Origin of the sequence: Nonomuraea sp. NPDC049400, assembly GCF_044466425.1 — a bacterium.
Classification (GTDB): domain Bacteria; phylum Actinomycetota; class Actinomycetes; order Streptosporangiales; family Streptosporangiaceae; genus Nonomuraea.
The window spans coordinates 109,733-333,535 of sequence record NZ_JBITMP010000009.1 but is presented as its reverse complement, the minus strand read 5'-3'; the positions used below and the strand labels follow the sequence as shown (position 1 = coordinate 333,535).

Annotated in this window: 213 protein-coding genes, 5 tRNA genes and 1 pseudogene (2 of these 219 only partly in view); 117 read left to right on the top strand and 102 right to left on the bottom strand. The window is 70.6% G+C overall.

The window, feature by feature from the left end; genetic code table 11:
- On the bottom strand, window positions 1–374 hold the 5' portion of the coding sequence (locus ACIBVN_RS16965) for a nuclear transport factor 2 family protein (protein ID WP_397137211.1). Its footprint begins 82 nt before the window's first position; only the first 374 of its 456 coding nucleotides appear in the window; the start codon lies at window positions 372–374; its stop codon lies off the left edge, out of view.
- An 82-nt stretch (window positions 375–456) separates the two neighbouring features.
- Between ACIBVN_RS16965 and ACIBVN_RS16960 the strand changes: the two genes are divergently transcribed.
- Both ACIBVN_RS16960 and ACIBVN_RS16955 read left to right on the top strand, forming a co-directional pair.
- Window positions 457–1,335: a LysR family transcriptional regulator gene (locus ACIBVN_RS16960; protein ID WP_397137209.1), complete on the top strand. Its 879-nt coding sequence runs from the start codon at window positions 457–459 to the stop codon at window positions 1,333–1,335.
- 634 nt (window positions 1,336–1,969) lie between these two features.
- Complete coding sequence (locus ACIBVN_RS16955) at window positions 1,970–2,398, top strand: hypothetical protein (protein ID WP_397137207.1); 429 nt, start codon at window positions 1,970–1,972, stop codon at window positions 2,396–2,398.
- Between the two features lie 300 nt (window positions 2,399–2,698).
- On the opposite strand, the gene ACIBVN_RS16950 is transcribed toward ACIBVN_RS16955, so the two are convergent.
- A complete protein-coding gene (locus tag ACIBVN_RS16950) occupies window positions 2,699–3,526 on the bottom strand; it encodes an NAD(P)H-binding protein (RefSeq protein ID WP_397137205.1) in 828 nt (275 codons plus the stop codon).
- Window positions 3,527–3,617: 91 nt separating this feature from the next.
- Entirely contained in the window at window positions 3,618–5,072 is a 1,455-nt protein-coding gene (locus ACIBVN_RS16945; RefSeq protein WP_397137203.1) for an MFS transporter, read from the bottom strand.
- Between the two features lie 110 nt (window positions 5,073–5,182).
- Between ACIBVN_RS16945 and ACIBVN_RS16940 the strand changes: the two genes are divergently transcribed.
- Window positions 5,183–5,638, top strand: a complete 456-nt coding sequence (locus ACIBVN_RS16940; protein WP_397137201.1) for a MarR family winged helix-turn-helix transcriptional regulator — start codon at window positions 5,183–5,185, stop codon at window positions 5,636–5,638.
- Between the two features lie 159 nt (window positions 5,639–5,797).
- Here ACIBVN_RS16940 and ACIBVN_RS16935 read toward each other — a convergent pair whose 3' ends face one another.
- Complete coding sequence (locus tag ACIBVN_RS16935) at window positions 5,798–6,628, bottom strand: hypothetical protein (RefSeq protein ID WP_397137199.1); 831 nt, start codon at window positions 6,626–6,628, stop codon at window positions 5,798–5,800.
- A gap of 4 nt (window positions 6,629–6,632) precedes the next feature.
- Between ACIBVN_RS16935 and ACIBVN_RS16930 the strand changes: the two genes are divergently transcribed.
- Window positions 6,633–7,034, top strand: coding sequence for a hypothetical protein (locus ACIBVN_RS16930; RefSeq protein WP_397137197.1), 402 nt, complete (start codon window positions 6,633–6,635; stop codon window positions 7,032–7,034).
- Window positions 6,970–7,962, top strand: coding sequence for a Tn3 family transposase (locus ACIBVN_RS16925; RefSeq protein WP_397137195.1), 993 nt, complete (start codon window positions 6,970–6,972; stop codon window positions 7,960–7,962). Before ACIBVN_RS16930 ends, ACIBVN_RS16925 begins: the two co-directional genes overlap by 65 nt.
- Here the strand turns inward: ACIBVN_RS16925 and ACIBVN_RS16920 are convergent.
- The 3 genes and pseudogenes from ACIBVN_RS16920 to ACIBVN_RS16910 all read right to left on the bottom strand — a co-directional run.
- Window positions 7,917–8,564: pseudogene (locus ACIBVN_RS16920) on the bottom strand (ATP-binding protein); the annotation flags it as partial. The gene ACIBVN_RS16925 and the pseudogene ACIBVN_RS16920 overlap by 46 nt on opposite strands.
- Window positions 8,564–8,821 (bottom strand): hypothetical protein, encoded by a 258-nt coding sequence (locus ACIBVN_RS16915; RefSeq protein ID WP_397137193.1) that lies wholly within the window; start codon window positions 8,819–8,821, stop codon window positions 8,564–8,566. The gene ACIBVN_RS16915 and the pseudogene ACIBVN_RS16920, both read right to left, overlap by 1 nt.
- 50 nt (window positions 8,822–8,871) lie before the next feature.
- Window positions 8,872–10,368 (bottom strand): IclR family transcriptional regulator C-terminal domain-containing protein, encoded by a 1,497-nt coding sequence (locus tag ACIBVN_RS16910; RefSeq protein ID WP_397137191.1) that lies wholly within the window; start codon window positions 10,366–10,368, stop codon window positions 8,872–8,874.
- A gap of 114 nt (window positions 10,369–10,482) precedes the next feature.
- Between ACIBVN_RS16910 and ACIBVN_RS16905 the strand changes: the two genes are divergently transcribed.
- Genes ACIBVN_RS16905 through pcaC form a run of 7 tightly spaced genes read left to right on the top strand, consistent with a single transcriptional unit; the run spans window position 10,483 to window position 16,561 of the window.
- The gene (locus ACIBVN_RS16905; protein ID WP_397137189.1) at window positions 10,483–11,265 is read left to right on the top strand and encodes a CoA transferase subunit A; all 783 of its coding nucleotides are present in this window, start codon (window positions 10,483–10,485) and stop codon (window positions 11,263–11,265) included.
- Window positions 11,262–11,891, top strand: coding sequence for a CoA transferase subunit B (locus tag ACIBVN_RS16900; RefSeq protein WP_397137187.1), 630 nt, complete (start codon window positions 11,262–11,264; stop codon window positions 11,889–11,891). The genes ACIBVN_RS16905 and ACIBVN_RS16900 overlap by 4 nt, the downstream gene beginning before the upstream one ends.
- Window positions 11,888–13,036: a thiolase family protein gene (locus ACIBVN_RS16895; RefSeq protein ID WP_397137185.1), complete on the top strand. Its 1,149-nt coding sequence runs from the start codon at window positions 11,888–11,890 to the stop codon at window positions 13,034–13,036. The genes ACIBVN_RS16900 and ACIBVN_RS16895 overlap by 4 nt, the downstream gene beginning before the upstream one ends.
- A 4-nt stretch (window positions 13,037–13,040) precedes the next feature.
- Window positions 13,041–13,793: a protocatechuate 3,4-dioxygenase subunit beta gene (gene pcaH, locus ACIBVN_RS16890; RefSeq protein WP_397137183.1), complete on the top strand. Its 753-nt coding sequence runs from the start codon at window positions 13,041–13,043 to the stop codon at window positions 13,791–13,793.
- Entirely contained in the window at window positions 13,790–14,314 is a 525-nt protein-coding gene (gene pcaG, locus ACIBVN_RS16885) for a protocatechuate 3,4-dioxygenase subunit alpha (RefSeq protein WP_397137181.1), read from the top strand. The genes pcaH and pcaG overlap by 4 nt, the downstream gene beginning before the upstream one ends.
- A complete protein-coding gene (pcaB, locus tag ACIBVN_RS16880) occupies window positions 14,301–15,461 on the top strand; it encodes a 3-carboxy-cis,cis-muconate cycloisomerase (protein ID WP_397137179.1) in 1,161 nt (386 codons plus the stop codon). The genes pcaG and pcaB overlap by 14 nt, the downstream gene beginning before the upstream one ends.
- 2 nt (window positions 15,462–15,463) lie before the next feature.
- Entirely contained in the window at window positions 15,464–16,561 is a 1,098-nt protein-coding gene (gene pcaC / locus ACIBVN_RS16875; RefSeq protein ID WP_397137233.1) for a 4-carboxymuconolactone decarboxylase, read from the top strand.
- Between the two features lie 98 nt (window positions 16,562–16,659).
- Here the strand turns inward: pcaC and ACIBVN_RS16870 are convergent, their stop codons facing one another.
- The 10 genes from ACIBVN_RS16870 to ACIBVN_RS16825 all read right to left on the bottom strand — a co-directional run bounded on the left by ACIBVN_RS16870 (window position 16,660) and on the right by ACIBVN_RS16825 (window position 26,510).
- The gene (locus tag ACIBVN_RS16870; RefSeq protein WP_397137177.1) at window positions 16,660–17,427 is read right to left on the bottom strand and encodes an SDR family NAD(P)-dependent oxidoreductase; all 768 of its coding nucleotides are present in this window, start codon (window positions 17,425–17,427) and stop codon (window positions 16,660–16,662) included.
- Between the two features lie 20 nt (window positions 17,428–17,447).
- Window positions 17,448–18,803, bottom strand: coding sequence for an amidase (locus ACIBVN_RS16865; RefSeq protein WP_397137175.1), 1,356 nt, complete (start codon window positions 18,801–18,803; stop codon window positions 17,448–17,450).
- A complete protein-coding gene (locus tag ACIBVN_RS16860) occupies window positions 18,803–20,452 on the bottom strand; it encodes an FAD-dependent oxidoreductase (RefSeq protein ID WP_397137173.1) in 1,650 nt (549 codons plus the stop codon). Before ACIBVN_RS16860 ends, ACIBVN_RS16865 begins: the two co-directional genes overlap by 1 nt.
- 12 nt (window positions 20,453–20,464) lie before the next feature.
- The gene (locus ACIBVN_RS16855) at window positions 20,465–21,319 is read right to left on the bottom strand and encodes an intradiol ring-cleavage dioxygenase (protein ID WP_397137171.1); all 855 of its coding nucleotides are present in this window, start codon (window positions 21,317–21,319) and stop codon (window positions 20,465–20,467) included.
- 16 nt (window positions 21,320–21,335) lie between these two features.
- Window positions 21,336–22,433 carry a maleylacetate reductase gene (locus ACIBVN_RS16850; protein WP_397137169.1) on the bottom strand — a complete coding sequence of 366 codons (1,098 nt, stop codon included), beginning with the start codon at window positions 22,431–22,433 and terminating at the stop codon, window positions 21,336–21,338.
- Complete coding sequence (locus ACIBVN_RS16845) at window positions 22,430–23,017, bottom strand: nuclear transport factor 2 family protein (protein WP_397137167.1); 588 nt, start codon at window positions 23,015–23,017, stop codon at window positions 22,430–22,432. Before ACIBVN_RS16845 ends, ACIBVN_RS16850 begins: the two co-directional genes overlap by 4 nt.
- The gene (locus tag ACIBVN_RS16840; RefSeq protein WP_397137165.1) at window positions 23,014–23,853 is read right to left on the bottom strand and encodes a sugar phosphate isomerase/epimerase family protein; all 840 of its coding nucleotides are present in this window, start codon (window positions 23,851–23,853) and stop codon (window positions 23,014–23,016) included. Before ACIBVN_RS16840 ends, ACIBVN_RS16845 begins: the two co-directional genes overlap by 4 nt.
- 84 nt (window positions 23,854–23,937) lie before the next feature.
- The gene (locus ACIBVN_RS16835; protein ID WP_397137163.1) at window positions 23,938–24,795 is read right to left on the bottom strand and encodes an alpha/beta fold hydrolase; all 858 of its coding nucleotides are present in this window, start codon (window positions 24,793–24,795) and stop codon (window positions 23,938–23,940) included.
- A 44-nt stretch (window positions 24,796–24,839) separates the two neighbouring features.
- A complete protein-coding gene (locus ACIBVN_RS16830) occupies window positions 24,840–25,679 on the bottom strand; it encodes an IclR family transcriptional regulator C-terminal domain-containing protein (RefSeq protein WP_397137161.1) in 840 nt (279 codons plus the stop codon).
- Between the two features lie 108 nt (window positions 25,680–25,787).
- On the bottom strand, window positions 25,788–26,510 hold the full coding sequence (locus ACIBVN_RS16825) for an alpha/beta fold hydrolase (RefSeq protein WP_397137159.1): 723 nt from the start codon (window positions 26,508–26,510) through the stop codon (window positions 25,788–25,790).
- Between the two features lie 322 nt (window positions 26,511–26,832).
- On the opposite strand from ACIBVN_RS16825, the gene ACIBVN_RS16820 reads away from it, so the two are divergent.
- The 6 genes from ACIBVN_RS16820 to ACIBVN_RS16795 are packed head-to-tail and all read left to right on the top strand — an operon-like array spanning window position 26,833 to window position 33,051.
- Complete coding sequence (locus tag ACIBVN_RS16820; RefSeq protein WP_397137157.1) at window positions 26,833–27,777, top strand: ABC transporter permease; 945 nt, start codon at window positions 26,833–26,835, stop codon at window positions 27,775–27,777.
- Between the two features lie 2 nt (window positions 27,778–27,779).
- Entirely contained in the window at window positions 27,780–28,664 is an 885-nt protein-coding gene (locus ACIBVN_RS16815) for an ABC transporter permease (protein WP_397137155.1), read from the top strand.
- Window positions 28,661–29,659, top strand: coding sequence for an ABC transporter ATP-binding protein (locus ACIBVN_RS16810; RefSeq protein WP_397137153.1), 999 nt, complete (start codon window positions 28,661–28,663; stop codon window positions 29,657–29,659). Before ACIBVN_RS16815 ends, ACIBVN_RS16810 begins: the two co-directional genes overlap by 4 nt.
- Complete coding sequence (locus ACIBVN_RS16805) at window positions 29,656–30,414, top strand: ATP-binding cassette domain-containing protein (RefSeq protein ID WP_397137151.1); 759 nt, start codon at window positions 29,656–29,658, stop codon at window positions 30,412–30,414. The genes ACIBVN_RS16810 and ACIBVN_RS16805 overlap by 4 nt, the downstream gene beginning before the upstream one ends.
- Before the next feature lie 19 nt (window positions 30,415–30,433).
- A complete protein-coding gene (locus ACIBVN_RS16800; protein ID WP_397137149.1) occupies window positions 30,434–32,041 on the top strand; it encodes an ABC transporter substrate-binding protein in 1,608 nt (535 codons plus the stop codon).
- A gap of 11 nt (window positions 32,042–32,052) precedes the next feature.
- Entirely contained in the window at window positions 32,053–33,051 is a 999-nt protein-coding gene (locus ACIBVN_RS16795; RefSeq protein ID WP_397137147.1) for an LLM class F420-dependent oxidoreductase, read from the top strand.
- Between the two features lie 169 nt (window positions 33,052–33,220).
- Here the strand turns inward: ACIBVN_RS16795 and ACIBVN_RS16790 are convergent, their stop codons facing one another.
- The 4 genes from ACIBVN_RS16790 to ACIBVN_RS16775 form a co-directional block, all read right to left on the bottom strand.
- Window positions 33,221–33,481, bottom strand: a complete 261-nt coding sequence (locus ACIBVN_RS16790; protein WP_397137145.1) for a hypothetical protein — start codon at window positions 33,479–33,481, stop codon at window positions 33,221–33,223.
- Window positions 33,482–33,562: 81 nt separating this feature from the next.
- Window positions 33,563–33,997: a hypothetical protein gene (locus tag ACIBVN_RS16785; protein ID WP_397137143.1), complete on the bottom strand. Its 435-nt coding sequence runs from the start codon at window positions 33,995–33,997 to the stop codon at window positions 33,563–33,565.
- Between the two features lie 156 nt (window positions 33,998–34,153).
- Window positions 34,154–36,055 (bottom strand): hypothetical protein, encoded by a 1,902-nt coding sequence (locus tag ACIBVN_RS16780; RefSeq protein ID WP_397137141.1) that lies wholly within the window; start codon window positions 36,053–36,055, stop codon window positions 34,154–34,156.
- Window positions 36,040–36,810, bottom strand: a complete 771-nt coding sequence (locus ACIBVN_RS16775) for an ABC transporter ATP-binding protein (RefSeq protein ID WP_397137139.1) — start codon at window positions 36,808–36,810, stop codon at window positions 36,040–36,042. Before ACIBVN_RS16775 ends, ACIBVN_RS16780 begins: the two co-directional genes overlap by 16 nt.
- Before the next feature lie 104 nt (window positions 36,811–36,914).
- Between ACIBVN_RS16775 and ACIBVN_RS16770 the strand changes: the two genes are divergently transcribed.
- From ACIBVN_RS16770 to ACIBVN_RS16755, 4 genes are all read left to right on the top strand, one after another.
- Window positions 36,915–37,496: a TetR/AcrR family transcriptional regulator gene (locus tag ACIBVN_RS16770; RefSeq protein ID WP_397137138.1), complete on the top strand. Its 582-nt coding sequence runs from the start codon at window positions 36,915–36,917 to the stop codon at window positions 37,494–37,496.
- Between the two features lie 284 nt (window positions 37,497–37,780).
- On the top strand, window positions 37,781–38,896 hold the full coding sequence (locus tag ACIBVN_RS16765) for a sensor histidine kinase (RefSeq protein WP_397137136.1): 1,116 nt from the start codon (window positions 37,781–37,783) through the stop codon (window positions 38,894–38,896).
- Window positions 38,887–39,531, top strand: a complete 645-nt coding sequence (locus ACIBVN_RS16760) for a response regulator (RefSeq protein ID WP_397137134.1) — start codon at window positions 38,887–38,889, stop codon at window positions 39,529–39,531. Before ACIBVN_RS16765 ends, ACIBVN_RS16760 begins: the two co-directional genes overlap by 10 nt.
- Before the next feature lie 89 nt (window positions 39,532–39,620).
- Window positions 39,621–41,135 carry a serine hydrolase domain-containing protein gene (locus ACIBVN_RS16755; protein WP_397137133.1) on the top strand — a complete coding sequence of 505 codons (1,515 nt, stop codon included), beginning with the start codon at window positions 39,621–39,623 and terminating at the stop codon, window positions 41,133–41,135.
- Window positions 41,136–41,199: 64 nt separating this feature from the next.
- Here ACIBVN_RS16755 and ACIBVN_RS16750 read toward each other — a convergent pair whose 3' ends face one another.
- Together ACIBVN_RS16750 and ACIBVN_RS16745 are read right to left on the bottom strand one after the other, a co-directional pair.
- Complete coding sequence (locus ACIBVN_RS16750) at window positions 41,200–41,748, bottom strand: GNAT family N-acetyltransferase (protein ID WP_397137131.1); 549 nt, start codon at window positions 41,746–41,748, stop codon at window positions 41,200–41,202.
- A gap of 502 nt (window positions 41,749–42,250) precedes the next feature.
- Window positions 42,251–43,882 carry a heparinase II/III family protein gene (locus tag ACIBVN_RS16745; protein WP_397137130.1) on the bottom strand — a complete coding sequence of 544 codons (1,632 nt, stop codon included), beginning with the start codon at window positions 43,880–43,882 and terminating at the stop codon, window positions 42,251–42,253.
- Window positions 43,883–44,050: 168 nt separating this feature from the next.
- On the opposite strand from ACIBVN_RS16745, the gene ACIBVN_RS16740 reads away from it, so the two are divergent.
- Window positions 44,051–44,647: an HD domain-containing protein gene (locus ACIBVN_RS16740; RefSeq protein ID WP_397137128.1), complete on the top strand. Its 597-nt coding sequence runs from the start codon at window positions 44,051–44,053 to the stop codon at window positions 44,645–44,647.
- Here ACIBVN_RS16740 and ACIBVN_RS16735 read toward each other — a convergent pair.
- The 7 genes from ACIBVN_RS16735 to ACIBVN_RS16705 are packed head-to-tail and all read right to left on the bottom strand — an operon-like array spanning window position 44,644 to window position 47,623.
- The gene (locus ACIBVN_RS16735) at window positions 44,644–45,003 is read right to left on the bottom strand and encodes an antibiotic biosynthesis monooxygenase (RefSeq protein WP_349450869.1); all 360 of its coding nucleotides are present in this window, start codon (window positions 45,001–45,003) and stop codon (window positions 44,644–44,646) included. The two genes, ACIBVN_RS16740 and ACIBVN_RS16735, sit on opposite strands and share 4 nt — an antisense overlap.
- A gap of 18 nt (window positions 45,004–45,021) precedes the next feature.
- Complete coding sequence (locus tag ACIBVN_RS16730) at window positions 45,022–45,600, bottom strand: alkaline shock response membrane anchor protein AmaP (protein ID WP_397137126.1); 579 nt, start codon at window positions 45,598–45,600, stop codon at window positions 45,022–45,024.
- Window positions 45,597–46,217 carry a DUF6286 domain-containing protein gene (locus ACIBVN_RS16725; protein ID WP_397137124.1) on the bottom strand — a complete coding sequence of 207 codons (621 nt, stop codon included), beginning with the start codon at window positions 46,215–46,217 and terminating at the stop codon, window positions 45,597–45,599. Before ACIBVN_RS16725 ends, ACIBVN_RS16730 begins: the two co-directional genes overlap by 4 nt.
- A complete protein-coding gene (locus ACIBVN_RS16720; protein ID WP_397137122.1) occupies window positions 46,214–46,591 on the bottom strand; it encodes an Asp23/Gls24 family envelope stress response protein in 378 nt (125 codons plus the stop codon). Before ACIBVN_RS16720 ends, ACIBVN_RS16725 begins: the two co-directional genes overlap by 4 nt.
- A complete protein-coding gene (locus tag ACIBVN_RS16715) occupies window positions 46,588–46,761 on the bottom strand; it encodes a DUF2273 domain-containing protein (protein ID WP_397137121.1) in 174 nt (57 codons plus the stop codon). Before ACIBVN_RS16715 ends, ACIBVN_RS16720 begins: the two co-directional genes overlap by 4 nt.
- Entirely contained in the window at window positions 46,758–47,090 is a 333-nt protein-coding gene (locus ACIBVN_RS16710) for a hypothetical protein (RefSeq protein ID WP_397137119.1), read from the bottom strand. Before ACIBVN_RS16710 ends, ACIBVN_RS16715 begins: the two co-directional genes overlap by 4 nt.
- Window positions 47,087–47,623, bottom strand: coding sequence for an Asp23/Gls24 family envelope stress response protein (locus ACIBVN_RS16705; RefSeq protein ID WP_397137231.1), 537 nt, complete (start codon window positions 47,621–47,623; stop codon window positions 47,087–47,089). The genes ACIBVN_RS16710 and ACIBVN_RS16705 overlap by 4 nt, the downstream gene beginning before the upstream one ends.
- 194 nt (window positions 47,624–47,817) lie before the next feature.
- On the opposite strand from ACIBVN_RS16705, the gene ACIBVN_RS16700 reads away from it, so the two are divergent.
- Together ACIBVN_RS16700 and gltX are read left to right on the top strand one after the other, a co-directional pair.
- Complete coding sequence (locus tag ACIBVN_RS16700) at window positions 47,818–48,594, top strand: fumarylacetoacetate hydrolase family protein (RefSeq protein ID WP_397137117.1); 777 nt, start codon at window positions 47,818–47,820, stop codon at window positions 48,592–48,594.
- Window positions 48,587–49,960 (top strand): glutamate--tRNA ligase, encoded by a 1,374-nt coding sequence (gene gltX / locus ACIBVN_RS16695; RefSeq protein ID WP_397137116.1) that lies wholly within the window; start codon window positions 48,587–48,589, stop codon window positions 49,958–49,960. The genes ACIBVN_RS16700 and gltX overlap by 8 nt, the downstream gene beginning before the upstream one ends.
- 241 nt (window positions 49,961–50,201) lie before the next feature.
- On the opposite strand, the gene ACIBVN_RS16690 is transcribed toward gltX, so the two are convergent.
- Complete coding sequence (locus tag ACIBVN_RS16690; protein WP_397137114.1) at window positions 50,202–52,169, bottom strand: M3 family metallopeptidase; 1,968 nt, start codon at window positions 52,167–52,169, stop codon at window positions 50,202–50,204.
- A 156-nt stretch (window positions 52,170–52,325) separates the two neighbouring features.
- Between ACIBVN_RS16690 and ACIBVN_RS16685 the strand changes: the two genes are divergently transcribed.
- Window positions 52,326–52,397 (top strand) — tRNA-Gln (locus tag ACIBVN_RS16685).
- 6 nt (window positions 52,398–52,403) lie between these two features.
- On the opposite strand, the gene ACIBVN_RS16680 is transcribed toward ACIBVN_RS16685, so the two are convergent.
- Entirely contained in the window at window positions 52,404–53,333 is a 930-nt protein-coding gene (locus tag ACIBVN_RS16680) for an alpha/beta fold hydrolase (protein ID WP_397137112.1), read from the bottom strand.
- Window positions 53,334–53,442: 109 nt separating this feature from the next.
- Between ACIBVN_RS16680 and ACIBVN_RS16675 the strand changes: the two genes are divergently transcribed.
- The 5 genes from ACIBVN_RS16675 to ACIBVN_RS16655 all read left to right on the top strand — a co-directional run bounded on the left by ACIBVN_RS16675 (window position 53,443) and on the right by ACIBVN_RS16655 (window position 56,731).
- The gene (locus tag ACIBVN_RS16675) at window positions 53,443–55,020 is read left to right on the top strand and encodes a sensor histidine kinase (RefSeq protein ID WP_397137110.1); all 1,578 of its coding nucleotides are present in this window, start codon (window positions 53,443–53,445) and stop codon (window positions 55,018–55,020) included.
- Window positions 55,020–55,634, top strand: a complete 615-nt coding sequence (locus tag ACIBVN_RS16670) for a response regulator (protein ID WP_397137108.1) — start codon at window positions 55,020–55,022, stop codon at window positions 55,632–55,634. Before ACIBVN_RS16675 ends, ACIBVN_RS16670 begins: the two co-directional genes overlap by 1 nt.
- 267 nt (window positions 55,635–55,901) lie before the next feature.
- Window positions 55,902–56,483, top strand: a complete 582-nt coding sequence (locus ACIBVN_RS16665; RefSeq protein ID WP_397137107.1) for a hypothetical protein — start codon at window positions 55,902–55,904, stop codon at window positions 56,481–56,483.
- A 79-nt stretch (window positions 56,484–56,562) separates the two neighbouring features.
- A tRNA-Glu gene (locus ACIBVN_RS16660) sits at window positions 56,563–56,638 on the top strand.
- 20 nt (window positions 56,639–56,658) lie between these two features.
- Window positions 56,659–56,731: transfer RNA gene (locus ACIBVN_RS16655), tRNA-Glu, on the top strand.
- 137 nt (window positions 56,732–56,868) lie between these two features.
- Here ACIBVN_RS16655 and ACIBVN_RS16650 read toward each other — a convergent pair.
- Both ACIBVN_RS16650 and ACIBVN_RS16645 read right to left on the bottom strand, forming a co-directional pair.
- Entirely contained in the window at window positions 56,869–58,581 is a 1,713-nt protein-coding gene (locus ACIBVN_RS16650) for a hypothetical protein (protein WP_397137105.1), read from the bottom strand.
- Between the two features lie 58 nt (window positions 58,582–58,639).
- Complete coding sequence (locus tag ACIBVN_RS16645; RefSeq protein ID WP_139632184.1) at window positions 58,640–59,356, bottom strand: IclR family transcriptional regulator; 717 nt, start codon at window positions 59,354–59,356, stop codon at window positions 58,640–58,642.
- A gap of 122 nt (window positions 59,357–59,478) precedes the next feature.
- On the opposite strand from ACIBVN_RS16645, the gene leuC reads away from it, so the two are divergent.
- From leuC to ACIBVN_RS16625, 4 genes are all read left to right on the top strand, one after another.
- Window positions 59,479–60,864, top strand: a complete 1,386-nt coding sequence (leuC, locus tag ACIBVN_RS16640; protein ID WP_397137103.1) for a 3-isopropylmalate dehydratase large subunit — start codon at window positions 59,479–59,481, stop codon at window positions 60,862–60,864.
- Window positions 60,865–60,877: 13 nt separating this feature from the next.
- Window positions 60,878–61,465, top strand: a complete 588-nt coding sequence (gene leuD / locus ACIBVN_RS16635; RefSeq protein ID WP_397137101.1) for a 3-isopropylmalate dehydratase small subunit — start codon at window positions 60,878–60,880, stop codon at window positions 61,463–61,465.
- On the top strand, window positions 61,444–61,671 hold the full coding sequence (locus ACIBVN_RS16630) for a hypothetical protein (protein WP_349450885.1): 228 nt from the start codon (window positions 61,444–61,446) through the stop codon (window positions 61,669–61,671). Before leuD ends, ACIBVN_RS16630 begins: the two co-directional genes overlap by 22 nt.
- A 99-nt stretch (window positions 61,672–61,770) precedes the next feature.
- Entirely contained in the window at window positions 61,771–62,070 is a 300-nt protein-coding gene (locus ACIBVN_RS16625) for an HU family DNA-binding protein (RefSeq protein ID WP_349450886.1), read from the top strand.
- Window positions 62,071–62,177: 107 nt separating this feature from the next.
- Here ACIBVN_RS16625 and ACIBVN_RS16620 read toward each other — a convergent pair whose 3' ends face one another.
- Window positions 62,178–62,417 carry a hypothetical protein gene (locus tag ACIBVN_RS16620; protein ID WP_397137099.1) on the bottom strand — a complete coding sequence of 80 codons (240 nt, stop codon included), beginning with the start codon at window positions 62,415–62,417 and terminating at the stop codon, window positions 62,178–62,180.
- A gap of 57 nt (window positions 62,418–62,474) precedes the next feature.
- Between ACIBVN_RS16620 and ACIBVN_RS16615 the strand changes: the two genes are divergently transcribed.
- Window positions 62,475–63,686: an MFS transporter gene (locus ACIBVN_RS16615; RefSeq protein WP_397137097.1), complete on the top strand. Its 1,212-nt coding sequence runs from the start codon at window positions 62,475–62,477 to the stop codon at window positions 63,684–63,686.
- 13 nt (window positions 63,687–63,699) lie between these two features.
- Here the strand turns inward: ACIBVN_RS16615 and cofC are convergent, their stop codons facing one another.
- Complete coding sequence (cofC, locus tag ACIBVN_RS16610) at window positions 63,700–64,335, bottom strand: 2-phospho-L-lactate guanylyltransferase (RefSeq protein WP_397137095.1); 636 nt, start codon at window positions 64,333–64,335, stop codon at window positions 63,700–63,702.
- 134 nt (window positions 64,336–64,469) lie between these two features.
- Between cofC and ACIBVN_RS16605 the strand changes: the two genes are divergently transcribed.
- The 3 genes from ACIBVN_RS16605 to ACIBVN_RS16595 all read left to right on the top strand — a co-directional run bounded on the left by ACIBVN_RS16605 (window position 64,470) and on the right by ACIBVN_RS16595 (window position 67,313).
- Complete coding sequence (locus tag ACIBVN_RS16605; RefSeq protein ID WP_397137094.1) at window positions 64,470–65,126, top strand: lysophospholipid acyltransferase family protein; 657 nt, start codon at window positions 64,470–64,472, stop codon at window positions 65,124–65,126.
- A gap of 4 nt (window positions 65,127–65,130) precedes the next feature.
- Window positions 65,131–66,141 carry an NAD(P)H-dependent glycerol-3-phosphate dehydrogenase gene (locus tag ACIBVN_RS16600; protein WP_397137092.1) on the top strand — a complete coding sequence of 337 codons (1,011 nt, stop codon included), beginning with the start codon at window positions 65,131–65,133 and terminating at the stop codon, window positions 66,139–66,141.
- 77 nt (window positions 66,142–66,218) lie between these two features.
- Window positions 66,219–67,313 (top strand): D-alanine--D-alanine ligase family protein, encoded by a 1,095-nt coding sequence (locus ACIBVN_RS16595; protein WP_397137090.1) that lies wholly within the window; start codon window positions 66,219–66,221, stop codon window positions 67,311–67,313.
- A gap of 112 nt (window positions 67,314–67,425) precedes the next feature.
- On the opposite strand, the gene ACIBVN_RS16590 is transcribed toward ACIBVN_RS16595, so the two are convergent.
- Window positions 67,426–67,857, bottom strand: a complete 432-nt coding sequence (locus ACIBVN_RS16590) for a DUF3515 domain-containing protein (protein ID WP_349450893.1) — start codon at window positions 67,855–67,857, stop codon at window positions 67,426–67,428.
- A gap of 13 nt (window positions 67,858–67,870) precedes the next feature.
- Window positions 67,871–68,104, bottom strand: a complete 234-nt coding sequence (locus ACIBVN_RS16585; RefSeq protein ID WP_344991475.1) for an Lrp/AsnC ligand binding domain-containing protein — start codon at window positions 68,102–68,104, stop codon at window positions 67,871–67,873.
- A gap of 47 nt (window positions 68,105–68,151) precedes the next feature.
- On the opposite strand from ACIBVN_RS16585, the gene ACIBVN_RS16580 reads away from it, so the two are divergent.
- The 3 genes from ACIBVN_RS16580 (at window position 68,152) to thiD (ending at window position 71,872) form a co-directional block, all read left to right on the top strand.
- Entirely contained in the window at window positions 68,152–69,117 is a 966-nt protein-coding gene (locus ACIBVN_RS16580) for a thiamine-phosphate kinase (RefSeq protein WP_397137088.1), read from the top strand.
- A 269-nt stretch (window positions 69,118–69,386) separates the two neighbouring features.
- Entirely contained in the window at window positions 69,387–71,060 is a 1,674-nt protein-coding gene (locus tag ACIBVN_RS16575; RefSeq protein ID WP_397137086.1) for a hypothetical protein, read from the top strand.
- A gap of 8 nt (window positions 71,061–71,068) precedes the next feature.
- A complete protein-coding gene (gene thiD / locus ACIBVN_RS16570) occupies window positions 71,069–71,872 on the top strand; it encodes a bifunctional hydroxymethylpyrimidine kinase/phosphomethylpyrimidine kinase (protein ID WP_397137085.1) in 804 nt (267 codons plus the stop codon).
- Window positions 71,873–72,096: 224 nt separating this feature from the next.
- Here the strand turns inward: thiD and rpmB are convergent, their stop codons facing one another.
- Complete coding sequence (gene rpmB, locus ACIBVN_RS16565) at window positions 72,097–72,282, bottom strand: 50S ribosomal protein L28 (RefSeq protein ID WP_043618345.1); 186 nt, start codon at window positions 72,280–72,282, stop codon at window positions 72,097–72,099.
- A gap of 208 nt (window positions 72,283–72,490) precedes the next feature.
- On the opposite strand from rpmB, the gene ACIBVN_RS16560 reads away from it, so the two are divergent.
- The 8 genes from ACIBVN_RS16560 (at window position 72,491) to mutM (ending at window position 80,310) form a co-directional block, all read left to right on the top strand.
- Window positions 72,491–74,038 carry a DAK2 domain-containing protein gene (locus tag ACIBVN_RS16560; protein WP_397137083.1) on the top strand — a complete coding sequence of 516 codons (1,548 nt, stop codon included), beginning with the start codon at window positions 72,491–72,493 and terminating at the stop codon, window positions 74,036–74,038.
- Window positions 74,039–74,095: 57 nt separating this feature from the next.
- On the top strand, window positions 74,096–76,267 hold the full coding sequence (gene recG / locus ACIBVN_RS16555; RefSeq protein WP_397137081.1) for an ATP-dependent DNA helicase RecG: 2,172 nt from the start codon (window positions 74,096–74,098) through the stop codon (window positions 76,265–76,267).
- Window positions 76,268–76,553: 286 nt separating this feature from the next.
- Window positions 76,554–77,120, top strand: coding sequence for a 16S rRNA (guanine(966)-N(2))-methyltransferase RsmD (rsmD, locus tag ACIBVN_RS16550; RefSeq protein ID WP_397137079.1), 567 nt, complete (start codon window positions 76,554–76,556; stop codon window positions 77,118–77,120).
- A 14-nt stretch (window positions 77,121–77,134) separates the two neighbouring features.
- Entirely contained in the window at window positions 77,135–77,611 is a 477-nt protein-coding gene (coaD, locus tag ACIBVN_RS16545) for a pantetheine-phosphate adenylyltransferase (protein ID WP_397137077.1), read from the top strand.
- 71 nt (window positions 77,612–77,682) lie between these two features.
- The gene (locus ACIBVN_RS16540) at window positions 77,683–78,234 is read left to right on the top strand and encodes a YceD family protein (protein ID WP_397137076.1); all 552 of its coding nucleotides are present in this window, start codon (window positions 77,683–77,685) and stop codon (window positions 78,232–78,234) included.
- Between the two features lies 1 nt (window position 78,235).
- A complete protein-coding gene (gene rpmF, locus ACIBVN_RS16535; protein WP_139632166.1) occupies window positions 78,236–78,415 on the top strand; it encodes a 50S ribosomal protein L32 in 180 nt (59 codons plus the stop codon).
- A 216-nt stretch (window positions 78,416–78,631) separates the two neighbouring features.
- Window positions 78,632–79,351: a ribonuclease III gene (rnc, locus tag ACIBVN_RS16530; protein WP_397137229.1), complete on the top strand. Its 720-nt coding sequence runs from the start codon at window positions 78,632–78,634 to the stop codon at window positions 79,349–79,351.
- A gap of 113 nt (window positions 79,352–79,464) precedes the next feature.
- Window positions 79,465–80,310 carry a bifunctional DNA-formamidopyrimidine glycosylase/DNA-(apurinic or apyrimidinic site) lyase gene (gene mutM / locus ACIBVN_RS16525; protein ID WP_397137074.1) on the top strand — a complete coding sequence of 282 codons (846 nt, stop codon included), beginning with the start codon at window positions 79,465–79,467 and terminating at the stop codon, window positions 80,308–80,310.
- Here mutM and ACIBVN_RS16520 read toward each other — a convergent pair.
- Complete coding sequence (locus ACIBVN_RS16520) at window positions 80,258–81,421, bottom strand: MFS transporter (protein ID WP_397137072.1); 1,164 nt, start codon at window positions 81,419–81,421, stop codon at window positions 80,258–80,260. The two genes, mutM and ACIBVN_RS16520, sit on opposite strands and share 53 nt — an antisense overlap.
- 97 nt (window positions 81,422–81,518) lie before the next feature.
- Here ACIBVN_RS16520 and ACIBVN_RS16515 point away from each other — a divergent pair, with 97 nt between their 5' ends.
- From ACIBVN_RS16515 to ACIBVN_RS16490, 6 genes are all read left to right on the top strand, one after another.
- On the top strand, window positions 81,519–82,421 hold the full coding sequence (locus tag ACIBVN_RS16515) for a LysR family transcriptional regulator (RefSeq protein ID WP_397137070.1): 903 nt from the start codon (window positions 81,519–81,521) through the stop codon (window positions 82,419–82,421).
- Window positions 82,422–82,432: 11 nt separating this feature from the next.
- A complete protein-coding gene (locus ACIBVN_RS16510; RefSeq protein ID WP_397137068.1) occupies window positions 82,433–82,720 on the top strand; it encodes an acylphosphatase in 288 nt (95 codons plus the stop codon).
- 190 nt (window positions 82,721–82,910) lie between these two features.
- Entirely contained in the window at window positions 82,911–83,105 is a 195-nt protein-coding gene (locus ACIBVN_RS16505; protein WP_090938435.1) for a hypothetical protein, read from the top strand.
- A 178-nt stretch (window positions 83,106–83,283) separates the two neighbouring features.
- The gene (smc, locus tag ACIBVN_RS16500) at window positions 83,284–87,024 is read left to right on the top strand and encodes a chromosome segregation protein SMC (RefSeq protein WP_397137066.1); all 3,741 of its coding nucleotides are present in this window, start codon (window positions 83,284–83,286) and stop codon (window positions 87,022–87,024) included.
- Window positions 87,025–87,112: 88 nt separating this feature from the next.
- On the top strand, window positions 87,113–88,285 hold the full coding sequence (ftsY, locus tag ACIBVN_RS16495) for a signal recognition particle-docking protein FtsY (RefSeq protein WP_397137064.1): 1,173 nt from the start codon (window positions 87,113–87,115) through the stop codon (window positions 88,283–88,285).
- Window positions 88,286–88,528: 243 nt separating this feature from the next.
- Window positions 88,529–90,205, top strand: a complete 1,677-nt coding sequence (locus tag ACIBVN_RS16490) for a tetratricopeptide repeat protein (RefSeq protein WP_397137062.1) — start codon at window positions 88,529–88,531, stop codon at window positions 90,203–90,205.
- A gap of 38 nt (window positions 90,206–90,243) precedes the next feature.
- On the opposite strand, the gene ACIBVN_RS16485 is transcribed toward ACIBVN_RS16490, so the two are convergent.
- The 3 genes from ACIBVN_RS16485 to ACIBVN_RS16475 are packed head-to-tail and all read right to left on the bottom strand — an operon-like array spanning window position 90,244 to window position 93,121.
- On the bottom strand, window positions 90,244–91,047 hold the full coding sequence (locus tag ACIBVN_RS16485; protein WP_397137060.1) for an ABC transporter ATP-binding protein: 804 nt from the start codon (window positions 91,045–91,047) through the stop codon (window positions 90,244–90,246).
- A complete protein-coding gene (locus tag ACIBVN_RS16480; RefSeq protein ID WP_397137058.1) occupies window positions 91,044–92,087 on the bottom strand; it encodes a FecCD family ABC transporter permease in 1,044 nt (347 codons plus the stop codon). Before ACIBVN_RS16480 ends, ACIBVN_RS16485 begins: the two co-directional genes overlap by 4 nt.
- Complete coding sequence (locus tag ACIBVN_RS16475; protein WP_397137056.1) at window positions 92,087–93,121, bottom strand: FecCD family ABC transporter permease; 1,035 nt, start codon at window positions 93,119–93,121, stop codon at window positions 92,087–92,089. Before ACIBVN_RS16475 ends, ACIBVN_RS16480 begins: the two co-directional genes overlap by 1 nt.
- A 105-nt stretch (window positions 93,122–93,226) precedes the next feature.
- Here ACIBVN_RS16475 and ACIBVN_RS16470 point away from each other — a divergent pair, with 105 nt between their 5' ends.
- Window positions 93,227–94,186, top strand: a complete 960-nt coding sequence (locus ACIBVN_RS16470; RefSeq protein WP_397137054.1) for an ABC transporter substrate-binding protein — start codon at window positions 93,227–93,229, stop codon at window positions 94,184–94,186.
- Between the two features lie 5 nt (window positions 94,187–94,191).
- Here ACIBVN_RS16470 and ACIBVN_RS16465 read toward each other — a convergent pair whose 3' ends face one another.
- The gene (locus ACIBVN_RS16465) at window positions 94,192–95,268 is read right to left on the bottom strand and encodes a PLP-dependent cysteine synthase family protein (protein WP_397137052.1); all 1,077 of its coding nucleotides are present in this window, start codon (window positions 95,266–95,268) and stop codon (window positions 94,192–94,194) included.
- Between the two features lie 246 nt (window positions 95,269–95,514).
- Here ACIBVN_RS16465 and ACIBVN_RS16460 point away from each other — a divergent pair, with 246 nt between their 5' ends.
- The gene (locus ACIBVN_RS16460) at window positions 95,515–96,102 is read left to right on the top strand and encodes a sigma-70 family RNA polymerase sigma factor (RefSeq protein WP_397137050.1); all 588 of its coding nucleotides are present in this window, start codon (window positions 95,515–95,517) and stop codon (window positions 96,100–96,102) included.
- On the opposite strand, the gene ACIBVN_RS16455 is transcribed toward ACIBVN_RS16460, so the two are convergent.
- Together ACIBVN_RS16455 and ACIBVN_RS16450 are read right to left on the bottom strand one after the other, a co-directional pair.
- Entirely contained in the window at window positions 96,099–97,043 is a 945-nt protein-coding gene (locus ACIBVN_RS16455) for an anti-sigma factor RsbA family regulatory protein (protein WP_397137048.1), read from the bottom strand. The genes ACIBVN_RS16460 and ACIBVN_RS16455 overlap by 4 nt on opposite strands.
- Window positions 97,044–97,062: 19 nt before the next feature.
- A complete protein-coding gene (locus ACIBVN_RS16450; RefSeq protein ID WP_397137046.1) occupies window positions 97,063–97,902 on the bottom strand; it encodes an EamA family transporter in 840 nt (279 codons plus the stop codon).
- An 87-nt stretch (window positions 97,903–97,989) separates the two neighbouring features.
- Here ACIBVN_RS16450 and ACIBVN_RS16445 point away from each other — a divergent pair, with 87 nt between their 5' ends.
- From ACIBVN_RS16445 to ACIBVN_RS16430, 4 genes are all read left to right on the top strand, one after another.
- Complete coding sequence (locus tag ACIBVN_RS16445; protein WP_397137044.1) at window positions 97,990–98,565, top strand: helix-turn-helix domain-containing protein; 576 nt, start codon at window positions 97,990–97,992, stop codon at window positions 98,563–98,565.
- A 228-nt stretch (window positions 98,566–98,793) separates the two neighbouring features.
- Window positions 98,794–99,063 (top strand): hypothetical protein, encoded by a 270-nt coding sequence (locus ACIBVN_RS16440; protein WP_397137042.1) that lies wholly within the window; start codon window positions 98,794–98,796, stop codon window positions 99,061–99,063.
- Between the two features lie 30 nt (window positions 99,064–99,093).
- Window positions 99,094–99,885: a polysaccharide deacetylase family protein gene (locus ACIBVN_RS16435; RefSeq protein WP_397137040.1), complete on the top strand. Its 792-nt coding sequence runs from the start codon at window positions 99,094–99,096 to the stop codon at window positions 99,883–99,885.
- A gap of 37 nt (window positions 99,886–99,922) precedes the next feature.
- Window positions 99,923–100,573 (top strand): DUF2461 domain-containing protein, encoded by a 651-nt coding sequence (locus ACIBVN_RS16430; RefSeq protein WP_397137038.1) that lies wholly within the window; start codon window positions 99,923–99,925, stop codon window positions 100,571–100,573.
- Window positions 100,574–100,598: 25 nt separating this feature from the next.
- Here the strand turns inward: ACIBVN_RS16430 and ACIBVN_RS16425 are convergent, their stop codons facing one another.
- Together ACIBVN_RS16425 and typA are read right to left on the bottom strand one after the other, a co-directional pair.
- Window positions 100,599–103,127 carry a hypothetical protein gene (locus tag ACIBVN_RS16425; RefSeq protein ID WP_397137036.1) on the bottom strand — a complete coding sequence of 843 codons (2,529 nt, stop codon included), beginning with the start codon at window positions 103,125–103,127 and terminating at the stop codon, window positions 100,599–100,601.
- A 185-nt stretch (window positions 103,128–103,312) separates the two neighbouring features.
- Entirely contained in the window at window positions 103,313–105,163 is a 1,851-nt protein-coding gene (gene typA / locus ACIBVN_RS16420) for a translational GTPase TypA (RefSeq protein WP_397137034.1), read from the bottom strand.
- Window positions 105,164–105,383: 220 nt separating this feature from the next.
- Here typA and ACIBVN_RS16415 point away from each other — a divergent pair, with 220 nt between their 5' ends.
- The 5 genes from ACIBVN_RS16415 (at window position 105,384) to ACIBVN_RS16395 (ending at window position 112,527) form a co-directional block, all read left to right on the top strand.
- The gene (locus ACIBVN_RS16415) at window positions 105,384–106,127 is read left to right on the top strand and encodes an AMP-binding protein (protein WP_349450922.1); all 744 of its coding nucleotides are present in this window, start codon (window positions 105,384–105,386) and stop codon (window positions 106,125–106,127) included.
- A 52-nt stretch (window positions 106,128–106,179) separates the two neighbouring features.
- Entirely contained in the window at window positions 106,180–108,594 is a 2,415-nt protein-coding gene (locus ACIBVN_RS16410) for a LuxR C-terminal-related transcriptional regulator (RefSeq protein WP_397137032.1), read from the top strand.
- Between the two features lie 146 nt (window positions 108,595–108,740).
- Window positions 108,741–109,154: an AMP-binding protein gene (locus ACIBVN_RS16405; protein WP_397137030.1), complete on the top strand. Its 414-nt coding sequence runs from the start codon at window positions 108,741–108,743 to the stop codon at window positions 109,152–109,154.
- A gap of 54 nt (window positions 109,155–109,208) precedes the next feature.
- Entirely contained in the window at window positions 109,209–111,650 is a 2,442-nt protein-coding gene (locus ACIBVN_RS16400; protein ID WP_397137028.1) for a LuxR C-terminal-related transcriptional regulator, read from the top strand.
- A gap of 208 nt (window positions 111,651–111,858) precedes the next feature.
- Window positions 111,859–112,527 carry an alpha/beta hydrolase gene (locus ACIBVN_RS16395; protein WP_397137026.1) on the top strand — a complete coding sequence of 223 codons (669 nt, stop codon included), beginning with the start codon at window positions 111,859–111,861 and terminating at the stop codon, window positions 112,525–112,527.
- A gap of 199 nt (window positions 112,528–112,726) precedes the next feature.
- On the opposite strand, the gene ACIBVN_RS16390 is transcribed toward ACIBVN_RS16395, so the two are convergent.
- Both ACIBVN_RS16390 and ACIBVN_RS16385 read right to left on the bottom strand, forming a co-directional pair.
- Window positions 112,727–114,160, bottom strand: a complete 1,434-nt coding sequence (locus ACIBVN_RS16390) for an aldehyde dehydrogenase (protein WP_397137024.1) — start codon at window positions 114,158–114,160, stop codon at window positions 112,727–112,729.
- A 123-nt stretch (window positions 114,161–114,283) separates the two neighbouring features.
- Entirely contained in the window at window positions 114,284–117,313 is a 3,030-nt protein-coding gene (locus ACIBVN_RS16385) for a M14 family zinc carboxypeptidase (RefSeq protein WP_397137022.1), read from the bottom strand.
- A 204-nt stretch (window positions 117,314–117,517) separates the two neighbouring features.
- Between ACIBVN_RS16385 and ACIBVN_RS16380 the strand changes: the two genes are divergently transcribed.
- A complete protein-coding gene (locus ACIBVN_RS16380) occupies window positions 117,518–118,414 on the top strand; it encodes a coiled-coil domain-containing protein (protein ID WP_397137020.1) in 897 nt (298 codons plus the stop codon).
- Here ACIBVN_RS16380 and ACIBVN_RS16375 read toward each other — a convergent pair.
- Complete coding sequence (locus tag ACIBVN_RS16375) at window positions 118,396–119,691, bottom strand: GH1 family beta-glucosidase (protein WP_397137018.1); 1,296 nt, start codon at window positions 119,689–119,691, stop codon at window positions 118,396–118,398. The genes ACIBVN_RS16380 and ACIBVN_RS16375 overlap by 19 nt on opposite strands.
- A 68-nt stretch (window positions 119,692–119,759) precedes the next feature.
- Between ACIBVN_RS16375 and ACIBVN_RS16370 the strand changes: the two genes are divergently transcribed.
- Window positions 119,760–120,398 (top strand): TetR family transcriptional regulator, encoded by a 639-nt coding sequence (locus tag ACIBVN_RS16370; RefSeq protein WP_397137016.1) that lies wholly within the window; start codon window positions 119,760–119,762, stop codon window positions 120,396–120,398.
- Between the two features lie 22 nt (window positions 120,399–120,420).
- Here ACIBVN_RS16370 and ACIBVN_RS16365 read toward each other — a convergent pair whose 3' ends face one another.
- Entirely contained in the window at window positions 120,421–121,344 is a 924-nt protein-coding gene (locus ACIBVN_RS16365; RefSeq protein ID WP_397137014.1) for an aldo/keto reductase, read from the bottom strand.
- 80 nt (window positions 121,345–121,424) lie between these two features.
- Between ACIBVN_RS16365 and ACIBVN_RS16360 the strand changes: the two genes are divergently transcribed.
- From ACIBVN_RS16360 to ACIBVN_RS16345, 4 genes are all read left to right on the top strand, one after another.
- The gene (locus ACIBVN_RS16360) at window positions 121,425–121,784 is read left to right on the top strand and encodes a MerR family transcriptional regulator (RefSeq protein ID WP_397137012.1); all 360 of its coding nucleotides are present in this window, start codon (window positions 121,425–121,427) and stop codon (window positions 121,782–121,784) included.
- Between the two features lie 36 nt (window positions 121,785–121,820).
- Window positions 121,821–123,269 carry a penicillin-binding transpeptidase domain-containing protein gene (locus ACIBVN_RS16355; RefSeq protein WP_397137010.1) on the top strand — a complete coding sequence of 483 codons (1,449 nt, stop codon included), beginning with the start codon at window positions 121,821–121,823 and terminating at the stop codon, window positions 123,267–123,269.
- Window positions 123,270–123,344: 75 nt separating this feature from the next.
- Entirely contained in the window at window positions 123,345–125,699 is a 2,355-nt protein-coding gene (locus tag ACIBVN_RS16350) for an ATP-binding protein (protein ID WP_397137008.1), read from the top strand.
- A gap of 311 nt (window positions 125,700–126,010) precedes the next feature.
- The gene (locus ACIBVN_RS16345; protein ID WP_397137006.1) at window positions 126,011–126,784 is read left to right on the top strand and encodes an AMP-binding protein; all 774 of its coding nucleotides are present in this window, start codon (window positions 126,011–126,013) and stop codon (window positions 126,782–126,784) included.
- A 30-nt stretch (window positions 126,785–126,814) separates the two neighbouring features.
- Here ACIBVN_RS16345 and ACIBVN_RS16340 read toward each other — a convergent pair whose 3' ends face one another.
- The 8 genes from ACIBVN_RS16340 to ACIBVN_RS16305 form a co-directional block, all read right to left on the bottom strand.
- A complete protein-coding gene (locus ACIBVN_RS16340; RefSeq protein ID WP_397137004.1) occupies window positions 126,815–127,819 on the bottom strand; it encodes a 2-hydroxyacid dehydrogenase in 1,005 nt (334 codons plus the stop codon).
- Window positions 127,816–128,433, bottom strand: coding sequence for a histidine phosphatase family protein (locus ACIBVN_RS16335; RefSeq protein ID WP_397137002.1), 618 nt, complete (start codon window positions 128,431–128,433; stop codon window positions 127,816–127,818). The genes ACIBVN_RS16340 and ACIBVN_RS16335 overlap by 4 nt, the downstream gene beginning before the upstream one ends.
- Window positions 128,430–129,854, bottom strand: coding sequence for an FGGY-family carbohydrate kinase (locus tag ACIBVN_RS16330; RefSeq protein WP_397137000.1), 1,425 nt, complete (start codon window positions 129,852–129,854; stop codon window positions 128,430–128,432). The genes ACIBVN_RS16335 and ACIBVN_RS16330 overlap by 4 nt, the downstream gene beginning before the upstream one ends.
- Window positions 129,851–131,329: an FGGY family carbohydrate kinase gene (locus ACIBVN_RS16325; RefSeq protein WP_397136998.1), complete on the bottom strand. Its 1,479-nt coding sequence runs from the start codon at window positions 131,327–131,329 to the stop codon at window positions 129,851–129,853. Before ACIBVN_RS16325 ends, ACIBVN_RS16330 begins: the two co-directional genes overlap by 4 nt.
- Window positions 131,329–132,561 (bottom strand): sugar ABC transporter permease, encoded by a 1,233-nt coding sequence (locus ACIBVN_RS16320; RefSeq protein WP_397136996.1) that lies wholly within the window; start codon window positions 132,559–132,561, stop codon window positions 131,329–131,331. The genes ACIBVN_RS16325 and ACIBVN_RS16320 overlap by 1 nt, the downstream gene beginning before the upstream one ends.
- A complete protein-coding gene (locus ACIBVN_RS16315) occupies window positions 132,558–133,433 on the bottom strand; it encodes an ATP-binding cassette domain-containing protein (RefSeq protein ID WP_397136994.1) in 876 nt (291 codons plus the stop codon). The genes ACIBVN_RS16320 and ACIBVN_RS16315 overlap by 4 nt, the downstream gene beginning before the upstream one ends.
- A 10-nt stretch (window positions 133,434–133,443) precedes the next feature.
- Window positions 133,444–134,532: a sugar ABC transporter substrate-binding protein gene (locus ACIBVN_RS16310; protein WP_397136992.1), complete on the bottom strand. Its 1,089-nt coding sequence runs from the start codon at window positions 134,530–134,532 to the stop codon at window positions 133,444–133,446.
- A gap of 134 nt (window positions 134,533–134,666) precedes the next feature.
- On the bottom strand, window positions 134,667–135,632 hold the full coding sequence (locus ACIBVN_RS16305; protein WP_397136990.1) for a sugar-binding transcriptional regulator: 966 nt from the start codon (window positions 135,630–135,632) through the stop codon (window positions 134,667–134,669).
- A gap of 202 nt (window positions 135,633–135,834) precedes the next feature.
- Between ACIBVN_RS16305 and ACIBVN_RS16300 the strand changes: the two genes are divergently transcribed.
- On the top strand, window positions 135,835–136,146 hold the full coding sequence (locus tag ACIBVN_RS16300; protein WP_397136988.1) for a hypothetical protein: 312 nt from the start codon (window positions 135,835–135,837) through the stop codon (window positions 136,144–136,146).
- Window positions 136,147–136,149: 3 nt separating this feature from the next.
- On the opposite strand, the gene ACIBVN_RS16295 is transcribed toward ACIBVN_RS16300, so the two are convergent.
- The gene (locus tag ACIBVN_RS16295; RefSeq protein ID WP_397136986.1) at window positions 136,150–137,136 is read right to left on the bottom strand and encodes a LacI family DNA-binding transcriptional regulator; all 987 of its coding nucleotides are present in this window, start codon (window positions 137,134–137,136) and stop codon (window positions 136,150–136,152) included.
- Between the two features lie 68 nt (window positions 137,137–137,204).
- Between ACIBVN_RS16295 and ACIBVN_RS16290 the strand changes: the two genes are divergently transcribed.
- Window positions 137,205–138,377 carry a CynX/NimT family MFS transporter gene (locus tag ACIBVN_RS16290; protein ID WP_397136984.1) on the top strand — a complete coding sequence of 391 codons (1,173 nt, stop codon included), beginning with the start codon at window positions 137,205–137,207 and terminating at the stop codon, window positions 138,375–138,377.
- A 12-nt stretch (window positions 138,378–138,389) separates the two neighbouring features.
- Window positions 138,390–139,058 (top strand): hypothetical protein, encoded by a 669-nt coding sequence (locus tag ACIBVN_RS16285; protein WP_397136982.1) that lies wholly within the window; start codon window positions 138,390–138,392, stop codon window positions 139,056–139,058.
- On the opposite strand, the gene ACIBVN_RS16280 is transcribed toward ACIBVN_RS16285, so the two are convergent.
- Together ACIBVN_RS16280 and ACIBVN_RS16275 are read right to left on the bottom strand one after the other, a co-directional pair.
- The gene (locus ACIBVN_RS16280) at window positions 139,027–139,560 is read right to left on the bottom strand and encodes a cysteine dioxygenase (RefSeq protein WP_397136981.1); all 534 of its coding nucleotides are present in this window, start codon (window positions 139,558–139,560) and stop codon (window positions 139,027–139,029) included. The two genes, ACIBVN_RS16285 and ACIBVN_RS16280, sit on opposite strands and share 32 nt — an antisense overlap.
- Complete coding sequence (locus ACIBVN_RS16275) at window positions 139,557–140,477, bottom strand: amidohydrolase (RefSeq protein WP_397136979.1); 921 nt, start codon at window positions 140,475–140,477, stop codon at window positions 139,557–139,559. Before ACIBVN_RS16275 ends, ACIBVN_RS16280 begins: the two co-directional genes overlap by 4 nt.
- 199 nt (window positions 140,478–140,676) lie before the next feature.
- Between ACIBVN_RS16275 and ACIBVN_RS16270 the strand changes: the two genes are divergently transcribed.
- Window positions 140,677–141,666, top strand: a complete 990-nt coding sequence (locus ACIBVN_RS16270) for a LacI family DNA-binding transcriptional regulator (RefSeq protein ID WP_397136977.1) — start codon at window positions 140,677–140,679, stop codon at window positions 141,664–141,666.
- A gap of 246 nt (window positions 141,667–141,912) precedes the next feature.
- Here the strand turns inward: ACIBVN_RS16270 and ACIBVN_RS16265 are convergent, their stop codons facing one another.
- Window positions 141,913–143,247, bottom strand: coding sequence for an aromatic amino acid lyase (locus tag ACIBVN_RS16265; RefSeq protein ID WP_397136975.1), 1,335 nt, complete (start codon window positions 143,245–143,247; stop codon window positions 141,913–141,915).
- A gap of 7 nt (window positions 143,248–143,254) precedes the next feature.
- Complete coding sequence (locus ACIBVN_RS16260) at window positions 143,255–143,635, bottom strand: phage holin family protein (protein ID WP_397136974.1); 381 nt, start codon at window positions 143,633–143,635, stop codon at window positions 143,255–143,257.
- A 133-nt stretch (window positions 143,636–143,768) separates the two neighbouring features.
- Here ACIBVN_RS16260 and ACIBVN_RS16255 point away from each other — a divergent pair, with 133 nt between their 5' ends.
- Entirely contained in the window at window positions 143,769–144,044 is a 276-nt protein-coding gene (locus ACIBVN_RS16255; protein WP_349455159.1) for a hypothetical protein, read from the top strand.
- A 96-nt stretch (window positions 144,045–144,140) separates the two neighbouring features.
- On the opposite strand, the gene ACIBVN_RS16250 is transcribed toward ACIBVN_RS16255, so the two are convergent.
- A complete protein-coding gene (locus ACIBVN_RS16250) occupies window positions 144,141–144,923 on the bottom strand; it encodes an FAD:protein FMN transferase (protein ID WP_397136972.1) in 783 nt (260 codons plus the stop codon).
- A 50-nt stretch (window positions 144,924–144,973) separates the two neighbouring features.
- Window positions 144,974–145,675: a hypothetical protein gene (locus ACIBVN_RS16245; RefSeq protein ID WP_397136970.1), complete on the bottom strand. Its 702-nt coding sequence runs from the start codon at window positions 145,673–145,675 to the stop codon at window positions 144,974–144,976.
- A gap of 52 nt (window positions 145,676–145,727) precedes the next feature.
- Here ACIBVN_RS16245 and ACIBVN_RS16240 point away from each other — a divergent pair, with 52 nt between their 5' ends.
- The 4 genes from ACIBVN_RS16240 to ACIBVN_RS16225 all read left to right on the top strand — a co-directional run bounded on the left by ACIBVN_RS16240 (window position 145,728) and on the right by ACIBVN_RS16225 (window position 148,283).
- Window positions 145,728–146,120, top strand: a complete 393-nt coding sequence (locus ACIBVN_RS16240) for an OsmC family protein (protein ID WP_344991294.1) — start codon at window positions 145,728–145,730, stop codon at window positions 146,118–146,120.
- Between the two features lie 240 nt (window positions 146,121–146,360).
- Window positions 146,361–147,284 carry a nucleoside hydrolase gene (locus tag ACIBVN_RS16235; protein ID WP_397136968.1) on the top strand — a complete coding sequence of 308 codons (924 nt, stop codon included), beginning with the start codon at window positions 146,361–146,363 and terminating at the stop codon, window positions 147,282–147,284.
- A gap of 41 nt (window positions 147,285–147,325) precedes the next feature.
- Window positions 147,326–147,399, top strand: a tRNA-Lys gene (locus ACIBVN_RS16230).
- Between the two features lie 296 nt (window positions 147,400–147,695).
- Window positions 147,696–148,283: an HD domain-containing protein gene (locus tag ACIBVN_RS16225; protein ID WP_397136966.1), complete on the top strand. Its 588-nt coding sequence runs from the start codon at window positions 147,696–147,698 to the stop codon at window positions 148,281–148,283.
- On the opposite strand, the gene ACIBVN_RS16220 is transcribed toward ACIBVN_RS16225, so the two are convergent.
- On the bottom strand, window positions 148,280–148,987 hold the full coding sequence (locus ACIBVN_RS16220; protein WP_397136964.1) for a FadR/GntR family transcriptional regulator: 708 nt from the start codon (window positions 148,985–148,987) through the stop codon (window positions 148,280–148,282). The genes ACIBVN_RS16225 and ACIBVN_RS16220 overlap by 4 nt on opposite strands.
- A gap of 134 nt (window positions 148,988–149,121) precedes the next feature.
- Between ACIBVN_RS16220 and ACIBVN_RS16215 the strand changes: the two genes are divergently transcribed.
- The 5 genes from ACIBVN_RS16215 to ACIBVN_RS16195 are packed head-to-tail and all read left to right on the top strand — an operon-like array spanning window position 149,122 to window position 155,488.
- A complete protein-coding gene (locus ACIBVN_RS16215; RefSeq protein ID WP_397136963.1) occupies window positions 149,122–150,726 on the top strand; it encodes an ABC transporter substrate-binding protein in 1,605 nt (534 codons plus the stop codon).
- Window positions 150,723–151,682: an ABC transporter permease gene (locus tag ACIBVN_RS16210; RefSeq protein ID WP_397136961.1), complete on the top strand. Its 960-nt coding sequence runs from the start codon at window positions 150,723–150,725 to the stop codon at window positions 151,680–151,682. The genes ACIBVN_RS16215 and ACIBVN_RS16210 overlap by 4 nt, the downstream gene beginning before the upstream one ends.
- Entirely contained in the window at window positions 151,679–153,604 is a 1,926-nt protein-coding gene (locus ACIBVN_RS16205; RefSeq protein ID WP_397136959.1) for a dipeptide/oligopeptide/nickel ABC transporter permease/ATP-binding protein, read from the top strand. The genes ACIBVN_RS16210 and ACIBVN_RS16205 overlap by 4 nt, the downstream gene beginning before the upstream one ends.
- Entirely contained in the window at window positions 153,597–154,586 is a 990-nt protein-coding gene (locus ACIBVN_RS16200) for an oligopeptide/dipeptide ABC transporter ATP-binding protein (protein ID WP_397136957.1), read from the top strand. Before ACIBVN_RS16205 ends, ACIBVN_RS16200 begins: the two co-directional genes overlap by 8 nt.
- A complete protein-coding gene (locus tag ACIBVN_RS16195) occupies window positions 154,583–155,488 on the top strand; it encodes a dihydrodipicolinate synthase family protein (RefSeq protein WP_397136956.1) in 906 nt (301 codons plus the stop codon). The genes ACIBVN_RS16200 and ACIBVN_RS16195 overlap by 4 nt, the downstream gene beginning before the upstream one ends.
- Window position 155,489: 1 nt before the next feature.
- On the opposite strand, the gene ACIBVN_RS16190 is transcribed toward ACIBVN_RS16195, so the two are convergent.
- Window positions 155,490–155,747, bottom strand: coding sequence for a DUF1876 domain-containing protein (locus ACIBVN_RS16190; RefSeq protein WP_397136954.1), 258 nt, complete (start codon window positions 155,745–155,747; stop codon window positions 155,490–155,492).
- Between the two features lie 128 nt (window positions 155,748–155,875).
- Between ACIBVN_RS16190 and ACIBVN_RS16185 the strand changes: the two genes are divergently transcribed.
- The 7 genes from ACIBVN_RS16185 to ACIBVN_RS16155 all read left to right on the top strand — a co-directional run bounded on the left by ACIBVN_RS16185 (window position 155,876) and on the right by ACIBVN_RS16155 (window position 161,726).
- Window positions 155,876–156,736, top strand: coding sequence for a DUF4429 domain-containing protein (locus tag ACIBVN_RS16185; RefSeq protein WP_397136952.1), 861 nt, complete (start codon window positions 155,876–155,878; stop codon window positions 156,734–156,736).
- A 95-nt stretch (window positions 156,737–156,831) separates the two neighbouring features.
- Window positions 156,832–157,260: a nucleoside deaminase gene (locus ACIBVN_RS16180; RefSeq protein WP_397136950.1), complete on the top strand. Its 429-nt coding sequence runs from the start codon at window positions 156,832–156,834 to the stop codon at window positions 157,258–157,260.
- A gap of 57 nt (window positions 157,261–157,317) precedes the next feature.
- Window positions 157,318–158,034 carry an ABC transporter ATP-binding protein gene (locus ACIBVN_RS16175; protein ID WP_397136949.1) on the top strand — a complete coding sequence of 239 codons (717 nt, stop codon included), beginning with the start codon at window positions 157,318–157,320 and terminating at the stop codon, window positions 158,032–158,034.
- Window positions 158,031–158,753: an ABC transporter permease gene (locus ACIBVN_RS16170; RefSeq protein WP_397136947.1), complete on the top strand. Its 723-nt coding sequence runs from the start codon at window positions 158,031–158,033 to the stop codon at window positions 158,751–158,753. The genes ACIBVN_RS16175 and ACIBVN_RS16170 overlap by 4 nt, the downstream gene beginning before the upstream one ends.
- Complete coding sequence (locus ACIBVN_RS16165) at window positions 158,750–159,940, top strand: histidine kinase (RefSeq protein ID WP_397136945.1); 1,191 nt, start codon at window positions 158,750–158,752, stop codon at window positions 159,938–159,940. Before ACIBVN_RS16170 ends, ACIBVN_RS16165 begins: the two co-directional genes overlap by 4 nt.
- 3 nt (window positions 159,941–159,943) lie before the next feature.
- On the top strand, window positions 159,944–160,573 hold the full coding sequence (locus tag ACIBVN_RS16160) for a response regulator (RefSeq protein WP_397136943.1): 630 nt from the start codon (window positions 159,944–159,946) through the stop codon (window positions 160,571–160,573).
- 19 nt (window positions 160,574–160,592) lie between these two features.
- Entirely contained in the window at window positions 160,593–161,726 is a 1,134-nt protein-coding gene (locus tag ACIBVN_RS16155; protein WP_397136942.1) for a Fic family protein, read from the top strand.
- A 91-nt stretch (window positions 161,727–161,817) separates the two neighbouring features.
- Here ACIBVN_RS16155 and ACIBVN_RS16150 read toward each other — a convergent pair whose 3' ends face one another.
- Together ACIBVN_RS16150 and ACIBVN_RS16145 are read right to left on the bottom strand one after the other, a co-directional pair.
- On the bottom strand, window positions 161,818–162,762 hold the full coding sequence (locus ACIBVN_RS16150) for a sugar kinase (protein WP_397136940.1): 945 nt from the start codon (window positions 162,760–162,762) through the stop codon (window positions 161,818–161,820).
- 15 nt (window positions 162,763–162,777) lie between these two features.
- Window positions 162,778–163,878: a winged helix DNA-binding domain-containing protein gene (locus ACIBVN_RS16145; protein ID WP_397136938.1), complete on the bottom strand. Its 1,101-nt coding sequence runs from the start codon at window positions 163,876–163,878 to the stop codon at window positions 162,778–162,780.
- A gap of 174 nt (window positions 163,879–164,052) precedes the next feature.
- On the opposite strand from ACIBVN_RS16145, the gene ACIBVN_RS16140 reads away from it, so the two are divergent.
- The 3 genes from ACIBVN_RS16140 to ACIBVN_RS16130 all read left to right on the top strand — a co-directional run bounded on the left by ACIBVN_RS16140 (window position 164,053) and on the right by ACIBVN_RS16130 (window position 167,375).
- The gene (locus ACIBVN_RS16140) at window positions 164,053–164,490 is read left to right on the top strand and encodes a hypothetical protein (RefSeq protein WP_397136937.1); all 438 of its coding nucleotides are present in this window, start codon (window positions 164,053–164,055) and stop codon (window positions 164,488–164,490) included.
- Between the two features lie 136 nt (window positions 164,491–164,626).
- Window positions 164,627–165,628, top strand: coding sequence for a hydroxyacid dehydrogenase (locus tag ACIBVN_RS16135; RefSeq protein ID WP_397136935.1), 1,002 nt, complete (start codon window positions 164,627–164,629; stop codon window positions 165,626–165,628).
- Window positions 165,629–165,734: 106 nt separating this feature from the next.
- On the top strand, window positions 165,735–167,375 hold the full coding sequence (locus tag ACIBVN_RS16130; protein WP_397136933.1) for a protein kinase: 1,641 nt from the start codon (window positions 165,735–165,737) through the stop codon (window positions 167,373–167,375).
- Between the two features lie 16 nt (window positions 167,376–167,391).
- Here ACIBVN_RS16130 and ACIBVN_RS16125 read toward each other — a convergent pair whose 3' ends face one another.
- The 3 genes from ACIBVN_RS16125 to ACIBVN_RS16115 all read right to left on the bottom strand — a co-directional run bounded on the left by ACIBVN_RS16125 (window position 167,392) and on the right by ACIBVN_RS16115 (window position 172,148).
- Complete coding sequence (locus ACIBVN_RS16125; RefSeq protein ID WP_397137228.1) at window positions 167,392–170,946, bottom strand: protein kinase; 3,555 nt, start codon at window positions 170,944–170,946, stop codon at window positions 167,392–167,394.
- 113 nt (window positions 170,947–171,059) lie between these two features.
- Complete coding sequence (locus ACIBVN_RS16120; protein WP_397136932.1) at window positions 171,060–171,626, bottom strand: GNAT family N-acetyltransferase; 567 nt, start codon at window positions 171,624–171,626, stop codon at window positions 171,060–171,062.
- Between the two features lie 12 nt (window positions 171,627–171,638).
- On the bottom strand, window positions 171,639–172,148 hold the full coding sequence (locus ACIBVN_RS16115; RefSeq protein ID WP_397136930.1) for a shikimate kinase: 510 nt from the start codon (window positions 172,146–172,148) through the stop codon (window positions 171,639–171,641).
- 38 nt (window positions 172,149–172,186) lie between these two features.
- Between ACIBVN_RS16115 and ACIBVN_RS16110 the strand changes: the two genes are divergently transcribed.
- Together ACIBVN_RS16110 and ACIBVN_RS16105 are read left to right on the top strand one after the other, a co-directional pair.
- Window positions 172,187–172,468 (top strand): hypothetical protein, encoded by a 282-nt coding sequence (locus ACIBVN_RS16110; protein WP_349455194.1) that lies wholly within the window; start codon window positions 172,187–172,189, stop codon window positions 172,466–172,468.
- Between the two features lie 13 nt (window positions 172,469–172,481).
- Window positions 172,482–172,865 (top strand): ChaB family protein, encoded by a 384-nt coding sequence (locus ACIBVN_RS16105; RefSeq protein WP_397136928.1) that lies wholly within the window; start codon window positions 172,482–172,484, stop codon window positions 172,863–172,865.
- A gap of 81 nt (window positions 172,866–172,946) precedes the next feature.
- Here the strand turns inward: ACIBVN_RS16105 and ACIBVN_RS16100 are convergent, their stop codons facing one another.
- The 3 genes from ACIBVN_RS16100 to ACIBVN_RS16090 all read right to left on the bottom strand — a co-directional run bounded on the left by ACIBVN_RS16100 (window position 172,947) and on the right by ACIBVN_RS16090 (window position 176,122).
- Window positions 172,947–174,776, bottom strand: a complete 1,830-nt coding sequence (locus tag ACIBVN_RS16100) for a transketolase (RefSeq protein ID WP_397136926.1) — start codon at window positions 174,774–174,776, stop codon at window positions 172,947–172,949.
- 73 nt (window positions 174,777–174,849) lie between these two features.
- The gene (locus ACIBVN_RS16095) at window positions 174,850–175,857 is read right to left on the bottom strand and encodes an SDR family oxidoreductase (protein ID WP_397136924.1); all 1,008 of its coding nucleotides are present in this window, start codon (window positions 175,855–175,857) and stop codon (window positions 174,850–174,852) included.
- Between the two features lie 7 nt (window positions 175,858–175,864).
- Window positions 175,865–176,122 (bottom strand): hypothetical protein, encoded by a 258-nt coding sequence (locus ACIBVN_RS16090; protein WP_397136922.1) that lies wholly within the window; start codon window positions 176,120–176,122, stop codon window positions 175,865–175,867.
- A 105-nt stretch (window positions 176,123–176,227) separates the two neighbouring features.
- Here ACIBVN_RS16090 and ACIBVN_RS16085 point away from each other — a divergent pair, with 105 nt between their 5' ends.
- From ACIBVN_RS16085 to ACIBVN_RS16075, 3 genes are read left to right on the top strand one after another with little or no spacing between them, the layout of a single operon-like run.
- The gene (locus ACIBVN_RS16085; protein WP_397136920.1) at window positions 176,228–177,178 is read left to right on the top strand and encodes a DNA topoisomerase IB; all 951 of its coding nucleotides are present in this window, start codon (window positions 176,228–176,230) and stop codon (window positions 177,176–177,178) included.
- 45 nt (window positions 177,179–177,223) lie between these two features.
- Window positions 177,224–177,472: a BON domain-containing protein gene (locus tag ACIBVN_RS16080; RefSeq protein ID WP_349455202.1), complete on the top strand. Its 249-nt coding sequence runs from the start codon at window positions 177,224–177,226 to the stop codon at window positions 177,470–177,472.
- Complete coding sequence (locus ACIBVN_RS16075; RefSeq protein WP_397136918.1) at window positions 177,456–178,196, top strand: metallophosphoesterase; 741 nt, start codon at window positions 177,456–177,458, stop codon at window positions 178,194–178,196. Before ACIBVN_RS16080 ends, ACIBVN_RS16075 begins: the two co-directional genes overlap by 17 nt.
- Here the strand turns inward: ACIBVN_RS16075 and ACIBVN_RS16070 are convergent.
- Window positions 178,193–179,974: a SpoIIE family protein phosphatase gene (locus tag ACIBVN_RS16070; RefSeq protein ID WP_397136916.1), complete on the bottom strand. Its 1,782-nt coding sequence runs from the start codon at window positions 179,972–179,974 to the stop codon at window positions 178,193–178,195. The two genes, ACIBVN_RS16075 and ACIBVN_RS16070, sit on opposite strands and share 4 nt — an antisense overlap.
- 30 nt (window positions 179,975–180,004) lie before the next feature.
- Window positions 180,005–180,154, bottom strand: coding sequence for a GPGG-motif small membrane protein (locus ACIBVN_RS16065; protein ID WP_165959640.1), 150 nt, complete (start codon window positions 180,152–180,154; stop codon window positions 180,005–180,007).
- Window positions 180,155–180,225: 71 nt separating this feature from the next.
- Between ACIBVN_RS16065 and ACIBVN_RS16060 the strand changes: the two genes are divergently transcribed.
- Window positions 180,226–181,179, top strand: a complete 954-nt coding sequence (locus tag ACIBVN_RS16060; protein WP_397136914.1) for a TIGR03557 family F420-dependent LLM class oxidoreductase — start codon at window positions 180,226–180,228, stop codon at window positions 181,177–181,179.
- Between the two features lie 9 nt (window positions 181,180–181,188).
- Here ACIBVN_RS16060 and ACIBVN_RS16055 read toward each other — a convergent pair whose 3' ends face one another.
- Entirely contained in the window at window positions 181,189–181,674 is a 486-nt protein-coding gene (locus ACIBVN_RS16055; RefSeq protein WP_397136912.1) for a DUF1360 domain-containing protein, read from the bottom strand.
- Between the two features lie 70 nt (window positions 181,675–181,744).
- On the opposite strand from ACIBVN_RS16055, the gene ACIBVN_RS16050 reads away from it, so the two are divergent.
- The gene (locus ACIBVN_RS16050; RefSeq protein ID WP_349455209.1) at window positions 181,745–182,341 is read left to right on the top strand and encodes a nucleotidyltransferase; all 597 of its coding nucleotides are present in this window, start codon (window positions 181,745–181,747) and stop codon (window positions 182,339–182,341) included.
- Window positions 182,342–182,398: 57 nt separating this feature from the next.
- Here the strand turns inward: ACIBVN_RS16050 and ACIBVN_RS16045 are convergent, their stop codons facing one another.
- Window positions 182,399–182,743, bottom strand: coding sequence for a PRC-barrel domain-containing protein (locus ACIBVN_RS16045; protein WP_397136910.1), 345 nt, complete (start codon window positions 182,741–182,743; stop codon window positions 182,399–182,401).
- A 153-nt stretch (window positions 182,744–182,896) separates the two neighbouring features.
- Here ACIBVN_RS16045 and ACIBVN_RS16040 point away from each other — a divergent pair, with 153 nt between their 5' ends.
- The 5 genes from ACIBVN_RS16040 to ACIBVN_RS16020 all read left to right on the top strand — a co-directional run bounded on the left by ACIBVN_RS16040 (window position 182,897) and on the right by ACIBVN_RS16020 (window position 188,600).
- Entirely contained in the window at window positions 182,897–183,712 is an 816-nt protein-coding gene (locus ACIBVN_RS16040; protein ID WP_397136908.1) for an SAM-dependent methyltransferase, read from the top strand.
- 177 nt (window positions 183,713–183,889) lie between these two features.
- Window positions 183,890–184,753 (top strand): DMT family transporter, encoded by an 864-nt coding sequence (locus ACIBVN_RS16035; protein ID WP_397136906.1) that lies wholly within the window; start codon window positions 183,890–183,892, stop codon window positions 184,751–184,753.
- 204 nt (window positions 184,754–184,957) lie between these two features.
- Window positions 184,958–187,108, top strand: a complete 2,151-nt coding sequence (secA2, locus tag ACIBVN_RS16030) for an accessory Sec system translocase SecA2 (RefSeq protein WP_397136904.1) — start codon at window positions 184,958–184,960, stop codon at window positions 187,106–187,108.
- Between the two features lie 45 nt (window positions 187,109–187,153).
- Window positions 187,154–187,528, top strand: a complete 375-nt coding sequence (locus ACIBVN_RS16025; protein WP_397136902.1) for a VOC family protein — start codon at window positions 187,154–187,156, stop codon at window positions 187,526–187,528.
- 187 nt (window positions 187,529–187,715) lie between these two features.
- On the top strand, window positions 187,716–188,600 hold the full coding sequence (locus ACIBVN_RS16020) for a DMT family transporter (RefSeq protein WP_397136900.1): 885 nt from the start codon (window positions 187,716–187,718) through the stop codon (window positions 188,598–188,600).
- 266 nt (window positions 188,601–188,866) lie between these two features.
- Here the strand turns inward: ACIBVN_RS16020 and ACIBVN_RS16015 are convergent, their stop codons facing one another.
- Window positions 188,867–189,451, bottom strand: a complete 585-nt coding sequence (locus tag ACIBVN_RS16015; RefSeq protein ID WP_397136898.1) for a GNAT family N-acetyltransferase — start codon at window positions 189,449–189,451, stop codon at window positions 188,867–188,869.
- 107 nt (window positions 189,452–189,558) lie between these two features.
- On the opposite strand from ACIBVN_RS16015, the gene ACIBVN_RS16010 reads away from it, so the two are divergent.
- Genes ACIBVN_RS16010 through ACIBVN_RS16000 form a run of 3 tightly spaced genes read left to right on the top strand, consistent with a single transcriptional unit; the run spans window position 189,559 to window position 192,949 of the window.
- Window positions 189,559–190,761 carry an acyl-CoA dehydrogenase family protein gene (locus ACIBVN_RS16010; RefSeq protein WP_397136896.1) on the top strand — a complete coding sequence of 401 codons (1,203 nt, stop codon included), beginning with the start codon at window positions 189,559–189,561 and terminating at the stop codon, window positions 190,759–190,761.
- Window positions 190,752–191,912 (top strand): acyl-CoA dehydrogenase family protein, encoded by a 1,161-nt coding sequence (locus ACIBVN_RS16005; RefSeq protein WP_397136894.1) that lies wholly within the window; start codon window positions 190,752–190,754, stop codon window positions 191,910–191,912. The genes ACIBVN_RS16010 and ACIBVN_RS16005 overlap by 10 nt, the downstream gene beginning before the upstream one ends.
- Entirely contained in the window at window positions 191,909–192,949 is a 1,041-nt protein-coding gene (locus tag ACIBVN_RS16000) for an acyl-CoA dehydrogenase family protein (protein ID WP_397136892.1), read from the top strand. Before ACIBVN_RS16005 ends, ACIBVN_RS16000 begins: the two co-directional genes overlap by 4 nt.
- Here the strand turns inward: ACIBVN_RS16000 and ACIBVN_RS15995 are convergent.
- Entirely contained in the window at window positions 192,920–193,528 is a 609-nt protein-coding gene (locus ACIBVN_RS15995) for a TetR/AcrR family transcriptional regulator (RefSeq protein ID WP_397136890.1), read from the bottom strand. The genes ACIBVN_RS16000 and ACIBVN_RS15995 overlap by 30 nt on opposite strands.
- A 165-nt stretch (window positions 193,529–193,693) precedes the next feature.
- On the opposite strand from ACIBVN_RS15995, the gene ACIBVN_RS15990 reads away from it, so the two are divergent.
- Window positions 193,694–194,461 (top strand): nuclease-related domain-containing protein, encoded by a 768-nt coding sequence (locus ACIBVN_RS15990; RefSeq protein WP_397136888.1) that lies wholly within the window; start codon window positions 193,694–193,696, stop codon window positions 194,459–194,461.
- Window positions 194,462–194,522: 61 nt separating this feature from the next.
- On the opposite strand, the gene ACIBVN_RS15985 is transcribed toward ACIBVN_RS15990, so the two are convergent.
- Window positions 194,523–195,887, bottom strand: a complete 1,365-nt coding sequence (locus tag ACIBVN_RS15985; RefSeq protein ID WP_397136886.1) for a VWA domain-containing protein — start codon at window positions 195,885–195,887, stop codon at window positions 194,523–194,525.
- Window positions 195,871–196,719, bottom strand: a complete 849-nt coding sequence (locus ACIBVN_RS15980; RefSeq protein WP_397136884.1) for an AAA family ATPase — start codon at window positions 196,717–196,719, stop codon at window positions 195,871–195,873. Before ACIBVN_RS15980 ends, ACIBVN_RS15985 begins: the two co-directional genes overlap by 17 nt.
- 103 nt (window positions 196,720–196,822) lie before the next feature.
- On the opposite strand from ACIBVN_RS15980, the gene ACIBVN_RS15975 reads away from it, so the two are divergent.
- Window positions 196,823–196,896: transfer RNA gene (locus ACIBVN_RS15975), tRNA-Lys, on the top strand.
- 58 nt (window positions 196,897–196,954) lie between these two features.
- Here ACIBVN_RS15975 and ACIBVN_RS15970 read toward each other — a convergent pair.
- The 6 genes from ACIBVN_RS15970 to ACIBVN_RS15945 form a co-directional block, all read right to left on the bottom strand.
- A complete protein-coding gene (locus ACIBVN_RS15970; protein ID WP_397136882.1) occupies window positions 196,955–197,779 on the bottom strand; it encodes a carbohydrate ABC transporter permease in 825 nt (274 codons plus the stop codon).
- A gap of 1 nt (window position 197,780) precedes the next feature.
- On the bottom strand, window positions 197,781–198,737 hold the full coding sequence (locus tag ACIBVN_RS15965; RefSeq protein ID WP_397136880.1) for a carbohydrate ABC transporter permease: 957 nt from the start codon (window positions 198,735–198,737) through the stop codon (window positions 197,781–197,783).
- 76 nt (window positions 198,738–198,813) lie between these two features.
- Window positions 198,814–200,121 carry an extracellular solute-binding protein gene (locus tag ACIBVN_RS15960; protein ID WP_397136878.1) on the bottom strand — a complete coding sequence of 436 codons (1,308 nt, stop codon included), beginning with the start codon at window positions 200,119–200,121 and terminating at the stop codon, window positions 198,814–198,816.
- A 145-nt stretch (window positions 200,122–200,266) separates the two neighbouring features.
- Window positions 200,267–201,997 carry a hypothetical protein gene (locus ACIBVN_RS15955; protein WP_397136876.1) on the bottom strand — a complete coding sequence of 577 codons (1,731 nt, stop codon included), beginning with the start codon at window positions 201,995–201,997 and terminating at the stop codon, window positions 200,267–200,269.
- 4 nt (window positions 201,998–202,001) lie between these two features.
- On the bottom strand, window positions 202,002–202,772 hold the full coding sequence (locus ACIBVN_RS15950) for a GntR family transcriptional regulator (protein ID WP_397136874.1): 771 nt from the start codon (window positions 202,770–202,772) through the stop codon (window positions 202,002–202,004).
- Window positions 202,773–202,806: 34 nt separating this feature from the next.
- Window positions 202,807–207,066 carry an NEW3 domain-containing protein gene (locus tag ACIBVN_RS15945; protein WP_397136872.1) on the bottom strand — a complete coding sequence of 1,420 codons (4,260 nt, stop codon included), beginning with the start codon at window positions 207,064–207,066 and terminating at the stop codon, window positions 202,807–202,809.
- 188 nt (window positions 207,067–207,254) lie between these two features.
- Here ACIBVN_RS15945 and ACIBVN_RS15940 point away from each other — a divergent pair, with 188 nt between their 5' ends.
- Entirely contained in the window at window positions 207,255–208,244 is a 990-nt protein-coding gene (locus ACIBVN_RS15940) for an NUDIX hydrolase (RefSeq protein WP_397136870.1), read from the top strand.
- Between the two features lie 114 nt (window positions 208,245–208,358).
- On the opposite strand, the gene ACIBVN_RS15935 is transcribed toward ACIBVN_RS15940, so the two are convergent.
- The 4 genes from ACIBVN_RS15935 to ACIBVN_RS15920 form a co-directional block, all read right to left on the bottom strand.
- Window positions 208,359–209,060, bottom strand: a complete 702-nt coding sequence (locus ACIBVN_RS15935; protein WP_397136868.1) for a hypothetical protein — start codon at window positions 209,058–209,060, stop codon at window positions 208,359–208,361.
- Between the two features lie 73 nt (window positions 209,061–209,133).
- The gene (locus ACIBVN_RS15930) at window positions 209,134–209,664 is read right to left on the bottom strand and encodes a phospholipase (RefSeq protein WP_397136866.1); all 531 of its coding nucleotides are present in this window, start codon (window positions 209,662–209,664) and stop codon (window positions 209,134–209,136) included.
- A 145-nt stretch (window positions 209,665–209,809) separates the two neighbouring features.
- Window positions 209,810–210,271, bottom strand: coding sequence for a hypothetical protein (locus ACIBVN_RS15925; protein ID WP_397136864.1), 462 nt, complete (start codon window positions 210,269–210,271; stop codon window positions 209,810–209,812).
- Window positions 210,268–212,610, bottom strand: a complete 2,343-nt coding sequence (locus ACIBVN_RS15920; RefSeq protein WP_397136862.1) for a right-handed parallel beta-helix repeat-containing protein — start codon at window positions 212,608–212,610, stop codon at window positions 210,268–210,270. Before ACIBVN_RS15920 ends, ACIBVN_RS15925 begins: the two co-directional genes overlap by 4 nt.
- Window positions 212,611–212,761: 151 nt before the next feature.
- Here ACIBVN_RS15920 and ACIBVN_RS15915 point away from each other — a divergent pair, with 151 nt between their 5' ends.
- Window positions 212,762–213,184 (top strand): YbaB/EbfC family nucleoid-associated protein, encoded by a 423-nt coding sequence (locus ACIBVN_RS15915; protein ID WP_397136860.1) that lies wholly within the window; start codon window positions 212,762–212,764, stop codon window positions 213,182–213,184.
- On the opposite strand, the gene ACIBVN_RS15910 is transcribed toward ACIBVN_RS15915, so the two are convergent.
- Window positions 213,159–214,958 carry a glycoside hydrolase family 15 protein gene (locus tag ACIBVN_RS15910; protein ID WP_397136858.1) on the bottom strand — a complete coding sequence of 600 codons (1,800 nt, stop codon included), beginning with the start codon at window positions 214,956–214,958 and terminating at the stop codon, window positions 213,159–213,161. The genes ACIBVN_RS15915 and ACIBVN_RS15910 overlap by 26 nt on opposite strands.
- Window positions 214,959–215,055: 97 nt before the next feature.
- Between ACIBVN_RS15910 and ACIBVN_RS15905 the strand changes: the two genes are divergently transcribed.
- Entirely contained in the window at window positions 215,056–218,013 is a 2,958-nt protein-coding gene (locus tag ACIBVN_RS15905) for an AfsR/SARP family transcriptional regulator (RefSeq protein WP_397136856.1), read from the top strand.
- Here the strand turns inward: ACIBVN_RS15905 and ACIBVN_RS15900 are convergent.
- From ACIBVN_RS15900 to ACIBVN_RS15875, 6 genes are all read right to left on the bottom strand, one after another.
- The gene (locus ACIBVN_RS15900) at window positions 217,998–218,957 is read right to left on the bottom strand and encodes a hypothetical protein (RefSeq protein WP_397136854.1); all 960 of its coding nucleotides are present in this window, start codon (window positions 218,955–218,957) and stop codon (window positions 217,998–218,000) included. The genes ACIBVN_RS15905 and ACIBVN_RS15900 overlap by 16 nt on opposite strands.
- Window positions 218,954–220,336, bottom strand: coding sequence for a phenylacetate--CoA ligase family protein (locus ACIBVN_RS15895; RefSeq protein WP_397136852.1), 1,383 nt, complete (start codon window positions 220,334–220,336; stop codon window positions 218,954–218,956). The genes ACIBVN_RS15900 and ACIBVN_RS15895 overlap by 4 nt, the downstream gene beginning before the upstream one ends.
- A 227-nt stretch (window positions 220,337–220,563) precedes the next feature.
- On the bottom strand, window positions 220,564–221,346 hold the full coding sequence (locus ACIBVN_RS15890; RefSeq protein ID WP_397136850.1) for a hypothetical protein: 783 nt from the start codon (window positions 221,344–221,346) through the stop codon (window positions 220,564–220,566).
- Between the two features lie 78 nt (window positions 221,347–221,424).
- Window positions 221,425–223,005 (bottom strand): SMI1/KNR4 family protein, encoded by a 1,581-nt coding sequence (locus ACIBVN_RS15885; RefSeq protein ID WP_397136848.1) that lies wholly within the window; start codon window positions 223,003–223,005, stop codon window positions 221,425–221,427.
- Window positions 223,006–223,052: 47 nt separating this feature from the next.
- Window positions 223,053–223,478, bottom strand: coding sequence for a VOC family protein (locus tag ACIBVN_RS15880; protein WP_397136846.1), 426 nt, complete (start codon window positions 223,476–223,478; stop codon window positions 223,053–223,055).
- A 71-nt stretch (window positions 223,479–223,549) separates the two neighbouring features.
- A protein-coding gene (locus ACIBVN_RS15875) for a serine/threonine protein kinase (protein ID WP_397136844.1) crosses the window boundary here: on the bottom strand, window positions 223,550–223,803 show its 3' portion. 1,363 nt of this gene lie beyond the right edge of the window; the window shows 254 of its 1,617 coding nt (coding positions 1,364–1,617); the start codon falls outside the window, past its right edge — the gene reads right to left on this strand; it ends in the stop codon at window positions 223,550–223,552.

Genomic DNA, 223,803 nt, shown 5'->3' with positions numbered 1-223,803 from the left:
CACGCGCCGTCCGAGCGGACCAGGTCGAAGCGGTAGGTGCCGCCCAGCGTCCACAGCGGCGAGCCGAACGGATCGGCGAGGCGGTGCGTGGCCTGGAACGACGCCGTGCAGAGCGCGGTGTCGCCGTCGACGGTCACCAGGTGGTTCGTGATCAGGTGCTGCGTGGCGTCGAACGCGCCAAGCAGGCCCGACCATGCCTCGACGATCTGCGCCGGCGTCAGCACGGCAGGCTCGCCACCGTTCAGGCTGGTGTAGTCCAGGGTCACCGATTCCGCGAACACCTCGCCCAGGCGGTCCCATTCGCGCTGGTCGGCGTGCCATGCCATGCGGGTGCAGGTCTCGATGATCGCCAGGCGATCCTCCGTGGTGCTCATGCCGCAATCGTGGCGTCGACCTTCCCCGCACGTCCAATATCTGCTGTAATAGCCGACGGCTATGGATGCTCATCTGCGTGACATGAGATATTTCGTGACCGTGGCGGAGGAGCTCAGCTTCACCCGCGCGGCCGAGCGCCTGTTCATCTCGCAGCCGACGCTCAGCAAGCAGATACGCCAGCTCGAAGAGCTCATGCGGGTGAGGCTGTTCGACCGCGACCGGCGCACGGTGCGGCTCACCGCGCCGGGCGAGGCGCTGCTGCCGGCCGCCCGCGAGCTGCTCCAGCAGTGGGACGAGGCCCAGCGGGCCGTCGGCGACGCCGCCGCCGCCGAAGCCTCACGACTGACCGTGGGCATGTCGACCAGTGTCGGACGCGGCCTCTTGGGAATGCTGCGGGAACGGTTCACCGAACGCCGACCGGCATGCGAACTGCGGCTGCGCCAGGTCAACTGGACCGACCCCACGGCGGGCCTGGCCGAGGGCGACGTCGACGTGGCGTTCGTCTGGCTGCCGTTTCCCGGTCAGGATGATCTCAACATCCGGGTCGTGGCCCGAGAGCCGCGCTGGGTCGCGTTCCGGCACGACCACTGGCTGGCCGAACGGGACGAGGTCGACTTCGCCGAGCTCCTGGACGAGAAGTTCCTGGCGCTCCCCGAAAGCGCCGGCCCGCTCCGCGACCACTGGCTCGCGACCGACGAGCGCGGCGGGCGGCCACCGGTGGCCTGCACGACCGTGACGAACGCCGAGGAGACCTTCGCGGCGCTTGAGAGCGGCGACAACATCGTCCTGCTCGCCGCCGGCAACGCCGAGATCTACCGGCGGCCGGGCATCATGACCATCCCGGTCACGGGTCTGTCCCCGAGCGTGCTCGCCCTCGCGTGGCGGCGCGGCGATCATCGCAGCATCATCCGCGACCTGGTCGAGGCCCTGCCGCCCGAGCCGCAGCGCCCCCGGACGTGATCCCCGTACGCTCCTGGTGGCCTCCTGGAAAGGCCGGCGGAGGCAATCGTTGTCGTTGTTGGCCTCTTCAGCCCGACGCTCGGGTAGCTCCAAGGACCCAGGGTAGCGCTGAGTAATCACGGTCACGTGGCGTAGTTGACTGGGCCGTGGGTTCAGGCTCGGCGGTTGGTGAAACCTCCGTTGACGGCGCCCCCTGTCAGGCAATCTCCGTCACTTATAGTGCTCTCTATGTGACAATAAGTTTCATGCCGTCCCCCTCGACGTGACACCCTGCGTGACCTCCTGGGCGCAGAGCTGCCCGTCAAGCGCTCCTGGCCTGGCTGGACTACCGGCGCAGCCGCTGGCCGAACACCGCCAACCCCCACCTGCTGCTCACCCAGCACACCGCGATGGAGAACTCCCCGGTCGGCAAGCTCTGGGTCACCAACGCCGTCCGGGGCCTGACCGCCACCCTGGAGCGCCTTAGCATCGACCGCCCAACTCGAAGAGGCTCTGACCCGCGGCCCCGACCCACTGCATCTGGCTGCCGTGTTCGGCATCGACGACAAGACCGCCATCCGCTACGCCAACGCCGCCCGCCACCTCCTGCAGGCCGCTGCGGCAACGTCCGAACCACCGTGACACCATAGGCGTCGTGATCTCCGCTGATGAGCTTGTCAGCCGAAGGCTGCTCCAGGTGACGGTGTCGTGGCACACCCACCCCAGCGACGACCACCTTTCACTGGTGCACATGTGGTTGCACATGAGTGATCTGGGCCCTGTCCGCTTCCACACCGCCCCTGACGCCCCGCTCGAGCTGACGCTCGATCAACCACACGACTCCTATGACATGGACGAGTACGGCCAGGTCACCGTCGGTCCCGCCCCAGACGATTTTCTGATGAGCCGATTCATCGGCCAGTCGATCCGAGCCGTTCACCGCATCATCGACCACCGGATCGAGACGGAGATCGGCCTCCGGCTCGAACTCGATCACGGCGAGGTGCACATCCTCAACCTGGGCGACGAACTGGTCATCACCGACACTGCTCTGCCGGACGCGCTCGAAGCCGCTCTCCGCTGACACTCTTCGCGACATTCAGTGCGCTGAACCCACGAGGCGAACAGGTCTTGAGATGCCGAACCCACGTGAGTTCCCGCTGAAGAACCTTCAGTTCGCGTGAACTCTGGGCTTTCCAAGGGGCCCCGCTCTTATCTTAAGTGACTGTCAGTAGTTAGTCATGTTCGTTAAGTAAGATCCGTGGGTACTTGCCGCACAAGTATTCAGGGGTCTTCAGCCATGTCAGGCATGTCAGGTGCGCTGCCTCAGTACTTCCGGCCTGAGCGGGCGGTTGCCCCGGATACCACTACAGCCGTTCGAGGCTCAGCCACCGAAGTCCGCGACATGATGGGCGACCCATTCGGCGTAGGTGCGGGCGGGATGTCCGGTGACCTGCTCGATGGTCGGCAGGACGGAGTCAGGTTCCGCCTGGGCGGCGGCGAGTTGATCCAGGAGGAAGTCGGCGGCAGGGGGCGGCATGTGGTCGAGCAGCTGTCGGCGGACGTCGTTGCGGGGCATCTCTTCGAAGCGGGCCGAGAGGCCGAGGGTTTCGCCGATGATGCGGACCCGCTCGATCTGGCTGAGCGCTTGCGGCCCGGTGAGTTCGTAAGCCTTTCCGGGGCGAGGGCTGAGTAGGGCGTGTGCGGCGACCGCGGCGATGTCGCGCTCGTCGACCGGGGCCATGGCGGCGCCGCCGTACGCGCCTCGTACGATTCCACCGTGCTTCACTTGGTGGGCCCAGCCGAGGTCGTTGGCCATGAAGACGCTGGGACGTACGAAGGTCCAGGACATCCCGGAGTCGGCGACGGCCTGTTCGCAGGCGAGGTGCTGCTCACCGATCCAGCCGAGCTGAGGGAAGGTGACTGCCGCCGAGGAGAGCAGCACGATGTGTCGCGTACCGGCCTCCTTGGCTGCAGTGAGGAAGCCGTCGAGGGCGCCGAAGACGGGGAACAGGAAGGCGCGGTCCACGTCCTTCAGGGCTGCGGGCAGGGTTTCGGGGCGGGTGAGGTCTCCGGGGACGATCTCCACGCTGTCGGGCAGGGCGGTGGTAGCGGGGTCACGGGTGAGGGCTCGTACCTTCTCTCCTGCGTTGATCAGTTCGCGCACGAGGTTGTGGCCGACGTTTCCGGTGGCACCGGTAACCAGGATCATGAGGGTTGCCTCCTTGTGTGTGTCCGTGCGTACGGAGCTGGTAGTGGGGCCGGACGAGGAGTGGCGGTCCGGCCGTGGTGGCACAGGATCGTCACGCTCGGCGCTTGTCGGTGCCTATGACGAGGTAGACGGCGGCGGCTGCGGCGCACAGGAAGGCCGCGGCGGCGAGACTCGCAACGGCATATCCATGCACGCTCGCCTCCCTGGCCAGGTCTGCCGTCGCGGCATGTGCGCGCTGGAAGGCGTCGGCCACCGTGCCTGCGACGCTGCCCAGCAGTGCGATGCCGACGGACGAGCCGATCTGCATGGAGGTCATGACGGTGGCGCCGGCGACCCCGGCGTCCGGGCCCGCCCCTTGCGTGGCAGTGCTGTTGGCGGGCACGAGCACCCAGGCGTTCCCGAGGCCAAGCAGGACGACGACGGGCAGCAGGTGGGTCGCGTAGCCGCTGTTGGTGTGCAGTTGGCCGAGCAGGGCCAGTCCGGCGGCTGTGAAGAGCAGGCCGGGTGCGAGCAGGAGTCGTACCGGGGCGGTGGCGATGAAGCGGCGGGCGATGCGCACTCCGAGGACGATGGCCGCGGTGTAGGGCAGGAAGGCCAGCCCGGCCTTAACGGGCGGGTAGCCGAGGACGGTCTGGAGGTGGAAGGTCAGGAAGAAGAAGGCGGCGAAGTTGCCGATGGCCATGGAGAAGGTAGCCAGATAGGCGCCGCCGCGTCGGCGGTCGAGGACGACGCGCATGGGCAGCAGGGCATGCGCGGTGTGGCTCTGCCGCCACACAAAGAGGGCCAGCAGAGTCAACCCGGCGGCGAGGCCGCCCAGGGTTGCGGGTGCGGTCCATCCTTCGGTCTCCGCCTGGCTGAAGCCGAAGACCGATGCCATCAGTCCGGCCGTCGCCAGCACCGCGCCAGCCACGTCGACCCGCGTGTCGGGCTGCCGCGGGTCGTGGCTGACCGCGACTATCACGCCGATCGCCGCGAGGGCCGCGAGGGGCACGCTCACGAGCAGGCTCCAGCGCCAGCCCGCGTAGTCCGTGAGAATGCCGCCGAGGATCAGGCCGACGCCCGAACTGCTGCCCATGACGGTGCCGTACACCCCGAACGCCTTGGCCCTGTCGGCGGGAGCGGTGAACTTGGTGCCGAGCAGGGCGAGCACCGACGGGGTGAAGAGCGCGCCGAACACGCCTTGCAGGGCCCGGGAGGTAAGGATCATCGCCGGGTTGACCGCCAGGCCGCCCAGGACCGACGCCACGGCGAACCCGGCCAGGCCGGCCAGCAGGCATGTCTTGCGCCCGAGCAGCTGCGAGAGCCGGCCGCCCAGCAGCAACAGCCCGCCGTAGCAGAGCGCGAACGACGTGATCACCCACTGCCGTTCGGCTGCCGACAGCTGCAGCGCGTGCTGCACCGTGGGCAGGGAGATGTTCATGATCGTGGCATCGGCCGCGATCATCAACTGGCCGGTGGCGACCGCTGCCAGCGCCCACCATCGGCGGGACTGCGGTGCCGTGCTGGGTGGGGCGCCGCTTGCTGCGGCGGTCGTGACGGCGCTCATGGAGATCACACCTCTCCCAAAAGAGGTTATGTTGGCTGAGCCAACGTTGGCCCGGCCGACGATAGCCCAGAATTGTGGGCCGAGCCAACAAATTTGGTTAAGGTGAAGTCATGACCGCCACGGATGTCACCCGCCCTCCGGCCCGCCTGTGCGCCACCCCGAGCTGGCTGATCACCCAGACCGCCACGCACGCGGCACGGCTGGTGAGCGAGGCATTCGGCACGGTGGGCGGTCGGCGCTATCACTACGCACTGCTCGCGGCGCTGGAGGAGTTCGGCCCCGCCAGTCAGGCCGAACTGGGGCGGCGGTGCTCAATCGACCGCAGCTATGTCGTCGAGGCGGTCAACGAACTGACCGACAAGGGCTTCGCCGTACGGGCGCCGGACCCCGCGGACCGCCGCCGCAACATCATCACCATCACACCGGCCGGGGAACGCGAGCTGGAGCGCATCGCCGCGACGCTCGACGTGGCGCAGGACAAGCTGCTGGCCCCGCTCTCCTCCGGCGAGCGCAAGCAACTGACTCAGCTCATGGCCCGCGTACTCGACCACCACACGCATCGCTGACAAGATGAGTCGGTGTCGTGGGTGGTGGTCTTCCCCGTCAAGTCTGCGTGTTGAACTCTTGCAGATGTCTTGGCGACGTCCCGATGCCCGACGGTGTAGCCCGGAGCGTCGCGGCACCGGCCGATTACGGACGCGGAGGCTGTGTGGCAGCGTCAGTGATTACGAGGCTTCACTAGAGGTGTCCGCTGCGGCGAGGTGGTCGCGCAGGGCCGCGTGGCGGAACTGATAGACCGGGCCGACGGCGCGCAGCAGCCCCAGGCGGTGGGCGTCGTCGAGGAAGCCCATGATTCGCAAGGGAAGCTGGTGTCGGAGGGTCAGCCGGGTCACCGCAATGGTGCAGATCAGCCACGCATGGTGATCCCCCGTCGTGAGTCCGGCCACGGCCCCACTTACGAGCCCGAGCGCGGCCGCGAGCCCGAACCCGAGCTCGCCCACGAGCCCCAGACTGGATCCGAGCAAGAGCGCGAAGAGGAGCCCGAACGCGGCCATTCGAAGAAGGGCGAGGGCCCTATCAGCTTGCCAACTTGAGCGGGGTGTGCTGGTTGATGTGATTGTGGGGTGTTCCGCCCAGTCGAGCAGCCCAAATGCCAGCGTGATCGTGAGGCCAAACCCGGGCCCGACCGCCAGCCCGGCCTTGAGCCCGAACATCAGCCCGGCCAGTAGCCCGAACCCGAGACCGGCCCCGAGCCCGATCTTCTGAGCGCCTTTAATGCAGCGGAGGAGTTGGCGTGTTCGTCCGCGCAGTCGGAGGTTGGCGTAGCCGGGGTTGACCTTAGTCCAAGGCATGGCGGACACGCGCTTGGCCGCAAGTCCGGCTGCTGAACAGATGCGAGGCGTGGTGTTGGCGATGTGCCACCAGCCGATGTCGCGGGTGTCGGTCGGTGGGAAGGCACGAGCCAGGTAAGTCAAGTAACGGCGGGTGTCGTCGGGATCGAGCCGGCGGCCGGCTGCGCTGCAGGCCGAGTCGGCGCTGCGGGCGGCGCTGGACACCCCGATGATCCAGCCTGAACAGTCTCCGCAGCCCGACGGCCAGGCTGGGGAGAGCGCCGAGGCGGGGCCGGTGGCGCGGGAGACGACCGCGTCGGAGATGATCGCACGGATCGCGTCGGTGGTGCCGATCGAGCAGTTGGAGGCGGCGCTGGCGGTGATCAAGGAGTTGGTGCCGCCGGCCGGTGAGGATGAGGATCTGGCGTGGCGGGCGGAGCTGACGAACAGGTTCGCCTCGGTGCGCGGGTTCGTCGAGCTGCTGGCCGACACGATCCCGTGGGCCGGCACCGACGCCGGTGCCGGCGTGGTCGCGGCATTGCGGGGTCTGCCGCGCGTGCTCGCCTATGGCAAGCACGCCGGGGTGCAGCACATCGAGGCGCACAAGGATCTGGTGGCGGCTGGTGTATGACAATCCCGAGCTCGGCGACCGGCTGATCGACCGGCACGCCTACACCTTCTGCATCCTGGAGGCGCTGTGGTCGGCTCTGCGCAGCAAGGACGTGTACGCCGTCGGCGCGGACAAGTCCGGCGACCCGCGGGCCAAGCTGATCCCGGACGCCCTGTGGAGCGTGCACGCGCCGAGCATCCTGACCGCGCTCGGCCTTCCCGCCGACCCGACCGAGCATCTGCGGAAACTGTCCGGCGACCTGGGCGGGATCTATCGCGAGCTGGCCGACAGCCTGGACGCCAACCCCGCCATCACGATCAAGGACGGCCGGCTGAACCTGGCCCGACTGGAGGCGGCCCAGCTGCCGGAGGCCTATCAGGCGGTCCATGACGCGGTGATGAACATGCTGCCGCGCATCGACTACCCCGAATTGCTGCTGGAGGTCCACGGCCACACCGGCATGTTCGACGCCTTCACCCACATCTCCGGTTCGACGTCGCGGCGCGCGGACCTGGATATCAGCCTGGCCGCGCTGATGGTGGCGCGCTCCTGCAACCTCGGCTTGGGGCCGGTGGCCAAGCCCGGCGACCCCGTGCTGGGCATTCACCGGCTGATCAGCGCGGAGAAGGGCTACTTCCACCGCGACGGGATGGGCTTGGCGTCGGGGACGCTGATCGAGAGGCAGGCCGGCATCGACATCGCTCGCGAGGATTGGGGCGGCGGGCTGGTCGCTTCGGCCGACGGGCTGCGGTTCGTGGTCCCCGGCTGCCGCGTTCGGCATGAACCCCGCTGGGGTGCTCCCATATCTCGCCGACCACGTGGACGAACCACGACTGCCCGCCCCATCAAACCCGTGATATTTCGGTGCCGGCTCACATACGTTCGCGCGAACATGTGCGCTTTGGACGGGTGCAGGTTGGAACTGACGGCCAGGGCTCGGCGTTCGTAGGCGGCATCGACCAGCCGGTAGAAGCCTTCAGCAGCGTCGGGTGAGACGGGCAGCAGGCCGATGTCATCGACGATGACGAGGTCGGAGCGGATGATGCGGGTCAGTGCGCGGGCGATGGAGTCGTCGGCGCGGTGGCGGCGGACCAGGGCGCCGAGGTCTTCGATGTTGAACCAGGTCACCGTCAGTCCGGCCTCGACCGCGCTTTGGCCGAGCGCCTCGCTGAAGTACGACTTCCCCGTCCCGGAGGGCCCGCAGATGCAGAGGTTCTCGCGGCGGCGGACCCATTCCAGGCTCTTGAGGGCGTCCTGGGTGGGGCGGGGGATGGAGGAGACGGTCTCGTCCCAGTCGCCGAAGGTTTTGCCCGCGGGGAATCCGGCGCGTTTGCGGCGGGTGTGCAGGTTGGCGCGATCACGTCCGGCGGCTTCTTCGGCCAGCAGGACGCGCACGACTTCGGCGGGGTCCCACCGCTGAGCTTTGGCGGTGGGGATCAGGTCGGCCAGTTGCCGGCGCATGTGCGGAAGCTTCAGCCGCTTGGTCAGCTCGATAGCCTCGGCGAGCGGGTCGCCGTTGGAGCCGGGAACGAAGCGGAGCGGGGTGGCCATCAGGCGTTGTCCTCAGAAGTCACGTCGGTGTGGGGGCCGGCAGGGTGGGCGCCGAAGGAGGCCCAGGCGGAGGTGCCGGGCTGCAGGCTGTGGGTTTCGCTGGCTCTGGTCGGTTCGACGGCATCGCGTCCGGCTTGGTAGTCCAGGATCGACAGGAGGTCAGTGTCGGCGAACCGGCCGGTGATCGCGGCGGTTCCCAGGGCCTGGTCGACCTGAGTGGCGGAGTAGAGCTTGGCCAAGGTGACGGCCTCGGTCATCTTGGGCAACGCAAGGTTTCCGCGACAGAGATGCGAACTCCGAACAGGCGCTAGGTCCGCCCCGTATAGGCGAGGTCGGTCTCCATGCGGGCGGCCGTCTCCCTGAGTGCGGGCAGTATGTCGCGCACCAGGCCGTCAGGGGTGGCGCGGCTGGCGTGGGTGGCCACGTTGACCGCCGCGACGACGCGCCCGTCACGGTCGTGCACGGGGACCGCGATCGACCGCACGCCCTCCTCCAGCTCCTGGTCGACCAGGGCGTAACCGTCGGCGGCGGCCTGCCGCACGGCCGCGGCCAGCGCCTCCGATGAGGTGATGGTGTGGCGGGTGAGCGGCTTGGGAACGATGGCGGCCAGCCGCTCGTCAGCCTTTCCGGCCAGGAGCACCCGCCCCATGGAGGTCGCGTACGCGGGGAAACGGATGCCGACCGTGATGTCCACGGTCATGATGCTCACCGTGGGCACTCGCGCCACGTAGACGACGTCGTCGCCGGAGAGCACCGCGACCGAGGCCGACTCGTGCACGCGGGCCACCAGGTCGGCCAGATGCGGTTGGACGACCTCGCCGAACGTGCGCCCGGACAGATGGGCGTACCCCAGCTCCAGCACCTTGGGCAGCAGCACGTGCCGGCGGCCCTCCACGGCCGCGTAGCCCAGGTGCTCCAGCGTCTGCACCGCCCGCCGTACGGTGGCCCGCGGCAGGCCAGTGGCCTTGGCGGACTCGGCGAGCGTGCACCCGCCGCGCGCCGACCCGAGGGAGACCAGCACGGCGAGGCCGCGGGCCAGCGACTGCAGATAGCCCATGCCCAACTCCTCCTTGGCTGCCCGCGACGCGTCCATGCCGGATCGGGCGGGCGTGGGCCGGCCGGTCTGGGCGGTGTGTCGGGTTGTGAGGCGGGGGTTGGTGGGTCGGGTGGCGAGTGTTGTCTCCATGTCGGCGACCGTCTCCCGCAGCCGGGGCAGCGCATGGGCCCGCAGTCCCGACACGGTGTGCCGGCTGGTGTGGCTGACCACGCTGACCGCGCAGACGGCTTTGCTGTCCTGATCCCGTACGGGCAGCGCGACCGCGATCAGGCCCGGCTCGATGAGCTGGTCGTCCTCGGCCCACGGCGCCGAAGGGTCGAGCAGGGCGAGGCCCGCCGCGCACCGGTCGGCGGCCAGCAGGTCGCCCACCCGGAAGGCCACCGACATCGTGCGCCGCCGGGTGAACTGGCCGATGAAGCGCACCCCGTCGCCGTCGGGCACCGCCAGCGAAACCGACTCGTCCAGTTCGTCGGCCAGCCGCTCGGCCGGCGGGGACAGCGCCTCCTGGAGGCCGCCGCAGGCCAGGTAGGCCGCGCCCAACTCCATCAGCGGCGGCGCGAGCAGCACGTCGCGGTCCTCCATGCGCAGGTAGCCCAGGTGTACGAGTGTGGCGAGCACGCGGTCGACGGTCGACCTGGCGAGACCGGTGGCGCGCACGAGGTCGGTGGCGCGCGTATGCCGTCCCGGCTCCACGGCCAGCGCGCGCAGCACGGCCAGGCCGCGCTCCAGGGTCCCGGTCGGCTCCATCGGCCTCTCCTCACGTGTGAGGGCGGCTTTGACAGGAACGCCCCCGGTACAGATACTCGATAGCATAATAGTGAACTAAAGTTCGCATAGCGAACACCGATTGAACGGAGCGTCGTGCGGAGAGACAAGGTGGTCGCGACGACCGCGGAGGCGCTCGACGGCGTGCGTGACGGCGCGTCGTTCGCGGTCGGCGGCTTCGGCCTCAGCGGCATCCCCAACGTTTTGATCCAGGCCCTGCACGACACCGGCGTGAGCGGCATCGGCGTCGTGTCCAACAATTGCGGGGTCGACGGCGGCGGCCTCGGCGTCCTGCTGGCGGCCGGGCGCATCGCCCGCGTGACCGCCTCCTACATCGGTGATAACAAGGAGTTCGCCCGGCAGTACCTGTCCGGCGAGCTGGAGGTGGAGCTGACCCCGCAGGGCAGCCTCGCCGAGCGGCTGCGCGCGGGCGGCGCCGGGATCCCCGCCTTCTACACCCTGGCCGGGGTCGGCACGCCCGTCGCCGAGGGCGGCCTGCCGCTGCGCCACAACCCCGACGGCACGATCGCCATGGCCTCGCCGCCGAAGGAGGTTCGCGCCTTCGACGGCCGCGAGTACGTGCTGGAGCACGGCATCACCACGGACTTCGCGCTGGTCAGGGCAGCCAGGGGAGACCGCCACGGCAATCTGGTCTTCCATCGGGCCGCCCGCAACTTCAACCCGCTCGCCGCCATGGCCGGGCGGGTCACGGTCGCCGAGGTCGAGGAGCTGGCCGAGCACATCGACCCCGACGACGTCCACCTGCCCGGCGTCTTCGTGCAGCGCGTCCTCGTGCTCACCCCGGAGCAGGCCGCCGACAAGTCCATCGAGAGGCGGACGATCACGCCGCCTCCGGCAGGAGGGACGATCACCCGATGAGCTGGACCCGCGACGAGATGGTCACGCGGGCGGCGGCCGAGCTGCGCGACGGCGACTACGTCAACCTCGGCATCGGCCTGCCCACCCGCATCCCGTCCTTCCTGCCCGCGGGCGTGGACGTGGTCCTCCACTCCGAGAACGGCATCCTCGGCGTCGGCCCCTACCCCGGGCCCGACGACGTCGACCCCGACCTGATCAACGCCGGCAAGGAGACGGTCACCGTGCTGCCCGGCGCGTCGTTCTTCGACTCCTCGCTGTCGTTCGGCATGATCCGCGGCAGCCACATCGACGTGGCCGTGCTCGGCGCGATGCAGGTCTCGGCCCGCGGCGACCTGGCCAACTGGATGGTCCCCGGCAAGCTGGTCAAGGGCATGGGCGGGGCGATGGACCTGGTCCACGGCGCGCGCCGGGTCATCGTGATCATGGACCACACCGCCAAGGATGGCTCAGCGAAGATCGTCGAGGAGTGCTCCCTGCCACTGACGGGCAAGGAGTGCGTACACCGGGTCGTCACCGACCTCGGTGTCCTCGACATCACCGAGCACGGTCTCACGCTGGTGGAGTGCGCGCCGGGCGTGAGCGTGGAAGAACTGCGCGAGCGCACCGACGCGGAGGTTCTGACATGAAGGACGTCTACATCGTCGATGCCGTACGCACGCCGTTCGGCCGTCACGGCGGCGCGCTGTCCGGGATCCGTCCCGACGACCTCGCCGCCCACGTGCTCCGGGCGCTGGTGGAGCGCACCGGGCAGGACGGCGTCGACGAGGTGATCCTCGGCAACGCCAACGGCGCGGGCGAGGAGAACCGCAACGTCGCCCGCATGGCCGCGCTGCTGGCCGGCCTGCCCGTGACCACTCCGGGAGCGACGGTCAACCGGCTGTGCGGCTCCGGGATGGAGGCCGTCATCCAGGCGTACCGCGCCATCGCGGTCGGCGACGCCTCGACGATGATCGCCGGGGGCGTGGAGTCCATGACGCGCGCGCCGTGGGTGCTGCCCAAGCCGGACAAGGCATTTCCCGCGGGCGGCCAGGAGCTGGTCTCCACGACGCTCGGCTGGCGGCTGGTCAATCCCAGGATGCCCGCCGAGCACACGGTCGCGCTCGGCGAGGGCGCGGAGCTGATCGCCGACAAGCACGGCATCACCCGCCAGGAACAGGACGCGTTCGCGCTGGCCAGCCACCGGAAGGCGGCCAAGGCCGGCCTCGACCGCGAGGTCATCGCGATTGACGACCTGACCAGGGACGAGGGCATCCGCGACGACACCTCGCTGGAGGCACTGGCCCGGCTCAAGCCCGTCTTCAGGAAGGACGGCGGCACGGTCACCGCGGGCAACTCCTCGCCGCTCAACGACGGCGCGGCGGCGCTGCTGCTGACCGACGAGGAGGGGCTGCGCGGCCGCGAGCCGCTCGCCCGCGTCACCGCGAGTGCCGCGAGCGCGCTGGAGCCCCGCTACTTCGGGCTCGGCCCGGTCGAGGCGGTGCGCAAGGCGCTGGTCAAGGCGGGCAGGCGGTTCGGGGACCTGGCGACGGTCGAGCTGAACGAGGCGTTCGCCGCGCAGGTGCTCGGCTGCCTGGCCGAGCTGCCCGACCTCGACCCCGGGATCGTCAACCCCGAGGGGGGCGCGATCGCGATCGGCCACCCGCTCGGCGCCTCCGGGGCCCGCGTCGTCGGCGCCGTGGCGCACCGGCTGGCCGCGGCCGGCTCGGGCACCGGCCTCGCCTCTCTCTGCATCGGCGTCGGCCAGGGGCTGGCCGTCGTACTCGAAAGGTAGCGTCATGTCCACACCCCTCACCCAGGCCGACATCGACCGCGAGATCGCCGACTTGAACACGGCCCAGGGTGACCGGCGGGCCGATCACCCCGCGCGCGACTACGCCCCGTACCGCAGCACCGTCCTGCGCCACCCCAAGCAGCCGCTGGTGGCGCTGAAGGATCCGGAGGCTGCCGAGCTGTCCGGGCCGGTGTTCGGCGTCACGGACGTGACGGCGCTCGACTCCGACCTGACCCGGCAGCATCTCGGCGAGCCGTTGGGCGAGCGGATCACCGTGCAGGGCCGCGTCCTCGACCGGGAGGGCCGTCCGGTGCGCGGCCAGCTCGTGGAGATCTGGCAGGCCAACGCCGCGGGCCGCTACCCGCACCAGCGCGACGACCACCCCGCGCCGCTCGACCCGAACTTCACCGGCGTCGGCCGCTGCCTCACCGACGACGACGGCGGCTACGCGTTCACCACGGTCAAGCCCGGCGCCTACCCCTGGCGCAACCACGTCAACGCCTGGCGGCCGGCGCACATCCACTTCTCGGTGTTCGGCACCGCCTTCACCCAGCGGCTGGTGACGCAGATGTACTTCCCGGGCGACCCGCTGTTCCCGTACGACCCGATCCTGCAGTCCGTCACCGACGAGCGCGCCAGGCAGCGGCTGGTCTCCGCCTACGATCACGACCTGTCCGAGCCGGAGTGGTCGCTCGGCTACCGGTGGGACATCGTCCTCGACGGCCCCGCCGCGACATGGATGGAGGAAGGCCGATGAAGCCCACCCCTTCGCAGACCGTCGGCCCGTTCTACGGCTACGCGCTGCCCTTCCCTGGCGGCGGCGACATCGCGCTCGGCGGGATCACCGTCCACGGCCGGGTGTACGACGGCGCGGGCGACCCGGTCCCCGACGCGCTGCTGGAGTTCTGGCAGGCCGACCCTGCGGGCGGCCTGTCCGGCGCGCCCGGCACGCTCCGGCGCGACCCCGTGGACGGCTCGATCATCGGCAGGAACGGCGTCGACTTCACCGGTTTCGGCCGCGTCCCCACGGACGCCGACGGCCATTGGACGCTGCGCACGCTCGAACCCGGGAACGGGTACATCAGCGTGTGCGTGTTCGCCCGCGGTCTGCTGCACCACCTCTACACCCGCATCTACCTCAAGCACGACGCCTTCCTCGACTCGCTGCCGCCCGAGCGCGCGCGGACGCTGGTGGCGGCCGAGGAGCGGGAGGGCGTCTACCGCTTCGACATCCACCTGCAGGGCGAGAAGGAGACGGTCTTCCTTGACTTCGGCTGATCCCGCACGGACTCCGGCCGGCCGCGTGGGCTCGGAGGACTTCGGGCTGCTCGCTCCGATGCGGGGTGCGGTCGAGGCCACCGGGGACGTGGCGTTCCTGCAGGCCATGCTGGACGCGGAGGCGGCGCTGATGCGGGTGCGGGCCGCGCTCGGGCTCGCGCCCGAGGAGGCGGCTGAGGCCGTGGCCGCCGTCGCCCGCGCCGGCGCCTACGACCTGCCCGGCCTCGCCGAGCGAGCCCGCTCGGGCGGCAACCCCGTCATCCCGCTGGTGGAGGACCTGCGCGCCGCCGCCGGCCCCCACAGCGACCACGTGCACAAGGGCGCGACCAGCCAGGACATCCTCGACACCGCCCTCATGCTGATCGCCCATCGGGCCCTTGGCCCGGTCCTTGACGACGTCGAGCGCGTCATCGCCGGGCTCGCCACGCTGGCCGCCGCGCACCGCAACACCCCGATGGCCGCGCGGACCCTCACCCAGCAGGCCGTCCCCACGACCTTCGGGCTCAAGGCGGCGGGCTGGCGTGCCCTGGCGATCGACGCCCGCGACCGCCTCAGCGCCGTCCGCCACGCCCTGCCCGCCCAGCTCGGCGGCCCGGCCGGAACGCTGGAACAGTTCGGCGACCGCGACACCGCGTCGGCCGCGCCCGCCCGGTTCGCCGCCGAGCTGGGCCTCGCCGCGCTGCCGCTGCCCTGGCACGTGCTGCGCACCCCGGTCGCCGACCTGGCCGGGGCGCTGGCGTTCGCGTCGGGGGCGCTGGGGAAGCTCGCCGCCGACGTGCTGGTGTTGTCCCGTACCGAGATCGGCGAGGTGTCGGAGGGCGTCGGCGGCGGATCGTCGTCGATGCCGCACAAGCACAACCCCGTGCGGGCCACGATGATCGCGGCGGCGGCCCGGCAGGTGCCCGCGCTGTCCGCCGTTCTGTACGCCTCACTCGCCGCCGAGGACGAACGCCCGCCCGGCGCCTGGCACGCCGAGTGGCAGCCGCTGCGCGAGGCGCTGCGCCTGGTCGCCGGCGCCGCCCGCGACGCCGCGGAACTGGTCGCCGGCCTGCGGGTGCACCCCGCCCGCATGCGCGCCAACCTGGCCGTCGCCGGTACGCCCGGCGCCGCCGCCGTCCTCGTGGACCGGGCGCTGGAGGAGAAGTGACGTTGTTGCAGCACCGGCTGGACGGCCCGGAACACGGCTCGCCGATCATCCTGGGCCCGTCGCTCGGCACCTCGGCCCGCGTGTGGGAGCCGCAGCTCACCGCGCTCGCGCGCCGGTTCCGCGTGGTCCGCTTCGACCTGCCGGGCCATGGCGGCTCGCCCGTCCAGGACGTCAGCAGCGTGGACGACCTCGCCGGGCTCGTGCTGGAGCTCGCCGACGCGCTCGGCCTCGACGCCTTCCACTACGCGGGCATCTCCCTCGGCGGCGCGATCGGCGCCACCCTGGCCGCCCGCCGACCCGGAAGAGTCCTGTCGCTGGCGATGATCTGCTCCTCGGCCCGCTTCGGCGAGCCGGACGGGTGGCGTGAACGGGCGGCGCTGGTCCGCGACCGAGGCACCGGACCGCTGATCGAGGCGTCGGCCGAGCGGTGGTTCGCCGGGCCCGCCGTCCAGTCGCTCCTCGACGACCTGGCCGCCGCCGACCCCGCCGGCTATGCCGCCTGCTGCGACGCCCTGGCGCGCTTCGACCTGCGCTCCGACCTGGCCAGGATCACCGCCCCCACCCTGGTCCTGGCAGGACGGGACGACCCCGCCACCCCGCCCGCGCACGCCAGGCAACTGGCCGACGGCATCCCGGGCGCCGCGCTCGTGGAGGTTTCGAAAGCCGCCCACCTCGCCAACGTCGACCGGCCCGGCCAGGTCACCTCCGCGCTGCTCGCGCACCTACCCGTGACCCCGGGCATGCGGGTACGGCGCGAAGTGCTCGGCGACGCCCACGTGGACCGGGCCGTCTCCCGCACCACCGGCTTCACCCGCGACTTCCAGGACCTCATCACGCGTTACGCGTGGGGGGAGATCTGGACCAGGCCCGGCCTCGACCGGCGCACCAGAAGCTGCGTCACCCTCACCGCGCTGGTCGCGCACGGCCACCTGGACGAGCTCGCCCTGCACGTACGCGCCGCGCTGCGCAACGGTCTCACCCCAGACGAGATCGGCGAGGTGCTGCTGCAGAGCGCGATCTACTGCGGGGTACCCGCCGCCAACGCGGCGTTCGGCGTCGCCCAGCGCGTCCTTTCCGAGATGTCCGCGGAAAACGCATGAGCGAGGGCCGATCCGGCTCAGGGCCGTCAGCGCCGCGCCCAGGGGCGCGGTGCTGACGGCCGCCAAGCGTGAGGTACCGGCGCCCGGGACGCCGGCGGTCAGAGGAAAGTCGGGAGCTGGCTGCCGGCGCAGACGTGGAGGACCTCGCCGGTGATCCGCGCCGCCTGCTCCGAGGCCAGGAACGCGACGGCGTTGGCGACGTCCTCAGGTCGTACCAGCTCACCCATCGGCGTCACGGCCCGCACCCGCTCCGCGTAGGCGTCGAGCATGCGCTCGTCCCCCCGCTGCCTGCTGAAGCCGGTACGGACGAAGCTGGGCGCGACCGCGTTCACCCGGACGCCCAGGGGCGCCAGCTCCATCGCCAGTGACCTCGTCAGGCCGACGAGCCCGGCCTTGGAGGCGGCGTAGCCCGGGTGCCCGCCGCCCAGCCACGTGCGTGACCCGATGTTCACCAGGGCCCCCGACCGCTGCCGCGCCCACCAGGGCAGGACGGCCTGGGCGATCAGGGCGGGGCCGCGCAGGTTGACATGCTGCGTCCGGTCCCAGGCGTCGACGTCGATGCCGGCCAGGTCCTGCGCCGGCTCTATCCCCGCGGCGCAGACGACCGCGTCGATGCGCCCGAGCTCGGCCCCGGCGCCCTCGACGAAGGCGCTGATGTCGCTCGGGTCGGCGACGTCGAGCCGCCGCCCGTGCACCGCCCCGGGGATGCGCTCGGCGGTGGCGAGGGCGGCGGCGAGGTCGAGGTCGCCGACGACCACCGTCCATCCGTCGGCGGCCAGCCGGGCGGCGGCCGCGCCGCCGATGTCGCCTCCGCCTCCGGTGATCAGCGCCACGGGCGTGTCGGTCTGGTGCGGGTGGATGGGCATGTGTCGTCCTTCCAAAAGCCTCAGGAGGCGGAGGGTGGGAGAAGCCGGCAGGCGGAGCGGCCGATGGACAGCAGCCTGCGGTCCGTGCCGGGCGGCCCGGCGAGCATGATGCCCATCGGGAGCCCGTCGTGTGTCCCGGCGGGCAGCGAGAGGGCGGGCGTCCCGGCGAAGCAGAACGGGTAGGTGTTGCGGACGAGAGCCGTCGTGGTCGCCTCGGTCGCGGTGTCGAGCCGCGGCGCCGTGACCGGGGTGGTGGCGGTCAGCAGGACGTCCACGCCGGTGAAGGCGGCGGCCAGCTCGGCCTGCCAGGCCCGGCGGAACTCCCGGGCGCGGGCCAGGTCGTCGGGGCCGTACCGGTGGGCGCGGCGCGCCTCCACGGTCGGCGCGTAGGTTCTGCCCGGCTCCAGCAGCTCCGCGAAGGCGGCGGCGGCCTCGACGGCGTAGACGGTCCGCGCGTGCTGGTGGACGGCGGGCGCGGAGGGCAGCTCGACGGGCTGGACGGATGCGCCGGCCGCTGTCAGTCCCCGCGCCGCGACGGCGACCTGCCGCCGCACGCCCTCGTCGACCTCGGCCGGGTCGTCGAACCAGCCGGTGAGCACGCCGACCCGCAGGCCCGCGAGGCCGTCTTCCGGAAGCGCGCGGGGTGGGCGGGCGCCGTCGGGCACCTCCGGCGGCACCTCCTCCCGGTCGCCCAGGAGGACGTCCAGCAGGAGCGACAGGTCCTCGGGGGTGACGGCGACGAGGCCGACGGTGTCGAGCGTGGGGCTGAGCGGCACCACGCCTTCCGTGCTGACGCGGCCGTGCGTGGGCCGCAGCCCGCAGACGCCCGTGAGCGCGGACGGGATCAGTACCGACCCCCCGGTGTCCGTACCGAGCGCGGCGACCGCCATGCCGGCGGCGACGGCGGACGCCGAGCCGCCGCTCGACCCGCCGGCGGTGCGCGCGGGGTCCCACGGGTTGCGGGCGTCGCCGTAGTGGGCGTTGGCGGTCACGGCCGAGCTGGCCAGTTCGGGCAGGTTCGTCTTGCCGATGACGAACGCGCCCTCTTTCGTCAGCCGGCTCACGGCCACGGCGTCCCGCGCCGCGGGCGGGCGTTCGCGGGCCGGGCGGCCCAAGGTCGTGACCCGGCCGCCGACGTCGATGTTGTCTTTCACCGCGACGGGCAGCCCGGCCAGTGCCCCACGGGCGCCACTCGAGCCCGGAGGCTCGCCGAAGACCTGGGTGAACGCGTGCAGGTTCCCGTCCAGCTCCGCTATCCGGGACAGCGCGGCCCGCGCGAGGTCCTCCGGCCGCAGTTCCCCGGCGCGCACCGCCGCGGCCAGACCGGACAGGCCGCCGTGCCGGGTGAGCAGGCCGAGGAGCGGGGCCGCGCGCATCACGGCGTCCTCTCGGACAGGGCGGGGGTGCTCTCCAGGACGTAACCGAACCTGTGGCGGGGGGTGAGCGCCTCGTAGCGCGGCCATTCGAGTTCGACGCCGATGACCTCCGCCAGCACGGACTGGAACTCGCCCAGCTTGCCGGGGTCGGAGCGCACCTGGGACGGGAGCGCCTTGCGGCGGACGCAGAATCCGGCCAGCGCGCCCGCGGCCTCGCCGACGGTCCACTCCCCGGGGTGTACCCGGCAGGCGCCGCTGGTCAGGTGGGTCGCCCCGATGTTCTTGGCGGCGGGCAGCAGGTTGCGCAGGCGTACCGGCACGAGGCTGCCCAGCGGGATCTGGAACGGCCAGGTGTCGATGTCGATCGTGGGGCGCCCGCTCGTGGAGGGGTGCACGTCGATGCGGTAGGCGCTGATGCCGACGCTGTCGCGGAAGCGTTCGGCGCCTTCGAGCCCGGCCCGGGCCGCCACGCCGATGTGCTGCTCGACCAGTGTGAACTCGCTGCGGATGCGCCTGCTCTCGCGGATGTAGGGCATCTTGGCCAGGCCGTCGGGCGTGCCGGTCAGGTCGCCGCGCGACCTCAGCTCCGGGTATCCCCGCCCGCCGTCGTGCCGCGGCGCCTCCGTCTGCATCCAGTACAGGAACGACAGGGAGAGCTGTCGCGCCTCCAGCAGGGCCAGCTCTCTGGCGGGCGCGTCGACGCCGATGAGAGGCAGCCGGGAATAGTCCATCATGGGCCAGGCGGCGGCCGTGATGTCACCCCACTGGGGTTCGAGGTGCGCGGCGTCGAGGACCCGCCGGGCGTGCCACAGGTCGTAGCGGACGCCGCCGGCCGACTCCTGCTCGGTGAAGAGCGGACGCAGGCGGGGCCGGTGGGTGACGTGGTCGCTGACCTCCCAGCTGAGCAGCGGCCCCGGCCACTCGGGCGGCTGGTAGGCGCGCCACGTCGCGTAGTCGGCGGGCCGGTCGATCGTGTTGTCCGTCCCGGGATTCCAGCTCAGCAGCATCGCCCAGGTGATCGCCTGCTGGTCGTAAGGGTCGGCGGGCCCGGGGAGCGCGTGCGGCTCGCCGGTCTCGGAGCTGCTCTCGGCGCCGAAGACGTGCTCGGCCCCGGCCAGGTCGACGAGGTCGCCGAGGTCGGTCGCGTCGAGGAAGAAGGCGCCGGTCAGCTCCGCCTCCTCGCCCTCGGGCCCGCGTACGAGCACGGAGCGGACCTCGTCGTGCTCGGTGGTGACCTCGGCCGCCCGCTGGTCGCGGAGCACGGTCACCAGGCCCCTGCTGATCCAGGGCGCCAGCATCTCCTCCAGGACGAGCCGCGCCACCTGCGGCTCGTGGCTGAGCGGGCCGATGTTGCCGGAGCCGGGGTTCAGCCGGCCGGCGGTGCGGGCCTCGGCCTTGAGCGGGTAGTTGCGCCGGTAGAACGAGCGGACGCGGTCCCGGAAGTCCCGGTAGGTGCGTGTGCAGCCGACCGACTCGATCCAGGGATGCTCGTCGGGCGGGATGCACTGGCTGCTCACCTGGCCGCCGACCCAGTCGCACTCGCTCACCAGCACGCTGCGCAGGCCGAGGCGGGCGGCGGCCAGGACGGCGGACACGCCGCCGAGGCCGCCGCCGACGACGACCAGGTCGAAGTGCTGTGATCGGGACACGTGGTCACTCCTTCATGTGGTGCTGTCAGGGGTTTCGGGCCGCAGCCGGATGCGCTCCTCGAGAAGGAGTCCTCCGTCCGGGCTTCGCCGGAGGACGCGCCTGCGGCTTCGCTTCACGCCGAAGACGGCGTCGGAGTCGATGTAGGGGTCCTCCGCGTCGAAGATCGTCGTGGTCAGCGGGTGGTGGCCCGGGGCCGAGACGATGACGTGGATGTGGGCGGCCCGCCACGGATGGCGGCCGGTGGCCGTGAGGAGGCGTCCCACCGGGCCGTCGGCCGGGATGGGATAGCTGACGGGGCGCACGGTCCGAAAGCCGTAACGGCCGGCGTCGTCCGTCCGGAACCGGCCGCGCAGGTGGAACTCCGGCTGGCTGTCGTCCTGCACGTCGTACAGCCCGTTGGGGGCCGTCTGCCAGACGTCGACGACGGCTCCCGCGATCGGCCGGCCGGCGGTCGTGGCGACCTCGCCGGTGACGAGCAGCGGCTCGCCGTCGAGGTCGGGGGCCGCGATGGAGGCGCCGTTCTCGCGGAACGGCGCGCCGGGCACGTAGAAGGGGCCGAGGATCGTCGATTCGGTGGCGCCGTCGCCCGCGGGATGGCCGAGGTCGTCGACCAGGCTCGACAGGCCCAGGGTGTCCGACAGCAGGATGAACTCCTGCCGGGTCGGCGTGCAGGTCCGGCCCGTCTCGGTGAGGAACTCGATGCCGGCCAGCCATTCCTCCTCCCGCAGGCCGACCTCGAGGGCGAACGCGTGCAGGTGTCGCACCAGGGAGCTCATCAGCTCGCGCAGCCGGGGGTCGGGAGTGGCCTGCACGCGTTCCAGCACCGCGCGGGTGAGCTCGTGCTGCGTCCGCGGATCCGGGTCCATCACGTTCTTCCCTTCCTCACGGGATCTCGGTGGCGCGCCGCCCGTCGAGGGCGGCGCGCAGGACGGCGCGGACACCGGCGACGTCGGCCGGCCGCGGGTTGACGGGGCGCTCCTCGACGACGAGCGCGGCGGCGTGGTCGAGGTCGGACGCGGTGAATCCGAGTGCTTCCAGGGCGGCCGGGGCGCCGATGGCGCGGCGCAGGTCCCACAGCGCCCCCGCCGCGTCGTCGCCGCCGAGCGCTTCGGCCACCCGGCGAAGGGGCTGGGGGGCCGCTGACCGGTTGTACGCCGCGACGTACGGCAACACGGCCGAGTGCACGGCGGCGTGCGGCAGCCCGTACGCGCCGCCGAGCACGTGGCAGATCTTGTGGTGCAGGCCCATGAGGGCCGAGCCGAGGGCCCAGCCCGCGAGCCAGGCCCCCGTCAGAGCGTCCGCGCGCGCCACGGGATCCCGCGGCGCGGTGGTCACCTTCTGCAGCGCGCCGGCCAGCAGGCGCAGGCCCTGCGCGGAGATCGCGGCGGTCACCGGCGACACCCGTGGGGCGTAGGACGCCTCCACGAGGTGGGCGGCGGCGTTCATGCCGCTCGCGGCGGAGAACCCCGGACTCAGCCCATAGGTGAGCTCCGGGTCGTAGACAACCGTGACGGGCTGGACCACGGGGTCGCGGCCGGTCCGCTTGTGCCCGTCGCGGGTGATCCCCCAGATCGGGGTCATCTCGCTGCCCGCGTACGTGGTCGGCACGGCCAGGATCCGGGTCCGGGTGCGCAACGCGACGGCCTTGGCAAGCCCGGTGGCCGAGCCGCCGCCCACGCAGACGAGCAGGTCCGCCTCCCGCGTGCGGGCCAGCCGGGTGGCGTCCTCGGCCTCCTGGTGCGGGACGTGCGTGGCGGTCTCGACGACGCGGCCGCACACGCGCCCGTCGACCAGGTCCGCGATCGCGTCGGCGACCCCGCGGGAGCGCCGGTCGGAGATCAGCAGGATCCGCTCGGCTCCCAGCCGTGCGGCTTCGGCTCCGACGCGCGTCACCTCGCCGGGGCCGAACACCACGCGCGAGGCTCCCTGCTCGTGGACGAAGGACGGGGCGGGGCCTTCCGCCGCGGAGCGGGCCGTCATCGGCCGTCGCGGAGCCAGGCGCGTCCCCGCTGATAGAGCGCTTCGACGGCCTCACCGGTGAGCTGCGGCATGTCAGTCTTCACCTGGTAGCCGAGTCCGGTCTGCAGGTACGCCAGGTGGCGGTAGCCGTCGGGCAGGCTCTTCAGCAGGTCCTGGTCCAGCCGCAGGCTCGCCGCGGGGTCGACCGGGTCGATGCGGTCACGCTCGTAGACGGGCTGCCGGAGGACCAGCTTCCAGCCGTCGCCACGTTCGAGGAAGTCGTAGAAGCGCCCGGTGCAGACGACGTCGCACTCGACGCCCTCCACGAGGGCTCGCTGGGTGATCGTCATCTTTGTCTGGGCGATCGCCCGATGACCGGCCGTCTCCACAGAGGTGCCGCCCAGGAAGTGCCAGATGCGCACCCCGCGTTCCCACCCCTGGCGGCTGACCTCGATGAAGTCACGGTAGCCGCCCTGGAACCAGGTGGCCTGCATGACGCCGTCGGAATGCCACAGCGTGGCGAACAGATCCCATCGGCCGGCGTCGCGCCAGACGGCCCAGTCCTCGACGAGTTGCCTGATCTCTGCCTGATCGGTGGTGTTCACGCTGACTCCTTGTGGTGGTCGTGCTGGTGGGGGAGAGGCCAGCCGGCCGCGGCCAGGGCGCCGGCGGTGGCGTCGTGGACGAGGCGGGCCGCCTGTGCGGGAGGGAGCAGTTCGAGCTCGTCGGACCACACCTCGGCGGACATGCGGGCGGTCACGCCGAGAGTGCGCAGCTCCCGCGCGAAGGCGGTCGCTCTGGCTCCCGGCGGCAGGCGCAGGTGCCGGGCCTCATAGCGGAGGTCGTCATGGGCGGTGGGCCGCGTGTCGTTGAGCTGCACCGACAGCACCCGCTCCGGCGGGATGTCGGCGAGGTCGCCCGGCGAGCCGCCGGAGCGATGGTGGTGCCAGCTGTCGAGCAAGAGCCCGGCGTTGGGCGCCTGGGTCTCGCGGACCAGCCGCCAGGCGTGCGGCAGTGTGCGGATCTCGCTGAACGGCATGTACTCCAGCGCGATCCGTACGCCCTGGACGGCGGCCCGCTCGCACAGCGCGGCCAGCCGCCCGACGAGCCGCTCGTGCGGGTGCGCGGCGAACTGAACCACGTTGAGCTGGTCGCAGCCGAAGGTCTCCAGGACGTGGAAGAGCAGCCGTCCCTCGTCGTCCCGGTCCGGGCCGTCGGCGGCCCAGTCCCAGGACGTCTCCACCTCGGCGACGCGCAGCCCGTGCGCGGCGAGCAGGCGGCGCAGCGACACGTCGTCCCGGCCCTCACGGGCGGCCTGGTACTGGTCGAGGGTGAGCCCGATCGCGTCGAAGCCGCCTTCGGCGGCGGCCTGGAGTCGTTCGGTGAACGAGGCGCGCCGCAACGTCATGGCGCAGAGCGTGATCGCATATGCCGACGTCATGTCGCTCCATTCTGTGCGCTATGTGCACATTTGTGCGGATAATAAACGCCACAAGGATGCCCGTGCAATGAGCCGGCCATCCCGTCAGGCGGGCAGGAACGCGAGGAGCCGCTCCAGCACCTGCTCAGGCTGCTCCTCGGGCAGGAAGTGCTTGCAGTCCCGGATGGGTATTCCGGCGACCCGGTCGGCGTAGCCGGACCAGATCCGCGTCACGTCACTGCCGCCGAGCCCCCCGTCGGCGCCCCACAGCAGGAGCAGCGGCTGCGTCAGGCGGTTGCCGGCGAGGTGGTCGCGCTCGTCGGCGTCCAGGTCCTGCCGGAACCCGGCCCGGTAGTCCTCGAGGGAGGCGTGGAGGGAGTCCGGATCACTGAAGGCCGCGACGTACTCGGCCACCGCCTCCTCGCCGACCGCGTCCGGCAGCAGAGCCTGCCGTTCCAGGAAGAAGCGCAGGTAGGCCTCGGTGTTACCGGCGATCAGGAGCTCCGGCAGCCCGGGCTGGAGGTGGAAGAACCAGTGCCACATGGCCGCGGCGGAATCCTTGTCGAAGGAGCCCATCACCTCTCGCGTCGGCAGGATGTCCAGGAGCGCCAGGTGGTCGATGTCCCCGGGCCGGTCCAGCGCCCAGCGGTGAGCCACGCGGGCGCCCCGGTCGTGGCCCACGACGTGCGCCTTGTCGAAGCCGAGCGTCCTGATCAGTCGCGACATGTCCGCGGCCGTGGTGCGTTTGTCGTAGCCGGAGCCGGGCTTGCCCGATGCGCCGTAGCCGCGCAGGTCGGGGGCGATCACGGTGAACCGCTCGCCGAGCGGTCGCATGAGGTGCCGCCAGCAGTGGCCGGTCTGGGGCCAGCCGTGCAGCAGGACCACGAGCCGGTCCGCCGTGCCGGACCGGCGGTAGTGGATGTCGACGCCGTCCAGTTCGGCGCGGTGGGAGGTGACGGTCACACGAAGTCCTTTCCGGGCCGCACCTCCTTCGTCCGAGGAGGCCCCTATCCGAGGAGGCCGAACTCCTGGTGGACGGAGTTGTGGCGCAGGTCCGCTTCTATCTGGGCTGCCGCGCGCCTCATGGCGGGCAGGAAGTCACTCATGGCCTCGGCGCTGCCGCGGCCGGCCAGCATCGACACGTTGAGCGCGGCCAGGACCCGGCCCGCCGCGTCGCGGACCGGCACCGCGATCGAGCGCGATCCGTCGTCGATCTCCTGGTCGACGATCGCCCACCCCTGGGCGCCGGCCTCGCGCACGATGGCCCGGAGCCGGTCCGGATCGGTCACCGTGTGCTCGGTGATGGGCTCCAGCTCCACAGCGGCGAGATAGTCGTCGAGCTGCTGCCCGGACTGCCCGGACAACAGCACGCGCCCCATGGACGTCGGGTAGGCGGGGAACCTGCTGCCGACCATGATGGGGACGGTCATCAGGCGTTTGACGGGCACCCGGGCGACGAACACGACGTCGTTGCCGTCCAGCACGCCGAGCGAGCAGGTCTCGTGGATCTCGCCCACGAGCTGCTCCATGTGCGGCAGGGCCACTTCGGGGAGGCTGAGGCTCGACAGGTAGGCGTAGCCGAGCTCGAGGATGCGCGGGCGCAGGGAGTACAGGCGCCCGTCGGTCATCACGTACCCCAGGTCGACGAGCGTCAGCAGGAAGCGCCGCGCGGCCGCCCGGTCCAGGCCGGTGATCTTTGCGACCTCGGTGGAGGTCAGTTGCGGCCGGGTGTGGTCGAACGCCTTGATGACGGCGAGTCCCCGTTCCAGGGACTGGACGAAGTACGGTGGCCGCTCCTGAGCCGGCGAAGGCTGCTCGGCTTGGTCCCCGTCGATTCGCGCCACCACTGCCACGCTCCCTGTTCGCTCATATGGGGGTCCCCGATCCGCCCCGGCGGAGGACCGCGGCGGCGTCCCCAGGATAGAGGCCGCCGGAACGTCGGATGACTGATCATTTCAGGCATGCCGCACCGCTTCGGTCAGCAGGGTCGTGAGCTCCCGAGGGTGCGACAGCATGGGGGAGTGAGCGCTGTCGATCTCGACCTGCCGGGTCGCGCGACCGGCCATCGCCCGCTGCGCCTGCGGTGACAGGGCCACGTCCCGGGCGCAGACGATGTAGGTGGACGGGATGTCGTGCCAGGAGGCCCGCTTCACGGGGGTGGTGACGGTGCCGATGTGCTCCGGCGTGATCCGGCCGGTCGCGGCGGCCACCTGCTCCGGGGAGCAGCCGCCGTAGAACAGGTGGCGGGCGGCCGCCTCCGACACGTGCAGGTAGTCGCCCTCGGCCGTGGGGGCGAGCGCAGGATCGGGCGGCGGCGGTGTCAGGGTGTTGGCGTCGGCGCACGACTCGCCGGCCTCGAGCAGGAACGCCGTCAGATAGATCAATGACGCCACGTTCGGCGCCCCGGCCGCGGCCTCAGTGATCACTGCTCCGCCGTAGGAATGCGCGCACAGCGTCACGGGGCCGTCCAGAGCGGCGAGCTCGGAGCGCAGGAACGCGACATGACCCGCGAGGTCGTGCGGGCCGGGGCCCCGGCCGAGGCCGGGAAGCTGGATGGCTCTGACGGTCAGGCCCGCCTCGGTGAGCAGGGGGACCACGGGGTCCCACGCCCAGCCGCCATGCCAGGCCCCGTGGACCAGCACCAGCGTGGGCAGCGCCTTTTCGGTCGTCGAACTCACATGGATTCCTCTCGCCTCGTCGTGCCGGACGGCGCTACGGACAGGCGAATGGTAACAGTGCGCACAGCTGTGCGCCATACGCACAATTTCGGATGCACCTATTGCATTGAATCCGGAACACTGAGTACTATCCGCACAATCGTGCGTATGGCGCACAAAATCATTCACGGTGAAGCGGCCGGTACACCGCCCCCGAGTGGCGCTCCCCCCACCACCCCGGTCACGCCCACAGGAGGAACGACGTGGAGCTGCATTCCAAGGTCCCTGAAATCGCGGTCCGCCAAGCCGCGCTCTCCGGAGCGACGGCGCCCGAGTGGGAACGATGCTGAGATTCCTGGGCCGTCGCCTGCTCCTGGCCGTGCCGACACTGCTCGGCGTCTCCCTGATCGTCTTCGTCACCGCGAAGCTCGTACCGGGCGATCCGGTGGCCAGCCTCGTCGGCCCCCTCGCGCCGGAGGCGGCGCGCCGAGAACTGATCAGCCGCCTCGGCCTGGACCAGCCGGTGGCCGTCCAGTTCGGCACCTGGCTGTGGAACCTCGCCCAGGGCCGGCTCGGGACGTCCATCCAGCTGCAACTGCCGGTGCTGGACGTCATCGTGCCCGCCTTCGGCAACACGGCCCTGCTCGCGTTCGCCGGCGCGCTGATCGCGTTCACCGGAGCCGTCGCGCTGGGTTCCGCCGGCGCGTTCTCCTCCCGCTCAGGACCCCGCCGGTTGGGCTCCGGCCTGTCCTTCCTGGCCATGTCGGTGCCGCCGTACTCGGTCGCCCTGCTGCTCGTCGTCGTCTTCGCCGTCGGGTTTCCCGTCCTGCCCGCCGGCGGCATGCAGGATCCGATCAACGGCGGCGGCACGGCGGACCTGCTGCGCCACCTGATCCTGCCCGCGATCGCCGTGGCGGTGATCCCGATGGGGGTCATCGCCCGGATGCTCCAGGCCACGCTGGCCGAGGTCCTGTCCGGCGACCCCATCACCGCCATGAGGGCACGCGGCCTGAGCCGGGCCGCGATCGCCGGGCACGCGCTGCACAACGCGCTGCCCTCGCTGCTCACGATCGCCGGGCTCCAGCTCGCCTACCTCGTCGGCGGCGTGGTCTTCGTCGAGACGATCTTCTCCTGGCCGGGGCTCGGCCAGGCCCTCTACAACGCCATCGCCTCCCGGGATCTGCCGCTCGTCCAGGGCGGCGTCCTGGTCATCGCCGTCTCGTTCGTCGTCATCAACATCGTGGTCGACGGCGCCCACGCCCTCATCGACCCCCGTGTACGGAGATAGCCGTGGACGACATCTCACCCGCCCGCGACACCACCACCCCTGACCCTCCACGAGACCGGCCCCGACGACGTCGCCTCCCGGCGGCCCTGGTCGCCGGCGCGCTCATGACCCTGGCCCTCGTCCTGACGGCGGCGCTCGCGCCGCTGCTGCCACTGCCCGACCCCGACACCGGCTCCCTCGCCCAACGGCTGCTGCCGCCCGGCTCCCCCGGTCACCTCCTGGGCACCGACGGGCAGGGCCGCGACCTGCTCAGCCGCCTGGTGTGGGGCACCCAGCCGTCGCTGGTCGTGGGATTCCTGCCCGTCCTGGTCGCCGGTGTCATCGGCACCCTCCTCGGCATCGTCGCCGGGCTCGGCGGGCGCGGCCTGGAGAACGCCGTCATGCGCAGCCTCGACGTCCTCTTCGCCTTCCCCGCCGTGCTCCTGGCCATCGCCATCGCCGCCTCGCTCGGCGCCGGCCTCACCAGCCTGATCATCGCCCTGTCCACCATCCTCGTCCCCGCCGTCGCCCGGGTGGTTGTCACCGAGGTGGCTCGGCTGCGCGAGCTCGACTTCATGCAGGCGGCGCAGGCCAGCGGGGCCACCTGGCCGACGATCGCGCTGCGGCACGTGCTGCCCGGCATCGTGCCGCCGGTGACCGTGTACTGCTCGGCACTGGTGGGGCTGTCCATCGTTCTCGGCGCCGGGTTGTCGTTCCTCGGCCTGGGCGTCGCGCCGCCGCGTGCCGAGTGGGGCGCGATGCTGGACGACGTCCGACAGCACATCTTCGTCGCGCCGCTCCTCACCCTGATCCCGGCCGCGGCGATCTTCCTCGCATCCGTGGCGTTCAACGTGCTCGGTGAGGGACTGCGCCGGCACTTCGACGTGCGATCGAGGTACACGGTATGAGCGCGCTGCTGGAGATCGACGACCTGACCGTGGACTTCGCCGCCGGCCCAAGGGTCGCCCACGCCGTCCGCGGCGTCAGCCTCACCGTCGAGGCCGGCCGCACGACAGTCGTCCTCGGCGAGTCGGGGAGCGGGAAGTCCGTCACCGCACGGACCGTCATGGGGCTGGTGGGGGGCCGGGCGACGATCCGCGGCTCCGTCCGGTTCGACGGCACCGACCTCCTCGCCCTCGACGAGCGCGCCATGCGGGACCTGCGCGGTCGCGACATTGGCCTGGTGCCGCAGGACCCCAACGGTTCGCTCGACCCGCTGCGCAGGGTAGGCGCGCAGATCGGCGAGGTGCTGCGCGCGCACCGCGCCGTGGCGTCGCGAGCGGCCCGCCGCGACCGGGTGGAAGAGCTGCTCACCCACGCCGGGATCACCGACCCCGCCCGTGTGGCCCGCTGCTACCCGCACGAGCTGTCCGGCGGCATGCGGCAGCGGGTCGCCATTGCCGCCGCCGTGGCCTGCGGGCCCCGCCTGCTCATCGCCGACGAGCCCACCACCGCACTCGACATGACGGTCCAGGCCAGGATCCTGGACCTGTTCGGCCGACTCCAGCGTGAGCTGGACATGGCCATCCTGCTGGTCACGCACGACGTGGGCGTCGCCCGGCAGATGGGCTCCTCGGTGGTGGTCATGTACGCCGGCCGGGTTGTTGAGCAGGGGCCGGCCCGGAGGGTGATCGACCGGCCCGCCCACCCGTACACCGCTGCCCTGCTCGGCGCGCAGCCCCGCCCCGGGATCCCCCGCGGGGAGCTGGTGGCGCTGCCTGGCCTGCCGCCGTCGGCCACGACCACGATCGAGGACCGGTGCGCGCTGGTGCCACGCTGCGCCCACAGCGTCGCCGCCTGCTCAGCCGCGCTGCCCCGGCTCGGGCCCGTCGCGGACGGCGGCTCGTCCGCCTGCCCCGTGCCGTGGGCCGACGCCCCCGCCACCGAACGGAGTCCAGGATGACCGAACCGCTGCTGGTCGCCACCGGCCTGACCAAAAGGTTCGCCAACGGTGTCCTCGCCGTCGACGACGTCAGCCTCACCCTGCACGAGGGCGAGACCCTCGGAGTGGTGGGCGAGTCGGGGAGCGGCAAGTCCACCACCGCGAAGCTGATCCTGCGCCTCCTGCGGCCGGACGCCGGGCAGGTGGTCTTCGCGGGGCACGACCTCGCACGCGCGCGGGGCTCCGAGCTGCGGGCGCTGCGGGCCAGGCTGCAGGTGGTCCCGCAGTCGCCGCAGACCTCGCTGAACCCGCGCATGACCGTCGGCGACGCCATCGCTTTCAACCTGCGCGCGCACGGCTGGCGCAGACGGGCGATCGCGGCCCGCGTCGCCCACCTGCTCGACCGGGTCGGGGTGTCGCCGGCGGACGCCGGCCGCTACCCGCACGAGATGTCCGGCGGCCAGGTCCAGCGGATCGCCCTGGCCCGCGCCCTGGCCACCGACCCCGAGCTGATCGTCTGCGACGAGGCGGTCTCCGCGCTCGACAAGAGCATCCAGGCCCAGGTGCTCAACCTGCTCGCCGAGCTCCAGCGGGAGACCGGCGTGGCCCTGCTGTTCATCTCCCACGACCTGTCGGTCGTCGAGCACATCGCCGACCGCGTCGCCGTCATGTACCTGGGGCGGCTGGTCGAGGAGGGCGGTGCCGACCAGATCTGGACGGCACCGCGCCACCCCTACACCCGCACGCTCTTGTCGTCCATCCCCTCGATCACCTGACTCCCCTATGGAGACCCTCATGGACTTCCGGCAACGCTCCACCCTGATCCCGGCCACCCTCTCCTTCGCCCTCGTCGTCGCCCTCGCCGGCTGCGGCTCCGGTGCCTCCACCAACGGGTCGGGCTCCGGCTCCGGCGGCACCCTGGTGATCGGCATGACCGCCTCCGACATCCCCGGCACCGACACCGTCCTGGCGTTCACGCAAGGCTTCGAGGGCGAGCGTTTCGTCAACTTCCAGCTTTACGACGGCCTCACCCGCTACGACCTGAAGCAGGCGGACAAGACGCCGTCGATCGTGCCCGGCCTGGCCACCTCATGGGAGACCAGCAAGGACGGGCGCACCTGGGCCTTCGACCTGCGGGAAGGGGTCACCTTCTCCGACGGCACCCCGTTCGACGCCGACGCCGTCGTGTTCGCCTTCGACCGGCTGCTGAAGAAGGACAGCCCCTTCTACCACCCGACCGCGGCCGGCGCGGCGTCCCTGTGGACCAAGGACATCGTCTCGTACGCGAAGGTGGACGCCCGGACGGTCACCGTCACCACCGAGAAGCCGAGCGGGCACCTGCTCACTGACCTGACATTTCTCACCATTCCCAGCCCCACCGCGGTCAAGAAGTACGGCAACGAGCAGTTCGGTCTGCACCCTTCGGGCACGGGTCCCTTCACCTTCGAGTCGCTCAAGCCGGGGCAGCAGCTCACGATGGTGGCCAACAAGAAGTACTGGGGCGGCGCGCCGAAACTGGACAAGGTGATCCTGCGGCCCATGACGGACGCGAGCGCGCGCGCCGCGGCGCTGCGCTCAGGCGAGGTCAACTGGATCGAGTACCCCAGCCCCGACGACATCGACTCACTGAAGTCGGCCGGCTTCCAGCTGCTGTCCAACAACTACGACCACCTCTGGTACTGCACGTTCGACCAGGCCAAGAAGCCGTGGAACGACGTGCGGGTGCGGCAGGCGGCCAACTACGCCATCGACCGCGAGTCCATCGCCAAGGACCTGCTCAAGGGCACCGGCGATCCGGCCTACCAGCACGCCCCCGCCTCGACGGAACAGTACGTCGCCGCCAACGACACCTACTCCTACGACCCGGACAAGGCCAAGAGCCTGCTGGCCGAGGCGGGCCTGGCCGGCGGGTTCAGCACGACCCTGGCCGTGCCGACCGGAGGCTCGGGCAACCTCATCCCCGTGCCCATCGCGACCGCCCTCCAGGCGCAGCTCGCCAAGGTGGGGATCAACGTGAAACTGGAGAAGGTCGAATGGTCGGCGCTGCTGGCCGACCTCAACGCCGGCAAGCCCGCCCTCGGCGCCGACGTGCAGTGCGCCTCGACCGTCACCTTCCAGGCCGAGTCCCTGATGCGGAAGTTCTGGGCCAAGGACACCCCCGTCTACACCGGCAACTGGTATAACGCGAAGGTCGACGCGCTCACCGAGAAGGCGGAGCGCACGCTCGACCCCGCCAAGCGCAACACCCTGTTCCAGCAGGCCGAGCAGATCATCAGCGCGGAGGCGCCGTACCTGTTCGTGGTGAGCGACCGCAACCCGCGCGCCCTCGCCTCCGGAGTCAAGGATGTGATCCAGCCGAAGTCCTGGTTCATCGACCTGACCACCGTGCGCATCGGCGACTGAGGAGGCCAGCCATGACAGCCAGCGACGAACCCATCCGGTGGGCCGTGAACCTGCCGCTGCCCGGCCTCGCGCTCCGCGACCACCGCAGGGCGGTGGAGGCCCTGCCCGATCTCGGCTACAGCGACGTGTGGACCGGCGAGGGCGGCGGCCTGGACGCCTTCACCCCCCTGGCCGCTGCCGCGGCCTGGAGCCCGGGACTGGGCGTGGGCACCGGAGTGCTGCCCATCTTCACGCGCGGCCCCGCCGTCATCGCGCAGACCGCCGCCGCCCTGGCCGATCTCACCGATGGGCGGCTGACGCTGGGCATCGGGACCTCGGTTCCTGCCCACGTCTCGGCGTTGAACGACGTGCCGTTCACCAAACCGGTCACCCGTCTGCGGGACACGCTGCGCTTCCTGCGCACCGCGCTGCGCGGCGACACCGTCGACCAGGAGTACGAGACCTTCACGGTCCGCGGGTTCCGGCTACCGAGGACCTCCACCGTCCGGCCGAAGGTCGTGGTCGGCGCGTTGCGCCCAAAGATGGTGCAGCTCGGGCTGAGCGAGGGGGACGGGGTGATCACGAATGTGCTCACGGCCGCCGACCTCACGCAGGTCCTCGACGCGGCCGGACCGCGTCCGCCGGGCAAGGAGATCGTGGTGAAGGTCTTCGTCTGTCCCACCGACGACGAGGACCACGCCAGGAGCGCCGGCCGGGCCTTCCTGGGCTGGATCCTCAACCAGGCGCCCTACCGGGCCTTCCACGACTGGCTCGGCCGGGGCGACCGCCTCCAGGAGGCGCGGGGCCGCTTCGACGCCGGCGACCAGCAGGCGGCGGGCAGGGCGCTGCCGGAGGACCTGGTGGACGCCCTGTGGATCCACGGCTCGCCGGCGGAATGCCATCGGCAGATCGCCCGCTTCGCGCAGGAGGGGGTCACCTCGATCCTGCTGTACGTGGCCCCGACCCCCGAGCTGCTCACCGGCCGCGCGGACTTGCTGGACGTGCTGGCCCGCCTGAGGGGCGGCGCCTGAGACCTCGCGGGTAACCGCTTCGGCCTCGATCCGAGGTGGCCCTGATCGGGCCATGGTCGGGTCGTGGCGGCGGCCCGCCACCGCCGGGCGGAACCGGAGGAGGACGAGGACGACGACGAAGAGGCGGGGAAGAGGACGATGACGAACGGCTGTCCGTACGGTCCCCGCCCTACCCCAGGCCGCGTTCCCCGTACCACCCGGCCAGCTTGCTCCGGCGGCTGACCGCCCGCAGCCGCCGCTCCACCTGGTCCCGGCAGGCCGCCGTGGTCACCACCAGGAGCTGGTCGTCGGCCCTGACTCGGGTGCTGTCCGAGAGGACGAACGACTTGCCAGGGGCGCCACCTCCACCTCCAGGTCGTGGGCCTCGCCCGGCGCCCGACGCGTCCTGCCAGGGCTTGCGTGCACACTCCTGCACCTCACCGGTTGACACGGCCCCTCATCGCCAGCGGCGCGAAAAAGGGGGCCGTCACCCCTCGCCCGCAACCGTGCTGCGTATGCAGCGCGACTACGATCAGCAGAGCGCAATCTGACCGGCCGGGCCCGTGAAGGCCCGAGGGACGGCCGCACACGGGAAGTCGTCGTCGGGATGGGCGTCCGCAAACTCCAGCAGTTTGTCCGTTACCGCATCGAACAAGTCGTTGGACTTGACCTTGTAATCGGACAACTGCTTGCGGATTAAAGCTTCTTGAACTCCGCACCAGTGAGCGCCGAGGGCATGTGTCTCCTTTGGCTTGGGGGCAAGCCGCCGCCAGCGCGCGGCTCCGGGGTTGTTCGCACAGAAATGTTCCACATTCACCCAAGCAGCCCAGAAATGATCTGTCCATCCAGCGGTCAGGCCGTGATGGGATGCCCTCCGGCTTACTGACGCCTTCGCGGCGAACTGACATCCGGGTGGCAAACCCGCTGACATCTGACGGCACTTGGCACTCACGACGATCACCGGCACGGCAGCCGGGGCCAACCTACGTGCCTGACGTGCCTGACAGACCTTCGAGCGGCTGACCTGCCAGTTCGCTTGACAACACTAGATAACCATCGGGGTCGGTGTCACTAGCCGCAAGGTAACTCTGTGTGATGAGACTTGCTGCTGTAAGGGGGGCTGTCACGGGCCACCGTCTGGTTCGATGCTGTCTCGCCGTGACGTGGCCAGGTAGTAGAGGCCGATGCCCAGTCCGGTGGTCAGCAGGACGAGCCCGAGGGCGATCATGGCGATGATGGTGGGCCATTGGAGATGCTGCGGCAGGTGCAGGGCCAGAAACCACGATCGGGTGACCTGTCCGGTGGTCAGCATGAGTGCGGGCACGATGCCCTGGGCCACCAGGGGCACCCAGCACAGGGTCAGGCTCGCGATGACGTACGCGCGTCGGCCCATCGGGGCCAGGTCGAGGCCGAGCTTGTCCAGGCGCAGGTCGGGCTTGGGCGGGTGCGGCCGCCCCAGATCCAGGGCCGGGGCCGGTCGCCTCCGCTTGGGTGAGACGCCAGTGCGCAGGTGCAAGAGCAACTCGGGCGCGCTCGATTCGAGTCTGGTTGCGGCGAGGCGCCCCAGCAGCCAAGCCAGCGTGGCGCCGCCGACCAGGCCCATGACCGGTCCCGCCCAGACCGGCCCCAGCCGGACCGCGAAATAGGCGGGGGCGGCGGTCGCCGCGGTGAGGATCAGCACCAGCAGCACCTGGGCGAAGTCGGTGCCGTTCTCCAGCAGGTTGCCGCCTCTGCGGTGCGGATCGGTCATGGGCACCGGCCGCAGCACCGACACCAGCACGGTCACGCCCGCGCCGCCGCCCAGCAGCGCGGGCACGAGCGCCGCCAACCAGGGCCACAGGCCCAACTCGCCGGTGAAGACGACCATGGCGGCGGTCAAGACGAGCGTCGGCGGCGCGGTGACCAGCAGCCAGGCGAGCTGACGGCCGCGCACGTCGTAGCGCGCGGCGCCGGGGACCATCATCTTGCCCCACAGCTCGGTGCCGTCCTCGCCGTAGAGGTTGGCGGAGATGGCCGCGACCCACAGGGCGAAGACCGCTCCGGTCCAGGGCAGGAAGATCGGCGCGTCGATGACCAGCGGCAGCAGGCAGAACGCCAAGGCGTAACACAGGGCGAAGACCAGGTAGTGAAAGCGCAGCAGGTCCCGAGACCAGGTGCGTAGCTCCCGGGCGGCGACTGCCGTCACCGGGCCCGTGGCCCACCCGCCGGAGGCCACCCGGACCGGGCGCCCGCTCGCGCGCCGGGTGGTCAGCCGCCGCTTCAGCAAGGCGGCCCAGCCGTACCAGCACACCACGCCGAGCGCGGCCAGCCCCGCCAGGGCGGCGGCCACCGTCGGCCACTGTCCCTGCCCGGCCGCCCGCACGGCCACCAGACCCCAGCCGGAGGGCAGCGCCACAACCCAGGCGGAGAACGGGTCGGGGAACCCGGTGCGCAGGGCGGTCTGCACCAGGGGAGAGAGCACCCAGCTCGAATGCAGCCCAGCCAAGATGGCGGCGCTGACGAGCGCGGCCAGCGCCGCGCCCGCCTTGGACCGCATGACCTGGCCCAGCACCGCGGTGACCAGCCGGGAGGCGAGCACGCACACCACCAGCTGCAGGACGACGGCGAGCACGCCGACCGCCGTGGCCGCCCCGCCGAGCCCGGCCTTGACGGCTACCACCACGAGCGCGGAGAAGGCCACGAACGTGACCAAGGGTGCGACACCGACGAACGCGGCCCCCGCCAGCCCGGCCGCCAAGCGGCGCGGCGTGAACGACAGCAACGAGAAATGCTCGGGACGCAGCGTCTCATCGCCGCCGCCGAACAGCGCCGGGCCCAGCAGCCAGCCCGCCGTCCACAGCGCGAACCCCACCCCCAGCAGGTCGAACGGCAGCGACGCGAGCGGGTAGTCGCGCCCCGCGAGCACGATCAGACCCCCCGCGAGGGCCAACCCGGTCAGCGCGCCGGTGACCATCTGGGCGGCGCGCCGGCCGGTCATGGAGTGCCGCAGCACGGCCAGCTTCATCTGGATCAGGAGGACAGCCACGCCAGCTCACCCACCTCGGGGATCTGGCCGCCGACCAGACTCACGAACCGCTCTTCCAGGCTCCGGCCCGCCCGCACGGCTCCCAGCGGGCCCGAGGCCACGACCCGGCCGGAGGCGATCACCGCCACGTGGTCGCACAACTGCTCGACCACGGCCATCACATGGCTGGAGAACACCACCGAACCGCCGCCGCGCACGAACCGCTGCAAGATCACTTTGATGGTGGCGGCCGAGACGGGGTCGACGGCCTCCAGCGGCTCGTCCAGCACCAGCAGCCTCGGCGCGTGCAGCAGCGCCGTGGCCAGACCGATCTTCTTGCGCATGCCGGTCGAATACTCCATCACCAAGGTGCGCTCGGCCCTGTCCAGCTCCAAGACCTCCAGCAGTTCGCCCGCCCGCCGCTCGACCTCCTTGAGGTCCATGCCACGCAGCAGACCGGTGAAGCACAAGAGCTCGCGGCCGGTCAGCCGCTCGGGCATGGACAACCCGTCGGGCAGCACGCCAATCAGTTTCTTGGCCCGCGCAGGGTCGGCCCACACGTCGAGGCCGAAGATCTCGGCCCGCCCGCCGTCGGGACGCAGCAGCCCCACTGCCATCGACAACGACGTCGTCTTGCCGGCCCCGTTGGGGCCGACAAGGCCGAAGAAGGACCCGCGCGGCACCTCCAAATCGATGTGGTCGACGACCGCCTTGCGGCCGAAGCTCTTGGTCAGAGCGGCGAGCCGAAGCGCCGTGTCTGTACTTGATGGCCCCACAGCGCCTCCTTGTTTATGAACGGCACGTGCCGTGTCTTTTAGGGAGCATGCTGGAGGGTGACAGTGTTGTCAACACGGCACGTGCCGTCCGATACGGTGGTGAGATGACCGACAAGCGCGGCAGCCGTGCCACCGACCGGACCGAGGCCATCATGCGGACCACGCTGGAGTTGGGAGAGGAGATCGGCTACGCCAAGCTCAGCATCGAAGCGGTCGCGGCCCGCGCCGGCGTCGGCAAGCACACGATCTACCGCCGCTGGTCGTCCAAGGGCGCCCTGTTCCTCGACTCGCTCCTGTCGCTGAACAAGTCCGATCTGGACTACCCCGACACCGGCGACATCATCGCCGACCTGCGCCAGCAGATCCACGCGGCCATCAACCTGCTGGACCAGCCACCCGTGGGCCCTCTGTATCGAGCCCTGATCGGCGAGGCCCTGCTCAGCCCCCAGGTCGCCGCGGCGCTCAACGACCACTTCATCACCCCGCAGGCGGAAAAGACCCTCGCCCGGCTGAAGGCGGCCCGCGACCAAGGGCAACTGTCGCCCGGCTTCGACCTGGATCTGGCGATGGACGTCCTGTCGGGCCCGCTGTACTTCCGGGCCCTGATCACCCAGAAGCCGCTGACGCACGAATACGTCGACCGCGTGATCGAGGCCCTCTTCACCGGGATGGGATCCAGGCCTTGATACGGAGTGCAAGCCCGAAGTTCCAGGGCCGACTCAGGTGACTAAGAACCTTCAGTTCGCGTGAACTCTGGGCTTTCGAAGGGCCCCACTCCGGTCCGCGCGACCAGCCCCAAAGTAGCTGTGTGTGATAACAGTCTCGGTCTCATCTACAGCCGGTACCACGGCCCGGCTTGAGGTGAACCGGTACGGCGGAATAGGTCCCCCGCCCAGGACACTCGCGGTTGGCCGGCTTTGTGGAAACCTTCAATGTGTTGTCGCTGGGCGGCTGTCTAGAGTTCGTGACCATGGTTGTGGCGTGGGCAGCAGTACGTGGCATGGTCGGGCTGGTGCTCGGGGCGGTGATGGCCGTGGTCGAGCTGGCGTGGGTCGTCATCGCGATGCCGCTGCTGGCCATGCCGTCTACCCGGCCTTGGTCGTTCCGTGGCGCCGGGTGGCTGGCCGAGGCCGATCGGGTCCGCGTCAATCGCTGGCTGGGTGGCACCGTCGCCCCATGTCTGGCAGGGGGGCGTGCGCTGGCGTACGTGGCGATGCGCGGCATCGTCGGCGGGCTCGGTGGCGGGGTGCTGGTGCTTGTCGGGATCTGGGTGACGTTGAGCTGGCGGGCGCTCTCCGGTGGTACCGGGCAACGTGCCGAGATGAGCTGGTACGACCCGATCACCTGGACGGCGTTCGGACTCCTCGTCATCTTCCTGGCGGCGCAGGCCCTGATCGGCCTGGCGGCGCTGGAACGACGGCTGGCGGAATGGGGACTCGCGCCCAGCGACAAGGAGGTGCTGCGCAGCCGCGTCGAGCAACTGTCGCGGACGCGGGCAGAGGTGCTGGAGGCGGTCGACGACGAGCGGCGGCGGATCGAGCGGGACCTGCACGACGGCGTGCAGCAGCGACTGGTCGCGCTGGGCATGCTGCTCGGCCGCGCCCATCGCCTCGATGACTCCGGCGCTGCCGCCGCGCTGTTCCGGCAGGCGCGGGAGGAATCCCGCCGCGCACTGGAGGAGTTGCGGGAGGTGGCCTGGCGGATTTACCCGGTGGCCCTGGACGACGGCGGGCTGCCGGCGGTGCTGGAGTCGCTCGTCGAACGCTCCAGCGTACCGATCAACCTGGACTACGACGTTCCGATGCGGCTGGACCCGGCCCAGGAGACGGTCGCCTACTTCGTGATCTGCGAGGCGGTGACGAACGCGCTGAAACACAGCCGGGCTCAACGGGTCGAGGTCGAGGTCCGCCAAGCCGCCGGCATGTTGCGCGTACATGTCAGCGACGACGGCGTCGGCGGCGCCCGCCCCGACGGACGCGGCCTGTCCGGCCTGGCCCGCCGGGTAGCCGCCTACGACGGCCGCTTCGACCTCGACAGCCCCGCCGGAGGGCCGACGACGCTGCGGGTGGAGCTGCCATGCGGATAGTCCTGGCCGAAGACAGCACGCTGCTGCGCGAGGGCCTGACCCGGCTGCTGAGCGAGGACGGCCACCGGGTCGTGGCGGCCGTCGGCGACGGGGAAGGGCTGGTGGCCGCGTGTGACGAGCATCGGCCGGAGGTGGTCGTCGCCGATGTGCGCATGCCGCCGACCTTCACCAGCGAGGGCCTGCGGGCCACGCTCGCCGTTCGGCGCCGCCACCCTGGGATCGGCGTGCTGGTGTTGTCGCAGTACGTCGACACCCGCTACACCGCCCAGCTCGTCGACGGTGGCGTACGCGGGATCGGCTACCTGCTCAAGGACCGGGTGGTCGAGGTCGGCGACTTCCTGGAGGCGCTGCGGCGGGTGGCCGCCGGCGGTACGGCATTCGACCCGGAGGTGGTCCGGCGGCTGCTCAACCGCGCCCGCGACACCACATCCCTGGCCCGGCTGAGCGTGCGCGAGCACGAGGTGCTCGCCCTGATGGCACAGGGACATACCAACGAGTCGATCGCCGGACGGCTGCATGTGTCGCGCAGCGCGGTGGAGAAACACGCCAACTCCATCTTCGACAAGCTCGGCCTCGCCCATGCCGATGGCTACAACCGCCGGGTCCTGGCCATCGTGCGCTTCCTCAACGACTAACCCCCGGATCTGATCACTGGACGGCCGGCAGGGCCGCCCGGTCGCTCAGCCCTGCCCTCTTCCCTCCGACCCTCTGCACAGGAGTACGTGTGAACCTGACGACAAGGCACTTCATGGCCAGCGCGGCCGCCGTGGTGGTGCTCTGCCTCGGTTCGCCGGTCTCACCCGCCGCCGCGGCGGCGCAACCGGACCCGGCCGCGATCGCCGGGGTCGTGGAGGCCAACCTCGGCCCTACTCGCCTGCCCGGCGTCGCGGTGGCACTCGTCAAGAACGGGCGCGTCCTGCACACCGGCGGATACGGGCATGACGCGCGTGGCGAGCCGGTCACGAGCCGGACACCGATGCGGATCGCGTCACTGTCGAAGTCGTTCACCGCCCTGGCCGTGATGCAGTTGTCCGAGGTCGTCGACCTCAGGCTCGATGACCCCGTCGTGCGGCATCTGCCGGAATTCTCCCTGGCCGACCCCAGAGCCGAGCAGATCACCATTCGCCAGCTGCTCGACCACAGCTCCGGCATGTCGGATACCACCTACCCCGAGGCCGGTCTACCTCAGCCGGACTCGCTGCGCCAGGCCGTGGCGGACCTGCGCCGCGCCAAGCTGGCCGCCCCGCCAGGCCGGCGACACGAATACCACAACCCCAACTACTGGGTTGCCGCCCGGCTGGTGGAAGTGGTGAGCGGGCTGCCCTTCGCCGAGTACCTCACCCAGCGGGTGTTCACCCCGTTGCGGATGACCTCGACCGTGACCGTCGACAACTGGCAGGACCCGGTCCCCGGCCTCATCGACGGGCACAACCGCTTTGTCGGGATCACCTGGCCACGCACCGAGCCCGACCGGTTCGTCGCCGGCTCGGCCGGCATCGTCACCACCGCCGACGACCTCGCCAAGTGGCTGGCCCTGCACACCCGTGGCACGGCGAGCACCGTCCTGTCCAAGGAGGGGCTGCGCGAGCTGCACCGGCCCAGCGCACCCGACGGACACTACGCCCTCGGCTGGGACAACCCCGACCCCCACAACGGGCCCCGGCAGATCACGCACCCCGGATCGTCCTTCACCTCCACGGCCACCATGGTGCTCCTGCCCGGCAGCGGGTACGGCATCGCGCTGATGTCCAACAGCCGCATGCCGCTGGAGGCCGACGTCGAGGCCATCATGGAAGACCTCATCGCCTTGACCCAGGGCACGCCCGGCACGGGCGCCCCGCTCCCGCTCGCCTTCATCGCTGACCTGACCGCCCTCACCGCCGCGATCGCGATCGCAGCCGGCGGGGCCGTCAAAGCTCGCCGAGCGCGACGTTGGGCGCAGCGCCGCGCCACCGCTGCTCCCTGGAGGACGACGCTCCGGCTGGTCCCCTATCTGCTGCCGTTGCCGGTGCTTGCCTTCCTGCCGCGCATCCTGGAACTGATCGCCGGCGGCCGCGGCGTCACCTTTGTCCTGCTGTCTCACATCTGGCCGACCTTCCTCGCCACGGCCGGCCTGACCGCGGCAACCGGGATCATGATCATCACCGCCCGCATCCGCGCTCTCCTGCGAGAGCAGCGTCGCCAGTCGGCTTCGGCACCACTGCATTCACAGGCGCACACCTCTACGACCGGGACGTGAGCACCGGGACTGGCGCCGTGGCTTCACGACTTCCGGGGCTGTTTCACAGGCGGTGCCGTGTGGCTCATACCTCTGGAAGGGAGGGATCGGGTTTCCAGGGGTTTGGTGCGGTGATGGACCAGCGTTCATGGTCGCGCCAGGCCCCGTCGATGTAGAGGTAGGCGGGCGACAGCCCTTCGTAACGGAAGCCCAGGCGCTGGGCCAGGGCCAGGGATGCTTTGTTCGCCGGCTGAATGTTGGCCTCCAGCCGGTGGAGCCGCAGGTCGGTGAAGGCGTGCTGCAGGGTGACGGTGAGCCCGTCCGTCATGTAGCCCTGCCCTGCGCACGGGGTGAAGGCCGCATAGCCGAGGGACGCGCCCTGGTAGCGGCCCCGGATGATCGAGTTGATGTTGACCGTGCCGGCGGCTGCGCCGGTCTCCCGGACACGGATCAGAAAGCCCAGGTTGGTGCCGTCATCGAAGCGGCGCATCCAGACCTGGAACTCCTCCGCGGTCGCGGGCAGCTGCATCCATGGCAGGTGCAGCTTGGTGCTGGCCTGCACGAGCGAGCAGAACTCGTCCTGGTCGGAGAGGGCGAGTGGGTGCAGTTCGACCCGTGATGGCATTCCGGACATGGGCCAACGTTAGGGCCTGTTGTGAGCAGTGGATCGCCCGAGTGATCCATCCGGGATGTCTCGGTCGACTCGACCATCTCCCGCGCGCACCAGCATGCCGCCGGTGCGCGAAAAAGGGGGACACATCCAAGAGGCACTGTCCTGTGTATCAGGTGTCGGTCGGCGCCACGAAGATTTGCCTGGACGCCCCCGGCATGTGACTCCAATACATCATTCTTGCCGGATCCACGATGGTGATCGATGACGTGGACCGGGCGCTCTGCTTCCTCGGTTCAGGGCCGGGGAGCGCGAGGGGCCGGCAGGCCCCTCGCCCGGGGTGGGCTCCAGCAGGCCCAGCCGGTAACCGGGTCACGGGCGGGCGTGGCGAGCGAAGCGAGCGGGGGTTTCGGGGGGTCGAAGGGGGGCGTGAGCCCCCCTGGGAGACGCTGCCCGAAGCCCCCTCGCGCGAAGCGCGCCCCGTCGCGGAGGACCATGCTGTCCCTCTAGGGCGACCGGTGACCGCCTAGAACGCGGTGGAGGGGAATGCGGTGCCCTCCACCGTGACCTTCCGGCCCGAGCATGACACCTTGGGCGAGTCCGTGCCCGGCACGATCACCGTCAGCAGCGACTTGGCCGCCGGTGACACCACCACATTGGTCGGGTTCTTCGACAGGTACGTGGGCGAGACCCATCCCAGTTTCCCGCCGCGCTCCACCTTCTGCCCCCCGACCCGCTCGCACGAGGCCCCGAACTGCAGCAGCGTGACCTTGAACTTGCCGTCCCCGAGCACCACCTTGCCCCCGCCGCTGGAGAGCACCTTGAGCGACCGGTCGAAGCGCCACAGGCTCCTGATCTTCTTGCCGCCCGACGCCGTGTCCAGCACCGCCATCAGGTCATCGCCGTGGTTCACCAGCACCGACCTGGTACGGCTCACCCCGTACGCCTTGTCCGTCAGCTTGAACGACTGCCGGTCCTGGCCGTACTTCGTACCGACGAGCTTGGAGGAGGTGCGCGGACGGAAGCGGGCGCCGATCACCGTCGGCACGTTGTGCGCCTCGGGTGAGAGCGTCCAGTAGCGGTAGGAGCTCTTCTCGTACGAGTGGAAGCCGCCGTCCACCAGGATGTCGCGTCCCTGCGCGTAGTACGTGACGCCCAGGTGGTCCTCGTGGCCGTGGAACTTCAGCCCCGGACCGAACCGGATCGAGTAGTACGCCGAGTCCCGCTTGCCCCAGGCCGTGCGGCCGAAGACGTAACCGGCCCGGTACGCCTTGACCTCCTGCTTCGGCGTCCCCGTGTCCATCTTGGGCTCGGTTTCGGCGGTGCCGTCGCCGATGGGCACCATGTACCCGTTCGGCATGGTCGCGTGGGCGACGAAGTCCTTCAGCGCGTCGGCTCGCTTGGCGATCTCGCCGGGCACCTTCCTGCCGCACGCCTTCATGTTGGTCATCGCGACCTGCAGCCGGTCGTACACGTACACGGCGTAGCGGGGCGCCTGCTCCATGAGCGCGCCCTGCGAGTCGACGTCGAGCTTGACCGTGCCGGTCAGGCGGCGGGAGGCCAGGTTCGCCCAGTCCTTGCGGCCGTAGCGGCAGCCGATGCCCATGAGCGCGATGTCCTGGTCGATGCCGTGGTTGTGGCCCTTCTTGTAGAGCCGCGAGTCCGACAGGAGCTTGGCGTGCTCGGCCAGGCTGTCCTTGAGCCAGCTCTCCTTGACGTGCATGCTCAGGCACAGCAGCGGCTGCGTGCGCAGCGAGACCGGGTGGTCCTTCCACACGTACGGCTTCGTGCCGCGCGCGCCGTGCCTGTTGTTCGCGACCCAGTCCTTGGTGATCTCGGTGGCACGATCCAGGTAGCGCCGCTCTCCGCTGTTCTCGTACGCGACGACCAGCGTGCCCATCCAGCGCAGCGACTGGAACACGAACTCCCACGACCGGTTCTTGTACGGGCTCGCGCCCCAGTTGATCTTCTTGCCCAGCTTGTACGCGGGCAGCCCCACCAGCGAGATCTCGCCCTTCATGACGTCGTCGGCGGTCGGCGTGCCGGGCAGCCAGTCGCCCTGGCACTCCGAGGTGCGGGTCACCTTGTCGGCATGCGCGGGGCTCACTAACCCGCCGAGTGCCAGCATGAGAGCAAGAGGTATCGCAAGCTGGCGCACGCCAGTTCCTTTCGGGACAAAAAAGTGAAGGCGGAACATGCTGTCCGAATCGCGATCAACCGGTCAAGTTGCGTGTCGGATTCGTTAGACGCCCGATGCCCGAACGAGGTGGCGACATGCGGGTGTCCTGGATGGCGGAGACCGTACAAGTCGGGACATGCTTGTCCCGTGACATTCGACGACCTCGTGATCCCGGACACGCCCGCCTGCCGTGGCGCTCTTGAAGTGGCCGCCCGCTACCACACGCCCTCGCTGCTCAACCACTCGATCCGCGCCTACCTGTGGGCGGCCGCGTACGCGCGCGACCACGGCATCGCGTTCGACGCGGAGCTGCTGTACGTGTCGGCCATGCTGCACGACATCGGGCTGGTCGCCGAGTTCGACAGCCACAACCTGCCCTTCGAGGAGTCCGGCGGGGACGTGGCGTGGGTCTTCTGCGCCGGTGCAGGGTGGTCGCCCGAGCGGAGGGTACGCGCCCGCGAGGTGATCATCAGGCACATGTGGGACGAGGTGCCGGTCGAGGAGGACCCGGAGGGCCACCTGCTGGAGCTCTCGACCGGCATGGACATCTCGGGCCGCCGTACGGACGAGATCCCCGAGGGGATACGGCGGGAGGTCCTCGAGCGCTACCCGCGGCTGGAGATCGCCAAGGAGTTCAGTGCGTGCGTCTCCGAGCAGGGCGCGCGCAAGCCGTCGAGCCTCGCCGGTCAGTTCGTACGCAATGGCATCGTGGACCGCATCGCCCGCAACCCGCTGGACGCCTAGCCCTCGGCCGGCTTGGGACCGGTGCTCTCGGCGACCTCGAACGTCCACAGCTCGGATCCGGTCGCCGCGGGCCCCTGTCCGTGGCCGTGACCGTGGCCCTGCCCCTGGGCGGCCTGCGCCGCCTGGGCGTGCCCGCGCTGGAACGCCTCACCCTGCTGCCACTTCTGGAAGTCCTCCTCGCTGCGCCAACGCGTGTAGACGAGGTACCGTTCCGTGCCCTCCACCGGCCTGAGCAGCTCGAACCACTCGAACCCGTCGGCCGACTCCACCATCCCCGCGCGGTTGGAGAAGCGGCGCTCGAGCTCCTGGCGCATCTCGGCGGGCACGTTCAGCACGTTGATCTTCACGACGGACAACGGGGAACCCCTCTCTCGTCAGCGCACCACCCGGTGCGGGGCTGGTGACGGCTCCAGGCTAACGCGGGCCACCGCCGGCACATGATCCCGGTCCAGCGCGTCGCGCATGTGCGGCAGCGCCACCGTGGACAGGTGCCGGCTGAGCTCGCTGATGGGGGCGGACTCGTCGGCGACCACGCGTAGCCGCACTTCGGGACGGGTCGGCGAGCCCACCAGGTCGGCGGCGGCGCGGAACACGACCGGGCTGGACTCGACGTCGGCGGCGACCGCGTGCGCCATCCCGGGCGCCGACACCTCGGTGGTGCCGGTCGGCGACCTCTCCAGCCGTACCGCGCCGTGCGTGATCTCCCTGCGCCCCTGCACGAACAGCCACCGCAGCGCCAGCAGCGCCACCGCGACCGACACGAGCGCCACGAGCCACCAGATGCCCGGACTGTTACGCGTGAAGAACCCTCGTACGCCGTCGTCCACGATCGGCGTCCGCGCGGTTCCCCATACGCCCAGCCCGCGGGCCAGCGCGAGTCCGCCCAGGACGGCCAGCGCCAGCCCGACCAGTGCCAGTCCCCACCGGTTGCCCCGGCTGGTCTTCCTGTTCACTTGCGCTCCTTGACGTTCACGGCCACCCGGTACGGCTCCACGGGGTCCAGCCCGGCCAGCCTGGTGAGCACCGCGGTGCGTACCTCCTGGGCGAACCTCTCCTTGTCCCACCCGGATGTCGCCGGCGTGACGGCGACCGTGCGGCCGCGGATCGTGGCGCGGGCCGAGTGCACGCCCGGCACCTCCTCGGCCGCGTGCGCCAGGGCCCTGCTGACGGTCTTGGGGCGCAGGCCGATGATCACATCGGGGTCACCGCTCCGTACGGGCACCATGCTCGGCCGCCCCGGGATCAGGGCGGTGACCAGCAGCGCCAGTCCGAGCAGCGCCACGACCGCCGAGGCCAGCAGGAACAGCGGGTTCGACCACAGCGTGGCGGACGCCCAGCCGAGCATCCGGTCGTACGGCACCCAGCGCAGCGGACGGCCGACCAGCGCGGAGATCGTCTCGGCGGCCACGAGGAAGCTCAGGAGCGTCAGCAGGACGGCCACCACGATGGCCGGAACCCGCCGGTACGGCCGGAACGCCCGCACGACCGCCCGGTCGGCGGCCCTGTCGCGCGTCGTCGCCCTCCGCGTGCCCCTGCCCTCGGGAGGCCCGCTTTCTGCAGGCTCGGTCATGGCGACTCCCCACCGAGGTCGGTCATGGTCACGTCCAGGCGGGTGACGTGCAGGCCGGTTTGGGTGGCGACGCGGCCGATCACGTGCTCCCTGAGCCGCGCCGCCACGGCGCGCAGCGGCGACGGGTAGGCGACGCTCACGTTCAGCCAGACCACGGCCTGCTCGCCCCGTACCTCGGCGCCCGACGTACGCGTCCACGGCAGTCCCCCGAGATGCGCCTCCCGCACCTCCGGGACCTCCACGGCGGCGCAGCAAGCGATCTTGGCGACCACCCGGCCGGTGACCTCGGTGCGCCCGCGCAGCTCCGGCGGTGGTTGGGGCGCCGGGCGCTGCGCGGGCACAGTCACGGTGCCGGCGCCGGTGGCAGTGGTCATCTCCGCCTCGACAGGTCCAGCTGGCCGGTCTCGGCGATCCGGCCGACCAGGAAGCCGACCGCGCCGAGCACGAGCACGAGCAGGAACGCGAAGAGCCCACCGAACGCCGCGACGAGCCCGAGAATGATGCCGACGGCCATGCCGATCACCGGCATCCACTGGTTGTTCATGATCCCTCCACGACGTCGTCGATGCGCACGTTCACCCGGCGCTCTCCGGCCAGGTCCGTCACCGCCCGCCGCACTTCTTCAGCGGTCTCCGGGAGCGGGCGCTCCATCGTGGCGACGATGGCGATCTCGACCGCGCGGTCGTTCACGGAGACGCCCATGAGCCGGTCACCCGGCAGGTACGTGGCCACTGTCCCGAACGGGCCGCCGGAGAGCCCGGCCACGCCCTGGCACGAACGCGCCCGCTCGGCGATCGCCCGCGGCTCGTCCACGCCACCGCTCGTGGTGCCCGTCCCGGCGTCGGCCCCCGGGGCCGGGCCGGTTTCGGTCATTGGACCCGCGGCTCCGTCTCGGTGTCCGTCCTTTGCTGCCCGCCGCGGGTCATGCCGGTCTCCCGCTCGCGCGTCATTCCGGTCTCCCGCTCACGGTCCTGCTCGGGCAGATGGACGTCGTCGATCCTGATGTTGACCTCGGTCACCTCGAGCCCGCACATCCGCTCGATGCCGTTGATGACGTTCTTCCGCACGGCGCCCGCCAGATCGGGGATCGCCGTCCCGTACTCGGCCACCAGGTCGAGGTCGATGGCGGCCTGCCGCTCGCCCACCTCGACCGACACGCCCTGCGAGACGCTCTCCTCGACGCCGACCATGCCGCGCATGCTGCTCAGCGCGCGCGCCGTACCTCCGCCCATGGCGTAGACACCGGACACCTCGCGAGCGGCCAGTCCGGCGATCTTGGCCACGACACCGTCGGCGATGGTGGTGGTGCCCTTCTCGGTCACCAGCGCGCTCGCGGGGCCGCCCTCGTACGTCCTGGCCCTCGGTACGGTCGCGGCCTGACTGGCCTCGGCGCCCCGGTTAGACATTGTGTCCGACACGACCGTCACCCCCCTGTTTGTCCTCTCTAGTAGGGACTGATAACCACCATGGACACGGCTGATACCCAACAAAACGGACTTTGGGGGCATTTATCGACAATTCCTGACTCGTTCGCTTGGACGTGGCGCGAGGGCGGCGTGCGCTGGGCGGAGCCCCGCGGTGGCGGCGATAGCCTTGTCGGGTGCGTATAGCGAGGTTCTCCACAGGCGAAGGCGTGTCGTTCGGCGTGGTCGAGGGCGGTCCGGGCGAGGAGTTCGTCTCCACGGTCGCCGGCCACCCGTTCGGTCAGGTGCAGTTCACCGGCGAGCGGTTTCCGCTGTCCCAGGTGAAGCTGCTGGCCCCCATGCTGCCGAGCAAGGTGATCGCCATCGGCAGAAACTACGCCGAGCACGCGGCCGAGATGGGCAACGAGGTCCCCGAGGAGCCGCTCATCTTCATGAAGCCGTCGACGTCGGTGATCGGCCACGGTGAGAACATCGCGTACCCCACGACGCTGTCCGACCGCGTCGACTACGAGGGCGAGCTGGCCGTGGTGATCGGCAGGCTGTGCCGCGAGGTGCCGGTCGAGCGGGTCAAGGACGTCATCTTCGGCTACACCTGCGCCAACGACGTCACCGCCCGCGACCTGCAGAAGAAGGACGTGCAGTTCACCCGGGCCAAGGGGTTCGACACGTTCTGCCCGCTCGGGCCGTGGATCCAGACCGACCTCGACGCGAGCGACCTGGCCCTGACGACCACGGTCAACGGCGAGATCCGGCAGAGCGGGCGCACGAGCCAGCTCATCAACGACATTCCCGCGCTGGTGGCCTACGTCAGCGCGGTCATGACCCTGATCCCCGGCGACGTCATCCTGACCGGCACCCCGGCGGGTGTCGGCCCCCTCCAGGTCGGCGACGAGGTCAGCGTCGGCATCGAAGGCATCGGCACACTCACGAACAAGGTGGTCTCCCGTGACTGAAGTACGGGTGCGGTTCGCCCCGTCCCCAACCGGCATGTTTCATGTGGGCGGCGCCCGCACGGCGCTGTTCAACTGGGCGCTGGCCGAGCAGTCCGGCGGCCGCTTCGTGCTGCGCATCGAAGACACCGACGCGTCGCGAAACCGTCCGGAGTGGACGGAAGGCATCATCTCCGCGCTCGACTGGATCGGCATCCACGGTGGCAACCCGGCGTTCGAGGGGCCCTACTTCCAGTCGGCGTACGAGGCGCAGCACCGCGAGGCGGTGGCGAAGCTGCTGGCCGACGGCCGGGCCTACTACTGCGACTGCACGCGCGAGTTGCTGGTGGCCCGCACCGGCTCCGAGCACAGGGGCTATGACGGCTACTGCCGCGACCGCGGCCTGACCGAGGGCGCGGTCCGGTTCCGCACGCCCGACGAGGGTGTCACGGTCGTGGAAGACCTCGTCCGCGGCAACGTGGAGTTCCCCAACGAGGCGCAGGAGGACTTCGTCATCGCCCGCACCGACGGCTCGCCGCTCTACGTGCTGGCCAACGCGGTCGACGACATCACCCAGAACATCACCCACGTCGTCCGCGGCGAGGAGCACCTGGGCAACGCGGCCAAGCAGATGCTGCTGTGGCCCGCGCTGGGCGCCACACCGCCGGTCTGGGCGCACCTGCCGGTGATCGTCAACGAGCAGCGGAAGAAGCTGTCCAAGCGCCGCGACAAGGTGGCCCTGGAGGACTACCGCGCGGAGGGCTACCTCGCGGAGGCCATGGTCAACTACCTGATGCTGCTCGGCTGGGGCCCGGGCGAGGACCGCGAGATCATGCCGTGGTCGGAGATGGCGCCGCTGTTCAAGCTGGAGGACGTCAACTCCGCCAGCGCGTTCTTCGACGAGAAGAAGCTGCGCGCGTTCAACGGCGAGTACATCCGGGCGCTGCCGCTGGAGACGTTCGAGGAGCGCTGCGCGCCCTACCTCGACGGCTCCTGGGACCGTGAGCTGTTCAGCAAGGTCGCGGCGCTGGCCCAGACTCGCATCTCCGTGCTGTCGGAGATCCGGCAGAACGTCGACTTCCTCTTCCTCGGCGAGCCGGTCTTCGACCAGGCGTCCTGGGACAAGGCGATGAAGAACTCCCCGGTGGAGATCCTCACCGACTATCTGGCCCGGCTGGCGACGGTGAGCTGGGACCCCGAGTCGCTCAAGGAGGCGCTGGAGGCGGTCGGCACGGCCTACGGGCTCAAGCTCGGCAAGGCCCAGGCGCCGGTACGCGTGGCGATCACCGGCCGGACGGTGGGCCTGCCGCTGTTCGAGTCGATCGAGGTGCTCGGCCGCGAGCGCGCCGAGGAACGCCTGCGCGCCGCCCTGGCCCGCCTGCAGGGCTGACCCCGACGGCGCCCGCCCGACAACCTGGCGGCCCGATGCCCGGCGGCCGAGGGGCTGGCGGCCCGGTGGCCCGACGCCCAAGGGCCCGGCGGCCCGGCGGTGAGTCGCCCTGGCGTGCCCTTCTTCCGGCCGCTTTGGGCACGCTTCCCGCGCCCCTCTGTCCTTCTTCCAAAGGACCTCTACCGAAGTGCGGTGGATGGAGGGGCGCGGGCAAAGCGCGGAAGGCCCGGCTAAGGCGGTCTCAGTCGAGGCCGCGGCGGGCGAGCAGCGGCTGGATGCTGGGCTCGCGCCCGCGGAAGTTGCGGAAGGCGGTCAGCGGGTCGAGGCTGCCACCGCGGGAGAGCAGTTCGCGGCGGAAGTGGTCACCGTTGGCCCTGGTGAGTCCACCGTTCTCCTTGAACCACTCCACGCTCTCGGCGTCGAGCACCTCGCTCCAGATGTAGGAGTAGTAGCCGGCGCTGTAGCCGCCGGAGAAGATGTGCGCGAAGTAGTTGGTCCGGTAGCGCGGCCTGACCTGCGCGACGGCGATCTGGGCGGCTTCCAGGGCCGCCGACTCGAACGCCTCGGGGTCGGCCACCGTCTCGCCGGGCGCCAGCTTGTGCCAGGCCCAGTCGAGCAGCGTGGCGGCCAGGTATTCGACGGTCTTGAAGCCCTGGTTGAACTTCTCCGCCGCCTTCAGCTTCTCCACCAGCTCGGCCGGCATCGGCTCGCCGCTCTCGTGGTGCTTGGCGTAGTTGGCCAGCACCTCGGGCCAGGTCGCCCACATCTCGTTGACCTGCGACGGGTACTCGACGAAGTCGCGCGGCACGCTGGTGCCCGACACCCGCGGGAAGCGTACCTGCGAGAAGAGCCCGTGCAGCGCGTGGCCGAACTCGTGGAAGGCGGTGTTCACCTCGTCGTACGTCAGCAGCGTCGGCCCGGACACGGGCTTGGTGACGTTGAGGTTGTTCATCACCACGGGCGCCAGCCCGAACAGGAACGACTGGTCCACCAGGTTGTTCATCCACGCCCCGCCGCGCTTGGTCGCCCTCGCGTACGGGTCGAGCACGAACAGCCCCAGCCGGCTCCCGTCCTCGTTGAACACCTCGAACACCGTCACGTCGGGGTGGTATCCGCCGAGGTCGGGGCGCTCGGCGAAGGTGACTCCGTACAGCTTCTCGGCCGCGAAGAAGATGCCGTCACGGTAGACCCGGTTGAGCTCGAAGTACGGCCGCATGGCGTCCGCGTCGAAGTCGTAGCGGGCCTGGCGCACCTTCTCGGAGTAGTACGACCAGTCCCATGGCTCGATCTCGAACCCGGCCTGCGCCGTCAGCTCCTCGGCCTCCTTCCGCGCGTTGCGCACGGCGGGGCCGACGAGCTGGCCCAGCATCTCCTCGACCGCCTCGACGGTCTTGGCGGTCTGGTCGGCCACCACGTACGCGGCGTGGCTGGGGAAGCCCAGCAGCGCCGCCCGCTCGGCCCGCAGCGCCGCGATCCTGGCCGCCAGCTCGAAGTTGCCCGGCGCCCGCCCCACGCTCAGCTCATAGAGCCTGCGGCGCACGTCGCGGTCGGTGAGCTGGGCCAGGCCAGGCTGGTCGGTGAAGTTGAGCAGCGGCAGGACGTATTTGCCGTCCTTGAGCAGCGACTCGATCTTGGCCTGGTCGAAGCCGTCGAGCTCCTTGGGGTCCTCCACGACCAGCGCCGACTCCGTCGAAGCCTTCAGCAGGCTCTGCGCGAACTCCGTCGAGAGCTTCGACAACTCCTCGTTGAGGCCCCGCAGCCGGTCCTGCTCCGGCTCCGACAGGTCGGCACCGGCCCTGATGAAGTCGTCCCGGTACTTCTCCAGCAGCCAGGACTCCTCGGCGTCCTCCGTCGTCACCTGCTTGATCCGCGCCCACAGCGCCCGGTTGAGCCGGATGGCGTCCATGTGGCGGGTCAGCTGGGGAGAGATCTCCTTCTCGATCTCCATGATGCCGTCGCTGGTGTTGGAGGCGGCGATGCTGAAGAAGACCGTGGCCGTGCGGTCGAGGATCCGACCCGACCGCTCGAGCGCGGCGATCGTGTTGTCGAAGGTCGGCGGCTCAGAGTCGCCTGCGATCGCGTCGACCTCCGCCAGTTGCTCCGCCATGCCGCGCTCGAACGCGGGCAGGTAGTGCTCCTCGCGGATGTCCGCGAAGGGCGGCAGCTCGTACGGCAGGGTGCTGGGGGCGAAGAACGGGTTACCGGCCAACGGTGGGGCTCCTCCACGTGGTGTTTTGTCCCCTTCAGCTTGGCACGATCAGGCCCGTGCTGTGAGCCGCCGAGTAATCGTTTTGGTCTTAGCCCCAGAGCTGGGCTATTCTTTCGGACGTCGCCAAGAGCGCGCCTCGAGAGGGGCCGCCAGCGGTGGGGTATGGTGTAATTGGCAGCACGACTGATTCTGGTTCAGTTAGTCTAGGTTCGAGTCCTGGTACCCCAGCACTTCTTATTTCGCCAGTCTGTGCAGGATTTCGGTAATCTCCCGGTACGTTTTCGCCGTCGGCGCATGGGATGCCCTCACCGAGAAGACCTTGAACTGGTTGTCCGGCGTAGCCGCGTTCGCTTCCTTGATCATCCGGTCCTGCAGCGCGAGCGGGATCATCCTGTCCCGCGTGTGCCTGATGTAGACACGCGGCACTCGTCCCCACGCCTCCTTGCGCCCCCGAGCGTCGGCGCCTCCCACCAGGAGACTCTCATCCGGCAGCAACGTGTTCAGCATGGCCAGGACCTCGCCCTCGCTCGCCTCCGCCATGAACGCCGCCTTGACCGCGTCCAGAAACTTCCTGTCCTTGGTGCGCCAGTTCATGCGGATGGCCCCGATCACCCGCGGGTCGGCGATGATGCCGTTCTCCGCCATGCTCGCGGCAAGGCTCTGCTTGCCTTCCGGCGTCGCCAGATAGTCGTTGGGCGAGGGCAGCTTCGTGCAGCAGAACGCGGTGTCGTAGACGAGCAGGTCGATCAGGTCGGGCACCGCGTCGGCCGCCTTGGTGATCGTCGCGCCGCCCAGGCTGCCGCCCACCAGGATCACCGGGCCGTGGGCGGAGGCCCGGCGCACGACATCCACCGTGGCCTCCACATAGTCGTCCAGCGTGACCCTGGCCACCGGCGACGGCAGCGTGGCCAACTGCTCAAGGTCCTGCGGCGCCTGGTAGGCGAGGTGAAACTGCTCCTCGGGGCCGTGGCCGGGCAGGTTCACGCCCACGGTGCGGTGGCCGCGCAACGTCAGCTCCGGATCGGCCGCGGCCATGCCGTTCGCGCCGGTCACGAAGACGTACGTGGTCACGTCCTTCCTGGGCTTGGCCGCCGAGGCGCCCACGGCGCCGGCCCCCGCCACGGCGGCGTACTGGAACATGTCTCTACGGGTCGGAAAGCTCATGTCTCGATGTTCGCCCTGCTCAGCCGAGGTGCGCATCGCCTGCCCGGCTCATCGTGCGGTGGACGCCCGGCATCCACCGATCGGCCGATGACGTGTCAGGCTTGAGGCCATGAGCTGGCTCGACGGCCGTGAGCGCTGGGCTTTCCCGGGGCTCGCGTACGCACTGCTCGCGATCTCCGCGACCGCGGCCGCCCTCGCGGACGCGCCCACCACCGCACCCTGGCCGATCCTCCGCTGGCTGGCGGGCCCGCTCGCGACCTGGCTCGCGACGACGACCGAACCAGCCACCGGCGCCCTGTCCGCCGGCGCTCTGACCACGACGTGGCTCCCACCGGAGCCCTTCACCCTGACGTCGTCCGTGCTGATCTGGCCTGTGGTGGGGTGGCCCGTGCCGGCGCTGGTCGCGGCGGTGTGGCTGGCGCCGATCGCGTGGCTCCACCCTCGCCGCGACAAGCACCGCGTGCTGGTCGTGAGCCACTACCTCGTCCTGATCGTCCTCGCCGGGGTGCTGACCGCCGCGAGCCCTGCTTTCATCCTGTTCGCCGCGATCGGCTACCCGCTGGCCATCGCCATGCTCCCGGCCAGGCTGGTCATGGCGGGCGTGACGTCGACCGCCATCGTCAACGTGACCGCCCAGGTGGGCCCGGGCGCCCGGGACACCCTTCTCGCCGTGCTCGCGGGCGTGGCGCTGCCGCTGGTCATCGCCGGTTGGTACGTCTCCGGCGAGCACGACAAGCGCCGCCGCCTGGTCGAGCGGCTGCGTACCGCCATGGCGGAGAACGCCGATCTCCACGCCAGGCTCCTCGACCAGGCCAGGCGGGCAGGCGTGCTCGACGAGCGGCACCGCGTGGCGGGCGAGATCCACGACACGGTGGCGCAGGACCTCGTCGCCCTGATCGGCCAGCTCAACGCCGCCGACCGCGCCTCCGCGGCCCCCGCGCGCCGCCGCCACCTCGACCAGGCCGCCGAGCTGGCCCGCCGGAGCCTGTCCGAGGCTCGCAGATCCGTACGCGCCCTGCGCCCCGAGCCGCTGGAGAGTGCGAGACTCCCGGAGGCGATCACCGGCATGGCCGAGTCGTGGTCGCGGGCGGCCGGCGTGGACCTGATGCTCGAGATCACCGGCACCCCGGTCGCCCTGGCCGCCGACGTGGAGGCCACCCTGTTCCGCGTGGCCCAGGAGGCTCTGGCCAATGTCGCCAAGCACGCCAGAGCCACCAGGACGGGCCTCACGCTGTCCTACACGGACGAAACGGTCCTCCTCGACATTCGCGACGACGGGACCGGCTTCGACCCGCAGAAGCCCGCTGACGGCTTCGGCCTGGACGGGATGCGGCAACGCGTCCGCGGCGTCGGCGGCACGCTCGACATCGAGTCCGAGCCGGGCCATGGCACTGCCGTGGCCGCCGCCATCCCCGCCATCCCCGCCGAAGGCTCCCGTGAGAGTGCCGATGCCGTGCCCGCTGGGGGCTCCCGTGAGAGTGCCGATGCCGTGCCCGCTGGGGGCTCCCGTGAGAGTGCCGACGCCATCCACGGGGGAGCCGGCCGAGCCGCGGCGGCAGGGCAAGCGATCGATCCTCAGGCCATGCTGCGACGGGGTCTTCGGGCCTCCGGGGCGGGCGATCGGCCTGCGGAGAGGGCGCTGGATGAGACCCTGGCGAGGGACGATCGCCTGGGGGAGGGGGACTGATGCCGGTGAGGTTGCTGATAGCGGACGATCACCCCATCGTGCGCGACGGCCTGCGCGCGGCGCTCGGCGGGGAGCCCGACTTCGAGATCGTCGCGGAGGCGGCCGACGGCGAGGAGGCCGTCCGCCTGGCCGCCGAGCTCGAGCCCGACATCGTTCTCATGGACCTGCGAATGCCCGGCATGGACGGCGTCACCGCCATTCGCCGCCTCCGCGGCACGGGCCCGCGGGTGCTGGTGCTCACCACGTTCGACACCGATGTCCTGCCCGCCCTCGAGGCGGGCGCCACCGGCTACCTGCTCAAGGACGCCCCTCCGGAGGAGCTGGTGCGGGCAGTCAGAGCCACACACAGGGGCGAGACCGTCCTCGCCCCCGCCGCGGCGGGCCGCCTCGCCGACCACCTCCGCAAGCCGTCCAGAGGCAGGCTCAGCAAGCGCGAGCTGGAGGTGCTGCGCCTGGTGGCGGGGGGAGCGACGAACAAGGAGGCGGCGGCCGGCCTGTTCATCAGCGAGGCCAGCGTCAAGACGCACCTGCTGCACATCTACGCCAAGCTCGACGTCCGTGACCGCGCCTCCGCCGTCGCCGAGGCCTACCGCCGCGGCCTCCTCACCCACTGACTCACTCCCGCCCTCCATCACCTGGCTCTCTCCGTCCACTGACCTGCGTTGATCTCTCAAGGTGTCCCGTCGATGCGCGCTTCACCCGGTCGGCCGGGTGCGGATGTGCGGGAGTGCGGTGGTGGCGTGGCGCGTCCTGGGCCTGGCTCGCCACGACCGGCCCGTGTGCGGGAATGCGGGTGGTGGTGTGGCATGTCCTGGGTCCGGCCTGCCGCTACTGGCCCGGGTGGTGGCGGGGTGGTGATTTGGGTAGAGTCCGCCCGGCTTATGGATGTCTTTCGTGTTCGCGCGGGCAGCTTCCCGCGCTTCGTCGCCGCGTTTATCGCCCCGCTCGTCCTCTTCTTCGCCGTATGCCTCCTCCTCGGCGCCATCCTGACCGGCAGCACCCCGCTCGGCGTGGTCATCGGCGCCCTGGCCACCGCCGTGCTCCTGGCCGTGCTCGCGGTCAAGCACCGCCGCCTGACCGCCGGAACCGTCGTCCGGTTCGCGGAGGACGGCGTGGAGCTGACCGACTCGTACGGCTTCCGCGTCCACCTCCGCTGGCCCGACATCACCAGGATCGACATCGTGGACACCCAACTGGCCGACCCGAGAGTCATGGGCCGCCTGGGTGGCATGCGGGTGCGGGCGCAGGCGCTGCGCTCCGCGGGGCTCATCGGATGGGGCGAGCGGACGGTGCCGCCCCGCATACCGGGCTGGATGCGGGACCGGCTGGCCCGCGTCCCCGTGGACCCCGTGACCGGTCGCCCGGAGGTGGCGATCCCGCTGGGGGAGATTGATCCGCTGTGGGAACGAGGGCCGATGGGGGATTGGGTCCGGCGCCACAGGCCCGATCTGATGGGCAGATAAGCGGTTTGGAGTGGTCTCCGGGGTGCGGTAGAGTTACCTGCGTTGCCGGGGAGGCCCGGCATCACCAGCTTGTGGACAGGGTCCCGTCGTCTAGTGGCCCAGGACGCCGCCCTCTCAAGGCGGTAGCGCCGGTTCGAATCCGGTCGGGACTACCACTTGTCACAAGCCCCGCGAAGGTCCCGTCGTCTAGTGGCCCAGGACGCCGCCCTCTCAAGGCGGTAGCGCCGGTTCGAATCCGGTCGGGACTACGTCTACCACAACCGCTCTGGAGCGCACAGCTCCGGAGCGTTTTGTTTTTCCGGGCGAATAAGGCTCCGGCCGAAGAGGGCTCCGGGCGAAAAAAGGCCCCCGCCGCGAACGGCGAGGGCCTCAGAGAAGCGGCGGCTCACATGGAACGGGCCTTGAAGAGCGCGCGCCGGGCCGCCTTGGCGATCTGCTTGTCCGGGTGGACCTGGGAGATCAGGTCCAGCAGTTCCTCCACGTGGGCGTGCGGGATCCGCCAGACCACCTCGAGCAGGCTGTTGACCATCTCAGGCCCGATGTCCCGCAGGCTGCTCACGAACTCCGACCGTCCAAGACCGGCAGAGATCGTCCACATGTCCAGAATCAGCCAGTGCGTGTCGTCCTGCGTGGGCTCAGGCGCCCCCTCGACCTCCAGCTGGCTCAGATGCGTGGCGGCGTAGGGCCGCAGCGAGGGTTGCTTGAGCGCCGCCTGCCAGGCCGGGATGGCGGCCTCGCCCAGCGTGCCGACCACGCTGGCCGCCTGCACCCTGATCAGCGCGTCGCTCTCGTCCTCTGCCGCCGCTTCCAGCAGCTCCTCAGCGGCCTTGCCGGGCTCCCGCAGCCGCATCCAGGCCGCGAACTCCGCGTCGGCCTCGTCCTCCGGCAGCTCGGCGCTGAGCGCCAGCAGCTCGTGGGCGCTCATGGACTCGATCGCGGGCCGCGCGTCCACCTCGATGTCGGCGTCGTCCACCAGGTGGACGACGCCCTCGGTGCCGAGCGGCGTGAGGCGGACGGTGTCGCCGTCGCGCTCCACCATGCCGTAGCCGATCAGCCAGTCGATCGCGGGCGTCAGCGGGTCGCCCGCCGCCTCCCATGCGTCCGACCCCAGCTCGTCGAGGTCGGCGGCGGCCTCGGCCAGGTCCTGTGCCAGCTCGTCCAGCTCGCGCGAGCCGCCCGCCAGCAGCAGGCGGACCAGCAGACCGCGGGTCAGGCCCGCCAGCGCCATCGTGAGGTCTTCGTCGTCCAGCTCAGGGTCGCCGTAGTCGACCGAGTGGAGACCCAGCATCCAGGCGTCGAGCACGTCCTCGTCGTCGTCGAACGGCCACTCCGACGTGTCGTCCTGCACCGCGACCGTGTTGCCCTCGCCGGGCTGGAGGAACTCCAGGTCCACGGCCAGGTTCCAGATGTTCCAGAGCTGCGGGACCGCCTCGGCGATCGGGCCGTCGGTCTCGGGTCTGGGCAGCCCGGTGGCCGCCAGCGCCTCGTCCACCTCGGCGTCGGTGAGCAGCGTTTCCTCGCCCACCCGGCGGCCGGAGCCCACCCACAGGGCGAGGTCGCGGGCCTTGGCGACCAGCGGCGCCTGCCGGGCCGCCGCGGCCAGCTCCGAGTCGGGCCGCAACCGGATCGTGTCGAGATCGGCGAGCTCGTCCGCGAACGGCTCGAAATCGCCAAGGTCGCCGACCTCGTCCTCCTCGTCGTCGTCGCCCTCGGTGTCGTCGAGCAGCTCTTCCATGAGGTCGACGAACTCGTCCTCGACGTCGTCCAGCTCCGCCTGCAGATCGGCGAGGGAGTCCGAGCCCTTGGCCAGCCTGCCGGTCTGGGAGAGGAACGTGAGGTACGCGTCCACGGCCGGGAGCATCCCGTCGGCGGCGGCGTCAGGATCCTCCACGACCTTGGGCATGCGATCGAGCAGCAGGTTACGCAGGTCGGCGCGCTTCCAGGTGCCGAGGTCCTGCGAGAAGGCGAGACGGTGCCAGAGTGCTGCAGGCCCCACGAGCTCGGGGTCGCTTCCGGGGGCGTTCGCACGCGCCCACATGATGAACTCTTCGAGCAGGGGTCGCAGCTCAGTGGCGGCTACCTCGATGCGATCTGTCACGCACTCAGGCTAGTGCGCCCACGAGGCACTCGGCTCCCCAAATACCTGCTTTCTCCGATCATGACGTGCGACGCATTGCCTCCGTTATACGTTCGGCGGCTGCCATGACGGGCACCGCGTGGAGCCGTCCTGGGGCCCTCGTGAGCCGTTCGATGGGGCCGGAGACCGACACGGCCGCGATCACCTTGCCGCCGCTGCCCCTGATGGGGGCCGACACGCTGGCCACCCCCTGCTCGCGCTCGCCGACGCTGTGGGCCCAGCCGCGGCGGCGTACGGAGGCGAGGGTGGCGGCGCTGAACTTGGCGCCGCGCAGGCCCCGGTGCAGCCGGTCCGGCTCCTCCCAGGCCAGCAGTATCTGCGCGGCCGAGCCCGCCGTCATGGGCAGCGCGGAGCCGACCGGCACGGTGTCCCGCAGACCGCTGGCGCGTTCGGCGGCCGCCACGCAGACGCGCTCGTCGCCCTGGCGGCGGTAGAGTTGCGCGCTCTCCCCGGTGAGATCCCTCAGCTGCATCAGTACAGGTGCGGCCACCGCCAGCAGCCGGTCCTCGCCGGCTGCGGTGGACAACTCGGAAAGCCGGGGACCAAGTACGAATCTGCCCTGTGTGTCACGACTCACAATGCGGTGATGCTCAAGTGCGACGGCCAGCCGGTGGGCCGTGGGGCGGGCCAGACCGGTGGCCTGGACGAGCTGCGCCAGTGAAGCGGGTCCCGCTTCTAGGGCATTGAGTACAAGAACTGCCTTGTCGAGTACTCCGACTCCGCTAGAGTTGTCCATACACCGATACTGCCGTCTCGACATATGAGAAAGCAAGTCGGAGGCAAACTCCACGCGAGGGGAGATTGGGACCCCAAGCGAGCGGTGCGACGGTGCATCGCTAACAAACGGGAGGAAGAATCATGGGCCGCACACTGGCCGAGAAGGTCTGGGAGCAACACGTAGTCCGGCGCGTCGAGGGCGAACCGGACCTGCTCTACATCGACCTGCACCTCATTCACGAGGTGACCAGCCCGCAGGCGTTCGACGGGCTCCGTCTCGCCGGCCGGAAGGTGCGGCGGCCCGACCTCACGATCGCCACCGAGGACCACAACGTGCCGACCGTGCTCGGCCCGATCTCCGACCCGGTGTCCAAGACGCAGGTCGAGACGCTGCGCAAGAACGCCGCCGAGTTCGGCATCAGGCTCCATCCGATGGGCGACGCCGGTCAGGGCGTGGTGCACATCATCGGCCCGCAGTTCGGGCTGACGCAGCCGGGCATGACGATCGTGTGTGGCGACTCGCACACCTCGACGCACGGCGCGTTCGGCGGCATCGCGTTCGGCATCGGCACCTCCGAGGTCGAGCACGTGCTCGCCACGCAGACGCTGCCCGCGTACCGGCCGAAGACGATGGCCATCGAGGTCTCCGGCGAACTGCCTGCCGGCGTCACGGCCAAGGACCTGATCCTGGCCATCATCGCCAAGATCGGCACCGGTGGCGGCCAGGGCTACATCGTCGAGTACCGCGGCGAGGCCGTACGCAAGCTCTCCATGGAGGGCCGGATGACGGTCTGCAACATGTCGATCGAGGCGGGCGCCCGCGCCGGCATGATCGCGCCGGACGAGACCACGTTCGAGTACCTCAAAGGCCGCCCGCACGCGCCCGAGGGCGAGGCGTGGGACCAGGCCGTCGAATACTGGAAGTCGCTGCGCACCGACGACGACGCCGTGTTCGACAAGGTCGTGGAGATCGACGCCTCGACGCTGACCCCGTATGTCACGTGGGGCACCAACCCGGGGCAGGGCCTGCCGCTGGGCGAGTCCGTCCCGGCGCCGGAGAGCTTCTCCGACCCGGTCGAGCGCTCGGCCGCCGAGCGGGCGCTCGAGTACATGGGCCTGACCGCCGGCACGCCGCTGCGCGAGATCGAGGTCGACACGGTGTTCGTCGGCTCGTGCACCAACGGCCGCATCGAGGACCTGCGCTCGGCCGCCGAGATCCTGCGCGGCCGCCAGGTGAAGACCCGCACGCTGATCGTGCCCGGTTCGATGTTGGTCAAGCTGCAGGCCGAGCAGGAGGGCCTGCACGAGGTGTTCAAGGCCGCCGGCGCCGAGTGGCGCGAGGCCGGCTGCTCGATGTGCCTGGGCATGAACCCCGACACGCTCAAGCCCGGCGAGCGCAGCGCCTCCACCTCCAACCGCAACTTCGAGGGCCGCCAGGGCAAGGGTGGCCGTACCCACCTGGTGTCGCCGCAGGTCGCCGCCGCGACCGCCGTCACCGGCCGTCTCACCGCGCCCGCCGACCTGTAAGGAGAGCTCACCGATGGAAGCATTCACCACCCACACCGGTACGGCGGTGCCGCTGCGCCGCAGCAACGTCGACACCGACCAGATCATCCCGGCCGTCTGGCTCAAGCAGGTCAGCCGCACCGGCTTCGAGAAGGGCCTGTTCGCGGCCTGGCGCGAGGACCCCACGTTCGTGCTGAACGACCCGGCCTACGAGGGCGGCTCGATCCTCGTCTCCGGTCCCGACTTCGGCACCGGCTCCTCGCGCGAGCACGCGGTCTGGGCGCTGCAGCAGTACGGGTTCCGCGTCGTGATCGCCGCCCGCTTCGGCGACATCTTCCGCAACAACTCCACGAAGATGGGCCTGCTGCCGGTCGTCCTGCCCGGCGACAAGGTCGAGGCCCTGCAGGCGGCCGTCGAGGCGGACCCGAAGCTGGAGGTCACCGTGGACCTGGTGGAACGCCAGGTGCGCTGGGCCGGCGAGGTCGTGCCGTTCGAGATCGACGACTACACCCGCTGGCGGCTCATGGAGGGCCTTGACGACATCGGGCTGACCCTGCGTCACGCCGACGATGTGGCGGCGTACGAGAATGGTCGGCAGCCATGGCTGCCGACGACCGTCTAGAAGACGACGAACTGGCGCGGCGGTTGCGCGAGGCGCACCGCCGCGTCCGCATGCTCCCCGCCACCGAGAAGGCCCGCCTGGGTCGCCGGTACCTCGCGATCTGCGACCTGGCGAAGCGGGATCCGGAAAGAGCCGCCGCCCGTTTGGACGCCTTTCTGGCCGCTCTCGACACGCCACGTAGTGGCGAAAATACGCTTGGTGATTGAGTTCCCTCGCGATCCAGCCTACTTTCGAGCGCGTAAGGGGTTTCTACGTCGAACTCGTGAGCTGGAACCCCGAGCCGTAACTGGGGGAGCAGAACTTTCATGAACAAGCGAGAACTCGTCGAGGCCATCACGGATCGGGTGGGCGACAGGAAGACGGCCACCGAGGCCGTAAACGCGGTCATCGACGCCGTCCAGAAAGCCGTGGCCAGCGGCGACAAGGTCTCGATCACGGGCTTCGGCGCGTTCGAGATGGTGCACAAGCCCGCCCGCACGGCCAGGAACCCGTCGACCGGCGCGGAAATCAACGTTCCCGAGAGCTGGGGGCCGAAGTTCCGCCCGGGGTCGGACTTCAAGGAGCTGGTCAACCAGGGCGGCAAGAAAGCCGGGAAGAAGAAGTAATCCCAGCGAACCAGTACGCCCGGGCCGTCGGCCCGGGCGTTCGCATTTGCCTCCCGCAATCCGCCGTAAAGCGCCGCCGGGCCGCCGCCTCGTGCCCGCCCTGACCGCTACTCCGTGTCGTTCGCCGGCCGCGGCTGAGCGAATGCGTCGGGGACCGGGAAAGTCGAGAGCGTGATGTAGGTGATCTCCCCGCCGGACATCGCGAGGTTGACCCGCTGGCCCGTGCGCAGCAGCCGCAGCGGCCCAGCGTCGAAGGCGGGCGTGCCGAACTCCAGCACGGTCCCGTCGTCCAGGAACACCGTGCCCGAGCGCGTGGACTCGTCGAAGCTGCGTACCGTTCCCTGCACGCAGATCAGCGTAATTGGTTTGCCCCTCACCCGGCGAGGCCACCAGAATCGCGGATCATGGCACGTGCGGGTGACTTCTGGCGATTTGTGTGGGCGAACGGCGTCACGCAAATGGGCACTCAGGTCACGGTCGTGGCCCTGCCGCTGACGGCGCTTCTCACGCTGGACGCCGGCGCGTTCCAGCTCGGCCTGCTCTCGGCGGCCCAGATGCTCGCCTTCCTGCTGATCGGCCTGCCCGCGGGCGTGTGGGTGGACCGGGCGCGGCGCCGCCCCATCCTCATCTGGTCCGACGTCGCGCGCGGAGTGGCGCTGCTGTCGGTCCCGGTGGCGGCCTGGCTCGGCGTGCTGACGCTGCCCCAGCTCTACGTCGTCGCGCTGGTGCTGGGAGTGGGCACGGTGTTCTTCGACGTCGCCCACATGAGTTTCCTGCCCGCCATCGTGCCCAAGGAGCGCCTCGAACGCGGCAACGGCCTCCTGGAGGTCACCAGGAACGTCTCGGTGCTCGCCGGACCGGGCCTCGGGGGGTGGATGGCGGCCGCGCTCACCGCGCCGATCGCGCTGCTCGCCGACGCCGTCAGCTATCTCGCCTCCGCGCTCCTGCTGTCGGGCGTGCGGGCTCAGGAGAGTCCGCGGCGCGGCGAGCGCGGATTACTGCGGCACGAGGTGGCGGAAGGCGTCAAGTTCGTCGCGAGAGAGCGAGTGCTGCGCAGGATCGCGGTCGGCGGCGCGCTGGTCATGATCGCCAACAGCATCTGCACGGTCGGCCTGCCGCTCTACCTGGTCAAGCAGCTCGGCGTCGGCTCCGCCCAGTACGGGCTGCTGCTGTCGGCCACCGCCGTCGGCTCCATCGTCGGCGCCGTGCTGGTGCCCCGCGTCACGGCCCGCTTCGGCACCGGCCGCACCCTGTACGGCTCCGCCGTCCTGGCGACCGTGCTCTACCTGCCCGCGCTGGCGACCGGCCCCGGCTGGCGGCTGCTGATCTTCCCGGTGGCCGGGTCACTGTTCGGCGTGGCCACCTCGATCTTCGGGATCGCCCAGCTCAGCTACCGCCAGCGCATCACCCCCGACCATCTGCTCGGCCGGGTCAACGCCAGCATGCGCTTCCTCATGTGGGGCGCCTTCCCGGTGGGCGGCCTGATCGGCGGCGCGCTGGGGGAGTGGTTCGGCGGCTACACGGTCTTCGCCGCGGGCGTGGCCCTGCTGGGCCTGTCACACCTGGCGGTGGTGACCTCGCCCGCCATCATGAAGGCGCCCGCGTCCCTCTCATGAGGCCGTGTCTCTGTCATGAGGAGGGCCACAGCTCGGAGACCACCGCGGCCGTGTGCGGGCCGAGGCCCAGCGCGATGGCCGCGCGCAGGTCGTCGGGCGTGTCCACATCCCGCCGTACGGACTCGATCCCCGGCAGGCACAGCTCCTTGGCCCCGACCGCCAGATGCTTGGCCCGCGACTCCCCGCCGAACCTGGGCGTGAACGGCATTCCGGGCCGTACCCCGTAGAAGGTCGTCCCCACGTCGAGCGCGTCCGGCACGAAGGCCTGGTCCAGCTCGGCCGCCGCCGACAGCGCCACCCCCAGCTCCGAGGATCGCAGGGCAGGCAGGTCCGCCTGGAGCGCCCCCACCGCGTCGCCGGGCGCGACGCGTACGGCGTGGGCGGCCCCTGTCCGTAAGGCGGTGTTCAGCCCGCGGTCCGGATCGGGCACCACCTCGGCCCCCAGCGCGCCCAGCGGCCCCGCGGCGGCGGGATCGGCCGTCACCACGATCACCCGGGCGACCTGCGCGCATGACAGCGCCGCCGCCACGGTGTCGCTGGCCACCGCCACTGCCAGCCGGATGCGATGCGGTCCCGTCGCCGCGGCCAGCCTTGTCTTCGCCGCGACCAGCGTCTTCACCGGGATCACCAGTGACCAGCGGATGCTCATAGTCTTAAGCATCCCGCCTCGACATCCCGCGCGGCCACCCGGGAGACTTGGGGCGCACCCCGTACGTGTTGGAGGAGACCATGAGCCGCCCCACGAGACCGTCGCGTTTCTGGGAAACCCTGGCAGTAGTTATCGTGAAACCGCTGTCCCGGCTCCTGGTCAAGAAGGACTGGCGCCGGGGAGAGCGCATCCCGCGCACCGGCGGCGTGATCATCGCGGCCAACCACCTCTCCTGGACTGATCCCGTCCTGCTGTCCCACTTCCTCTACAACAACGGCCGCTGGCCGGTGATCCTGGCCAAGGCCGCGCTGTTCAAGGTGCCGGTCCTGGGCAGGGCAGTGATAGGGCTGCTCGCGATCCCGGTCTACCGCGGCAGCGCCGAGGCGGCCAAGTCGCTGGAGGTCTCCGCTCAGCGGCTCAAGGACGGCAGCGCGATCCTGTTCTACCCGGAGGGCACGTGCACCCGCGATCCCGGCCTGTGGCCCATGGTGGGCAAGACGGGCGCGGCCCGGCTGGCGCTGGAGAGCGGCGCGCCGGTCATCCCGGTGGCCCACTGGGGCGCGCATGAGCTCCTGCCATATGGGGAGAAGAAGCCCAGACTGTTCCCGCGCAAGACGTTCCACGTGACGGTGGGGCCGCCGGTGGACCTGTCGAAGTACGAGGGCAAGCCGCTGCACGCGAGCGTGTTGCGCGAGGCGACGGCCGACATCATGGCGGCCATCACCGAGCAGCTCGCCGAGCTGCGTGGCGAGAAGGCACCTGAGACCCCCTACGACCCGGCCGGGCGGTGATGGCATGACGAAGGTGGCCGTGTTCGGCACGGGTTCGTGGGGCACCACGTTCGCGATGATCCTCGCGGAGGCGGGCAACGAGGTCACGCTGTGGGGGCGCAGGCGGGAGCTGGCCGAGGCGATCGACCGCGACCACGTCAACCCGGACTACCTGCCGGGCATCGCCCTCCCGGAGAGGCTGCGCGCGACGACCGATCCGGCGCGTGCGCTCGACGGGGCCGAGTTCGTGGTGCTGGCCGTGCCGTCGCAGCAGTTGCGGCCCAACCTGGCCGCCTGGCGCGAGCACATCCCGCCGAACGCGGTCCTGGTGAGCCTGATGAAGGGCATCGAGCTGGGCACGACCAAGCGGATGAGCGAGGTGATCCGCGAGGTCGCCGAGGTGCCCGAGGAGCGGGTCGCGGTCATCTCCGGCCCCAACCTGGCCAGGGAGATCGCCGAACGCCAGCCCGCCGCCACGGTCGCCGCCTGCACCGACGAGTCGGTCGCCGCCCGCCTCCAGGCGATCTGCCACCTGCCGCCGTGGTTCCGCCCCTACACCAACCCCGACGTGGTCGGGGTCGAGCTCGGCGGCGCGGTGAAGAACGTGATCGCGCTGGCCGTGGGCGTCTCCGCGGGCATGGGCATGGGCGACAACGTCAGCGCCATGCTCATCACCAGGGGACTGGCCGAGATCTCCCGCCTCGGCGCGGCGCTGGGGGCCGACCAGCACACGTTCGCGGGGCTCGCCGGGATGGGCGACCTCGTGGCGACCTGTACGTCGCCGCTGTCGCGCAACCGCACCTTCGGCGAGAACCTGGGCAGGGGCATGACCCTCGACGAGGTCGTGGCGGCCACCAAGCAGACCGCGGAGGGCGTGAAGTCCTGCGAGTCCGTGCTGGAGCTGGCCAGGAAGCACGACGTCGAGATGCCGATCACCGAGGTCGTCGTCGGGGTCGTGCACGACGGCATGTCTCCCGCCGAGGCGGGCATGCTGCTCATGTCCCGCTCACCAAAGCCGGAACGCTACGGAATCTGAGCTTACGGTGGGAGAAAGACCTGATTACGGCGTGCTCGGCTCGCTGTGACCAGAACACCCCGGTAGATTCGGACACCATGAGCAAGCCACGCGTCGCCGTCGTTTTCGGAGGCCGCAATTCTGAGCACGCCGTGTCCCTGATGGGCGCGGGCAGCGTTCTGGATGCGATCGACAGGAGCAAGTACGAGGTCATCCCCGTCGGGATCGCCCAGGACGGCAGGTGGGTGCTGGCAGCTTCCGACCAGCGGTACGCCATCGAGTCGGGCGAGCTGCCCGTCGTCGACACCTCGGGCGCGGCGCTGGCGCTGCCGTCCGGCGGGAGCTCGCTGGTGGCGTACGACGCCGGCAGCATCCCCGTGGAGCTCGGCGCTGTGGACGTGGTCTTCCCCGTGATGCACGGGCCGTTCGCCGAGGACGGCACGATCCAGGGGCTGCTGGAGATGGCCGGGGTGCGCTACGTCGGCTCCGGCGTGCTGGCCAGCGCCGTGGGCATGGACAAGGCCTACATGAAGACCGTGATGGCCGCCGCGGGGTTGCCGACCGGCCCTTACGTCGTCGTACGCGACCGTGACTGGCGGCTCGACCGGGGCCGCGTGCTCAAGGAGGCGGAGTCGCTCGGCTGGCCGGTGTTCGTCAAGCCCGCCAGGGCGGGCTCGTCGCAGGGCATCTCCAAGGCCTCCGACATGGCCGAGCTGGAGTCGGCCGTGGAGTTCGCCAGGCAGCACGACCCGAAGGTGCTGATCGAGGCCGCGATCGAGGGCCGCGAGATCGAGTGCGCGGTGCTGGAGTCGCTCGGCGACGAGCCCGCGGCGGCGTCGCTGCCCGGCGAGGTCAAGGTCGAAGGCGGTCAGGAGTTCTTCGACTTCGAGGCGAAGTACTACCCCGACCAGATGTCGCTCACCGTGCCCGCCGACATTCCCGAGGAGACGGTCGCGGAGCTGCGGGCGATGGCCGTGCGCGCGTTCGAGGCGCTCGACTGCGAGGGGCTCGCGCGGGTCGACTTCTTCTACACGCCCGACGGCGAGCTGATCTTCAACGAGATCAACACCATGCCCGGCTTCACGTCGCTGTCGGTGGCGCCGCAGCTCTGGGCCGCCTCGGGCCTGGACTACCCGGCGCTGGTCGACAGGCTCATCCAGCTCGCGCTGTCACGGCCGACGGGACTGCGTTGACGGGTCGGCGGGCTCGCGCGGACACGGCTGCGTTGACGGGTCGGCGGGCTCGCGCGGACACGGCTGCGTTGACAGGTCGGCGGGCTCGCGCGGACACGGCTGCGCTGACGGCTCAGCGGGGTGGCGTCGAGACCTGGGAGATCGGCTTCGACAGGTCCGCGAGCACCTCGGCGGCCACGTGCTCGCCGCCGACCGTGACCTCCACATAGGCCGTGTCCGTCACCGCGGTGAACAGGGTGGGCCTGTCCGGGTCGGCGAACCAGCCCACCCCGCCGATCTCCTGGAGCTGGTCGGTCGGCGCCATCCTGGCGGGCCTGGGCACGCCGCAGCGCAGCGCGATGGCGGCCTCGCCCCAGACGGCCACGTACGGCGACTCCGGCGTGGACGTGCCACGCCGGTCGCCGTCGAGCGTCTGGGGCAGCAGCGTCGCCAGCTTGTCGCAGGCCGCCACCGCGTCGCCCTGCGGCTTGGGCGGATCGACCTGTACGGTGCCGCCGCAACCGGCGAGTGCGAGGAGAACGAGCAGGACGGCGGCGGCACGCATGCGACGACTACCTTCAGATATGGACGATCGGACACGTAAGAGTACGCGTGATGCCCTCCACTGCCTGAATCTGTGCCACCACGAGCTTGCCCAGCTCGTCGACGTTGTTGGCCTCCGCGCGAACGATCACGTCGTAGGGCCCTGTCACGTCTTCAGCCTGGGTGACGCCGGGAATCCCGGAAATCTCCTGAGCCACGGCAGCGGCCTTGCCGACCTCGGTCTGAATAAGGATGTAGGCCTGCACCATCACGTCCTCCCAGGCGATTGGATCACGCCGAAGGGCCACCGTACCCTGTGTGCGTCAGGAGGTGCGTCATCACAGTCGGAGATCTCGGCGAGTTCGGAGTGATAAATCGTATTACCGGACGTCTGCCCCAGGGCGCGGCGGTAATGCTAGGCCCGGGTGACGACGCCGCCGTCATCGGCGCGTCCGACGGCCGTGTCGTGGTCTCAACGGATTTGCTGATCGAGGGTAGACACTTTCGGCGCGATTGGTCCAGCGGCTATGACGTGGGCCGCAAGGCCGCGGCCCAGAACCTGGCCGACGTGGCCGCCATGGGCGCCCGCCCGACGTCCATCGTGGTCGGGCTGGGCATGCCCGCCGACCTTCCCCTGAAGTGGCTGGACGACCTCACGGACGGGTTCCGCGACGAGTGCGCGGTGGTCGGGGCGAGCGTGGCCGGGGGCGACATCACGAAGTGCGACCTGGTGGTCATCGGGGTGACCGCGCTGGGCGACCTCGGCGGCCGGGCGCCTGTGACGCGCTCGGGCGCCAGGCCGGGGCAGGTGGTGGCGGTGACCGGCCGGCTGGGGTACGCCGCCGCCGGGTGGGCGCTGCTGGAGGCCGGGGTGCCGCTGAACCCCGTTCTCGAGGAGGCCGTGGTCGCGCATCGGCGGCCGTGTCCTCCGTACGAGATGGGGCCGCGGGCCGCCGAGCTCGGCGCGAGCGCGATGCTGGACGTCAGCGACGGGCTGCTGCAGGACCTCGGCCACGTCGCCGAGGCCAGCGGCGTGCGCGTCGAGCTGGATCCGCGGGCGTTCGCGGTGGGGGAGCCCGTGTCCGTCGCGGCCAAGGAATTGGGGGCCGATCCACTGGAGTGGGTGCTCACAGGCGGTGAGGATCACGCGCTCGCGGCGGTTTTCCCCTCAGACGTACGGCTGCCGCCGTCGTGGCAGGTCGTGGGCCGGGTGGTCACGGGTGAGGGCGTTCTGGTGCAGGGGCGGAAGATCGTCCGGCGTGGCTGGGATCACTTTGAGTGACGACTTGTCCCGATTTACATGAAATTTTCCTGATTTGTGGTGGGACTCCGGGGATTGCTGTGACAACCGCGTAGCAAAGGTGTTATGAAGATTGGCGGCCACTGTAACCGCGAGAAAGGGCAGCCATGGGCCGCCACGGCACAGGTGGATCCGACGACGGGGATGAACGGGGGAACAACAGCGCATTCTGGGGTCCTGACGAGCAGGCCGAGCCGCCAGGCTGGCCCTCGTTGCCGGACGAACCCGAGGTGACTGGCCAGTGGGCTCCCATGCCGCGGCGCACGGACGGGCCGCCGCCGCGCGGGCCGCAGTCCGAGCCGTTCGAGACCACCGGGGCCTTCGCGCTGCCCAACGACCCCGCCGGCGGTTTCCCCCCGGCCGACGACCCCGCGCGTGCCTTCCCGCGGAGGCCGGGGGAGGAGGCCGGGCCGTTCGAGACGACGGGCGCCTTCGCCCGCCCGTCGGAGTGGGGCCCGCCGGCCGACCGTACCTTTGACGGCCCCGCCGACCAGACGGCCGTCTTCGGCGGCCCCGACCGGACGCCCGGCCCCGGCCCGATGCCCGGCTCTGGCGCACCGGGCCCGTCCGCCGGGCGGGGCCCCTTCGACCCGCCGGGTCCCTTTGACGGGCCCATGGAGCGCACCTCCTTCTTCGACGGTCCAGATGCGCCGGGTCCTTCCGAGCGCACAGCCTTCTTTGACGGTCCGGACGCGCCAGGTCCCGCTGAGCGCACAGCCTTCTTTGACGGTCCAGATGCGCCAGGTCCCGCTGAGCGCACGGCCTTCTTTGACGGCCCGGACGCGCCGGGTCCTGCCGAGCGCACGGCTTTCTTCGGCGGTCCTGACGCGCCAGGCGGGCCTCGCGGCGATGGCTCAGGGCCCGGCGAGCGCACCGGAAGGTTCGATGTTCCCGTGTCGCCCGGCCCGCCCGAGCCGGGGGACGTCAAAGTGGCCGGGGAGCCGACGGCCGTGCAGGCTCCCGCCTGGGCGAACGCCGAGACCGGGTTTCTCGGCTCCGACTGGTCATCCGACTCCGGCGCCGGCTCCGGCTTCGACGGGCCGGACGACCCGAAGGGCCGGCGCGGGCGCCGTAAAGGCGGACGCGGCGGCGACGACGTGCTCGCCGCGCCCACCTCGGGCGGCGGCAAGGGCCGGGTCGCGCTGCTGTCCGTCGCCGCCGTGGCCGTCGTGCTGGGCGGCACCGTGGCGGGCGTCAAGTTCATGAGCTCGTCGAGCGAGCCGGGCAAGTGTGCGGGTACGACCTGCGCCGCCGTACAGGCGTCCAGCAACCAGCCGGGGCCCGAGGTCGCCCAGCCGAGCGAGGAGCAGACCGAGCCCGAGGCGGAGCCGACGGAGGAGCCGAGCGAGGAGGACACCGCCACGCCCTCCACGGCTCCGTCGCCGACGGCCTCCTACAGCGCCCGCACGCCGCGGCGCACCTCGTCCGCCACGCCGACGCCCACCAGGACCAAGGCGAAGACGTCCGCGAAGCCGACGAAGGAGCCGACGCCGCCCGTCGAGGAGAGCGTGTCCGAGACTCCGACCGCGGAGCCCTCGACGCTGGACGACTCCGACACCGGCGGCGCGCCCACCAGCGGCGTCTCGGCCGCCCCCACCGCCACGGCCACCTTCGGGTCCGGGCAGGGCGGCTCGATGAACGTCCGGCAGAGCATCAGGCAGGGCGTGCTCACCTACAAGGCCGACATGACGCTCTCGAACACGTCCCAGCAGACGCTCGAGAACCCCACCGTGTCCGTCCCGGTCGAGGGCAAGGTCGTGAGCGTGACCGGCGCCCAGTGGACGCAGGACGGCGACCTGCTGATCCTCGACCTGTCGGCGTCGCTGGCGGCGGGTGACTCGGCCGCCGTCTCGTTCACCGCCACGGGCAAGGGTGAGAAGGCCGCGAACTGCGGGCTGGTCAGCGGGGATTGCGCCGTCAGCTGAGTGGTTGGATGGGGGACATGACGGCTTTGACTCCTCCATGTGTGCTGACCGTCGCCGGCTCCGACTCAGGGGGCGGCGCGGGCATCCAGGCCGACCTGAAGACCATGATGGCCATGGGCGTTCACGGCATGAGCGTCATCGCCGCGGTGACGGCGCAGAACTCGCTGGGCGTCCAGGGCTACTGGGAGCTGCCGCCCGAGGCCGTGCGGGCGCAGCTCGACTCGGTGCTCGGCGACATCGGCGCGCGGGCGGTGAAGACCGGCATGCTGGCCTCTCCCGCGCTGGTCGAGACGGTGGCCGGCGTGCTCGGCTCGTACGCCGCCCCGGTGGTCGTGGATCCCGTCGGGGTGTCGAAGCACGGCGACTCGCTGCTCGCGCCCGAGGCCGTGGAGACGGTACGGACGCTGCTGCTGCCCGTGGCCACCGTGGCGACGCCGAACCTGTGGGAGGTGGAGCAGCTCACCTCCGTCAAGGTCGAGGACGAGGACGGGCTGCGGCGGGCCGCGGACGCCGTGCTGGAGCTGGGGCCCTCCTGGGCGCTGATCAAGGGCGGTCACCTGCCCGGGGCGCCGGTCGACCTGCTCACGGACGGCACGAGCGAGTACCGCTTCGCCGCCGAACGCCTCGACAACCGCCACACCCACGGCACGGGCTGCACGCTGGCCTCTGCCATCGCCTCCCGGCTGGCGCTGGGCGACGAGGTGCCGGAGGCGGTGGGCAAGGCGAAGGAGTACGTGACGGGCGCGATCGCCCGCGGCTTCCCCCTGGGCGGCGGCATCGGCCCGGTGGACCACGCCTGGCGCTGGCGCTGACTTCACGCCGTCCTCTCGGGGCGCGAGCCGCCCCGCGGCCGCTCGCGCGCGGCAGTGCTCGTCGCCTCCGAGACAGTGCCCCTTGGGGAGCGCGGACCACGGGCGGTGGGCCGGTGCGCGAAGCGGCCGGCCGACGAGGGGGCGGTCCGTGGCCGCCTGGAAACGAAAGCACGCAAGCCCGCCGCTCCCCGAGAGAGCGACGGGCTTGCGCGAGAAGTGTGGGACTAGCGGGTGACCTTGCCCGCCTTGATGCACGAGGTGCACACGTTCAGCTTCTTCGGCGTGCCGCCGACGACCGCGCGAACCGTCTGAATGTTGGGGTTCCAACGACGGCGGGTGCGGCGGTGCGAGTGGGACACGTTGTTGCCGAAGGTCGGGCCCTTGCGGCAAACATCGCAGACGGAAGCCACGGTTCGCTCCTTAAAACAGTCGATGTAGCCCTGTCCGCTGATGCTTTCCGGGCGGAGGGCGTGCCGGGACAACCGGCCAGCCAGACGAGAATATCCGATCCACACCGATGGGCGCGAACTGGAACGCTGGACCGGAGGTCCGGCAGCGATATTCTCCTTCGGCAACAGTAGCGCATTTGGTCGGGGTCGCTGGTTTCGGAGGGTGCAGATGAAGATCCTCGACCCGCCCGCGGTGCGCCGCTGGGCCCGCCTGGCCGCCGACGCGCTCGGCCAGGCCAGCGCTGAGATCGACGCGCTCAACGTGTTCCCGGTGGCCGACGGTGACACCGGCACCAATCTGCACCTGACCATGCTGTCCGCGGCCGAGGCCGTGGAGTCGCTGCCGGATGACGTGGACGCGGCCGTGATGTGGCAGACGCTCTCGTACGGCGCCCTGGTCGGGGCCCGCGGCAACTCCGGGGTGATCGTCAGTCAGGCGTTACGCGGTCTCGCCGAGGTGCTGAAGGACGGCCCCGATCTGCGGGCCGGGCTGCTCAGGGCCGCCGTGCTGGCCAGGGAGGCGGTGGCCAGGCCGGTGGAGGGCACGGTGCTGAGCGTGCTGGAGTCCGCCGCGCGGGCCGTACAGGAGGTGGACGGGGACGATCTGCCCGAGGTGGCGCGGCAGGCGGCGGGCGAGGCCCGCGCGGCGCTGCGGCGCACGCCCGGCCAGCTCGAGGTGCTGGCCCGCAGCGGCGTGGTGGACGCGGGCGGCGCGGGGGCGGCGATCGTGCTGGAGACCCTGGCCGCCGTGCTCACCGGCTCCTACACCGACCACTACGACGTGCCGGCGCCGACCGCCAAGGTCTCGCCGATGGCCGAAGTGGGTGCGGGGTACGAGGTGATGTACCTGCTGGAGGCCGACGACGCCGCGGTGGCCGCGCTGCGCGAGGAGCTCGACGCCATGGGCGACTCGCTGGTCGTGGTCGGCGGCGGGGGCCTGTGGAACGTGCACGTCCACGTGGCCGAGGCCGGTCCCGCCGTGGAGGCCGGTGTGCGGGCGGGCCGGCCGCACCGGATCAGGATCACGTACCTGGCCGAGCGCACCCACCGCGGCAACGCGGGCAGGGGCGTGGTGGCGGTGGCCGCGGGCGACGGGATCGCGGCGCTCTTCGAGGAGTCCGGCGCTGTCGTGGTGCGGCGCGCGCCGGGCACGCGGCCCACGCTTCCCGCCATGCTGGCCGCGATCAGGCAGGCCGGCACCGAGGTCGCGGTCCTGCCGAACGACGAGGGCGTCAGGTCGATCGCCGCCGCGGCCGCGGAGATCGCCCGCGAGGACGGGGTCACGGTCAGCGTGCTGCCCACGGAGGCGACCGTCCAGGGGCTGGCGGCGCTGGCCGTGCACGACCCGCTGCGGCGCTTCGACGACGACGTGGTGGCGATGACCGACGCCGCGGGGCACACGCGGTACGGGCACGTGACGGTGGCGGACCGTGAGGCGGTCACGAGCGCGGGGGTGTGCCGCCCCGGTGACGTGCTCGGCATGATCGACGGGGATGTCGCGGTGATCGGCGGCTCGCTCGACCGCGTGGCGACCATGGTCGTGGACCGGATGGTGGCGGGCGGCGGCGAGCTGGTGACCCTGGTCACGGGCGCGGACGCGCCGCCCGGGCTGGCGGAGGGCCTGGAGGAGCACCTGAGGCGAACGCGGCCGGACGTGGACCTGGTCGTGTACGACGGCGAGCAGGGCGGCTACCCGCTCCTGATCGGCGTGGAGTGACCTGACGACGGCGATGAACGGGATTCCTGTCGGGCTGAGGCGGTAGAACTTAATGCCGTGAGCCGTTTCGACGAGCCTCTGACGAAGGCGCTCGACCCGAAGACCGCCAAGCTCCTGCACAGCGTGCTCGACCTGGAGACGGTCGGCGACCTGCTGCGCCACTACCCGCGGCGCTACGCCGAGCGCGGCGAGCTGACCTCGCTCGACGCGCTGGAGGTCGACGAGCACGTCACCGTGGTCGGCGAGGTGACCAGGCTCATGCGCAAGCCCATGCGCAACCGCGGCGGCACCTGGCTGGAGGTCGAGGTCGTCGACGGAAACGGCAACAAGATCTACCTGTCGTTCTTCGGCAAGGGCTCCCATGTGGCGGAGTCGCGGCTCAAGCCGGGGCGGCGCGGCATGTTCGCGGGCAAGGTGGGGCTGTTCGGGTCGCGCACCAACCCGCGCTGGCAGCTCGCGCACCCGGAGTTCGAGCTGTTCGAGGAGAGCGAGGCGAGCGCGGAGGAGTTCGCGTCGGCGCCGGTGCCGATCTATCCGGCAGGCAAGGAGCTCACGCCGTGGGCGATCAGGCGCGCGGTCGGCGTCGTGCTCGACACGCTCGGCCCGCTCGACGACCCGCTGCCCGCCGGGCTGCGCGCCCGCCACGGGCTGCAGGATCTGGGCGAGGCGCTGGAGGCCATCCACCGGCCGAAGGACTTCGCCGAGGTGGGGCGGGCACGTAAGCGGCTGAAGTTCGACGAGGCGTTCGTGTTGCAGGCCGTGCTGCTGCAGCGGCGTCAGGCCGCCACCGCGCTGCCCGCCAAGGCCAGGCCCAGGCGTTCCGACGGCATGCTGGCCGACTTCGACGCGCGGTTGCCGTTCTCGCTGACGGAGGGGCAGGCGCAGGTCGGCGAGGAGATCGCCGACGACCTCGCGCGCGAGCACCCGATGCACCGGCTGCTGCAGGGCGAGGTCGGCGCGGGCAAGACGGTCGTGGCGCTGCGGGCGATGCTCCAGGTGGTCGACGCGGGCGGCCAGGCGGCGCTGCTGGCGCCCACGGAGGTGCTGGCCCAACAGCATCATCGCTCGATCACCAACATGCTGGGCGATCTGGCGCAGGGTGGCATGTTCGGGGGCACGGCGGTCACGCTGCTGACCGGCTCGATGGGCGCCGCCGCCCGCCGTTCGGCCCTGCTGGATGCCGCCTCGGGCACGGCGGGGATCGTCGTGGGCACGCACGCGCTGCTGCAGGAGCACGTGCAGTTCGCCGACCTGGGGCTGGTCGTGGTGGACGAGCAGCACCGGTTCGGGGTCGAGCAGCGTGACGCGCTGCGCGAGAAGGCGGGGGGCGGGCGGCCGCACGTCCTGGTCATGACGGCCACCCCGATCCCGCGCACGGTCGCCATGACGGTCTTCGGCGACCTGGAGGTCTCCACGCTGTCCCAGCTCCCGGCCGGGCGTGCCCCCATCTCCACCCACGTCGTCCCGGCGGCCGAGAAGCCCCACTATCTCGAACGCACGTGGGAGCGGGTGCGGGAGGAGGTGGCCCTGGGGCGCCAGGCGTACATCGTGTGCCCGCGCATCGGCGACCTGGAGGGCGACGAGGGCGACCTGGCGGCGGGCGACGACGAGCGCCGCCCGCCGCTCGCCGTCCTCGACGTGGCCGAGCTGCTGAAGAGCGGCCCCTTCCACGACCTGCGCGTCGGCACGCTGCACGGCAAGCTCCCGCCGGAGGAGAAGGACGCGATCATGCGCTCGTTCACGCGGGGCGAGCTGGACGTCCTGGTGGCCACCACGGTGATCGAGGTGGGGGTCGACGTCCCCAACTCCTCCGTCATGATCATCATGGACGCCGACCGCTTCGGCGTCTCCCAGCTCCACCAGCTCCGCGGCCGCGTCGGCCGTGGCGGGCTGCCGGGCTTGTGCCTCCTGGTCTCGGACTTCCCCGAGAGCACCCCGGCCCGCGCCCGGCTGGACGCGGTGGCCGCCACCTTGGACGGGTTCGAGCTGTCGCGCGTGGACCTGGAGCAGCGGCGGGAGGGCGACGTGCTGGGGGCGGCGCAGTCGGGCAAGCGGTCGTCGCTGAAGCTGCTGCAGCTGTTGCGGGACGAGGACGTGATCGCCACCGCCCGCGACGAGGCGGCCGCGCTACTGGCCGAGGACCCCGACCTGGACTCGCACGAGGGCCTGAGGGCCGAGATCGCCCGCCTGCTGGCCGACGAACGCGCTGATTATCTGGAGAAGACCTGACGCGGCGGACTCGCCGCGCAAATGACGACAAAGAAAAAAGGCCCAGCCGCGGGGACGGCCTCCCCCCGAATGCCGTCCCCGGCTGGGCCCACCCTCGGGTCAGGTGCCGAGGGAACCGGCGTGCGGAAGGGCTCACGATCACGCCGGTCGGCCTTCATGTGGGTCACCTTGAAGGCCGCAGAACTCATCATGCGGGCCGACCGAGCCGATGTGAATCACCCTTGCGTACTCGAGGCAGACACTTGTCCACTCTTGACCTGCATGAATATGCGGAACAATGGGTCACATGACGCGGATCATCGCAGGCATCGCGGGTGGCAGGCGGCTCGCTGTGCCGCCGGGGCGTGGCACGAGGCCGACCAGCGACAGGGCGAGAGAAGGGATCTTCTTGACGCTCGACTCGCTGTACGGACTCGAGGGCGCCCGCGTGCTCGATCTGTACGCCGGATCCGGGGCGATCGGCCTGGAGGCCCTGTCCAGGGGAGTGAAGGAGGCCGTGCTGGTCGAGTCCGACCCCAGAGCCGTGCGGACGATCAAGGCGAACGTCCAGACGCTCGGCCTCCAAGGCGCCAAGGTGATCGCGGACAAGGTGGAGCGGATGCTCGGGAAGATCCCCGGGGAGCCGTACGACATCGTGTTCGCCGACCCGCCCTATGCCGTGTCCGACGACGAGGTCCGGCGGGTCCTGGAGCTGCTGCGGGACAACGGCTGGCTGGTGGCTGAGGCGTTGGTGGCATTCGAGAGGGAAAGCAGGGGAAAGGCCCTGATGTGGCCAGAAGGCTACGTTGAGGAGAGGGTCCGTCGTTATGGCGAAGCGTCCGTTTGGTACGGTCGCGCCGCCGGGAACCCGTAGACCTGGGAGGCGTCTTGCGCCGCGTAGTCTGCCCGGGGTCGTTCGACCCCATCACCAATGGCCACCTCGACATCATCGGCCGCTCGGCCCGCCTGTATGACGAGGTGACCGTGGCAGTCCTCATCAATGTCGAGAAAAGCAGCCTGTTCACGGTGGACGAGCGAATCGAGATCCTGCAGACCGTGACCAAGGACTTTCCGAACGTCAAGGTGCGGAAATTCCATGGGCTGCTGGTCGATTTCTGCAGGCAGAACGACATCCCCGCCATCGTCAAGGGCATCAGAGTGGTCAGCGACTTCGACTACGAGCTGCAGATGGCGCAGCTCAACTATCGGCTGTCAGGCGTCGAGACGCTTTTCATGCCCACGAATCCCGAATACTCGTTCCTGTCCTCCAGCCGGGTGAAGGAGATCGCCAGGTATGGTGGGGACGTGTCGGGCCTCGTACCCGATCTTGTGCACAAGCTGCTCATCGAGCGGCTCAGGGGCTGAGCGCGACCTGCTATCCTTTCATTTCGGCCTTGTACGACGGCGATCATCTCGCCATGCCTAGCGAGAGCAGGATGACTGAGCACCTCGACCCCCGCTCCCCGTGGGTGATCTCCACTCATGATCTGGGAAAGCGGCCGGGCACGATGCGGCAGGTGACCCTGACCCTCCCGGCACCGGCAGATCTCGGCGTCGACATGATCGGTGTCCCCAAGGACGCCGAAGTCGAGCTGGATCTCCGGCTCGAAGCAGTGATGGAAGGCGTGCTCGTGTCAGGCACGGCGCAGGCCCCGCTCGCCGGGGAGTGCGCGCGCTGCCTCGACCCGGTCGCCTCGGACATCGAGGTTGACCTGCAGGAGCTGTTCTTCTACTCCGACGAGGACGCCTCGGAGGAGGACTCACTGCTCGACGGTGAGCTGCTCGACCTCGAGCCGACGTTCCGCGACGCGGTGGTGCTGGCACTGCCGCTGAGCCCGGTGTGCAGTGAGGACTGCGAGGGGCTCTGCACGGAGTGCGGGATCAAGCTGGCCGAGGCCGGCGACGATCACCGGCACGAGAAGGTCGATGCCCGTTGGGCGTCGTTGCAAGGTCTGATTACCGACAAAGATAACGATCAGGAGAAGTGACGTGGCCGTCCCGAAGCGAAAGATGTCGCGGAGTAACACCCGCCACCGTCGCTCCCAGTGGAAGACGACTGCTGTCGCCCTGGTGAGCTGCCCGCAGTGCCGTTCCCCCAAGCAGCCGCACATCGCTTGCCCCACCTGCGGCACCTACAACCGTCGTCAGGTCATCGAGCCGTCCGCCTGATCCCGCTGCTTGACGTGATGCCGACCGGGTGCCATTGTGCCTCGGTCGGCGTTACCGTCTCAGATGCGTACGGCGGCGGTTCGCCCGCGGCCGTGGTGGACGCCGGGGCTACGCGTTACCCCGACGCCCACCACGTTTTCGGGCATCTTCCGCAGCCGGCGCGCGCCATGCGAAAGATGTCCGAGGAGGAAAGACGTGGGCGCAGGTCCTAAGCCGGTGGCCGTGGAGGTCGCCAGAGACGAGCTGGAGCGGGTCCTGTCGGTCGGGCTCGACCCCGACATCCTGGAGCGGGCGCTGACCCACCGCTCCTACGCGTACGAGAACGGCGGCCTGCCCACCAACGAGCGCCTGGAGTTCCTGGGCGACTCGGTGCTGGGCCTGGTGGTCACCGACACCCTCTACCGCAACCACCCCGACCTGCCCGAGGGCCAGCTCGCGAAGCTGCGTGCCGCGGTGGTCAACATGCGGGCGCTGGCCGACGTGGCCAGAAACCTGGGCCTCGGCCGGTTCCTGCGGCTCGGCAGGGGCGAGGAGGGCACCGGCGGGCGCGACAAGTCGTCCATCCTGGCCGACACCCTCGAGGCGCTGATCGGCGCCATCTACGTCGACAAGGGGCTCGACGAGGCGTTCCGGGTGGTGCACCTGCTGTTCGACCCGCTGATCGTCCGCTCTGCCTCGCTCGGGGCGGGGCTCGACTGGAAGACCTCGCTGCAGGAGCTGACCGCCTCCGAGGCGCTCGGCGTGCCCGAATACCACGTCGAGGAGAGCGGCCCCGACCACGCCAAGTCGTTCACGGCCATGGTGCGGGTCGGCGGCGAGTCGTACGGGTCGGGCACCGGGCGCAGCAAGAAGGAGGCCGAGCAGCAGGCGGCCGAGGCGGCCTGGACCCGCATCAGGGCCAGGCGCGAGCAGCGCGAGAGCCAGCCCGCGAGCTGAACGGCCGTCCGGATGTGTCCGGAGGCGACAATGAAGTTGCTGCCCAGAGCGTCTGGAGGCCCGGTTGTCCGGGCGGCCGGAGGTTCGCGGCGCCCGAGCTTTAGGGGGCTGAGGTGCCTGAGCTACCGGAGGTCGAGGTCGTCAGGCGCGGCCTCGCGCAATGGGTCACCGGGCGCGAGATCGCCTCGGCGGAGGTGCTGCACCCCCGCGCGATCAGGCGGCACCTGCCCGGCGCCGACGAGTTCACGGCGCGGCTGAAGGGCCGCGAGGTGCTCTCCGCCGAGCGCCGCGGCAAGTATCTGTGGCTGCGGCTGTCGGGCGCCGAGGAGGCGCTCATGGCCCATCTGGGGATGAGCGGCCAACTGCTGGTGGTCGACCAGGACTCGCCGCTGGAGAAGCATCTCAGGGTACGCGTCCGCTTCGAGGACGGCGGCCCCGACCTGCGCTTCGTCGACCAGCGGACGTTCGGCCACGTCATGGTCACGCCCCTGGTCGGCGGCGTGCCCGAGCCGATCTCCCACATCGCCCCCGACCCGTTCGAGGCGGTGTTCGACGAGGCCGAGTTCGCGCGCAGGCTCAAGGCCAAGCACACCGAGATCAAGCGGGCGCTGCTCGACCAGTCGCTGATCAGCGGCGTCGGCAACATCTACGCGGACGAGGCCCTGTGGATTGCGCGGCTCCACTGGGCCAGGCCCACGCAGACGCTCACGCGTCCCAAGATCGCCGAGCTGCTGGCCGCCGTGCGCACGGTCATGGCGTCCGCGTTGCGGGCGGGCGGCACCTCGTTCGACAGCCTGTACGTGAACGTCAACGGCGAGAGCGGCTACTTCGACCGCTCCCTGGAGGTGTACGGCAGGCGCGATCTGCCCTGCTCGCGCTGCGGCACCCCGATCAGGCGCGAGCCGTTCATGAACCGGTCGTCGTACTCCTGCCCCAAATGCCAGCGACGGCCGCGGTGAGCACGGCCAGCCCCGCGCCCAGCCACATCGCGGCCGAGAGCGAGACCCCGTCCACGACCCTGCCGCCGGCGAGCGCGCCGAGCGCGATGGAGACGTTGAAGGCGCCGACGAAGAGCGCCGTGCCGAGCTCGCCGCCGCCCGCGCGCATGATCCACAGCTGCAGCGTCACGCCGACGCCCCCGTAGGCGAAGCCCCACACCACCAGCACGGCCAGGGGCAGGCCGATCGTGGGCAGCGCCGCCGTGCCCAGCGCGATGAGGACGGCGCTCGTGATCAGGACCGGCTTGGGGTTCCTGGCGGCCCACGCCCCGGCGGTGAAGTTGCCCACCACGCCCGCGGCGCCGTACATGAGCAGGATGATGCTGATGAGGGCGGGACCGGCGTGCGAGACCTGCTCGAGGAACGGCTGGACGTAGGTGTAGGCGGCGAAGTGGCCGCACACGATCAGGACGGTCAGGACCAGGACGGTCTTGAGCGGCCCCGAGAGCCACTCCCGCCGGGATCCCGAGGTCCGGTCGGGGGCCTCGCCCGGCAGCGGCGGCAGCGTGGCGTACAGGACCGCGACCAGGACCAGCGCCACCACCCCCATCGCGGCGAACGCCGTCCGCCACCCCGCGAACGACGAGATGAACGTCGCCGCGGGCACGCCCAGCACCGACGCCACCGAGACACCGCCCAAGATGATCGACGTGGCCCGTCCGACGGACCCTTCCGGCACCAGGCGCGTCGCCAGTCCGGCGGCGAAGGCCCAGAACCCGCCGATGCTCACCCCGGTCAGCACCCTGGCCGCCAGGAGGACGGGATAGCTCGTCGCGAACGCGCCCACCAGGTTGGCCACCGCCAGCACCGCCATCAGCCCGAGCAACATGGCACGCCGGTCGAGCCGGCGGGTGGTTACGGCCAGCACGGGCGCGGACACGGCGGCGACCAGCCCGGGGGCCGTCATCATCAGCCCGGCGGTCCCTTCTGACACGCCAAGGGCGGAGGCGATCGAGGACAGTAGCCCGACGGGCAGCATCTCGCTGGTCACGATGGTGAAGGTGCCCACGGCGACCGTCGACACGGCCAGCCAGCGAGCCCTCGTATCAGGGGAGACTTCGGTAATGGTCATGCCACTCAGCCTCGGCGCGGCTGCCGGCGGGAACAATGGCGAAGTCCGAAGGCTTGGTTTAGGTGGGCTAAGCGATCCCGATCCTGAGGTGGTGGAGATGGAGTTCAGGGAGCTTGAGTGCTTCGTGGTGCTCGGCGAGGAGCTGCACTTCGCGCGTACGGCTGAGCGCCTCTACCTGTCGCCCGGGAGGGTGAGCCAGCTCATCGGCTCGCTGGAGACCCGGATCGGCGGCAGGCTCTTCCAGCGGACCAGCCGCAGGGTGCGCCTCACGCCGCTCGGCGAGCGCTTCCTGGCCGACCTGCGGCCCGCGTACGACGGGCTGGCGAGCGCGGTGAGCCGGGCCAAGGCGGCCGCCCGGGAGGTGACCGGCGCGATCAAGGTGGGCTTCCTGGCCACGCCCACGGAGGTCGTCACGGGAAGCGTGCAGGCCTTCGAACGCAGGTATCCCGCGTGCGAGGTGGAGCTGGTCGAGATACCGCTCTCGGATCCTTTCAGCAAGTTGCGGGCCGGGCAGGTGGACCTCGCGTTCACGCTGCTCCCGGTGGACGAGCCCGACCTGATGACCGGTGAAGGGCTGAACGAGGTCCCCTACCAGCTGGGCGTCTCCATCCGCCACCCGCTGGCCGCCCGCGCGAGCATCGCCGCGGAGGAGCTGTCGCAGGTGCCGCTGATCGGGCTGGGCGGCCCCGCCCCGCGGGACTGGCGGGAGCGGGTGACACCCTCGGTGACCCCTTCAGGACGCCCGATCCCCCTGGCCGGTACGGTGGCCACCAGCCAGGAGGGCCTCACCCAGGTGGCGCTCAACCGGGGTGGCATGCTGTTCTGCACCCCGACGGCGGCCCACCACAGACGGCCCGATGTGAGCTTCGTCCCAGTCATCGGGCTGCGCCCGTCCGTCATGGGCCTGGCCTGGGTGAAGGCCGCCGAGACCGCCGCGATCAGGGCGTTCAACGAGGCGGCGGTCGGGCACGCACTCGGGGTGGAGTCCCTTGTGGCCTGACGGGAGAGGACATGCAGGAAAACAGCGAGAAGGCCCGATTGACCACCTGGGTCAGGGGCAGGGTCCAGGGTGTGGGGTTCCGCTGGTGGACCCGTGCGCGGGCGCTGGAGCTGGGCCTCGAGGGCTGGGCGCGCAACACGGCCGACGGCCGGGTGGAAGTGGTCGCGGAGGGCCCCCGCGAGGCGTGCGTCAAGCTGCTGGAGCTGCTGAGAGGTTGCGACACGCCGGGGAGGGTGGATGGAGTAGTAGAACGTTGGAGCGAAGCCCGAGGTAGTTTGGGCGGTTTTGTAGAGCGCTAGTAGCTTCCGTTAAACCGCCCAAATAGGGTATAGTTGTATGTCGGGAGTGCCCATCAGTAGGGCTCAGCGGTTGGTTCGACTTGACCGCCCACACTGCCGGTGCGACTCTTGTTAGGTACCACGCGCACCCCTCCCGCGGAATAGAAGTGCGCGAACCAGTCTGGTCACTCAGCGTGGAGGACCCTTTACCATGGCGAAGGCTCTACTCGGCCACGTCGGCGGTCCTGACCCTCGAATGGTCTCGGAGATGCGCCGCCTGCAGCAGCGTATCCGGGATCTGGAGGCAGAACTCATCCGACTTCAGGCCACGAATGACGCTCTTGCAGCGCAAACTCGCGATGAGGCGCTAAGCCGCATGCAAGAGCGCGAGCCGGCACTCACCTGAGAGTGATCGGAGCGCAAGACCCCAGGGACGTCTCGGAGAGGCGTCCCTTGTTATTTGCGCACTTTCGAAAAGCTTCCTTTGCCCAGGCCGGTCCGGTCCAGAATGTACGTGCCCACGTGGGGCAGTGAGGACCCAGTAGGCTTTCCCGAGTCCGGCATCAGGGAGAAGGGGGTCGCGCTTGTATTTGAAGACCCTCACCCTGCGCGGCTTCAAGTCCTTCGCCTCCGCGACCGCCCTCCGTTTCGAACCGGGCATCACCTGCGTCGTCGGCCCCAACGGCTCGGGCAAGTCCAACGTCGTCGACGCCCTCGCCTGGGTCATGGGCGAGCACAGCGCCAAGTCGCTGCGCGGCGGCAAGATGGAGGACGTCATCTTCGCCGGCACCTCCTCCAGGCCGCCGCTCGGGCGCGCCGAGGTGACGCTGACCATCGACAACTCCGACGGCGCGCTGCCGATCGACTACACCGAGGTCACGATCAGCCGGCTGATGTTCAGGTCGGGGCAGAGCGAATACGCGATCAACGGCGACACCTGCCGCCTGCTCGACATCCAGGAGCTGCTGTCCGACTCGGGCATCGGCCGCGAGATGCACGTGATCGTCGGTCAGGGTCAACTCGACGCCGTGCTGCACGCGGGGCCGGAGGACCGGCGGGCCTTCATCGAAGAGGCCGCCGGCGTGCTCAAGCACCGCAAGCGCAAGGAAAAGGCGCTGCGCAAGCTCGACGCCATGCAGGCCAACCTGACCCGCGTGCAGGACCTCGCCACCGAGCTGCGCCGCCAGCTCAAGCCGCTGGGCCGCCAGGCGGAGATCGCCCGCAAGGCCGCCGTCATCCAGGCCGACCTCCGCGACGCCCGGCTGCGGCTGCTGGCCGACGACGTGTGCATCCTGCGCATGACGCTGGAGCGCGAGGCCGCCGACGAGGCCGCCGTCATGGCCAGGCGCAACCAGGTGGAGAGCGAGCTGGCCGAGGGCCAGCAGCGCGAGGCGGCGCTGGAGGCGGCCGAGGCCGAGACGCAGCCCCGCCTGGCCGCCGCGCAGGAGACGTTCTTCCGGCTCTCGTCGCTGCGCGAGCGCATCACCGGCCTGGCGCAGCTCGCCGCCGAGCGCCACCGCCACGCGCTCGACGCCGCCGCCATCGAACGCCGCGGCCGCGACCCCGAGGACCTCGAACGCGAGGCGGCCGAGGTGCGCGAGCGCGAGCTGATCCTCAAGGCCGAGCTGGAGCAGGCACAGGAGCTGCTGGAGGAGGCCGTCGCGGCGCGGGCCGCGGCCGAGGCCGAGCTGAGCGCCGAGGAGCAGCGGCTCGCCCTGGCCGCCCGGGCCGCCGCCGACCGCCGCGAGGGGCTGGCCAAGCTGCGCGGCAAGGTCGATTCCGTACGGAGCCGGGCACGGGCCGCCGAGGAGGAGATCGGGCGGCTCCAGCAGGCCGTGGCCGACGCGGCCGAACGCGAGCGGCAGGCCAGGGAGGACCTGGAGGCGCAGCGGCTGGAGGAGCCCGCGGTCGATCCCGCGCTCGCTGAGGAGCTTGCCACGGCGCAGGCCCTGGTGGAGGAGGCCAGGGCCGTCGCCGACGAGGCGCGGACCGCGGTGGAGGAGGCCAAGTCCGGCCTCGACGCGCCGCGCGCCGCCCTGCAGGCCGCCAAGTCGGGGGTGGTCACCGCGCGCGCCGCCGACCAGGAGGCGCAGCGGTCCGTGGCCGCCCTGGTCGCCCGCCGGGACGCCCTCGAGCTGGGGCTCGCCAAGGGCGACGGCGGCGCGGCGCTGCTGGAGGCGGACCTGGCCGGGGTGCTGGGGCCGCTGGCGGCCTCGATGCAGGTCACGCCCGGTGCCGAGCTGGCGGTGGCGGCCGTGCTGGGTCCCGTCGCCGAGGCGATCGCGGTCAAGACCCTGGACACGGCCGTGGAGGCGCTCGATTTGCTGCGCGCCCAGGGCGCGGGCCAGGCGACCCTCCTGGTGGCGCTCGAGGCGGGCACGGACGACGCCGAGACGTCGGAGAGCGCTACAGGGTCCTCCGGGGAGGACGGACACGGCGCAGCCCGGCGCACGCGTACGGCGGCTCCTGAGGGCGGTCAGTGGGCCGCCGACCTCGTCACGGTCCCCGACCACCTACGGCCCGCCCTCGACCACGTGCTCGAGGACGTCGTGGTCGTGGCGGACCTCGACGCCGCACGCTCGGTCGTCGGCCGCCACCGCGAGCTCAGGGCGGTCACCGAGGCGGGCGACCTGGTGAGCGCCCACCTGGCCAGCGGCGGCGCCGAGGGTGGCACCTCCGTGCTCCAGGTGCGGGCCGCGCTCGACGAGGCGGTCAGCGACCTGGCGGAGGCCGAGCGCAGGGCCGAGGAGACGGCCGAGGCGCTGGATGAGGCGATCGAGCGGGAGCAGGCGGCCCAGGCGGCGCTGGAGGCCGCCCAGGCGAAGGTCAACGAGGCCCAGACCGCGGTCACCACCGCCCAGGCGGGCGTGAGCGCCGCGCAGGGCGCCCTCGACCAGGTCAGGGGCCGCCAGCGGGAGGCCGACCAGCGCAACGCCGCCGCCGCCAAGCGCCTGGCCCAGGTCGAGGCCGCCGCCAACGCCGCCCGCGACGAGGCCGAGCGCCTCACCAAGAGTGTCACCAGAGCGGAAGAGTCGCGTACCGAAGGCCAGGAGGAGCTGGCCGAGCTGGAGATCCGCCTGGCCGAGGCCGAGTACGCCCAGGAGCTGGAGTCCGAGCCCACCACCGACCTCCGCGACGACCTGGCGGGCGCCTGCGAGGCCGCGAGGCAGCGCGAGATGGACACCCGCCTGCAGGTCCGCACCGCCGAGGAGCGCGTCAAGGGCATCGAGGGCCGCGCCGACGGCCTCATGCGGGCCGCCCAGCGCGAGCGCCAGGAGCGCGCCCAGGCGGCCGCCCAGCGCGCCAGGCGCCGCCAGCAGGCGGCCGTGGCCGAGTCCGTCAGCAAGGGCGCCAGGCAGGTGCTCAAAGCGCTCGAATCCTCCGTCCAGCTCGCCTCCAGGGAGCGCGACGAGGCCGACCTCGCCAGGGTCGCGGTCGACGCCGAGCTCAAGCAGGTCCGACTCCGGGTGCGCGAGCTCGGCCAGGAGCTGGACAAGCTGGTCAACCGCGTGCACGGCAGCGAGGTCGCCCGCACCGAGCAGCGGCTGCGGCTGGAGCAGATGGAGCAGCGGGCGCTGGAGGAGTTCGGGGTCGAGGTCGAGGCCCTGATCTCCGAGTACGGCCCCGAGGCCCAGGTCCCCGGCGACCCGCCCGTGCCGTACGTGCGCGAGGAGCAGGAGAAGCGGGCCAGGGCCGCCGAGCGGCAGATGAACCAGCTCGGCAAGGTCAACCCGCTCGCGCTGGAGGAGTTCGCGGCGCTGGAGGAGCGGCACGCGTTCCTCAACTCGCAGCTCGAAGACCTCAAGAAGACCAGGCGCGACCTGCTGACCGTGGTCCAGGAGGTCGACGACCGGGTTGAGCAGATGTTCGCCTCGGCCTACGAGGACGTGGCCAGGGAGTTCGAGCAGATCTTCACCAGGGTGTTCCCCGGCGGTGAGGGCCGGCTGGTGCTGACCGAGCCCAACGACATGCTGACCACCGGCATCGAGGTCGAGGCCAGGCCGCCGGGCAAGAAGGTCAAGCGGCTGTCGCTGCTGTCGGGCGGCGAGCGCTCGCTGACCGCCGTGGCGTTCCTGGTCTCCATCTTCAAGGCGCGGCCCTCGCCGTTCTACGTGATGGACGAGGTCGAGGCCGCGCTCGACGACACCAACACGCAGCGGCTGCTGACGTTGTTCGAGGAGCTGCGGCAGAGTTCGCAGCTGATCGTCATCACCCACAACAAGCGCACGATGGAGATCGCCGACGCGCTCTACGGCGTCTCGATGCGCGGTGACGGCGTGACCCAGGTGGTCAGCCAGCGGCTGCGCGAGCGCGAGTCGGCCTGACACCCCGCCCCGGAAGAAACGTGAGTTGGGGCTGATCGGTGTGGCCTTGGGCATGACCATGCCGGTCGATCTGGAAAACTGACATCTTGTGGATGGTTACCTCGGCGTCATAGTGATCGTGGCCGTCGTCGCCCTGCTGGCGGCCGGCGGTCTTCTGCTGTACTTCCGGCCGGGTCGCAAGGCGGCCCCGCCGGTCAAGCCGCCCGAGACCCCCGTGCTTCCCGAGGAGAAGCGGCCCGCCGGAGTCGGCGAGGAGGGCGAGGGCGCGACCACCACGCTCCCGCCGCCGGTCAAGCCCGCCGAGCCGGCCGTCGTCGTCCCCGAGATCGAGGTGCCGCCGCCGTCCGAGGGCCGGATGGTGCGGCTGCGCTCGCGGCTGGCGCGCTCGCAGAGCGCGCTCGGGCGCGGGCTGCTCGAGCTGCTCTCCCGCGACCGGCTCGACGACGATGTGTGGGACGAGGTCGAGGAGAAGTTGATCAGCGCCGACATGGGTGTCGCGCCGACCCAGGCCGTCGTCGAGGACCTGCGCACCAAGGTCAAGGTGCTGGGCAGCCGCACCCCCGAAGAGCTGCGCGGGCTGCTGAAGGAGGAGCTGCTCGCCCAGGTCAATCCCGACCTCGACCGCACGCTCCAGGTCAAGAGGCACGGCGAGCGGCCCGCGGTGGTGCTCGTCGTGGGCGTCAACGGCACCGGCAAGACCACCACCACCGGCAAGCTCGCCCGCTCGCTCGTCGGCGACGGCAAGAAGGTCGTGCTCGGCGCGGCCGACACGTTCCGGGCGGCGGCCGCCGACCAGCTCCAGACCTGGGGCGAGCGGGTGGGCGCCGACGTCGTGCGCGGTCCCGAGGGCGGCGACCCGGCCTCCGTGGCGTTCGACGCCGCCGCCAAGGGCATCGAGGAGAAGGCCGACGTCGTCATCGTCGACACCGCGGGCCGCCTCCACACCAAGACCGGCCTCATGGACGAGCTGGGCAAGGTCAAGCGGGTCATCGAGAAGAAGGCCACGGTCGACGAGGTGCTGCTCGTCCTCGACGCCACCACCGGCCAGAACGGCATGCGCCAGGCTCAGGTGTTCGCCGAGGTGGTCAACATCACGGGCATCGCGCTGACCAAGCTCGACGGCACCGCCAAGGGCGGCATCGTGATCTCGGTGCAGCGGGAGCTGGGTGTGCCGGTCAAGCTCGTGGGGCTGGGCGAGGGGCCCGACGATCTGGCGCCGTTCGACCCCGAGGTGTTCGTGGACGCGATCCTGGGGGACTGAAGCCGCATTCCGGGCATACGGTAATTAACGGTGGAAGAGCCCTTACCCGATAACCATTGATCGGCGACTTTTCTATGTGCTGACATTGATCGGTCATCGAAGACACTTGGAAGGGCGCCCATGAAGAAGATCGTTGTTCACAGGCCCGGGACCGTGAAGCCAGCTGCTGCGGCCGCGCCGAGGCACCAGGCCTGAACCACTAAGGCTGGCGTCTCAGCTGGGGGCGCCGGCCCAGGGTCTCTCATGGACACGATCATTCTCGACGCCGACCGCCGGATCGCCGGACCCTACACCCTTGCGGCCGGGCTCCTCGGCCACCTTGTTCCCCAGGCCCTGGAGCACTGGCCCAGCCTGGTCGCCGCGCATGACATCGAGCTCCGCGCCACCGCGCCGGGCTTGCGGGAGGCCGTGCCCGAGCGCAGGACCTCGCTGGCCGGCAGCCTGCCCAGGGGGCAGCGCATCCTCGTGCCGGGCGCCCGGCGCAGCCTCCGGGTCGCGAACGGGCTGGCCGAGTTCGTCCGCGACCACCTGCGCCGCGCGGGTCCGCTCACCGTGGCCGTGACGAACCTGGGCGAGGCCGACCACACCGACGCCGAGCTGGTGGCGGTTATGCGGCGCAGGATCGACCCGGGGCTGCTCCGGATCGACGAGGGGCCGTCGGCTCCGAGCACCTTGCCGTTATGCGCGGATTTCGACCGCTTTCGCGACGAGGGTTTCCACCACGCCATGGCGGAGTCGGGCCTGGAGGCGCTGCGCGGGATGGCGTACGAGGACGACCCGGAGGGCTGGCAACAGCTCCTGCAGCGCGTCGCCGCCGCCCTGGAGGCCATCGAGCGCGAGGAGGAGGCCCGCGAGCTGTACGACAGGGCCAGGCGCGAGAGCACCGACCCCAAACACCGCGCCACCATCGCGTACGCCACCGCCATGATCCTGGTACGCCACCACGACCCGGCCCGGCGCGACCCGCAGGAGGCCCTGGCCTGGATCAACGAGGCGATCACGATCACGTCGCTGCTGCCTGACCGCCGCGAGCGCGCCTTCCACCTCGGGTTCGACCTCAACGGCAAGGCACTGGTGGAGGTGCGCAGGGGCCGTTACGAGGCCGCGATGCAGCTCGTACAGCAGGCCATCGACCTGGCAGAGGCGGACCTCCCCGGCGAGCACCCGATCCATCGGCTCGTGCTGTACGCCAACAGGGCACAGCTCCTGGCCATGGCAGGCAGGACGGAGGAGGCCCTGGCCGACTACACGCGGGCCGTCGAGGCCGACCCCGGCTATCCCGACTACTACCTCGAGCGCGGCAACCTGCTGCACCGGCTCGGGCGGCCGGAGGAGGCGCTGGCCGACTACGAGGCGGTCATGCGGCTCAGCCCGCCCTTCCCCGAGGCGTACTACAACCGGGCCGAGCTCCGGTTCGCCGCGGGCGATCTCGACGGCGCCCGCGCCGACCTGGACCACACGCTGGAGCTGGACCCCGAGTTCGCGCCCGCCTACGTGAACCGCAGCGGGATCCATGCGGGTCAGGGGGAGTACGCGAGCGCCAGGCAGGACGTGGTGCGCGGGCTGGGGCTGACGCCGCGCGACCCCCACCTGCTGTGCGTGCTCGGGCAGGTGGAGCTGGCCGAGGGCAGGCACCCGGAGGCGCGGACCGCGTTCGACGGGGCGCTGGAGATCGACCCTGGGCTGGTGGCGGCCTGGGCGGGACGGGCCGAGCTGGCCTTCGAGCGCGGCGACCACGACGCGGCGCTGGCCGACCTGACGCACGCCCTCGAGCTGGGGGAGACGGCCGAGTTGCTGTTCAACCGGTCCGTGGTCTACCGGGCCGCGGGGCTGGCGGGCCAGGCCAGGCAGGACCTGCTCAGAGCCGCGGAGCTGGCCCCTGACGACGAGGACGTGGGGAGGGCGCTCGCCGAGGCGTGACCCGTGGGCGGGCGTTGACGGCTCGCCACCGCGGCGGGTCAGGCTCGCGGCTCTCCATGATGCGGCCGCGGCCCGATCGGAACCACCAGAGGAGTGCCCGCCACCGGATCCTCGATGACCTTGGCGTCCAGGTCGAACACCTCGCGTAGCAGCTCCTCGGTGAGCACCTCGTGCGGGGTGCCCGCGGCGATCACCTTGCCGGCGCGCATGGCCACCAGCCGGTCGGCGTAGCGGGCGGCGAGGTTGAGGTCGTGCAGGACCATGACGACCGTGCGCCCGGCCTCCTGGTGCAGGTGCCGTACGAGCTCCAGCACCTCCACCTGGTGCGCCAGGTCCAGGAACGTGGTCGGTTCGTCGAGCAGCAGCAGGTCCGTGCCCTGGGCCAGGGCCATGGAGATCCACGCCCGCTGCCGCTGGCCGCCCGACAGCTCGTCCAGCGGCCGCTCCGCCAGGTCGGCCAGGCCCGTCATGTCCAGGGCGGCCGCGACGGCGCCCTCGTCGTCCGACGACCACTGCCGGTACCACGTCTGGTGGGGATGCCGGCCCCTGGCCACCAGGTCGGCCACGGTCAGCCCTTCGGGGGCGGTGGGCGCCTGGGGGAGCACGCCGAGGATCTTGGCGACCTCGCGGGTGGGGATCTTGTCGATGCGCTTGCCGTCCAGCAGCACCTCGCCGCCCTGAGGCTTGAGCAGGCGGCCGAGCGCGCGCAGCAGCGTGGACTTGCCACAGCCGTTCGGGCCGATGATCGTGGTCACGGTGCCCGCCTCGATGCCGAGGTCGAGGCCGGCGACCACCAGGCGGTCGCCGTAGCCGAGCTTGACGCCGGCGGCCTGCAGCCTCATTTGCGTGACCTCCAGATCAGATGGATCAGGTACGGGGCGCCCAGCACGGCGGTGACGATGCCGACGGGCAGCTCCAGCGGGGAGAACGCGGTCCTGGCGATCAGGTCGGCGGCGGCGGTGAGCACGGCGCCGACGACCGCCGAGCACAGCAGCGGCGGCTGGGCGGAGCGGGTGAGCCTGAGCGCGATCTGCGGCGAGGCGAGGGCCACGAACGCGATCGGACCGGCGGAGGCGGTGGCCACGGCGGCCAGCAGCACGGCGGCCAGGATCATCAGGGCGCGGGCCAGGTTCGTACGGACGCCGAGCCCGGCGATCGTGTCGTCGCCGAATCGCAGCGCGTCGAGCGAGCGGGTGCCGAGCAGGGCCAGCGGTACGAGCACGGCCAGGGCCAGCGCCGTGGGCATCACGTGCTCCCAGCCGCGGCCGTTGAGCGAGCCGCTGATCCAGACCATGGCGCGGCCGGTGTCGTTCACGTCGCCGACGGTCAGCAGCCAGAACTTGATGTTCGTGAACACGGCGGCCACGCCGATGCCGACCAGCACCAGGCGGTAGCCGTCCAGGCCGCGCCGCCAGGCCAGCCCGTAGACGACGGCCGCGCCCGTCAGGCCGCCGAGCAGGGCCAGCGCGGGGATGCCGAGGGTGGCCAGCAGGCCGCTGGTGCCGCCGTACGCGCTGCCGCTGGCCACGACGCCGGCCACGACCGTCACGGAGGCGCCGGTGGTGACGCCGAGGATCTCGGGGCTCGCGAGCGGGTTGCGCGCGATGGACTGGATGATCGCGCCGGACAGCGCGAGCGCGGCGCCGACCAGGGCGCCGGTGAGGGCGCGCGGCAGGCGCAGCTCCATGATGACGAAGTGGGCGGCGCTGTTGACGTCGAACGTGCCGGTGACCACTTCCTGCAGCGTCATCTGGAGCTCGCCGATGCGCATGTTCATGGCCATGAGCAGGACGAGGAGGACGAGTCCCGTCAGCGTGACGGCGACGCCGCGCAGTCGTAGCCGCCAGGACAGGCCGCCGACGCGCAAGGGGAGAGCGGTCATCACAGTCGCACTGGCTTCCTGCGCCGTACGAGCGCGACGAAGAAGGGCGCGCCGAGCAGCGCGAGCACCACGCCTACCTCCAGCTCTCCCGGTGGGGCCACCACGCGGCCGATCACGTCGGCGAGCAGCAGCAGCGCCGCGCCGACCAGCCCCGAGAACGGCAGCAGCCAACGGTGGTCGGTGCCCGACAACGGGCGGGCCAGGTGGGGCACGATCAGGCCCACGAACGCCAGCGAGCCGCACGCCGCGACCGCCGCGCCGGACAGCAGGGTCACCGCGGCGACGCCGACGGTGCGGGTCATGGCGATGTTCTGGCCGAGGCTCCTGGCCACGTCCTCGCCCAGGGAGAGCGCGTTCAGGCCGGGCGCGTTGACCATTGCGAGCACCAGGCCCACGAGGATGAACGGCAGCACCTGCCAGACCACGTCCGCGCCCCTGCCCGCGATCGAGCCGGCCTGCCAGAAGCGGAACACGTCCATCGCCTGCTCGTCCAGCAGCACGACGGCCGAGGTCAGGGCGTACAGCAGAGCACTCACCGCGGTGCCCGCGAGCGCCAGCGTGACCGGGGTCGGGCCGCCCCTGCCGCCCACCATGCCGAGCGCGAACACCCCGACGCTGGCGATCAGCGCGCCCGCCAGGCCGAACCAGATGTAGGCGAGCAGGCTGGAGGTGCCGAGCAGGATGATCGAGGAGACCATCGCGAACGCCGCCCCTTGCGTGACGCCGAGCAGCCCGGGATCGGCGAGCGGGTTGCGGGTGTGGCCCTGCATGAGCGCGCCGGCCACGCCGAGCGCGATCCCGGCGAGAACCCCCAAGACGGTCCTGGGGACGCGGAGCGAGCGGATGACGATGTCGTTCTCGGTCCCGGTGGGGGCGGTGAGGGCGTGCCAGGCGTCGGGGAGCGGCACGGACTTGGAGCCGACCGTGATGCTCAGCACGATCGCGACGAGCAGGGCGGCGAGCAGGGCGAGGAGTACGGTGAGCCGCCTTTGCCGGATGCCCTGGAGGCGCGGTGCCACGGCGGTCGCACTCACCCGCGTCCTCCTCAACATTTGCTCGATCCTGCAGAAGTATGCCAGCTTAGGCAGGGCTAACCTAATTTAGGGTTACCTTACTTTTGGATCTGGGAAAGGGATTTGATGAGATCGTTGCGCGTGCTGGTCGGCGCCGTCCTGGTGGCGGGGCTCGCGGCCTGCGGCACGTCCGCGGGCGAGTCCGAGGCCGCCCCCTCCGCGTTCAGGACGGTCAAACACGCCATGGGCGAGACCGCGATCCCTGCCCAGCCGAAGCGGGTGGTGGCGCTCGACCAGAGCTTCGTCGACGCGGTGCTCACGCTGGAGACGCCGGTGGTGGGGTACACGACGTACCGGTCGCTCGACGACAAGCTGCCCGCCTACCTCGGGACCGTCGCCGAGCAGTACGGCAAGGAGGCCACCCCGGTCGGCACGCTGGAGCAGCCGAGCCTGGAGAAGATCATCGCGCTCAAGCCCGACCTGATCGTCTCGGCGAAGGTCCGGCACGAGGCTCTGTACGACAAGCTGTCCAAGATCGCGCCGACCGTGTTCAGCGAGACCACCGGGGCCATCTGGAAGGAGAACGTCCGGCTCATGGGACAGGCCCTGGGCAAGGAGCAACTCGCCGACACCAGGATCAAGGAGTACGAGGGCCGGGCGGCCAAGATCGGCGAAGCCATCAAGGCGAAGGACGGCGAGCTGCCGACGATCTCGGTCGTGCGGTTCGCCGGCGAGCCGACGGTCCGGCTGTACGTGGAGAAGTCCTATTCAGGACTGGTGCTGAAGGACGTCGGATTCCCCAGGCCCGAGGGGCAGCCGACCAAGCAGGACGCCATCGCGGTGGACGTCAGCCAGGAGCGGATCTCGGACCTGGACGCCGACCACATCTTCGTCTCGACCTTCAAGGATCCGGCGGCCGAGGGGCCCAAGGAGAAGTTCCTGAGCAACCCGCTCTGGGGCAAGCTCAAGGGCGACAAGCACGACGTCGACGACCTGACCTGGATGACCGCGGTGGGGATCCAGGGGGCCCACGCGATCCTTGACGACGTGGCCAAGCTCTTCTCCGTGGACCCCGCGCGGACCTGACCCGGCTACGAGGCGCTGAGGAACGCGCGGAGCTCCGCCAGGTGGGGGTCGATGTCGAGGCCCTGGTCGGCGAGCCACTGCGGGTTGCCGTACGTGCCGCGGTAGCGGTCGCCGCTGTCGCAGATCAGCGTGACGATGCTGCCCTGCTCGCCCGCCGCCCGCATCTCGTCGATCAGGTCCACGCAGGCCGCCATGTTGGTGCCCGTCGAGCCGCCCACGTCCAGCCCTGTGACCTCGCGCGTCCAGTGCATGGCGGCGATCGAGCGGGCGTCGGGCACGGCGATCATGCGGTCGATGACGGACGGCTGGAACGAGGGCTCCACGCGGGGGCGGCCGATGCCCTCGATGCGCGAGCCGGGCGCGGTGACCGAGGTGTCGCCGGAGACCCAGCTCGGGTAGAAGGCCGAGCCCTCCGGATCGACGACGGCCAGGCGGGTGGGGTGGCGGCGGTAGCGGATGTAGCGGCCGATGGTGGAGGACGTGCCGCCGGTGCCGGCGCCCACCACGATCCACGCGGGCTCGGGGTGGGGCTCCATGGACATCTGGGAATAGATGGACTCGGCGATGTTGTTGTTGCCGCGCCAGTCGGTGGCCCGCTCCGCGTAGGTGAACTGGTCCATGAAGTGGCCGCCGGTCTCCGCGGCCAGACGGTGAGATTCGTCATAGATCGCGCGGGGGTCCGTGACGAGGTGACATTTCCCACCGTAGAACTCGATGAGGTGACACTTCTCCGGCGACGTGGAGGCAGGCATGACCGCGATGAACGGCAGGCCGAGCAGGCGGGCGAAGTACGCCTCGCTCACGGCCGTGGATCCGCTCGACGCCTCCACGATCGTCGTGGTGGGGCCGATCCAGCCGTTGGCCAGGCCGTAGAGGAAGAGGGAGCGAGCCAGCCGATGTTTGAGTGAACCTGTGGGGTGCACCGACTCGTCTTTCAAGTAGAGGTTTACACCCCAGTGCGAGGGCAGCGGAAAGACGTGCAGGTGTGTGTCGCAGCTACGGTTGGCGTCGGCCTCGACCTTGCGTATGGCCTCCGCCACCCAGCGGCGCGTCCCCAGGTCGTGACGGTCCACGAAACTCATGCCCATACGCTATCCCATGTGACTCTTGCCACTATTTCCGAAAAATTGGACGGGTAGTGTTATGATACTGAGACTTGTCCGGCCGTGGACGTGACCGTATACGCCGCGAGCAGATGGACGGAAACCCCCTCTGACCAAGGCGGATCTCTAACGCGTCCCTTACCTGGGACTTGCCATGATGGAATCCGCCCGCAGGCGGCTTGTGCCGGAACGGGGGATAGCGCAAGGGGGAATGAATTGATCACTATGACCGATGAGCAGCGTCAGGACTGGTTCGAGCGCGATGTCGTGCCCGTGACGTCGCAGCTGTTCGCCTCCGCCATGCGCCTGACCCGTAACGCCGCTGACGCGGAAGATCTGGTACAGGAGACGGTGGCGAAGGCGTACACGTCGTATCACCAGTTCCGGGAGGGCACGAACCTCAAGGCGTGGCTGCACCGGATCCTCACCAACAACTTCATCAACGACTACCGCAAGAAGCAGCGCTCGCCGAAGCTGTCGGCCGCCGAGGACATCGAGGACTGGCAGCTGCACGCCGCCGAGTCGCACAGCTCCACCGGTCTGCGCTCGGCCGAGACCGAGGCGCTCGACCGGCTGCCCGACAGCGTCGTCATGAACGCCCTGCGGGCGCTCCCCGAGGACTTCCGCGTGGCCGTCTACCTGGCCGACGTCGAGGGGTTCGCGTACAAGGAGATCGCCGACCGCATGGGCACGCCCATCGGCACCGTCATGTCCCGCCTCCACCGGGGCCGCCGCCAGCTGCGCGGCATGCTGGAGGAGTACGCCCGCGAGGAGGGCGCCGTCCGGCTCCCCGCCCAGCGCGCCGCGGCCTAAGACCCCATAGTGAGATGAAGGCGGACGCGTAACACGCCGCCTTCATTGCGCAGCTCCACGAGATCGCAGAGCTGCCGGCTGATCCAGAGCCCGTATCCCCGAGGGGATTCGGGCTCAGGTGGTATGTAGCCCGGTAAGGGATCGTCCAGGGAGCCGCCGGGATCGGCGATCTCGCAGACCAGCTCGCCGTCATTGACCCACATCGTGATCGTGCCGTGCCCGGCGCCGTGCTCGATGCTGTTCGCGGCGATCTCCGACACGCTGATCACGAGCGAGATGACCAGGTCGGGGTCCATGCCGGCCGCTCTGGCGTAGTCGCCGACGGTCTGGCGCAGCCGCCGCAGCTCGCGGGCGGTGAAGGGCATCGTCCGGGCGTCGTGGCCGGGCTCCGGCAGGGGCGCGCGGTCGCCGTTCAGCACCAGCTCGTGGGATGCGACGAAGCGGGTGCTCGCCGACTCGCCGTCCGCGCCCAGGAGGAGAGGGTGGCTGACCGGGCTGAAGTGGAGCGCGGTCTCGGGCGCCCGGCGCACGTCGTACAGGCACAACATGATGGTCGCCGCCGCGCCGAGCGCGGCGTTGAGCACGGACTCGGAGCGGATCAGCTCCCTGATGTCCCGCTCGCTCCTGCCCTCCCAGCTGGGCTCGCAGATGACGAGGGTGCGGCGGCCGTGCGTGTACTCGTGGTAGGCCGCCAGGGTCCGGTACGGGTGGCCGTACCACGAGGTGGAGACCCGGCCGTCGATGCGTCCGGCGTCGGGACCGAGCGCGTCGCGCAGCAAGGAGAGCTTGGTCGCGCACGTGATCACCAGCACGCTCCTGCCCTCGGCGAGGGCGGAGCGCACGCGCGGCACGGCCAGCCGGAGAAACGCCTCATCCGAGTCGTACGGCACCGCGATATGCCGTAGCGACTCGCCATCGGAAGGTGCCCGCCCAGGGCGCACGGGCGAAACGTAGCAAGCGCTAGTGGGGCTGCGCAACGGCTATCAGCGCCACCGCCCCGAGCGCGCATGCCACACCGGCCACCTGGATGCCGGCCAGCCGCTCGCCCAGCACCCGCCTCGCCAGCAGCAGGGTGCTCGCGGGATAGAGCGAGACCAGCACGGCGACCAGGCTGAGCAGGCCGTTCTGCTGGGCCAGCAGGTAGAGCACGTTGGCCGCCATGTCGAGCACGCCCGCCGCCACGATGATGTGCAGCGAGCCCTGGCCCGGCTTCAGCGCCCTCCGCGTGGCCACGGCCAGCAGCGCCACGGCCGTCACCGACGACAGCCTGGCGCCCACCAGCGGCCACAGGCCCGCCTCGTGCGGCGCCATGGCGAGCAGGATGAAGAAGCCGCCGAACCCGGCCCCCGCGGCCAGGGCGGCCAGCACCGAGGTGAGCGAGCCGCGCCGGTCGGCGGACTTGTCCTGGCTGACCAGCAGCACCGCGCCGAGCGCCAGGACCACGCCCACCAGTGCCCAGAACGCGGGCCGCTCGCCCGTCGCCAGCCCGAACACCACGGGCAGCGCCGCGGAGGTGACGGCGGTCGTCGGGGCCACCACCGACATGACGCTCGTGGCCAGCGCCCGGTAGAACAGCACCAGGCCGGTCGCGCCCGACAGGCCCGCCGCCAGGCCCCACGCCAGAGCCTGAGTGCTGACCGTGCCCGGCAGCAGGGGCAGCAGGCCGAGGATCAGCGCCAGGCCCGCGAGTTGCGATAACACGACGACGGACAGGACCTGAGAGCGCTTGGTGGCCAGGCCGCCGAAGAAGTCGGCCGTGCCGTACACCACCGCGCACGCGGTCGCCAGGATCACCGTCATCGGTACCCTCCAGTTCAACAGGTTGCACTCTTAGTACAACACATAGAGTACATTCCGCTGCACCTGGAATTCACTACACTGCACTGTGTGGAAGATCCGGAACTGATCAACCAGGCCATCGCGAACAACGTGCGCGCCCAGCGCGCGCACCGTGGGCTGACCCTGGACGCGCTGGCCGCCAGGTCGGGGGTGAGCAGGGGCATGCTCGTCCAGGTGGAGCAGGGCAGGACGAACCCCAGCGTCTCCACGCTCACCCGGATCGCCTCCGCCCTGGGCGTCACCGTGGCCAGGCTCGTCGAGGTCGCCGACGTGCCCTCGGTGCGGATCGTGAGCAAGTCCGACGTGGTCACGTTCGAGCAGGGGGACGTGCAGGCGCGGCTGCTGGTGGGCGCGGACGTGCCGATGATCCTGGAGCTGTGGGACTGGCGGCTGGCGCCCGGCGAGCACCACGACGGCGACGCCCACCCGCCGGGCACCCGCGAGATGCTGACCGTGCTGGACGGCGAGCTGACGCTCACGGTCTACGGCAGGAGCCACGTGATCGGGAAGGACGACGCGGTGCTCTTCACCGCCGACCGGCCCCATCGCTACGCGAACAGGGGCGAGGAGGAGCTCAGGCTGATCATGGTGGTCGCCGAACCGCGCGAGACGCACGATCAGTAGCGGTAACGCCCTCGGCAACTCTGTGGAAAATCCCGGTCACGATCGGTAACGTATGCGCTCGTGATGCTCCCGTGACAGCAGGTCACGGGCCTCAGCCGCCGACCCATGACGATTGCCGCATGTCTTGGACGGCTGATGCCCGTTGTTGGGTACATCCCTGGTGTACGACGGACCGTCGGCAGGGGGTGGCGTGTGAGTGAGGCCCGAGCGGCGACAGAGAAACTCCAGGTGGAGCTTCATGTTCTGGGCGTCACCAGCGCGTACGAGGTAGGCGACGGCGAGACCATCTCGGTGTGGATAGGCCTGGTCGTGCGGTATAGAGATGGTTTTTACCGTTGGCAGGAAGGGGCGGTGAAACGTCGGCATCTGGGTACGGATCCGGTTGGATGTGCCATACGCGTGGCGCGCCGCTACAAGGAACTGCAGGCCGATATCCCACTCTGGTGGGACGACCTGGCCAGGGAACTGCGGGGGAAACCGGTCCAGGACTATCCGTAGGCCCCCGCGCGCGGCGTTTCGGGGGGAACCATGCGCGTATGGGCTTTGCCGCTGGCCCTGCTCGCTCTCGCGCTGTGCGTCACCTATTCGGTGGCGCGTCACCAGCGGGCCACGACGCCGGTCGCGCCCATCCGGCCGGCTCTCGTCAATCCCGAGGCGCTCGCCAAACGACTGGCGTCCATACAGGACGGTTGGCCGCGTAGCCGCAACTTCGACTGCGCGAAGCTGAAGTGCGTGGCCCTGACCTTCGACGACGGGCCGGGCGAGCACACCGCGCCGCTGCTCGACCTGCTGCACAAGCGTGACGTCAGGGCCACGTTCTTCGTCATCGGGCAGATGGTGGCGGCCGACAAGGACGGCCGCCTCACCCGCCGCATCGTGGAGGAGGGCCACGAGATCGGCAACCATTCGTGGAGCCATCCGGCACTTGCGGCGCTGTCACGCGAGGAGATCGAACGGCAGCTCAAGCGCACCGACGACCTGGTGGAGAAGCTGACCGGGGTGCGGATGCGGGTGATGCGGCCCCCGTACGGGTCGACGGACGACCGCGTCGTGGCGGAGTTGCACCGCGAGGGGCTGGCGCAGATCCTGTGGAACGTGGACACGCTCGACTGGCTGAACCGCGTGCCCGCCCTCGTGGCCAAGCGGGCCGGCGCCGCCAAGCCCGGCTCGATCGTCCTGCTGCACGACATCCACCGGAGCACCGTGGAGGCCGTGCCTGCCATGCTCGACACCCTCGAGAAGAAGGGCTACACGTTCGTCACGGTCTCCGAGCTGTACGGCAGGACGCCCTCGCCTGGGCGGACCTACACCGAGCGCTGAGGTCCGTCGTGTCGGTGAGGCGTGGCACCCTGGTGACATGGGTTTCAGCGGCTTCCCTGACGAGGCGTTCCTGTTCTACGAGGGGCTCGAGGCGGACAACTCGAAGACCTACTTCACGCGGCACAAGCACCTCTATGAGGAGGCGGTGCGGGAGCCGATGCTGGCGCTCACGGACGAGCTGGCTCCGGAGTTCGGGCCCGCGCAGCTCTTCAGGCCCTATCGGGATGTGCGCTTCTCCAAGGACAAGTCGCCGTACAAGACCCACCAGGGCGCCTTCGTGGACCTGCAGCCCGGGATCGGGCTTTACGTCGAGGTGAGCGCGGCGGGGCTGTTCACGGCGGGCGGCTTCTACACGCAGGCCGCCGACCAGGTGGCCCGCTACCGGGCGGCCGTGGACGAGGATCTGTCGGGCAAGCCTCTCGAGTCGCTCACCTCGGGGCTCGTGGCCCAGGGCTACGCGCTGTACGGTGAGCGGCTCAAGACCAAGCCGCGGGGCTTTACGGAGGACCACCCACGCATCGAGCTGCTGCGGCACAAGTCGCTCTACGCGGGCATGAGCTTCGAGCCGGAGCCGTGGGTGCACACGGCGGAGGTGCTCGCGCGCGTGTCGCACACCTGGCGCGCCTACGGCCCGCTGGTCGACTGGCTCTGCACCCACGTCCGCGGCAGCGAGCTGCCACGCCGCTGAGCCGCCCGGCCCCGTGGGGTGGGGATCACGGACCGCCGATGTTGCCTGGGGCCGTGGTGGTGACCTGGTCGCCCTTGAGGATGCGGTCCACGGTCTGCCCCGCCGCCGAGGTCGCCGCCGTCGTGCCCGCCGCCAGGACGATGGCCAGCGTCGGCGCCGCCAGGCTGCGGATGCTGCGCAGGTTGCGTACCCGGGCCCACGGCTCCCCGGCCAGGTGCATGATGCGCCACTCCCAGAACAGCCCCAGCCCGATGCAGACCACCGTCACCTGCCCCACCACGATCCCCACGACCTGCGCCTTGTCGAAGGCCCCGATGTCCGGCTCCACCAGCGTCGAGAGATAGCCCGACAGCTCGGTCAGCAGCGCCGCCGCGGTGAGGTGCAGGGCCTTGGTCATGGGCTGGGTGCCGCGGACGCGCGGGTAGAAGTAGCCGAACAGGAAGCCGAAGGCAGGCAGCGTGATCAGGTAGCGCCCGTCGAAGATGAAGCTGGTCAGGTCCACCCCCTCAGGCCACCCGTGCACGATCGCGAAAGGCAGGCTCAGCAGCAGGCTCACGGTGAAGGCGTGCACGCCGTTGTGCCACGGCGTGCACCCGCAGGCGGTGGCGAAGGCGGTTTCCGGGTGCCGTCCCTGCTGCTGCAGCGCCGTCTCCAGAGCGTCCCGCTGCTGGTCGAAGTCTGCCATCGACATCTCGCCCGAGCCGATCATGCCCCGTCCGACGCGGTACAGCTCCTGCTCCGCGACGAGCAGCAGCCGCTTGTGCAGGGCGTCCCTGACGAGCCGGCGGTGCTCCTCCTGCGAAGAGGGCTCGGTGAGGGCAGGACGGAGCCCCGAGAGCAGCCAGTGCGCGGTCGCCCAGGCCACGATCGAGGTGATCGCGAGCAGCGGCAGCGGCACGTCGATGTCGGCCAGCGTCGTGCTGCCGCCGGGCGTGATGTACAGCACCATCAGTACGGCGATCATGGTCGACTCGGCGACCGCGTTGTCGATCGCGGAGAGCTGCCCGCCGAGCCGCTGGAGCCGCAGCACCAGCATCAGGAACCCCAGCAGCAGCAACCCCAGCACCCCGCGCACCAGAGGGGTGAGGGAGAGGCTGCCGATCATGGGCTCGGGCTGCGACACCGCCAGGCTCCAGGACCCGGAGTCCAGCCACTCGGTGGGCCAGCCCTGCACCAGCAGGCTCACGATCACGGCGCCGACCACCGCGCCGCGCGTCCACTGCTTGCTCGCCACGGTGATGGCGGCGACCGGGATCATGGCCCAGCCCAGTGCCAGGATCAGCCGTACGCTGTCGGGCGGGTACACCCCGGCCAGCAGGGCCCGCAGCCACAGCGCCAGCGCGAGCAGCCCGATCGCGGCCTCGGCCGACCACACGGCCAGCCGCACGATCACCGACCTGACCCCCAGGTCCACGCTGAACGCCACCGCGGACCCCGCCGCCGCCACGGCGGCCACCGCGCCTCCGGCCAGCAGGACCTGGCCGGACAGCTGGCCGTGCAGCCACGACCAGACCAGCATGCCGAGCCCGACCACCACGCCCAGCCCGGTCACGACCAGCAGGTCGCGCGTGTTCCACGGCGGGCTGGTGGGCAGCACCCGCCCGGCGTGCCGCAGCGCGAGCGCGGGCACCGCGACGAAGAGGACCACGTACGTCACCGCCGACCAGTCCTCGGCGACCAGCGGGATCAGCAGCGTGGGCGCCGCCAGTCCGAGCCCGACGACCAGTTCCCTGTTGGGCACGCGCTCCAACCACCCGCGCCCGAGCGAGCGCGCCAGGAAGACGACCAGCGCGAGGGCGGTGAGCACGCCGAGCGTGGTGGCCCACGAGAAGCCGTCCTCCACGGCCACGTCGGCGAACCCGTACGAGTCCGGCGCCAGCGTCATGCTCACCGGGTACGCCCCGATGGCGAACTCCAGCCGCGCCTCCTGCTCGCGGTCCGGGGTGATCCCCGCCAGCCGCAGCACCGTCCACTCGCCGGGCTGAACCGCGATCGAGCGCGAGGTGACGATCAAGGGGGACTCGCTGGGGGCGTTGAAGTCGAGCTTCAGCAGCTCGCTCCGCTTGATCTGGCGGAGCAGCGTCACCGTGAACCTGGCCGTGGTGCCTGAGGTGTCCGAGTCGAGGACGGGCGCCAGGCGCGTCGTGGGCGCCAGCCCCGGGCCGTCCACCTTGATCGCGCCGAACGCGGTGTCGGTGACCTGCTGGAGCGTGCCGGGGAAGCCGGCACCCTGGCGGAGCGCGCCGATGAGCGGGTCCTTGGACGCCATGGTCAGCCGGTGCACGACGGTCACCTTGACCTGCCGCTGGCGGGGGTCGATGCGCCCCTCGGGCACCGGATCCAGGTCGGCCTCAGTCGCCCTGGTGACCGTCACCTCGGTGGCGGCCTTGCGGGCCCAGCGCACCAACGGATCGGCGCGGGCGGCGGCCGCCACCCACGGATTGGGCGCCGCGGTGCTCTTGGGCACCGCGGGGCCCGCCACCGGTCTGGCTGCGACGGTGCACCAAACAATCGCCCCCAACGACACCAGAGCCAGCCCGAACGCGGTTGCCATTCGGAGCTTTCCCACAATTTGGATGATTCTCCGGAATGACAGAATGTTCCATGTTATGGGGTCACGGTGTGATTACAGCTGCTTCCCCGGGCCTTTTTCCTTTACCCGCGTGCACGTGCATCGCCCGTGGCGAAGCCGGGATGCTTACCAGTCGTACTGACAGCTGAATAAAGGCCCGGAAAATCTCAGCCCCGCTTGGCGCGGGCCGCGGCGCGACCGCGCGTGGCGGCGTCGAGCACGACCTTGCGGATGCGCACGTGCTCCGGAGTGATCTCCACGCATTCGTCCTCGCGGATGAACTCCAGCGCCTGCTCGAGCGAGAGGACGCGCGGCGGGATCACCTTCTCTGTCTCCTCGCTGGTGGAGGAGCGCATGTTGGTGAGCTTCTTCTCCTTGGTGATGTTCACGTCCATGTCGTCGGACCGGGAGTTCTCGCCGATGATCATGCCTTCGTAGACCTCGGTCGTCGGCGAGACGAACAGGGTGCCGCGCTCCTGCAGGTTGAGCATCGCGAACGCGGTCACCGGACCGGACCTGTCGGCCACCAGGGAGCCGTTGTTACGGGTGCGCAGCTCGCCGAACCACGGCTCGTAGGAGTCGAACACGTGGTGCACCAGACCGGTGCCGCGGGTCTCGGTGAGGAACTCCGTGCGGAAGCCGATCAGGCCACGAGCCGGCACCACGAACTCCATCCGGATCCAGCCGGTGCCGTGGTTGGTCATGTGCTCCATGCGGCCCTTGCGCACGGCCAGGAGCTGGGTGACCGCGCCGAGGTATTCCTCCGGGCAGTCGACCGTGAGGCGCTCGACCGGCTCGTGCACCTTGCCGTCGATGGTCTTGGTGACGACCTGCGGCTTGCCGACGGTCAGCTCGTAGCCCTCGCGGCGCATCTGCTCGACCAGGATGGCCAGCGCCAGCTCGCCGCGGCCCTGCACCTCCCAGGCGTCGGGCCGGTCGGTGGGCAGCACGCGCAGCGACACGTTGCCGACCAGCTCCTTGTCGAGGCGGTCCTTCACCATGCGGGCGGTGACCTTCGAGCCCTTGACCTTGCCGACCAGGGGCGAGGTGTTGGTGCCGATGGTCATCGAGATGGCCGGCTCGTCCACCGTGATCAGCGGCAGCGGGCGCGGGTCGTCGGGGTCGGCCAGCGTCTCGCCGATCATGATCTCGGGGATGCCGGCGATGGCGATGATGTCGCCGGGGCCCGCCTCCTCGGCCGGCTTGCGCTCCAGGGCCTCGGTCATGAGCAGCTCGGTCACCTTGACGCGCTGGATCGAGCCGTCGGTGCGGCACCAGGCCACCTGCTGGCCCTTGCGCATCACGCCCTGGTGGATCCGGCACAGCGCGATGCGGCCGAGGTAGGAGGAGGCGTCGAGGTTGGTGACGTGGGCCTGGAGCGGCGCGCTCGGGTCGTACGTCGGCGCGGGGATGGTCGACTTGATGATGTCGAACAGCGGCTCAAGGTCGGGCGAGTCGGGCATACCGCCGTCTTGTGGGCGCTCCATGGAGGCCCTGCCCGCCTTGGCGGAGGCGTACACGATCGGGAAGTCGATCTGGTCCTCGGTGGCGTCGAGGTCCATGAACAGCTCGTAGACCTCGTCCACGACCTCCTTGATGCGGGCGTCGGGGCGGTCGACCTTGTTGATGCAGAGGATGACCGGCATCTTCGCGGTCAGCGCCTTACGCAGCACGAAGCGGGTCTGCGGCAGCGGGCCCTCGGAGGCGTCGACCAGCAGCACGACGCCGTCGACCATCGACAGGCCGCGCTCGACCTCGCCGCCGAAGTCGGCGTGGCCGGGGGTGTCGATGATGTTGATGGTCATGCCACCGTGCTTGACCGCGGTGTTCTTCGCGAGAATGGTGATGCCCTTCTCGCGCTCGAGGTCGTTGGAGTCCATGACGCGGTCGTCGACGTCCTGGTTCGCGCGGAAGGCCCCGGACTGCCAGAGCATGGCGTCGACCAATGTGGTCTTGCCATGGTCGACGTGCGCGATGATCGCGATGTTCCGCAGGTCGTCGCGGCTGTTCAAAGGCATGATGACGTCTCGCTCTATGTGAGGTGGGGTCGGCCGCGCGAAGTCGCGACCACATAAGTCTAGTTGATCCCCTCTGATGCCAGCGCGGCGCGAGGGGAGAGGCAGGATATGCGGGTCTACATACTTGGGACACCTCTGTACGCGTGGGAAACCTCACGTACATAGCGGGTTGCACAATTGTGCGCATGGCAATCGTGGCCCGCGTCCCTAGATTGTCGGCATGACGTGGACAGAGCTGGTGATGGCCGCGGCGCCGACTCGGGGGGATCAGCCGGCGGTGAGCGATGTCAGGACCGGTGGGGTGCTGTCATACGCCGCGTTCGTCAAACGCGTCACCCGTGCCGCGGCGGGGCTGCGCCGCCAGGGTCTGCGCTTCGGCGACCACGTCATCGTCAACGTCCCGCTCGGCACGACGCTTCCCGTCGCGGTCCACGCCGTGGCCTGGGCGGGCGGGGTCGCGGTGCTCGCGGCCTCGGGGGCGGCCCGCTTCATGATCACTCAGGGGCATTACGACTCCGCCGTGGCTAAGGTCGAGCAGGTCTTCTCGTTCCGGCCGGTGCCCGGGGCGAAGCCGTTCAGCGAGCTGATCGGTGAGCGCACCCTCGAGTTCGGCCCGCTGGCGGGCCCCGCGATCGTCGTCGACGGCGTGCGGACGTTCCGCCATGACGCGCTGGCGAGCGACCTGCGCAAGCTCGCCTCGCGCCTGGTGATCGACAAGGACGACGTCGTGATCAGCGCGGTGAGTGAGCCGTTCAGGGGGCTCAGGGTGGTCGATCTGGCGATGACGGCGGGCGCCCACGTCGTCGTCGCGCACGAGCCGAGCCTGATCGGCTGCCGCGTGCTGGCCGCCGAGCGCCGGGCCACCATGGTCGTCGCGCCGTATGACCTGGCCAGACGGCTTCTCGGTGACCCCATTCTGCGTGTCGTGGACGAAAGGGCGATCGTTAGCTCGCTTGGGCTGTGAAAAGTGCCACACTGTGGGAGAGTGTGATCCTTCAGCGACGCAGGGTGACCACATGCCAGAGCCCCCCAGGCACAACCTTCCCGCTGAGCCCAACCGGTTCGTGGGCCGCGAGCGCGATCTCGACGACCTGCGTGGCCTGTTCGGCGAGACCCGCGTGGTCACGCTGTGTGGGGTCGGGGGCATCGGCAAGACCAGGCTGGCGCTGCGCGTCGCCGCGCGGCTCGTGCCCGCCTACCCCGGCGGCGTCTGGCTGGTCGAGCTGGCCAGGGTGCACCGCCCGGAGCTGGTCGATCAGGAGATCGGCCGCGTGCTCGGCGTGTGCGAGGAGGCGGGCCGCCCGGTTTTCGCCACCGTGACCGACCGGCTGCGCGATCTGCACTGCCTGCTGCTCCTCGACAACTGCGAGCACCTCATCGACAGGTGCGCCGAGGTCAGCGCGGCGCTGATCGCGGCCTGCCCGCGGCTGAGCATCCTGGCCACCAGCCGGGAGCCGCTGCGCATCGCCAGCGAGCTGATCTGGCGGGTGCCGCCGCTCGACCTGCCCGACATGGGCACTCCCGACGCCGAGTCCGTGCAGCTCTTCATGGACCGGGCGGCGGCCGCCGGCACCAGGCTGGGCAGCGACAGCCTGACCGACGTGGTGCGTCTGTGCCAGGCGCTCGACGGGCTTCCGCTCGCGCTGGAGCTGGCCGCGGCCCGCACGAGCCTGCTCAGTCCCGGGCAGATCGCCGACCGCATCGACGACCGGTTCTCGCTGCTCACCACCGGGGGCCGCACCGCGCCCGCCAGGCAGCGCACGCTGCTGGCGGCCGTCGAGTGGAGCTACGACCTGCTGTCGGAGAAGGAGCAGGTGCTGCTGCGCAGGTTGTCGGTGTTCCCCCGCGACTTCGACCTCGACCTCGCCGAGCAGATCTGCGCCGGTGAGCCGATCTCCGAGGCGGAGATCGTCGATCTGCTCGGCGGGCTGGTCGACAAGTCCCTGGTGCTGTGCGAGGAGAGCCGCAGGCGCTACTGGCTGCTGGAGACCATCAAGCGGTACGCGGTCGAGCGCCTCCAGCAGGCCGGCGAGCGCGAGCTCCTGCGCGAGCGCCACCTCCGCGTGCTCTGCGAGCTGCAGGAGCGCCACTTCATGACCGAGATGGTGGAGCAAGGAGTGCCGTGGGCGCGCCGGCTGGCGGCGCTGACCATGAGCAAGAGCCTCGTCGACGACCAGCGGGTGGCACTCGACTGGGCGGCCGAGTCCGGCAACGTCGAGCTCGCCCTGCGCCTGTGCGCCTCCAGCACGGGCCTGCTGCCCATCTGCGGCAACCTCACCGAGATCGTCACCTGGGTCGAGCGGCTGCTCTCGCTCGACCTGACGCACGTGCCGCCCGAGCAGATCGCGCAGGCCAAGGCATACCTCGCCTACGGGCTGGAGGCCAGGGACGAGCTGAGCCGCGCCCTGGAGCTGGCCGAGGAGAGCCTGGCCGGGATGTCGCCGTGCAACTTCTACGCCCGCTCCGTCATGCACAGCCTCATCGTCGTCGTGCTGCTGCGCATGGGCAGGCCCGAGGACGCGGTGCACCACGCGGAGAAGGGCCTGGCCGTGGCCACCCGCTCGGGCGACGCGTGGAACCAGGCGGCGGGGCTGGCCGGGCTGTCGGCGGTGGCCCTGACCCGCGGGCGGCTGCGCGAGGCGCAGCGGCTCGGTGAGGAGGCGCTCGCGCGGGCTCGCGAGCACGGCCATCGCTGGATCATGGCCAGGACCGCGACCCAGCTCGGCGCGGTGGCCGAGTTCCGCGGCGACCTGGTGACCGCCAAGGCCCAGTACGAGATGGCCGTCCCATGGCTGCGCGAGCTGGGCAGCGACCTCGATCTGTCGCGCTGCCTGGCCAGGATGGGCAGGGTGGCGGCGCTGCTGCGCGAGTTCGCCACCGCCCGGGAGTGGCTGCGCGCCAGCCTCGCGCTCGGCAGGGAGACCGGGCAGCGGCAGAGCGTGGCCCGCTCCCTGGTGGGGCTGTCCGTGCTGGCGGAGTGCGAAGGCGATCTCGAGGGCGCCGTGCTGGCCGCCGCGGCGGCGGCCACGCTGCGTGAGTCGATCGGGCAGCAGTCGTCCACGATCAGGATCGAGGAGCTGCTCGGCCGGGCCCGCACCAAGCTGGGCGACGGACGCACCACCTCGTTGTGGGCGCGGGGGCGGGCGATGAGCCCCGACGACGCCGCCCGCCGCGTGCTGGAGGGCGAACGGGCGCCACAGAAGACGCCCGTGGCGGCCGAGCCGGTCAAACACTCGCTGCTGACCGCCCGCGAGCAGGAGATCGCCGGCCTGCTCACCCGTGGGCTGTCCAACCGGGCCATCGCGGCGGAGCTGGTGATCAGCCCCGCGACCGTCGCCCGGCACATCGCCAACATCATGGAGAAGCTCGGCTACACGTCCCGGGCGCAGATCGCGGTGTGGGCCGCCAAGCGCCCGAGCCCGCCGGTCTGACCGCCGGTACGACCTTCGCGGCGGGTGTGTAGGCGGCGCGCACGGAGGGTATGCGGTAAGGCTCAGGGCAGTGGCGGCGCTTCTGCATAAGGATCTGCATATTCCGCCCCATGTATGCACGAGACCCCCTCCCTACGGTGGGCCACATGGATGAGCGGATCGTCATGGTGGACTCGGGCACGGGCCTGAAGCTCACCGAGGAGCAGCTGGACGAGAGCTCCGCCGTCGCGACCGTCCAGCTGCGGCGCAGAGGCGTACGCGAGGGTGACACCGTGCTCATCTGCCTGCCCGTCGGGTGCGACCTGCTGGTGGCGGCCGCCGCGGTGATCGCCGCGGGAGGAGTCGTCTGTCCCCTGCCCGCGGAGCTCGACGCGGGCGCCCTCAGGGACCGCATGCGGGCGAGCGGCGCCCGCGTGATGATCTCGGACGTTCCGCAGGCGCTCGACGCGGCGGACGAATCACGCGTAAGGATCGTGATGAGCGTCGCCGACCTGGGCGTCCTGCATTCATATCCAGCCAGTCGCGAACTCTGCACGGAAAGTGATCGCGCCAGGCCCTGAAGCGGTGGAGACTATGCACGGATGTGCTCCTCCCGCTACCCAGTTGGGCCCCACATGACCACGCAACTCCTGCACAATCTCCCAGCCGAGCCCAACCGTTTCGTCGGGCGCGCCCGCGACCTGGCCGAGCTGGCGGCGCTGGTCCACGAAGAACGCGTGGTCACGCTGAGTGGCGTCGGCGGCATCGGCAAGACCCGCCTGGCCCTGCGCGTGGCGGCGCAGCAGGCGCACCGCTTCGCCGACGGCGTGTGGCTGGTGGAGCTGGCCCGCATCGGCAACCCGGCGCTGATCGTCAACGAGATGGCCGAGGTGCTCGGCGTGCGCGACGAGGTGCCCGGGCGGCTGCTCGACGGCCTGCGCACGCGCCTGCGCACGGCCCACGCGCTGATCGTGCTGGACAACTGCGAGCACCTGGTCGACCGCTGCGCCGAGCTGGTGGCCGACCTGATCGCCGAGTGCCCGGAGCTGCGGTTCCTGCTCACCAGCCGAGAGCCGCTGCACATCCCCGGCGAGCTGATCTGGCGGGTGCCGCCGCTGGAGCTGCCGGACGAGCGGCATCCCGAGGCGGAGTCGGTGCTGCTGTTCGTGGAGCGGGCGCACGCGGCCGGCGCGCGCGGGGTGAGCGGCAGCATGGACGACGTCGTACGCCTGTGCCACGCGCTCGACGGCCTGCCGCTCGCGCTGGAGCTGGCGGCGGCCCGCACCAGCCTGCTGGGCCCCGGCCGCATCGCCGACCGCATCGCCGTTCGCAAGGGCGACCGCTTCAACCTGCTCACCATCGGCGACCGCACGGCCCCCGCCAGGCAGCGCACGCTCCTGGCCACCGTCGACTGGAGCCACGAGCTGCTCCTGCCGAAGGAGCGCGTGCTGCTGCGCCGGTTGTCGGTCTTCGCCGGGCTGTTCGACCTCGTCCTGGCCGAACGGGTGTGCGCCGACGGCGGCATCGTGCGCAAGGCCGACGTGCTCGACCTGCTCGGCGGCCTGGTCGACAAGTCGCTGGTGCTCCACGACGCCGCCGGGCGCTACCGCCTGCTGGAGACCATCAAGCAGTACGCCGCCGAGCGCCTGGAGGAGGCGGGAGAGGCCGAGCGCCTGCGGGACAGGCACCTGAAGGTGATCTGCGAGGAGATGGAGCGCGGCCACGAGGCGGCCTCGCTCGACCGCAGGCCGTGGCAGGAGCGGTTCGCGCACTTCACCAAGGGCCGCGCCCTCCTCGACGACGCCAGGAACGCGGTGGACTGGGCGGTGGAGAGGAACCATCCGGCGTTCGGACTGCGCCTCGCCCGCGTCGCGCTGGCGATGCTGGCTTCGCGCGGGGATCTGGGCGAGAGCGTCGGCTGGCACGAGCGGCTGCTCGCGCTCGACCTCTCCGGCGTGCCCGCCGACCTGGTCGCGGTGGCCAAGGGCGCGCTGGCGTACGGGCTGGAGCTCGCCGACGAGCTGGCGGGCGCGGAGGAGCTCGTCGTGCAGAGCGTCGAGGAGCAGCAGCGGCACCCGTACACGTACTGGCTGGGCATGACGTACGGCGTGGCGCTGACCGTGTTCTTCCGCACCGGGCAGAGCGAGAAGGCACGGCGTTACCTCGAGGAGCTGGAGGCGGCGGCCACCGCCCACGACGACCTGTTCAACCTGGCCACGGCCAGGATCGCCCAGCTCAACCTGGCGCTCTTCAGCGGCGGGCTGCACCAGGCCCAGCGCTACGGCGAGGAGGCGCTCGCGCTGGCCAGGGAGGCCAGGCACCACTGGACGGTGGCCAGGGCGCTGACCCACCTGGGCGCGGTGGCCGAGGCGGCGGGCGACCTGGAGACGGCCAGGTCACACCACGCCGCCGCGCTGCCGCTGATCGAGGAGATGGACAACCGCGTCGAGCTGGCCCGCTGCCATGCCCAGCTCGGCCGGGTGGCGGCGGGGTTGGGCGACTACGCCGCGGCCAGGAGCCACATCTCCGCCGGCCTTGACCTGAGCAGGCAGATGGGCCAGCGCAGAGGCGTCATGCGCGCGCTCGTGGCGCTGTCCGCCCTGGCGCGGGCCCAGGACGACCTGGAGGGCGCGGTGCTGGCCGGCTCGGCGGCCACCGCGCTGCGCGAGTCCATCGGGCAGTTCGGCACGCCAGGGCGCGTCCAGGAGCTGCTGGTGCTCGCCCGCTCGAAGCTCGGGGCGGGGCGGGTGGCGCTGCTCTGGGCCAAGGGCGCGGAGCGGCCACCCGAGGAGGTGGCCAGGTGGGTGCTCGAGGGCCAGGCCGCATACATCCTTTCGCAGCCGGGCACGCCTGCTCAGGAGGCGGCGCCGTACGGCCGGCTGACCGCGCGGGAGCAGCAGATCGCCGCCCTGCTCGCCGGCGGCCTGAGCAACCGCGGCATCGCCCAGGAGCTGGTGATCAGCCCGGCCACCGTGGCCCGGCACATCGCCAACATCATGGAGAAGCTGGACTTCGACTCGCGGGCGCAGATCGCGGTGTGGGCGGCCGAGCATGGGGTGGACGCGGGGCGAACATAAGCTCATATCCATGCCCTTCGCGCCCAACTTCCCCGTCATGCTCAGGACCGACGACGGGGTCCGCATCGACGCCTCCCACACTCCCCCCCGGCGCACGCGAGGGAGCGCCGTCGCCTGGACTGAGGAACGCAGGGAGCGTAGCGACCGGAGTGACGAGGGAAGGCGACGGCACGGAAGCGACCGAGCCCGCCTCTGCGGAGCGGAGGCCATGAACACGGGGTTGGTTCTGGCACACGGGTTCACCGGGTCGTGGCGGGAGCGCAGCGCGCGGCGCATCGTGCACGTGCTGAGCGAGTACGGCGGCGTGGTCGCCTTCGACTTCCGCGGCCACGGGCGCTCCGGGGGCGAGACCACGGTCGGCGACCTGGAGGTCCTCGACGTGGAGGCCGCCGTCAGGCACGCCCGCGTGGTCGGCTACTCCAAGATCGCGCTCGTGGGCTTCTCCATGGGCGCGGCGGTGGCCGTGCGGCACGCGGCGCTGCGCGGGGGCGTGGACGCGGTGGTGGCGGTGAGCGGCCCGGCGCGCTGGTACTACCGCGGCACCAAACCGATGCGGCAGGTCCACTGGGCCATCGAGCGGCCGCTGGGCCGCTGGGCGGCCAGGATGGCCAAGCGCACGAGGATCGCCCGCGGCCAGTGGGACCCGATCCCGATGCCGCCGCACGAGGCCGCCGCGCTCATCTCGCCGACGCCGCTGCTGATCGTGCACGGCGACGCCGACACGTTCTTCCCGCTCGACCACCCGCACCAGCTCTACGCGGGCGCGCGCGAGCCCAAGGAGCTCTGGATCGAGCCCGGGTACGGGCACGCGGAGTCCGCCGCGACCCCCGATCTCATCCGCAGAATCGGCAAATGGATCGCATCGAACCTTTCGTGAGTTAAAAGCGTCTATCTAGGGCGGAAAGAAAAAAACCGCCGGGAGAAAGTCTCTGGGGAAGGAAACCGTCGTCGCGGTGGACGTGAGACATACTTCGGGTAGCGGGATCTGTACCTAGCGTTGCGGGGGCGCGCTGGGTGCACATTCCGCAGCAAAAAGGGCCTCGTGGCGTCGTGCCACGAGGCCCTTTCCTATGAGCTCAGCCGAGCCGCGCGATCGACTTGTACTCCAGGTAGCCGTTCAGACCCTCGGGTCCCAGCTCGCGGCCGATGCCGCTGGCCTTGTAGCCGCCGAAGGGCGCGTTGGTCTCCAGCATGAAGCAGTTGACGCCGTACGTGCCGGTGCGGACCTGGCGGGCCACGTCCATGCCGCGTTCGGTGTCGGCCGTCCAGACCGTGCCGGCCAGGCCGTAGTCGCTGTCGTTGGCGATGCGTACGGCGTCCGCCTCGTCCTCGTACGGGATCACGGCCAGGACCGGGCCGAAGATTTCCTCGCGGGCGATGCGCATGTCGTTGGTGACGCCGGCGAAGACAGTGGGGGAGACGTACCAGCCGCGGTCGTGCGGGCGGTCGAGGCCGCCGACGACGACCTTGGCGCCCTCGTCCATGCCGATCTTGATGTAGCCCTCGACCCGGTCCTGCTGCCGCTTGGCCACCAGCGGGCCGATGCCGGTCGCCGGGTCGGCGGGGTCGCCGACGGGCTGGGAGTTGACCATGCCGGCGACGGCCTCGACGACCTCGTCGTAGCGGTTGCGCGAGGCCAGGATGCGGGTCTGGGCCACGCACGCCTGGCCGTTGTTCATGAGGGCGGCCATGGACAGGAAGCCCATGCTGGCGGCCAGGTCGGCGTCGTCCAGGATGATCGCGGCGGACTTGCCGCCCAGCTCCAGGCTGACCCGCTTGAGCTGCTCGCCGCAGATGGCCGCGATGCGCCGGCCGGCGGCCGTCGAGCCGGTGAAGGCCACCTTGTCCACGCCGGGGTGGGAGATGAGGTGCTCGCCGACCTCGCGGCCCGCGGCCACGATGTTGAGCACGCCCGCCGGGAGGCCCGCCTCGAGCGCCCACTCGGCCAGCAGGTACGCGTCCAGCGGCGTCTCGGGCGCCGGCTTGAGCACGATGGTGCAGCCGGCCAGCAGCGCGGGCGCGACCTTGGTCATCGTGACGAACTGGGGCACGTTCCACGGCACCACGGCCGCCACCACGCCCACGGGCTCCCTGCGCACGGTGGTCGGGCCGAACAGCCCCGGCCGCTGCTCCTCCTGCTCGAACGTCTTGCCCAGCTCGGCGTAGTACTGCAGCATGCCCAGCGGCTGGGGCGCCTGGGCGAGGTTCGAGAACGTGATCGGCGAGCCCATCTCCTCCGTGATGAGCTGGGCCATCTCGCCCTGCCGCTCGTTGTAGATCGCGGCCAGCCTGCCGATCGCCTCGGCCCGCTCGGCGAACGTCATCCGCGGCCATGGCCCGTGGTCGAACGCCTCCCTGGCGGCCGCGACCGCCCGCTCCATGTCCTCGGCCGTGCCGTCGGGCACCCGGCCGACCACCTCCTCGGTGTGCGGGGAGACGACGTCAATCGTTCCGGTGCCCGCTGGGGCCACCCATTCGCCCCCGATGAACAGCGTGTCGTGCTGGCGCATGTCGTGAGCCTCCTGCTTGACCGAATGCTTGCTTGCCTTCGGAGTGTCTCAAGGTGACCGAACCATGTTCTGTCCGGACACGCAAGAGGGGTGCGGCATGGCGTGCCGCACCCCTCCAGGGCCCTAACCGAGCAGATGCCGCATGGACCGCTTGACGAGGTCGGCGCGCGTGGCCGGGTCGGTCACGCTCTCAGCGCCGAATCCGAGGTAGACGGTGTCCTTGGTGACGATGCCCGCGCCCTCCTCGAAGACCTGGTCCGTGCGGAACCAGTTGTTGATCGACACTGAGGTGCCCTCGGGAGGCGCCCCCACGGTCCAGCCGCCCAGGTCCGACTCGAACGAGGTCTGCTCTGCCGTCGCGCCGTCCAGGGTGAGCGTGAAGTCGTCCAGGAAGACGCCCGCGCCCTGGGTGCCCCAGTCGCTGATGTAGGAGATGGACAGCTCAACCTTCTTGCCCGCGTACGGGGTCAGATCGATCTTCCACTGCTGCCAGCCGCCGGAGTTGCCGGAGGCCGCGTTCCACGAGCCGGAGGTGCCGGTCGGCTCGCAGTTCTGGCCCTGGTAGCGCTGGGTGAACGGGTGGATCGTCCGCCAGCCCGCGCCGCCGCTGGGCGGATCGCAGCTGCTGCCGGTCTCCTGGGTGGTGTGCCCGTTGGCGTCCGGCAGCGTGGTCCAGTCGTCGCCGCCCGCCGTGCGCGCCTCGACCGTCAGGAAGTCCCAGCTGCCCTCGGTGTCGTACGAGGTCCAGAACGACAGGTCGCCACCGCTCTTCCCGGTCAGGTCGATCGTCTTGGTCAGCCGCTTCCACGAGACGTCGGCGATGCCGCTGTAGACGTCCCACGCCCCGGTGCGCGGGTCGAACGGGCCGCCCGGGCGTGCCCACTTGACCTGCGCGGAGCTCGCGAACAGCGGGAACCGGTCGGCGGGCAGGATGGCCGAGGTCGCCACGAACGAGTTGGTGTGGCCCGGCTCGATCGTGGCGTCGAAGCCCTCGAACGTGCCCCCGTGGCCCTTAAGGGCGAACGGCTGTCCGGTGCCGTGGTCGGTGCCTGCGTCGTCGAAGTAGACGTACGCGCCCAGCCAGTACTGCTGGAAGTCGTTGAACACCGGGATGCACGGCGGGTCGTCCGGGACCGTGCACTCGGGCTGCGCCGGCTGGTCGGGCTGGTAGTAGTAGGCGCCGTTGTTGTTGGCCGCGTACGACGGGTACTTGCCGGCGTGCAGCAGCTTGCCGCCCTCGTTCAGGTAGTCGCGGACCGCCAGCTCGGTGTCCACGCCGCCCTTGGAGGTCGTGCCGCCCACCTGGCCGGGCGATCTCGGGATGATGTCGTCGCCGGTCTCCCACACCACCGCTTTGTAGTGGCTGAGCACGCCGAGCGGGTGCGGGGCCTTGCGGCCCATCTTGTCCATGTCGTACACGTCCGAGGTGTAGCCGGCTGCCTGGAGCGCGGCGGCGTACTCGTCGGCGTACTTGGCCTCGGTCACGCCCTGCGCGGGGCTGAGGCCCGTGACGTCCTCGGTGGCCAGGATCAGCACCCTGTTCTTGCTGCCGATGCCGATGTCCATGTCAACGGTGTAGGTGAAGTCGGCGCTCTTCTTGCCGATCGAGCTGAACCAGACCTTCACCTTGTCACCGGGCTTCGTACCGGTGATCTTGCCGCGCAGCCGGTGGTAGTAGCGGTTGTAGCCCTTGCCGTAGCGCTCGCCGCCGTTCCACTCCGAGGTCAGGGCCGTCCTGGTACGGCCGCCGTTGACCTGGTAGTTCAGGAAGACCGGGCCGAGCTTGCGCTTGGCGTTGACCTGGACGACCTGGTCCTTGCCGTGGCTGACCTCGAACGGGTCGAGCTCGAAGTCGGGGGTGGTGTTGCCCAGGTGGTTCACCGGCTCGACGGGGTTGACCGCGGACCTGGCCACGTCGAGCGCGAACGGCACGCCCTTCTCGAACTCCGCCTGCACCAGCGCCTCGTCGTCGGGGAAGACGAACCCGCAGCCGTCGCAGCCCTCGTTCAGCTCGGGCGTCCACGACAGGGTGCCGTACTGGAAGTGCGCCTGGTCGTTGGTGTCGCCGTTGGTGGTGTACAGCTCGGCGCCGAGGTCGGGGTCGAACCCGGGGATCGCGGGCTTGGCGTCGTTCCCGGTGAGCGCCTCGTAGATCGGGTTGTCGGCCGTCTCCGTGGCGATCTGCACGCCCATCGGGTAGAGCAGCAGCGGGCCGTAGGAGTGGTAGTTGAGCTGCATCTCGAACCGGACGCGGCTGAGCAGGCCGATCATGGCCTTGGTCTCCGGCTCGCTGGCCGGGCCTGTGCCGCGGTAGGTCTCGCTGCTCGGGATGCTCGACGAGCCTTCCTCGTCGTAGTGGAAGTTCGTGGGGAAGTTCCGGTTCGGGTCGACGCCGTCGCCCACGGTGATCTTGCCGTCGCCGTTGTTGTCATGCAGGTTCTTGCGCCACAGGCGGTTGCCCTCGGTGAAGGTGAAGTCGTACCCGTCGGGGTTGGCCACCGGCACGAACCACAGCTCGGTCCTGTTGAGCAGGTCCCTCAGCGTGCCCTTGTTCGCGACCACGTACTTGAGCAGCCGCATGTCCACCTCAGTGGCGATCCACTCGCGGGCGTGCTGGGTGGCGGAGTAGAGGGTCGAGGGCTTGACGCCGTCAGGCAGCAGCCGGGCGCCCGTGGTGACCTTGACGGCCAGGATGTCCTGGCCCTTCAGCGACTTGCCGATCGACTGGAGCTTGACGATGTCCTTGTTGGCGTTCGCGATGGCCTTGAGCTGGTCGGCGATGCCGCCCGGCTCGGAGTAGGACTTCCAGACGGTGTAGCCGCCCGCCGCCTGCGCCTTGGCGGCCTCCAGCTGGGTCTGGCCGTGCGGGTTGCGTACGGGCTCGGGTTTGTGGCCGAGCTTGCGCAGCGCGGCCAGGTCCGTCTGGGCGGCGGTCAGCTCGATGTGCTCCTTGCCGCCGTCGATCTGCTGCTGGACGACGTCGAAGCCCTTCTCCCTGAGGGTCTGGGCGGTGCCCGGCGGGCTGTCGAGCTGGTAGAGCTCGATGCGGTCGCCGGCCGGTAAGGGGTCCACGGACGCTTGCGCGGTCGTGGCCACGATGGACGTGCCTAAGCCGAGGATGACGGCGGCGGCGAGGGTCAATGATCGAGACACGGTCTGTCTGCCCCTTCGCAGAGACGAGTTCGATCGCCATCTCAGACCGTTGGAGCGATCTATACAAGGCCCAATCTTTAGCTCCGCCTTAATCCGGACAAATCACCCGAAATTTCGCCAAAGGTGCGGCAGTTCGGCCGTTCGGGTGACAGGAATCAAGATCATCTTCTATAGTTTCGGTCCGTCTATAGGGAGGGGACGGGTGTGAGAATCTGGCGGATCGCCGGTCTTGTCGCCGTCCTTGCCGGGCTGCTCGGCCTCCCCGTGCCGCTGCCGGCCGCGGCCGATCCCAGCCCGGCTGACCTGCGAAAACTCACCAAGCAGGCCGCGCAGCTGGAAAAGCGCTACCGCGGCCAGATCCAGAGCCTGGAGGAGATCAAGCTCCAGGTGAAGAAGGCCACCACCACCTCCGGCGCCCTGCAGGCCCAGCTCAAGGAGGCGCAGGCGGAAGTGGGGCGCATCGCGCAGACCGCTTACATGACGGGTCCTCTTGACACCCTCCAGCTCATCGTCCCCAACGCCGACCCGTCCGCGCTGCTGGGGCAGGCGGCCAACATGAGTTACATGGCCGAGGAGCGCACCCGGCGCGTCGAGAACGTCAAGAAGCTGATCGAGAAGTCCAAGGAAGCGAAGATCGCCGCCAACGGCAAGATCGAGAAGCTGGCCAAGGAGATCAAGAACCTGCAGAGCAAGCAGCGCGAGGTCGAGAAGCTGCTCGCCAAGTACGGCTTCCAGCAGCCCGGCGGCTCCGAGGGGCTGACGCAGCGCATGATCTCGGTGCGCGCCGCGATCATGCAGAACTTCCCCATGAAGTACGGCGTCGGCTGCCTGCGCCCCGGCGACCCCGGCGAGCACGGGAAGGGCCGGGCCTGCGACTTCATGATGTCGAGAGGCGGCACCATGGCCGCCGGGGCCGACGGGGCCCGCGGCGATGCCCTGGCGGATTATCTGATCAAGAACGGCGCCCGGCTCGGCGTCATGTACATCATCTGGAAGCAGCGGTACTACGACATCCGGTCAGGGGGCGGCTGGGATCCGATGTCGGACCGCGGCGGGATCACGGCCAACCACTACGACCACGTTCACGTGTCGGTGTTCTGAGCCTTCAGGAAGTCCCGAAACCACCGGTAGGACGCCTTCGGGGTGCGGCGCTGGGTCTCGAAGTCCACGCGTACGAGGCCGAAGCGCTGGTGGTAGCCCTCGGCCCACTCGAAGTTGTCCAGCAGGGACCAGACGAAGTAGCCCCGCACGTCCACGCCCTCGGCCATGGCCCGGCGCATCGCCCCGATGTGGCCGTCCAGGAACTCGATGCGGGCGCCGTCCTCGGTCGTGTCCTCGGTGGAGCAGCCGTTCTCCGTGATGAGGACGGGCGGGAGCGCGGCGCCATACCGCTCCTTGAGGCCGGTCAGGAGCTCGCGCAGGCCGTCGGGGACGACCGGCCAGCCGAACGCGGTGGTGGGGTGGCCGGTGATGCCCGCGTCCGAGAAGGGGAGTCCTTCGTCGGCGGGGGCGGCTATGCGGGTGGGGTTGTAGTAGTTGACGCCGAGGGCGTCCAGCGGGGTGGCGATGATGTCGAGGTCGCCGTCCTGGAGGAAGTCCAGGGTTGGGGCGTATGCCGACAAGTCTGGATATTTGCCGAGAAGTATGGGGTCGTTGAACAGGCGGTTGTGGAGGATGTCGTACGCGTCCGCCGCCTTGAGGTCGGGCTCCTGCTGCGAGGCGGGCCAGACCGGGGTGCAGTTGTTGGTGATGGCGACCTGGCGGGCGCCCGCGGCCCTCAGTGCCTGTGTGGCCAGTCCGTGGGCCAGGAGCTGGTGGTGGGCGGCGGGGAGCGCGTCCGTGAGGAGCGCTTGGCCGGGGGCGTGGATGCCCATGGCGTATCCGTAGGCCATGTGGACGAACGGCTCGTTCAGGGTGATCCAGAGGGGGACGCGGTCGGCCAGCCGGTCGGCGACTGCGGCGGCGTAGTGCGCGAACTTCTCCGAGACCTCGCGAGTCAACCACCCGCCGCGATCTTGCAGCGCCTGCGGCAGGTCCCAGTGGAACAGCGTCGGCACCGGCTGGATGCCACTCTGGAGCAGCGCGTCCACCAGCCGCTCGTAGAAGTCGAGCCCCTTCGCGTTGACGGGCCCGTCGCCTTGGGGCTGGACGCGCGGCCAGGCGATCGAGAAGCGGTAGGCGTTCACTCCGAGACCGGACATCAGCTCGAGGTCCTCGCCCCACCGGTGGTAGTGGTCGCACGCCACGTCCCCGGTGTGCCCGTCCCTGGTGCGACCCGGCTCGTGGGCGAAGGTGTCCCAGATGGAGACGCCCCTGCCGTCCTCCTCAACGGCGCCCTCGATCTGGTACGCGGCCGTGGCCGTACCCCACAGGAACATCCTGGCTCCTCCCTGTCCGACGCTTTCGTGGCGAACTTTACCTGTGAGTAATAGGCCAGGATGGGGGCATGACGAGTACTTTGCGCCGCCGTCCCGCCCAGCGTCGGAGCGTGGAGCGGGTGGAGCGGATGCTCGACGAGTGCGCGCTCCTGCTCGACGAGGTCGGCTACGAGGCGCTGACGACCAAGGAAGTGGCGCGCCGGGCCGAGGTCCCGATCGGCACGTTCTACCAGTTCTTCCAGGACAAGCAGGGGCTGGTGCGGGCGCTGGCGCGGCGCAACCTCGACGCCTTTCTCGCCCGGATCAGCGAACGCATACCCCAGGCCGACCTCGGGCACTGGACGGACCTGGTCGACCTGGCCATCGACGAGTTCGTCGACATGAAGCGCACCACGCCGGGGTTCGCGGTGGTGGACTTCGGCGAGATCCTCCTCGCGCCCGGCGGACCCTCGGTCGAGGGGAGCCGGCGGGCGCTGGACGGGACGCAGGAGAACAACGCGGTGGTGGCCGAGCGCCTGCGTGCCCTCACCCTCGAACTCCTGGACGCCCCCGTGGGCCCGGGGCTGGACCGTGCGCTGCTGGTGGCGGTGGAGGCCACGGACGCGGTGCTCAAGCTGGCCTTCCGCGCGGATCCCCGCGGCGACGCGCTGCTGATCGCCGAGTGCAAGCACCTCGTCCGCCGCTACCTGGCCGACCATCTCCCGTAACCCGGTCCTGAGCGGGTGGAGATCAGGCGGCGCTGTTCAGGCGGGTGCGCAGTTCGGGGTCGAGCTTGAGGTCCGCGGCGCCGATGGCCTCCTCCAGCTGGGCCATCGTCGAGACGCCGACGATCGGCACGATGCCGTCCGCCACCAGCCAGGCCAGGACCACCTGGTTCGGGGTGGCGCCCAGCTCGTCCGCGACCTCGCGCAGCACCGCGAGCCGGCGCGTGGTCCCAGGGTGGTCGTAGATCTCGGGGATCGGCCGGTCGGGCCGCGTGTACGCGCCGAACATCAGCGTGTTGTACGCCCACAGCGTCACGTCCGGCTCGGCGGCCAGGTAGTCGAGGGTCTCGTCCGAGGCCAGCCGGTGCCCGCCCTCCGTGAGCTTGGTGAAGGGCCGCGGCCGCAGGTACGTGTGGCGGAGCTGGATGTAGGTGTACGGGGTCCAGCCGCGCGCGGCTGACAGGCTCCTGGCCCGTTCGAGGCGCCAGGTCGCGATGTTGCTTGCCCCAGTGCTGCGGATCTTGCCCTGCTGGGCGAGCTCGTTCAGCGCCCCCAAAGTTTCCTCCAGCGGGACGGAACGGTCCTCGATGTGCGACCAGTACAGGTCGATGTAGTCCGTCCCCAACCGCTTCAGGCTGCCCTCGGCGGCCTTGGCGACGGCGGGTGCGGACAGACCCTCGGCGGAGTCCAGGGTGTTGTCGCCGGGCACGGTGGGCCGGGCGCCGCCCTTCGTGCTGATGAAGATCTCGTCGCGGTGGCCGCGGGCGGCCAGCCACGCCCCGATGGCCAGCTCGCTCTCGTCGCCCGACCGGCCCTCCACCCAGAACGGGTAGTTGTTGGCCGTGTCGAGCATCGTGCCGCCGGCCTCGTGGAACCGGTCCAGGATGGCGAAGGTGTCCCGCAGGTCGACGGTGGTGCCGAACGGAATCGTGCCGAGTGCGATGTTCATGATCTCGACTCTGCGGGCTGGAGCGCGCTCCATGTCAAGCCGTTGACCTGGAGTGCACTCCAGGTGGAATGCTAAGAGCCGTGAGCGTGTACACACCTGCGGAAGTGGTCGAGGAGACCGGCTTCAGCCTCGACACCCTGCGTTACTACGAGAAGATCGGCCTGCTGGAGCGCGTCGGCCGCAACGCGGCCGGGCAGCGCAGGTTCAGCCAGGAGGACGTCGGCTGGCTCGGCACACTCCGGTGCCTGCGTGACACGGGCATGCCCATCCGCCAGATGCAGCGCTTCGCCGAGCTGGTACGCGCGGGAGACCACACGATCCCCGACCGGATCAAGCTCCTGGAGGAGCACGACCGGCAGGTCCGGGCGCAGATCGACAATCTCACCGAGCGGCAGCGCTACATCCACAACAAGATCTCCTACTACCGCAGCATCCTCTAGCCCCGCCTTTGCGGTCCGGCTGTTAAACCAAGATCCATGGCCGGATCGAGGGCGGAGCGGATCAACGAGTCGCTGCGCCGCGTCGCCAAGCTCTGCTCGGCGATGCTGTTCCTCGTGCTGGCGCACATTACGCTCATCCAGGCGTTCGGCTCGCGCGCGCTCAACGCCGACCGCAGGAACGAGCGGCAGCTGATCGACAGGTTCGACCATCCGCGTGGCGACATCCTCACCTATGACGGCACGCCGATCGCCACGAGCCGCCCGACCCGCGCCGGTCCGTACCTCTACCAGCGGTTCTACCGGGACGGCGAGCTGTACGCCGCGGTCACCGGGCACATGTCGCTCTACCGCTCCACCGGGATCGAGGAGGCGCGCGACGGGGTGCTGTCCGGGGAGGACCCCAAGGTCAAGGTGCGCTCGCTGGTCAGGGACGGCGCCGTGGAGGGGGCGGACGTCCGGCTGACCGTCAGGGATCGGGTGCAGCGGGCCGCGTACGAGGGACTCAAGGCGACGGGGCTGCCGGGGGCGGTGGTGGCCATCGACCCGGCGACCGGGGCGATCCTCGCACTGGCCACCTATCCGACGTACGACCCGAACGCCTTCAGCACCTTCGACCCGGTGCGGCTCTCCGAGACCTCGCGGCGACTCGGGCAGGATCCGTCGCGCCCCCTGCTGAACCGCGCGCTGAACCGGCTCTATCCGCCCGGGTCCACGTTCAAGCTGGTGACGGCCGCGGCGGCGCTGGCCTCCGGCGAGTACACCCCCTCCGCGCCGGTGGACGCCCCCGTCCGGCTGCGGCTCCCCGGGACCTCGACGTTCCTGCAGAACGCCGGCGGCGGCGGATGCGGGGACGCCCGGCCCACGCTGACGTACGCGTTCCAGGTGTCCTGCAACACCGCGTTCGCCAACCTCGGGCTCCAACTCGGGCAGGACCTGCTCAGGGACCAGGCCGAGGCGTTCGGGTTCAACGCGCCGAGCCTGGCGGTTCCACTGGTCGCGGACGCGAGCCGGTATCCGCTCGCCATGAACAGGCCGCAGACCGCCCTGTCGGCGATCGGGCACCACGACAGCCGGGCGACGCCGCTGATGGTCGCCATGTTGTCGGCGGCGGTGGCCAACAACGGGGTGCTGATGCGGCCGTACCTGGTGCAGGAGGTGCGCCTGCCGGACGGGTCGGTCATCGACCGCGCCGGTCCCGCGGTTTACCGGACGGCCGTCTCGCCCGCGGTGGCCAGGAACCTGGTGGCCATGATGACGACGGTGCCGCGCGCGGCCGCCTCCGGCGGGTCCGGGGTGGCCGTTCCGCGGGCCGCGGAAGCCGCGTCGAAGGTCATCCCGGGGACGGACGACCACGCGGTCATCACCGCCTTCGCGCCCGCGAACGCGCCCGAGGTGGCGGTGGGGGTCGTGCTGGAGCATCCGGGGCAGCGGGCCGACGCGGTGACCACGATCGTCCACGACGTCATCGCGGCGGCTCTGGAGTGAATGTGCCCGCGGGCACTGACAGTTCTCCACGATTACATCTGGGCGCGTGGCGTAGTTGGTGACACACTCACAGTGATGCTGCGATCTGCTGACTTCAGCGACTTGCCGGCCGAGCCCAACGCGTTCGTGGGTCGGGAGTCCGACCTTGACGAGCTCGTCCACCTGATGCGCGTGTCGCGTGCCGTGACCCTGTGCGGCGCGGGCGGCATCGGGAAGACCCGGCTGGCCCTGCGGCTGGCCGACAGGGTCGCCTCCGGCCACCCGGGCGGCGTGTGGCTGATCGAGCTGGCCGACCTGGAGAAGGGCGAGCTGAGAGGCTACGTCGCCGCCGCGCTCGGCATCGCGGGCGACCTGGCCGAGACGATCGGCGGGCGGCGCGCGCTCCTGCTGCTCGACAACTGCGAGCCCGTGATCGGCGAGTGCGCGGAGCTCTGCCGTGACCTGCTCGGCGCCTGTCCCGGGCTCACCGTGCTGGCCACCAGCAGGGAGCCGTTGCGGATGCCGGGCGAGACGGTGTGGCGGGTGCCGCCGCTGTCGGTGGGCGGGGCGGAGAGCGAGGCCGTGCGGCTGTTCGTGGCCAGGGCCACCGCCGCCAGGCCCGACTTCGAGCTGACCGACGAGACACGCCCCCTGGTCGTGGAGCTGTGCCAGGCGCTGGACGGCCTGCCGCTGGCGATCGAGCTCGCCGCCGCCATGGTCAGGGTGGTGTCGGTCGGCCAGCTCGTCGAGCGGCTCGACGACCGGTTCAGGCTGCTGGCGGGCGGCGCGCGTACGGCTCCGGCGCGGCACCGCACGCTCAGGGCCGCCGTGGACTGGAGCTACCGGCTGCTCACCCCGCAGGAACGGCTGCTGCTGCGCCGCACGGCCGCCTTCCGCTCCTCGTGGACGCTCGACCTGGCCGAAGCCGTCTGCTCAGGACCGGGGCTGCCTGAGGAGGACGTGCTGCTCAGGCTGTGCGATCTGGTGGACAAGTCGCTGGTCGCCCTGGACGGTGAGATCGCCGGCCAGGCCCGTTACCGGCTGCTGGAGACCGTGCGCGAATACGCGCTGGAGCAGCTCGCCGAGTCCGGCGAGGAGCCGGAGCTGCGGCACCGGCACCTGACCGCGATGGCCGCGATGGCGGGCCGGTTCAAGGAGGCGATCGCGCCGGGTGCGCGCACGTCGTGGCCGGTGATCGAGCGGTACGTGAACCTCTTCGACGCGCTCAAGGCCGAGCTCGGCTCGGCCTGCGACTGGTCGATCGCCATCGGCCAGCCGGAGACCGCGCTCGGCCTGCTGACCGACATCCGCTACCTGCTGGTGGGCAGCGGCAGGAAACTCGACGTGACCGAGCGGCTCGACCGCCTGCTGGCGCTCGGCGCCCCGCACGTGCGGCCGGAGCTGCGCGGCCAGGCCACCATCCTGCGTGGCGAGCTGGCGCTGGCGGCGGGCGACCTCGAGCCGGCCACGCGGTGCACGCGTGCGGGGCTCGATCTGTGCAGATCGGTCAAGGACGGGTACGGCGAGGCCATCGGCCTGATCGTGCTGGCCCAGCTCACCGGCCAGCCCGACACCCTGTCCCGCGCGCTGGAGCAGGCCAGGCAGTCCGGCGACCTCATCCTTGAGTCGCTGGCCCAGGGCACCAAGGCCCAGATCGGCCTGCACCACGGCCGCCTGCACGAGGCACAGCGCGCGTTCGAGGAGGTCCTGGCGATCAGCGAGGATCTCGACAACCACGTCGGCCAGGCCTTCGCCCACATCGGGCTCGCCCAGGCGGCCAGGCGCTCGGGCGATCCCGCGAGGGCCAAGCGGCACTACGAGTCGGGGCTGCGTCTGCTGCGGCACGTGGACGCCAGGCAGCAGATCGTCAGCTGCCTCGCCGGGCTCGGCAAGGTGGCGCTCGACCAGGGCGACCTGGTGGAGGCCAGGGCACGGCTCACCGAGGCGCTGGTGCTCAGCCGTGACGCGGGGCTGCGGTCCGGCATCGCCAGGCGGCTGGAGGAGTGGGCGATCCTGGTCACCGCCGAGGGCGACCACCGGCGCGCGGTGCTGCTGTCCGCCGCCTCGGTCGCGCTGCGTGGCCGGCAGCCGGACGCGCGTACCGAGGACGTCCTGCGCCCCGCCCGGGCGGAGCTCGGCGAGGCCGTGGTCGGCATGTTGTGGGCCGAGGGCACGGGCATGACCGCCGAGCAGGCCGTGGCGTGTGCTCTCGACGGCACGCTGCCAGAGCGGCCCGCCACGCCCGTCATATCGGTCCACCAGGACAGCAGGCTCACGGCCAGGGAGCGCGAGATCGCCGAGCTGATCGCCAGGGGGCTCAGCAACCGGGCCATCGCCGACGAACTGGTCATCAGCCCCGCCACCGCCGCCCGCCACGTGGCCAACATCCTGTCCAAGCTCGGCTTCTCCACACGTACACAGATCGCCGCATGGGTAATCGAGAGCCGCTGACCCGTACACCTCTCTACACATCACAGTGCAGGCCCGGCTACACCCTCTAATGGCGATGTCAGCGCATGTGCTGCCCCCGTCTGCACACTTACCGTTGCTACGTGTGATCGGCCGTGCGGGTAGCGGCCGATCGATCGCGGACGTCACGCGTCCGCACGGAGCCGGGCCTCCTCGGAGGGGTGGGGGCCCGGTTCCGGGCGCGTGACTGCGGGCTCGAGTCGCGCAGGGCTCGGGCCCGCCCGCCGGAATGCACATCGGCCTACATACATCAGTCGATGCCGGGCTCGCCGGGCGGCCGTACGTTGGCGGTCATGAAGCCCACCGCCTCGACCACCGGCACCGTGATCCACGAGGTGTTCCGCCAGGCCTACGAGCGCGGCGAGCGGCCGGCGCTCGTCGATCTGCGCGGCGGCCACGTCTACGGCTACCGGAAGCTGGTGACCGAGGTGACCAGGGCCGCCTCCGGGCTCGTACGCAGGGGCGCGCGGCGCGACCAGGTGGTGGGGGTGCACGTCTCGACGGCAGGCGCGCAGACGCTGGCCGTGCACACGGTGCTGGCCGCGGGCGGGGTGGTGGCGCCGATCGACCCGGCGCTCGGCGCCGGCGAGATGGCCGCCCGGCTGCGGGAGTGCGACGCCCGCACCCTGATCACCACCCCCGACCTGGCGGAGACGGCGGTCCGGGCGGCCGACGAGTCCCGGGTGCGCCAGGTCATCTCGCTGGGCACGGCGCTCGACACGATCGACTTCCGCGGGCTGCTCACGCTGGAGCCCACTGCCCTGCCCGTGCTCGACGCCAAACGCCAGGACGCGCTGCTGACGGCGGACGGCTGCCGGATGTCCCACGCCGACCTCCTGACCAGGATGGCCGAGCTCGACCTTCCGGTCCGTCTGACCGAGTCCGACGTCGTGCTCACCACGTGGCTGCCCGACGGCGGCTGCGACCTCGTGGCCCTGGTCGGGCTCGGCGTGTCCAAGGGCGCGCTGGTGGTCGCCGCGGGCGGCGGCGACCTCCCCGGCACCAGCTACGACTTCAGCGTCACGGTCGTGACGAGCCCGCAGGGCGTGCTGGAGCGCATCCGCTGACCACGCAGAGCCGGCCTGTCACACGGTGGCTCACACGGTGGCCACGTGGGCGAGTGGCTCGCCGCGTACGTAGCGGGCCACGTCCGCGGCCACGATCGAGGCCGCCTTCATGGCCGTCTGCTTGCTGGCCCCCGCCAGGTGCGGAGTCATGATCAGGTTGGGGGTGGTGAGCAGGCGCGAGCCGGCCGGGATGGGCTCTTCGGGGAAGACGTCCATCGCGGCGCCGAACAGGTGGCCCGACTCCAGCGCGTCGCACACGGCGTCGTAGTCGAGCAGCGCGCCCCTGGCGCAGTTGACCAGGACCGAGCCGCGCGGCATGGCGGCGATCTCGGCCGCGCCGATCATGCCGACGGTCTCGGGGGTGGCGCGGGCGTGCAGGGAGACGAAGTGGGAGCGGCGGAGCAGCTCGTCCAGTTCCACTTTGCCGGGCACGTCCACGTACGGGTCGTAGACCAGCACGTCCGCGCCGAAGCCCTCGAGCATGCGGGCCACGCGGCGGCCGATGGCGCCGTAGCCGACCAGGCCGACCGTGTTGCCGTCCAGCTCGGGGCCGACGTTGTCGTACATGTAGTAGTCGCCCCGCCAGACGCCCCCCGCCAGGTCATTGTGCGTCTGGGGGATCCTGCGGGTGGCGGCGAGCAGCATGGCCAGGGTGTGCTCGGCGGTGGCCACCGCGTTGCGGCCCGGTGCGAACGTCACCGCCACGCCCGCCGCCTTGGCCGCCTCCAGGTTGGCGTTCACGGGGCCGCCCCGGCTCACGCAGAACAGCCGCAAGTCAGGGGAGGCGTCCAGGACACGCTTGGTCAAGGGGGCCATCTGGGTCACGCAGACCTCGACGCCGCGCAGCGCCTCGATCAGCTCGTCCTCCACGTCCGACGCCTCGTCGACCTCGCCCACCCGCCCGAACGGCTCGACCGGCCACGGCAGCGTCAGCTCGCGGATGTCCACCTCGCCGGGGACCTCCCGCCTGAGCGCGTCGATGAGCAGGCTGTTCCGGACGAAGTGGTCACCTGCGGCAAGGACTCGGATGGTCAACGAACGGCTCCAATCGGGGAGTTGTACTGCAGCATCGCGGCCCGCCGCCCAGCGCGAAGTCGCACCTCGGTCAGGGCGCAGTTGTCCAGGCGCGGGAACAGCCGCCGGTACTCGCCGAGCGGCACGCCGATGAGACGGCACAGCGCGAGCCGGATGGCGGTGGTGTGCGCGACCACGAGCACGCGCCCGTCGGCGTGGGCGGCGGCGATGTCGTTCAGGGCGGCGACGAACCGGTCGGCGGCCTGGTGGGGGTTCTCGCCGCCGGGCAGCGGGTGCTCGGCGGGGTCGGACTCGAACGCGGCGCGCGCCTCGGGGAATCGGGCCGCCATCTCGGCGGAGGTCAGGCCCTCGCCCTCGCCGAAGTCCAGCTCGCGCAGCCTGGCGTCGGTCTGGAGCGCGACGCCCGCCTTGGCCGCGCCGGCGGCGGCGGTGATCTGGGCGCGGCTGAGCGTGGAGGCCCAGACGGCCGACAGGCCCGCCTGACCGGCCCACTCGGCGAGCTGGGCGGCCTGGGCGTGGCCGCGCTGGGTCAGGTCGATGTCGCTGATCCCGGCGTAGCGGTTCTCGGCGTGCCAGACGGTCTCGCCGTGGCGTACCAGGACGAGGTCGGTCATCGGTTGGTCCTCTCGCGCGCGTGTTCCGCGGCGGCCGTGTCGAGCCAGCCGCGCCGCTCCAGCTCCGTGACGAAGCGCAGGTACGCCTCGGTGAGATCGGCTCCCGACGGGTCGACCACCGCGCGGGTCCTGATCATCGGGCCGGCGTCGCCGGCCGCCAGGACGGCCATGCCCAGGGCGGGCTCGGCGTTCTCCCGCAGCGTCACGGGACGTCCCAGGACGTCCGCCCGGAGCCGCGTCCAGTACGCGCTGCGGGTGGCGCCGCCGGTCAGGATGAGCTCGCCGTCCACGGGAGCGCCGAGCAGGTCGAGGTAGTCGAAGCAGAGGCGCTCGACGAAGGCCGCGCCGAGCAGGATCGCCGCGTAGCGCTCGACGTCGTCGGCGGGGCTGCCGAGCGTGAACCCCTCGGCCTCAGGGGCGTCGAACGGGAAGCGCTCGCCACGCGACACCAGCGGGTACGTGACGCTCCCCGGCGGGCCGGGACGGGCGGCGGCCTGGGCGCTCAGGGCGTCGAGGTCGCGGCCCGGCAGGTCGCGCGTCAGGACGCCCGCGCCGGTGCTCGACGCGCCTCCGGGCAGCCACGAGCCGTCCGGCGCGCGGTGCGAGTAGACGACGCCGAGCGGGTCGTGGATCAGCTCCTTGGTCACGCCCTTGAGCACCAGTGTCGTGCCCAGCACGGAGTTCCAGCTGCCCACCCGGTTGGCGCCCGCGCCGAGCTGGGCCGCGCACCCGTCGGTGGTCCCGGCGATCACGGGCGTGCCCGCGGGGATGCCGGTCTCCTCGGCGGCCTCGGCGCAGACCACGCCGAGCCGGGTGCCGGGCCGCACGACCTCGGGCAGGATCTCCGCGGGCACTCCCAGCGCGTCCATCACATCGAGGGGCCAGCGCTCCTCGATGAGGTCGACGCCGGTCTTCAACGCGTTGCTCAGGTCTGTGGCCACCTCGTGCCCGACCAGCCGCCGGTTGACGAAATCGTTCTGGTGGGCGAGCCGGGCCCCTTCGGGCGCGTCCGCCAGCAGCCAGAGCAGCTTCGGCAGCGCCCAGTTCGGCTGCATGCGCCGGTAGCCGAGCCGCTCCCAGACGGGCGCGCCCACCTCGTTGGCGCGCCCGGCGTCGGCGCGGCGGTCGTCGTACATGAGCGCGGGCGTCAGAGCCCGGCCGGAGGAGTCCGTGAGCAGGATCGTTCCAGATGTCGCGTCGACGGCCACGCCGGCCACCTCGGACGCGGGCACGTCCCGCAGTGCCTCCCGGGCGGCGCCGGCCAGCTCGCGCCACCACTGCTCGGGGTCCTGCTCGTGGCGGGGGCCGTCGCGGTGGCTGGTCAGCGCGCGGCTGGCCGTACCGACCACCTGGCCGTCGTCGGCCACGGCCAGCACCCGCACGCTCTGCGTCCCGAGATCGACACCGATCCACACGCTCATCTACGGCCCCTCATCTCGGCCAGCAACGGCCAGGAGGCCGCGTTCGTCCCGCGCAGGGTCAGGAAGTCGTCGAACAGCCGCGAATACAGCGCCTGGCGGGCGGGGGCGGGCTCGAGCGCGTCGCGCATGCGTACCCGCTCCGAGGCCGCCGCGGCGATGGACGGGGCGGCGCCGGTGGCGGCCAGCCCCACCAGGTACGCGCCCCGCGCGCCCACCTCGGCGTCGGCAGGGCGGCGCACCGGCAGCCCGGTGACGTCGGCGATCAGCTGGAGCCAGACGGTGCTGTTCGAGCCGCCGCCGCACACGCGCAGCTCCGTCGGCTCGGCGCCGGTGGCGGCCAGGCAGTCGCGGATGACCATGGTCAGCCCTTCGAGCGCCGCCCGGGCCACGTCCTCGCGGCCGTGCTCGAACGACATGCCCAGCAGCGACCCCCTGGCCAGCGGGTCGGAGAACGGCGCCCGCTCACCGGCGGGCGACAGATAGGGCAGCAACGTCAGCCCGCGCGCGCCCGGCTGGCTCAGCAGGGCCAGGTCGCCCAGCTCAGCCGGGCCGTTCAGGCCCAGCAGGCGGCAGGTCCACTGCACCACTTCCGTGCCCGCGAACGTGGGGAAGGCCCGCACGTAGCCGCCGGGGATCGCGATCGTGATCCCGGTCGGCTCGCCCTCCAGGTCGGCGGAGTCGACGATGATCTCGGTGCACAGCGTGGTGCCGAGGATGCCGCACGCCTGCCCGGCCCGCACCGCGCCCGCGCCCAGTGCCGTGGCGGCGATGTCGTACGGGGCCATCACGACCGGTGTCCCGGCGGGAAGTCCGAGCGCCGCGGCCGCCTCCCGGGTCAGCTCGGCGACGTGGCCTGAGCGGATCGGGGGCAGCAGCCGCTCGGCCCACTCCGTTCCGAACAAGGCGAGCAGCGAAGGGGAGTAAGCACGCGCCCGCAGGTCCATGAACGGCGCGGAGGCGTCGGACTCGTCGGCCACCAGCTCCCCGGTCAGCTTGGCGAAGATCCAGCCGCCGCAGGTCAGCATGGCGCTCGAGCGGTCGAGCCGTCCGGGATCGTTGGCGTGCAGCCAGGTCAGGATCGCGTGCGGCAGCCCGGAGGCGGCCGAGGAGCCGTTCAGGCGGAAGGCCTCGGCCGCGATCCCGGAGCGGGTCCACGCGTCCACGGTCGAGGCCGCCCTGGCGTCGTTCCACAGGATCGCGGGCCCGGTGGGCTCGCCCTTGGAGTCGACCAGCCAGCAGCCGTCGCCCTGCGCCGTCACGGCCACGAAGTCCACGTCGCCGTCCAGCCGGGCGGCGACCTCGCGGACGGTGGCGGCGACCGCCTCCCAGACGGCGCCCATGTCCTGCTCGGCATGGCCGGGCGCGGGCCGGGAGACCGCGGTCTCCCTCCTGGCGACGTACGCCTCCGCGCCCTCGGCGTCGTACCCGACTGCCTTGATGACCGTGGTCCCCGCGTCCACGCAGATGATCGCCATCAGGCCCTGCCGTGGGAGGTCCTCGACCGCCGCGACACGGAGTCGACGATCACCGCGAGCAGCAGCACCGCACCGGTGACCACGAACCTGATCGACGAGTCGAGGTTGAGCAGGGTGAGGCCGCTGGAGATCGACTGGATCACGATGATGCCGAGCAGCGCGCCGAACGCCGTGCCGCGCCCGCCGAACAGGCTCGTCCCGCCGATCACGGCCGCCGCGATGGCGTTGAGGTTGACGTCGCCCGTGCCGCTGGACTGGTTGGCCGCCGCGAGCCTGGCCGCGGCCAGGATGCCGCCGACCGCAGCGAACGTCGAGCAGAGCACGAACACCGAGGTGTAGATGGCCTTGACGTTGATGCCGGCCCGGCGGGCGGCCTCCACGTTGCCGCCCACGGCGTAGACGGCCCTGCCCCACTTCGTGCGCGACAGGAGGTAGTGCATGATCAGTACGAGCGCCACGAAGAAGACGAACATCCAGCCCACGCCGCGGGTCTGGCCCAGGTACCAGACCACGAACGCCAGCACCACCAGCAGCGCCACGCTCCTGGCGGCCAGCACCGACACGCTCCTGGCCGACAGCCCGGCCCTGCGCCGCTCCCTCGCGTGCAGGTAGCCGCTGGCGAACAGCCACACGGCGGCGATGACCGCGAACGTGTACGACAACCAGGCCGGGACGAAGTCGAGCTGCGCGAAGTTCACCAGGCCCGAGTCGAAGGGCAGGTTGATCGAGCCCTTGGTGCCCAGCACGTACAGCTGGAGACCGAGGAAGGCGAGCAGGCCCGCCAGCGTGATCACGAAGCTCGGCACGCCGAACCTGTTGAACAGCTGCCCGTACACCCAGCCGATGACCGCACCCATGATCACCGCGGCCGCGATGGCCAGCCAGACCGGCAGCCCCTCGCTCACGAACAGCACCGCGAGGACCGCGCCCGACAGTCCGCTGACCGAGCCCACCGACAGGTCGATCTGGCCCACGAGCAGCACGCACACGATGCCGAGCGCGATGATGCCGACTGCGGCGGACTCCAGCGTGAGGTTCACCAGGTTCGCGCTGGACAGGAAGACCGGGTTGAGGACCTGCAGCACCGTCCAGATGACCACGAGCCCGACCACGACGGGGATGACGCCCAGGTCGCCGCCGCGGGCCCGCTCGAGCACGTCGGTGAGCGCGCCGCGCAGCCCGTCGCGGTTCTGGAGCCGCTCGTCCTGGCGGTCTGTCGTCAATGTGCTCACGCCTGAGCTCCCCTCGTGTCTATGGCCTCACTCCGTGAGGCGGGCTCGGTCGCCTCTGATGCCGCCGCCTTCCCCCGCTCTGGTCGCTGCGCTCCCGCCGCTCCTCCAGACGACGGCGCTCCCTCGCGGGCCGCACGCCTGGACACCACGTTGTCGGTGGCGCCGGTGATGGCGGCGATGATGTCCTCGGTGGAGACCTGGTCCACGTCGAACACTCCGTTGTTGCGGCCGAGCCGCAGCACCGCGACGGTGTCGGCGACGGCCTTCACGTCCGCCATGTTGTGGCTGATCATGATGACGCCCAGGCCGTTCTCGCGCAGCCGCTCGACCAGGTTGAGCACCTCGGCCGTCTGCGCCACGCCGAGCGCGGCGGTGGGCTCGTCGAGGATGATGACCTTGGGGTCGCCGAGCAGCGACCTGGCGATGGCCACCGTCTGCCGCTGGCCGCCCGACAGTGCCGCGACGGGCACCCGTACGCTCGGGATCTTCGCGGAGAGCTGGCGGAGCAGCTCCCACGAGCGGGTCTCCATGGCCACGTCGTTGAGGCGCAGCGGACGGATCTCCTGGCCGAGGAACAGGTTCTGGATCACGTTGAGGTTCTCGCAGAGCGCCAGGTCCTGGAAGACCGTGGCGATGCCGAGCTTGTGCGCGGCGGCCGGGGTGGGGATCTCGACCTCGTTCCCCTCGAACGTGATCGTGCCCGCGTCCGGCGGGTGCACGCCGGAGAGGATCTTGACCAGCGTCGACTTGCCCGCGCCGTTGTCGCCCACGACGGCGACGACCTGTCCGGCCGCGACGTCGAGTTCTATGTCGGTGAGCGCGGCCACCGCGCCGAAGGTCTTGCTGATCCCGCGCAGGGACAGGACGGTCATCGGCGCTCTCCTACTTGATGCCGAGCTCTTCGCAGCCCTTGGCGTACTCGCCGGTGCAGACGTCGGCGGCCTTCATGATGCCGCTGTCGAACAGCACCTCCTTGATGTTCTCCTTGGTCACGACCGTGGGGACGAACAGCTCGGAGGGGGTGTTGTAGAGCGTGGTCTTACCTGCGGGCTTCTTGCCCTGCATGAACTCCCAGGCCGTGTTCGCCGCGGCCTCGGCCACGATCTTGATCGGCTTGGAGATGGTGTTGTACTGGTCGCCCGCGATGATGCGCTGCGCGGCGGCGACCTCGGCGTCGTTGCCGGTGACCGGGGGCACCTTCACGCCGGCGGCCTTGAACGCGGCGATCGAGCCGCCGCCGGTGCCGTCGTTGGCCGCGACGACGCCCACGATCTGGTCCTTGAACTGCGTGATCTGGCCGCTGACCCAGGTCTGCGCCTTCTCCGGCTGCCAGTCGGGGGTGTCGTACTCGGCCAGCAGCTTGAAGCCGCTCGGGTCGACCGCGCTGTGGATGCCCTTCTTGATCAGACCGGCCGCCGCGTCCGTGGGGGAGCCGTTGACCTGGAGGATGCCGCCCTTGGCGTTCTCCTTCTTGAGGTGGTCGACCAGGGACTGGGCGATCATCTGGCCGATCTTCTCGTTGTCGAACGAGATGTAGTAGTCGGCGGGCGTGGCCGGGACCGGCCGGTCGTAGGCGATGACCGGCACCTGCTGCGACTGGGCCGACTTGACGATGGTGGCCGCGGCGGCGGAGTCGACCGGGTCGATCACGATGGCCTTGACGCCCTGGGCGAGCGCGGAGTTGGCCTGCTGCTGCTGCTTGGCGGCGTCGGAGTCGGCGTTCTGGTAGATGACCTGGCAGGTCGGGCAGAGCTGCTTCATCTTGGCCTCGAACAGCGGCTTGTCCTGCAGCTCGTACCGGGTGGAGGCCAGGTCGGGCATGAGGAAGGCCACCTTGGCGTTCTCGACGGCGCCGCCACCACTGGTGTTCCCGCCGCTGGAGCCGGCGCCGGAGCCGCACGCGGCCAGCGCCGAGCCAGCGAGCACTGCCACTGCGGCGAACGTGGAGGTCCGCATCTTCGCTCTGTTCACGGGTTTGTTCCTCACTTGCTACCGGGATTCATGACGCACTGCCCCCGAAACAGGACATGGCCCTCACAAAAGGGCACATCCTGTGGTGCGGCTCACGGTAGCGTGCCTTCTGAAACTTTGTCCAGCAAAGATGTTCAGACTTGGCGCGTGGCCGCCACCAGGCCCTCCGCGGTGGGGACGTCTGTGACGAGCTGGTTGAAGTAGCCGCCCTTGGCGCCCGCGACGATGGACAGCACCTTCTCGGCGCCCACCGCGACCGCGATGGTGGCCGGGATGCGGCGCAGCTCCTCGACCTTGGTGGCGACCAGGCGCTCGCTGCCGGGGTACGTGATCGGCTCGCCGTCCCGGTCGTAGACGCGCATGCACACGTCGCCGACGGCATGGCGCAGGCTGTCGGCGTCGCGCGGCATGAGGGCGGGCATCATCTGCCGCATCAGCGGGGCCGAGCCGACGCCGATGATGGCGCACTTGGCGTGCGCCCACAGGTCCATGACCCGGCGTACGGACGGCTCGTGCTGGAGCGAGTAGAACAGCTCGGGACCGGGCAGCGCGGGCGCGTAGAGGTAGGCGGGCACGCCGCCGACGCGTTCGGCCAGGATGCGGGTGGTCTCGTTGGTCTGGAACCAGGGCTGCGGCTCCTCCTGGCCGCCCACCGCGGGGGCGATCGTGACCCCGGGGTAGTGGCCGAGCCCTTCGCGGGCGCACTCGTAGACCGTGGTGCCCGACGAGACGAGCACGACGTCGCCTGACTCCAGCCCGACCCCCGCCAGCGCGCGGGCCACGGCGGGGGCCAGCCACGGGCCCAGAGTGGGGCCGCTGACCTTGGGGACCAGGTAGACGCGCTGCAGCTGGAGTGCCTCCGCCACCTCGGCGGCCAGCGGGCCGTCCCGGAGTGTGGCCGGCCTGTGCACCTTGATCTCGACGATGCCCTGCTTGCGGGCCTCGGTCAGCAGCCGGCTCACCGTCGCTCTGGAGACGCCGAGCCGCTTGGCGATGTCGCCCTGGGTGGCCTCTTCCATGTAGTACTGCTGGGCCGCCGCGTACATCAGCTCCAGGGGGAACCTGGCCTGCGTCTCCGGTGCGACGTCGGCGGCATTCATGCGCGCGCTCCTGTACGTTGCGTGAACATTTTTTCTGAACTGATGCGCAAACGACTATATGGTGGGCCGCGTTCAGCGGTCCACCACAGGTAGCGCAGTCCGCACCTAAGCGGGGCCGTGTTCAGCGGTCCACCTAGGCGTCACTCTCACTCTTCGCTTACGATTGACTGCGCAAAGTAGCGGTCACGAGTGAGGAGGGACAGTGTCCAAAGGGATGTTCGTCGCGGCGGCCATCGGGCTCGTGGCCGCGGGCATGGCGCCGCCTGCCCCCGCGGTGGCCAGGGTCCTCAAGTGCGACACGGTCGTGCAAGAAGAGGGCAGCGCCCTCGGCGTCGCCGCGTGCAGCAACCCCACGGGCGAGACCTGGATGTTCCGCGCCGTGGTGGTCTGCCGGCGCTCGCTCGACGTCCTGGGCGAGTGGGTGACGCTGCCGCCTGGCGGCTACGGGCAGTCCCAGGGATCCTGCGACAGTGCCGGCGCCGGCACCGTGGGCGTGGAGGAGCAGCTCGCCTGAGGATCACGGGGGTGCGAGCAGCTCGCCGGAACCGCGGGCGATGAGGCGTACCGGCAGTTCGATGTGCTCGGGCGGGCCCGCGTCGCCGCGCAGGCGGCGGAAGAGCAGCTCGGCCGCCACCCGGCCCATCCACGCCGGGTCCTGCGCCACCACACTCACCCGCGGATGCAGCAGGTCGGCCAGCTCGAAGTCGTCGAACCCCACCAGCGCCACCCGCTGCCCGTCGAGCGCGCGCAGAGCAGTCACGGTGTAGCGGCCGTTGCCGGTGAACAGCGCGGACGGCGGATCGTCCAGTGCGAACATGCGGGCCAGGTCCGCGCGCACCGCCTCCAGCGCGGGTGGCCGCATCGACACCAGCCGCTCGTCGAACAGCCCGCCGAGCGCCTCGCGGTAGCCCTTGAGCCGTTCGGCGGCGGTGAAGATCCCCGGAGCGTCCCCGAGGAAGGCGATCCTGCGGTGGCCGTGGCTCATGAGGTGGCGGATCGCCTCCATGGCGCCGCCCGCGTTGTCGGCGAGCACCGTGTCCACGTCGATCCCCGCCCCCGGCGGCCGGTCCGCGAACACCACCGGCGTACCGGCCTCCAACTCGGGACGCAGGTAGGTGTGGTCCTCGCCGGCGGGCACCACGATCAGCCCGTCCACCCGGCGCGCGCAGAACGTCTCGACCAGTTCCCGCTCCCTGCCCGGCTCCTCGCCGGATGAGCCGCTCAGCAGCAGGCAGCCGTGCTCGATGACGACGTCCTCGACGGCCCGGCTCAGACCCGAGTAGAACGGGTCCGCCACGTCCTCGATGACCAGCCCGATCGTGGCGGTCCTGCCGCTGCGCAGCACCCTCGCGCTCTCGTTGCGGGTGTAGCCCAGCCGGTCGATGGCCGCGCGCACCCGCTCGGCCGTGGCCGGGTGGACGCCGGGCTCGCCGTTCACGACGCGCGAGACTGTCTTGAGCGCCACGCCCGCGGCCGAGGCGACGTCCTTCATCGTCGGTCTCACGGCAGGATCATGTCTCACTCCGACCTGGTAGACAACGTTGTCAGGGCGTTATGCGAGAGTGGTCCTCTATGTCGTTGAGATCTGCCGTGCTGGTCGCCGGGTTCGTACTGGCCGCGCTCAACCTGCGCCCCGCCATCGCGGGCGTCTCCCCGCTCCTCGACGAGATCATGAAAGACGTGGGCCTCTCGCCCGCCGGCGGCGGCGCGGTCACCACGGTCATGGTGGTCTGCCTGGGCGTGTTCGGGCCGGTCACGCCGCTGCTCGCGCGGCGCTTGGGGCTGGATCGCACGCTGCTGGCCGGCCTGCTCGTCATCGCGGCGGGCGTGACGCTGCGCGGCCTCGACGGCGCGCCCGTGCTCTACCTCGGCTCCGCCCTCGCCGCCACGGCGATAGCCGTCATGAACGTCTCCATGCCCGCCGTCGTCAAGCAGCACTTCCCCACCCGGGTCAACCTCATGACCGGCGTGTACGTCGCCTCGGTGGTGGCCGGCGCCACCCTCGCCTCCGGGCTGGTCATCCCCGTCGAGCACGCCACCGGGTACGGCTGGCGCGGCGTCTCCGCGCTGCTCGCCGTGCCGGCACTGCTGGCCACGCTGCTCTGGCTGCCCCAGGCGCTGCGCAAGCAGGGCGGCGACCAGAACGGGCCCAGGCCGTTCGGCGCGGTGCTCAGGAGCCGCGTGACCTGGTACGTGACCGGGCTCATGGGCCTGCAGTCGCTGACCTTCTACGTCATGCTGGCCTGGCTGCCGACGATCTTCCTGGAGGCCGGGCTCCCCGCCGACCAGGCGGGATACCTGCTCAGCCTGACGAACCTCGTCCAGGTGGCCGCCTCGCTCGCGGTCCCCGTGCTGGCCGGCAGGCGGGAGTCGCAGGTGTCGTACGTGGTCGGCGCCGGGGTGCTGACCGTCCTTGGCTACCTCGGCGTGCTGCTGGCCCCCGCGACCGCCCCGTGGCTGTGGATGATCGTGCTGGGGATCGGCCAGGGAGCCTCGTTCGCGCTGGCACTGCTGATCATCGCGCTGCGGCCCGCCGATCCGGCCGCCGTGACCGCGCTGTCGGCCGTGGCGCAGTCCGTGGGGTACGTGATCGCGGCCCTGGGGCCGCTGCTGTTCGGGTTCCTCAGGCAGGTCTCCGGCGGCTGGTCGGTGCCGCTGACCGTGGGGCTGGGGGTGCTCGTCCTCCAGATCGCGGCTGGGTGGTTCGCGGGACGGCCTGCTACCTTAGGCAAGGCTAACCTATAGGGAGGTTCCAGCGTGCTGACCGAGGCGCTCCAGCGTCTTGCCGACGGGCGGGGCGGGGTCATCGGGGTCGAGCCTGACCTGGTCATCGAGCCCGACGAGAGCTGGACGCCGGTCACGGAGCTGCTGCGGGAGCCGTACGCGCTGCTCATCGAGCTGATCGACCAGACGGCCGCGCGCTGGAACGCGCCACGCCACGTCGGCGCGGCGCTGTTCTGGAAGACCTACAGCTACTGGCACACGCTGCCCATGGCGCTCGGGTGGGCGCTGGACGGGCGGGTGCCGATCATGCGGCTGGCGGACACGTACTTCAAGGTGTCGGACGCCGGGGTGACGGTCGCGGCGACGCGCGTGAGCTGGGGCTCCGGCGCCCACGTGATCGGTGAGGCGCTCGCCGAGTCGCAGCGGCCGCTGGTGAAGGCCATCGAGGCGGTGGCGAAGGTGGGCGAGCGCACGCTGTGGGGTTCCACGGCGGAGGCGTTCGCCCACCCGCTGACCTCGATCGTGCCCGGCGACTACCTGCGGCTGCTGAAGGAGATCGGCGCGCCGGTCGACGGGCTGATCGAGCCCGCCGGCGACGGCTATTTCCGCAGGACCTGCTGCCTGTGGATCACACTGCCCGATGTCGAGCCCTGCGGAAGCTGCTGCGTGCTCAGGCCACCACGGCCTCGTCCAGCGGCCTGAGCTCGTCGGCGTAGCTCACGGAGACGCGGCGCATGACGCCGGTGTCGTCGATCGAGTACTGGCCGAGCCGCCACAGCGGCGGCGAGTAGGCGTGGATGGAGACGCTGCCGTCGATCGCGCCGTTGAGCCGGTGTATGTGGTCGGGCCCGAACGAGAACGACTGGCCCTCCGAGACCACGGTCTCCAGGTGCTCGCCGCCGATGCGTGGGTTGCACTCCAGCAGCGCGCCCTGCACCACGTGGACGGCTCCCGAGGAGATGTCGTGGTCGTGCCAGCCTGTGTCGTCCTCGGGGCGCCAGCACAGGAGCCAGACGTCCACGTACGCGTCGCGGTAGAGGGAGGCGTAGTGCCTTCCGCCCTCTTCCGGGAAGGACACCTGGTCGCGCCACTCCTCGGGGTGGGCGGCCAGCTCGTTCACCAGCTCGCGCAGCTCGCGGCGGTCGAGGGTGCGCTCAGGTAGCTGGGCGCAGGTCCCCCCGTCCTTGATCTGGTTCGTGTTCACGTACGAGTCTCCCTTCTGAAAAGCAGACGACGGGGGTTCACGACCCGGATGGCGTGGCCGGCGGCCGCGCCGAGCCCGGGCTCGGGTGCTTTGGCGTAGGGGGCGTCGGAGCCGTTGACGACGACGTCGATGCCCAGCTCGCGGACGATCGCGTCGATCGCGCGCGGGCCGTAGGAGGAGGTCTCCACGAAGAAGTCCGGGTCGACCAGGCCGCGGGTGCCGCCGCCCCTGGCGATCAGGCGCTCGGAGTGCAGCGGGGCCAGGCCCGCGAGCGCCGCGAAGCAGACGCGCAGCCTGGGGTGTCTGGGCCGTACCACGGCGTGGAAGTAGTGCCACGCGGCGTGCAACTGCTGCACGTACGGCACCACGGCGGGCCACCACGGCGGCGTGCCGGGGGCCGCGGCGGCGGGCCCCGGGTGGACGAACAGCGGCAGGTCCCTGTCCGTCAGCACCTCGAGCAGCCGGTCGTCCGGTACGGCCGTCGCCGGGATCTGCAGTCCGACCAGCTTCCTGGCCGGGCTCCGCTCGGCGTGCCGGGCCGGAGGTCCTGGCTTCGCCGCGGATCCGTCCCAGCCGCGGTCGAGGTCCTTGGCCAGGCGGTCGGGGTCGGGCTCGCTGAGGCACGTGGACGCCCAGGCCCCGAACGGCTCGCCCAGCGCGAGCGCGCCCTCGTGGTAGGCGTCGATCAGCGGCCACGCCTCCTCGGGCGGCAGGGACTCGATGCCGAGCGGGCTCGACATCGACACCAGCGCCAGCTCCAGGCCGGTGGTGTCCCTGCGGTCGTCGGGGTCGATCTCGTACGGGGGTTCGCCGTCGAGGATCAGCGTCCAGCCGTCGACGTAGGGAGGGGAGGTGCGGGCGCGCAGGGCATCGACGAACGGGCGGGTCCACACATGCTGATGGACGTCGACGCTCACGGCCTCCTCCTTCCTCTATTCCCTACTAAGATTACATGTTAATCGGCTGTTCTGGGCAACGGCTCCTGTGAACCGTTTCAGTGATACGCTTCAGTGAACCGCTTCACATGCCGCTTGTCAACGGCTCGGGGAAGCGGCCGGACGACAGGCCCGTGGCGGAAACTGTGGTTCTGTCGGTGTCACCGAATAGGCTGGCTGAATGCCTCGAAAGAGAGCCACGATCCGGGAGGTGGCTCAGGCCACGGGCCTGTCACCCGCGGCCGTCTCCTATGCGCTGCGCGGCCTGCAGGTGTCCGAGGAGACCATGGAGCGGGTGCGTGCCGCGGCGGCCGAGCTCGGCTACGAGGCCGACCCCATCGCCAGGGCCCTGGCCAGCGGGCGCACCGGCATGATCGGCCTGCTGTGCGGCTCGCTGGAGGACCTCTGGCAGCAGTCCCTGGCGGTCGGCATCAGCAGGGGTCTGCGGGAGAAAGACCGTTATGCCCTGATCCTCGATGCGGTCGGCGACCCCGCCCGCGAGCGCGCCTTCGCCCAGCGGCTCCGCGACCAGCGCGTTGACGGCCTGATCGTCCAGCCGATCGACCCGGCGGCGGCGTTCTGGGCCGAGCTGTGCGAGTCGCTGCCGGTGGTCGCGATCGGCGACTCGATCGCGGGCACGGCCGGGGAGGTCGTCTTCGACAACCGGCGCGGTGTGACGATGGCCCTGGAGCATCTGCGCGACCTCGGTCACCGCCGCGTCACGGTCCTCACCTCGACCAGGGCGAGCACGCCTGACCGGCCCGCCGACCTGCACGTCACGGCGGAGGGCGAGCGGCTGGGGCTGGACATCGAGGTCGTCACCGCCCCTCACGGGCTGGCCGGCGCCACCTCGGCCGCCCGCGACCTGCTGACCGCGCGGAGGCCGAGCGCGGTGTTCTGCTTCGCCGACTCGATCGCTTACGGGGTTTACGCGGCCGCTCAGGAGCTTGGGCTGTCCGTTCCCGGTGACGTGTCGGTCATGGGGTATGACGACCACCCGATGTCGGGGCTGCTCACGCCCGCGCTCACGACCGTCGATTGGGACATCGACGGGATCGTCCGGGCCGCGGTCCGGCTCATCTCGGCGGCGGCCGACGGCGGCACCCGACGACGGCGCGTCGTCCAGGCGCCCACACTCAGGGAACGAGGGTCGGTCGCCCGGGTGGGGTGACGGGGGCTCGCCGCTTCGGGGGCGCAGCGTGCGCCGGGCACCGCCGTGCCTCGTCTCGCCGCACCGGCGCTGGAAAGGCGGGCGCGTCGTCCAGCGAGGGGCACCTCGGGGGCGCGTCCCGGGGGCGTAGGACGCGACATCGGCCGCCGTAGCAGGCGTCGCATGGTGCCGTGCCGTGCGCGCGTCCGCGGTGAGTGCCGTGCGCGCGTCCGGGCGGCGTCGGGGCCAGGGGCGTTCCCCAAAACGTCAGGTGGATGGGGGGAGTGACAGGGCGCGGCGGGAGGCGGTGAGGTCGGTGGTGAGGGGGCGGTCCGGGGTGGGGCCGTGCAGGGCGCGGGTCGCGGCCGTGTGCTCGCAGGCCAGGACGATCTCCAAGGGCTCCAGGCAGCGAAGGGCGTGGCGGGCGGCCTGGGTGGCGAAGCCGGCGTGGTCCTCCGTGCCCAGGGAGATCACCGCCGTGCCCGTCGTCACGGGGTTGGCGAGGTGGCGGAGCTCGGCCAGGGCGTCCTGCGCCACGTACTCCAGGATCAGCAGCCCCGAGGCGCCAGGGCGGTCGGCCAGGAAGGGGTGGTGGCCGGTGTAGGCGGGGTCCATGAGGGTGGCCAGGCGGGCGGCGCTGAGCTGGGCCGTCTGTACGAGCGCGGCCCGCAGCGAGTCGAGCGCCAGGGACACCGGCGCCGCGTGGAAGTTGCCGTTGTGCCAGGCCAGGGAGCCGGAGATGAGGGGGTTCTCGGTGGCGGCGTTGAGGTCGGTCTCGACCGCGGCGCCCGCCCGGCCGAGGGCGTCCACGGCGGCGCCGTGCACCTGGGCGAAGGCCCGGTACCCGTACGGGTCCTGCACGCGGGTCCCAAGACCTTGGGCGAGCAGGCCGCGCAGGCGTGCCGCCACGGCGGCCTGGCCGGGTTGGGGACGGGCCTCCTGCACGGCGGCGGCCAGCGGCTCCGCCGAGGCGTGCACGGCGGTGAACGACATGGCGGCGACGTCGATGGCGGCCTCCAGCAGGTGGCGGAGGCGGTGGCAGGCGATGGCGGCGTCGGCGAGCGTGGCGGCCCCCGAGCTGATGAACGGCAGCGCGTCCCCGGAGGCGAGCGGGAAGCGGGGCTGGTCAGGAGGGGATGGCGAGAGTTCGTGGTGCCAGGGGAGCTCGCCCAGCAGGCACAGGGCGGTGGTGGCCAGGGCCGTGAGGTCGCCGGTGCCGATGGCGCCGTACGTGTGGATCGGCGGGGTGAAGCCGCCGTTGATCGCGTCGGCCAGCACCGGGAGCACGGCCGGGTCTATGCCGGAGCCGCCCGCGAGGAGCTGGTTGAGCCGGACCACGAGCATGGCCCTGGCGCGGGCGGGCGGGATCAGCGGGCCGGCGCCGCACACATGGCTGCGGAGCAGGTCGAGGCCGGGCTCTTCGACGAGTACGCCCCTGTTGGCGCCCACGCCGGTGCTCCGCCCGTACACGGGGCCCTTGAGCTCCTGAGCGGTGGCCCACGCGGCCCGGGCCCGATCCAGAGAGGCGATCGTGACCCGGGCCCCGCCGTACGCGGCCTCGTGCACCTGCGCGCAGGTCAGGCCGGCACCGTCGAGCTCCACGTGGGGTTCAGTCGCCGTCGGGAAGGATGAGGCCCAGCAGCCAGCTCACGACGCTGACGATGATCGCGCCCCAGAACGCGGCCGGGTAGAAGTTGTCGACGTGGAAGGGGATGTCGAGCTGGCCCGCGATCCAGCTCGTCAGCAGCAGCATGGCCGCGTTGATGACTAGCAGGAACAGGCCGAGGGTAAGGACGACGATCGCGCACCCGAGTGCCTTGACGATGGGCTTGACGATCGCGTTCACGAGGCCGAAGATCAACGCCACGATCAGGAGGACGCCCCAGTATTTGACCGAGTTGGCCGGGGCGTTCACCTCGATGCCGTCGAGGAACTGCACGGCGACCCAGAGGGCCACCGCGGCCGCGATTGTTCTGATGATGAATCTCACGCTGGTTGATCCTCCCACTTGAGATCGGCAATTCGATAGTGGCGCGGCCACTACGATTCCCCGCGGTTACCGAGGGTAGTCACCGGTTATCGTCGGCCCAACTCGGGAAGGGGCGTCGAGGGGAGGGAGCGAGATGGACGCGAACGGGCTCGAGTCGTTGCCGGCCGATGAGTTGCACGATCGGGCGGTGCGTTACGCCGTACGCCACGGGGACCTGGGGTTTCTCTGGGACCTGCTGAAGGTGATCCCGGCCGCCGAGGCCGCCAGCGGTCATGGTTCAGAGACCGCCAACGACCTCAGCAGGGTCTCCGCGCTGCTCAGCGACGCCATCGCCTCCGGCGAGGGAGAGCTGGGCGAGGCGCTGCGCCCGATCTACATAGAGTATTTGCGGAAACATCCGGACGCCTGAGCGTGCGAGCGAAGGCTGAGGATGCGACACCCATCGCCATGCGTGCCACCCTCCGTAGCCACTCGATCGCGACCGGCTCACTTGAAGCTGCGGCGGTCAGCCCGCGAGGCGGGCTTCCGCGCCGCTGTAGCGGGCGAAGCCGGGCGTGCTGATCTCCTGTCCATCGCGAGTGATGATCATCGTCTGGTACGGCCCCGCCGCCGCCAGCTCGGCCGCGAAGCGCCTGGCCAGGATGGGCCCCATGGCGTAGACGGCGGTGGCGTACGCGTCGGCCAGGCCGAGGTCGGGGCCGATCACCGTGACCGAGCCGAGGCCCTCCTCGACCTGCCCGGTGTGCGGATTGACCACGGGCGTGCCGCCGGAGGTGGCGATGCCCAGGTCGTGGGCGAGGACGACCTTGCGCACCACGTCCTTGTCCTTGCGCGGGTCGCGGATGCCGACGCGCCAGCGTTTGCCGGGGGCGGCCGAGCCGCGCACCCGTATGTCGTCGCCCGCGCTGATGCGGTGGTCGCCCGCGCCCGCATTGACCAGGGCACGGGAGAGCCGCTCGAGCGCCCAGCCCTTGATGTAGCCGGACGGGTCGATGACGCCGTTGATGCGGGGCTCGAAATAGCCGTTGGTGGCCTCGCTGAGCTCGTCGCAGCGGTGGAGGACCTCGATGAGCTCGGGGACCTGCCTGATCGTCTGCCCGCGGTTGAGCCGGCCGATCTGGCTGTCCTCCCTGACCGGGCTGAAGGTGTCGTCCACCCATCTCAGCCAGGAGAATGCGTCATCCAGCAGGGGGACCAGCTCGCGCGCCGGGAGAGCGGTGCGGATGTCCACACTGACCGGCATGCCCATGACCATCTCGACACGGGCGCTTCCGGGGAAAGTCGTCACCTTGCCTCCTTGTCCGCAGCCCACCGTTGCAGATGAGGCGTAATGTGGACCTAAACCTTTTGCTGTGATTTGAAATGAATCTGTGATCTCGGCACAGCAAGGCGTGACAACGCCCCGCGTACGTACCTCTTGAACTGCCGTGGACCGGCCACCACCACCTCGCGCTCGGCGATGTCGGGAATCTCACGGCTGAGGCCCGAGGCGCTCAGGCGCTCCTTGGCCCGGGGGTCGTGCTCCGCGCCCTCGACGAGGATGAGGCCGTAGCGGGCCTCCAGGTCGCGCAGCTCGTCGGTGGCGCGCTCGATCCGGTAAACGGCCACGGTGTCGGTCACGCCGTCCAGTCGAGTCCGCAGGGCGGCCGGGTCGAGGCCGGCGGCGATCAGCAGGGTCGGCCTGGTCGTGGCGGGCACCCGGTGGCTGCGGACCGCCATGACGGCCGCCGTCGCGTACAGGATGAGCGAGCCCGCGCGGCTGAGCTCGGTCACGTACGCCGTGGAGCTGAACTCGTGGGCCACCAGCAGCGCGCCGGCGAGATAGCCGCCGAGCCGCAGTCGCTGCCTGGCCTCCTCGGTGCGCAGGTAGTCGGCGGCCTTGACGGTGAGAAAGCCGAGGGCGACGAGCAGCGCCGCCGCGGCGTAGGCGGTCGGCCGCCACGGGTAGCCGAAACCCGGTTGGATCGCGCCGAACTCGGCTACCGCGACACCGCACCAGAAGAGGACGGGACCCGGGTTCGCATTCGCCTCGCTAGCCATGGCTATCACGATGCTGAACGAACATGAAAGGTTCCTGAGTAAGGTCTGAAACATGGCTAACGTGCGTGTTGAGCGAACAGAGGACGGCGGATTCCGGGCCACGAACGCCCGCGGCGCCGAGGTGCGGATGGGCGGCGGGGACGAGGACGGGGTGTTCACCCCCGTGGAGTTGCTGCTGGCGGCGGTGGGCGGATGCAACATCGTGACCGTCGAGCCGCTCACCGCCAAGCGCGGCCACCGCCTGGTGCGCCTGGCGATGACGGTGCAGGCGGAGAAGGTCGAGCCGAGCAAGCTCGGTCCGGTCACCGTCACGTACGAGGTGGAGCTGCCCTCGGAGGAGGCCGGGGAGGTCTTCAGGGCGGTCGCGGAGCGGGTGCACGAGAAGTACTGCACGGTGAGCAGATCGTTGCAGGAAGGCACAGAGGTTCGGCTGGAGGTTCCCTAGTCGGATAAAACAGATATTCGACCCCGTCATGACGCGACCGTTGCATTCGTCTCGGTAGCGTTGTAGCAGGTCAAGAGACCAGCGAACCTTCACCGAAGCGGACGCGGAGGGGGACCGCGGTTCGCTAAGTGCGGGACCGCCGGCGTTTTTGGGGGAAGATGCCGGCCTGGACCGCCGCCGATCGGGCCGGGCAGCTTTGGGGGAACTGCCCGGCCCGATCTATGCGTATCCTCCGGTTCCGTGAAGAAGGTTCTCATTGACTGCGACCCCGGCATCGACGACGCGCTCGCCCTGGCCCTGGTGGCCGGCTCCCCTTCCCTCGACGTGGTGGGCGTCACCACGGTGGGTGGCAACGTCGACCTCCCCCTGACCACGGCGAACGCGCTGGCCCTGAGAGAGTTCCTGGAGCTCGGCGATGTCCCGGTGACGCCGGGCAGCGCCGGCGCCCTGCTGCGCGAGACGGTGCGCGCCGCCCGCGTGCACGGGACCACGGGCCTGGGCGGCGTGGTCCTGCCGGCGCCGAGCCGGGGCCCGTCGGACGGGCACGCGGTCGACTTCATCGTGGACACCCTGAAGGCCGCCCCGGGCGAGATCACGCTGGTGGCCGTGGGACCGCTGACCAACATCGCCCTCGCCGTACGCCGCGAGCCCCGCGTCGTGGAGTGGGCCCGCGACCTGGTCATCATGGGTGGCTCGTTCACGCGTGGCAACCACAATCCGGCCGCCGAGTTCAACATGCTGGCCGACCCCGAGGCGGCCGCCATCGTCTTCGACGCCGGGTGGACGGTGAAGATGCTGGGCCTGGACGTGACGCTGACCGCCATGGTGACCGCGGACGTGCTCGACCGGATGCGTCCCCTGGGGAAGCTGGCCGAGCTGCTGGTGCCCGCCGCGCAGTTCTACGGGGTGGTGACGGCCGACGGCGGCCCGGCCATCCACGACGCTTGTGCGGTGGCGTACGTGCTGGATCCCTCTCTCTTCACGTGCGTGCCGGCCATGGTGAACGTGGAGACGGCCGGGCGTTACACGCGGGGGATGACCGTGACGGACTTCAAGGTGACCTCCCAGGACACGAACGCGCTCGTGGCTACCTCGATGGACGTGAAGGGGTTCTGGGAGCTGGTTCTGGGGGCGTATGAGGGGTTGGCGGGGCGGCTCGGATGATGTGCGGGCAGTGCTCGGCGGCTGATACAGTTACATCTGTTGCGCCGCTAGCTCAGTTGGTCAGAGCAGCTGACTCTTAATCAGCGGGTCCGGGGTTCGAGTCCCTGGCGGCGCACCGCGAGAAGCCCCAGTTCGATATTTCCGAGCTGGGGCTTTCTTCGTCGGGCCTCCGGAGTGACCAGGGCCCCGGCCCTCGCGCCGGACGTAGGCTCACCGTTGTGCCCGAGCCGATCATGCGCTCCACCGCCCGCGTCCTCCTCCTCGACAACCATGACCCGTCACGCTGACGATGTGACCGCCGATCGTGCCGGGGACCTGCGGGCCAACTCTGCTGATCTCTCGATCGGACCGGCCTGCCCGGCGATCTCCGCCATATCCTCGCCCTAGGACACGCGGGGTGAGAGGAGCGGGATGGAGACATTCACGAGCTGGCCGTCCTGGGCACAGGCGGAAGGACCGCTGAACAGGGCGCTTGCGCCGGAGACCGTGGGAGTCCTGCGCGCCGCGGTGGCCTTCGCCCGCGACAAGCATGGCGTGCAGCAGCGGCCCACCGGGCGCCCGTACGTCGAGCATCTGCTGGAGGCGCTTGAGGTGGCCGTGGCCGGCGCCGGGGTGAGCGACAGGGACGTGCTGGTGGCGATCGTGCTGCACGACGTGCTGGAGGACACGCCGTGCAAGCAGGCGGAGATCGTACGGCGGTTCGGCCCGCGCGTGGCGGAGCTCGTGAGGTGGGTGACCAAGCCCCAGGGCATCGCGAAGGCCGACTACCTGGGCTCTCTCGTCAAGGCGCCGCCCCAGGCCGTGCTCGTGAAGCTGGCCGACCGGGTGAGCAACGTGCAGGAGCTGCAGCGGATGCCGTGGCGGTTCCAGCGGCGCTACTACCTGGAGACCGTGGCCTACATCATGCCGCTGGCCGGCGCCCATCCCTGGTTCGCCACCTGGTACGGCGAGTGGCGCAGGCGCTGGCATCCCCGCGTGGAGCGCCTGTCCGCCTACTAGCCGATCCTGGCCACGCGGTTGCGTACGCCCTGGAAATGGGCGTGCACGGCGGCCACGGCGGCGGCCCGGTCGCCTCTCAGGACGGCCGTGTAGATGTCGCGATGGCGCCTGACCACGTCGCCCGGCGGCTCGTCCGGCGCTCCCAGCTCGTCGCGGAGCTGGTAGTACACGTCCCAGAACGCGCCAAGGAGCTGGCTCACCAGGGGGTTGCCGAGCGGCCGGTAGAGGAGGTCGTGGAAGAGGCGGTCGGTCTCGGGAGAGACGGGGCCGGCCTGCGCCTCGGACTCCATCCTGGCGATGACGTCGGCGACCGGCGTCAGGTCGGCCTCTGGCCCCAGCTCGATGAGGCGCTCCACGAGGCCGGACTCCAGGATCTCGCGGATCTCGACGAGGTGCGCCAGGTGGTTCTTGCCGTTCTGCAGCGTGATGCGGCTGTGGAAGGCCAGCTCGTCCACCAGCCCCGCCAGCGACATCCGGCCCACGAACATGCCGAACCCGTGGCGGATCTCCACGATGCCGACCGCCTGCAGGGCCTTGAGCGCCTCCCTGATCGAGTTGCGGCTGACCCGCAGCTCCTCCATGAGCTCCGACTCTGTGGGCAGCGGATCGCCGGCCACCAGCCCGCGCTGGACGATCAGGTCCTTGACGCCCTCCTGGGCCTCGACGGCACGGCTTTGCCGCGCCGGACGCGGGACAGCGGTCATGGAAGATCCTTTCGTCGTAGGTAACAATCCTGAAATCTTCTGTTGACCTCAAGCAGGGGCTGCGTTTAGCGTCCACTTTACGCAAAAGATAGGACATGGGATGTCCCATGTACTATATCTCCCAGGAGGATTCCGTGAGCTCTGAGTTCAGCCGCCGCGACTTCCTGCGTTACAGCGGAGCGACGGGTGCGGCGGCGTTCATCGCGGCCACACTCTCCGCCTGTTCCGGAGGCCCGGCCTCGACCGGCTCGGTCGGCGCCGGATCCAACAAGGACCTGATCACCGCCGTCATCGGGTACGGCAACGACCAGAGCTGGGACCCGACGCAGACCGCGTCGGCGTTCGCGATGGCCGGGATCAACCACATCTACGAGGGGCTGCTCGACACCGACCCGATCACGCGCGAGCCGTACCCGGCGCTCGCGACCGCCGTGCCCGCCGACCTGAACGCGACGTCCTGGAAGTTCACCCTCAGGGACGGCGCCAAGTGGCACGACGGCCAGCCGGTCACCGCCGACGACGTCATCTTCACCTTCGAGCGGATCCTGGGCCCCGACAACGTGCTGGCCGGCAACTTCTTCAAGTCCTGGCTCAAGGAAGTGAAGAAGGTCGACGACAGGAACGTCGAGCTGGTCTTCAAGTTCCCCTTCCCCGACGCCGCGCCCAGGCTGACCATCGCCAAGATCATGCCGAAGCACGTCTTCAGCCAGCCGGGCGCGTGGGACAAGGCCAAGAGCGGCATGACGATGGGCTCGGGACCGTACAAGCAGACCGCGCACAACCCCAAGTCCAACACCTCCTTCGAGGCGTTCGACGGCTACAACGGCCCCCGCCCGGCCACGGCCAAGAAGATGAACTGGCTGACGATCGTGGACGCCGCCGCCCGCGTGGCCAAGATCTCCGGCGGCTCGGCAGAGGCGCAGATCGCCGACAACATCCCGTACGCCAACGTCGACCAGCTCAAGAAGCAGGGGCTGACCGTCGAGGGCGGCAAGGGCATGAACCACATGTTCCTGATGTTCAACACCGGCGCCAAGCCCTTCGACGACGTACGGGTGCGCCAGGCGCTGCACTACGCGATCGACAAGCAGAAGATGATCGACGTGGCGCTCAAGGGCCACGGCACCGCCTCCAGCTCCTTCCTCAACGAGGGCAACCCCGACTACAAGCGGGCCTCGGTCGTGTACGACTACGACCCGGAGAAGGCCAAGGCGCTGCTGGCGGAGGCCGGGGTGAAGAACCTCACGATCAACCTCATGGCCGTGAACGTGAGCTGGATCGCGGACTGCCTGCCGACCATCGCCGCCTCGTGGGAGGCCGTCGGGATCAAGACCACGCTGGAGCCGCAGGACACGGCCGCGCTGTTCGCCAAGATGGACCAGTTCCAGGACTACCAGGTGGTCGCCGCCGCCTCGAACCCCAACCAGTTCGGCATGGACGCCGACCTCATCCTGCACTACAACTACGTGCCCGGCGGCCTGTGGATGAAGTACAGCCACTGGGACGGCAGCGCGGACGCCAAGAAGTTGTTCGCGATGATGGACGAGGCCAGCAAGGAGACCGACAAGGCCAAGAAGACCGAGCTGATCCACAAATATCTGGACTTTGTGGCTGAGCAGGCGATCCTCTACCCCGTCGTCCACAACGAGCTGATGACCGCCTGGGACCCGAAGAAGCTGTCCGGCATCCGCGCCCAGCCGTACCCCGGCATCAACCTGCTGCAGGCCAAGAGGACATGACGCTCGTCGCCAGGATGCTGCTGCGGCGGCTCCTCATGCTGATCCCGCTGCTGCTCGGCGTGGTCGCGTTCGTCTTCATCGTGATGCGCTTCTCCAACAGCAAGCCGGAGTACGCGTACTTCCAGGGCGCGAACCCGACCCCCGAGCAGATCCACCAGTTCCAGCTCGAGAACGGCCTGCTGGACCCGCTGCCCCTGCGGTACGTGCGCTTCGTCACGGAACTGGCCCAGGGCGACATGGGCACCAGTGTGCTCACCAAGAAGCCGGTGCTGGAGTCCATCACGACCGCGCTGCCGCTGACGTTGCAGCTCACGTTCCTGGGCCTGGCCGTCGCCGTGGTGCTGTCGCTGGTGTTCGGCGTCACCGCGGCGCTGTACCGCGACCGCTGGCCGGACCAGGTGATCCGCGTGGTGTCGCTGGTCGGGGTGGCCGCGCCGTCGTTCTGGCTGGCGCTGCTGATGATCCAGTACCTCGCCGTCGGCGAGGGACTCTTCCCGACCGGCGGCTACATCAACCCGGCCGACTCCACGGCGGGCTGGCTGCAGTCGATGACGCTGCCGGCACTGTCGCTGTCGTTGCCGATCGCCGCCCAGCTCACCCGCATCATCCGCACGTCGATGGTGGAGGAGCTGGACCGCGACTACGTGCGTACCGCGATCGGCAGCGGCCTGCCGCCGATCGTGGTCGTCGGCAGGAACGTGCTGCGCAACGCGCTGATCACCCCGCTGACCGTGCTCGGCCTGCGCATCGGCTACCTGATCGGCGGCACCGTGGTCATCGAGACCATCTACGGCCTGCCCGGCATGGGCCAGCTCATGATCAACGCCGTGCGCGACGGCGACCCGGCCGTCGTCCAGGGCGTGGTGCTGACCATCGCGGTCGGCTTCATGGTCGTCAACCTGGTCGTGGACATCCTCTACCTGCTGGTCAACCCTCGCCTCAGGAGCGCCACATGAGACGTGGACTGACGGAACGGCTCTCCCGGCCGGGCGTCGGCTTCCGCCGGCTGAAGCCCCTGTCGTGGGTGGCGGTCGGCATCGTCGCCGTGGTCGTGCTGGCCGCGCTGCTCGCGCCGTGGATCGCGCCGCACTCGCCGTACTTCCAGGAGGCCACGGGCGGTGGCCCGTCGGCCGCGCACTGGATGGGGCTCGACAGCGCCAACCGCGACATCCTGTCCAGACTCCTGTACGGGTCCCGCTGGTCGCTGATCATCGGCCTCGGCGCGACCGGGCTCGCCCTGGTGGCCGGGGCGGTCGTCGGCGCGGTCGCGGCCACCTCGCGCAAAGCCGTGGACGAGACCATCATGCGGCTGCTCGACGTCGTCATGGCCTTCCCCGGCATCGCGCTGGCCGCCGTGCTGGTGGCGGTGTTCGGCGGCAGCATTCCGGTGCTGGTCATGGCCATGGCCTTCCTCTACATGCCGTCCGTGGCCAGGGTCGTGCGGGCCAACGTGATCGCCCAGTACGGCGAGGACTACGTGGCGGCCGAGCGGATCATCGGGGCGCGCACGCCGTACATCGTCGTCAAGCACGTCGCGATCAACTGCGCCGCGCCCGTGCTGGTGTTCTGCACGGTGATGGTGGCCGACGCGATCGTGTTCGAGGCGTCGCTGTCGTTCATCGGCGCCGGCGTGCGACCGCCGAACCCCTCATGGGGCAGCGTCATCGCCGACGGCAAGAACATGGTGCTGCTCGGCGGCTGGTGGGCCACGGTCTTCCCGGGTCTGATGATCCTGCTCACCGTGCTCGCCCTCAACATCCTCTCCGAGGGCATCTCCGACGCCTGGGCCGCCCCCGCCGCCCGCAAGGCCGTCACCAAGAAGGACGACGCCTTCGAACAGGCCACTCCCGGGTCCGGCGAGGTCGTCGAGCTGCCGGGGCTGGCCGAGGCCGCCCGCAGGCTGGCCGAGCGCGCCCGCCCGCTCCCGCAGGGGCAGCCGATCCTCTCGGTGGAGCGGCTGCGGATCGGGTTCGCGGACGGTGTGGACATCGTGGACGGCATCGGGTTCGAGGTGCATCCGGGCGAGGTGCTCGGCCTGGTGGGCGAGTCCGGCTGCGGCAAGTCGCTGACCGCGCTGACCATCATGGGCCTGCAGCCGCGCAACGCCCGCGTCAGCGGCCACGTCCGCTTCGACCAGCGGGAGCTGCTCTCGGAGTCGCGCCGCGCCCGCCGCCGCCTGCTCGGCCACGAGATGGCGATGATCTATCAGGACGCGCTCTCCTCCCTGAACCCGGCCATGACCATCAAGGCCCAGCTCAAGCAGCTGACCCGCCGCGGCGGCCGGCGCACCCCCGCCGAGCTGCTCGAACTCGTCGGCCTCGACGCCCGCCGCACCCTGTCCTCCTACCCGCACGAGCTGTCCGGCGGGCAGCGGCAACGGGTGCTGATCGCGATGGCGCTGTCGCGGGAGCCGAAGCTGATCGTCGCCGACGAGCCCACGACCGCGCTCGACGTGACCGTCCAGGCGCAGGTCATCGAGCTGCTGCTGAAGCTGCGCGAGGAGCTGGGGTTCGCGCTGATCCTCGTCTCGCACGACCTCGCGCTGGTCGCCGACGTCACCGACCGCGTGGTCGTCATGTACGGCGGCCAGATCGTCGAGACCGGCGCCACGGCGACCCTCGTCGGGGCGCCCGCCCACCACTACGCCCGCGGCCTGCTGGGCTCGGTGCTGTCGCTGGAGTCGGGCGCCGAGCGGCTCACCCAGATCCGCGGCGTCGTGCCCGCCCCGGCGGACTTCCCGCCCGGCTGCCGGTTCGCCGACCGGTGCCCGATGGCCACGGACGTGTGCCGTACCGAGACACCGGTGCTGGAGGGGGACAAGATCCATGCGGTGGCCTGCCACCATCCTGCTCTCATGAGGAGTGAGCAGCGTGCTTGAGCTCAAGGACGTGCACGTCGTGCACAAGGCCCGCTCGGGCGGCCTGCTCTCCCGCGACCGCGTCTACGCGCTGACCGCGGCGGACCTCACGGTGAGCCCCGGCGAGACGGTCGGGGTCGTGGGGGAGTCGGGGTGCGGCAAGTCCACGCTGGCCAAGGTGCTGGTCGGCCTGCAGCGACCCACCCAGGGCACCGTGATGTTCCGCGGCAAGGACCTGTGGTCGCTCAAGGAGGCCGAGCGGCGCGCCACGGTCGGGTCGAGCGTCGGGATGATCTTCCAGGACCCGTCCACGGCGCTCAACCGCCGCCTGCCCGTCAGGCAGATCCTGCGCGACCCGCTCAACGTGCACCGCCGCGGCACCCCGGCCGAGCGCGACGCCCGCGTACGCGAGCTGCTCGACCTGGTGGGCCTGCCCGCCAGCGTCGCCGACGCGCTGCCGAGCCAGCTCTCCGGCGGGCAGCGCCAGCGCGTGGCCGTGGCCAGGGCGCTCGCGCTCGAGCCGGAGCTGGTCGTGGCCGACGAGCCCACCAGCGCGCTCGACGTGTCCGTCCGCGCCCAGATACTCAACCTGCTGCTCGACCTCAAGGAACGGCTCGGGCTCGCGCTGGTGTTCGTCTCGCACGACATCCAGACCGTACGCAGGATGAGCGACCGCGTGGTCACCATGTACCTGGGCAGGATCGTCGAGCAGGCGCCCGCGCAGGCCATGCCGCTGGGCGCCCGCCACCCGTACACGCGTGCGCTCTTCTCCGCGACCCCGGGACTGATCTCGCCCATCAACCCGATCCCGCTCGTGGGCGCCGTGCCCTCGGCCACCAGGCCGCCGAGCGGGTGCCCGTTCCGCACCCGGTGCTGGCGGGCAGATGACCTGTGTGCCGCGGACTGGCCCGCGGCACAGGTCGAAGACCACCACCTCTTCCACTGCCACCACCCGGTGGCGGCGGGAGCGACCGATCTTGAGCTGATCCAGGAGCGTGTATGAGTTTGTCCGGCGTCATCCCTCCGGTGTGCACCCCTTTGACCCCTGACTACGAGGTGGACGCCGGCTCGCTCGTCCGGCTGGTCGACCACCTGCTGGACGGCGGTGTCGACGCGCTGTTCGTGCTGGGCTCGTCGTCGGAGGTGGCGTACCTGACGGACGCGCAGCGGCGGGTGGTGCTGGACACCGTGGTAGGCCACGTTGGCGGGCAGGTGCCGGTGCTGGCCGGGGTGATCGACATGACGACGCCGCGCGTGCTGGAGCACGTGCGGGTCGCGGTCGAGGCCGGGGCGTCGGGAGTGGTGGCGACCGCGCCGTTCTACACGCGTACGCATCCGGAGGAGATCCGCACCCATTTCCGTACCGTCGCCGCGCGCGGCGGGCTGCCGGTCTACGCCTATGACCTGCCGGTTTCCGTGCACACCAAGCTGAGTGCCGACCTGCTGCTCGAGCTGGCGGCCGAGGGGGCGCTGGCCGGGGTGAAGGACTCCAGCGGCGACGACGGCGGTTTGCGCCAGGTCATCATGGGCCGTGAGGCGCCGTTCAGCGTGCTCACCGGGTCCGAGGTGACCGTGGACTCGGCCCTGTGGATGGGGGCCGACGGCGTGGTGCCCGGGCTGGGCAACGTGGACCCGCAGGGGTACGTGGAGCTGTACCGCTGCGCCGTACGCGGTGACTGGGAAGCGGCCAGGATGGAGCAGGAGCGCCTGGTCAGGCTGTTCGAGATAGTCCGCGTCGGTGGCCCGCGCATGGGCGGCAGCTCGTCCGGCCTCGGCGCTTTCAAGGCCGCACTTCACCTACGCGGCGTCATCGACTGCCCGATCACCGCGCTCCCGCAGATTCCATTGAACGACGACGAGGTCGGCCGGATCGGCAAGCTCCTGGCAGCCGCCGGGCTGCTCTGAGCTAAGCCGTACCGGCCAGCTGGGCCACGTCCTCGGCACCGTCCTCGATCAACTTCGAGGCCAGGTTGGACAGCGCCCGCCCGGCGGCCAGCTCGTCCCCGATCCCGGGGACTGGCCGGTCGCTGGGATTGCGCCGGGCGTGGGCCACGCTCTCGTGCCGTTTGCCGTCAGCCGTGAACAGCACCGCCGTGGCCGTGGTCACCGCGTCGCTGTCGTCTTCACTGATCCAGATCTGTACATTCCACTGCTTGTACTCCATGGAGGACCACCTCCCTATCTTCGAGGATCTCTCTTACGAGCCCAAAGGTAAAGGTCAGGGCCCTGATATGACCCTCATGGGGAGGATTTGCTGCGCGGCACCCGTGGCCGATCGTGGAGACTTGGAACATGGCTGAGATCGCCGTCGCCGACGGCTCGTGGACGTTCAACGGCGAGTTCCTGCGCATCGTCCCCGGCAGCGACAAGGACGTGCACGAGCTGCGCAGGACGCTGGGCGAGGTGATAGTCCCGCTCGAGGCGATCGCGAGCGTGGCGTTCGAGCCGGCACGCAAGGGCGGCCACGCGCGGCTGCGGCTGCGCAAGGGGGCCGACCCGCTGTCGGACGCGGTGGCGGGGCTGCTCGGGCCGCCCGCCGACCCGTACCGGCTGGCCGTGCCGAAGAGCCGCGCGGGCGCGGCCGAATACTTCGCCGACGAGGTCCGCGACACCCTGCTCGTCTACCAGACCCCCACCGCAGCCTGCGAGGACTACCTCCTGCCGGGGCCCGCCGTGCCCATCTCGGCCACGGCGGGAGACGGCACGGCGCTCTTCGACGGGGAGCGGGTGCGCCTGGAGTGGACCGGGTTCGCCAGCTCGGAGAAGGAGAAGGCGGGGCCGCAGGAGTTCCCGCTGTCGGACGTGGCCGGGGTGGAGTGGAAGCCGCAGTCCGGCATGGGCTACGGCACGCTCCGCTTCCGCCTCAAGAGCGACGGGCCCGCGCTGTCGCCGCAGAAGGATCTCCGCTGCGTCTCGTGGGGCATCCAGCGGTACGGCGGCGCCACCGCCCTGGTCGCCGCGGCGGTGCTGGCCCGCCTGCCACGGGTGGCCGAGCTGCCGCCTCCCCCGCCGCCGCCCGTCTCCGACGACGTGCACGACGCGGTCCTGCGCCGGCTGGCGGAGCTCGGTGAGCTGCACCGGTCGGGCGTGCTGACCGACGAGGAGTTCGCGGCGGCCAAACAGGCCATGATCCGCCGGCTCCAGGAGTCCTGAGCGCCTCACCGCCTGAGCGCCTGAGAGCCTGAGCGCCGGGGGCGTCACTCGCCGATGGACAATGGGCGCAGAGACCCATGACCTGAGGAGCGAGCGTGACCCGCGACGAAGAGAGACTCCTGCGCCGCGCCATCGAGCTGGCCGCGGAGGCCCGTGCGGGCGGCAACCCGCCGTTCGGCTCCCTGCTGGCGACCTCGGACGGCACGGTCCTGGCCGAGGAGCGCAACTCCTCCCTCACCGACCGCGACATCACCGCGCACCCGGAGCTGAAGCTGGCCCGCTGGGCCGCCCGCGAGCTCGACCCGGCCGCTGCGGCCACGACCACGATGTACACGAGCTGCCAGCCGTGCGGGATGTGCACGGGGGCGATCGCCCGCTCGGGCCTGGGGCGCGTGGTCTACGCGCTGTCCGGGGAGCAACTCGACGGCCTCAAGCCGCCGGGCAGCGCCTTCGTCGAACCGCCCGCCGAAGGCCCGGCCCTGTACGAGGAGGCGCGTGTGCCGGTGGAGGGCTACTACGACTGACCCCCATCAACCGTTCGGAGGATGTTGCAAGTCTCGGCCGCGGATGACCCTCAATACATGACAGTCATCGAGATCGAGGGCATGACCAAGAGCTACCGAGGCGACAAGGTCCTGAACGGCGTCTCGCTCAGGGTGGAGCAGGGCGAGATCTTCGGCATCGCCGGCCCCAACGGCGCGGGCAAGACCACGACCGTGGAGTGCGCGTCGGGCCTGAGGGAGCGAGACGGCGGCGTCCTGCGCGTGCTGGGCCTCGACCCGCGGACCGACCGGCGCCGGCTGCTCCCGCGCATCGGCGTCCAGCTGCAGGAGGCGGCCCTGCCGGACGCGATCAAGGTCGGTGAGGCGCTGAAGCTGTACGCCTCCTTCTACGACAAGCCCGCCGACTGGCGGGCGCTCATGGAGGAGTGGGGGCTGGCGGACCGGCGGCGCGCCGGCTTCTCGAGCCTGTCGGGCGGCTGGAAGCAGCGCCTGTTCATCGCGCTGGCCCTGGTCGGCGACCCTGAGGTCGTCTTCCTCGACGAGCTCACCACCGGTCTCGACCCCTCCGCCCGCCGCACCACGTGGGGACTGATCCGCGGCATCCGCGACCGCGGGGTGACCGTCGTGCTGGTCACCCACTTCATGGACGAGGCCCAGGCGCTGTGCGACCGTTTGGCGATCATCGATCACGGCCGCGTCATCACCCAGGGCACCCCGGGCGAGCTGATCGCCCAGGGCCGCACCGATTCGCTGGAGGACGCATACTTCACGCTCACGGGAGGGCAGGCGGCATGAGAGGCATCACACAGGTGATCGGGGTCGAGCTCAAGCTGATCATGCGGGATCCGATGTCGGCGTTCTTCGCGCTGGCCTTCCCGGCGATCATGCTCTGGGTCAAGTTACGCAGCGGCAAGCCCCTGCCCGGCGGGCTGCCGGCGGTGGACGCCACCGTGCCTATGCTGAGCGTCTTCGTCATCGGCCTGGCCGCGCTGGTCATCCTGCCGGCCACCCTGGCGCAGTACCGCGAGCGCCGGGTGCTCAAGCGGATGCGCGCCACTCCGGCCTCGCCCGGCATGTTGTTCGGCGCCCAACTGGCAGCTCACATGCTGCTGGCCGTGCTCGGCACGGCGCTGCTGGTCGCCATCGGCCTCGTCGCCTACGACCTGACGGCTCCCGCGAACGCAGGCGCGGTGGTCGTCGCCTGGATCCTCGCCGCGCTGAGCCTCAGCGGCGTCGGACTGCTGCTCGGGGCCGTCGTCCCCTCCGGCCGCACCGCGACCGTGATCGGACTGAGCCTGTTCTTCCCGATGGTCTTCACCTCCGGCGCCGTGATCCCCCGCGAGACCATGGGCGGCGGGATGCGGGCCATAGGCGACCTGACCCCCATGGCCCCCGCCGTCCAGGCGATCCGCGACGGCTGGGAGGGGCACGCGGTGTCACCCATGTCGCTGATCATCATGATCGCGATCTGCCTCGTCGCCGGCGGCGTCGCCGTGAAGGCGTTCCGTTGGTGAGCAAAGGACCCGGTCCCAGTCGCTGGGACCGGGTCGGGCCCGTGCTCCCGTACCTGTTCGTCCTGCTCCCCGCGGGTGCCTCGCTGCTGCAGCACTGGCGGCTCGACACGCTCGCCCTGACCCTGTTCGCGGTGGGCTGGCACTGGCTCATGGTCACCACTGGGTGGGTCAGGAGGCCCGTGGTGGCGGTCGTCTACTTCGGCGTCCTGCTCGCCGCCATCGGGGCGCTGGTCAGCATCGACTCGCTGTTCACGGTGGCCGGGCCCGCGGCGTTCATCCAGTCCTTCGCGGTGCTGCCCCGGTGGTGGGCCTACGCCGGGGTGATGGCGACCGCGGGCGTGCTGGTCTCCGTGCGGCCGGAGCCCGGGCGCTCTCCCGGCCAGTTGCTCTACTCGTTCCTGGTGGCCGTGCTGGTCGCCTCCGCGATCGGCTTCGTCGTACAGACCATCTCCGACCAGAACGAGAGCCGCAAAGTGCTGATCGCGCAGCTCCAGGAGACCGGCGCCAAGCTGGCCGCGCTCGCGGAGGAGAACGCGAACCTGCAGGCCCAGCTGCTGACCCGGGCCCGCGAGGCCGGGGTGCTGGATGAGCGGCAGCGCCTGGCCAGGGAGATCCACGACACGATCGCGCAGGGGCTGACCGCCATCGTCACCCAGGTCGAGGCCGCCGAAGAGGAGCTTGATGACGTGGTCGCCGCCCGGGCCCGCCTCGACACCGTCCGCACCCTGGCCAGGGACGGCCTGAAGGAGGCACGCCGTTCGGTGCGGGCCCTGCGCCCGGCGCCGCTGGCGGGGTCGGAGCTCCCCGCCGCCGTCCGGGACGTCGCCGGCAAGTGGACGCGGTCCAGCGGGGTACCGGCCTCGGTGTCGGTCACCGGCGACGCCCGCCCGCTGCACCCGGAGGTGGAGGGCACCCTGCTGCGGGTGGCGCAGGAGGCGCTGGCCAACGTCGCCAAGCACGCCTCCGCCGGACGGGTTGCCCTCACCCTGTCGTACATGGAAGATGTCGTGGTGCTGGACGTACGTGACGACGGGGCCGGTTTCGCCCCGTCCACAGAGGCGAGCGGCTTCGGCCTCATCTCGATGCGCCAGCGCGTGACCAGGCTGGCCGGCGACTTCCAGATCGAATCGGCCCCCGGCGAGGGCACCGGCGTCTCCGCCACCGTCCCCGCCATCCCGGCTGAGTGAGCCATGCCGATTCGCTTGATCATCGTTGACGATCATCCAGTCGTACGCGACGGCCTGCGCGGGATCTTCACCGACGACGCGTTCGAGGTGGTCGGCGAGGCGGGCGACGGCCTGGAAGCGCTCGCCGTTGTCGCCCGCACCAATCCCGACGTCGTCCTCACCGACCTGCGCATGCCCCGGATGAGCGGCGCCGAGCTCATCCGCCGCCTGCGGGAGGAAGCCCCTGGCGTCCGCGTGCTCGTCCTGACCACGTACGACAACGACGCCGACGTGCTGCCCGCTATCGAGGAGGGCGCGACCGGCTACCTGCTCAAGGACACCCCGCGCGCCGAGCTGCGCCGCGCCGTCCAGGCCGCGGCCCGCGGCGAGACGGTGCTGTCCCCGTCCGTGGCGGGCGTGCTGACCCAGCAGGTACGCGCGCCGCAGCAACAGTCGCTCAGCCCCCGCGAGCTCGAGGTCCTCTCACTCATTTCCCGGGGCGCCACGAACCGTGAGGTCGCCAGGAAGCTGTTCATCACGGAGGCCACCGTGAAGACGCACCTGTTGCACATCTTCGCCAAGCTCGAGGTGAACGACCGTGCCGCCGCCGTCGCCGCCGCCTACGAGACCGGCCTGCTGCGGCCGGGCACCTGAATTGCAAGGTGATAGTTCGTTGTATGCCACGCCGGTCCTCACCGCGGAGGACAGCCGGGTTCTCGAGGAAATCGAGGCAGCCCGACGCGAGTTGCGTCATCAGGTTGGCGCCACACCCGTTATGCGGACCGCATGGCTCCGAAAGTTTCTGACCGCCGACGCGGTCGCCGCCTCAAACTCCATCGAAGGCTTCAAGGTCTCCACGATCGACGTAGAAGACCTGATGGAGGGTGAGCGAGACGTGGATGTCTCGGAAGAGAACCGCGAGGAGACCCTCGCCTACCAGCTGATGATGACCTACATCCAGACCCTCCACGACGTCGAAGACTTCCACTACAGCACGGGCTTCCTCAACGCGCTTCACTGGATGCTCCAGGGCCACCGCCACACCATGCGTAAACCGGCCGGGCAATGGCGAAAGGGGCCCGTCTACGTCACCGACGCCCGTGATCCGAGCATCGCCGCCTACACCGCACCCGAGGCGCCAGCCGTACCTGACCTGATGCGCGAGTTCTGCGACTGGCTCAACACCGACAATGGCGAGAACCCGCTTATCAGGGCAGCCATGGCACACCTGCACCTGGTCTCGGTCCACCCCTGGGCCGACGGCAACGGCCGGATGTCACGCTCGCTGCAGACGCTGATCATCGCCAGGGAAGGGGTGCTCGCGCCGGAGTTCTCCTCCATCGAGGCATGGCTGGGCAGGCCGGGCAACACCTGGGAGTACTACGCAGTGCTCGCCCGGCGCGGTGCAACCTATCGCCCTGACCAGGATGTCTCCGAGTGGATCCGCTTCAACCTCACCGCCTACCACCAGCAGGGACAAACGGTAAAAGCCCGTCTTGAGCGCTCCAACCGGGTATGGGTGCTGCTGGAGGAGTTCGCCCGGCAGCGGCGGCTCGACGAGCGCGTGGTGACCGCGCTTCACGACGCGGCGATGTCTGGACGCGTCCGTCGCACTCGCTACGAGAGCGCCGAAGGTCTCAGCATTCAACAGGCTCAACGCGACCTGCGCGACCTGGTCACCGCCCAACTGCTCACCCCGGTCGGCAAAACCCGTGCCCGCTTCTACACCACCGGGCCGGCCTTCCCAGAGGCGGTGCTGGAGGTCGCCCGGACCCCGTCGCCCCTGGTGGACCCGTACGGCCCCTAGACCGCGCAGCTTCTTGGCGGATAGACCTGGAGCGCGGCCTCCAGCGCGGTGGCCTGCTAAGGGTTGCGCCGCCGAGGCCCCCGCCGCGTGATCATCTGTTCACGCCGTCGGCGGGCCGCCGCAACAGGCTCAGATCCGCCCGCCGCGGAAGGCTCTCCCAGTCGCCCTGGGAGGTCACCGCGAACGCCCCCGCCGCGCACGCCGTGCTGAGCCGCTCCCCGGGCTCGGCGCCCGCGAGCCAGTCGGCCAGCCAGCCGGCCGCGAACGCGTCCCCGGCCCCCACGGAGTCGACCTCGGTCACCTGGTACGGCTCCGCCCGCCGTACGACGCCCTCGGACAGCTCCATCGCGCCCTTCGCGCCGAACTTGACCAGCACGTGCCGCGGGCCCAGCGCCGCCAGCGCCTTGGCCAGCTCGTCAGGGTTTTCCGCGTCGACGATCAGCCGGCCCTCTGCCTCCGTCGCGAAGAGCACGTCCACGTTCCCGATGGTCTCCCGCAGCCACGCCCCCGCCTCATCGGGCGTCCAGAGCGCCCTGCGGTAGTTGACGTCCAGTGAGACCAGCACCCCGGCGGCCCGCGCCGTGGCGATGGCGTGCCGTACGGCGTCGCGTGCCGACTCCGACAGCGCGGGCGTGATCGCGGAGACGTGCAGCACCCTGGCGGACCTGATGAGCTCCGGGTCGAGGTCGGCGGCGCACAGCCGCGAGCCCGCGCTGTCCTTGCGGTAGTAGCGCACGTCGATGAGGTCCGCCGTGCGCCTGCCCTTGATCATGAGCCCGGTCGGCGCCGCGGCATCGGGGATGGCGCGCGCGTCCACGCCCTCGCCCGCCAGCGTGGAGCGGATGAGGTCGCCGAACTCGTCGGCCCCCACCCTGCCGATCCACGTCGCGCTGTGGCCGAGCCTGGCCACGCCGATCGCGACGTTCGACTCGGCGCCGCCCAGGCCGAGGTCGAAGTCGCGGGCGAAGCGCAGCGGCCCCGTGCGGCGGGCGGCGAACAGCGCCATGGTCTCACCGAAAGTCACCAGTTCGTGCATGGTTGAAGCCTAGTGTCATGGTTTTGACGGGCGATCGGCGACCGAGATTTCGTGCTTGTCGCCCGGGGCCAGGAACTCCAGCAGCCGCAGCCCCTCCTCCTCGACCTCCTCCAGGACGGGGATCGGCGCCCACTGGTGGATGGTGAGCGTGGAGGTGCCCTTGGCGCGGGTGACCGTCCAGTCCCCGGCGGTGAAGCCGTCCACCAGAATGGTGCGGGGCTGCACGTTCGTACCCATGAAGCCCTGGAGCGCGGCCAGGCCCGTTTCGGTGATGACCCTGGAGCGGTCGGCGTGCGACAGGAAGAGGTTGTCGAAGTCGTACATCAGCCGTACCGGTGCGGGGGTGTCCTCGTCGGGCCGTACGGCGTCGGGCAGGTCGTACAGGACCCGTCCCGACTCGTCCCTGAACCTGACCAGGTCCAGCGACTCCACCACCTCGCCCAGCCGCGTCAGCCCCGACCACGTCTGTACGTCCATCACCGACGCGGGCCCGAACGCGGCGAGATAGCGCAGCACCAGCTCGGCAGGCGTCATCGGCGGCGCCTCGAAGCCCAGCCACGACTCGGCGCTCGTGTGCGCGACGGGCCCGCTCCTGCCCCACAAGCCGCGGGGTGGCACCTGCACCAGCGGCACCAGCCACCGCACCGCCTGGCTGAGCGCGTGGCGGTCGTGTGACGGCCACCGCTCGGCGAGATCACGCTCCAGTTCGGCGAACGTCATGGGCCGCTCCTCCACCAGCGCTCGGCCGCGCGCCGCCAGCTCGTCGAGGTCCACGCCCTGCAGCTTCTTGCCGTACGCGCCCCGCGTGCCGCGCTCGGTGACGACCTGCAGCAGCGGCCTCATGGCCAGGCAGTCGCGCGCGGACACGAGGTGGATCGTGGAGCGCTGCAGGGCGATGCGTACGAGATCGCGCGAGAGCAGCAGGTCGGCGGCGTCGGCGGGCTTGAAGCCCTCGATGCGGCTCCAGAGGCCGGTGTACCAGGTGTGCGGGGTCTGCGCCTGGAGCCCGCCGAGGTGCTCCACGACCTCGATCACGGTCTTGCCGGTGCGGCGCAGGAGGTGCTGCCGGTCGAGCGTGGCCCGGTTGAGCGCTCTGCGGCTGATGAGGGGATCCATGGTCCAAAGGTAGGGGCTGTTGCGGCCGGTCACGGGCCGCAATGGCGCCAGCACCGCCTCCCATCGCGGTACATATATGAATAAATGTTGACCATTGCACTTTCCTGATGGTTAATCGAAGAGAGTGTGCCGCTTTCAACGGGGGAAGCGGCTGTTCGTTGCCATGGGGGAAACATGACCAGGACTCTTGTCGGCATGCTCTTAGCCGCCACTGCCGCGACCGGGGTCGTCGCGGTGGCGCCGACGGCAGCCTCGGCGTCCACGGTGGGGCAGACCGCCCTGGGAGCAGGGACGACAGCTCGTCCACATCTGCTCGACTACAAGATCTACTTCGGCAAGTGCGAAGACACCTGCCGCATCAAGGTGCGGATCAAGAACGTCTCCCGCGCGAGGCTCTACGACGTCAGCCTGAACGCCCGCCTCTGGGTCAACGGCAAGAAGGTCGGGGCCTGCTACGACTACGTCGGCAGCATCCGCTCCAAGGGGGTCCGCTGGGCCGGGTGCACCGTACGGTCGGCGAAACTCGCCAACCTGTGGAACCGCTACCTCGACGGCGAGATCGACTTCAACACCAGGACAAAGACCAGCGTCCACTACGAGTGGTACAGGTGACCACGCGGCCAGGGGCTGATCCTCCTCGGCCCCTGGCCGCTCGGGCGGTCACCGCTCCCGCGTACTGAGGGTGCGCGGAGTCATGATCGGCTCCTTCGTTATGATCGATTCGATCGAATTGATTGTTGGGGAGCGCATGACCGAATCGCGGCCGAAGACCCTGCTCGCCATGGGGCGGCCGGTGGCTGGGCGGCTCGTCACGGGGCAGGTGCGCGACCGCCTGCTCGGCATCGCCGACGTGGACCCCGACCTGGTGGCCGAGGATTTCGCCGACCCGGTCGTGGCCGAGGCGCTGGCCGAGGCGGAGGTGCTCTACACCAGCTGGTGGTGCCCGCCCATCACTCAAGCGGTGCTGGCCAGGGCGCCCAGGCTGCGCGCTGTCGTGCACGCGGCCGGCTCCGTGAAGCATCACGTCACCGAGGCGTGCTGGCAGCGCGGCATCCTGGTCTCGTCCGCCGCGGCGGCCAACGCCGAGCCGGTCGCCGAGTACACGCTGGCCGCCATCCTGTTTGCGAACAAGCGGGTTCTCGACATCTCCCGGCTCTACCGCGAGCACCGGGCACGACTCGACCTGGAGAGCCGCTTCCCCGGCTTCGGCAACTACCGGCGCACGATCGGCATCGTCGGCGCCTCCAGGGTGGGCCGCCGGGTGATCGAGCTGCTGCGCCCGTTCGAGCTGGACGTGCTCGTCGCCGACCCGTACCTGACGGAGGACCTGGGCGTGCCACGCGTCGAGCTGGACGAGCTGTTCGAGCGGTGCGACGTGATCAGCCTGCACGCGCCCGCGCTCCCGGAGACCAGGCACCTCATAGACGCGAGCCGCCTCGCGCGCATGCGCGACGGCGCGACACTGATCAACACGGCCCGCGGCGCGCTCGTGGATCAGGACGCGCTCACCGCCGAGCTGGCCGGCGGGCGGCTGTACGCGGTGATCGACGTGACCGAGCCCGACCTGCTGCCCGCCGACTCGCCCCTCTACGACCTCTCGAACATCCTGCTCACCCCGCACATCGCCGGCTCCCTCGGCGGCGAGCTGCCCCGCCTCGCCCACCTGGCCCTCGACGAGCTCTCCAGGTACGCCCAGGGCCTGCCGTTCCTACACGGCGTGGGAGCGGAGGAGCTGGCCAGAAGCGCCTGACACCGAGGCAGCGGCGCCACCCGGAGGCAACCCGGCGCCTGCTGTAAGGGGGCGGGCCTCCGAGGCGTGATGGCGCGGGCGGCAGGCCGGCCCTACGCTGCTCTGCATGCACAGACGGGTGATCGACGGCCGCTTCGAGTTGATGGAGCGGCTCGGTGGCGGGGGCATGGGCCTGGTGTGGCGGGCCTGGGACGTGGCCCTGCACCGCGAGGTCGCGCTCAAGGAGGTACGTCCCCCAGACCCCTCCATGGAGGAGCACGACCCGGCCGGTGCCCGAGAGCTGCGCGCCAGGGTGCTACGGGAGGCCCGCGCCCTGGCCCGGCTGAACCATCCGCACGTCGCCACCATCCACCACATCGTCGACCCGGGGGAGCACGGCTACCCGTGGATCGTCATGGAGCTGGTCTCGGGCGGCTCGCTCCAGGGGCGCATCCAGCGCGGGCCCATGCCGCCGCATGAGGTGGCGCGTCTCGGTCGTGAGGTCTTGTCCGCGCTGCGGGCCGCGCACGCCGTCGGCATCCAGCACCGGGACGTGAAGCCGGCCAACGTCCTGTTACGGGAGGACGGCCGGTCGGTGCTGACCGACTTCGGCATCGCGGCCGTGCGCGAGTCCACGAGCCTGACAGCCACCGGAGCGTTCATCGGCTCTCCCGAGTACATGGCGCCCGAGCGCATCAACGGCGTCGAGGGTGACCCGGCCTCCGACTTCTGGTCGCTCGGCATGATGCTGTACGTGGCGGTGGAGGGCCGGCACCCGTTGCGCAGGAGCACCACGCTGGCCACGCTGGCCGCCGTGCTCAACCAGGACGTGCCGCCACCGGAGCGCGGCGGGCCGCTCACCCCGGTGTTGAGCGCACTGCTGAGACGCGACCCGGCGGCTCGCCCCGACGCAGAGACCCTCGATCACCTGCTGGCCTCGGCCGCCGACCCCCGCTCGGGGTCATCCCCGATCCTGGCCCCCGCGTACACCGCGCCGCCCATGGCCGGGCACACTGAGCCGCCGCGTGCCGGGCAGACGGTTCCGCCGGTGTCCGGGCCCACCATCCCGCCCATGCACGGGCATGCGGCCCCCCAGCCACCTCCCTGGGGCGCGGCGCCCGTCAAGGGGCAGAGCACCCCGAACCCTCGCCGCGCCCCCGTGGTCCGCACCGCGGCGATCGTGGCGGTCACGGTGACCGGTGTGCTGGTGTGGCAGCTGCTCCCCACCACATCCACCAACACTGCGAAGGACGTCCCGTCGGTGGATACCACCCCGGTGGTGACCAAGAACCCCAGCTCGCCGAGCGCCACCACGCGCGCCACGCCGGGGAACCTGCACACCCCGGCGGGAATGCGCGCCATGATCGCCAAGATCAGGTCCGCCACCGGAGGCACCAAGGTCGTCAAGATGACGGCGTATCCGACCTACGCGTCCTTCGACGCCCCGCTCAAGCGGGACAAGGGGATCTTCGACAGGTACAACTACCGCGACGGCCAGGTCATCCCCTCGGGCATCGGCGGCGAGGTGGACACCCCCGTCGTGGACCTGGACCAGTACAACTGGGACGCCCTCCCCATCCTGCTCAGGAGGGCGGACAAGGAGCTCGGCGTCCCCAGGCCGACCACGCGGTACGTGATCGCGGACCCCGACTACGCGTTCGCCGGCACGCGCCAGGTGCTGCTCGTCTACGTGTCCGATGGCTACCGCACGGGGTACCTGGTCGCCGACCCCAAGGGCAGGGTCGTCAGGAGCGTTCGGAGCGACTAGCCGCCCTTTCCGCCCGTCAGCAGCTGTCCTGGTAGCCGCTCTCGGGGATCAACCTGGTCCACTCCGCCCTGCTGAGCGCCCCGCCCGCCTTGGCACACACCTCTTGCGCCGCCAGCGCCGGATCCACCGGACTCTCGCGTACGGTGCCGTCGAGCGCCACGCCGCGCAGCCGCTTGCCGTCCTGGGTGAAGGCCGGGCCCGCGGCCCATGAGCCCGCCTGGCCGACCTCGCGCATCGTGCTCACGTCCCAGAGCGAGGTACGGGCGGCGTTGACGGCCAGCAGGTCGCCGTCCGGGGAGAAGCGGAGCTCGTTCACCGGCGCCGTGCCCGTCTGGATCGTGCCCCGCGGCTCCTGGTCGCGTACGTCCCAGAGCAGCACCCGGCCGCCCTCCAGCCCGAACGCCAGCGTGCGCCCGTCGGGGGAGAAGGCGAGCGCGGTGGGCGCCGGCGGCGCCTCCCCGCCCTCGGCGGACAGGGCGAGGGCGAGCGGGGTGATCTCGCCGGTGCGCAGGTCGAGCAGCTTGGCGCCGGCGGCCAGCGTCGAGCCGTCGGGGCTGAAGGCCAGCGCCAGGTCGCCCGCGCCCTCGTACATCCTGATGCGCCGCCCCGCGCGCACGTTCCACGTCTCCAGCGTCTTGCCGCGCGCGGTGGCCAGCGTGTCGCCGGTGGGGGAGAGCGCGACGGCGGTCACGTCGCCGCCCGCCTCGATGGCGGTCACCTGCCTGCCGCCGGCCACCTCCCACACGGTCACCGGGTCGCCCGCGACGGCGAGCAGCCTGCCGTCCGCGTCGAAGGCCAGGTCACCGGCGGCGGCGACGCGGCCCAGCGTCTTGCGTTCGACTGCATCGGTGAGCTCGATCGAGTCGCCGACCTCTTTGGCGGCTATGCGCCCGTTGCCGGAGAAGGCGGCGGTGTGGCTGTCCTCTGACGGGACCGGCAGCCCCGAGACGTCGAGCGAGATGACGGATCCGGCGCCGCTCAGGTAGCGCAGCGAGCGTCCGTCGGTGGAGAAGGCCAGGCCGCGCTCGGGGTTCTTGAGCGGGTACGCGCCCGCCAGGCGGCGCTCGGCCACGTTCCAGACCCGCACCGCTCCCTCGCCCGGCAGGGCGAGCAGACGGCCGTCGGGGCTGAAGGCGGGCGGGTAGGCAGAGGTGTGCCCCAGGTCGTCGTTGCCGACCACCTCCACGCCGGACAGGACGGGCGCCTTCGCGCTCTCGCGCTCCGCGTCCCGGGCGTCGTGCCTGTCCGAGCGCAGCGCCTCAGGACGGTCGCCCACCGAAGGGGTCGGTGACGCCGCGTCGGCAGGCTTCTCTCCAGTGGGTGCCGAGGGGTCGGGTGACGCCGCGTCGGCAGGCTTCTCTCCAGCGGATGCCGCGTCGACGGGCTCCTGCCCGGTGGATGCCGAGGGAACCGGTGACGCCGTGCCTGCGGGGTCCCGTTCGGAGGGTGCCGTGTTCGCCGGTCCGGGGCCGTCGGTGCCGGACGTGTCCGCGCGTTCCGCGCGCACGGTCCCGGTCCGCCGCGCCGCCACGAGCGTGACCCCGTCGCGCCCCGCCACCGCCAGCGTGGCGCCGTCCGGGCTGAACGCCAGGGCGGGCGCCGCCGCGTCCGCGCCGGTGAGCGGCTGGACCTCGACCGCGCCCGTCCTGGTCCGCCCGCCGAGCTCCCACAGCTCGACCCGCCCGTTCAGACCGGAGAAGGCCGCTTGGGTCCCGTCCGAGGAGAGCGTCACCTGGCGGTCGGCGACGTCGAACAGCAACCGCCCGCCCCGATAGACCCTCGTCCTGTTGTCCTGGCTGATGGCATAGGCGGCCGTCGCGGCGGGCGGGCGCCCCGTGGCCACCTCGAACGGCCTCCCGTCGGCCCCCACCGCGAACTTCCCGTCGTCGCTCAGTACGCTCCCCGCGGGCAGCGGGTACGACGCGAGCCGCCGCCCGCGGCCCATGTCCCAGACGGTGACCGCGCCGGTGCCCCATTTGATCAGTTCGTCCCCGCGCAGCAGGTAACGCGCCCGCATGTCGGCGGCCGGATCGGTGAACGTCCCCAGCTCCGGCTGCACGAGAGAGGCCTGCAGCGCGGCCCGCGCCTCGAACACCGGCGACAGCTTCCAGGCGGCCACGCTCAGCCGCATCGCCGTACGCGGGTCGGACGACCGCAGCGCCTCGGCCCTGGCGGCCACGGACCGCGCGTTGGCCTCGATGAGCTGCTCGCGCAGCTGGTTCTGACCGTGCACGGACACCACCGACAGCGTCACCGCGACGGCCAGTACCGCGCCGAGCGCCGCCAGCGCGGGCGCGAGGAGCTTCCTGCGCTGCTTGGACAGGGCCACGCTGTCGTTGACGAAGTCGCGTTCGAGCTGGTTGAGGCGGAGATGGCGGCGCTTGGTCGCGGCCCAGGCGAGCGCGGTGTCGAGCGCCTGGCCGCGAAGGAGCCGGCTCCGGCCGCGCCGGTGCTCGGACCAGCTCCTGGCGGCCTCGCGGATCAGCCGGTGGGCCTGCATGCTCTCGCGCTCGTCCTCGAGCCAGTCGCGCAGCCGGGGCCAGGCCCGGTAGAGCGCGGCGCTGGCGGGGGCCACCCGGTTGTCGCTGACGGCCACGAGCTTGCCCACTGTGGTCTCGGTCGGCGGCACGCGTACGCTCCGACGTACCAGGAGACCCGCGTCCATGAGCGGGCCGAGCACGTCACCCTCGTCGTGCGGGCTGTCGCCGTCGAACAGGCGCAGCAGCAGCCCCGGCACCTCCGCCTGCTGCCGCGGCGTGAGCGACTGGTACACCTCCTCGGCCACCTCGCCGAGCGACCGCGGCCCCGTGTGCCCCGCCGGCGGCCGCACCTCCGCCGCGCCGTCTCGTGGGCTCTCGACGCGCAGCTCCCGCGCCGCCGGCCGGTCGGCGGGATCCTTGGCCAGGGCCCGTCCGACCAGTTCGCGCAGCGGCTCGGGCAGCGCGTCCAGGTCGGGATCGACGGTCAGGAGCCGGTGCATGACCCCGCCCAGGCTCTCCCCGCTGAACGGGTCGCGCCCGGTGGCCGCGAACACCACCACCGCGCCCCACGCGAACACGTCGGCCGCCGCCCCGGCCTCCTTCCCGGTCAGGACCTCGGGCGCCGTGTACGTGTACGTCCCGCCGGTGGGCACGCCCAGCTCGATCACCTTGGGACCGCCGGCGGCCAGCAGCACGCTCTCCGGATCGAGCCCCCGATGCGTCAGCCCCGCCTCGTGCAGCGCGGCCAGCGCGGAGGCCAGCGCCCCGGCCAGCGCGACCAGCTCGTCCCCCTGGTAGGGCCCGTGCAGCTCCACGGCCCGCCGCAGGTCCGGCCCATCCACGTATTCGCTCACCACGTACGGCACACCCTCGTCGGTTCCGACGGCGACCACCTCGGCCAGATGGGGGCAGGTCACCCGCTCGAACCGGCGCCCGGCCTGGCCTTCGCTCGAGCCGCGCGGCACCGTGACCGCGAAGCGGCGCCCCTCGTCGTCGTAAGCGTCGTAGACCACGCCGCGACCGCCCGCGCCGAGCCTGGCCGCCAGCCAGAAGCCGCCGAGCCTCTCGGGGTCACCGGGCACCAAGCGCATCGTCACTGATGCTTAGATGCGCGACACCGCACATTGGTTGTCCCCGAAACCACAAGATCCACATAACGCCACAGGTCCCCCGCGCGCCTCGGGGGACCCATGCGTCATGATCATTATGCCAGGCTCCTGGATCTTGCCGGCCATTCGTGGCGAAGCACCGACATGAGCACCGCGTCGTGCCACTCGCCGTCCCACAGCAGGGCGTCCCGCTCCACGCCCTCCTCCACGAAGCCGACCTTCTTGTACACATGGCGTGCCCGCTCGTTGAAGGCGTAGACGTCGAGCTTGATCCGGTGCAGCGGCGTCGTGGCGAAGGCGTGGTCGAGGACCAGCCTGATGGCCTCGGTGCCGTAGCCCTTGCCGAAGACCCGCCCGCCGATGAGCGCGATGCGCAGGTTGCAGGCGAGGTTGTGCCGGTCGAGCTCGTTGAGCACGACCTCGCCGACGTATTCACCGTCCGCGATGATCGCCAGGTCGAGCCGGTCGGCGTGGTCCTTCCTGGTGGCGTACCACTGGCGGGCGAATTCGCGGTCGATCTCGCCGTGGGAGCCCGTCAGCCGGCCCACCTCGGGGTCGGAGATCAGCTCGAAGAGGCCGTCGGCGTGCTCGGGGCCGACCGGGCGCAGCGTCACTCGCTCGCCCGTCAGCGTGGGTTTCTCGGCGAACATCCCGTGTGGCATCCCATCTGGTTATCAGCGCGGGTCCTCGACGGGCAAACCCATTTCCCGCAACGCCGCGTCCCGCACCTGCTCGGGGCGCATGGCGCCGACGTCGCACCTCAGGTCCGCGACCTCGCGGAAGTACGGATCGCGCCGGGCCCGCATCGCGGCCGGGTCGAAGTCGGGGCGGTGGTCGCTCGACTTCATCCGCTGGACCAGCACCTCGTCGGAGGCGTCCACCCAGAGCACGAACGCCTTGTCCATCGCCGCGCGCACCCGGGGGTCCTCGACCGTGCTCGCGGCCGCCGCGATGACCTGCGGCTCCCCAGCCAGCTCGTGCAGCACGTGCTCGGCCTCGTACCGGTGCAGCGTGTCCGCGCCGTCGCGGGCGGCGAGCTGCGCGGCGGTGCCGCCGTACCGCGCCTCGAGGAACGGGTCGCTGTCACTGAACGGCAGCCCCAGCGAATCGGCGATCAGCCGGCCGGCCGTCGACTTGCCCGAGCCCATCAGCCCGACCACCACGACTGGTTTGTTTTTCGACATGTGGATAGAGGTTCCTTCGTGTCAAGGAGGTAAATCTGATGACCATCGCCGGAAGCATCATCCTCATCATGCTCGGCGCGATCCTCACCTGGGCCGTCGAGTTCGATCTCGCCGGCCTCGACATCAACGTAGTGGGGGTCATCCTCATGCTCGGTGGCCTCGTCGGACTCCTGTTCGGTATTTACCGGATCAGCGTCACCCGTAGGGCGGTCGGCCCGATCGACGAGCCCGTGCACCGCCACGACGTCTACGAGGAGCCGGAAGCCCGCAGGACCACCGTGTACGAGGAACGCCGCCACTACGACGAACCACCGCTGTAGGAGGTGAATCGGCATGCCCGCTGTCGAAGAGCTGCCGTCGACCATCAAACGTTCGCCGAAGAAGGCACAGAACACGTGGATCAAGGCGCACGACAACGCCGTGAAGGAGTACGGCGAGGGCCGGCGCGCCCACATGACCGCGTTCGCCGCGCTGAAGCACTCGTTCGAGAAGGTCGGCGACCACTGGGAACCGAAGGAGAAGAAGGGGCCTTCCGACAAGGGCGCGACCGACCGGTCCGGCAGGACGGCCGAGGGCGTCAACGCCAACGCCAGCAAGGAGCACCTGCAGAAGGTGGCCGCACAGCTCGAGGTACGCGGCCGGTCCAAGATGACCAAGCAGGAGCTGGTAAGCGCCATCAAGAAGGCCAATCGGAGGGCCACGGCGAAGGCCCGCTGACCGGGGCCGTCCACTCCGAGGGCCGGTGGCGCACAAGCCGTCGGCCCTCATGCGTGTCCCACCGTCGGTCACAACAGTCGGTCACAACAGCCGCTTGACCGCCTCGGCGATCGCGCGGCGGTCGATGCGGGCGAGGGCGAGCTGCTCCTCCGGCGTCGCGGACCCGGGCAGGCCCATCACGGCCAGCTTCACCACCCGCGGCCCCAGCTCGCTGACCGCGTCCATCACCGCGTCGCCGAGCCCGCCCTCCAGCCGATGATCCTCCACCGTGATCAGGTTGCCCGTGGTGGTGGCCGCCTCGACCAGCACCGACGTGTCGACGGGCTTGACCGAGTACAGGTCGATCACCCCCACCGGGATACCGGCGTCACGCAACTCGTCGGCCGCGGCCAGCGCCTCATGCACGGTCACGCCCGCGGCGACGATCGTGGCCCGGTCGTTGTGCGAGTGGCGCAGTATGCGTGACCCGCCCACGGGGAACCGCTCGCCCGGCGGGTAGATCACCGGCGTGTTCCCACGCGTCGTACGCAGGTAGGACACGCCTTCGAGGTCGGCCAGCTCGACGGTCAGCGCCGCCGCCTGGTTGGCGTCGCACGGGTAGAGCACCGTGCTCCCGTATATGGCGCGCAGCATCGCCAGGTCCTCCAGGCCCATCTGGGACGGCCCGTCCTCGCCGATCGACACCCCCGCGTGCGAGCCGACCAGCCGGATCGACGCCCTGCTCACGCCGGCCATCCTGATGAAGTCGTACGCCCTGCTCAGGAACGCCGCGAACGTGGCCGCGTACGGCCGCCACCCGCGCACCTGCAGGCCCACGGCGGCGGCCACGAGCTGCTGCTCGGCGATGTACATCTCGAAGAACCGCTCGGGGAACTCCTTCGCGAACGCCTCGGTCTTGGTCGAGTCCGCCACCTCGCCGTCCAGCACCACGACGTCCTCCCGCGCCGCGCCGAGCGCCGCGAGCGCCTCCCCGAACGCCGTCCGCGTGGCCACCTTGTCGCCCACCTTGTACGCGGGCAGACTCATCGGCCTGGTCTCGAACCGGTACGGCGCGGGGGAGTCGTCGGGCTTGTGCACCTCCACCCGCACGTCCCTGGAGCCGCCCAGCTCCTCGATCGCCTTGTCCGGGTCCTTGAGCGGCTTGCCGTGGGCCCCTTCGCGGTTCTCGACCTCCAGGGCGCCCTCGCCCTTGCGCGTCTTGGCCAGGATCACGGTCGGCCGTCTTCGCGTGTTGCAGGCGTCGCTCAGGGCGTAGTCGATCTGCCCGGGATCGTGCCCGTCGATCTCGATCGTGTGCCAGCCGAACGCCCCGAACCTGCGCGCGTACGCCCCGGTGTCCCACCCATGCCGGGTCGGCCCCCGCTGGCCGAGCCGGTTCACGTCCACGATCGCGGTCAGGTTGGCCAGCCCCTCGCAGCCCGCGTGCTCCGCCGCCTCCCAGATCGACCCCTCGGCCAGCTCACTGTCCCCGCAGAGCACCCACACCCGGTACGGCAACCGTTCCAGCCGCCCGGCCATGGCCACCCCGACCCCCACCGCCAGGCCCTGCCCCAGCGACCCGGTCGCCACGTCCACCCAGGGCAGCCGGGGCGTGGGGTGACCCTCCAGCCGGCTGCTCCGCTTCCTGAACGTCAGCAACTCCTTGTCGCCGATGACCCCGGCAGCCTTGTAGAGCGAATAGAGGAGGGGCGACGCGTGGCCTTTCGAGAAGATCAAATGGTCGTTGGCGGGATTGTCCGGGTGGTCGAAGTCGTAACGCAGGTGGCAGGCGAAGAGCACGGCCATCAGATCGGCCGCCGACATGGACGAGGTCGGATGGCCGGACCCGGCTTCCGCGGCCGCTCGTACGGAGTCGACACGAAGTTGCGCGGCCAGCTCGGCCAGGTACTGAAGATCGCGCTCGGGCATCATGGCCTCCTCGGAAACGGTTTCCCGCCGCCTACCCCGCCAAGCCCCCTTAACCCCTGTGAGAATCGCGCCCGGCTCAACGGTTTCGGCGGCGGAGCGCGGCGAAGGCGGCGGCGGTGCCTCCGGCCAGGGCGAGCAGGACCGGGCCGCGGTGTTGCGACAACCAGAGCTGGGGGCTGCGGGCATGGGAGCGGTCGTCGAACGAGCCGTGGGCGCCGTAGTCCGCCGCCTCGTCGGCCGGCTCCCACAGGTTGGACACGCCGCTCGGCGGCTTCTCGTCGGTCTGCTGGGAGCGCGCGCCGGTCCTGGCCACGTAGCGGTCCACCAGCGCCGGGGCCACGCGCTGGGCCAGGAGGGTGGCGGCGGTGCTGGCGCCCACCCAGTACTCCTTGCGCTCCGGGTGCTCGGCCGCGTACACGATGGCCCTGGCCGCCACCTCCGGCTGGTAGATCGGGGGGACCGGCTGTGGGTGGCGGCGGAGCTTGGACAGCACCCAGTCGAACTGCGGGGTGTTGACCGCGGGCAACTGCACCAGGGTGACGTGGATGCCGCCGCCGTCGGCCAGCAGCTCGGTACGCAGCGACTCCGTGAAGCCCTTGATCGCGTGTTTGGCGCCGCAGTACGCCGACTGCAGCGGGATGCCGCGATAGGACAGGGCCGAGCCGGTCTGGACGATCGTGCCCGTGCCGCGCGGGCGCATCAGGTCCAGGGCCACCTTCGTGCCCCAGACATAGCCCAGGTACGTCACCGCGGTGGTGCGGGCGTACTCCTCCGGGGAGATCTCAGTGAATTTGCTGAAGACGGAGGAGAAGGCGGTGTTGATCCAGACAGAGATCGGTCCCATCTCCGCCTCGATCCGCTCCCCGGCCCGCCTCACTTGGTCGTAGTCCGCTATGTCGGCCTCGAATACCTGCCCCGTGCCGCCCTCCACACCCACGTCCACGGCGGCGGCGCCCAGCCCGGTCGTGCCCCGGGCGATGAGCGCCACCTTGGCTCCCTGCCGGCCGAGCCGGCGGACGACCGCACGGCCGACCCCGCCGCTCGCGCCCGTCACCACTACCACCCGCCCTCGAAGTGGTGCCATGTCGAGATCAGCCCGCCTCTCCGTTCTGTCGTAGTTTCTGGCGCCGTACGGCCAGGACGATGTCGACCACTGTGGCGATGCCCAGCACGATCGCGACCCCGGTCATGACCGGGGCGCGCGCGATGATCCCGAGCACCGCGAACGCGAAGAGGAACACCAGCATGAACGACCCGACCCTGATGTGCACCACGTCGCGCGGTGTGGCCGGCACCATGGGATGGCCTTTCGCGTCGCCTTCCTCGTGCCACTTTCCGTTATCAGGCAAGTCAGACATGCGGCTCATCTGCCCGTGCTGTTTGTTGCCTAACGTCCGGGGTAGCGGCGTTCCGTGCCCGAGCTGCATCCCAGTGACCAAAGTGAACCGGGGATCGTGCGGAAGCGTCGCGGGCGTGGGTTCGGCTATGAGGGCCCCGACGGGGGGCCGGTGCGCGACCGCGCCACGCTGGACCGGATCAAGGCGCTCGCCATCCCCCCGGCATGGACCGACGTGTGGATCTGCGGGTCGCCCCGCGGCCACCTGCAGGCCGTGGGCACGGACGCCGCCGGGCGCAGGCAGTACCGCTACCACGACCTGTGGCGCGAGCAGCAGGACCAGGCCAAGTTCGACCGGGTGCTCGAGGTGGCGGAGCGGTTGCCGGCGTTCAGGAAGGCCGTGGACGACCAGCTCGAGGGGCGCGGCCTGACGAAGGAGCGGGTGCTGGCCGCCGCCGCCCGCCTGCTCGACATCGGCTTCTTCCGCATCGGCGGCGAGAGCTACGACACCTACGGGCTCGCCACGCTCAGGATGGAGCACGTCACCTGCGCCAACGGCATCGTCACGTGCTCGTACCAGGCCAAGGGGGACGTCCTGCGGGAGGTCGAGGTGGCCGATCCGGGGGCGTGCAAGGTGCTCAGAGCGCTCAAGGCGCTCGGCGCCGAGGGCGAGCTGCTGCGCTACCGGCACGCGGGCGGCTGGGCCGACATCAGGAGCGAGGACATCAACGACTACCTGCGCGAGACCATCGGGTACGAGGTCACCGCCAAGGACTTCCGCACCTGGCACGCCACGGTCCTGGCCGCCGTGGGCCTGGCGGTGTCCAAGCCGGCGGGTCAGAAGAGGCGGGCGGTCGCCCGGGTCATGCGCGAGGTCGCCGAATACCTCGGCAACACCCCCACCGTGGCCAGGGCGTCGTACGTGGACCCGCGCGTGGTCGAGGCGTACGACCAGGACAGGACCATCGCGGCCGTGCTGACCGAGCTGGGGGCGGACGCCGACTTCGGGCAGCTGGCCACGGCGGGCACGGTGGAACGCGCGGTCATCGACCTCATCCGCGCCGTTTGAGCCGTTCGTCCCCGGGCATGCGGCGACAGAAGAAGGAGGCGAGCGATGGAAGCTCCGCAGTACGTCGCGGCCCGCGTCCAGCAGGCGCTGGCCGAGGACGGACGCACGCACGAGCTCGGAATCCGCGTCGACATACGAGGTGACCAGTTGTTCCTGCGCGGCCAGGTGAGCGGCGCCGGGCAGCGCGAGCGGCTGGGTCAGGTGGCGCACGAAGCCGCGCCCGAGCTCCACTTGCACAACGAGATCAAGGTCGTGGAGGCCAGGGAACCGGGGGAGGATGAGCGTCTTGACTGACCTGCGCATCGCGGCCGTCGGAGACATCCACCTGGGCGAGGACGACCGAGGCCAGTACCGGAAGAATTTGGGGGCCATCGAGGAACGCGCGGACGTATTGATGCTGGCGGGAGACCTGACCAGGCACGGCACGCTGGAGGAGGGCCGGGTCGTGGCCGACGAGCTGCGCGACCTGCCGATCCCCGTCGTCGCGGTGCTCGGCAACCACGACTACCACTCCGACCTGCAGTACGAGATCGCCGGCGAGCTACGCGACGCCGGCGTCGTCGTGCTGGACGACGACGGCGCCGTCCTCCAGTGCGGTGACAGGAAGCTGGGCGTGGTCGGCGGGAAGGGGTTCGGCGGCGGGTACGCGGGCAAGTGCGCCAGCGAGTTCGGCGAGCGCGAGATCAAGAACTTCGTCGCCCACACCCGCTACATCGCCGAGTCGTGGAAGGTCGCGCTGAAGGAGATCGTGGCCGAGAAGCGCGTGGTGTTGTCGCACTACTCCCCGATCAAGGAGACGCTGGAGGGCGAGCCGCCCGAGATCTACCCCTTCCTGGGCAGCTACCTGCTGGCGGAGGCGGTCGACACGGCGGGCGCCGACCTGATCCTGCACGGGCACGCGCACAAGGGCAGTGAGAAGGGCATGACGCCGGGCGGCATCAGGGTGCGTAACGTCGCGCTGCCGGTGCTCGGGCGGGCCTACGCGGTCTACTGCCTCGACTGCGAGAGCGGCTTCTAGAGGACCCTCGCGGCCAGCAGGCAGATGTCGTCCTCGGCGTTCTCCCCGCCCAGCCGCTTGAGCAGGCAGTCGATGATCTCCGCCGGATCCTCACCGGCACACTGGTGCGCGGCCTGGAGCAGCGCCTCCATGCCGCTCTCCAGGTCCTGCTCGCGCCGCTCGACGATCCCGTCGGTGTAGAGCAGCAGGACGTCGCCGGGCTCGAGCCGGGTGGTGGTCAGGCCGTACTCGGCGGCGTCGAACGCCCCCAGCATCGTCCCCGCCGCCCCCTGCACCAGCGCGGCGTGGTCGTTCCTGATCAGCACGGGCGGCGGGTGCCCGGCGTTCGTCCAGGCGTAGGTGTGCTCCTCAGGGTCGAAGTGGCCGATGATCGCGGTGCCGGTCACGGTGATGCCCTCGCTGGAGTGCACGATGAGATCGTTCAGCCAGGTGGTGAGCCGGCCCGCGTGGGCTCCCGTGTAGGCCAGCCCGGCCAGGCCAGAGCGCATCTGGAGCATGATGCTGGCCGCGGTCAGCCCGTGTCCCATCGCGTCCCCGATCGCCAGCAGCACGCGGCCGTCGGGCATGAGGCGGGCCTTGAACCAGTCGCCGCCGAGCCGGGCCAGCTGCTCGCCGGGCAGGTAACGCACGCAGACGGTCAGCCCGGGCAGGTGGATGAGGCCGCGGCGGATCGGCATGATCGTGTTCTGCAGCTGGACGGTGACCCGGTGCTCCTCCTCGGCCCGCTTGCGCTGCGAGTGGGCCTGTTCGTGCGCCACCGCCAGGGCGCGCTCCCTGCGGCGGTTCTTGGTCACGTCCTGGGTCAGGCAGCGCACCTTGACCGGCAGGCCGTCGGCGTCGAGTATCGGCTCGCTGAACACGCTGAGATGGCGCACCCCGTGCCGGTGCTGGATCCTGAACTCGGTCTCGACCGCCTCCCTGAACTCCAGCAGGGAGTGCATCATGTCCTCGATGATCGGCAGGTCCTCGGGCACGACGGCGCCGGGCAGCTCCTCCAGCGACATCGGCCCGTCGTCGCGGTCGCGGCCGAACATCTCATACATCTGGGGTGTCCACAGCGTGCGCTCGGTGGCCAGGTTCCACTCGCCCCAGCCCAGCTCCGCCAGGCGCTGGGCGCGTTCCCAGCCGGAGACCAGGAGCTCCTCGTCGTCGAGCGTGCGCCAGCTCACCAGCAGCCCGTCGTTCACGCGTGACGCGCGCACGCTCAGCGTGGCAGGCCAGAGCAGGTAGTCCATCACCTCCACGTACTCCAGGGGCTGCCGGTGCACCGCCTCGCCGGTCTCGTACACGACGATGTAGTCGTCGAGCAGCCCGCAGCTGGCCACGCCTGGGGTGGCCGTCATGAGCCGGTGCCCCGCCAGCTCGCCGGCGGGGCACCCCGTCACGGTCCTGGCGTGCCGGTTGGCCGCCAGGATGCGGAAGTCCACCACGCGGCCCAGAGAGTCTTTGACGGGTGTGAGGTAGAGGGCCGAGGCGTGGACGGCTTCCAGCATCCCGTGTATCCAGGCGGGCACGGCGAGCGCCAGCGTCTCCTCCTCCCGCGGGCGCTCGATGCCCTTGGCGACCTCGATCAGGTCGAGCCCGCTGTGCTGCGCCATCCGGGCGAGCTGCGCGGCGGCTTCGCCCGGGCGTATGTTGAGCCGCGCCGCGAGCCGGGCGGTCGCCTCGTCGAGTATGGCCTCGTTGCGCATGCGGTGCCGCAGCCGCGCGAGCTGTTCACGTACTCTCGCCGAGGCCGCGCCCGTTTCGAAGCGGCTGAACGGCGGATATTTGCTCACACGCTCCCCATGCCCTGGGGAGCGGCGAACTTACACATTGAAGATGCTTACCCCACCAGGTCCGACGAGGAATCCGAGTACGATGAGCACGATCCCCCACAGGAGGTCGCGCCTGGCCAGGATCACGTAGATCCCGGAAATGACGAGTATTACCGCGATGATCCAGAGCAAAGTAGCCATAGACCTGAAGCTGCCCTCAGGATGAGTTACATAACATGTTTTTCCCCTGCCTAAGGGGCAGGGAAATTCCCATGACGACCTTCGGTTATTTCCTGTCCTGTGAGGAGCACGGCCCCAAAGAGCTGGTGCGGCAGGCCAAGGCCGCCGAGCGCGCCGGCTTCGAGGCCCTCTGGATATCCGATCACTTCCACCCGTGGCTGGACGAGCAGGGGCAGGCTCCGTTCGTCTGGTCCGTCATCGGCGCGGTGGCCGAGGCCACGTCTCTGCCGATCACCACCGCCGTGACCTGCCCGCTCGTTCGCACGCACCCCGCGATCATCGCCCAGGCGGCGGCCACCACGGCGGCGCTGACCGGCGGCCGCTTCCGGCTCGGCGTCGGCACCGGCGAGGCGCTCAACGAGCACGTCATCGACTCCCGCTGGCCCCCGCTCGACGAGCGGCTGGAGATGCTGGAGGAGGCGGTCGGCCTCATACGTGAGCTGTTCACCGGCAAGCTGGTCACGCACAGGGGCCACCACTACCGCGTCGACACCGCGAGGCTCTACACGCTGCCCGGCGAACCCCCGCCCATCTACATGTCGGGGTTCGGCCAGAAGTCCATCCAGGTCGCCGGGCGAATCGCGGACGGGTACATCACGACCGCGCCGGACGCCGACTCCATACAGGCGTTCCACGCCGCGGGCGGCGCGGGCAAGCCGGCGCTGGGCGGGCTCAAGGCCTGCTACGCCGCCGACGAGTCGGCGGCCCGCAAGACCGTGCACCGGCTGTGGCCCACGCAGGGGATCAAGGGCGAGGCCTCGCAGCTCCTGCCGCTGCCGCGGCACTTCGAGCAGCTCGCGCAGACGGTGACCGAGGACGAGGCCGTGAACGGCAGCCCGGTCGGGCCCGACCCCGACGTCCACGTGCGGGCCGTCCAGCAGTACGTGGACGCGGGCTTCGACGAGGTCTACGTCAACCAGATCGGGGAGGAGCAGGACGCGTTCTTCGACTTCTACGCGCGCGAGGTGCTGCCGCGGGTCCGCTAGCGGCGCCCGTCAGCCGGCCGACTTCATGAGCTTGGCGTAGGCGAGCTGCATCCAGTCCGAGATCGCCACCGCGGTCATCGTCGCGCCCACGAGCCGGGTGACCTTGGGGGAGAGCACGAGCCCCGCGGCGTACGCGGTGGCCACCCACTGGGCCAGGCAGAACGGGCAGGCCAGCAGCTCACCCACCGGGCCGCGCGGCGCCTCGTTCACCTCGGCGGGGCCGCCGTCCCCCTCGTACCGGGTGAACGGCGCGCGGAGCGGACTGGTGACGGGGTCCTTCGACAGCCGCCGCGACACCTTGTGCGTGCACGCCGCCATGAGGAGCAGGTCCATCACGCCGACGCGATCGGGGACCCGCCGCCCTGCCAGCATCGTCGCCGCCGCGGCGACCACGACCGTGCCGCCGTAGGCGGCGAGGATGCGGGCGTACCCGTCGAGCGGCCGGTCATGTTCGCCCTCATAGTTCTGTTCGGTCTTCTGGAGGATTTCGGTCATACTTCCTGGCGCTACCCTCAGGTAACGCTGTCCAACGTCTAGTTGACGATCGTTTGGGTAGCCCGAAAACATGACTAGCCACGGCCACGCGGTCACCGACGCCATCCTCGACACGCTCAAGCGTGCCAGCTCCGGGCTGAAGGATGCCGGAGTGAAGTTCGCGCTGGCCGGTGGGTGCGCCGCGTACGCGAGGGGCGCCGCGCCGTCGTTGCACGACGTGGACTTCGTGCTCACGGAGCATGATGTGCCGGCCGCGCTTGAAGCGCTGCGCGAGCTGGGCTTCCAGACGGCGAAGCCGCCGGAGGACTGGCTCGTCAAGGCGTATGACGAGGGGCGCCTGGTAGACCTGATCTACCGGGTGTCCGACCTGCCGATCACCGACGAGCTGCTCGACCGCGCCGAGCCGCTCAAGGCCTCCGCGGTGATCGTGCCCGTACTGGAGGCCACCGACCTGGTCATCACGTGGCTGCTGCCGCTGTCGGAGCACGCCTGCGACTACGGAGCGCTGCTGGCCCAGGTGCGCGCGCTGCGCGAGCAGGTCGACTGGCCGCGCGTGGCAGCCGTGCTCCAGGACTCGCCGTACGCGATGACCTTCCTCACGCTGCTGGAGCGGCTGGACGTGCTGAAGGGGCCGATCGAGCCGCTGGGCGATCCCAAGTGGCCGTGAGACACGGCGGAGGGCCGCGCCCTTCGCGGGCGCGGCCCTCCTTTCACGGCACTGGAGTCACCGCGGCAGGCGGCCGTAGTAGTCGCCTATCCGCGATCGGTACTCGGGCTCCTTGAACGTGCCTTCGTCGAACTCGGGCGCGGCCTTGATCTCGGCCTTGGTGCGCGCCACGTACAGATCGCGCTCCTGAGGGTCGATGCTCGTGATGACCTGTGCCGGGAGCATGACCTTCTTACCGAAGATCCACGGGCCGGTGTCGACGATGATGTAGCTCTCGCCGACCTCGTAGGTCGCCTCGTCGACGGTCCCGATCTTTCCGTCGGTCGCCTGGACGTGGTAGCCGATGAGGTCCAGGGGCTGGCCGCGGTCGTAGACGTCAGGTCGATAGTTCCAGAGCTCCATGGGGGCTCTCTCCCTCTCTTCTTCCGTCTTTCTCGGGCACACTCCCGCTACCCGGACAGGGCCGGGTAAACCACTCGCAAAGTGCTCGTCGTCCGGCGGCCCGGGTCGGTCCTCGGCTACGATCCCGGTCACGAGCCGGTGAAGGGGGGCGGGATGAGCCTCGCCAACGAGTACGAGTGGGTTCCTCCCGGGGTCGATCCGACGCGGCCGAGCGTGGCGCGCGTGCACGACGCCCTGCTCGGCGGCATGGAGAACTTCGCCTCCGACCGCGCGGTGGCGCGCAAGCTCAAGGACGCGGTGCCCGAGGTGGTGGACCTCGTCTGGTGCAACCGGTCCTTCGTCGGCAGGGTGGTGGACTTCCTCATCCGCGAGACCGGGATCAGGCAGATCATCGACCTGGGCGCCGGGCTGCCCACGGTGGAGAACACCCATGAGGTGGCCCAGTTCGCCGACCCCAGGTCCAGGGTGGTCTACGTCGACATCGATCCCATGGTGGAGCTGCACGCCCGTGCCCTGCTCAACGGCAACCCGTACACCGGCGCCATCACCGCCGACGTCCGCGACGTGGACGCCGTGCTCGGCCACCCGACGCTGCGCCGCCTGATCGACCTGTCGCAGCCCACCGCGATCCTGATCGTCGGCGTGCTCCACCTCTTCCCGGACCGTGAGGACCCGCACGGGCTGGTCAGGCGGTACATGTCCGCGCTGCCGAAGGGCAGCTACCTCGCCGCCTCCAACATGCTGGCCTCGGCCAACCCCAAGGCCAAGGCCCTGGAGGCGATGCTCCAGGCCACCATGGGCACCGGCTATTTCCGCGACCGGGAGTCCGTCACCGCGTTCTTCGACGGGTTGGTGCTGATGGAGCCCGGAGTGGTGCACTTTCCCGAATGGCATCCCGACGAGCGCATCCCCGGTCCGCTCGCGACCTGGGAGGAACTGCTGCTGGGCGGAGTGGCCAGAAAGCCCTGAGCGCGCCGGCACGCGGAGCGCTAGGGTTGGGCCCGTGCCGCGACGTTTGATCTGCTCCCCGCCCGCCGCCCGATAGCGGGCGGCATTTCCTGAAATTTCCGGGTCTGAGCGATCCGGGGGTGGTTGCTGCCCGCACACCGGGCCCATTCCAACCACTCCATCCGGAGCACTCCTGTCATGACCCATGTCTCCGCCCGGCGGGGCGCCCTTTACGTGTCCGTGGCCGCGACCGCCTGGGGCACGGGCGGCGCCGCCGGCTCGCTGCTCTTCCAGACCGGCGGCCTCGGCCCCGCCGGCGTCTCCCTGTGGCGCTACCTCCTCGGCGCCGCCTTCCTCCTCGTCCTCACCCGCCGTCCGATCGTCATCAACGGACGGCTCCTGCTGGTGGGGGCCGGAATGGCCGTCTACCAGACGGCGTACTTCGCCGCGATCGCCCACTCGGGCGTGGCCGTCGCGACCGTGGTGACGATGGGCGCCACGCCCGTCTTCACCGCCCTGGGCAGCCGCTTCCTCCTTCGCGAGCCGCTCGGCCGCGTCGCCCGCACCGCCCTCGCCGCGGCCCTGGCCGGGCTCGTCCTCCTCACCGGCGAGACCGCACTGCTGTCGCGCCCGTCATCGGTCGCCGGCATCGGCTTCGCGCTGGCCTCGGCCGCCGGATACGCCGGCGTCACGCTCTACTCCAGGCGGCACAAGGACGACGATCCGCAGAGTGTGGCGATCGGCGGGTTCGTGGTCGGCGCGGTGTGCCTGGCGCCGTTCGCGCTGGTGGAAGGGGTGGTGCCGGACGTGAGCGCGGCGTCGGTGTCGCTGCTGCTCTATCTGGGCGCGGTGCCGACCGCCCTCGCCTACGGGCTGTTCTTCAGCGCGCTCACCGTGCTGCGCGCGACCACGGTGTCGATCATCTCGCTCGGCGAGGCGGTGGGCGCGGCGCTGCTCGGCGTGGTGCTGCTCGGCGAGACGCTCACACCTCTCGCCTGGTCGGGGTGCGCGCTGCTGCTGGCGGCCGTCGGGGTTCTCGCCGTACGCACTGAATCCGGGTGACTCGGGCGCGAGCGATGTGACGGCACAGCGCGCCGGATGAGTTAAGGTCCGGTACGGCGACGCTTGCCGTATCGTCGCTCGCTCCCCTCCCTTGAAAGAGGGACTCCCTAAAAAAGAGGGAACGGTGTCGGCGAAGCGTGCGTTGGAGGAACTGTGGCCTCAATAAAGGGAATTCTCAGGAACCTCCTGGATCGTCCAGGCGGGGTGCCCCTGACCCCTTATCTCAAGGTCGTCAAGGCGGCGAACGATCGTGCCGAACGGGTGCGCGAGCTTGACGAGTTGCCCGAGCCTGCAATGGACGATCTGGCCGAGTTCTGTGCCGTCGCGCGGGAGGCCGCCGACAGGACGCTGGGGCTGCGGCCGTACGACGTGCAGTTGCTCGGCACGCTGGCCCTCCTCGACGGGAAGGTCGCCGAGATGGCCACCGGCGAGGGCAAGACGCTCTCCGGCGCCATGGCGGCGGCGGGCTACGCGTTGCAGGGCAAGCGGGTCCACGTGATCTCGGTGAACGACTATCTGGCCAGGCGCGACGCCGAGTGGATGGGGCCGTTCTACGAGGCGCTCGGCGTCAGCGTGGGCTGGATCGGACAGAACTCCACGCCGGACGAGCGGCGCGAGGCGTACGCGAAGGACGTCACGTACGGGCCCGTCAGCGAGATCGGGTTCGACGTGCTGCGTGACCGGCTCCGCACCGACGCGAGCGAGATCATCGTGCCCGCGCCCGAGGCCGCCCTGATCGACGAGGCCGACTCCGTGCTCGTCGACGAGGCCCGCGTGCCGCTCGTGATGGCCGGCTCGACCGATCCGGGTAACGCGGTGCCGGAGATGGCGGCGCTGGTCAGGCAGCTCGTCCGCGGCTACCACTACGAGATCGACGAGCAGGCCCGCAACGTCTACCTCACCCCCAAGGGCGCCGACAGCGTGGAGAACCTCCTCGGTGTCGAGCTCTACGACGAGCACGAGCCGGGCACGCTCATCGAGCTCAACCTGGCCCTGCACGCCCACGCCCTGCTCGCCCGCGACGTCGACTACATCGTGCGCGACGGCAAGGTCCAGCTGATCAACCCGTCGCGTGGCCGGGTGGCGCTGCTCCAGCGCTGGCCCGACGGCCTGCAGGCGGCCGTGGAGGCCAAGGAGGCGCTGCCGCCGAGCGAGAAGGGCGAGATCCTCGACTCGATCACCGTTCAGGGCCTGATCCGCCGCTACCCGCAGATCTGCGGCATGACCGGCACGGCTGTGGCCGTCAGCGAGCAGCTCGGCGAGTTCTACGACCTCAAGGTCGCGGTCATCCCGTCCAACCGCCCGTGCGTGCGCGAGGACGAGCCGGACCGCATCTACCCGACCGTGCCCGACAAGGACGCCGCGCTGGTCGAGGAGATCCAGGAGGCCCACGCCACCGGCCGGCCCATCCTCATCGGCACGCTCGACGTCGCCGAGTCGGAAAATCTCGCCAAGCTGCTCCAGCGCCGCGGCATGGAGCCGGTCGTGCTCAACGCCAAGAACGACGCGGAAGAGGCGGCGATCATCGCCAGGGCCGGCGAGCGCGACGCCATCACCGTCTCCACCCAGATGGCCGGGCGCGGCACCGACATCCGCCTGGGGGAGGGCGTCGCCGAGCTGGGCGGCCTGTACGTGATCGGCTCGGGCCGCCACGCCAGCAGCCGCCTCGACGACCAGCTCCGCGGCCGGGCCGGCCGCCAGGGCGACCCGGGCGGCTCGGTCTTCTTCGTCAGCATGCAGGACGACCTGATCACGCAGTTCGTCTCCGACGAGCGCCCGCCCGCCGCGGACGCGGACGGCATCGTCCGCCACCGGCGCGGCGCGTACCTCGTCGGCCACGCCCAGCGCGTCGCCGAGGGCGTCAACCTGGAGATCCACCGCAACACCTGGCGCTACACCCGCCTGCTGGAGCACCAGCGCGAGCTGATCCTGGAGTGGCGCGACAAGGTCCTGCGCGGCGACGCCGCCGCCAAGGCCCTGTCCTCGGCGGACCCGGAGCGCTGGGAGTCCCTGCCGGAGGACACCAGGGACGAGACGGCCCGCCAGATCGTCCTGCACGCCATCGACCGCTGCTGGACCGAGCACCTGGCGTTCCTGACTGACCTCCGCGAGGGCATCCACCTGCGCGCGCTTGGCCGGATGAGCCCGATCGACGAGTTCCACCGGGAGGCGGTGGCGGAGTACAAGTCGCTGCTCGCGGAGGTGGAACGGCGCTCGCTGGAGTCCTTCGAGGCCCCCGAGCCGGACCTGAAGCGGCCGACGGCGACATGGACGTACCTGGTGCAGGACAACCCGTTCGGCACGGAGTGGGACCGGATTCTCAAGCGCGTCAAGACGGCCACCCGGCGCGGCTAGCCGTACCTGACAGAAGATGGCAGGTACGCCTGGAAGGCTGGACTCATGACGACGAAGGCGAAGCTCCTGGCGTTCACCATTGACTGCGCGGAGCCCAAGAAACTGGCCGAGTTCTACCACCAGGTCACCGGGTGGGACATCCAATACTCGGAGGACGAGTACGCGGCCATCGGGGACGAGACGAGGAGCATCTACTTCGGCCGGGTCCCCGACCGCAAGCCGGTGACGTGGCCGAGCCCGGACAAGCAGTTCCACCTGGACTTCAGGGTGCCGGACGTGGAGCAGGCGGCGGCTGAATACATCGCGTTGGGGGCCACGAGGCCCGAGTTCCAGCCGGGGGTCACGGAGGATGGTGTGCGCTGGATCGTCCTGCAGGACCCTGAGGGCCACGCGTTCTGCGTCTGCCCCGAGCAGTCCTGACCCATGGCCGCCACGGCGTCCGCCGGTCGGGTCGGGGCGGCCATATGGAACAAGAGGCCACATGTACGTCCCGGTCGGGAGCCTTTCTCGGCCGAATGATCCACCTAAAGTATGATTCGCGCGCTTTGCTTGGCCCATAAGCTAGAGCAATGCTCTTGGAAGGATCCATGCCCCTGCGTGGGCGACGATGACCTGGGTCGGCCTGGTAATCGCCCTCGTGGGAGCGCTCGGGTACGCGCTCGGCGCGGCCCTGCAACAGTACGAGGCAGTGGCAGAGGGCGCCTCGCTGAAGCTGGTCAGACGGCCTCGCTGGTGGATCGGCGGCATTATCGGCTTCACGGGCGCCTGCCTGCACGCCGTGGCACTCAGTTTCGCCCCGCTGGTGGCCGTCCAGCCGATCAGCGTCGCCACGCTGGTGTTCGCCGTGCCGCTGGCCGCGTTCATGTACGGGCGCAAGCCCTACAGAGCGGAGATCATCGGCTCGATCGCGGTGGCGGTCGGCCTGCTCTGGCTCATGCTCCTGGTTCCGCAGCACAACGTGACGCCCAGGTTGAGCGACGGCGCCGCGCTCGGGTTCCTGGCCGTGATCGGGCTGATCGTCCTGGTCACCCAGCTGCTCGCGACCCGCGTCCACGGCCCGAGCCGGGCGCTGCTGCTGGCGGTCGGCGCGGGTGTGGTGACGGCGAGCGTGTCCACGTTCGTGCGGGTGGTCGGCGGCGGCATGCAGGGGGACTGGGGGCGGTTGCTCCACTGGTTCACGCTCGCCGTGCCCGTGCTGCTGGTCTGCGCGGTGGTGCTGCTGCAGCGCTCCTACGCGGTGGGATACTTCGGCATCGCGTACGCCGGCGTACAGGTCATCGACCCCATCACCTCGGTCCTCGCCGGCGCGGTCCTGCTCGGCGAACCCCTGCCGGCCGGCCCCTCCACCGCGATCCCCGCCATCCTGGCCAGCGCCCTCACCATCGGCGGCACGATCACCCTCGGCCGCCTCGCCCCCGACCACTCCCGCCCGGTCCCGGTGGAGGTCAAGCCGGAGCCGCGCCCGGTGTCGGCGACCTCCGAGGTCAGCTGACCTCCCCCTCCACCGCTCGCCGCCGCGTCTCGGCAGCCTGCGCTCGCCCTCACGTCCTGAAGATGTGGAGGCCTGAGCTCCCTGCGACGCGCCTGCCCTCCACCAGCGAAACCGAACGCCGCGCCGTCGGCACGCAAGCCGCGCGGCCGCGACGTGCTCAGCTCCTGGGTGATGCCGTGCGCAGCCGATGTGTCCCCGGTGTGCGACCAGTGGTCTGCGGGTGGTGGGTGCGGGCGCGCGTCCCCGTGTTGAACGGCCGAACGGTCCTAGCGGTCCGAGCGAGTCAGGCGGGCCCGGTGCTCCGGCCACTCCTCGTCGAGGATGCCGAAGCAGACCGTGTCGCGCCAGGTGCCGTCCGGCCTCTTGCGGTGCCGTCGCAGCGTCCCTTCATGCAGGCCGCCGATCCGCTTGATGGCGTTCTGCGACCTGAGGTTGAGGTGGTCGGTCTTGAGCAGGACCCGGTTGTAGCCGAGCCCGAAGGCATGGTCGATGAGCAGGAGCTTGCAGTTCGTGTTCACGGCCGTACGCCACACCGCCCGGCCGTACCACGTCCAGCCGATCTCGACGCTCTCGTCGAAGCCCGGCACGTCGCCGTACGTGGTCCAGCCCACGGCCCGCCCGCTCTCCTTGACCACCACGGCGAAGGGAACGTGCTTGTCGTCCGACACCAGGCCGAGGGCGATCTTCGCCAGCTCGTCCTCGGAGCGCGGCGCGGGGACGGACAGCCAGCGCCAGACCTCCTCGTCCCCGCCACCGACGGCGAACAGGTCGGGAATGTGATCAAGGGCGAGCGGCTCGAGCCGGACGACGTCGTTCTCGAGCACTGCGGGCGCAGGCAGCTTCGTGGTCATGGCAGCAACCCTAGGGAGCGCACGGAGTCACGATTATGGCCACATGCCGGTTTTTGCGGAGAACCACCTGTCGACACTCATACCGGCCGGTCGGTAGGGTCACAGGCATGGACTTCGCCTTTGACACGGTCACCGAGGACCTGCGCGAACGACTGCTGAGCTTCATGGACGAATGCGTCTATCCCGCCGAGCCCGCCTTCGAGGAGCAGGCAGCGACCAGCGGCTGGAGCCCCCCGCCGCTGATGGCCGACCTGAAGGACGAGGCCAGGAAGCGCGGGCTCTGGAACCTGTTCCTCCCCGGCGAGCACGGCGCCGGGTTGACGAACCTCCAGTACGCGCCGCTGGCGGAGATCATGGGCCGGAGTCCCACCATCGCCCCGACGGCCACCAACTGCGCCGCGCCGGACACCGGGAACATGGAGGTCCTGTCCATGTTCGGCAGCGAGTGGCAGCGCAAGGAGTGGCTGCAGCCGCTGCTCGACGGGGAGATCCGCTCCGCGTTCGCGATGACCGAGCCCGACGTGGCCTCCTCCGACGCCACGAACATCGCCACCTCCATCGTCCGTGACGGCGGCGAGTACGTCATCAACGGCCGCAAGTGGTTCATCTCCGGCGCGATGAACCCCAACTGCAAGATCTTCATCGTCATGGGCAAGACGAACCCTGACGCGCCCAAGCACCGCCAGCAGAGCATGGTCCTGGTGCCGCGCGACACGCCCGGGCTGCACATCAAGCGCGGCATGCACGTGTTCGGCTACACCGACGCCGACCACGGCGGCCACGCGGAGATCGAGTTCGCGGACGTGCGCGTGCCCGTCGAGAACCTGATCGGCGAGGAGGGCGGCGGCTTCGCCATCGCGCAGGCCAGGCTCGGCCCCGGGCGCATCCACCACTGCATGCGCCTGATCGGCATGGCCGAGCGCGCCGTGGAGCTCATGTGCAGGCGCGCGCTGGAGAGGACCACGTTCGGCAAGCCCGTCGCCCAGCAGGGCGTGGTGCAGGACTGGATCGCCGAGTCGCGCATCAAGATCGAGCAGCTGCGCCTGCTCGTGCTCAAGACCGCCTGGCTCATGGACACGGTGGGCAACCAGGGCGCGCACACCGAGATCCAGGCCATCAAGATCTCCACCCCGAAGACCGTGGAGTGGATCCTCGACAAGGCCATCCAGGTGCACGGCGCGGGCGGCGTCTCCCAGGACTTCCCGCTCGCGGGGCTCTGGGCGGGCGCCCGCTCCCTGCGCTTCGCGGACGGCCCCGACGAGGTGCACAAGCGGTCTCTGGCCCACCGGGAGCTGAAAAAGTGGATGTGAACATCAAGGAGCGGGTTGCGGCGTTCCTCGCGGAGTACGACCCGGACGGAGATCGGCTGGAGTTCCTGCGGGCCAGGTTCGACGCGGGGCTGGCCTGGGTGTGGTTCCCCGAAGGGCTCGGCGGGCTGGGCGCGCCGCGGGAGCTGCAGCAGGCCGTGGAGCGGGAGCTGGCCGGCACGCCGCAGATCAACTCCGGCGTTCAGGGCATCGGGCTGGGGATGGCCGCGCCGACGATCCTGGCGTTCGGTACGGAGGACCAGAAACGCCGTTTTCTCCGGCCGTTGTGGACGGGGGAGGAGATCTGGTGCCAGCTCTTCAGCGAGCCCGGCGCCGGATCCGATCTGGCCACGCTCGCGACCCGCGCCGTCAGGGACGGGGACGAATGGGTCGTCGATGGCCAGAAGGTGTGGACGTCCGGTGCCCATCACGCCAGGTGGGCCATCCTCGTCGCGCGTACCGACCCGGACGTGCCGAAGCACCGCGGCATGACGTACTTCGTCTGCGACATGCACGCGCCGGGCGTCGAGGTGCGGCCGCTGCGGCAGATCACCGGTGAGGCCGAGTTCAACGAGGTCTTCCTGACCGGCGTGCGGCTCCCCGACGACCTGCGCCTCGGCGAGGTCGGAGACGGCTGGCGGGTCGCGCAGACCACGCTGATGAACGAGCGCGTCGCCATCGGGGGCGCTCCCGTGCGGCGCGGCGGCGGCATGGTCGGGGTCGTGCTCGACTCCTGGCGCGCGCACCCGGAGCTGCGCACCCACGACCTGCACCAGCGGCTGCTGTCGCTCTGGGTCGAGTCCGAGGTCACCCGCCTTTCCGGGGTACGGCTGCGCGAGCAGCTCGCGGCGGGCGAGCCGGGGCCCGAGGGGTCCGGGATGAAGCTGTCGTTCGCCAGGCTCAATCAGGCGCTGTCCGGCTTCGAGGTGGAGTTCGGGCGCGACCTGGGCTATGACGACTGGACGTTCCGCCGTTCGGAGGACGTCGACTTCTACGGCCGCGGCCCGGGTTACCGCTACCTGCGGGCCAAGGGCAACTCGATCGAGGGCGGCACCTCCGAGATCCTGCGCAACATCATCTCCGAGCGGGTGCTCGGCCTGCCCTCAGAGCCCCGCGTCGACAAGGACGTGCCCTGGAAGGACCTGCCGCGATGAGCCTTCTTTACTCAGAGGTCGAGGAGGAGCTGAGGGCCGCGGTGCGCGGGCTGCTCGCCGACCGGTGCCCGCCCTCCGCCGTGCTCAAGCGGATCGAGTCCGAGCCCTACGACCTGGACCTGTGGAAGACGCTGGCCGGTGAGATCGGGGTGGCGGGGCTGCTCATTCCCGAGGAGCACGGCGGTGCCGGGGCGTCGGCCAGCGAGGCGGCCGTCGTGCTGGAGGAGCTCGGCAGGGGAGTGGCGCCGGTGCCGTTCTTCACCAGCTCCGTGCTGGCCACGTACGCGCTGCTGCCGACCGGGGACGCCCTGCTCGGGGAGCTGGCGGAGGGCAGGAGGACCGCCGCGCTCGCTGTGCCGTTCGCGGCGAACCCGTACCGGACCGGAGCATCCGTGCGGGCGGAGGGCGGGCGGCTGACCGGGACCGTCGCCGGCGTGGCCGGGGCGGACGTGGCCGACGTGCTGCTGGCGCCCGTCGGCGGCCGGCTCTACGCCGTGGAGGAGGGCGCGAGCGTCCAGGTGGTGCCGTCGCTCGACCTGACCAGGCCGGGCGCGACCGTCACCTTCGACCGCACTCCGGCCCGCGACGTGGGGGAGTGCGACCTCGCGGCGGTGCTGAGGTCAGGGGCGGGCCTGCTCGCGTCGGAGCAGCTCGGGGTGGCCGAATGGTGCCTCGACGCGACGCTCGTGTACGTCAAGGAGCGTCACCAGTTCGCCCGGCCGGTCGGCTCCTTCCAGGCGATCAAGCACCGGCTGGCCGACCTGTGGCTGGACGTGGTCAGGGCCAGGGCCGCCGCCAGGAGTGCCGCGACCGACGGCTCGGCGATCTCCGTGGCCGTGGCCCAGTCGTGGAACGCGGGCGTGGCCGTGCACGCCGCGGAAGAGGCCCTGCAGCTGCACGGAGGGATCGGGATGACGTGGGAGCACCCCGTACATCTCTATCTCAAGCGCGCGAAAGCCTCGGAGATCGCGCTGGGCACGCCCGGCGACCACCGTGCGGCGCTGGCCTCACTTGTCGACGTGCCCGGCCCCGAGTGAGGTGAGCAGCAGGTCGGCGAAGTGTTTGCCCACCTGGGCGCCGGTCAGCGGGCCCGCCGCGTGGAACCACGTGCCCAGGTGGTGCACCGAGCCGAAGAAGTAGTCGACGACCAGCTCCGCCGGCACGCGGTCGCTGAAGACGCCCGCGCGCTGCCCCTCGGCCACGAGCTCGCGGAAGCGCTCGTGGTAGCGGCGGCGCTCGGCGCGTACGGTCTTCTGGGTCTCCGGGGCGAGCAGGTGCATCGACCTGAAGAAGATCTTGGAGTCGTCGAGGTTCGCGGCCGTGGTCTCCACGACGTCGGCCGCGGCCCTGTACAGGCGCTGCCGCACGTCGCCCGGCCCGTCGGCGATCCGCGTCAGCCGCTCCATCTGCATGCGGAGGACCCGGGCGTAGATCTCGTGCAGCAGGTCGTCCTTGGAGTCGAAGTAGTGGTACATGGCGCCCTTGGTGACGCCGGCCGCCACGACGATCTCCTGAACGGAGGCGCCCTCGAAGCCGCGCTCCGCGAACAGGCGGGTCGCCTCCGCGAGCAACCGCTGCCTGACCGGTTCCTCTTTCACTTCGTCCCCCTTGGTCACCGCCTTAGCATACCGACTGGTCGGTTGAGGTCATTTGCTGGTCTTGCGGGTACTAATTACGTCACCTTAGGCTCGCCTTGGTTGGGAGGCGGGTATCTCTTGACCGGCGAGGGATCTTCGGCGTGGCAGATCCTGGAAGACATCTACACATTCGGGGAGTTTGCCGTGCCCGGTGGCTCTATCTACGTGCAGCCAGACGAGAAGTACACAGGGTCATCCCCGCAGTGGTGGTACGAGAAGTTCTGGCGGGAGGACGCCCCCAGCCGGCGCAGGTCCAGGTACGTCAAGGCCGCTGTGGGATTCGTGATCGGGGTCGCGCTCGCGCTGAGGTTCGACCTCACCGGAGCGTCCCCCCTTTTCGGCCTGCTCATGGCCGGGATCGTGGCCGCAGGCGACTGGTACCTCGGCTGGCGTTCCTTCCACGCGACTGCGGTCTGGCGCGGCGCGCGGCGCGGTGAGGCGATCACCGGGAGGATGTTGCGCAGGTCGCTGGGCCGTCTCGGCTACAGCGTGCTCGACGGACGGGCCATCCGCGGCCAGGCCTCCATCGACCACCTGGTGATCGGCCCTGCCGGCGTGTGGATCATCGACAACGAGTCCTGGAGTCCGGACACCGAGATCGCCTGCTACGGCGGGCGGCTGTTCTTCGGCGAGAAGTACGGCAGCAAGACCGCCAAGCCGCTGGTGGAGGCCGCCGAGGCGTTCGCCGAGCTGCTCACCCGCGAGACGCGCATCCCGGTGACGATCACGCCCATGCTCGCCGTCCACTGCGGGCTGCTGCCCAAGGGCGGCATCGTGGTCGCCGAGGGGCTCATGCTGCTCAAGCCGCGGCTCGCGGCCAAGGTGATCAAGGCGGCCGACGGGGTCGTGCTCAACGAGGAGCAGATCGAGTTGCTGGCCCGCACCGCGGCCAGGGAGCTCCAGCGCACCTGACGCCGGGCGCCGTGCGCCGCGCGCTGTTCGACTGGCGCCGTGCTCTGCCGGCGCCGTGCGTTCAGGCGAGCGTCTCGATGAAGGCGGTGAGCTGGGCGACGTTGCGGCATTCGTACATCGGGACGACGGCGCCGTACTCGCTCGCGACCGAGTCTCCCGTGTCCCACTGCGCCTTCGGCTCCGGGTTGAGCCAGTACGCGTGGCGCGAGCGGGCCACGAGCGACTTCAGCACGTCCAGGGCGGGCGACTGGTAGTTGGAGCGGGCGTCGCCCAGGATCAGCAGCGAGGTCTTGGGGCCGATGGCGTCGCCGTACCGTTCGGCGAAGCGCTCCAGCGAGTGCCCGTAGTTCGTGCGGCCGAAGCGCACCATGTCGGCCTCGTTCGCCAGCCTTGTCATGGCCTCGACCACGTCGGCGCCCGGGACGAAGAATCTGGTGATCTCATCCACCGTGTCCACGAACCCGAACGCGCGCACCTTGGTGAACTGCTCTCTGAGCGCGTACGTGAGCAGCAGCGTGAAGTGCGCGAACGACGAGACCGAGTCGCTGGCGTCACAGAGGATGACCAGCTCGGGCCTGTGCGGGCGCGGGGGCCGGAAGTGGGTGGTCAGCGGCACGCCGCCGCTCTGCAGCGAGGCCCGTACGGTCCTGCGGAAGTCGAGCCGGCCGCGCCTGCCCTTCCGCTGCTTGATCGTCAGGCGCGTGGCCAGGCGCCTGGCCAGCGGATGCACCTCCCGGCGCAGCCGGGCCAGGTCGGCCTTGGTGATGCGGAGGAAGTCGATCTGGTCGAGCGGTGGGCGTACGGCGGAGCGGGCGATGCGCTCGATGCCCGAGTCCTCGGCGATGCGGCGGCGCACGTCGGTTGCCACGGCGTCCGCGAAGCGCCTGGTGTTGTCGTGGACGCGCCTGCGTACGTTCTTCTCGGCCAGACCGCCGCGCTCCTGGCCCTGCAGGACGTTCTGGAGGATGCGGGCCATCAGCGTCTCAGGGGAGAGGGCGCGCATGACGCTGTAGGAGAACCAGTTCTGCCGCCCTGGGCTCGTCGTGGGCTGGCGGCCGAAGCGCCCGACCATGGCCTGGGCGAACTCGCGCATCTCCTGGTCGGTGCCGCCGGTCAGGAGCCGGGCGAGGTGGTCGCGGAGCTCCTCGACCGTGGCCGTTTCCAGATTTATCGGCCTATCCGTGCGCTGGGCGTACATGCCGGACGTCGACGCCGGGAACCACAGGTCGAACAGCACGTCGAACCCCGGCCGGTACGCGGGCTTCTTGACCAGCGTGGCCGCGTAAGCGGCACGCAGCGACTCCCGATCGCTCAGCTCGATGACCCGCAGCGCGTGCGCGGCGTCCAGCCCCTCGGCCACCGAGACCGGTATCCCGGCCTCGCGCAGCGCCCGCACGAACCCGACATGCCTATCGATCAGCGACATCCGGCAGCCCCAGCTCCTTGACCGCCCGCGCCTGGTCGGAGGCGTGCTTGAGCACCACGCCCAGCGTGCCCGCCACGGTGGCCTCGTCCAGCTCCTCCCGCCCGAGCGCCAGCAGCGTGTTCGCCCAGTCCACGGTCTCGGCCACCGACGGCGCCTTCTTCAGCTCGAGCGCCCGGAGCGTCGCGACCGTCCTGGCGAGCCGCTCTGCCAGGTCGGCCCGGATGCCCGGCACCTGGCTGAGCACGATGTCCCGCTCCCGCTCGGGGGTGGGGTATTCGAGGTGCAGGTAGAGGCAGCGCCGCTTGAGCGCCTCCGACAGCTCTCGGGTGGCGTTGGAGGTGAGCACCACGTACGGCCGGCGCGTCGCGACGATGGTCCCCAGCTCCGGAATCGTCACCTGGAAGTCGGACAGCAGCTCGAGCAGCAGCCCTTCGACCTCGACGTCGGCCTTGTCGGTCTCGTCGATGAGCAGCACGGTCGGCTCCGCGGCCCTGATCGCCTTGAGCAGCGGCCGCTCCAGCAGGAACTCCTCGGAGAAGATGTCGTCGTCGGCGCTCGTGGCCTGGATCCTGAGCAGCTGCTTCTTGTAGTTCCACTCGTACAGCGCCCTGGCCTCGTCGAGGCCCTCGTAACACTGCAGCCTGACCAGCTCGGCCCCGGTCGCCAGCGCCACCGCCTTGGCCAGCTGCGTCTTGCCGACTCCCGCCGGGCCTTCGACCAGCAGCGGCTTTCCCAGCGCCGCGGCCAGGAACACCGAGGTGGAGATGGCGTCGTCGGAGAGGTAGTCCACGGCGGCCAGCCGCTCCGTCACCTCGGCGGGAGAGTCGAACATCGATGATCCTGTCTTCCGGGGGCGGAACTTTATTCTAGCCGGACGGGCCCGCCTGATACCGATTCGACCAGGATGGGGATCACCGGTATATTCCTCTCTGCAAGCGCCGCTAGCTCAGTTGGTCAGAGCAGCTGACTCTTAATCAGCGGGTCCGGGGTTCGAGTCCCTGGCGGCGCACAGCACGAAACCCCAGCTCGCTTCACCGGGCTGGGGTTTCTTCGTTCGGCGCCCCGTCCTAATCCTTCAGGCCCGCGCTGAGGTCGGCGTTCATCACGTACTTCTGGAAGATCAGATAGATCACGACCAGGGGGATCATGGACAGGACCGATGCCCCGAGCAGCACCGACCAGTTGACGTTCTCCGCGCCCACGATGCTCGCGACGCCGATCTGCAGGGTGAACTCGTTCGGGTCGTTGAGGATCACGAGGGGCCAGATGTAGTCGTTCCACCGCCACTGGAACGACATGATGGCGAGGGTCAAGATGATCGGCCGGGAGAGCGGGAGCATGATCCGGACGAAGGTCGACAGTTCGCCGCTGCCGTCGAGGCGGGCCGCGTCCAGCAGGTCGCGCGGCACGCTCAGGAAGAACTGGCGGAACAGGAAGGTGCCCGTCGCTGTGATGACCGAGGGTGCCACGACGCCGGCGAGACTGTTGTACAGGCCCAGGTCGCGGACGATGAGGAAGAGGGGGGAGAGGATGACCTCGCCCGGCAGCATCGTGGTGGCCAGGACGCAGATGGTGAACGCCCGCAGCCACCAGTTGGTGTACTTCGCCAGGGCGTACCCGCAGGTCGCGCTCGTCACGATGGTGATGAGGGTCGCGGACACGGCCACGATGAGGGTGTTGCCGAAGTAGCGGCTGAAGTCGAAGCTCGTCCAGGCCTGGGTGAAGCCGGAGATGGTCGGCTGCTTCGGGAAGATGGTCAGCGGATAGGAGAACAGCTCTCCCGCCGGTTTGAAGGAGCTGAGCAGGAACCACAGGACGGGAATGCCGTACAGGGCGACCATGAACCACAGGGCCGCCGTCGCCCAGACCTTCTTGGGCAGCAGGTTGTCCATCTCAGGATTCCTTCCGGCGGTTGATGACCAACTGCACGACTGCGATGACCATGAGGAGCAGCATGAGCACGAAGGACGCCGCGCTCGCGTAACCGATCTGGGCGCGGCGGAAGCCGGTCGTGAAGATGTACTGGATGAGGAGGTTGTTCTCGGTGCCCGGACCTCCGGCGTTGACCGCTTGGACGAGCGCGTACTCCTTCATCGAGTGCAGGGTGGTGAGCAGGATCACGATGAAGGACGTGGGCGCGATCGAGGGCAGCGTGATGTTGCGGAACTTGGCCCACGAGCCCGCGCCGTCCAGGGACGCGGCTTCGTAGTACGCGGCCGGTACGTTCTTGATGGCCGCGACGAACATCAGCATGTTGACCGCGGTGTTGCCCCAGGCCGCGGCGATGATCACGATGATCAGGGACAGGTCCGCGTTGGACTGCCACGGCACCGCCTCGCCGCCGAGCGCGATGATGACGTAGTTGACGAGCCCGAAGTTCTCACCGAAGATCCAGCGCCAGATGACACCGGCGATGATCGGGGAGATGAGCCAGGGCACGAAGAAGATCACCCGCGCGACCGGCTTGCCACGGCTGTACGGGTTGACGATCAGCACGGCCGCGCTCAGCGAGGCGACGTACGTCAGCGGGACGACGGCCGCCGTGAAGATCACGGTACGGACCAGCGCCGCGTAGAACGCCTCGTCGTTCAGCAGCCGCTGGTAGTTGTCCAGACCCACGAACGGCGCCGAGCCGACGCCCGTGTAGCTGGTGAAGGAGTACCCCAGGCCGATGACGGCCGGCCAGAGGAAGAAGAGCAGGAACAGGGCGAGATTGGACGAGATGAGCAGCAGGGGTGCCAGGGTGTAGCGGTCATGCCGCCGGGTCCGTAGGCGGGACCACCACTGCGATGCGGTCCGGGCCGGCGTCTCGTCGGCGCGCCCCGCCGATTGCGGCACACTCTCCGCCATTTGCGCTCTCCTCCTTCTTCCGCGTTCTGCAGGGCTCGGCCCGCCGGCGCAGGGGAAGCGCCGGCGGGCCGTACGATCAGCTGATCTGCTGGTTGAGTCCCGACACGATGTTGTCGACGGTCTTCTTGATGTCCTGCTGACCGTTGATCAGCTTGGCCATCTCGTCCTTGGTCGGGTCTTCCTGGATGGACTTACCGGCGAGCAGGAGCTTCGCCCCGCTCTGGTGTCCATAGGACGAGATCGGGTCCGCCAGCTCGATCTCCTTGAGGTAGAGCTGGAAGGCGTCGAGGGCGGCCTTGTTCTTGAACGGGTAGTTCAGCGTGAGACCGGACTCCACCGGCAGGTAGCCGTTGACCTGCGCGAGCTTCGTGTAGTTCGCCGGCTGGAAGATGTAGTCCACCCACTTCTTGGCGGGCTCGGCCTTGTCGCCGTTGTTGAAGGCGACCACCTTGCCGCCGAGGTTGATGTCGGTGGCGTGGATGGTTCCCACCGGCGTCGGCGCGCCGGCCCAGTCGAAGTTCGTGATGCTCTCCGCGAAGTCGGCCACCTGCCAGACGCCGGAGAAGTACGCGACGACCTGGCCGCTCTTGAACAGGGCGTTCGGGTCGGCGCCCGCGCCCCAGACCGACTTCGGCATGACCTTGTCGTCGTTCAGCGAGGCGAACTTCGTCAGCGCCTGCACGGTGGCGTCGTCGGGGGTGGCGTACTTGTTGTCCGCGCCGAGCTGGAAGCCCTTGCCGCCATGGCCGTAGATGAAGGCCCTGATGCGCGCGGGGGACTGGTCGTAGACCAGGTCGTACTTGGCGCCCGTGGCGGTGCGGACCTTCGTGGCGGCGGCCAGGAACTCGTCCCAGGTCCAGGCCTGGTTCGGGTCGGCGGGAATCTTGACCTTGGCCTTTTCGAACAGGGTCTTGTTGACGAACAGCCCGGCAGCCGTCAGGTCGGAGGGGATGCAGAGGACCTTGCCGTCCTGGACGGTGAGCAGGTCTTTGTTGATCTTGTTGGCCGGGGCGTTCGCCGTCGCGGCGAGGTCCTGGAGCTGGTTGATCCAGATGGTGTCGAGCGAGGGCACGCTGGCCGCGTCGGGCAGGGAGTTGGCCTGCGCTGCCTGGCGCAGCTTGTCCTGGTAGCCGTCGTAGGGGACGTTGACGATCTCGACCTTGACGCCCTCCTTGGCTTCGAACTCCTTGGCCAGGTCGTGGTAGCCCTGCGCCTGCGCCGCGCTCGCCGAGAGCCAGAAGGTGATGCTCTTGGCGCCGGAGCCACCGCCCGAGCCCCCGTCGGAGCTCGAACCGCATGCGGTGAGGGCGAGCGCCGCGGCGACGGTCACTGGCAGCCAGCGCCAGCGCATGAGTCGTCCCCGGGTTGTCGCAGAAGTCGTCATGGCGTCTCCTCGAACGTCGTCTGCCTGTGGCGTCGGACGGTAACGGGAAAGCGTTTGCCGAGTCAATAGTCAGGACATAAGGACTTAAGATCTCCTGACATATGCACATTAGGATGAAGCGAACGATAGGCCCTGAGCTGCGGTTTCATCCAGAGTGATGGGTGGTTGCGAGACGCAAACGCAACCTTCCCGGAACCCGCCCGGCGACGTACAGCCGCTCCCCTGACACGGCGTCGGTGCCCCCGAGGAACCGGTACTCCTCGCCGGGCTCGTAGCCGGGGACCGAATGGGAAGCGGCCATCGACATGGCGGGCACCGTGACCGTGATCGAGTCGTCGCCCACGCGGTAGACCGCGGGCTCGCCAGGGTCGAGCTGCCAGGCGTGCTCGTCCAGGGCCATGGCGCCCGTCATCCGCCCGCCGGGCCGGAAGGCCAGCTCCAGCGCCCAGTCCACGGCCGCGCCCGCCAGGTCGACGGTCAGCTCGGCCCCGGTGTCCGTGATGGCCACGTGGACGGCGGTGGTCAGCGTGACCTCGTCCCGTGCGCGCCGGTCGAAGTCCATCGCCGCGCTGAACCGGCCATCGTCCACCAGCCCGTAGTGGCCGCGCGCGTCGCGGTTGTGATCCGCCATCGGCTGGTAGTAGGAGGCCGACACGGATTCCGTGAGCGTCGCGGTCGTGCTCCCCTGATCGCCCTCGACCAGGAATCGGGCGGCGCGGAACGGCCCCAGGCCGAAGAAGACACGCGAGAGGCGCACGTCCCCCAGGACGGCAGCCCCGGCGAACAGGCGCAGAAACGTCGGGGAGTTCGCCAGCCCGGAACGGATGCGTCTGTGGCGCGGATAGTCGGAACCGCCGAACACCACGGTCGTCGTCGCGGGCCGGTGGTCGACGAGCAGTCCCGCGGCGCCGAAGACACGCCGCCGCGGTCTTCGGGGCGGGACGGGCTCCGGCAGCTCCCGCGCGATGCCGGGGTCGAGGATCAGCTCCGTGGCCGCGCGCGCCGGTGAGACGACCCCCTGGGACAGCGCGAGCCCGGCCGCCCAGGCGAGGTCGCCCCGGCCGCGCAGCAGCGCGATCCGGCGCAAGGGGAGCAGGTAGGGCGCCAGGGGCAGCGGCTGCCGCTGGTCCTGGCGGCGCGACAACACCGTCTCGACCGACCCGTCCGGCAGCAGCAGATCGAGCGTGGCGTCCAGGTTCCGTTCGACGGCGTCGACCAGGTCGGGACGGTCGAACACCTCGGCGATGGCGAGCAGTGACGGGTTCGACACGTACGCGGCGTAGTTGGCGCTGCGTTCGGAGTAGAGCCCGTCGTCGTCGATGTCGACTCCCTCGGCCAGCCACTGGCCGACCCGTTCCGCCAGAGCCGGGTCGGGCGCGAGCCGGTGCAGCCTGGCCAGGGCGGCCGAGATCTCCCAGCGGTGGTTGGGGGTGTGCACCCCGCCCCGCGCCAGTGCCGGGGTGACCGCCGTCAGCAGGTCGTCGAGCAGGTCCGCCAGCCCGTGCCCGGCGGCGCCGGGAGCAGGCCGGCCTGGATGCGCTGGTTGATCAGCCACCGGGTCGCGCCGCAGCAGCCACAGGGCGTCGGCGAGATCGTTGACGCTGAACGCGGAGTCCGGCGGGGAGTCGACGTTGTCGCCGCCGGTGAACAACCCGCCGGGGCCCTGTAGCTCGCGCAGCCGGGCGGCGAGCCGGGCCGCGTGATCGAGGAGCCGGCTGTCCCGCCCGTACGCGACGAGGGCCAGGATCCGCTCGGCCAGCCCGCGGTGTTGCAGGTGACCCCAGTCGTCGCCTTCCTCGAGGATGGCCTTGACCTGCCCGGTCAGGGCAGCCTGGACCGCCGCGGTGAACGCGGCGTCAACATGCTTGTCGTTCATGTCTTCATCTATCGCCCATGAGCAGGTTCATCTGGAAGCTGTAGCGGGCCGCGGCGTAGACGTGCGTGCCGTACTCCACGGGCGTGCCGCTGTCGTCGTAGGCGACCCGCTCCATGGTCAGGACGGCGGCGCCCCGGCTCTCCCCGAGCAGCCGCGCCTCCGCCGCCGTCGCGTTGCGGGCGCCGACCCTCTGGGTCGCCGCGTGCAGCCGGATGCCGGCCGTCCGGATCAGCTCGTAGAGCCCGTGCTTCTCCAGCGCGTCGGTCCTGACCTCGAGCAATAACGCGGGCAGGTAATTACGCATCCTGGCCAGCGGCTGGTCGCGGGCCGTCCGGAGCCGCTCCAGCGCGATCACCGGCGCCCCCTCGGCCAGCCCGAGGGCTTCCGCGACGGCCGCGGAGGCCGGCTCGACGGTGTTGGACAGCACCGTCGTGGCCGGCTCCTGGCCGCTGCTCTTGAGGTCGTCGTACAGGCTGCTGAGCTCCAGCGGCCGCCGGACCTGGGACTGGACGACCCGGGTGCCCACCCCCCGTCGCCGCACGATCAGGCCCTTGTCGACGAGAAACTCCATCGCCTTGCGCATGGTGGGGCGCGACACCCCGAGCTGGTCGGCCAGCTCGACCTCGCTGTCGAGCTGGGTGCCCGGTGGCAGCATGCCGTCCGCGATGGCCGCCTCCAACTGCTGCGCCACCTGGAAGTAGAGGGGGACAGGGCTGGCCTTGTCGAGGTTGACGAGGGCGGCGAGCGACTCCAGCGGGGGGGTATCGGACATCATGATTGGCATTATGACAGGAGTTGTCCTGACTTTCTTACAAATATTGTCCTGACAAATCTTGCACCTCGGTGGGGAGCGTCCGAGTGTAGTGGACCCGGCCGAAGGCGCTGACCTTCACCGCCGCCCACCAGTGCGCTCCCGGCCGGGCGTCGCCCGGTGCCCGTACGGTGAAGCGCAGCGGGACGCGGCCTCCGGCGGGAACGGCGAAGCCCTGCGTCCACGGGCCGGAGAGCACCTCCCCGGCGCCGGCGCCCCATGTGCCGAACGGGCTGAGCAGTTGCGCCTCTCCGCGTACCTCGGTGCGCGCGTCATTGACAAGCTCGGCGGTGAGCGTCGCCCACCCGCCCGGCACGACCTCCAGCCCGGCCGGATCCAGCGTCACGGTGAGCGGCTCGCGGGGCTCCGGGTCGCCGACGGTCACGGTGACCACGTCCTCCAGGGTCTGGCCCAGTTCGTCGCGGATGCGGGCGGCGACGAAGTAGGTCCCGGCCGCGGCGCCGGCGGGTGGCCGCAGGACCGTCTCGAACTCGGCGTGTTCCTCGGCCTCCAGGTCGTACTTCAGGGAAGCGGGAGGAGCCGCCGCCCAGCCATCCGGCACGTCCAGCTCCACCAGGCCGACAGCGGAGCGGGCCGAGCAGGCGACGGTGACCCGCACGGTCTCCTCGTCGCCCGGATCCAGCCGCAGCGCCACCGGATGCACGTGAACCGCGACCGGCAGGTACCCGGCCGGGGCCGGACCCTTGTTGTGCAGCCAGTACCGGGTGAAGACCGGCTGGGCGGGCTCGACGTGGGCGGCCGCAGGACGACCCGGCCCCAGTGCCGCCCGCGCGCCCAGCGTGACGATCTCGGCGGGCCGCAGCGGGACCACCGCGTCGCCGGGCCGCTCACCCGCCCCCGCGAGCGTCGCCACCTCAGGCGTCGCCGCCTCAAGCACCGTGGCGACTTCGACGTCGGTCAGGCCGCCGTGCAGGCGTACGCGCGCCACCGCGGGCGACCCGGCCGACTCGTAGAGCCGCACGGTGACACCGGCGGAAAGATCGATGTCGCCGGACAGCCCCGACGCCATCGGGTTTCCGCGCGGCTTCAACGCGGTCAGCACCACGCTGGACGGCTCGACGCCGCCGAGGCTCGTCCGGGCGGCCAGCGGACCCGGCGCCGCGGCCACCTGACGCGCGAGCACCGCGTGGTTGACCTCCTGCCCGGCCTGTACGAATCCGGCGGCGCGCCAGTCACCGGCCCCGGCCACCAGGCTGTACTCGAAGGTGTGCGTCCAGTGCTGAAGGGAGAAGCTGCTGCCGTCGGGGGCCGTCCTGGCCGGGCCGTCGATCCAGACGCCGCTCGGCCACGCCCCGCAGGAGCGCATCAGCGAGACGTAGCAGGTGCCGTCGGACTCGGCCACGAAACCGGGCGTGCCGCGGTTGACCACGGCGACCGAGTAGTCGTCGACCGGCTCCGCGGTGCCGGGCAGTCCGGCGGGGACGGGCACGTCGATCACCGAGTCGGCGAGGTCGTCGATGACCTCGTCAAGGGCGGACCCGGCCACGATGAGCACGGGCAGATCCCGTACGCCGCGCAGGTCGGCGCCAGGAACCCAGGCCGCGCGCCGGGTGTGTCGGGCGGGCACGAACACGCGCCCGTGCCGTGCCAGTGCCTCCCTGCAGCCCTCCGGCGCGCCGGCGAGGACCTGCTCGGCGAAGGCGTTCGCGTCCGCGTCGCCGAGCACGATCCGCACGTCGGGCAGGTTGGAGTCGCCGTCGAGCGCGCCGTAGCGGGGGCCGTCCGGCCGGGTGAGCGTGGCGGTGACGCCGCAGGCGACCAGCCGGTCGAGCAGGGCGCGTACGCGGTCCCCGTCTCCGGACGCCACCACCTCGGCGACCCCGATCGCGTGGTGCTCGCGGCGTCCGTCCGCGAGCGACAGGGCGATCCGCGCCGTGGCCGACAGGCCCGCCCAGGTGTGCGCGGGGTTGTCCAGCGTGTACAGGTGCTCTCCCGCGTCGGAGTTCGGGAAGCCGAACGAGCGGCCGATCGCGGCGAAGCCGACCTCGCTGACCGGCAGCGCGCCGGGCAGGTCGAGGTCGAACCGCGCCCTCAGCAGGTGGTCGCGGCCGATCGAGCCGTCCACGTGGGTGCGGAAGTCGATCCGGCCGATCCCGTCCCACAGGGTCGTCTCCTGGGTGACCCGCAGGTCGGCGAGGCGGGTGACGGCCACGATCCGGCGACCGACCGGAGACCTGCGCACGTGTACGGTCGTGGCCTGTTCCCGGGTGCCGACGCCGGGTCCCTTCGGCAGCAGGTGCCACGGGCCCTCGTGCCAGACCGGATGCGTCTCGTACTCGTCCTGCAGGTAGAGCTCGCCACCGAGGCCGCCAGGACGCAGCAGTTCCCGGCCGGTCCGCCGGTCGAGGACGCGGCTGAGCGCGCCGCCCCGGGTGGCGTCGGCTTCGATCAGGAACGTCTCGTTCTCGATCGCGGCGCGTCCGGGCTCCTCGGCCCACCCGGCGGGCAGATCGGGCGCGGGGGCCAGGTGGTAGACGCGGAAGCCCAGCGACGGCACGTCACGGGCGACGAAGGTCAGGTTCAGCTCCGCCACGGTGCCGTCCGGGTGGCGCAGCACCCCCTCGGCCACCGCCGGGACGGGCTCGCCCCGGTCGTCGCGCAGCTCCGCGCCGGTCGTCCCCGGTTCGGGGAACACGACCCGCACGGTCGTGACGCCGTCGCGGTTCCAGGACAGCGTGTTGACGGCGAGGATCGCCCGGCCCGCGCCCCCAGTGTCGGCGTGGTCGGTGTCGGCATGGGCGGCGAGGCCCGCGATGGCGCCGTCCCGGGCCGTCGCGCCCAGCTCGTACGCCTCCCGCCAGCCCGCGAGCAGGTCCAGGTACACCTGGTCGGACTCGGTGCCGGTGATCGCGTCGTGGTGGGCGCCGTACGCCAGCAGCCGCCACGCCTTGTCCAGCGCCTCGCTGGGGTAGCGCTCGCCCAGCAGCGCGGCCAGGGTGGCGAGCCGCTCGGCGTCGAGCACGGCGACCTCGGCGGCCCGCTGCGCCTGCTTGGTGTCGATGTACGAGACGTCCTTGCCGGTGTAGACCGGGTTCATGTCCCGTGTCTGCGGGGTGATCCCGCGCCGCGGGGCGGCGGCGCGTACCGCGGCGAAGAACTCCCGGGGCAGGCCGACCCTGAACCGGGGCCAGACATAGCGGGCGGCCCATGCGCGGTGCACCTCGGTGCACCAGCGCGACGGCAGGTTGTGGTCGTGCCCGACGGGCAGCAGGACATGGGGTGTGGCCGCGACCTTCTTCAGCTCGCTGAACTGCTTGTACGCCTCAGCCATCGCCTCTTCGAGCGTCGCCTTGCGCTCCACGTCCCAGCCGGCGACGTAGTGGTTGGACATGTAGCTGGTGAGCAGCCCGCGCCCGGACGGCGAGACCCACTCGAACTCGCTGGCGAACTGCATGCGGGTGATGTCGCCGGTGTGCCGTTTGGCGCCGACCATGTGGAACGGTCCGCGCGCCCACGAGGCGGAGTCCAGCCCCGCGTCGGCCATCAGTCCGGGGAAGGCCGGGTCGTGGCCGAAGACGTCGAGCATCCAGGCGGTACGCGGGTCGCCGCCGAGCACGTCCCGCTGATAGCCGATGCCGTAGACCGCGTTGCGGATGGTCGACTCGGGGTGCGTCAGGTTGGTGTTGGGCTCGTTGTAGGTTCCGCCGACGAGCTCTACCCGCCCCTCGGCCAGGAAGCGCCGCAGTTGCTCCCGCTCCTCAGGAAAGACGTCCCAGAACGGTTTGAGGTAGTCGATCTCGGCCAGCACGAACTTGTAGTCGTCGTCGTGCCTGGCCGCGTCCAGGTGTGCGCGTACCAGGTCGAAGGCGGTACGGACGAACGGCGGCCGCAGCTTGCCGACCCACGGCAGGTCGGGCAGCTGGTGCCACACCTCGGTGAAGCCGGCCTGGGTGTTCCACCAGACCGGGTCGTAGTGGAAGTGCGAGACCATCCACATCGTCCAGCCGGTGGCCGCCGCCTCGACGCTCCCGTCGAGAGTGCGGCGTTCGCCCACGCCTTCCGCGACGGCGACGACCCGGTGGACGGAGCCCTCCGGCGCGGGCGCGGCGATGAGCACCCCCACCTCGGCCTCCCCGTCACCGGTGACCGTCACGGGCTCGGGCGTGGTGACGGCAGGACCCTCCACCCACACCCGTACCGGCCCCGCCACCTCGGTCAGGGCCACCCGGACGACCTGGCGTGGCGCGGACGCGGAGCCCACGAACAGATCAGTGCCCTGCAACGACGTGATTCGCATCTTCACTCCAGACCTCTGACCCGGGCGGCGTCAGCCGGCGTCCGTGTCGTGGATCCCGGGCACGGGAAAACGCTTTCGCGGATCCTATAGAGCCCCGGTTCGGCTCTGCCACCCGATATGCCCAGATTCACCGGCGGACGCCCAGGCGTGCCACTCGTTCCTGAGTCACCCGATATAGGCTCGCTGCCGTGGCCGAACCGATCATGCGCCCCACTGCCCGCATCCTCTTGGTCGACAACCACGACCGGATCCTGCTCTTCCTGGGGCAGGGGCCGACCAAGGTCCCGGACCTGGCCTGGTTCACCCCCGGCGGCGGGGTGCACAGCGGCGAGGACCTGGCGGTGGCCGCCGCCCGTGAACTACGCGAAGAGACCGGGCTGCAGGTCGAGCCGGAGGCGGTCGGCCCGCTGGTCGCCGTCAGCGAGGGTCACTGGATCAGGTACGACGACGCCATCTACTACGCCACCGACCACTACTTCCTGCTGCGCGTCCCGGACACGACCGTGGACATCTCTGCCATGGAAGAGCCCGAACGCTCTCTCCTGACCACCTACCGCTGGTGGAGCTTGGCAGAACTGCGGGCCACGACGGACAAGCTGATCCCGCGCAACCTGCCCGACCTGCTGGAGCCGCTGCTCAAGGGTGACGTCCCGGCTGAGCCGTACGTCATCCCCTGGCACCACCCCGCGCCGATCCTGCGCGTCGCCTCCCGCGTCATCCTGGCCGACGCCGAAGACCGAGTGCTGCTCTATCGCGCGTCACGAGCATCGAAGAACGGCGCGCACGCCTGGTTCACGCCTGGCGGCGGCCTCAACCCCGGCGAGACGCCCGATATGGCGGCAGCCCGGGAACTGCGGGAAGAGATCGGATACCGCGTCGATCCCGCCGCCCTCGGCCCGGCGGTGGCGCTGAACGCGGGTGTCTGGCTGCGCGATGACGGGGCCCTGATGCGCTCCGAACACCATTTCTTCTTCCACCGCGTCCCCGGCCTGGAGATCGATACCTCCGGCATGGAGGAGTACGAGCGCGCCCAACTCGATTGTTTCCGCTGGTGGACCCTGGACGAGCTGCGCGGCAGTACGGAGCAGATCCTCCCTGTCCACCTTCCCGACCTGCTGGAACGTCTGTTCGCCGAGGATGTCCCCGACGAACCTGTCCAGATGGCCTGGGATCGCTGACCGCCCGGCGCACGTGATGCCGGGAGTCGCTCAACGGGCGGAGCTGATGTCCCAGAACTCGACGCCCGCACTGGTCAGGCTGATGAGGACGTCGCCGTCGGGGGTGATGGCGACTCAGTCGCCGTCGCGTGACACGACCTCCGTCTCGACGGGGGTCATGTCCGGCCCGATCTGCTCGAAGGTGCGGGTGTTCCATAGCCGGACAGTCTTCCCGCCACTGGCCAGGATGGCGCCATCCCGGCTGAAGGCGACCGGGCCCATTTTCGCTTCCTCGGGTACTTTTCGGGTGAGCCCGATCTGCGTGTAGGTCTTGGTGGAGTAGAAGCAGAGCTGCCTTTCTTGAAAGCTCATCATGGCCACGGTCTGACCGTCTGGCGCGAGAGCTGCGGGGGAACCGGTGTTCGAACAGGGAGTGATGGGGAACTGGCGACGGTGCTTGCGGCCCCCCTCGATCAGCTCCATGACGATCCACGGGCGTCCGTCGTCACCCACGAGACGGTTGTACACCGTCACGATCCCTGGGTGCTTCAACCTGGCGGCGGCCCTGGCCTCGCGCTCCATCCGCGCGTACAGGTTGCGCCGATCCTGTTCGGAGATGTGCTCTGGAAGCCGCAACTCCTTGACCGCGACCGGACGCCCCAGCTCCACATCCAGTGCCCGCCACACGGCACCCATGCCGCCCTTGCCGAGGGGGCCCAGAACGCGATATCGCCCCGCCGAGATCCGCTGAAGATCTTCGCCCACGGGGCCACCATAGCTGGGCACTTGAGACAAAGAATCCGAATTGGTTGAACGCATGATGTTTTCGCCAGTCATGCCTCCTGGTCAATGCCGTCCTCTGTGCCCGTGCCGAGGGCGGGGATGCGACGGCATCCCCGCCCGATGAGTCTCAGGCGTCGGCGTGCTCGGCGTTCTGGGCCTGCAGCTCCGCCTGCCGCTGCACCTCCTGGATCTGCTCCTCGGTGACGTTGAGGTCGCCGAACTCCTTGACCGCCTGGTAGTACGTCCAGGCGAGGCCGTTGCAGGTGGACTTGGAGACTCCCGAGTACTTCGCGCACACCTGCTTCATGTCGAAGTAGAACGCGTCATCGATGCGTGACTTGTTGGCCGGGAACTGGTTAACGTCCTTGTAATTGCGGTAGCCGAAGTCGTGCCGCCTGCAGGACATCCGGAAATCGAATCCGAGCGGCTGGTCGGGGCTGCTCGAGCACAGGTCGGTCGACCAGTCGAAGGCGTAGTCGGCCCATGCCGCCTGGTTCTGCCAGGCGGACCGCCAGGCGGTGGCGCTGGCCGAGGTGGGCTGGCTGAATTGGGAGAGCGCGGCGAGTTTCTGCTGCAGGGTCACCGCGTGCGCCGGTAACGCGAAGCCGAGCACGGTGATCAGGGAGAGGACGACAGCGGTGAGGGATCGTCTGGCCATGAGGACCTGCTCCTGATGCCGGGGGGAGGGACGTCCTCACGATGACCCGAAACGGCCGGAAACGCAGAAGCAGATCTTGCTCAATTCCGGAGGCAGGCTTCGCGCAAGATCCATCTTTACAAAGGGCCGTTCTTCTGTCAGCGGCCTAAGTCAGCGAGCGGGATCTCCGGGACAGCAGGAGACGGACCGACCAGCCGAGCGCCCACAGCAGGAGCAGGGCCACGAGCGGGCCGCCCAGGATGATCGTCAGCCCGGCGCCGATGTTGGCGCCGAGCGTCCCCGCCGTGACCACCCGCCCGCCGGCTCCCGCGATGGCTCCGGCGACCAGCGCCGGCAGGAGCGCCGCCCACCAGCGGCGGTCGAACCGGCGGCGCCGGGAGGCCCCTACGAGCAGGGCCAGCGTGCCGGCTGTCACCAGCCCCGCCACGATGCCGACGGCGCGCTCGGCGCCCTCGCCGATGGCCGGCGGGTGGATCGCCCGGTCGAGCTCGGTGCCCGGTGGAGCCGCCACGCTCAAATCCCCGACCAGCCACCAGACGACCACCGGGGTGGCCAGCACACATGCCGCGGCGGCCACCACGAGACCCCATCCCGTTTTCTTCGTCACGCCGGTCCGATGCCCTCCAGAGTGAAGTGCGCGTTCCAGTCCTTTACCCATTTCCGGCCGAATCCTTCGGCGGAATTGAGTGGCGTGGCGTCCGCGTCGAACTTGCCCGTGGCCGGATCGAAGGCGAATCCGGCGGCGGTCTCCTTCTTGACGTGGTACGAGTCGAAGTCCGGGTTGAACGTCTTGTTGCTCAGACCGCCCGCGTCGTCGGTGTAGGCGAAGTCGCCCGAGGCGATGCTCACCGACCGGGTCAGCACGTTGTGCGACGGCACGTACAGGGAGTCGGGGTTCCGCCACACGTACGATTCGGTGCACTCCGTGGTGCCGATCGCGGTGCAGATCCGCCCGCTCGAGTCCGCGGGGACGTACCAGGACCGGATGTTCGGGTACTGCCTGCCGTAATGCCGGTACCACTTCTCGACGTTCTCGCGCGTGTTGGTGAATCCGGTGCCGTCGCCTGCTTTGAGCATGTCGTTGAAACGCTCGACCACGACCTTCGAATTGGGCACCGGCAACTTCAGCCCGCTCTCGTGGTAGAGCTTGTCGTGCCCGACGTACGTCACGTCCTTGAACACGTTGTCGGACGCGACGTTGCTGTGGCCCGACTGGAAGAACAGCCCGTGCTGGGCCCCGTCCACGAAGTTGTGGTGGACCACCATCCCCGACATCCCGTCGTCCATGTAGACGGCCTGGTTGCCGGCGCGGCCCACGTTTTTGAAGAGGTTGTAGGAGATCACGTTGTTCAGGAACGTGTAGTCGCGGCCCGCGTAGATCACCCCCTGGTCGGAGGCGTGCGTCACGAGGTTCTCGAACCTGTTGTGGCTGATCTCCATGTCGTTGCCCATGATCTGGATGGCCATGTGGGGGGCGTCGTGGACATGGTTGTAGCGGAAGGTGTTGCCGACGCCGTACATGTAGCCGGCGGGGGTGTAGGTGGCCAGTTTCGAGAAGTCGTAGATCTCGTTGTGCTCCACCACATGGTCGCCGCGCTGCAGCGAGTCGCGGTCGCCGCCGGCCGTGAGCACCCCGCCGCCGCCCAGGTCGTGCAGCCTGCTGTTGATCACCCTGTTGCGGTGCCCGCCCCGGCTCGTGCGGTACTCCGCGATGGCTGTGATCGCGTCGTTGGCCTCGCCGATCGCGACCGCGTCCATGCTGACGTTGAGGATCTCCAGGCCGTCGATCGTGCAGGACTCCGCGTCGAGCAGGCGGACGCCGGTGCCCGTGGTGCCGTTCAGCTTCAGCCCCTTGAGCGTCACGCCCTTCACGTTCTCCAGCGTGAAGAACGGCGCGTCGAAGGAGGTGAGGCTGATCTTCTTGCCCTCGACCGTCCCGCCGGGCGGGTAGTAGTAGAGGGTGTTGCCGCCGTTCCAGCGGTCGATGTAGTACTCGCCCTCCGCGTCGAGCTCGCTCAGCACGTTCTGGGCCACGAACGAGGTCCACTTGTCCGTGGCGGCGTACATCGTGGGGTAGCGGGTCCTGAGCTCGTCCCCGTTGACGGAGTCGATGCGTACGCGGTCGTTGGCGTAGTTGTTGCCGAAATAGCCGGAGAGCCAGCCGTCGGTCTCGTACCTCGTGTTGTCCGGGGTCCCGCCGGGCGGTGCCCATGTGGTGCTGCGCTCCTTGAGCGCGGGGTCGACGGCGGTGTAGACGGGGCCGGGCAGCTTGAGCATGTCCTCGTACGGCATGGTGGTGCCGTCGGCGGTCTTGTCCGAGAAGTAGTCGCGGGCGCCCTTGGGCGCCACCTTGACGGTGAGGTCGGCGCGGTCCAGCTTCTCGCCGCCGTTCGGGTACTGCGCCAGCGTCTGGGCCACGTCGTCAGTGATCAACTCAGGCGCGTACGGCTGCGGCTTCCAGTTGAACCCGTTCTTGTTGATCTGCCCGGTGGGGATGCCCTCGGCGCCCAGGTCGTAGACGTAGACCTTGTCGTACGCCGAGCCCGGGACCCGCGATCTCGACGACCACTTGGCCTCGCCCGCGGGCACGTCGCTCAGCCTGCGGAACTTCTCCGGTTTGAGCGTGGTGACCCCGGCGAACTCGACCTGCTCGCCCGGATAGGCGGCGTAGGTGACGTGGGAGTTACGCGCGCCGCTGAGCTGGATGGTCTTGGCGGTCTGGTAGACGCCGCCCCTGATGTGGACGACGCCCGGATCGCGGGCGCCCGTCCGGCCGGCGAGGGCGTCCCGGGCCTGCTCGACGGTCGCGAACGGATCCTGCTTCGTGCCGGTGGCGCCGCTTCTGCCGTCAACTGAGACGTAGACGATGCTCTTGCCGGATAACGGCACCCCGGTCGGGGAGAGCAGTGTGGCCGCCAGCAGGACACCTAACACTCTGCTCGGCATGCTCGGGCGAACCTCCCTCGGCCGCCGTCCGTGGCAGAATCTCTCCCCCTGGTGGCCAGTGGTTTACAAGATCAGAAACACTGACTTAACTAAGGTTAAGGGTGTCCAGTATACTCACGGTAATGTAGTGACAAATGTGAAATGAGGGGCAATGGCGCTGAATCCCGGCGGTATCGGTCCCGATGACCTGGAGCGGGTCGCGCGGGAGGCCGACCAGGCGCTGCGGCAGCTCTCCGGCCTTCAGGACAGGCTCGACACGGTCCGCGGCACGGGCACGTCGGCGGACGGGCTGGTCGTCGCGAGCGCCGACGGCTCGGGCCGGATCGACTCGATCAAGCTCAACCCGCGCGCGATGCGGATGGCGAGCGAGGAGCTGGCGGAGGCGTTGCTGCGCGCCATCAACGCCGCGCAGGACGACTGCGCGCGGCAGACCAACGGGCTGATCGCCGACTCCGGCGTGGACGTCGGTGGTAACCAGGCCGCGTACGAGGCGATGGAGCGCCAGGTGCTCGAGACGCACGCCGCGATCATGAGAGGGATGGAACGCTTCAGCCCAGGGCATGGTCGAGGTTGAAGGCGGCGCTGATCAGCGCCAGATGGGTGAACGCCTGAGGGAAGTTGCCGAGCTGCTCGCCCGAGCGCCCGATCTCCTCGGCGTAAAGGCCCAGGTGGTTGGCGTAGCTGAGGATGTTGTCGAAGACCCGGCGGGCCTCCTCCAGACGTCCCGCCCTGGTCAGTGCCTCGACGTACCAGAAGGTGCAGATCGAGAACGTGCCCTCCTCCCCCTGTAGTCCGTCGGGGCTGACCATGGGGTCGTAGCGGTACACCAGCGTGTCGGAGACCAGCCCCTCGGCCAGGGCGTCGAGCGTGGACAACCACTTGGGGTCGGTGGGCGAGACGAACTTGGCCAGCGGCATCATCAGCACCGACGCGTCCAGCACGTCCTCGTCGAAGTGCTGGACGAAGGCGTTCAAGGTGGACGACCAGCCGTGCCGCATGATCTGGCGGTACATGGCGTCGCGAGCCTCCCGCCAGGTCGGCACATCCGCCGGGAGCCCGCGCTGGATGGCCACGCGGATGGCGCGCTCCACGGCCACCCAGCACATGAGCCGGGAGTAGACGAAGTTCTTGCGGCCGCCGCGGGTCTCCCAGATGCCCTCGTCAGGCTGGTCCCAGTTCTTGCAGACCCAGTCGACCAGCCCGCACAGCTCGTCCCAGCGGTCGCTGGAGATGGGCTGGCCCCACTTGTTGTACAGGTAGATGGAGTCGATCAGGGCGCCGTAGATGTCCATCTGGAGCTGGCCGACGGCGGCGTTTCCCACGCGTACCGGGGCGGATCCGCGGTAGCCCCTCAGGTGGGTGAGCTCGCGCTCGGGGAGCTCGGTGCGGCCGTCGATGCCGTACATGATCTGCAGCGGGCCCGACTGCCCGCTGCGGCCGACCGTGACGTGCTTCGACAGGAAGCTCATGAACGCCTCGGCCTCCTCGGTGAAGCCCAGCCTGAGCAGGGCGTACACGCAGAAGGCCGCGTCGCGCACCCACACGTAGCGGTAGTCCCAGTTGCGCCCGCCGCCGATCTGCTCCGGCAGGCTCGTGGTGGCGGCCGCGACGATCCCGCCGGTCGGCGCGTACGTGAGCAGCTTCAGCGTCAGCGCGGAGCGGTGCACCATCTCCCGCCAGCGGCCGCGGTAGCGGGAGGCGGACAACCAGTGCCGCCAGTAGCGCACCGTGTCGTTGTACGCCTTCTCCGCCTCGATGAGCGCGCACGACTTCGGCCCGACCCGCTCACTCACCCGGTCGAGGGCGAAGACGGCCTGCTGGCCCTCGGTGAGCTTGAACCGCGCACGGACATCGCGCCCGTCGCTCTCCAGAGGCACGGTGGAGGTCAGCCTCAGCGAGAACTCGGGCGACTCGAACGCGGCCTGCCCGTCGGTCAGGTGCACGGTGTGCGGCTGGGAGCCGTAGTCGAACCGGGGCGCCACCCGCACGCGGAACGGCAGCGCGCCGCGCACGCACAGCACCCGCCTGATCAGCCGGTGCCGGTCGGCCTCGCGCGAGTCCTCCTCGGCGATCGGCATGAAGTCCTGGACCTCGGCCACGCCCTCGTCGGTGAAGAAGCGGGTGACCAGCACATTCGTGTCGGCGACGTAGAACTGGTTGGTGCGCACGGGCAGGTCGGCGGCCAGCTCGAACGACCCGCCGCGCTCGTCGTCCAGGATCGAGGCGAACACGCTGGGCGCGTCGAAGCGCGGACAGCAGTACCAGTCGATGGTGCCGTCCGTGCCCACCAGGGCGACCGTCCGCAGGTCGCCGATCAGCCCGTGCTCGCCGATCGGCAGATATCCCATGTCATCAAACTAGACGCGACAAGGTCGGCAGTTGCCAAAAAGTCCGGCAAGGGATGTACTGCCTCCTGGGTCCAGACGGCTTCGGGGAGATGCCACTGTGGATTTCGAGGTTCTGGGCTCCCTGCGCGTGCGCGGCGCAGAAGGGCCCGTCCGGCTGAGCGCCAAGCAACGGGCCGTGCTCAGTGTGCTGCTTCTCCATCCCAACGTCGTCGTCTCCACCGAGCGCCTGGTCGCCGCCGTCTGGGACGACCCGCCGCGCTCGGCGGTGGCCAACCTCCAGACGTACGTCTCCCAGCTGCGCCGCACCATGCGCGGCACCGCGCTCCACTTGCGCACGGAGCCTTCCGGGTACGCGTGCGAGCTGACGCCCGACCTGCTCGACCTGCTCGCGTTCGAGGAGTCCGTACGGCGGGCGCGGCGCGCGAGGCAGGCCGGCGAGCGCCAGGCCGCGGCGCGGGCCTACGAGGCGGCGGTGTCCCTGTGGCGGGGCAGCCCCGCGGAGGACGCCCGCCTGGGCAGCGTGATGGCGCCCAGGATCGCCGAGGTGGAGGAGCAGCTCCTGCTGGCCAGGTCCGAGTGGATCGACGTACGGCTGGAGCTCGGCGGCGAGGACCTGGTGGCCGAGCTGCGTACGCTGGTCGCCGCCCACCCGCTGCGCGAGCGGCTGTGGGCGCAGCTCATGCTGGCCCTGCACAAGAGCGGGCGGCGCAGCGAGGCGCTGGACGCCTTCCGCCAGGTCCGCGCGGTGCTGCGCACGGAGCTGGGCCTCGAGCCGGGCCGTGAGCTGGCCGAACTGCACGCCGCCCTGCTCGCCGGCGGCCCCGCGCCGGTCACCGGGCAGAGCGCCCCCGCCGCCCGCGCGCCGCTGTGCCGGCTCCCCGCCGACACCGCCGACTTCGTGGGCAGGCAGGCGGAGCTCGACGTGCTGCTGCCCGTGGCGCGGGCCAGGGCGGACCGGATGTCGCCGCCCATCGTGGTCGTCTCGGGACTGCCGGGCGTGGGCAAGACCACGCTCGCCGTGCACGCGGCGCACCTGTTACGCGCGGACTACCCCGACGGCCAGGTCTTCCTGCGGCTGGGCCGCGACGCGGCCGGCCCGCGCAGGCCCGGCGACCTGCTGGGCGAGCTGCTCAGGTCGCTGGGCGTGGACGGCACGTTGATCCCCGAGCCGCTGGAGGAGCGGGCGGGGCTGCTCCGGCAGCGCCTGGCCGACCTGGCGGTGCTCATCGTGCTCGACGACGCCCAGGACGAGACGCAGGTGCGCCACCTGCTACCGGGCACGGCGCGCTGCTGCGTGCTGGTGACCTCCAGGTCCCGGATGCCGGCCCTGGAAGGGGCCACCCGGTTGCCGCTGGACCTGCCGGGCGAGGACGACGCCCGGCTGCTGCTCGAGCGGGTGGCGGGCGACGTCCGGCTCGGGGCGGCGCCGGAGGCCGCCGAGGCGATCCTGCGGGCCTGCGGGATGCTGCCGCTGGCGATCAGGGTGGCGGGCGCCCGGCTGGCGATCCGCCCCTCCTGGCCGGTACGCGCGTTCGCCACCAGGCTCGAGGACCGGCGGCTCGACGAGCTGCTCGTGGGCGGGCTGGATGTGCGCGGCACGTTCTGGGAGAGCTACGTGGCACTGCCGGAGCCGGCGCGGCGGGCGTTCAGACTGCTCGGGCTGGCGGATCTGGGCAGCATCGCCGAGTGGTCGGCGGCGGCGCTGCTCGGCGTGCCGCCCATCGAAGCGGACGAGGCGCTGGAGACGCTGGTCGCCAGGGGGATGCTCGACGCTGGCGAGGTCGACGGGGCGGGCCAGCCGCGCTACCGGCTGCACGATCTGCTGCGGGTCTACGCGGGCGAGCGCGCCCAGGCCGAGGACGCTCCGGAGGCGCAGCGGGCGGCGCTGACCAGGCACGTGCGTGAGTGTTTACGCCGGCTCAGGGTTGCGACCAGCGACCTGCCCATCCCGACCGCGCCGCCGTATCCGCAGGCGGAGTCGCCGGACGAGGTGGGCGGCGGGCTGGGCATGGCGTGGCTGGCCGCGGAGCGCAGGACGCTCGTCCACAGCGTGTCGGCGGCCGTCGGCCTGGGGATGGCGGAGGAGGCGGCCGAGCTGGCGCACCATTTGTCGGCTTACCTGAGCCTCGAGGGGTTCTTCGACGACGTGGAGCGGGTGCAGCAGGTGGTGATCGCGGCGGCGCCCGGCGGGCGGACCGCGCTGCGGGCCGAGCTGCTGCTGGCGGGGGTGGCGCTGTCGCGTGGGACCTACGGGATGGCGGGGGCGCACTTCGGCCGGTTATATGGGGATTTTCAGAGAGTAGGGGACTCGCACGGCGCCGCGTACGCGCTGATCAACCGGGCCGCATGTCACCACGGGGCCGGGTTGTGGGAGGAAGGGCTGGACGACGCGTACCGGGCCATCGCCATGCTGGAGGAGCTGGGCGACACGGGCGGGCTCGACTACGCCTGGACGTGGCCGATCTGGATCCACATGGAGCTCGGCCGGTACGGCGAGGCGGTGCGGCTCTGCCAGGAGCGGCTGGCCAAGGCGAGGGAGGACCGGCGGGTGCGCGGCGACCTGCTGCGTGCCCTGGGCACCGCCTCCTACCTGCGTGGCGAGGTGGCCGAGGCGGTGCGGTGCTACCAGGAGAGCCTGCTGATCAGCGAGGACATCGGGGACCGGGTCGCGGCGAGCAAGGTGCTGCGCAGGCTCGGCGAGGCGCTGGGCGCGCTCGGCCGGTTCGACGAGGCCGTCGACGCGCTCGTCCGGGCGCGGTCGCTGTTCCGCGAGTGCGGGGACGGGCTGGGGGAGGCGCTGGCCACGTACGCGCTGGGCGAGGTGCGGCTGCGGCAGGGGCGCGCGGAGGAGGCGCTCGCCCTGCTGGGCACCGCACATGACGCACTCGGGCCCGACGGGCCGCCCGCGTGGCGGGCCCGCGTGCTGCGGGAGCTCGGGCGGGCGCACGCCGAGCTGGGGGAGCACGAGAGCGCGACCGCGGCGTGGCGCGAGTCGATCAAGTTGTTCGAGAGCGGACCGGAGAGCGCGCAGGTCGAGGGCTACCTGGCCGGTTGATGCCGGATGACCGGCACGGCCTCCACACCCGACCGCCGCGCCGCCTGCCTCGCCCGGCCCGGTGTCGGCCCCTCGCCGACGACCCGGCCGTCCGCCAGCGCCACCCACACCCCTTCGGGGATCGTGTCGCCGAGCGCCTGATCCACCTGCGGGCGCGACGGCGCCGGCGCGGGCCGGCGGCGCCAGAAGAGCCACTGCGCGACGATGAGCGGGCCGAGCGTGGTCAGCAGCGGCACCGCGCCGCTCCCGGACAGGATGGCCGTGGCCATCACGACCAGCAGCGCGGCGTCGATCCCGGCCGCCGTCCAGCCGGCGCGCTTGCCGTACCGCCTGTACGCCACGAGCGGCCACAGCGTGAGCATGAGGCAGTCGCCCAGCCCGACGATCGAGGGGTCGGCGCCGTAACACGTGGCCAGCACGGGCGCGAACGGCAGCCCGTCGAGCCGCGCCACGAAGTCCATGGTGAGCGAGCTGAGCCCGGTGGCGAGCGTGTCGTAGCAGGTCAGGGCGGCGGCCAGGGCCGCCACCTGGGCCGGGGTGATGGCCGTCTGGACCCACAGGTTGACCACGCCGGTGACCAGCACGATCACCGCCACGTCGTTAAGCAGGAGGACGCCCGGCTCCCATCCGGCGAAGTACGCGGCCACGTCGCCGCCGATCAGCAGCGCCGCCGCCAGCGCCGCCACCCGCCCGCCGAGCACCGGCGCCAGCGTGAGCTGCGCCAACGTGAACACCACGATGCCGAAGATCGTCACGACGATGCCGACGGGGATGTGCAGGTACGCGAACGGCATCGCCACCAGCGCCACGACCATGATCGCGATGTCGACCCCGACGAACTTGCCGACCGGCGGGCGCGGGATCTCGTACCGGGACAGGAAGAGGGCCGCCAGCGCGACGGTCAGCACGATGAGCGCGTTCAGGGCCAGGACGTGCGCGGTCATCTGACTCCGATCGAGAGGGGAGCGGCGTGCTCGAAGCTCTGCTCGATCAGGTCCGCCCGGACGTGGCAGGGGTGCGGCAGGTCGTCTGGGGTCTCGACCAGCTTGATGCCCTTGATCTTCAACGCCCCGGCGCGCTCCTCCAGCCTGCCGAGCAGCACCGGATCGTCCTTGCCCGACACCACGTGCAGGACGCCGTCCTCGACCGCGAACCTGGTCGGCAGCGGCACCGCGGCCTCCGCCTGCAGCAGGTCCAGCACGTCACGGGTGGTCACCTCGGCGTCGACGGCGCGTCCCAGGATGCGGGAGGTCGCCGGGATCGCCGCCATCGAGCACGTGGGCGGCTCGGGCAGCGTCCTGACCAGGTCGCCGGTGACGTACCTGAGCAGCAGCGTGGTGTCACGGAAGGTGGAGTACGGGGTGATGACCAGCACGCCGGGCGCGTCCGGCCCGGCGGGCTCCATGGTGACCGGGTCGAGCACCTCGACCAGGCCCTGGTCAGTGGGGAGATGCAGGTGACCGTCCGCGCACACCCGCCCGGCGACGGGCGCGACCTCGGTCATGGAGTAGCCGTCGAAGACCTTGGCCCCCAGGGCCTCTTCCGCGCGCAGGCGCAGCGCGTCGGTGAGCACCTCGCCGCCGGACGTGATCTCGACCAGTCCAAAGTCTCGCGGGCTCCAGCCGCCCCGCTCGGCCTCCTGGACCAGCGCGGCGAGGTAGGAGGCGGTCACGTTCAGGTGCGTGATCAGCGGCTGCTTGCCGGGGACGTGCAGCGGAGTGGCCAGCCGGTCGAGGGTGGCGCGCGGGTCGATCATGCCGAGGTGCACGAATCCCGCGCCCGTCATGGGCACCGCCCGCTCGGCCACGATCTGGGCGATGGAGCGGGAGCTGATGGCGTTGGCCCACACGTGCTCGGAGCGCAGACCGCCGTTCAGCATGGCGGCGAGCGCGGCCATGTACGACATCAGCTCGATCTCGTACGCGGAGAACCACACGAGCGTGGGGCTGCCGGTCGTGCCGGTGGTGTGCGCGAGCACGGCGGGACGGGCCAGGTCGGAGACGAACGCGGCGGACATGCCGCGCAGTGCCTGCTTCGGGGTGGGCGGGATGCCGGCCAGGTCGTCCGCCTCGAGGCGGCGGTAGTACGGGACCTCCGCCTTGGCATGCTTGATCGTCCGGCGCAGGCGCCGTTTCGTGAGGTCTTCCTGGATCTCCGGATCGGCGGCCGCCAGCATGTCCTCGGAGCCCTCACCGGGCGAGCCGAAGGCCTCCATGGTCGCCCGCGTGTCCTCCACCAGGGCCCGCACGTCCCGGATCCGGAACCGCCGGCCCGACATCATCGACCACGCGTATCCCAGTTGCCGCACCGCTGTGCCGAACACGCCTCGCCCTCCTGTCGCGATGGAGCTGTGCGTCCCCCAGGCCCGGAGTGCCTGGGGGACACCGGGTGTCAGCCGTTGAGGACGAACACCGCGGTCGACAGGGTGCTGACGGCGTACTTGGCGTACCGGCGAACGGTCTTGACCATGGGACTCTCCCTCTTCGTTCGGGGACAGAGGGCTTTGTGGCCCTCTGCCGGTAAACGATCAGCCCGGGTCCTACAAACCGGCTACAGAGCCGGTACACGCCTGCGCCGGCGGAGGAACAGGCCGGTGGCGGAGGAGACGATGAGCAGGAAGCCCGCTCCCACCAGCACCCGTCCGTCAGGTCCGGCCTCGCCCCCGCCTCCCGTCTCCGCTGCTCCCGCGGGGGTCCTGGTGGTGGTGGACGTCGGCTGGGGACCCGTGCTCTCTTCGTCGCCGGTGTCGTCGCCGGTGTCGTCGCCGGTGTCATTGCTGGTGTCGTCGCTGGTGTCAGGGCTGGGACTGGTCGACTGTCCGGTTCCGGGGATGGTGAGGGGGTACTTCTGCCGGGCGCTTTCGTTCTGGACCGCGCAATCGATCACGCGCTCGTTGGGCCGGGGGCCGAAGTTGATGGACGCCGCGCGCACGGTGCCGGTGCCCGGGTTGTTCGGCGTCGTCCTCATCTCGACCGTCGTCGTGGGGAGCGGGATCGGATCTCCTGGGATGATCGTCCCGATCGGGGCCACTCCGGTGGCCGACGTGAGCCGGTCGATGTCGCTGATGCCCGCATACGCGTACAGATTGAGCTCGCCCTCCAGGCCCGTGGTGGGGGCGAGCAGCTCGAAGCCGTCGACGTAGGAGCCGCGCCAGCCGATGGTCATCTCCTTGCCCACCTCGGCGTCCGTGGGCACGGTCAGCTCGACATTGACCTTGATGTTCTGCGTTTGGCCCGTGCTGGTAAAGGTGCACTCGTACTCCAGGACGTCGGCCCGGGCGGCGGCCGAGGAGAGTAAGAGGGCGGTGGCTGGGACGAGCAGCAGAACACGCACGTTGGCTCCCTTGCGACGGATGAGGTCCATGAGTAGACGGGCCACGGATGCGCTGAGTTGACCTCGCGCGTCCGCCGGTCATGATCTACGCGAGTTCTCCCACTCCAGCGCACCCTTGACGACCTGAGGACGCCAGCCGCGGATCGGCTTGCCCGTTTCCAGCGATCTCGCCGTCGCCTTGAGCAGGGCGAGGTAGGAGGGCCAGACCACGTCCCCCTCCAGGGTCAGTCCGTTCTCGTTGTAGAACTCTCCCGTCTTGCCGGTATCAGGGTCGATGAACAGGTTTCCGCCGTCATGAGCGTCGGCGAAGGGAATGAGACGGCCGTGCCACCAGCCGCCCCCGCTTTCGGGATCCTCCAGCACGATGTCGCAGAGGATCTTCCAGTCCGAGCGGATGTCCTTGGCCGACATCAGGTCGTAGAAGGGGGCGGGGCCGAAGCCCCCGTAGCCGCTGCCGTTGTGGCGGAGCAGGGAGGCACGCAGGTCGTCGGGGAAGCGCGCCCCGATCGCGGCCTCTGTCCTGGCGATCGACTGGGGAGTGGCCGCCGGCTGGAGCGATTTGTACGTGGCGGGCGCCCGGCGGGCGAGCCAGCGTTCGATGCGCCGCCAGACCGCGTTGACCTCGGCGGTGACCTGGGCGGACGGGAAGCGGATCACGGGGGTGCGGCGGGCGGGGCGGCAACCGGTGGCCCGGATCTCCTCGGCCGTGGGCGGCTGCGGCGTCGGTGAGGGGGTGGGGGTCGGCGTGGGGCGTGGGCCGCCTGCGCATCCCGTGGGCAGGGTGGCGGGTTGCCCGGCCCAGACCAGCTCGCAGGCCCGGGTGACCGTGGGATACCAGTCGCGTAGTGCGGTGCCGCTCTCCAACGCTCCCGCCAAGGCCTCCAGCAGGGCCACGTGGGACGGCCAGCCCATCGGGCCGTCGTACCGCAGCCGCTCGTCGAACTCGGCCTCGCCCACTCGGCCGGTGCGGGGGTTGACGAAGAGCTCCTTGCCGTGGCCGGTGGAACCGATGGCCAGCAGGCTGCCGTGCCAGATCCCGTCCTCCGGGTCGGCCGCGTCCAGGTCCCCGTTGATCACCAGGTCGTGACAGTTGCCCCAGTTGATGTAGTCGATGCCGAACAGCTCCAGGAGCCCGTACGCGCCGGGAAGCTGGAACCCGGCGCCCAGGTTCCCGTCGGCCCCGTCGTGACGCTGGTAGGAGACGTACAGATCGTCGGGCAGCCGGCGCTGGTGGGTGCTCTCCCAGCGGGCCAGGTCCTGCGGCTCGGCGCCGAACTTGAGCTTGCGCAAGGTGGCCGAGGCGTGGGCGCCCAGCCAGCGTTCGATGCGGTCCCACGCCCGGTTGACGCGGGCGGCGACGGCCGCGTCGGGGGTGCGCACGGGGTAGGTCGGCTCGATGGACGGCAACCTGATCGCAGGCTCCGGTGCCGCGTCTTCCCAGACGACCGGAGGGCAGCCGATGGCCTGTGCTTGGGAGGGCGTGAGCGCCCGAGCCCTCAGCTCGGCTTCGAACTCGGGGTCGCCACAGGACACCTTCGTCTCGTAGCCGCCCAAGTACGTACAGGCGAAGTACTCGACCCTCCCCGGCGCGGCGGCGGAGAGCCCGCCGAGCAGCAGGACGGCCGCGAGCCCGAGCCTCAGGGGACGTAAGCCGATCATGCGGCGCAACCTTACGCCACCGCTCCGACAAGCCTGCTCGCCGGCGGCTACACCGCGAACACCTGCGAGTCGTCGGCGAACGCCTTGAACTCCAGCGCGTTGCCCGCCGGGTCGAGCAGGAACATCGTCCACTGCTCGCCCGGCAACCCCTCGAAGCGCAGGTACGGCTCGATGACGAATGCCGTGCCCGCCTCGCGGAAGCGGTCCGCCAGTTCGTGGAACTCCGGGATCGTCAGGATGAGTCCGAAATGGGGGACGGGAACGTCGTGGCCGTCCACCGGGTTGTGCACCCGCTTGGAAGGGGCGGGCGCGAGGTGGGTGACGAACTGATGGCCGTGCAGGTTCCAGTCGATCCAGGTGTCCGAGCTGCGGCCCTGGGCGCAGCCGACGAGGTCGCCGTAGAACCGGCGGGCCGCGTCCAGGTCGTCGACGGGCATGGCCAGATGGAACCGGGGGAGCGGGGCGTCCGTCATTGGAGGCTCTTTCCGTAGGTATGCGGCTGAACCACCACTAACTACCCGGGCACGGTCGTCGCGGAACCGGTCTACCAGCCCTCGCCCCAGCTCTCGCTGTTGCTGCAGATCTTCACCGCGACGCTCTTCCGGAAACTCTTGGGGGTGACCACCTCGAAGACGATGTTGTACGTGCCTTCGCCCTTCCACGTGATGGACGGAAGCAGGGGCTTCGACGACGGCGTGCCCTGCTGCCTGCCCTGGTTCTGGCCGTTGACCAGCCACCGGTAGCTGTAGGTGCCCGTTGCCGCGACCTTGGCCCAGATGTTCATGTCGTTGCGCCAGC

Bases quoted from the DNA above. Each gene is read 5' to 3' on its own strand.
- ACIBVN_RS16960 (WP_397137209.1), top strand. From the start codon at position 457: ATGAGATATTTCGTGACCGTGGCGGAGGAGCTCAGCTTCACCCGCGCG.
- ACIBVN_RS16950 (WP_397137205.1), bottom strand. From the start codon at position 3,526: ATGATCCTGGTTACCGGTGCCACCGGAAACGTCGGCCACAACCTCGTG.
- ACIBVN_RS16945 (WP_397137203.1), bottom strand. From the start codon at position 5,072: ATGAGCGCCGTCACGACCGCCGCAGCAAGCGGCGCCCCACCCAGCACG.
- ACIBVN_RS16940 (WP_397137201.1), top strand. From the start codon at position 5,183: ATGACCGCCACGGATGTCACCCGCCCTCCGGCCCGCCTGTGCGCCACC.
- ACIBVN_RS16930 (WP_397137197.1), top strand. From the start codon at position 6,633: ATGATCCAGCCTGAACAGTCTCCGCAGCCCGACGGCCAGGCTGGGGAG.
- ACIBVN_RS16925 (WP_397137195.1), top strand. From the start codon at position 6,970: ATGGCAAGCACGCCGGGGTGCAGCACATCGAGGCGCACAAGGATCTGG.
- ACIBVN_RS16915 (WP_397137193.1), bottom strand. From the start codon at position 8,821: ATGACCGAGGCCGTCACCTTGGCCAAGCTCTACTCCGCCACTCAGGTC.
- ACIBVN_RS16910 (WP_397137191.1), bottom strand. From the start codon at position 10,368: ATGGAGCCGACCGGGACCCTGGAGCGCGGCCTGGCCGTGCTGCGCGCG.
- ACIBVN_RS16900 (WP_397137187.1), top strand. From the start codon at position 11,262: ATGAGCTGGACCCGCGACGAGATGGTCACGCGGGCGGCGGCCGAGCTG.
- ACIBVN_RS16895 (WP_397137185.1), top strand. From the start codon at position 11,888: ATGAAGGACGTCTACATCGTCGATGCCGTACGCACGCCGTTCGGCCGT.
- pcaH (WP_397137183.1), top strand. From the start codon at position 13,041: ATGTCCACACCCCTCACCCAGGCCGACATCGACCGCGAGATCGCCGAC.
- pcaG (WP_397137181.1), top strand. From the start codon at position 13,790: ATGAAGCCCACCCCTTCGCAGACCGTCGGCCCGTTCTACGGCTACGCG.
- ACIBVN_RS16870 (WP_397137177.1), bottom strand. From the start codon at position 17,427: ATGCCCATCCACCCGCACCAGACCGACACGCCCGTGGCGCTGATCACC.
- ACIBVN_RS16865 (WP_397137175.1), bottom strand. From the start codon at position 18,803: ATGCGCGCGGCCCCGCTCCTCGGCCTGCTCACCCGGCACGGCGGCCTG.
- ACIBVN_RS16855 (WP_397137171.1), bottom strand. From the start codon at position 21,319: ATGGACCCGGATCCGCGGACGCAGCACGAGCTCACCCGCGCGGTGCTG.
- ACIBVN_RS16850 (WP_397137169.1), bottom strand. From the start codon at position 22,433: ATGACGGCCCGCTCCGCGGCGGAAGGCCCCGCCCCGTCCTTCGTCCAC.
- ACIBVN_RS16840 (WP_397137165.1), bottom strand. From the start codon at position 23,853: ATGACGTCGGCATATGCGATCACGCTCTGCGCCATGACGTTGCGGCGC.
- ACIBVN_RS16820 (WP_397137157.1), top strand. From the start codon at position 26,833: ATGCTGAGATTCCTGGGCCGTCGCCTGCTCCTGGCCGTGCCGACACTG.
- ACIBVN_RS16810 (WP_397137153.1), top strand. From the start codon at position 28,661: ATGAGCGCGCTGCTGGAGATCGACGACCTGACCGTGGACTTCGCCGCC.
- ACIBVN_RS16805 (WP_397137151.1), top strand. From the start codon at position 29,656: ATGACCGAACCGCTGCTGGTCGCCACCGGCCTGACCAAAAGGTTCGCC.
- ACIBVN_RS16800 (WP_397137149.1), top strand. From the start codon at position 30,434: ATGGACTTCCGGCAACGCTCCACCCTGATCCCGGCCACCCTCTCCTTC.
- ACIBVN_RS16795 (WP_397137147.1), top strand. From the start codon at position 32,053: ATGACAGCCAGCGACGAACCCATCCGGTGGGCCGTGAACCTGCCGCTG.
- ACIBVN_RS16770 (WP_397137138.1), top strand. From the start codon at position 36,915: ATGACCGACAAGCGCGGCAGCCGTGCCACCGACCGGACCGAGGCCATC.
- ACIBVN_RS16765 (WP_397137136.1), top strand. From the start codon at position 37,781: ATGGTTGTGGCGTGGGCAGCAGTACGTGGCATGGTCGGGCTGGTGCTC.
- ACIBVN_RS16760 (WP_397137134.1), top strand. From the start codon at position 38,887: ATGCGGATAGTCCTGGCCGAAGACAGCACGCTGCTGCGCGAGGGCCTG.
- ACIBVN_RS16750 (WP_397137131.1), bottom strand. From the start codon at position 41,748: ATGTCCGGAATGCCATCACGGGTCGAACTGCACCCACTCGCCCTCTCC.
- ACIBVN_RS16725 (WP_397137124.1), bottom strand. From the start codon at position 46,217: ATGACCGAGCCTGCAGAAAGCGGGCCTCCCGAGGGCAGGGGCACGCGG.
- ACIBVN_RS16720 (WP_397137122.1), bottom strand. From the start codon at position 46,591: ATGACCACTGCCACCGGCGCCGGCACCGTGACTGTGCCCGCGCAGCGC.
- ACIBVN_RS16715 (WP_397137121.1), bottom strand. From the start codon at position 46,761: ATGAACAACCAGTGGATGCCGGTGATCGGCATGGCCGTCGGCATCATT.
- ACIBVN_RS16710 (WP_397137119.1), bottom strand. From the start codon at position 47,090: ATGACCGAAACCGGCCCGGCCCCGGGGGCCGACGCCGGGACGGGCACC.
- ACIBVN_RS16705 (WP_397137231.1), bottom strand. From the start codon at position 47,623: ATGTCTAACCGGGGCGCCGAGGCCAGTCAGGCCGCGACCGTACCGAGG.
- ACIBVN_RS16680 (WP_397137112.1), bottom strand. From the start codon at position 53,333: ATGAGCTTTCCGACCCGTAGAGACATGTTCCAGTACGCCGCCGTGGCG.
- ACIBVN_RS16675 (WP_397137110.1), top strand. From the start codon at position 53,443: ATGAGCTGGCTCGACGGCCGTGAGCGCTGGGCTTTCCCGGGGCTCGCG.
- ACIBVN_RS16670 (WP_397137108.1), top strand. From the start codon at position 55,020: ATGCCGGTGAGGTTGCTGATAGCGGACGATCACCCCATCGTGCGCGAC.
- ACIBVN_RS16665 (WP_397137107.1), top strand. From the start codon at position 55,902: ATGGATGTCTTTCGTGTTCGCGCGGGCAGCTTCCCGCGCTTCGTCGCC.
- ACIBVN_RS16645 (WP_139632184.1), bottom strand. From the start codon at position 59,356: ATGGACAACTCTAGCGGAGTCGGAGTACTCGACAAGGCAGTTCTTGTA.
- leuC (WP_397137103.1), top strand. From the start codon at position 59,479: ATGGGCCGCACACTGGCCGAGAAGGTCTGGGAGCAACACGTAGTCCGG.
- leuD (WP_397137101.1), top strand. From the start codon at position 60,878: ATGGAAGCATTCACCACCCACACCGGTACGGCGGTGCCGCTGCGCCGC.
- ACIBVN_RS16630 (WP_349450885.1), top strand. From the start codon at position 61,444: ATGGCTGCCGACGACCGTCTAGAAGACGACGAACTGGCGCGGCGGTTG.
- ACIBVN_RS16625 (WP_349450886.1), top strand. From the start codon at position 61,771: ATGAACAAGCGAGAACTCGTCGAGGCCATCACGGATCGGGTGGGCGAC.
- ACIBVN_RS16615 (WP_397137097.1), top strand. From the start codon at position 62,475: ATGGCACGTGCGGGTGACTTCTGGCGATTTGTGTGGGCGAACGGCGTC.
- cofC (WP_397137095.1), bottom strand. From the start codon at position 64,335: ATGAGCATCCGCTGGTCACTGGTGATCCCGGTGAAGACGCTGGTCGCG.
- ACIBVN_RS16600 (WP_397137092.1), top strand. From the start codon at position 65,131: ATGACGAAGGTGGCCGTGTTCGGCACGGGTTCGTGGGGCACCACGTTC.
- ACIBVN_RS16595 (WP_397137090.1), top strand. From the start codon at position 66,219: ATGAGCAAGCCACGCGTCGCCGTCGTTTTCGGAGGCCGCAATTCTGAG.
- ACIBVN_RS16590 (WP_349450893.1), bottom strand. From the start codon at position 67,857: ATGCGTGCCGCCGCCGTCCTGCTCGTTCTCCTCGCACTCGCCGGTTGC.
- ACIBVN_RS16585 (WP_344991475.1), bottom strand. From the start codon at position 68,104: ATGGTGCAGGCCTACATCCTTATTCAGACCGAGGTCGGCAAGGCCGCT.
- ACIBVN_RS16575 (WP_397137086.1), top strand. From the start codon at position 69,387: ATGCCGCGGCGCACGGACGGGCCGCCGCCGCGCGGGCCGCAGTCCGAG.
- thiD (WP_397137085.1), top strand. From the start codon at position 71,069: ATGGGGGACATGACGGCTTTGACTCCTCCATGTGTGCTGACCGTCGCC.
- ACIBVN_RS16560 (WP_397137083.1), top strand. From the start codon at position 72,491: ATGAAGATCCTCGACCCGCCCGCGGTGCGCCGCTGGGCCCGCCTGGCC.
- rsmD (WP_397137079.1), top strand. From the start codon at position 76,554: ATGACGCGGATCATCGCAGGCATCGCGGGTGGCAGGCGGCTCGCTGTG.
- ACIBVN_RS16540 (WP_397137076.1), top strand. From the start codon at position 77,683: ATGACTGAGCACCTCGACCCCCGCTCCCCGTGGGTGATCTCCACTCAT.
- ACIBVN_RS16520 (WP_397137072.1), bottom strand. From the start codon at position 81,421: ATGACCATTACCGAAGTCTCCCCTGATACGAGGGCTCGCTGGCTGGCC.
- ACIBVN_RS16515 (WP_397137070.1), top strand. From the start codon at position 81,519: ATGGAGTTCAGGGAGCTTGAGTGCTTCGTGGTGCTCGGCGAGGAGCTG.
- ACIBVN_RS16510 (WP_397137068.1), top strand. From the start codon at position 82,433: ATGCAGGAAAACAGCGAGAAGGCCCGATTGACCACCTGGGTCAGGGGC.
- ACIBVN_RS16505 (WP_090938435.1), top strand. From the start codon at position 82,911: ATGGCGAAGGCTCTACTCGGCCACGTCGGCGGTCCTGACCCTCGAATG.
- ACIBVN_RS16490 (WP_397137062.1), top strand. From the start codon at position 88,529: ATGGACACGATCATTCTCGACGCCGACCGCCGGATCGCCGGACCCTAC.
- ACIBVN_RS16485 (WP_397137060.1), bottom strand. From the start codon at position 91,047: ATGAGGCTGCAGGCCGCCGGCGTCAAGCTCGGCTACGGCGACCGCCTG.
- ACIBVN_RS16480 (WP_397137058.1), bottom strand. From the start codon at position 92,087: ATGACCGCTCTCCCCTTGCGCGTCGGCGGCCTGTCCTGGCGGCTACGA.
- ACIBVN_RS16470 (WP_397137054.1), top strand. From the start codon at position 93,227: ATGAGATCGTTGCGCGTGCTGGTCGGCGCCGTCCTGGTGGCGGGGCTC.
- ACIBVN_RS16465 (WP_397137052.1), bottom strand. From the start codon at position 95,268: ATGAGTTTCGTGGACCGTCACGACCTGGGGACGCGCCGCTGGGTGGCG.
- ACIBVN_RS16460 (WP_397137050.1), top strand. From the start codon at position 95,515: ATGACCGATGAGCAGCGTCAGGACTGGTTCGAGCGCGATGTCGTGCCC.
- ACIBVN_RS16450 (WP_397137046.1), bottom strand. From the start codon at position 97,902: ATGACGGTGATCCTGGCGACCGCGTGCGCGGTGGTGTACGGCACGGCC.
- ACIBVN_RS16435 (WP_397137040.1), top strand. From the start codon at position 99,094: ATGCGCGTATGGGCTTTGCCGCTGGCCCTGCTCGCTCTCGCGCTGTGC.
- ACIBVN_RS16430 (WP_397137038.1), top strand. From the start codon at position 99,923: ATGGGTTTCAGCGGCTTCCCTGACGAGGCGTTCCTGTTCTACGAGGGG.
- ACIBVN_RS16425 (WP_397137036.1), bottom strand. From the start codon at position 103,127: ATGGCAACCGCGTTCGGGCTGGCTCTGGTGTCGTTGGGGGCGATTGTT.
- typA (WP_397137034.1), bottom strand. From the start codon at position 105,163: ATGCCTTTGAACAGCCGCGACGACCTGCGGAACATCGCGATCATCGCG.
- ACIBVN_RS16415 (WP_349450922.1), top strand. From the start codon at position 105,384: ATGACGTGGACAGAGCTGGTGATGGCCGCGGCGCCGACTCGGGGGGAT.
- ACIBVN_RS16410 (WP_397137032.1), top strand. From the start codon at position 106,180: ATGCCAGAGCCCCCCAGGCACAACCTTCCCGCTGAGCCCAACCGGTTC.
- ACIBVN_RS16405 (WP_397137030.1), top strand. From the start codon at position 108,741: ATGGATGAGCGGATCGTCATGGTGGACTCGGGCACGGGCCTGAAGCTC.
- ACIBVN_RS16400 (WP_397137028.1), top strand. From the start codon at position 109,209: ATGACCACGCAACTCCTGCACAATCTCCCAGCCGAGCCCAACCGTTTC.
- ACIBVN_RS16395 (WP_397137026.1), top strand. From the start codon at position 111,859: ATGAACACGGGGTTGGTTCTGGCACACGGGTTCACCGGGTCGTGGCGG.
- ACIBVN_RS16390 (WP_397137024.1), bottom strand. From the start codon at position 114,160: ATGCGCCAGCACGACACGCTGTTCATCGGGGGCGAATGGGTGGCCCCA.
- ACIBVN_RS16375 (WP_397137018.1), bottom strand. From the start codon at position 119,691: ATGTTCCTGTGGGGTACGGCCACGGCCGCGTACCAGATCGAGGGCGCC.
- ACIBVN_RS16370 (WP_397137016.1), top strand. From the start codon at position 119,760: ATGACGAGTACTTTGCGCCGCCGTCCCGCCCAGCGTCGGAGCGTGGAG.
- ACIBVN_RS16365 (WP_397137014.1), bottom strand. From the start codon at position 121,344: ATGAACATCGCACTCGGCACGATTCCGTTCGGCACCACCGTCGACCTG.
- ACIBVN_RS16355 (WP_397137010.1), top strand. From the start codon at position 121,821: ATGGCCGGATCGAGGGCGGAGCGGATCAACGAGTCGCTGCGCCGCGTC.
- ACIBVN_RS16350 (WP_397137008.1), top strand. From the start codon at position 123,345: ATGCTGCGATCTGCTGACTTCAGCGACTTGCCGGCCGAGCCCAACGCG.
- ACIBVN_RS16345 (WP_397137006.1), top strand. From the start codon at position 126,011: ATGAAGCCCACCGCCTCGACCACCGGCACCGTGATCCACGAGGTGTTC.
- ACIBVN_RS16335 (WP_397137002.1), bottom strand. From the start codon at position 128,433: ATGACCGACCTCGTCCTGGTACGCCACGGCGAGACCGTCTGGCACGCC.
- ACIBVN_RS16330 (WP_397137000.1), bottom strand. From the start codon at position 129,854: ATGAGCGTGTGGATCGGTGTCGATCTCGGGACGCAGAGCGTGCGGGTG.
- ACIBVN_RS16325 (WP_397136998.1), bottom strand. From the start codon at position 131,329: ATGGCGATCATCTGCGTGGACGCGGGGACCACGGTCATCAAGGCAGTC.
- ACIBVN_RS16315 (WP_397136994.1), bottom strand. From the start codon at position 133,433: ATGACCGTCCTGTCCCTGCGCGGGATCAGCAAGACCTTCGGCGCGGTG.
- ACIBVN_RS16305 (WP_397136990.1), bottom strand. From the start codon at position 135,632: ATGAATGCCGCCGACGTCGCACCGGAGACGCAGGCCAGGTTCCCCCTG.
- ACIBVN_RS16290 (WP_397136984.1), top strand. From the start codon at position 137,205: ATGTCGTTGAGATCTGCCGTGCTGGTCGCCGGGTTCGTACTGGCCGCG.
- ACIBVN_RS16270 (WP_397136977.1), top strand. From the start codon at position 140,677: ATGCCTCGAAAGAGAGCCACGATCCGGGAGGTGGCTCAGGCCACGGGC.
- ACIBVN_RS16255 (WP_349455159.1), top strand. From the start codon at position 143,769: ATGGACGCGAACGGGCTCGAGTCGTTGCCGGCCGATGAGTTGCACGAT.
- ACIBVN_RS16245 (WP_397136970.1), bottom strand. From the start codon at position 145,675: ATGGCTAGCGAGGCGAATGCGAACCCGGGTCCCGTCCTCTTCTGGTGC.
- ACIBVN_RS16240 (WP_344991294.1), top strand. From the start codon at position 145,728: ATGGCTAACGTGCGTGTTGAGCGAACAGAGGACGGCGGATTCCGGGCC.
- ACIBVN_RS16225 (WP_397136966.1), top strand. From the start codon at position 147,696: ATGGAGACATTCACGAGCTGGCCGTCCTGGGCACAGGCGGAAGGACCG.
- ACIBVN_RS16220 (WP_397136964.1), bottom strand. From the start codon at position 148,987: ATGACCGCTGTCCCGCGTCCGGCGCGGCAAAGCCGTGCCGTCGAGGCC.
- ACIBVN_RS16210 (WP_397136961.1), top strand. From the start codon at position 150,723: ATGACGCTCGTCGCCAGGATGCTGCTGCGGCGGCTCCTCATGCTGATC.
- ACIBVN_RS16205 (WP_397136959.1), top strand. From the start codon at position 151,679: ATGAGACGTGGACTGACGGAACGGCTCTCCCGGCCGGGCGTCGGCTTC.
- ACIBVN_RS16195 (WP_397136956.1), top strand. From the start codon at position 154,583: ATGAGTTTGTCCGGCGTCATCCCTCCGGTGTGCACCCCTTTGACCCCT.
- ACIBVN_RS16190 (WP_397136954.1), bottom strand. From the start codon at position 155,747: ATGGAGTACAAGCAGTGGAATGTACAGATCTGGATCAGTGAAGACGAC.
- ACIBVN_RS16185 (WP_397136952.1), top strand. From the start codon at position 155,876: ATGGCTGAGATCGCCGTCGCCGACGGCTCGTGGACGTTCAACGGCGAG.
- ACIBVN_RS16175 (WP_397136949.1), top strand. From the start codon at position 157,318: ATGACAGTCATCGAGATCGAGGGCATGACCAAGAGCTACCGAGGCGAC.
- ACIBVN_RS16170 (WP_397136947.1), top strand. From the start codon at position 158,031: ATGAGAGGCATCACACAGGTGATCGGGGTCGAGCTCAAGCTGATCATG.
- ACIBVN_RS16160 (WP_397136943.1), top strand. From the start codon at position 159,944: ATGCCGATTCGCTTGATCATCGTTGACGATCATCCAGTCGTACGCGAC.
- ACIBVN_RS16150 (WP_397136940.1), bottom strand. From the start codon at position 162,762: ATGCACGAACTGGTGACTTTCGGTGAGACCATGGCGCTGTTCGCCGCC.
- ACIBVN_RS16145 (WP_397136938.1), bottom strand. From the start codon at position 163,878: ATGGATCCCCTCATCAGCCGCAGAGCGCTCAACCGGGCCACGCTCGAC.
- ACIBVN_RS16140 (WP_397136937.1), top strand. From the start codon at position 164,053: ATGACCAGGACTCTTGTCGGCATGCTCTTAGCCGCCACTGCCGCGACC.
- ACIBVN_RS16135 (WP_397136935.1), top strand. From the start codon at position 164,627: ATGACCGAATCGCGGCCGAAGACCCTGCTCGCCATGGGGCGGCCGGTG.
- ACIBVN_RS16130 (WP_397136933.1), top strand. From the start codon at position 165,735: ATGCACAGACGGGTGATCGACGGCCGCTTCGAGTTGATGGAGCGGCTC.
- ACIBVN_RS16125 (WP_397137228.1), bottom strand. From the start codon at position 170,946: ATGCGCTTGGTGCCCGGTGACCCCGAGAGGCTCGGCGGCTTCTGGCTG.
- ACIBVN_RS16120 (WP_397136932.1), bottom strand. From the start codon at position 171,626: ATGCCACACGGGATGTTCGCCGAGAAACCCACGCTGACGGGCGAGCGA.
- ACIBVN_RS16115 (WP_397136930.1), bottom strand. From the start codon at position 172,148: ATGTCGAAAAACAAACCAGTCGTGGTGGTCGGGCTGATGGGCTCGGGC.
- ACIBVN_RS16110 (WP_349455194.1), top strand. From the start codon at position 172,187: ATGACCATCGCCGGAAGCATCATCCTCATCATGCTCGGCGCGATCCTC.
- ACIBVN_RS16105 (WP_397136928.1), top strand. From the start codon at position 172,482: ATGCCCGCTGTCGAAGAGCTGCCGTCGACCATCAAACGTTCGCCGAAG.
- ACIBVN_RS16100 (WP_397136926.1), bottom strand. From the start codon at position 174,776: ATGATGCCCGAGCGCGATCTTCAGTACCTGGCCGAGCTGGCCGCGCAA.
- ACIBVN_RS16095 (WP_397136924.1), bottom strand. From the start codon at position 175,857: ATGGCACCACTTCGAGGGCGGGTGGTAGTGGTGACGGGCGCGAGCGGC.
- ACIBVN_RS16080 (WP_349455202.1), top strand. From the start codon at position 177,224: ATGGAAGCTCCGCAGTACGTCGCGGCCCGCGTCCAGCAGGCGCTGGCC.
- ACIBVN_RS16075 (WP_397136918.1), top strand. From the start codon at position 177,456: ATGAGCGTCTTGACTGACCTGCGCATCGCGGCCGTCGGAGACATCCAC.
- ACIBVN_RS16065 (WP_165959640.1), bottom strand. From the start codon at position 180,154: ATGGCTACTTTGCTCTGGATCATCGCGGTAATACTCGTCATTTCCGGG.
- ACIBVN_RS16060 (WP_397136914.1), top strand. From the start codon at position 180,226: ATGACGACCTTCGGTTATTTCCTGTCCTGTGAGGAGCACGGCCCCAAA.
- ACIBVN_RS16055 (WP_397136912.1), bottom strand. From the start codon at position 181,674: ATGACCGAAATCCTCCAGAAGACCGAACAGAACTATGAGGGCGAACAT.
- ACIBVN_RS16050 (WP_349455209.1), top strand. From the start codon at position 181,745: ATGACTAGCCACGGCCACGCGGTCACCGACGCCATCCTCGACACGCTC.
- ACIBVN_RS16045 (WP_397136910.1), bottom strand. From the start codon at position 182,743: ATGGAGCTCTGGAACTATCGACCTGACGTCTACGACCGCGGCCAGCCC.
- ACIBVN_RS16040 (WP_397136908.1), top strand. From the start codon at position 182,897: ATGAGCCTCGCCAACGAGTACGAGTGGGTTCCTCCCGGGGTCGATCCG.
- ACIBVN_RS16035 (WP_397136906.1), top strand. From the start codon at position 183,890: ATGACCCATGTCTCCGCCCGGCGGGGCGCCCTTTACGTGTCCGTGGCC.
- ACIBVN_RS16025 (WP_397136902.1), top strand. From the start codon at position 187,154: ATGACGACGAAGGCGAAGCTCCTGGCGTTCACCATTGACTGCGCGGAG.
- ACIBVN_RS16020 (WP_397136900.1), top strand. From the start codon at position 187,716: ATGACCTGGGTCGGCCTGGTAATCGCCCTCGTGGGAGCGCTCGGGTAC.
- ACIBVN_RS16015 (WP_397136898.1), bottom strand. From the start codon at position 189,451: ATGACCACGAAGCTGCCTGCGCCCGCAGTGCTCGAGAACGACGTCGTC.
- ACIBVN_RS16010 (WP_397136896.1), top strand. From the start codon at position 189,559: ATGGACTTCGCCTTTGACACGGTCACCGAGGACCTGCGCGAACGACTG.
- ACIBVN_RS16000 (WP_397136892.1), top strand. From the start codon at position 191,909: ATGAGCCTTCTTTACTCAGAGGTCGAGGAGGAGCTGAGGGCCGCGGTG.
- ACIBVN_RS15985 (WP_397136886.1), bottom strand. From the start codon at position 195,887: ATGTCGCTGATCGATAGGCATGTCGGGTTCGTGCGGGCGCTGCGCGAG.
- ACIBVN_RS15980 (WP_397136884.1), bottom strand. From the start codon at position 196,719: ATGTTCGACTCTCCCGCCGAGGTGACGGAGCGGCTGGCCGCCGTGGAC.
- ACIBVN_RS15970 (WP_397136882.1), bottom strand. From the start codon at position 197,779: ATGGACAACCTGCTGCCCAAGAAGGTCTGGGCGACGGCGGCCCTGTGG.
- ACIBVN_RS15965 (WP_397136880.1), bottom strand. From the start codon at position 198,737: ATGGCGGAGAGTGTGCCGCAATCGGCGGGGCGCGCCGACGAGACGCCG.
- ACIBVN_RS15960 (WP_397136878.1), bottom strand. From the start codon at position 200,121: ATGACGACTTCTGCGACAACCCGGGGACGACTCATGCGCTGGCGCTGG.
- ACIBVN_RS15955 (WP_397136876.1), bottom strand. From the start codon at position 201,997: ATGAACGACAAGCATGTTGACGCCGCGTTCACCGCGGCGGTCCAGGCT.
- ACIBVN_RS15950 (WP_397136874.1), bottom strand. From the start codon at position 202,772: ATGATGTCCGATACCCCCCCGCTGGAGTCGCTCGCCGCCCTCGTCAAC.
- ACIBVN_RS15945 (WP_397136872.1), bottom strand. From the start codon at position 207,066: ATGCGAATCACGTCGTTGCAGGGCACTGATCTGTTCGTGGGCTCCGCG.
- ACIBVN_RS15935 (WP_397136868.1), bottom strand. From the start codon at position 209,060: ATGACTGGCGAAAACATCATGCGTTCAACCAATTCGGATTCTTTGTCT.
- ACIBVN_RS15930 (WP_397136866.1), bottom strand. From the start codon at position 209,664: ATGGCCAGACGATCCCTCACCGCTGTCGTCCTCTCCCTGATCACCGTG.
- ACIBVN_RS15920 (WP_397136862.1), bottom strand. From the start codon at position 212,610: ATGCCGAGCAGAGTGTTAGGTGTCCTGCTGGCGGCCACACTGCTCTCC.
- ACIBVN_RS15915 (WP_397136860.1), top strand. From the start codon at position 212,762: ATGGCGCTGAATCCCGGCGGTATCGGTCCCGATGACCTGGAGCGGGTC.
- ACIBVN_RS15910 (WP_397136858.1), bottom strand. From the start codon at position 214,958: ATGGGATATCTGCCGATCGGCGAGCACGGGCTGATCGGCGACCTGCGG.
- ACIBVN_RS15900 (WP_397136854.1), bottom strand. From the start codon at position 218,957: ATGACCGCGCACGTCCTGGCCCTGAACGCGCTCATCGTGCTGACCGTC.
- ACIBVN_RS15885 (WP_397136848.1), bottom strand. From the start codon at position 223,005: ATGATCGGCTTACGTCCCCTGAGGCTCGGGCTCGCGGCCGTCCTGCTG.
- ACIBVN_RS15880 (WP_397136846.1), bottom strand. From the start codon at position 223,478: ATGACGGACGCCCCGCTCCCCCGGTTCCATCTGGCCATGCCCGTCGAC.